Source organism: Pseudonocardia sp. DSM 110487, assembly GCF_019468565.1.
Taxonomy (GTDB): Bacteria; Actinomycetota; Actinomycetes; order Mycobacteriales; family Pseudonocardiaceae; genus Pseudonocardia.
The window spans coordinates 1,300,409-1,531,094 of sequence record NZ_CP080521.1; the positions used below are offsets into that span (position 1 = coordinate 1,300,409).

At 70.5% G+C, this 230,686-nt stretch carries 156 protein-coding genes, 1 tRNA gene, 1 other RNA gene and 1 pseudogene (2 of these 159 cut by a window edge); 95 read left to right on the top strand and 64 right to left on the bottom strand.

What is annotated here, in order from left to right:
• Window positions 1–716: the 3' portion of a glycosyltransferase family 4 protein gene (locus tag K1T35_RS06155; protein WP_220259198.1), read on the top strand. Its footprint begins 451 nt before the window's first position; 716 of the gene's 1,167 nt are visible here — the last part of the coding sequence; its start codon lies beyond the left edge, outside the window; the stop codon is at window positions 714–716.
• A 9-nt stretch (window positions 717–725) separates the two neighbouring features.
• Window positions 726–1,571: a putative RNA methyltransferase gene (locus K1T35_RS06160; protein ID WP_220259199.1), complete on the top strand. Its 846-nt coding sequence runs from the start codon at window positions 726–728 to the stop codon at window positions 1,569–1,571.
• On the opposite strand, the gene K1T35_RS06165 is transcribed toward K1T35_RS06160, so the two are convergent.
• A complete protein-coding gene (locus tag K1T35_RS06165) occupies window positions 1,557–2,591 on the bottom strand; it encodes an MFS transporter (RefSeq protein ID WP_220259200.1) in 1,035 nt (344 codons plus the stop codon). The two genes, K1T35_RS06160 and K1T35_RS06165, sit on opposite strands and share 15 nt — an antisense overlap.
• Between K1T35_RS06165 and K1T35_RS06170 the strand changes: the two genes are divergently transcribed.
• Window positions 2,545–2,790, top strand: coding sequence for an RNA-binding S4 domain-containing protein (locus K1T35_RS06170; protein ID WP_220263327.1), 246 nt, complete (start codon window positions 2,545–2,547; stop codon window positions 2,788–2,790). The two genes, K1T35_RS06165 and K1T35_RS06170, sit on opposite strands and share 47 nt — an antisense overlap.
• Here the strand turns inward: K1T35_RS06170 and K1T35_RS06175 are convergent.
• The 4 genes from K1T35_RS06175 to K1T35_RS06190 all read right to left on the bottom strand — a co-directional run bounded on the left by K1T35_RS06175 (window position 2,763) and on the right by K1T35_RS06190 (window position 7,543).
• Window positions 2,763–4,727 carry an acyltransferase family protein gene (locus K1T35_RS06175; protein ID WP_220262431.1) on the bottom strand — a complete coding sequence of 655 codons (1,965 nt, stop codon included), beginning with the start codon at window positions 4,725–4,727 and terminating at the stop codon, window positions 2,763–2,765. The two genes, K1T35_RS06170 and K1T35_RS06175, sit on opposite strands and share 28 nt — an antisense overlap.
• 34 nt (window positions 4,728–4,761) lie before the next feature.
• Complete coding sequence (locus K1T35_RS48710; protein WP_255621629.1) at window positions 4,762–5,541, bottom strand: transglycosylase SLT domain-containing protein; 780 nt, start codon at window positions 5,539–5,541, stop codon at window positions 4,762–4,764.
• 239 nt (window positions 5,542–5,780) lie between these two features.
• Window positions 5,781–6,848 carry an S-adenosylmethionine:tRNA ribosyltransferase-isomerase gene (locus tag K1T35_RS06185; RefSeq protein WP_220259201.1) on the bottom strand — a complete coding sequence of 356 codons (1,068 nt, stop codon included), beginning with the start codon at window positions 6,846–6,848 and terminating at the stop codon, window positions 5,781–5,783.
• A complete protein-coding gene (locus K1T35_RS06190; RefSeq protein WP_220259202.1) occupies window positions 6,845–7,543 on the bottom strand; it encodes an SDR family oxidoreductase in 699 nt (232 codons plus the stop codon). Before K1T35_RS06190 ends, K1T35_RS06185 begins: the two co-directional genes overlap by 4 nt.
• A 58-nt stretch (window positions 7,544–7,601) precedes the next feature.
• Here K1T35_RS06190 and soxR point away from each other — a divergent pair, with 58 nt between their 5' ends.
• Window positions 7,602–8,066: a redox-sensitive transcriptional activator SoxR gene (gene soxR, locus K1T35_RS06195; RefSeq protein WP_220262433.1), complete on the top strand. Its 465-nt coding sequence runs from the start codon at window positions 7,602–7,604 to the stop codon at window positions 8,064–8,066.
• A 68-nt stretch (window positions 8,067–8,134) separates the two neighbouring features.
• Here soxR and K1T35_RS06200 read toward each other — a convergent pair whose 3' ends face one another.
• Window positions 8,135–9,259 carry a polysaccharide pyruvyl transferase family protein gene (locus K1T35_RS06200; RefSeq protein WP_220259203.1) on the bottom strand — a complete coding sequence of 375 codons (1,125 nt, stop codon included), beginning with the start codon at window positions 9,257–9,259 and terminating at the stop codon, window positions 8,135–8,137.
• A 244-nt stretch (window positions 9,260–9,503) separates the two neighbouring features.
• Window positions 9,504–10,277, bottom strand: coding sequence for a TetR family transcriptional regulator (locus tag K1T35_RS06205; protein ID WP_255621630.1), 774 nt, complete (start codon window positions 10,275–10,277; stop codon window positions 9,504–9,506).
• A gap of 55 nt (window positions 10,278–10,332) precedes the next feature.
• Between K1T35_RS06205 and K1T35_RS06210 the strand changes: the two genes are divergently transcribed.
• Window positions 10,333–11,067, top strand: coding sequence for a tyrosine-protein phosphatase (locus K1T35_RS06210; protein ID WP_220259205.1), 735 nt, complete (start codon window positions 10,333–10,335; stop codon window positions 11,065–11,067).
• A 25-nt stretch (window positions 11,068–11,092) separates the two neighbouring features.
• On the opposite strand, the gene K1T35_RS06215 is transcribed toward K1T35_RS06210, so the two are convergent.
• Together K1T35_RS06215 and K1T35_RS06220 are read right to left on the bottom strand one after the other, a co-directional pair.
• A complete protein-coding gene (locus tag K1T35_RS06215; RefSeq protein ID WP_220259206.1) occupies window positions 11,093–11,485 on the bottom strand; it encodes a hypothetical protein in 393 nt (130 codons plus the stop codon).
• A gap of 7 nt (window positions 11,486–11,492) precedes the next feature.
• The gene (locus K1T35_RS06220; RefSeq protein ID WP_220259207.1) at window positions 11,493–11,735 is read right to left on the bottom strand and encodes a hypothetical protein; all 243 of its coding nucleotides are present in this window, start codon (window positions 11,733–11,735) and stop codon (window positions 11,493–11,495) included.
• Between the two features lie 120 nt (window positions 11,736–11,855).
• On the opposite strand from K1T35_RS06220, the gene K1T35_RS06225 reads away from it, so the two are divergent.
• Complete coding sequence (locus K1T35_RS06225; protein ID WP_220259208.1) at window positions 11,856–13,037, top strand: acyl-CoA dehydrogenase family protein; 1,182 nt, start codon at window positions 11,856–11,858, stop codon at window positions 13,035–13,037.
• Between the two features lie 11 nt (window positions 13,038–13,048).
• Window positions 13,049–14,068: an acyl-CoA dehydrogenase family protein gene (locus K1T35_RS06230; RefSeq protein WP_220259209.1), complete on the top strand. Its 1,020-nt coding sequence runs from the start codon at window positions 13,049–13,051 to the stop codon at window positions 14,066–14,068.
• A gap of 128 nt (window positions 14,069–14,196) precedes the next feature.
• Here the strand turns inward: K1T35_RS06230 and kstR are convergent, their stop codons facing one another.
• Entirely contained in the window at window positions 14,197–14,835 is a 639-nt protein-coding gene (gene kstR / locus K1T35_RS06235) for a cholesterol catabolism transcriptional regulator KstR (RefSeq protein WP_220259210.1), read from the bottom strand.
• A gap of 193 nt (window positions 14,836–15,028) precedes the next feature.
• On the opposite strand from kstR, the gene K1T35_RS06240 reads away from it, so the two are divergent.
• The 6 genes from K1T35_RS06240 to K1T35_RS06265 are packed head-to-tail and all read left to right on the top strand — an operon-like array spanning window position 15,029 to window position 21,883.
• A complete protein-coding gene (locus K1T35_RS06240; RefSeq protein WP_220259211.1) occupies window positions 15,029–17,194 on the top strand; it encodes an acyl-CoA dehydrogenase in 2,166 nt (721 codons plus the stop codon).
• Between the two features lie 60 nt (window positions 17,195–17,254).
• Window positions 17,255–18,301, top strand: a complete 1,047-nt coding sequence (locus K1T35_RS06245) for an acyl-CoA dehydrogenase family protein (RefSeq protein WP_220259212.1) — start codon at window positions 17,255–17,257, stop codon at window positions 18,299–18,301.
• 9 nt (window positions 18,302–18,310) lie between these two features.
• Window positions 18,311–19,465 carry an acyl-CoA dehydrogenase family protein gene (locus K1T35_RS06250; RefSeq protein WP_220259213.1) on the top strand — a complete coding sequence of 385 codons (1,155 nt, stop codon included), beginning with the start codon at window positions 18,311–18,313 and terminating at the stop codon, window positions 19,463–19,465.
• On the top strand, window positions 19,462–20,331 hold the full coding sequence (locus K1T35_RS06255; RefSeq protein ID WP_255621631.1) for a bifunctional MaoC family dehydratase N-terminal/OB-fold nucleic acid binding domain-containing protein: 870 nt from the start codon (window positions 19,462–19,464) through the stop codon (window positions 20,329–20,331). The genes K1T35_RS06250 and K1T35_RS06255 overlap by 4 nt, the downstream gene beginning before the upstream one ends.
• Window positions 20,328–20,711, top strand: a complete 384-nt coding sequence (locus tag K1T35_RS06260; protein ID WP_220262435.1) for a MaoC/PaaZ C-terminal domain-containing protein — start codon at window positions 20,328–20,330, stop codon at window positions 20,709–20,711. The genes K1T35_RS06255 and K1T35_RS06260 overlap by 4 nt, the downstream gene beginning before the upstream one ends.
• Complete coding sequence (locus tag K1T35_RS06265) at window positions 20,708–21,883, top strand: lipid-transfer protein (RefSeq protein WP_220259214.1); 1,176 nt, start codon at window positions 20,708–20,710, stop codon at window positions 21,881–21,883. Before K1T35_RS06260 ends, K1T35_RS06265 begins: the two co-directional genes overlap by 4 nt.
• Window positions 21,884–21,915: 32 nt before the next feature.
• Here K1T35_RS06265 and K1T35_RS06270 read toward each other — a convergent pair whose 3' ends face one another.
• The 4 genes from K1T35_RS06270 to kstD are packed head-to-tail and all read right to left on the bottom strand — an operon-like array spanning window position 21,916 to window position 25,991.
• Entirely contained in the window at window positions 21,916–22,926 is a 1,011-nt protein-coding gene (locus tag K1T35_RS06270) for a ferredoxin--NADP reductase (protein WP_220259215.1), read from the bottom strand.
• Window positions 22,919–23,194 (bottom strand): hypothetical protein, encoded by a 276-nt coding sequence (locus K1T35_RS06275; protein WP_220259216.1) that lies wholly within the window; start codon window positions 23,192–23,194, stop codon window positions 22,919–22,921. The genes K1T35_RS06270 and K1T35_RS06275 overlap by 8 nt, the downstream gene beginning before the upstream one ends.
• Complete coding sequence (locus K1T35_RS06280; protein WP_220259217.1) at window positions 23,191–24,333, bottom strand: Rieske 2Fe-2S domain-containing protein; 1,143 nt, start codon at window positions 24,331–24,333, stop codon at window positions 23,191–23,193. The genes K1T35_RS06275 and K1T35_RS06280 overlap by 4 nt, the downstream gene beginning before the upstream one ends.
• On the bottom strand, window positions 24,330–25,991 hold the full coding sequence (gene kstD, locus K1T35_RS06285) for a 3-oxosteroid 1-dehydrogenase (RefSeq protein WP_220259218.1): 1,662 nt from the start codon (window positions 25,989–25,991) through the stop codon (window positions 24,330–24,332). The genes K1T35_RS06280 and kstD overlap by 4 nt, the downstream gene beginning before the upstream one ends.
• Before the next feature lie 106 nt (window positions 25,992–26,097).
• Here kstD and K1T35_RS06290 point away from each other — a divergent pair, with 106 nt between their 5' ends.
• The 5 genes from K1T35_RS06290 to hsaB are packed head-to-tail and all read left to right on the top strand — an operon-like array spanning window position 26,098 to window position 31,208.
• The gene (locus tag K1T35_RS06290) at window positions 26,098–27,690 is read left to right on the top strand and encodes an FAD-binding protein (RefSeq protein ID WP_220259219.1); all 1,593 of its coding nucleotides are present in this window, start codon (window positions 26,098–26,100) and stop codon (window positions 27,688–27,690) included.
• Between the two features lie 57 nt (window positions 27,691–27,747).
• Window positions 27,748–28,887: a 3-hydroxy-9,10-secoandrosta-1,3,5(10)-triene-9,17-dione monooxygenase oxygenase subunit gene (gene hsaA / locus K1T35_RS06295; protein WP_220262436.1), complete on the top strand. Its 1,140-nt coding sequence runs from the start codon at window positions 27,748–27,750 to the stop codon at window positions 28,885–28,887.
• A gap of 1 nt (window position 28,888) precedes the next feature.
• Window positions 28,889–29,764: a 4,5:9,10-diseco-3-hydroxy-5,9,17-trioxoandrosta-1(10),2-diene-4-oate hydrolase gene (gene hsaD / locus K1T35_RS06300; protein ID WP_220259220.1), complete on the top strand. Its 876-nt coding sequence runs from the start codon at window positions 28,889–28,891 to the stop codon at window positions 29,762–29,764.
• Window positions 29,758–30,663: an iron-dependent extradiol dioxygenase HsaC gene (hsaC, locus tag K1T35_RS06305; protein WP_220262437.1), complete on the top strand. Its 906-nt coding sequence runs from the start codon at window positions 29,758–29,760 to the stop codon at window positions 30,661–30,663. Before hsaD ends, hsaC begins: the two co-directional genes overlap by 7 nt.
• Complete coding sequence (gene hsaB / locus K1T35_RS06310) at window positions 30,660–31,208, top strand: 3-hydroxy-9,10-secoandrosta-1,3,5(10)-triene-9,17-dione monooxygenase reductase subunit (RefSeq protein ID WP_220259221.1); 549 nt, start codon at window positions 30,660–30,662, stop codon at window positions 31,206–31,208. The genes hsaC and hsaB overlap by 4 nt, the downstream gene beginning before the upstream one ends.
• A 56-nt stretch (window positions 31,209–31,264) precedes the next feature.
• On the opposite strand, the gene K1T35_RS06315 is transcribed toward hsaB, so the two are convergent.
• Together K1T35_RS06315 and K1T35_RS06320 are read right to left on the bottom strand one after the other, a co-directional pair.
• Window positions 31,265–32,125: a hypothetical protein gene (locus tag K1T35_RS06315; RefSeq protein ID WP_220259222.1), complete on the bottom strand. Its 861-nt coding sequence runs from the start codon at window positions 32,123–32,125 to the stop codon at window positions 31,265–31,267.
• Window positions 32,126–32,868: 743 nt separating this feature from the next.
• Entirely contained in the window at window positions 32,869–34,032 is a 1,164-nt protein-coding gene (locus K1T35_RS06320) for a steroid 3-ketoacyl-CoA thiolase (RefSeq protein WP_220259224.1), read from the bottom strand.
• Window positions 34,033–34,151: 119 nt separating this feature from the next.
• On the opposite strand from K1T35_RS06320, the gene K1T35_RS06325 reads away from it, so the two are divergent.
• The 3 genes from K1T35_RS06325 to K1T35_RS06335 are packed head-to-tail and all read left to right on the top strand — an operon-like array spanning window position 34,152 to window position 37,123.
• A complete protein-coding gene (locus K1T35_RS06325; protein WP_255621632.1) occupies window positions 34,152–35,378 on the top strand; it encodes a cytochrome P450 in 1,227 nt (408 codons plus the stop codon).
• A 14-nt stretch (window positions 35,379–35,392) separates the two neighbouring features.
• A complete protein-coding gene (locus tag K1T35_RS06330) occupies window positions 35,393–36,508 on the top strand; it encodes an NDMA-dependent alcohol dehydrogenase (RefSeq protein ID WP_220259225.1) in 1,116 nt (371 codons plus the stop codon).
• Window positions 36,509–36,550: 42 nt separating this feature from the next.
• Window positions 36,551–37,123 carry a Uma2 family endonuclease gene (locus tag K1T35_RS06335; RefSeq protein ID WP_220259226.1) on the top strand — a complete coding sequence of 191 codons (573 nt, stop codon included), beginning with the start codon at window positions 36,551–36,553 and terminating at the stop codon, window positions 37,121–37,123.
• Window positions 37,124–37,197: 74 nt separating this feature from the next.
• Here K1T35_RS06335 and K1T35_RS06340 read toward each other — a convergent pair whose 3' ends face one another.
• A complete protein-coding gene (locus K1T35_RS06340; protein WP_220259227.1) occupies window positions 37,198–37,503 on the bottom strand; it encodes a DUF1905 domain-containing protein in 306 nt (101 codons plus the stop codon).
• A 194-nt stretch (window positions 37,504–37,697) separates the two neighbouring features.
• Here K1T35_RS06340 and K1T35_RS06345 point away from each other — a divergent pair, with 194 nt between their 5' ends.
• Entirely contained in the window at window positions 37,698–38,156 is a 459-nt protein-coding gene (locus K1T35_RS06345; RefSeq protein ID WP_220259228.1) for a hypothetical protein, read from the top strand.
• A 161-nt stretch (window positions 38,157–38,317) separates the two neighbouring features.
• Here K1T35_RS06345 and K1T35_RS06350 read toward each other — a convergent pair whose 3' ends face one another.
• Genes K1T35_RS06350 through K1T35_RS06370 form a run of 5 tightly spaced genes read right to left on the bottom strand, consistent with a single transcriptional unit; the run spans window position 38,318 to window position 42,806 of the window.
• On the bottom strand, window positions 38,318–38,761 hold the full coding sequence (locus tag K1T35_RS06350; protein ID WP_220259229.1) for a nuclear transport factor 2 family protein: 444 nt from the start codon (window positions 38,759–38,761) through the stop codon (window positions 38,318–38,320).
• 7 nt (window positions 38,762–38,768) lie between these two features.
• Complete coding sequence (locus K1T35_RS06355) at window positions 38,769–39,635, bottom strand: TIGR03619 family F420-dependent LLM class oxidoreductase (protein WP_220259230.1); 867 nt, start codon at window positions 39,633–39,635, stop codon at window positions 38,769–38,771.
• Complete coding sequence (locus K1T35_RS06360) at window positions 39,632–40,801, bottom strand: thiolase domain-containing protein (protein ID WP_220259231.1); 1,170 nt, start codon at window positions 40,799–40,801, stop codon at window positions 39,632–39,634. The genes K1T35_RS06355 and K1T35_RS06360 overlap by 4 nt, the downstream gene beginning before the upstream one ends.
• On the bottom strand, window positions 40,801–41,859 hold the full coding sequence (locus K1T35_RS06365) for a thiolase domain-containing protein (RefSeq protein ID WP_220259233.1): 1,059 nt from the start codon (window positions 41,857–41,859) through the stop codon (window positions 40,801–40,803). The genes K1T35_RS06360 and K1T35_RS06365 overlap by 1 nt, the downstream gene beginning before the upstream one ends.
• A complete protein-coding gene (locus tag K1T35_RS06370; RefSeq protein ID WP_220259234.1) occupies window positions 41,856–42,806 on the bottom strand; it encodes a Zn-ribbon domain-containing OB-fold protein in 951 nt (316 codons plus the stop codon). The genes K1T35_RS06365 and K1T35_RS06370 overlap by 4 nt, the downstream gene beginning before the upstream one ends.
• 44 nt (window positions 42,807–42,850) lie before the next feature.
• On the opposite strand from K1T35_RS06370, the gene K1T35_RS06375 reads away from it, so the two are divergent.
• The gene (locus tag K1T35_RS06375) at window positions 42,851–43,903 is read left to right on the top strand and encodes an LLM class F420-dependent oxidoreductase (RefSeq protein ID WP_220259235.1); all 1,053 of its coding nucleotides are present in this window, start codon (window positions 42,851–42,853) and stop codon (window positions 43,901–43,903) included.
• 9 nt (window positions 43,904–43,912) lie between these two features.
• Window positions 43,913–45,460 (top strand): acyl-CoA synthetase, encoded by a 1,548-nt coding sequence (locus tag K1T35_RS06380; protein ID WP_220259236.1) that lies wholly within the window; start codon window positions 43,913–43,915, stop codon window positions 45,458–45,460.
• Between the two features lie 115 nt (window positions 45,461–45,575).
• Here the strand turns inward: K1T35_RS06380 and K1T35_RS06385 are convergent, their stop codons facing one another.
• Window positions 45,576–46,358 (bottom strand): crotonase/enoyl-CoA hydratase family protein, encoded by a 783-nt coding sequence (locus K1T35_RS06385; protein WP_220259237.1) that lies wholly within the window; start codon window positions 46,356–46,358, stop codon window positions 45,576–45,578.
• 62 nt (window positions 46,359–46,420) lie between these two features.
• On the opposite strand from K1T35_RS06385, the gene K1T35_RS06390 reads away from it, so the two are divergent.
• From K1T35_RS06390 to K1T35_RS06400, 3 genes are all read left to right on the top strand, one after another.
• Window positions 46,421–48,037 (top strand): acyl-CoA synthetase, encoded by a 1,617-nt coding sequence (locus K1T35_RS06390; protein ID WP_220259239.1) that lies wholly within the window; start codon window positions 46,421–46,423, stop codon window positions 48,035–48,037.
• 2 nt (window positions 48,038–48,039) lie between these two features.
• Window positions 48,040–49,143 (top strand): nitronate monooxygenase family protein, encoded by a 1,104-nt coding sequence (locus tag K1T35_RS06395; protein WP_220262439.1) that lies wholly within the window; start codon window positions 48,040–48,042, stop codon window positions 49,141–49,143.
• A 227-nt stretch (window positions 49,144–49,370) separates the two neighbouring features.
• Window positions 49,371–50,267, top strand: coding sequence for a hypothetical protein (locus tag K1T35_RS06400; RefSeq protein WP_255621633.1), 897 nt, complete (start codon window positions 49,371–49,373; stop codon window positions 50,265–50,267).
• Between the two features lie 32 nt (window positions 50,268–50,299).
• Here K1T35_RS06400 and K1T35_RS06405 read toward each other — a convergent pair whose 3' ends face one another.
• A complete protein-coding gene (locus tag K1T35_RS06405; protein WP_220259241.1) occupies window positions 50,300–51,349 on the bottom strand; it encodes an acyl-CoA dehydrogenase family protein in 1,050 nt (349 codons plus the stop codon).
• A gap of 12 nt (window positions 51,350–51,361) precedes the next feature.
• Window positions 51,362–52,525, bottom strand: coding sequence for an acyl-CoA dehydrogenase family protein (locus K1T35_RS06410; RefSeq protein WP_220259243.1), 1,164 nt, complete (start codon window positions 52,523–52,525; stop codon window positions 51,362–51,364).
• 143 nt (window positions 52,526–52,668) lie between these two features.
• Here K1T35_RS06410 and K1T35_RS06415 point away from each other — a divergent pair, with 143 nt between their 5' ends.
• Genes K1T35_RS06415 through K1T35_RS06475 form a run of 13 tightly spaced genes read left to right on the top strand, consistent with a single transcriptional unit; the run spans window position 52,669 to window position 65,568 of the window.
• Entirely contained in the window at window positions 52,669–53,568 is a 900-nt protein-coding gene (locus K1T35_RS06415) for a 3-oxoacyl-ACP reductase (protein WP_255621634.1), read from the top strand.
• A 42-nt stretch (window positions 53,569–53,610) separates the two neighbouring features.
• On the top strand, window positions 53,611–55,122 hold the full coding sequence (locus K1T35_RS06420) for an aldehyde dehydrogenase (protein ID WP_220259244.1): 1,512 nt from the start codon (window positions 53,611–53,613) through the stop codon (window positions 55,120–55,122).
• Complete coding sequence (locus K1T35_RS06425) at window positions 55,119–55,868, top strand: glucose 1-dehydrogenase (protein ID WP_220259245.1); 750 nt, start codon at window positions 55,119–55,121, stop codon at window positions 55,866–55,868. Before K1T35_RS06420 ends, K1T35_RS06425 begins: the two co-directional genes overlap by 4 nt.
• The gene (locus K1T35_RS06430) at window positions 55,865–56,659 is read left to right on the top strand and encodes an ABC transporter permease (protein WP_220259246.1); all 795 of its coding nucleotides are present in this window, start codon (window positions 55,865–55,867) and stop codon (window positions 56,657–56,659) included. The genes K1T35_RS06425 and K1T35_RS06430 overlap by 4 nt, the downstream gene beginning before the upstream one ends.
• A gap of 7 nt (window positions 56,660–56,666) precedes the next feature.
• Entirely contained in the window at window positions 56,667–57,539 is an 873-nt protein-coding gene (locus K1T35_RS06435) for an ABC transporter permease (RefSeq protein WP_220259247.1), read from the top strand.
• Window positions 57,536–58,873: an MCE family protein gene (locus K1T35_RS06440; protein ID WP_220259248.1), complete on the top strand. Its 1,338-nt coding sequence runs from the start codon at window positions 57,536–57,538 to the stop codon at window positions 58,871–58,873. The genes K1T35_RS06435 and K1T35_RS06440 overlap by 4 nt, the downstream gene beginning before the upstream one ends.
• Window positions 58,870–59,901, top strand: a complete 1,032-nt coding sequence (locus tag K1T35_RS06445; protein WP_220259249.1) for an MCE family protein — start codon at window positions 58,870–58,872, stop codon at window positions 59,899–59,901. The genes K1T35_RS06440 and K1T35_RS06445 overlap by 4 nt, the downstream gene beginning before the upstream one ends.
• Complete coding sequence (locus K1T35_RS06450; protein ID WP_370645317.1) at window positions 59,898–60,938, top strand: MCE family protein; 1,041 nt, start codon at window positions 59,898–59,900, stop codon at window positions 60,936–60,938. Before K1T35_RS06445 ends, K1T35_RS06450 begins: the two co-directional genes overlap by 4 nt.
• Entirely contained in the window at window positions 60,935–62,131 is a 1,197-nt protein-coding gene (locus K1T35_RS06455; protein WP_220259250.1) for an MCE family protein, read from the top strand. The genes K1T35_RS06450 and K1T35_RS06455 overlap by 4 nt, the downstream gene beginning before the upstream one ends.
• Window positions 62,128–63,318 carry an MCE family protein gene (locus K1T35_RS06460; protein WP_220259251.1) on the top strand — a complete coding sequence of 397 codons (1,191 nt, stop codon included), beginning with the start codon at window positions 62,128–62,130 and terminating at the stop codon, window positions 63,316–63,318. Before K1T35_RS06455 ends, K1T35_RS06460 begins: the two co-directional genes overlap by 4 nt.
• Window positions 63,315–64,559 carry an MCE family protein gene (locus tag K1T35_RS06465; RefSeq protein WP_255621637.1) on the top strand — a complete coding sequence of 415 codons (1,245 nt, stop codon included), beginning with the start codon at window positions 63,315–63,317 and terminating at the stop codon, window positions 64,557–64,559. Before K1T35_RS06460 ends, K1T35_RS06465 begins: the two co-directional genes overlap by 4 nt.
• Window positions 64,556–65,050: a hypothetical protein gene (locus K1T35_RS06470; RefSeq protein ID WP_220259252.1), complete on the top strand. Its 495-nt coding sequence runs from the start codon at window positions 64,556–64,558 to the stop codon at window positions 65,048–65,050. Before K1T35_RS06465 ends, K1T35_RS06470 begins: the two co-directional genes overlap by 4 nt.
• 2 nt (window positions 65,051–65,052) lie before the next feature.
• Entirely contained in the window at window positions 65,053–65,568 is a 516-nt protein-coding gene (locus K1T35_RS06475; protein WP_220259253.1) for a hypothetical protein, read from the top strand.
• Between the two features lie 108 nt (window positions 65,569–65,676).
• On the opposite strand, the gene K1T35_RS06480 is transcribed toward K1T35_RS06475, so the two are convergent.
• From K1T35_RS06480 to K1T35_RS06505, 6 genes are all read right to left on the bottom strand, one after another.
• Entirely contained in the window at window positions 65,677–66,588 is a 912-nt protein-coding gene (locus tag K1T35_RS06480) for a DUF3592 domain-containing protein (RefSeq protein WP_220259254.1), read from the bottom strand.
• A 1-nt stretch (window position 66,589) separates the two neighbouring features.
• A complete protein-coding gene (locus tag K1T35_RS06485; RefSeq protein WP_220259255.1) occupies window positions 66,590–68,275 on the bottom strand; it encodes an ABC transporter family substrate-binding protein in 1,686 nt (561 codons plus the stop codon).
• Between the two features lie 17 nt (window positions 68,276–68,292).
• Window positions 68,293–69,981, bottom strand: a complete 1,689-nt coding sequence (locus K1T35_RS06490; protein WP_220259256.1) for an ABC transporter family substrate-binding protein — start codon at window positions 69,979–69,981, stop codon at window positions 68,293–68,295.
• A gap of 74 nt (window positions 69,982–70,055) precedes the next feature.
• Complete coding sequence (locus K1T35_RS06495; protein WP_220259257.1) at window positions 70,056–72,170, bottom strand: ABC transporter ATP-binding protein; 2,115 nt, start codon at window positions 72,168–72,170, stop codon at window positions 70,056–70,058.
• Entirely contained in the window at window positions 72,170–73,093 is a 924-nt protein-coding gene (locus tag K1T35_RS06500; RefSeq protein WP_220259258.1) for an ABC transporter permease, read from the bottom strand. Before K1T35_RS06500 ends, K1T35_RS06495 begins: the two co-directional genes overlap by 1 nt.
• A gap of 5 nt (window positions 73,094–73,098) precedes the next feature.
• A complete protein-coding gene (locus K1T35_RS06505; protein WP_220259259.1) occupies window positions 73,099–74,076 on the bottom strand; it encodes an ABC transporter permease in 978 nt (325 codons plus the stop codon).
• A gap of 183 nt (window positions 74,077–74,259) precedes the next feature.
• On the opposite strand from K1T35_RS06505, the gene K1T35_RS06510 reads away from it, so the two are divergent.
• The 8 genes from K1T35_RS06510 to ssrA all read left to right on the top strand — a co-directional run bounded on the left by K1T35_RS06510 (window position 74,260) and on the right by ssrA (window position 79,863).
• On the top strand, window positions 74,260–74,772 hold the full coding sequence (locus tag K1T35_RS06510) for a helix-turn-helix transcriptional regulator (RefSeq protein ID WP_220259260.1): 513 nt from the start codon (window positions 74,260–74,262) through the stop codon (window positions 74,770–74,772).
• 22 nt (window positions 74,773–74,794) lie between these two features.
• A complete protein-coding gene (gene prfB / locus K1T35_RS06515; protein ID WP_220259261.1) occupies window positions 74,795–75,904 on the top strand; it encodes a peptide chain release factor 2 in 1,110 nt (369 codons plus the stop codon).
• Between the two features lie 87 nt (window positions 75,905–75,991).
• Window positions 75,992–76,681: a cell division ATP-binding protein FtsE gene (gene ftsE / locus K1T35_RS06520; protein ID WP_220259262.1), complete on the top strand. Its 690-nt coding sequence runs from the start codon at window positions 75,992–75,994 to the stop codon at window positions 76,679–76,681.
• A 3-nt stretch (window positions 76,682–76,684) separates the two neighbouring features.
• Entirely contained in the window at window positions 76,685–77,587 is a 903-nt protein-coding gene (ftsX, locus tag K1T35_RS06525; RefSeq protein WP_220259263.1) for a permease-like cell division protein FtsX, read from the top strand.
• Window positions 77,588–77,627: 40 nt separating this feature from the next.
• Window positions 77,628–78,113 (top strand): SsrA-binding protein SmpB, encoded by a 486-nt coding sequence (gene smpB / locus K1T35_RS06530; protein WP_220259264.1) that lies wholly within the window; start codon window positions 77,628–77,630, stop codon window positions 78,111–78,113.
• Complete coding sequence (locus K1T35_RS06535; protein ID WP_220259265.1) at window positions 78,110–79,015, top strand: amidohydrolase family protein; 906 nt, start codon at window positions 78,110–78,112, stop codon at window positions 79,013–79,015. Before smpB ends, K1T35_RS06535 begins: the two co-directional genes overlap by 4 nt.
• 48 nt (window positions 79,016–79,063) lie before the next feature.
• A complete protein-coding gene (locus tag K1T35_RS06540) occupies window positions 79,064–79,408 on the top strand; it encodes a hypothetical protein (protein ID WP_220259266.1) in 345 nt (114 codons plus the stop codon).
• A 54-nt stretch (window positions 79,409–79,462) separates the two neighbouring features.
• Window positions 79,463–79,863, top strand: a transfer-messenger RNA (tmRNA) gene (gene ssrA / locus K1T35_RS06545).
• A gap of 409 nt (window positions 79,864–80,272) precedes the next feature.
• Here ssrA and K1T35_RS06550 read toward each other — a convergent pair.
• The 5 genes from K1T35_RS06550 to K1T35_RS06570 form a co-directional block, all read right to left on the bottom strand.
• Window positions 80,273–82,399, bottom strand: coding sequence for a WD40 repeat domain-containing protein (locus K1T35_RS06550; RefSeq protein WP_220259267.1), 2,127 nt, complete (start codon window positions 82,397–82,399; stop codon window positions 80,273–80,275).
• 597 nt (window positions 82,400–82,996) lie between these two features.
• Complete coding sequence (locus K1T35_RS06555; RefSeq protein WP_220259268.1) at window positions 82,997–90,472, bottom strand: non-ribosomal peptide synthetase; 7,476 nt, start codon at window positions 90,470–90,472, stop codon at window positions 82,997–82,999.
• Window positions 90,473–90,613: 141 nt separating this feature from the next.
• Window positions 90,614–92,062: an FAD-dependent tricarballylate dehydrogenase TcuA gene (gene tcuA, locus K1T35_RS06560; protein WP_255621639.1), complete on the bottom strand. Its 1,449-nt coding sequence runs from the start codon at window positions 92,060–92,062 to the stop codon at window positions 90,614–90,616.
• A 21-nt stretch (window positions 92,063–92,083) separates the two neighbouring features.
• On the bottom strand, window positions 92,084–92,497 hold the full coding sequence (panD, locus tag K1T35_RS06565) for an aspartate 1-decarboxylase (RefSeq protein WP_220259270.1): 414 nt from the start codon (window positions 92,495–92,497) through the stop codon (window positions 92,084–92,086).
• 41 nt (window positions 92,498–92,538) lie between these two features.
• Complete coding sequence (locus K1T35_RS06570; RefSeq protein WP_220259271.1) at window positions 92,539–92,796, bottom strand: MbtH family NRPS accessory protein; 258 nt, start codon at window positions 92,794–92,796, stop codon at window positions 92,539–92,541.
• Window positions 92,797–92,826: 30 nt separating this feature from the next.
• Between K1T35_RS06570 and K1T35_RS06575 the strand changes: the two genes are divergently transcribed.
• Window positions 92,827–93,126: a hypothetical protein gene (locus tag K1T35_RS06575; protein ID WP_220259272.1), complete on the top strand. Its 300-nt coding sequence runs from the start codon at window positions 92,827–92,829 to the stop codon at window positions 93,124–93,126.
• A gap of 391 nt (window positions 93,127–93,517) precedes the next feature.
• On the opposite strand, the gene K1T35_RS06580 is transcribed toward K1T35_RS06575, so the two are convergent.
• A complete protein-coding gene (locus K1T35_RS06580; RefSeq protein ID WP_220259273.1) occupies window positions 93,518–95,104 on the bottom strand; it encodes a helix-turn-helix domain-containing protein in 1,587 nt (528 codons plus the stop codon).
• Window positions 95,105–95,234: 130 nt separating this feature from the next.
• Between K1T35_RS06580 and K1T35_RS06585 the strand changes: the two genes are divergently transcribed.
• The 5 genes from K1T35_RS06585 to K1T35_RS06605 all read left to right on the top strand — a co-directional run bounded on the left by K1T35_RS06585 (window position 95,235) and on the right by K1T35_RS06605 (window position 110,511).
• Complete coding sequence (locus tag K1T35_RS06585) at window positions 95,235–97,100, top strand: siderophore-interacting protein (protein WP_220259274.1); 1,866 nt, start codon at window positions 95,235–95,237, stop codon at window positions 97,098–97,100.
• Window positions 97,101–97,285: 185 nt separating this feature from the next.
• A complete protein-coding gene (locus tag K1T35_RS06590) occupies window positions 97,286–98,866 on the top strand; it encodes an ABC transporter ATP-binding protein (protein WP_255622540.1) in 1,581 nt (526 codons plus the stop codon).
• Window positions 98,867–98,991: 125 nt separating this feature from the next.
• Complete coding sequence (locus tag K1T35_RS06595) at window positions 98,992–100,632, top strand: ABC transporter ATP-binding protein (protein WP_255621641.1); 1,641 nt, start codon at window positions 98,992–98,994, stop codon at window positions 100,630–100,632.
• A 91-nt stretch (window positions 100,633–100,723) separates the two neighbouring features.
• Window positions 100,724–110,269, top strand: coding sequence for a non-ribosomal peptide synthetase (locus K1T35_RS06600; protein ID WP_220259277.1), 9,546 nt, complete (start codon window positions 100,724–100,726; stop codon window positions 110,267–110,269).
• 11 nt (window positions 110,270–110,280) lie between these two features.
• Entirely contained in the window at window positions 110,281–110,511 is a 231-nt protein-coding gene (locus K1T35_RS06605) for a phosphopantetheine-binding protein (protein ID WP_255621642.1), read from the top strand.
• Window positions 110,512–110,597: 86 nt separating this feature from the next.
• Here the strand turns inward: K1T35_RS06605 and K1T35_RS06610 are convergent, their stop codons facing one another.
• From K1T35_RS06610 to K1T35_RS06650, 9 genes are all read right to left on the bottom strand, one after another.
• Window positions 110,598–111,824 (bottom strand): NAD(P)/FAD-dependent oxidoreductase, encoded by a 1,227-nt coding sequence (locus K1T35_RS06610; protein ID WP_220259279.1) that lies wholly within the window; start codon window positions 111,822–111,824, stop codon window positions 110,598–110,600.
• A complete protein-coding gene (locus tag K1T35_RS06615) occupies window positions 111,821–113,443 on the bottom strand; it encodes a (2,3-dihydroxybenzoyl)adenylate synthase (RefSeq protein WP_220259280.1) in 1,623 nt (540 codons plus the stop codon). The genes K1T35_RS06610 and K1T35_RS06615 overlap by 4 nt, the downstream gene beginning before the upstream one ends.
• 44 nt (window positions 113,444–113,487) lie before the next feature.
• The gene (locus K1T35_RS06620) at window positions 113,488–114,309 is read right to left on the bottom strand and encodes an alpha/beta fold hydrolase (protein ID WP_220259281.1); all 822 of its coding nucleotides are present in this window, start codon (window positions 114,307–114,309) and stop codon (window positions 113,488–113,490) included.
• A gap of 180 nt (window positions 114,310–114,489) precedes the next feature.
• Complete coding sequence (dapB, locus tag K1T35_RS06625) at window positions 114,490–115,236, bottom strand: 4-hydroxy-tetrahydrodipicolinate reductase (protein ID WP_220259282.1); 747 nt, start codon at window positions 115,234–115,236, stop codon at window positions 114,490–114,492.
• A 128-nt stretch (window positions 115,237–115,364) separates the two neighbouring features.
• A complete protein-coding gene (locus K1T35_RS06630; protein WP_220259283.1) occupies window positions 115,365–116,204 on the bottom strand; it encodes an ABC transporter ATP-binding protein in 840 nt (279 codons plus the stop codon).
• A gap of 50 nt (window positions 116,205–116,254) precedes the next feature.
• On the bottom strand, window positions 116,255–117,238 hold the full coding sequence (locus K1T35_RS06635) for an iron chelate uptake ABC transporter family permease subunit (RefSeq protein WP_255621646.1): 984 nt from the start codon (window positions 117,236–117,238) through the stop codon (window positions 116,255–116,257).
• Window positions 117,239–117,336: 98 nt separating this feature from the next.
• Window positions 117,337–118,392 (bottom strand): iron chelate uptake ABC transporter family permease subunit, encoded by a 1,056-nt coding sequence (locus K1T35_RS06640; RefSeq protein WP_220259285.1) that lies wholly within the window; start codon window positions 118,390–118,392, stop codon window positions 117,337–117,339.
• Window positions 118,389–119,393, bottom strand: coding sequence for an ABC transporter substrate-binding protein (locus K1T35_RS06645; RefSeq protein WP_220259286.1), 1,005 nt, complete (start codon window positions 119,391–119,393; stop codon window positions 118,389–118,391). Before K1T35_RS06645 ends, K1T35_RS06640 begins: the two co-directional genes overlap by 4 nt.
• 178 nt (window positions 119,394–119,571) lie before the next feature.
• Window positions 119,572–119,760 (bottom strand): hypothetical protein, encoded by a 189-nt coding sequence (locus K1T35_RS06650; RefSeq protein WP_220259287.1) that lies wholly within the window; start codon window positions 119,758–119,760, stop codon window positions 119,572–119,574.
• 224 nt (window positions 119,761–119,984) lie between these two features.
• Here K1T35_RS06650 and K1T35_RS06655 point away from each other — a divergent pair, with 224 nt between their 5' ends.
• From K1T35_RS06655 to K1T35_RS06680, 6 genes are all read left to right on the top strand, one after another.
• Complete coding sequence (locus tag K1T35_RS06655; protein WP_220259288.1) at window positions 119,985–121,493, top strand: helix-turn-helix domain-containing protein; 1,509 nt, start codon at window positions 119,985–119,987, stop codon at window positions 121,491–121,493.
• Between the two features lie 201 nt (window positions 121,494–121,694).
• Window positions 121,695–121,973, top strand: a complete 279-nt coding sequence (locus K1T35_RS06660; RefSeq protein ID WP_220259289.1) for a hypothetical protein — start codon at window positions 121,695–121,697, stop codon at window positions 121,971–121,973.
• A complete protein-coding gene (locus K1T35_RS06665) occupies window positions 121,963–122,373 on the top strand; it encodes a hypothetical protein (protein ID WP_255621648.1) in 411 nt (136 codons plus the stop codon). Before K1T35_RS06660 ends, K1T35_RS06665 begins: the two co-directional genes overlap by 11 nt.
• 30 nt (window positions 122,374–122,403) lie before the next feature.
• Window positions 122,404–122,955 carry an RDD family protein gene (locus K1T35_RS06670; protein WP_255621649.1) on the top strand — a complete coding sequence of 184 codons (552 nt, stop codon included), beginning with the start codon at window positions 122,404–122,406 and terminating at the stop codon, window positions 122,953–122,955.
• 200 nt (window positions 122,956–123,155) lie between these two features.
• A complete protein-coding gene (locus K1T35_RS06675; RefSeq protein ID WP_220259290.1) occupies window positions 123,156–123,317 on the top strand; it encodes a hypothetical protein in 162 nt (53 codons plus the stop codon).
• Between the two features lie 156 nt (window positions 123,318–123,473).
• Window positions 123,474–124,271, top strand: a complete 798-nt coding sequence (locus K1T35_RS06680; RefSeq protein ID WP_220259291.1) for a DUF899 family protein — start codon at window positions 123,474–123,476, stop codon at window positions 124,269–124,271.
• A gap of 161 nt (window positions 124,272–124,432) precedes the next feature.
• Here the strand turns inward: K1T35_RS06680 and K1T35_RS06685 are convergent, their stop codons facing one another.
• Complete coding sequence (locus tag K1T35_RS06685) at window positions 124,433–124,870, bottom strand: SRPBCC family protein (protein WP_220259292.1); 438 nt, start codon at window positions 124,868–124,870, stop codon at window positions 124,433–124,435.
• A 196-nt stretch (window positions 124,871–125,066) separates the two neighbouring features.
• On the opposite strand from K1T35_RS06685, the gene K1T35_RS06690 reads away from it, so the two are divergent.
• Window positions 125,067–126,359: an MFS transporter gene (locus K1T35_RS06690; RefSeq protein ID WP_255621650.1), complete on the top strand. Its 1,293-nt coding sequence runs from the start codon at window positions 125,067–125,069 to the stop codon at window positions 126,357–126,359.
• Here K1T35_RS06690 and K1T35_RS06695 read toward each other — a convergent pair.
• Window positions 126,349–127,074, bottom strand: coding sequence for a VIT1/CCC1 transporter family protein (locus K1T35_RS06695; RefSeq protein WP_220259293.1), 726 nt, complete (start codon window positions 127,072–127,074; stop codon window positions 126,349–126,351). The two genes, K1T35_RS06690 and K1T35_RS06695, sit on opposite strands and share 11 nt — an antisense overlap.
• Before the next feature lie 33 nt (window positions 127,075–127,107).
• On the opposite strand from K1T35_RS06695, the gene K1T35_RS06700 reads away from it, so the two are divergent.
• Together K1T35_RS06700 and K1T35_RS06705 are read left to right on the top strand one after the other, a co-directional pair.
• Entirely contained in the window at window positions 127,108–127,638 is a 531-nt protein-coding gene (locus tag K1T35_RS06700) for a MauE/DoxX family redox-associated membrane protein (RefSeq protein ID WP_220259294.1), read from the top strand.
• A 1-nt stretch (window position 127,639) separates the two neighbouring features.
• Complete coding sequence (locus K1T35_RS06705) at window positions 127,640–128,389, top strand: thioredoxin domain-containing protein (RefSeq protein WP_220259295.1); 750 nt, start codon at window positions 127,640–127,642, stop codon at window positions 128,387–128,389.
• A 10-nt stretch (window positions 128,390–128,399) separates the two neighbouring features.
• On the opposite strand, the gene K1T35_RS06710 is transcribed toward K1T35_RS06705, so the two are convergent.
• A complete protein-coding gene (locus K1T35_RS06710) occupies window positions 128,400–130,400 on the bottom strand; it encodes a S9 family peptidase (protein WP_220259296.1) in 2,001 nt (666 codons plus the stop codon).
• A gap of 84 nt (window positions 130,401–130,484) precedes the next feature.
• Here K1T35_RS06710 and K1T35_RS06715 point away from each other — a divergent pair.
• A tRNA-Ala gene (locus K1T35_RS06715) sits at window positions 130,485–130,557 on the top strand.
• A 1,612-nt stretch (window positions 130,558–132,169) separates the two neighbouring features.
• Complete coding sequence (locus K1T35_RS06720; RefSeq protein WP_220259297.1) at window positions 132,170–133,072, top strand: hypothetical protein; 903 nt, start codon at window positions 132,170–132,172, stop codon at window positions 133,070–133,072.
• A gap of 115 nt (window positions 133,073–133,187) precedes the next feature.
• Here the strand turns inward: K1T35_RS06720 and K1T35_RS48715 are convergent, their stop codons facing one another.
• From K1T35_RS48715 to K1T35_RS06730, 3 genes are all read right to left on the bottom strand, one after another.
• Window positions 133,188–133,313 carry a hypothetical protein gene (locus K1T35_RS48715; RefSeq protein WP_255621653.1) on the bottom strand — a complete coding sequence of 42 codons (126 nt, stop codon included), beginning with the start codon at window positions 133,311–133,313 and terminating at the stop codon, window positions 133,188–133,190.
• A gap of 286 nt (window positions 133,314–133,599) precedes the next feature.
• Complete coding sequence (locus K1T35_RS06725; protein ID WP_220259298.1) at window positions 133,600–133,755, bottom strand: hypothetical protein; 156 nt, start codon at window positions 133,753–133,755, stop codon at window positions 133,600–133,602.
• Between the two features lie 146 nt (window positions 133,756–133,901).
• Complete coding sequence (locus K1T35_RS06730) at window positions 133,902–134,609, bottom strand: TetR/AcrR family transcriptional regulator (protein ID WP_220259299.1); 708 nt, start codon at window positions 134,607–134,609, stop codon at window positions 133,902–133,904.
• 123 nt (window positions 134,610–134,732) lie between these two features.
• On the opposite strand from K1T35_RS06730, the gene K1T35_RS06735 reads away from it, so the two are divergent.
• From K1T35_RS06735 to K1T35_RS06765, 7 genes are all read left to right on the top strand, one after another.
• Window positions 134,733–135,884 (top strand): VOC family protein, encoded by a 1,152-nt coding sequence (locus K1T35_RS06735; RefSeq protein ID WP_220259300.1) that lies wholly within the window; start codon window positions 134,733–134,735, stop codon window positions 135,882–135,884.
• Window positions 135,881–136,834, top strand: a complete 954-nt coding sequence (locus K1T35_RS06740) for a fumarylacetoacetate hydrolase family protein (protein WP_220259301.1) — start codon at window positions 135,881–135,883, stop codon at window positions 136,832–136,834. The genes K1T35_RS06735 and K1T35_RS06740 overlap by 4 nt, the downstream gene beginning before the upstream one ends.
• Window positions 136,831–138,720, top strand: coding sequence for an acyl-CoA synthetase (locus tag K1T35_RS06745; protein ID WP_220259302.1), 1,890 nt, complete (start codon window positions 136,831–136,833; stop codon window positions 138,718–138,720). The genes K1T35_RS06740 and K1T35_RS06745 overlap by 4 nt, the downstream gene beginning before the upstream one ends.
• Window positions 138,717–140,216 carry a bifunctional 3-(3-hydroxy-phenyl)propionate/3-hydroxycinnamic acid hydroxylase gene (locus K1T35_RS06750; RefSeq protein ID WP_220259303.1) on the top strand — a complete coding sequence of 500 codons (1,500 nt, stop codon included), beginning with the start codon at window positions 138,717–138,719 and terminating at the stop codon, window positions 140,214–140,216. Before K1T35_RS06745 ends, K1T35_RS06750 begins: the two co-directional genes overlap by 4 nt.
• A gap of 70 nt (window positions 140,217–140,286) precedes the next feature.
• Window positions 140,287–141,453 carry an MBL fold metallo-hydrolase gene (locus tag K1T35_RS06755; protein ID WP_220259304.1) on the top strand — a complete coding sequence of 389 codons (1,167 nt, stop codon included), beginning with the start codon at window positions 140,287–140,289 and terminating at the stop codon, window positions 141,451–141,453.
• A gap of 56 nt (window positions 141,454–141,509) precedes the next feature.
• Complete coding sequence (locus K1T35_RS06760) at window positions 141,510–142,520, top strand: amidohydrolase family protein (RefSeq protein ID WP_255621654.1); 1,011 nt, start codon at window positions 141,510–141,512, stop codon at window positions 142,518–142,520.
• Window positions 142,521–142,713: 193 nt separating this feature from the next.
• The gene (locus K1T35_RS06765; RefSeq protein WP_220259305.1) at window positions 142,714–144,465 is read left to right on the top strand and encodes an amidohydrolase family protein; all 1,752 of its coding nucleotides are present in this window, start codon (window positions 142,714–142,716) and stop codon (window positions 144,463–144,465) included.
• 571 nt (window positions 144,466–145,036) lie between these two features.
• Here K1T35_RS06765 and K1T35_RS06770 read toward each other — a convergent pair.
• From K1T35_RS06770 to K1T35_RS06780, 3 genes are read right to left on the bottom strand one after another with little or no spacing between them, the layout of a single operon-like run.
• A complete protein-coding gene (locus tag K1T35_RS06770) occupies window positions 145,037–145,750 on the bottom strand; it encodes a TetR/AcrR family transcriptional regulator C-terminal domain-containing protein (RefSeq protein ID WP_220259306.1) in 714 nt (237 codons plus the stop codon).
• A 58-nt stretch (window positions 145,751–145,808) separates the two neighbouring features.
• Window positions 145,809–146,786, bottom strand: a complete 978-nt coding sequence (locus K1T35_RS06775; protein WP_220259307.1) for a phosphotriesterase — start codon at window positions 146,784–146,786, stop codon at window positions 145,809–145,811.
• Between the two features lie 2 nt (window positions 146,787–146,788).
• Window positions 146,789–148,126, bottom strand: coding sequence for an aspartate aminotransferase family protein (locus K1T35_RS06780; RefSeq protein WP_220259308.1), 1,338 nt, complete (start codon window positions 148,124–148,126; stop codon window positions 146,789–146,791).
• Window positions 148,127–148,289: 163 nt separating this feature from the next.
• On the opposite strand from K1T35_RS06780, the gene K1T35_RS06785 reads away from it, so the two are divergent.
• From K1T35_RS06785 to K1T35_RS06795, 3 genes are read left to right on the top strand one after another with little or no spacing between them, the layout of a single operon-like run.
• Window positions 148,290–149,603, top strand: coding sequence for an MFS transporter (locus tag K1T35_RS06785; protein ID WP_220259309.1), 1,314 nt, complete (start codon window positions 148,290–148,292; stop codon window positions 149,601–149,603).
• Window positions 149,600–150,625, top strand: a complete 1,026-nt coding sequence (locus K1T35_RS06790; RefSeq protein WP_220259310.1) for a phosphotriesterase — start codon at window positions 149,600–149,602, stop codon at window positions 150,623–150,625. Before K1T35_RS06785 ends, K1T35_RS06790 begins: the two co-directional genes overlap by 4 nt.
• Before the next feature lie 5 nt (window positions 150,626–150,630).
• Window positions 150,631–151,881: an aspartate aminotransferase family protein gene (locus K1T35_RS06795; protein ID WP_220259311.1), complete on the top strand. Its 1,251-nt coding sequence runs from the start codon at window positions 150,631–150,633 to the stop codon at window positions 151,879–151,881.
• Between the two features lie 458 nt (window positions 151,882–152,339).
• Here the strand turns inward: K1T35_RS06795 and K1T35_RS06800 are convergent, their stop codons facing one another.
• The 3 genes from K1T35_RS06800 to K1T35_RS49715 form a co-directional block, all read right to left on the bottom strand.
• The gene (locus tag K1T35_RS06800) at window positions 152,340–153,470 is read right to left on the bottom strand and encodes a serine hydrolase (protein ID WP_220259312.1); all 1,131 of its coding nucleotides are present in this window, start codon (window positions 153,468–153,470) and stop codon (window positions 152,340–152,342) included.
• Between the two features lie 21 nt (window positions 153,471–153,491).
• Window positions 153,492–154,076: a QsdR family transcriptional regulator gene (locus tag K1T35_RS06805; RefSeq protein WP_255621655.1), complete on the bottom strand. Its 585-nt coding sequence runs from the start codon at window positions 154,074–154,076 to the stop codon at window positions 153,492–153,494.
• Window positions 154,077–154,190: 114 nt separating this feature from the next.
• Window positions 154,191–154,595, bottom strand: a complete 405-nt coding sequence (locus K1T35_RS49715) for a hypothetical protein (protein WP_370645319.1) — start codon at window positions 154,593–154,595, stop codon at window positions 154,191–154,193.
• 177 nt (window positions 154,596–154,772) lie between these two features.
• Between K1T35_RS49715 and K1T35_RS06815 the strand changes: the two genes are divergently transcribed.
• Entirely contained in the window at window positions 154,773–155,138 is a 366-nt protein-coding gene (locus K1T35_RS06815; protein WP_220259313.1) for a VOC family protein, read from the top strand.
• Window positions 155,139–155,150: 12 nt separating this feature from the next.
• Here K1T35_RS06815 and K1T35_RS06820 read toward each other — a convergent pair whose 3' ends face one another.
• Window positions 155,151–156,026 (bottom strand): oxygenase MpaB family protein, encoded by an 876-nt coding sequence (locus tag K1T35_RS06820; protein WP_220259314.1) that lies wholly within the window; start codon window positions 156,024–156,026, stop codon window positions 155,151–155,153.
• Window positions 156,027–156,230: 204 nt separating this feature from the next.
• Between K1T35_RS06820 and K1T35_RS06825 the strand changes: the two genes are divergently transcribed.
• Both K1T35_RS06825 and K1T35_RS06830 read left to right on the top strand, forming a co-directional pair.
• The gene (locus K1T35_RS06825; protein ID WP_220259315.1) at window positions 156,231–157,433 is read left to right on the top strand and encodes a glycosyltransferase; all 1,203 of its coding nucleotides are present in this window, start codon (window positions 156,231–156,233) and stop codon (window positions 157,431–157,433) included.
• Window positions 157,434–157,553: 120 nt separating this feature from the next.
• Entirely contained in the window at window positions 157,554–158,453 is a 900-nt protein-coding gene (locus K1T35_RS06830; protein WP_220259316.1) for a LysR family transcriptional regulator, read from the top strand.
• On the opposite strand, the gene K1T35_RS06835 is transcribed toward K1T35_RS06830, so the two are convergent.
• Genes K1T35_RS06835 through K1T35_RS06845 form a run of 3 tightly spaced genes read right to left on the bottom strand, consistent with a single transcriptional unit; the run spans window position 158,448 to window position 161,061 of the window.
• Window positions 158,448–159,485, bottom strand: coding sequence for an NADP-dependent oxidoreductase (locus K1T35_RS06835; protein ID WP_220259317.1), 1,038 nt, complete (start codon window positions 159,483–159,485; stop codon window positions 158,448–158,450). The genes K1T35_RS06830 and K1T35_RS06835 overlap by 6 nt on opposite strands.
• A gap of 12 nt (window positions 159,486–159,497) precedes the next feature.
• Window positions 159,498–160,238, bottom strand: coding sequence for an SDR family oxidoreductase (locus K1T35_RS06840; RefSeq protein ID WP_220259318.1), 741 nt, complete (start codon window positions 160,236–160,238; stop codon window positions 159,498–159,500).
• Window positions 160,239–160,293: 55 nt separating this feature from the next.
• Complete coding sequence (locus tag K1T35_RS06845) at window positions 160,294–161,061, bottom strand: oxidoreductase (RefSeq protein WP_255621656.1); 768 nt, start codon at window positions 161,059–161,061, stop codon at window positions 160,294–160,296.
• Window positions 161,062–161,519: 458 nt separating this feature from the next.
• Here K1T35_RS06845 and K1T35_RS06850 point away from each other — a divergent pair, with 458 nt between their 5' ends.
• From K1T35_RS06850 to K1T35_RS06895, 11 genes are all read left to right on the top strand, one after another.
• Window positions 161,520–162,749, top strand: coding sequence for a branched-chain amino acid ABC transporter substrate-binding protein (locus K1T35_RS06850; RefSeq protein ID WP_220259319.1), 1,230 nt, complete (start codon window positions 161,520–161,522; stop codon window positions 162,747–162,749).
• Between the two features lie 36 nt (window positions 162,750–162,785).
• A complete protein-coding gene (locus K1T35_RS06855; RefSeq protein WP_255621657.1) occupies window positions 162,786–163,715 on the top strand; it encodes a branched-chain amino acid ABC transporter permease in 930 nt (309 codons plus the stop codon).
• Entirely contained in the window at window positions 163,712–165,352 is a 1,641-nt protein-coding gene (locus K1T35_RS06860; RefSeq protein ID WP_220259320.1) for a branched-chain amino acid ABC transporter permease, read from the top strand. Before K1T35_RS06855 ends, K1T35_RS06860 begins: the two co-directional genes overlap by 4 nt.
• Window positions 165,349–166,224 (top strand): ABC transporter ATP-binding protein, encoded by an 876-nt coding sequence (locus tag K1T35_RS06865; RefSeq protein ID WP_255621658.1) that lies wholly within the window; start codon window positions 165,349–165,351, stop codon window positions 166,222–166,224. The genes K1T35_RS06860 and K1T35_RS06865 overlap by 4 nt, the downstream gene beginning before the upstream one ends.
• Entirely contained in the window at window positions 166,221–166,955 is a 735-nt protein-coding gene (locus K1T35_RS06870) for an ABC transporter ATP-binding protein (RefSeq protein ID WP_220259321.1), read from the top strand. The genes K1T35_RS06865 and K1T35_RS06870 overlap by 4 nt, the downstream gene beginning before the upstream one ends.
• A 5-nt stretch (window positions 166,956–166,960) precedes the next feature.
• A complete protein-coding gene (locus K1T35_RS06875; RefSeq protein ID WP_220259322.1) occupies window positions 166,961–168,067 on the top strand; it encodes a zinc-binding dehydrogenase in 1,107 nt (368 codons plus the stop codon).
• Window positions 168,068–168,171: 104 nt separating this feature from the next.
• The gene (locus K1T35_RS06880; protein WP_220259323.1) at window positions 168,172–168,921 is read left to right on the top strand and encodes an alpha/beta fold hydrolase; all 750 of its coding nucleotides are present in this window, start codon (window positions 168,172–168,174) and stop codon (window positions 168,919–168,921) included.
• Between the two features lie 28 nt (window positions 168,922–168,949).
• Window positions 168,950–169,780, top strand: coding sequence for a hypothetical protein (locus K1T35_RS06885; protein ID WP_220259324.1), 831 nt, complete (start codon window positions 168,950–168,952; stop codon window positions 169,778–169,780).
• A gap of 94 nt (window positions 169,781–169,874) precedes the next feature.
• Window positions 169,875–171,302, top strand: coding sequence for an NAD(P)/FAD-dependent oxidoreductase (locus K1T35_RS06890; protein ID WP_220259325.1), 1,428 nt, complete (start codon window positions 169,875–169,877; stop codon window positions 171,300–171,302).
• On the top strand, window positions 171,302–172,450 hold the full coding sequence (locus K1T35_RS48720) for a trans-acting enoyl reductase family protein (protein ID WP_255621659.1): 1,149 nt from the start codon (window positions 171,302–171,304) through the stop codon (window positions 172,448–172,450). Before K1T35_RS06890 ends, K1T35_RS48720 begins: the two co-directional genes overlap by 1 nt.
• A gap of 53 nt (window positions 172,451–172,503) precedes the next feature.
• The gene (locus K1T35_RS06895; protein ID WP_255621660.1) at window positions 172,504–175,230 is read left to right on the top strand and encodes an AAA family ATPase; all 2,727 of its coding nucleotides are present in this window, start codon (window positions 172,504–172,506) and stop codon (window positions 175,228–175,230) included.
• Here the strand turns inward: K1T35_RS06895 and K1T35_RS06900 are convergent.
• Together K1T35_RS06900 and K1T35_RS49720 are read right to left on the bottom strand one after the other, a co-directional pair.
• Window positions 175,227–175,523: an AraC family transcriptional regulator gene (locus K1T35_RS06900; RefSeq protein WP_220259327.1), complete on the bottom strand. Its 297-nt coding sequence runs from the start codon at window positions 175,521–175,523 to the stop codon at window positions 175,227–175,229. The two genes, K1T35_RS06895 and K1T35_RS06900, sit on opposite strands and share 4 nt — an antisense overlap.
• A gap of 166 nt (window positions 175,524–175,689) precedes the next feature.
• Window positions 175,690–176,253: pseudogene (locus tag K1T35_RS49720) on the bottom strand (AraC family transcriptional regulator); the annotation flags it as partial.
• Window positions 176,254–176,416: 163 nt separating this feature from the next.
• On the opposite strand from K1T35_RS49720, the gene K1T35_RS06910 reads away from it, so the two are divergent.
• The 6 genes from K1T35_RS06910 to K1T35_RS06935 all read left to right on the top strand — a co-directional run.
• A complete protein-coding gene (locus tag K1T35_RS06910) occupies window positions 176,417–177,241 on the top strand; it encodes an alpha/beta fold hydrolase (RefSeq protein WP_220259328.1) in 825 nt (274 codons plus the stop codon).
• 50 nt (window positions 177,242–177,291) lie between these two features.
• A complete protein-coding gene (locus tag K1T35_RS06915; protein WP_220259329.1) occupies window positions 177,292–178,248 on the top strand; it encodes an RNA polymerase sigma factor in 957 nt (318 codons plus the stop codon).
• 287 nt (window positions 178,249–178,535) lie between these two features.
• Complete coding sequence (locus K1T35_RS06920; protein ID WP_220259330.1) at window positions 178,536–180,668, top strand: ATP-binding protein; 2,133 nt, start codon at window positions 178,536–178,538, stop codon at window positions 180,666–180,668.
• A gap of 119 nt (window positions 180,669–180,787) precedes the next feature.
• Window positions 180,788–181,324 (top strand): YdcF family protein, encoded by a 537-nt coding sequence (locus tag K1T35_RS06925; protein WP_220259331.1) that lies wholly within the window; start codon window positions 180,788–180,790, stop codon window positions 181,322–181,324.
• A 102-nt stretch (window positions 181,325–181,426) separates the two neighbouring features.
• Complete coding sequence (locus tag K1T35_RS06930) at window positions 181,427–182,635, top strand: DUF480 domain-containing protein (protein WP_220259332.1); 1,209 nt, start codon at window positions 181,427–181,429, stop codon at window positions 182,633–182,635.
• A gap of 494 nt (window positions 182,636–183,129) precedes the next feature.
• Window positions 183,130–230,686, top strand: partial view of a M20/M25/M40 family metallo-hydrolase gene (locus K1T35_RS06935; protein WP_220259333.1) — the 5' portion only. It continues 2,672 nt past the right edge of the window; 47,557 of the gene's 50,229 nt are visible here — the first part of the coding sequence; its start codon is at window positions 183,130–183,132; its stop codon lies beyond the right edge, outside the window.

Genomic DNA, 230,686 nt, shown 5'->3' on the forward strand with positions numbered 1-230,686 from the left:
TGCTCATGTCAAGGCTCATGCGGTCCGTCGACGCGATCCTCGTGCACACCGAGGCGGAGCGGAACGCGCTCGAGCGGCTCACCGACCGCCCGACCGCGGTCGCGGCGCTGCCGCCGCACCTCCCGGCGACGGCCAGGTCTCTGGTCGGGGCGGACGTCCCACCGCGGCGCAGGCTGCTGTTCTTCGGCAAGGTGCGGCCGTACAAGGGGGTGGATGTGCTGCTCAGGGCGCTGGCGCTCCTCCCGGACGTCGAGCTGGGCATCGTCGGGGAGTTCTACCAGGATCGTGCGCTGCTGGACGCGCTCGTCGACGAGCTGGGTCTCGCAGGGCGGGTTCACGTGACGCCCGAGTACCTGCCGGCCCACCGGATCCCCGAGCTGTTCGCCGGGTTCGACGCGCTCGTCCTCCCGTACCGCACCGCTACCGCGTCGCAGCTCGTGGCGCTCGCCCACTGGCACGGGCTGCCGGTGGTGGCCACGCGCGTGGGGAACTTCCCGGAGACCGTGCGCGACGGCATGGACGGACTGCTCTGCTCTCCTGGCGACGTGCTCGACCTGGCCAGGGTCCTGCGGTCGCTCTACGAGCCCGGCCGGCTGGCGGGCCTCCGCGCGAGTGTCCGCCCCGCCGACGCTGATGGCATCTGGCGCACCTACATCGCGGCTCTGTGGAGCCTGGCGGGCGGACGCGCTCGATCGCGGACCGAATCGACCGGGTAGCGGAAGAACATGGCGGCCCTCGACGCGGTGGTGGACCGGCTGTGCTGTCCGGTCTGCCGCGGTTCGCTGCGGCCTGACGGCCGCCGCCTGCTGTGCCCGGCGGGGCACGCTTTCGACATCGCCCGTCAGGGTTACGTCAACCTGGTCGGCGGCCACCGCCGCCACCATGGCGACGACGCCCGGATGGTCACCGCCCGGGAGCGGTTCCTCGGCGCCGGTCACTACGGGCCGCTGAGCTCCACCCTCGCCGAGCTGGCCGCCGCCCACGCCCCCGCAGACGACGGCATCGTGGTGGACCTCGCGGGTGGCACCGGGCACCACCTGTCTGCCGTGCTCGACGCCAGCCCGCACCGCTACGGGCTGTGCGTCGAGGCCTCGACGCACGCGCTGCGCCGCGCGGCAAAGGTCCATCCGCGGGCCGCCGCGATCGGGGCCGACGTGTGGGCACCCCTCCCGGTGCGGAGCGGCGCGGCGGCGGTGGTGCTCAGCGTGTTCGGGCCGCGGGACGTCGGGGAGATCGAACGCATCCTCGGGCCATGGGGAGTCGTCGTCGTGGCCACGCCGCTTCCGGGACACCTCGCGGAGCTCGGCAGGCTCGTCGGCGGGATCGGGATCGACCCCCGCAAGCCCGAACGCCTCGCCGCGTCGTTCCGCCGCTTCGAGCGACTCGCGCTCCACCAGGTGACCCGCCGGATCGCGCTGGGCCACGGGGATGTGCACGCCGCAATGGCCATGGGGCCGAGCGCCCGCCACCTCACCGACGACGACCTCGCCCGGGCGATCGCCCGCATCCCGGAACCGGTCGATGTCACGGTGGCCGTCGACGTATCGGTCCACCGATCACAGCGGCATTAGCCGACGTGTCCGTCCGACGAGGACGAGCAGCACCACCACGCACAGCACGGCCACGGCGTAGGCGAAGGACTGCACGGCCGCGGGGAGCCCGGCGGCGGTGGCCAGGAAGCCGACACCGATGGTGGGTAGGCCGGCGCCGAGGTAGACGATCACGTAGAAGGTGGCGAGCGCCTCGGCGTGCCGGCCGGCGGGCGCCGAGTGGTTGATCGTTGTCAGGCCGCCGAGGAACGCAAGGCCGTGGCCCGTCCCGGCGATCGCGGTCGCGGCGAGGAGTAGCGCCGACGAGGAAAGTCCGCCCGCGACGGCGAGCAGGACCAACCCTGCGGACAGCAGTGGCAGGCCGAGCAGCTCCAGCGTGCGGGCCCGCCTGCCGTAGCCGACGAGCTGGGCGGCCGCGGAGCAGGCGAGCAGCATCGCCACGGCGGCACCGGAGAGCAGCAGGTTCTCGCTGCCCGAGAGCCGTGCCACGTACGTGGGGACGAGGGTGAGGAACAGTCCGATCACGGCGAACGCGAGGAAGCTGGCCGTCCCGCTGGTCGCGAAGTCGCCCTTCATCCCGGTGGGGATCTCCGGGCGGCGGGGCCGCCACCGGGTCCTCGTCGTCGTCTCCGGCAGCATCGTGATCACGGCGGCGGCCGGAACGAGCAACACGATCTCCAGCACGAACGGCAGGACGTGCGGCGCGGGGGCGTACTGGGCGAGCAGGCCGCCGAGCAGCGGCCCGAGTCCGAGCCCGCCCACGGATGCCACGGTGGACACGAGCGCCGCCTTGCGGCGGTTGCCGGTCGGCTCCAGCTCGGTCAGGGCCGCGGTCAACGCGACGATCTCGACGCCCGCTTTCCCGGCCTGCTCGACCTCGCCCTTCGGTACGGGCGGGATGCGATCGGCAGGGGTGATCGGGTTTGTGGTCTCGATACGGGCCGGCGCTGGGGCGCCGGCCCTACTCGACCACCCGAGACGGGAGGATGGCCGGGTGACTCGCCCACCGATCCAGGACGTCCCGGTCGCCGAACACCCCATCCGGCTCGGCCAGTTCCTGAAGCTGGCCGGGCTCGCCGAGCACGGCGCCCACGCGCGCGAACTGCTGGAAGACGAGCAGGTGCAGGTGAACGGCCGGCTGGAGACGCGAAGGGGTGCGCAGCTGCGGGTCGGCGACGTCGTGGCGGTCGGCGGGCAGCGGATACGGGTCGCTCAGCCTCCTACCGCGGACACCACCTGATCCTCGATCACCGGCGCCATGGTGGTGGCGTAGGAGGCAGTGAGGTGGTTGTCGTCGAGGTAGACCAGCACGTTGCCGATCTCGGCCGGACAGCGCGTGTCGTCGCAGACGTAGTCGGCCAGGTCGAGGAAGCTCACGTTCGGCGGCACGTCCAGTTGCGCGTACGGCGGGTCGGCCGCGTACACGGTGTCGCGGTCCATCCCGCAGGGGTCCCCCTCCCGCCCACGTTGGCGGACGCAGTCCGGCACGTCGTAGGTGAAGCGGGGGTTGTCCCGGACGGCCAGCACCGGGATGCCGAGGTCGGCCATGCGCCGCCACTGCTCGACGAACCCGGGCGGTGTCTGCTCGGTGAGGCCGCCGCGCACGTCCCGCGTCGCGAGCGTGACGACCGCGTCCGGGCGTAGCTCGGCGATCCGGTCCGCGACGGCGGCGTTCCAGGCCACGCACTCGGCATCGTTCGGGTCCACCTCCGACACCGTCGAGAACGGGCATGCTCCGCGCAGCGCGCCGATGAGCTGCCAGTCGTGCTGTCGCGCGATCGGGACGAACGCGGCGATGAACTGCTCGAGGTGCGAGTCCCCGACCACCATGATCCGCTTCTCGGGCGGCGCCTCCACCGGCTGCGTGCAGATGTCGGAGCGGACCTCGGCGAGCGGGGCGCAGTCCCAGTCCTGCACCCAGACCCAGTCCTGGTACACCGACACCGGTGCGGGCAGCAGCGGGGCGGGCTCGGGTTCGCCGTCGACGAGGGCGGCCGCGCCGGGGTACTGCGGTCCACCGAGCCCGTCGGCGGGGATCTCGCGCTGCGCGGCCGCGAACTGCCAGACCGCCGCGGCGAGCAGCACCGTCACCATCGCGGCCGCCCCGTACCGGTACCCGTCGACGTCCCTGAACCGCAGGCGTCGCACCGGGCTCTCGACGAAGCGCGAGGTGAGCACCGCGAGCACGGTCGACACGGCGATCACGGCGATCCCGCCGAGCGGTCCGACCTCGTCCTGGTCGCGGGCAACCATGAAGAGCACGAGCACCGGCCAGTGCCAGAGGTAGAGCGGGTAGCTGATGGCGCCGAGGAACTGCACCGGGCGGGGCAGGAGCAGTCGGTGGGCGCCGTACGGGGAGCGGGTGACCCCGCCGAGCAGCACCAGCGCGCCCGAGAGCGTCGGCCACAGCGCCGCGTAGCCGGGGAACACCGAGCCCCCGTCGAGCACGAAGCCGCATGCGACGAGGCCGAGCACGCCGATCCAGCCGAACGTGACGCGCTCGCCACGCGTCCACGGGACGCGGTCGATCCACAGCGCCAGCAGTCCGCCCAGCGCGAACTCCCACAGGCGCGTGAGCGAGTGGAAGTACGCCAGGGGCTGGTCGGCCGCCGTGAGCGCGATGGAGAAGGACAGCGACGCCACGAAGACGCCGAGCAGCATGGCCGTGAGGTGCGTGTGGAGGCGGTGCGGGGCACGGTGGGCCACGAGCGTCAACAACGCGACGGCGAGCGGGAACACCACGAAGAACTGCACCTGGATCGACAGCGACCAGAAGTGCTGCACCACGCTCGTGGTGTTGTTGCGGGCCGTGTAGTCCACGGCGTCGGCCGCGAGCTGCCAGTTCTCGAGGAACAGCGCGCTGGCGACGACCTCGCGCACGGTCTGGGGCCAGCGCGTCTCGGGCAGCAGCAGCGCGCCCGCGACGATCGTGGCGAGCAGCACGACAGTGGCCGACGGCAACAGCCGGCGGGCCATCCGGCTCCAACGCGCCCGCAGGTGGAGCCCACCGCGCTCGGCGGCGCGGGCGAGCTGCCCGGTGAGCAGGAAACCCGAGATCAGGAAGAAGACGTCCACGCCGCCGGAGACCCGGCCGTCCGAGACGTGGTGGATCACGACGAGCGCGACCGCGAATGCGCGCAGGCCCTGCAGCTCCGGGCGGAACCTGGCAGGTGGGATGGAGAGGTCGGACCGCCCGGAGCCCGGGAGGCGCTCAGTAACCGACGTAGTTCCCGGCGCTGTTGCTTCGGCCGCCGGCCTGGAGCGTCTTCATCCCGTAGTTGTCGATCATGTACCGGATTCCAGCGGTGATGTTCGCGACCGGGTCGGTGATCGGGCGGTCCTTCAGATCCGGGTGCACGTAGTGCTTGTACGTGGTCGGGATGGTCTGCATCAGGCCCTGGGACGGGGTGCCGCGGCGGGCGTTGGAGTCCCAGTTGTTGATCGCACGCGGGTTGCCGTTCGACTCTTTCAGAATGATCTTCTTGACGCTGGGGGAGAGGGACTGCGGCAGGTCGAGGATCTGCAGCGCCTCCGCGATCCAGCCGTCGAGGCCGCCGCGCTCGATCATGGCGGAGATCCGGTCGCGCTCGGCCTGCTCACGGGCCTGCTCGGCGTGCAGCTTGGCCAGGTCGGCGGCCTGCACGACCCGGGCGACGTGGTCCTCGACGGACTCCGCGTCGGCGGCCAGATCGACCGGGACCACCGACACGACCGGAGCCAGCGAGTCGATGGTGGTGCTGTTGGACGCGAGCGCCGCGTCGAAGGGGCTGTCGGCGGCCGCGGAGGTGGCGGTGCCGTCCTCCAGCGCCGGGACGATCGCGGTGAACGCGCCCGTGGCCACGGCGCCGACGGCGGCCGTTGTGGCGATCACGGTGGTGCCGAGCGACGGCCCCGCGGGCGCGGGCCGGTGTGCCGCCTGGTGCCGACCGGTGCCGGTGACACCGGCGGTGCGGGGCGCACGAGCACCACGGGGGGAGCGGTGTCCTGCCACGTAAACAGCCCTTCCAGCGCTGGGGAGCGACCCGTTCACGCGCTGCCGGTCGGGGGTCCGGGGACCGGGTGGGGAGTCCGGTCCATTCGTTGCACGTGATCAGGTCGTGACGCTGGGCGAAAGAGTATGGGCCGGGGCAGCCCTCCGACAAGCGGCGGCACTGCATTTCACCGCAGCCCACATGCCGTTCGGCGGCATGGGGGCAACCAGTCGCGATTGTTGGTTAACGCGATCAACGGTCACCCGGTACGACGAGTGGACTGGGCCGATAGGACCAAGCAGGAGTCGCCGAACTCGTGCCAGCGGTACCTGTGCTCGACCGCCGCGGCGTACGCCCTGGTCACCAGCCGTGGACCGGCGACCGCTTCGAGCAGCAGCAGGTGCGACGCCTCCGGTTCGTGCCATCCGGTGACGAGGCCGTCGACGACGCGGGCGGGGCGGCCGGGCCCGAGCACGAGGTTCGTCCAGCCCGCGCCCGCCGACACGTGTCCGTCCGGTCCGGCCACCGTCTCGAGTGCCCGTGTCGTCGTGGTGCCGACGGCCACGATCCGCCCGCCGGCCGCCCGCGCGGCGTTCACGGCGTCCGCGGTGTCGGGCGGGACGCGGTAGCGCTCCGGCAGCGGTACCTCCCCTGCCTCCAGCGACGACACCCCGGTGTGCAGCACGACCCTTGCGACGCCGATGCCCCTGGCGTGCAGCGCGTGCAGCATCGCGATCGTGAACGGGCGGCCCGCGCTCGGCATCTCCGCGCTGCCGAACTCCGCCTCGGAGCGGGCGTACACCGTGCGGTAGTCCTCGAGGGGCCACTGCCGGCGCACATAGGAGTAGCGGATCGGCCGCCCGACCTCGGCGAGCCACGACCGCAGCCCGCCCGCCACCGGGATGCGCGCCCGCCACAGCCTGCTCCCGGTGACCACGCGGGGATCGGGGTGGCCGGTGAGTAGCGTCGCCACCACGCCGCACGGCAGCGCGATTCCTTCTCCCGCCTTCCCATCGGTCACCCGCTGCCCGTCCGGCGTCCGCAACTCGACGACGTGCAGGTGGTCGGGCGCGGGGCCGGAGACGTGCACGGTGACGGGCGTGCCGTCCGCGCGGTGTCCGTCGACTGCTGCCGGCTCCGTGTCGGAGGTGTTGATGACGAGGAGGTCGCCGCGCCGCAGAGCGGCAGGGAGGGCGCGGAAGGTCGTGTGCCGTACGGGGCCGCGTTCCCGGGCGACGAGCAGCCGCACCTCGTCGCGGGCGAGCCCTCGGGCCTCGGGCGGTTCGGCGGCCGAGAGTTCAGGCGGCACGGTGAACGTGGCCGTCACAGCTGGCTCCCGGCCGCGGGCGCGAGGTCGGCCGCCCGGTACCGGCCGCTGGGGAGCCGGTCGTCGAGCAGGCGCAGCAGCCACGGCACGACGGTCTCGGGCTCTGGACGGTCGGAGATGTCCTCCCCCGGGAAGGCGCGCTGGTGCATCGCCGTGCGCATGTCCCCGGGGTCGAAGGCATGCACCCGCAGGTTCGGCTCTTCCACGGCCAGCACGGCGGCGAGGTGGTCGAGCGCGGCCTTGGCGGCCCCGTAGCCGCCCCAGCCGGGATATGCGTCCACGGCGGCGTCCGAGCTGAGGGTCACGACCGTCCCGGTGGCGGACGCGCGCAGCAGGGGCAGTGCGAGCTGGGTGAGCGCGAGCGGGGCGAGCACGGTGGTCTCCAGGACGCCGCGCAGCGCGTCGAGCGGGTAACGCTCCAGGGTGGGCAGCGGCGACGGGCCCAGCTCCCCAGCGTTGTGCACGAGGAGGTCGAGGTGCCCGCCGGTAGCGGCCACGAGCTCGGCGCGGAAGCCGGGGTCGGTGACGTCTCCTGCGAGCGCGACGACGCCCGGCAGCGGCGCGGTGGCGGCCCGCAACCGATCGGCGTCGCGGGCGCACGCGATCACGGTGGTGCCGCGCGCGGCGAGCGAGGCGGTCAGGGCGAGGCCGAAGCCCTGGCCCGCCCCGGTGACGATGGCGTTCGCGAAGGTCATGCCTGTACCGTGCGACTTGAAGTCAGGTTCAGGTCAAGGAGGAACGCGCCCGGTGGAGATGACGGACCTGCTCACCATTGGGGATGTGGCGCACCGCAGCGGCTTCCCGCAGTCGGCGCTGCGGTACTACGAGCGCGAGGGCCTGCTGCGCACCACCCGCACATCCGGCGGGCAGCGCCGCTACGAGCGCTCGGTGCTGCGCAGGCTCGCGTTCATCCGGGCCGCGCGCACGATCGGGGTCGGGCTGGAGGAGGTGCGCGACGCCCTCGACGAGTTGCCGGAGGGCCGCACCCCGACGAAGGCCGACTGGTCGCGGCTGTCGAAGAAGTGGCGCGGGCGCCTCGACGAGCAGATCCAGGCCCTCGTCGCGCTGCGGGACGGCCTGGACTCGTGCATCGGCTGCGGCTGCCTGTCGCTGAAGCGCTGCCGCCTGTACAACCCGGAGGACCGGGTGTCGGAACTGGGCCCCGGTGCGCGCCTGCTCCCCCCGATGCTCCGCCGCACGCCGGCGGAGGGCGTCTAGCGGTGGCAGCAAAGCCACTCCCGGTGGTCGAGTAGCGCTGACGGGCCGGCCCTACTCGACCACCGGGATCAGGAGGAGAGCAGGCGGGGCCGGGCCGACCAGCGTGCGGGCAGCGTCTGGTCCACCCAGTTGTGCAGGTCCTCCACCGGCGGCCGGGTGCTGATCGCCGACTGCTCGTGCTCGGCGAGGAACGCCGTCGTGCGCTCCTCCCAGCCGACGCCGAGGCAGGGCACCCCCATGGAGACGGCGAAGACGAGCGAGTGGATGCGCAGCCCGAACAGCGCGTCGGCCTCGCCGACGACTGCCTTGGCCAGTGTGGGCTCAAGTTGCGGGCCCAGCACGGGCACCTTGCGGCCGAGCCGCTCGCCCAGCTCGTTGATGAGCACCTCGTCGCGGCGGGCGAGGCCGAGGCCGTAGTCGGCGTGGGTGCTGATCGCCAGGCCCGCGACCGCGCCGCCGCGCTCGATCCAGCGGCGGCCGAGGGTCTCCGCTGCCTCCTGGAGCGCGTCGACGAGGATCGGGTTGGGCAGCGCCTTCGGGGCCACGAGCAGCAGCGGCACCGCGGGGTCGACGCCCGCGGCGGACAGCGTGCGGCGCGCGTCGGCAGGCGGGGCCGGCTTAAGGCCCATCGCGAGGTCGCCCACGACAGGCGCGACGATCCGGTCGCCGAGCACGCAGGCCGACACCTCGTCGCGCACGCTGATCCGCCCCGGCTTGCGGACCGAGCGGCGCAGCAGGTCCAGCACGCGGTCCGGCGTGCCGGGGTACACGCCGATCGCGAGGTAGGTGATGTCGCGCCCGCGGGCCGTGGCCGCCCACACGATCGCGGGAAGGGCCTTCACCAGCGAGGACGCGCCGGTCCCGAAGAGTCCGCCGCCCACGACCGCGATCCCGTCGCACCACTTCAACGCCCTGACGAAGGGGAAGCCCTCCATCGGTACGGCCGGCACGCGGTGCAGCGCCTCGACCATCCGCGGGTTGCGCGACACCACGCGCACCTCGGTGTCCTCCGGCAGCTCCTGCAGCGTGCGGGCGAGCATGGCCTCGTCACCCGTGTTGCCGTTGCCGAAGTTCCCGATGATCAGCACGCGGGTGGCGCGTGGAGTGGCCGCCTTGGCGTTCTCCTCGGCGGCGTGCCGCCTACCGAGGTCGGCGAGCTGCTGGCGGATCAGGTTGGCGCGGGGGTCCGTCATCGATTCCCTCGGGTCCGTGGCGGCGACTCTGTGTGACCTACATCGGCCACTCATTCGCCGCAGCCTACGGTGTGGCCCGCGGCACTCGTTCAGCACATGTGCCCGGTGATGATCCCCGCTCATCTCCTTGATCATCCGGCAGGGCCGGGACCAGCGCCGACCGCCCGAGGACGACCGGATCGGCGCAGGCCTCCGCCGCGGAGGAGGCGACGCCCGCAGCGTTCACGATCGGGTGACGCGACGATCAGATCGCGACCGCGCGGACGTAGGCGCCCGCGAGCGTGTCGGCGATCTCATTGACGGAGGGTAGTTCCGTGCCCAGCGCCGCCTCCAGGGTCGGGCGCAGCAGCATGTGCGTGGCGATCGGCCCCATCATCAGCTGGACGAGCAGCGGGAACGGCAGCGGCTGCAGGCGCCCCGCCTCGATGTGCGGGCAGAGCAGCGACCACAGGCTCGCCGTCGTGCGCGGGACCATCGACTTCAGCATCGCGTGGCCCGGTCCGCCGGGCCGGCCGCACGCGTCGGCGAAGATCGCCGGCAGCACGCGCGGCTCTCGCCCGAACGCGGAGATGATCGCGCGGTGCACCTCGCGCACGACGTCGCAGAGGTCGTCCGGCGGGTCGGCGGCGAGCGCCTCGAGGTCGGGCAACGGGCCGTAGCGGTCGAAGACGGCGGTGAGCAGGCCGTCGCGCCCGTCGAACAAGCCGTGCAGGGTGGGCAGGGCGCAGTCGGCCGCCGCGGCGACGGCGTCGAGGGTGGTGGCGCCGAGGCCCTGCTCGGCGATGAGCGTCGCGGCGGCGGCGATCGCGCGCTCCCTTGCCGGCGGGCGGCCGCCCGGGTCGACGCCCGCCCGCCGCACGGCGTCGTCCAGCGGCCCGCGGGTGCCGCCGAGCCGCCGCAGCAGCGTGCTGCGCGACATACCCGCGGCGGCGGCGATCGCCGCGAGCGGCACGTCCGCGACGTCGCGGCCGCGAGCGCGCGCCACCGCGAGCGCCGCGGCCACCAGTTCCTGCTCCACATGACACACGATACGTGGTGGTGTCTGATGATGTTCCGCGTGCGAGGGTGATGTCGTGGTTGCACCCGTGGATCGCTGGCTTGCCCTCGAAGGCCTCGACAACATCCGCGACGTCGGCGGCCTGCCGCTGCGTGGCGGCGGCAGCACCCGGCGAGGGGTGCTCCTGCGGAGCGCGTCGTTGCGGTACTGCACGCCGTCCGACATCACGCACCTCGTCGAGGAGTTCGGGCTGCGGCTCGTCCTCGACCTGCGCACGCAGCGCGAGCGCGAGCGCCACGTGAGCCCGGTGGCGCTCGCGGAGGCGGGTATCGAGACCGTCCCGCTGAGCTTCATCCCCGAGGATGGGCGCGAACTGCCGGAGACCGAGGACGACGTGGATCCGCTGACCCACATCTACCTCGGCTACCTGCGTGACCGCGCCGACAACGTCGTCACGGCCGTACGGCGGCTCGCCGCCGCCGGTCCCACCCTCGTGCACTGCGCGGCGGGCAAGGACCGCACCGGCGTGTTCGTGGCGCTGGTGCTGGACGCCGTCGGCGTCGAACGCGACGCCGTCGTGGCCGACTACGCGCTCACCGGGGAGCGCCTCGAGGCGCTGTTCCGGCGCTGGACGGCCGCCTCCGGCGAGCCGATGCCTGCCGACCTCACCCCGCACCTGCCGCGGGCAGAGGCCATGGCCGCCGTGCTCGACCACCTCGATGCCGAGCACGGCGGTGCGGCGGGCTGGCTGCTCGCCCACGGTCTGGAAGAGGACGTGCTCGCGCGCCTGCGCGAGAGGCTGACCGGCTGAGATCAGCCGGCCACCACGCACATTCTCAGGGGAGCTCTTCGATCGTGACCGTCGTGTCCACCTTGCGCAGGGCCGCCGGCTCGCCCGTGACCGCGGGCCAGCCCCGGCGCTTCGCGCTGGCGGCGACCTGACCGGCCACGATGTCGTCCTGCCCGGACGCGGCCAGCAACAGCCCCGACTCGTGTGCCGACACCGAGCCGAGCTCGTCGATCACGGTGTTGGGCAGGTCGAGCAGCACCTGGAGGGCCGGGTGGTGCTCGGGTTCGAGCATCGACCACGCGCGCCCGAGCGCGGCGCTCGGCACGGCCAGCACGATGTTCTCCTCGACGGCCGCCCACACCAGCGCCCGTACGTACACGGGTCGCCCGATGGCGAAGGCGGCGAGAGCGGTGGCGTCGAGGACCCGCCCGCCGATCATGCGCGCATCAGACGGCGGCGGCCCGACGCACCAGGCGCAGAGTCCGTCGCGCCTCCGCGAGCTCGTCGGGAGGGGGCGGGCCGCCGTAGAGGTCGGCGAGCGCCGCCAGTGATCGGTCGCGCATCTGCCGCGCCGACACGGCCTCTGCGATGTAGGAGGAGATGCTCCGCGCGGTGCCGCGCCGCACGGCGTCGCGAGCCTCGGCCACCAGGTCCGCCGGCAGGCTCACCGTCACCCGCTCAGTGCGCATACGCGGAGAGTACCTGGGAACGCCGAACATCCTCACCCACAGTGCCGGAAGGCACGCAGGTTACCCGTGGGTATGCCAAGGTGGTGTCGAGTCGCCCGGTACGCGCGCGAGGAGGCCGCGATGGACCTGACCTACACCGCAGCGGAGGAGGAGTTCCGCCGCGAGCTGCGGACGTGGCTGCGGGTGAACATCCCCGAGGAGTGGACCCGCCCGGGGTTCTGGGAGTCGCTCGACGCCGGTGAGAGCTTCCGGATGCGGCGGGACTGGGAGCGCGCCAAGGCGGAAGCCGGGTTCGCCGGGATCGCATGGCCCACCGAGTACGGCGGGCGCGGCGGCACCCCCGGCATGAAGGCGATCTACGACGAGGAGATGGTGCTGGCGAACGCGCCTCGCAGCGCCAACGGGCTCGGCCTGACCTTCCTCGCGCCCACCGTCATGGCGATCGGAACCGACGCGCAGAAGAAGGACATCATCGGGCCGATGCTGCGCAACGAGGTGATCTGGTTGCAGGGCTTCTCCGAGCCCGGCGCCGGTTCCGACCTCGCCGCGGTCTCCACCCGCGGGGTCCGCGACGGCAGTGCGGAAAGGGACGACTTCGTCGTCAACGGGCAGAAGGTGTGGACCACCAACGCCGTGCACGGCGACAAGATCTTCACGTTGGTCCGTACAGAGCCGGGGTCGCAGCGCCACCGCGGCATCTCCATGCTGCTCATCGACATGCACCAGCCGGGCGTGGACGCCCGTCCGCTCAAGCAGATGAGCGGGGCCAGCGAGTTCGGCGAGGTGTTCTTCGACGACGCCCGGGTACCGGCCACCGAGTGCCTCGGCGAGATCGGCGACGGCTGGCGCACGGCGATGCTGCTGCTGTCGTTCGAGCGTGGGGCGTCCGGGACCGCGCAGTACACCGAGTTCCGGCGGCAGTACGACGAGATCGCCGCCATCGCGAAGCGGCTGGGCCGCGATCGCGACCCGGTGGTGCGCGGCAAGCTCGCCCGCGTCCTCACCGAACTGGAGTGCCTGCGACTGCACGCGATGTACGTGCTCACGCAGGTCGAGCAAGGCCGTGACCTCGGGTTCGAGGCGTCGATGACGAAGCTGCAGTGGTCGGAGACGTACCAGGACCTCTGGGAGGTCTACGACGACATCCTCGGCGAGGACGCCACCCTCGACGCGATCGACGGGGTGGACATGCGGCCGCTGCACGCGCAGGCGATGTGGTCGCGGTCGGTCACGATCTGGGGCGGCTCGTCCCAGGTGCAGCGCAACGTCACCGCCGAGCGCGTGCTCGGCCTGCCGCGGTAGGGGAGCAGACCATGTTCTTCGCACTGACCGACGACCAGCGCGAGTTCGACGGCGCCGTGCGCGGCTACCTCGCCGACCGGTTCGACCTGGACGCCGTGCGCGCCGTGTTCGAGGACGCCGCGGGCGACGGGCACCCGGCATCGCTCTGGAAGGCGGCGGGCGAGCAGGGCTGGCTCGCGGTGCTCGTGCCCGAGGAGCACGACGGCCTCGGCCTGGGGCTCGTCGAGGCGCAGGTGATCGCGCGGGCGCTGGGCGCGGGCGCGGCGCCGGGCCCATGGCGGGGCACCGTGCTGGCGGGCGAGGCCGTGCGGCTCGCAGGCTCGGACGAGCAGAAGGGTTCGTGGCTGCCCCGGCTCGCCACGGGTGAGGCCGTCGGGGCGTTCACGCTCCGTGGGAGCGTCCCCGGCAGGCTGCCGGCCGTCGAGTACGGAGCGGTGGCCGACGTGGTGGTGGCGCGGTCCGGTGACGGGCTGGCGCTGGTCCGAGGGGCGACGGCCACCCCGCGCGGGTCCTACGACGGCACCACCCGGCTCGCCGACCTGGACGCGGGCGCGGGGGAGGCGCTGCCCGGCGCCACCGCGGAGGTGATCGACGAGCTCGCGGCAAGGGCCACGGTGCTCGTCGCGGCCGACCTCGTCGGCATCGCGCGCGAGGCGATCACCCGCACCGTCGCCTACGACCGCGAGCGTGAGCAGTTCGGGGTGCCGGTCGGATCGTTCCAGGCGATCAAGCACGCGCTCGCCGACCTGCACGTGGGTGTCACGATGGCCGAACACGCCGCGCTCTACGCCGCCCACGCCGTGGCCGAACGGCTGCCGGACGCGCCGCTCGCCGTCAGCGTGGCGAAGGCGAAGGCGAGCGACGTGGCGCTGCAGGCCACCGGCGCGATGATCCAGTACCACGGCGGCATCGGATACACCTGGGAGCACGAGGCGCACTTCTTCTACAAGCGTGCCAAGCGCCTCGCGGGCCAGTGGGGTGACGCCGACGCCCACCGCGCGAAGATCGCCGACCTGACCATTACGGGTTAGCGGCGGTCTCGCCCGCATCGTCGACATGGTCGAGGCGCTGCCACCACGACTTCACACACCCAGCACCCCCTTCACACAAGGCGGGCCTTGTGTGAAGTGCCTACTGGGTGTGTGAAGTGCGTTGTTGATCAAGCCTGACGGGAGCGCAGCAGCAGGCGGACCGTGAGCTCGAGCCGCTTCTCCACGTCCTCGGCCGACGCCCGGCGCGTGACCCAGGCCACGAGGTTGGACAGCCACACGTCGCCGATCACGCGCGCGATCGCCTTGTCCTCGTCGCTGGCCTCGGCCGCGCCCATGGCGTGGGTGAACATCCGCTCGTTCAGCCGGTTGACCTCGAGTACCTCCGCGGCCACCGACGTGTCGGCGAACATGAATGCCCTGGTCATCGCCTCGGTGAGCTGTGGGTCCCGCTGCAGGGCGCGCGTGTTGCCCGCCAGGACGTGCAGTACGCGATCCGCAGGCGTGTCGCCCGGCACCGGCGCGCGCTCCATCCGCTCGAGGGACCGCTCCAGCTCGCGCACCAGGCTGGAGACGAGAAGGTGGATCTTCGAGGGGAAGTAGCGGTACAGGGTGCCGAGTGCGACGTCGGCGCGCTCGGCGACCGCGCGCATCTGCACGGCGTCGAAGCCGCCCTTCGAGGCGAGCGCGAGCGTCGCGTCGAGGATGCGCTTGCGGCGTTCCCGCTGAATGGGTGAGCCGGCGGTGCGGTCGGTCAGTGCGGCCGGGGCGCCCGGGCTCGCAGCGGCCCGCCGTGCTGGATCCGTCATCTGTGCTTTCGATCCCCTGTGTACTCGCAGCTCGCCGATCGGAACGGGTTCTGGCGATCACCCGAACCGTATCCGCGGAGTGCCCTGCATGCTACGTGGCCTGCTCACCCCGGTGGGTGATAGCTGTCTCGCATCGTGGTCGCGCTGCGTTAACTGGAACACGTTCTACACTGCCCTCGACCAAGGAGGGCACATGGCGATCGCGACGACCGACGAGCAGCTCGCCTTGCAGGACGCCGTGCGGGCCTGCGTCGCGCGGCTGGACGGCACCGCGGCGGTGCGCGCCGCCGAGCACGATCCGGACTTCGCCGCCCACTGGGCCGCGCTGTCCGCGATCGGCATCTTCGGCGTCGCACTGCCCGGGGCGGTTGGCGGTGGCGGCGGTTCGGTCGTCGATGCCGCGGCCGCGGTGGAGCAGTGCGCCGCCGAGCTGGTGCCCGGCCCGGTGGTCGGCACCGTACTCGCGGGCCTTCTCCTCGCCGCGCGCCATGAGGCGCCGGTCGCAAAGGAGCTGCTGCCGGGGCTCGCATCCGGCGAGACGGCCGTGGCGCTCGCGCTGGACGCCTGCTCGGCGAAGGCGCTCGACGCGGCCGGTAGTGGTCTGCGGGTCTCCGGAGAGATCTCGACCGTGCTCGGGGCGGGGTCGGCCCCGCTGTTGCTGCTCGCCGCGGGCGATGTGTGGTTCGTGATCGACGCAGACCACCCCGGCCTCACGGTCGAGCAGCGTTTGCCCGTCGACTTCTCCCGTGCGCTGGGGCGCGTGGTCCTGCGCGACGTGGAGGTGCCGGCCGCCCGGGTGGTACCGGACGTGGTCGCGGGCGAGGTCCGCGACCTCGCCGCGGTGCTCCTCGCGGCCGAGTCCGCGGGCGTCGCGGGGTGGTGCCTGCGCGCCGCCACTGCCCACGCGAAGGTCCGCGAGCAGTTCGGCCGGCCCATCGGGTCGTTCCAGGCGGTCAAGCACCTCTGTGCGGAGATGCTGTGCCGGGTCGAGCAGGCGGGCGTGGTCGCGTGGGACGCGGCCCGTGCGGTGGAGGACGCGAGCGACGAGCTGCCGCTCGCCGCGGCCGTCGCGGCGGCGGTTGGCCTTGACGCCGCGGTCGACACGGCGAAGGACGCCATCCAGGTCCTCGGGGGCATCGGCTTCACGTGGGAGCACGACGCGCACCTCTACCTGCGCCGCGCGCTGGCCAACCGGCAGCTGCTCGGCGGGACGGCAGGCTGGCGCCGCCGCGCAACGGATCTGGCGATCGGCGGCGCCCGGCGCACGCTCGCGATCGCCCTGGACCCGGCGACGGAGGCGCGCCGCTCCGAGGTCCGCGCCGCCGTCGCGGAGCTGGCGGCGCTTCCGGCGGATCAGCGGCGCAGGCACCTCGCCGACATCGGCTACCTCGCACCGCATTGGCCCGCGCCCCACGGCCTGGACGCTCCGCCCGCCCTGCAACTGCTGATCGACGAGGAGCTGCGCCGCGCGCGCGTGTCCCGGCCCGACCTGGTGATCGGGGCGTGGGCCGTGCCGACGCTGCTGCAGCACGGCACCCCGGAGCAGCAGGAACGGTTCGCGGCGCCCACCCTGCGCGGTGAGATCACCTGGTGCCAGCTGTTCAGCGAGCCGGAGGCGGGCTCCGACCTCGCCGGGCTGCGCACCCGTGCCGAGCGCGTCGATGGCGGCTGGGTGCTCACCGGGCAGAAGGTCTGGACGTCGCTGGCCCGCGAGGCGCACTGGGCGATCTGCCTCGCCCGCACCGATCCGCAAGCCCCCCGCCATCGCGGCATCACCTACTTCCTCGTCGACATGACGAGCCCCGGCATCGAGGTGCGGCCGCTGCGGGAGATCACCGGTGAGGCGGTGTTCAACGAGGTCTTCCTCGACCGGGTCTTCGTGCCGGACTCCGACGTGGTCGGCGAGGTCGGCGGCGGGTGGGCGCTGGCGCGCACCACCCTCGCCAACGAGCGGGTGGCGATCGGGAGCGGCTCGGCGCTCGGACAGGCCGTCGAGCGGCTGCTCGAGCTCGAGCCCCCTGCCGACGCGCGGGAGCCGATCGGCGCGCTCGTCGCGCAAGGGTCGGTCGTCTCGCTGCTGGACCTGCGTGCCACGCTGCTGCGCCTCGGCGGCCAGGACCCGGGACCGGGCTCCGCGGTCCGGAAGCTGGTCGGGGTGCGCCACCGGCAGGACGTCGCCGAGATGGCACTGACGCTCGCCGGGCCGGACGCGGCGGCCGACGACGGCGCGTCCGCTGTGCTGGTGCACGAGTTCCTGCTCAGCCGCTGCCACTCGATTGCCGGTGGCACCACCCAGATCCTGCTGAACCTCGTCGGCGAGCGGATCCTCGGCCTTCCCCGCGAACCTGCGGTCGGTTGACCTTGCGCTGACGGCACTCGATACTAGAACACGTTCCACTTTCGGCGGCGAGGAGCGCGCGTGGACTTCAGCCTGGACGAGAGCCAGCGCGCGGTCGCAGGCCTCGCGCGCGAGATCCTGGCTCAGGAGCCCGATCCGGCCGCGCTGTGGAAGGCGATGGGCCAGGCCGGACTGCTCACCCTCTCCGTGCCAGAGTCGCTCGGCGGCGCCGGGCTGGGCGTCGTCGAGAGCGCGCTGGTGCTCACCGAGGTCGGCCGGCACACGGCGCTGGTCCCGGCGCTGTCCACGCTCGCGCTCGGCGTGCTCCCGGTGGTCCGGGCGGGCACCGCCGAGCAGCAGCGGGCCGTGCTCGGCCCGGTGGTCGAGGAGGGCGCCGCGCTCACCGCCGCGCTCCACGAGCCCTCCGCCCCGCTCACCGAGCGCCCGCGCACGAGCGCCGAGCCGGACGGCACGGGCTGGGTCGTGTCAGGTACGAAGATCGGTGTCCCGTACGCAGCCACCGCGCACCGGATCCTGGTCCCGGCCGCGATGCCCGGCGGCGATGTCGCCGTGCTGCTGGTCGACCCGGCCGCAGCCGGGGTCACGCTGCACCCGGCGCCGACCTCCAGCGGGGCACCCGAGCACGTGCTGGTCATGGATGGGGTGTCAACCACGGCGGTGCTCGGTGACGGGGCCCTGCGCGAGCTGCACGCGTGCGCGGTGGCCGGCGCGAGCGCGGTGGGTGACGGCGTGCTGGCCGGTGCCCTCGACCTGACCACGACGCACGTGCGGTCGCGCGAGCAGTTCGGGCGCCCGCTGGCCACCTTCCAGGCGGTAGCGCAGCAGATGGCCGACGTCTACATCGCGGCGCGGACGCTCCACCTCGCGGCGCGAGCGGCGTGCTGGCGGCTCGGGGCCGGGCGGGACGCGGGCGCCGACCTGGACGTCGCCGCGTACTGGCTGGCGCAGGAAGCACCGGCCGCGCTGCACACGTGCCAGCACCTGCACGGCGGGCTCGGCGTCGACGTCACCTACCCCCTGCACCGGCACTACGCATGGGGCAAGGACCTCGCCCGGTTCGTCGGCGGGGTCGAGCACGGAATCGAACAACTGGGCCTGCGAATCTAGAGGAACCCCATGCGGATCGAGCTCACCGACGAGCAGCAGGCATTGCGCACCGAGCTGCGCGGATACTTCGCGGACCTGCTCACCGACGCCGAGCGGGAGGTGCTGCTCACCGAGCGGCACGGGCCCGTGTACCGCGACGTGATCCGCCGGATGGGCCGCGACGGCCGGCTGGGCGTCGGATGGCCGGTCGAGTACGGCGGGCACGGCTTCGGGGAGATCGAGCAGCAGATCTTCGTGGACGAGGCCACCCGCGCGGACGTGCCGCTGCCCTCGGTCACGCTCCAGACCGTCGGGCCGACGCTGCAGGTCCACGGCACCCCGGAGCAGCGAGCCCGGTTCCTCCCGGCGATCCTGGCCGGCGAGGTGCACTTCGCCATCGGCTACACCGAACCGGACGCCGGCACGGATCTCGCCGCGCTGCGCACCACCGCCGTCCGCGACGGCGACACCTACGTCGTCAACGGGCAGAAGATCTTCACCACCGGCGCCCACGACGCCGATTTCGTCTGGCTGGCCTGCCGCACCGGGCCGCCTGACTCCCGGCACCGCGGACTGTCGATCCTCATCGTCGACACCCGCGACCCCGGCTTCTCGTGGACGCCGATCATCACCTGCGACGGGGCACACCACGTCAACGCCACCTACTACACCGACGTGCGGGTGCCGGTCGGCATGCGCGTCGGCGAGGAGAACGAGGGCTGGCGGCTGATCACCACCCAGCTCAACCACGAGCGGGTGATGCTCGGCCCGGCGGGGCGCATCGCCGTCCTGCACGACCGGGTGCGCGAGTGGGCGGCCGCGCACGGCGTGCTCGACCAGCCGGACGTTCGCAGGATGCTCGCCGAGAGCTTCGCCGCCCGGCACGTCAACGAGCTGCTCAACTGGCAGGTCGCCGCGTCCGCCGCCGACGGCCCGGTGACCGTCGCCGACGCGTCGGCCACCAAGATCTTCGGCTCGGAGGCGGTGCAGCGGATCGGACGGCGGCTGGCCGAGGTGGTCGGGCGGCACGGGGACCCGAGCGATCCCGATACGGCGTGGCTGGCCCGCTGGCTGGACGTGCACGCCAAGCGCAACCTGGTGCTGACGTTCGGCGGCGGGGTCAACGAGGTGATGCGCGAGCTCGTCGCGACGGCGGGACTCGGGCTGCCGAGGGTGCCCCGGTGAACGAGATAGAGGCCGTGGCCCGACGCCTGATCGCCGATGGCGACTGCACCCCTCGGCCCGCCAGGGACCCGGTGAACGTGCCGATGGTGCGCAACTGGACCGAGGCGCTCGGCGACGCGAACCCGGCCTACCCCGACCTCGCGCCCCCGGCGATGGCGCAGGTGTGGACCATGCCCGGCCTGCACGGTCAGCGCTCGGCCGACGACCCGCTCGCCGTCATGACCGCGGTGCTGGACGAAGCCGGCTACACCTCCGTGGTCGCCACCAACTGCGAGCAGACCTACGCCCGGTACCTGCGCCCCGGCGAGCACGTTGCGGTCCGGTCCCGGCTCACCGACGTGGTCGGCCCCAAGCGCACCGCGCTGGGCGATGGCTGGTTCGTCACGACCGTGAGCACGTGGACGGTCGACGAGGAGCCGGTGGCCGAGATGATGTTCCGGGTGCTCAAGTTCCGGCCGCCGGATCTCGTGCCACCGCGGGACGTGCTCCGGCCGGTCGTCAACCGCGACACCGCGTTCTTCTGGGAGGGCGCGGCGGCAGGGGAGCTGCGGGTGCAGCGCTGCGGCGCGTGCGAGGCGTTGCGGCACCCGCCGGGGCCGATGTGCCCGCGATGCGGTGCGACGGACCCGTCGTACCTCGTGGCGTCCGGCCGGGGCGAGGTCTACAGCTACGTGGTCCACCACCACCCGCCGGTGCCAGGGCGGGAGCCGCCGTTCGTCGTGGCGGTGGTCGAGTTGGAGGAGGGCGTGCGGGTGCTTGGCGAGCTGCACACCGACCCGGAACGGGCGCGGATCGGGATGCCGGTCGAGGTCGTCTTCGACCGGATCGACGGGGATCTGACGCTGCCGGCGTGGCGGCCCCGATGACCCCGGCCCTCGGGGACGTGCTGCCCGAGCTGCGCATCGAGGCCACGCCGACGTTCGTGATCTCGACCGCGCTCGCCACGCGCGACTTCCAGGACGTGCACCACGACCGGGACGCCGCGGTGGCGCGCGGGTCGAAGGACATCTTCCTCAACATCCTCACCACCACCGGCCTGGTGCAGCGCTGCGTCACCGACTGGGCGGGGCCCACCGCCCGCGTCCGCGGCGTGGCGATCCGGCTCGGGGCACCCTGCTATGCGGGCGACACACTGGTGCTGGGCGGCCGGGTGGTCGAGGCCGGGGCCGAGGTGGTGGTCGAGGTCGTCGGCCGGTGCAGCCTCGGCGACCACGTCACCGGCACCGTCCGGTTGGAGCTGCCATGACGGGTCTTGCGGGTGCCGCGGCGATCGCCGGCATCGGGGCAACCGAGTTCTCCAAGGACTCCGGGCGCAGCGAACTGCAGCTGGCCGCAGAGGCGGCGCGCGGCGCGCTCGCCGACGCGGGCCTGGCGCCGTCCGACGTGGACGGCATGGTGACGTTCTCGATGGACGCCAACGCGGAGGTCGCGGTGGCGCGGGAGCTCGGCCTGCCGGAACTGCGGTTCTTCAGCCGCATCCCCTACGGCGGTGGCGCGGCGTGCGCGACTGTGCAGCAGGCGGCGATGGCGATCGCTACGGGCGTAGCGAATGTGGTGGTCTGCTACCGGGCGTTCAACGAGCGATCCGGGGTGCGGTTCGGCCGCACGCAGGCCGGCGCCGTCGCGGCACCCACGTCCAGTGGCCTCGACAACGGCTGGCACTACCCGATGGGCCTCTCCACGCCCGCCGCCACGGTCGCGATGTTCGCCCGCCGGTACATGCACGAGTTCGGCGCCACCAGCGAGGACTTCGGGCGGATCGCGGTCGCGATGCGCCGCCATGCGGCCACCAACCCGAATGCGTGGTTCCACGGCCGCCCCATCACGCTCGCCGACCACCAGGCGTCACGGTGGATCGTCGAGCCGCTGCACCTGCTCGACTGCTGCCAGGAGAGCGACGGCGGGGTGGCGCTGGTCGTCACGAGCGCCGAGCGGGCCCGCGACCTGCCGAACCCGCCCGCGGTCGTCGCCGCGGCGGCGCAGGGCAGCGGGCCCGACCAGTTCACGATGACCAGCTACTACCGCGACGACCTCGCAGGCCTGCCGGAGATGGCGGTGGTGGCGCGCCAGCTGTGGCGGCAGGCCGGGATCGGCCCGGCCGACGTCCAGGTCGCGATGCTCTACGACCACTTCACCCCGTTCGTCCTGGTGCAGCTGGAGGAGCTGGGGTTCTGCGGGCGGGGCGAGGGACGCCACTTCGTCGCCGACGGCGGCATCGAGCTCGACGGCAGGCTCCCGGTCAACACCCACGGTGGGCAGCTCGGCGAGGCCTACATCCACGGCATGAACGGCATCGCCGAGGGGGTGCGCCAGGTGCGGGGAACGTCGGTCAACCAGGTCGGCGGGGTGGAGCACGTGGTGGTGACCGCCGGTACAGGCGTGCCGACGAGCGGGCTGGTGCTCGCTGCCCGGTCGTGAGTGGATACGCGCGCTACAGCTCGCATATTCACTCACGAGTCGAAGGTGACGGCGACCTCGTCACTGACGGGCAGCGCCTGGCAGGCCAGCACCCAGCCCTCGTCCAGGTCGGTGCGGTCGAGCGTCTCGTTGCGCAGCAGCTTCACCTCGCCGCCGGTCACCCGGCACGCACACGCGCCGCACGACCCCTGCCGGCAGGAGAACGGTGCGTCGACGCCCGCGTCGCGCAGCAGGTCGAGCAGTTTCGTGCCGGGCGGCCATGACATGGCGTGCTGCTCGCCGTCCAGCTCGACCGCGAGCCGGGCGGCGGTGCCCTCGGTCGCTTCCACCGGCTGTGTGGCCGCGAACGGGTCCTCGTCGAGCGAGACGAACCGCTCGATGTGGATGCGCTTGCGTGGCACGCCCAGATCACGCAGCGCGTGCGTGATCGCGTCCATGAACGGTGCCGGCCCGCACACGAAGTGCTCGCGCGGCGCGAACGGTCGGGCCAGCTCGGCCAGCGCGGCTTGGCTCGGGAGGCCTTGCAGGCTCTCCAGCCAGTGCTGGACGAGCAGCCGGCCCGGGTGTGCCGCGGCGAGCTCGCGCAGCTCGGCGCCGAAGATCACCGATCGCTCGTCGCGGTTGGCGTAGACGAGCGCCAGCCGTCCGCTGCCCTGCGCCAGTGCTGCCCGGATGATCGAGATGACCGGCGTGATCCCGCTGCCCGCCGCGAAGAACGCCATGTCCTCGTCGAGGGAGCGCGGCGTGAAGGTGCCTGCGGGCGGGAGCGTCTCCAGCTCCATGCCGACGGTGACGTTGTCGCAGATCCAGTTGGAGCCCCGGCCGTCGGTGACCCGCTTGACCGTGACGGCGATCCTGCCCTCGTGCGGCGAGCTGGAGAGCGAGTAGCAGCGGGCCAGCGACGAGCCCGGGATCCGGATCGTGAGGAACTGGCCTGGGCGGTAGGCGTACCGCTCGCCCAGTTCGGCCGGTACCGAGAAGACGACCGACCGCGCGTCGGAGGTCTCCTCGACCACCTCGATCACCGTCAGCCGGTCAGCCATCGGGAACCTGCAACTGCCCGGCCATGATCGCGTGTTCGATGCTGCGGTGCAGCCGCGGGCACCCGTCGTGGCTGCTGAAGGCGTCGCATCGCGCCACGGCGTCGGCCGTCCACTCGATGCTGGTGTGCGCCCAGCTGTTCTTCTTGACCAGTACCCGGCCCGCGCAGTGCAGGCAGTCGAGCTCGCGCAGGCCGTGCTCCAGGTACTCGCGCCGGTCCGCCGCGGTGGCGGCCGCGAGCTCGTCACGATGGCGGACCGGGCCAGTCATGTCACCTCGCTGGCTCGGCGCTGCAGGTTCTCGGCGACCTCCTCCTCCCACGCCTGGATGGCGCGGGTGGTGTCCACCTCGAACTCGAACCGCTTGGTCATGTCCTCGGTGACGTCCTCGACGTCGACATAGAACTGCTCGTACCAGCGCCGCAGCTGGTAGACGGGGCCGTCCTCCTCGCAGAGGAGCGGGTTGTCGATCCGGGTCTTGTTCTTCCAGATCTCCACGTCCTGCAGGAATCCGACGCCGGTGGCCTTGGCGAACTTGGCCGCGATCCGGTCGGCGTCAGCGTCGGAGACGCCCGGCGGTTTCCGGACGATGACGCCCCACTGCAGCACGAACGAGTCCGCCGTGACCGGGTAGTGGCAGTTGATCAAGATCGTCTCGATCGTGAAGCCTCGGTAGTCGTTCCAGAGATTGTCGATCATGTACGAAGGGCCGTAGTACGACGCTTCCGAACGAGCGACGTTGTCCTTGCCTGCGTAGTTCGAGCCCGACCCGATGTCCGCCCTGCCACGGGTGTTGAGCAGCTGAGTGGCGACGTGACCCTCGAAGATGTTCTTGAAGTAGGTGGGGAACGCGAAGTGCACGTAGAAGAAGTGCGCCATGTCGACGACGTTGTCGATGATCTCCCGGCAGTGCGAGCCCTCGATCCGCACCGAGTCCCACGTCCAGTTGCTCCATTCCGATGAGAAGGCACCCTCGATCCGTGGGATCACCACCTCCGGCGGTGGCGGGTTGCCCTGCGGGTCGTTCCACACGAAGAGCTGCTTGTTCTCCTCGAGCGTGATCCACGATCGGGTCCGCGCCCGTGGCGGCACGCGCTTGGCGTAGGGGATGCCCGCGCAGCGGCCATTGCCGCCCCAGCGCCAGTCGTGGAACGGGCAGGCCACCGCGTCGCCCTTGACGCTGCCCTGGCTGAGGTCGCCGCCCATGTGGCGGCAGTAGGCGTCGAGCACCTTGAGCTCGCCCTGCGAGTCGGCGAAGACCACGAGCTTCGTGCCGAACGCCTCGATCGCGTGCGGCTTGCCGTCCCGGAACGAGTCGGCGAGGCCAAGGCAGTGCCAGCCACGCGCGAACCGCGTGGGGGGCGCACCGACGTCGATCGTGCGCACTCCGTCGTCACCGTTCTGGATCATCGAACTCCCTCTTCGACGGTGGCGGTGGCCAGGTCGAGCGCGGCGACGTATCCCCACGTCATGGCCGGTCCGATGGTTGCTCCGGCGCCTGCGTAGGTGCGTCCCATCACCGACGCGCCGGCGTTGCCGGCCGCGTAGAGCCCTGCGATCACGCTGCCGTCCTCGCGGAGCACCCGCGACCGCTCGTCGACCCGCAACCCGCCCTTGGTGCCCAGGTCGCCCGGCACGATGCGGACCGCGTGGAACGGTGCGACGTCGAGCGGGCCGAGGCACGGGTTGGGCTGCTGGCGCGGGTCGCCGTAGTAGCGGTCGTATGCGCTGTCGCCGCGGCCGTACCCCTCGTCCCGGCCGCGGCGGGCGAAACCGTTGAACTCCTCGACCGTGGCCGTCAGTGCATCGCCGGGCACGCCGATCGAGGCGGCCAACTCGCCGAGCGTGGGTGCGGTGTGCACCGCGCCCGCCTTGTACCAGCGGCCGGGGAAGGGCCGGCGCGGGCCGAGCCCGGCGAAGGGGTAGCGGTTGCGGTAGCGCTGGTCGGCGATCAGCCAGGACGGGACGTGCCCGACGCCCGTGGCGTGCCCGTCGTACATGGCGTGCACGGCGTCGACGTACGGCGCGGCCTCGTTGACGAACCGCCTGCCCGCCCCGTTGACCAGGATGCAGCCCGGGAGCGTGCGCTCGGCGAGGCAGAAGTACGGGCCGCCGGTGAGCGGGACCGACGGGCCCCACCACGCGTCGTCCATCAGGTCGACGGCCGCGCCGATGCGCTGCCCGGCCTCGATGCCGTCGCCGGTGTTCGTGACGGCACCCGTGGTCCAGTCGGTGCCGATCGGCGCGCGCTGGTACCGGGCGCGCATGGCCGCGTTGCGCTCGAAGCCCCCTGACGCGACAACGACGCCTCGCCGGGCGCGCAGCACCTCCGCGGTGCCGTCGCGCAGCACGCGCACGCCGGTGACGCGCCCGTCCTCGACCTCAAGATCGACAAGGGACACCCCCAGCTCGACGGGCACCCGTGCGGTGGCGAGACCGGCGCGCAGTCCGGCGGCGAGCGCCTGGCCGAGGGTGAGCACGCGCCCCCCACGGAGCCGCCGCCCGAACACGCGTGCGGCGCGGAGCAGGCCGCGCGGGTGGCGGGCGATCAGGTTCAGCCAGCGGAAGTCGGCGGCGGTGATCGCCATGCTCGACGGTGCGGCCATGTACGGCGGGTTGAGGTGGTCGAGCTCGGGGCCGAGCACCTTCGCGTCGAGCGGCCGGGGTTCGATGCTGCGCCCGGCAGCGACCCCACCGGGCGCCTCCGGGTAGTAGTCGGCGTAGCCCGGCACCCACGCGAAGCGCAGCGGGGTGTGCGCGATGACGAAGTCGAGCATCCGCGGGCCGTGCTCCAGGAACGCGCGGCGCCGCGGCTCGGGCACGGTGTCGCCGAGCAGGTGCTCGAGGTAGGCGGCCGCGTTCTCGGGGGAGTCGGATACGCCCGCTCGGCGCAGCACCGAGTTGTTCGGGATCCAGATCCCGCCCCCTGACCGCGCGGTGGATCCGCCGAAGTGCGGCGCCTTCTCCACCACCACGACGGCGAGGTCGCGGTGGGCAGCGGTCAGCGCCGCGGTCATGCCGGCGGCCCCGCTACCCACCACCACGACATCGACCTCAGCGGTCGTCATCTCGCCTCCCGTTCGCCAAGAACTAGAACAGGTTATAGAAATCGCTGCGATCGCGCTACGGTGACCGTGATCGCGCGGCGAGAACCTGTTGCACAAGGGAGTGTCGATGGACGAGCTGGTCGCCGACGTCGTGGTCGTTGGGTTCGGCGCGGCGGGCGCTTGCGCCGCGATCGAGGCGGCCAGGGCAGGTGCCGACGTGGTGCTGGTCGACCGGTTCGGCGGCGGGGGTGCCTCCGCCCTGTCCGGGGGCGTGGTCTACGCGGGCGGCGGCACGTCGATCCAGCGTGCGGCCGGGGTGGAGGACTCGCCCGAGGGCATGTACGCCTACCTCAGCCGGGAGGTCGCCGGTGCGGTCTCCCCAGGCACGCTCCGCCGGTTCTGCGATGGCAGCGCCGAGATGATCGAGTGGCTCGCCGCGCTCGGCGTGCCGTTCGAGGCGAGCCTGTGCCCGTACAAGACGTCGTACCCGACCGACCGGCACTACCTCTACTTCTCCGGCAGCGAGTCGGCGGGCGGGTTCCGGGACGCCACGCCTCCGGTGCCGCGCGGGCACCGGGTCCGTGCGCGCGGCACCTCGGGCGGCGTGCTCTACGCGCACCTCGCGCGAGCGGTGCGCGAGCTGGGCGTGCGCGTCCACCCGCAGACGGCGGTACGCGGTCTCGTGCGGGAGGGCGGGCGCGTCGTCGGCGTGGACTGCCTCGCGCTGCGCGGGGCTCCGGCCGCCGCGCACCGGGTGCTCAGCAAGTACGCGGCGAAGCCGGGCATCTACTCGCCGCCGCTGCGCCGGATCCTGCACGGCCCGGCCGCCGCCCTCGAACGCCGCTCCGCCCGGCCACTGCGGATCCGCGCCCGGCGCGGCGTGGTGCTGGCCGCGGGTGGCTTCGTCGCGAACCGCGCCATGCTCCGCGAGAACGCCCCCACCTACCGCGGCGGGCTCGCGCTCGGCACCCCCGGCGACGACGGCAGCGGCATCCGGCTCGGCGTGGCCGCAGGCGGGGCGACGGCGAGGCTCGGCTCGGTCTCGGCGTGGCGCTTCATCACCCCGCCCACCGCGTTCCTCGGCGCCCTTCTCGTCGACGAGGCCGGGCAGCGGGTGTGCGACGAGTCGCGCTACGGCGCGGCGGTCGGCAAGGCGTTGATCGACGGGCACTCGGGCCGGGGCTGGCTGCTCGCGGATGCCGCGCTGCTCCGGGACGTGCGGCGGCAGCTGCGCGAGCAGACGGTGTGGTTCCAGCGGTTGCAGGCCTGGTACCTGCTCGGACGGGCGCGCGTCAGCGGCGCGACCGTCGAGGAGGTCGCCCTGGCGGCGGGCGTAGACGTTGACGGCCTGCTGGCCACCGTCGCCGCACACGACGACGCGGCCCGCGACGGGCGCCCCGATCCGGCCGGCAAGCCCGCCGAGTTCGTCCGGGTGCCGCAGGAGCCGCCGTTCTCGCTGATCGATGTGTCGGTGCGGCCGAACACGTTCTACCCCTGCCCGATGCTGACGCTCGGCGGCCTCGTGGTCAACGAGGACACCGGTGCCGTCCTGCGGACCGACGGGGTGCCGGTCGAAGGGCTCTATGCGGCCGGCCGCACCGCTGTTGGCCTGTGCTCGGACTCCTACGTGAGCGGGCTGTCGCTCGCCGACTGCGTCTTCTCCGGGCGCCGCGCCGGCCGCCGCGTCGCGACGGTCGACAGAAACGAGAACGTGTTCTAATCTCAGCCGGGTCTAGGGACGGGAGCTGCTGTGGGCGCGAAGGTCGTCGAGGCCGTGATGGATCTCCTGCCGGCGCTGCGGGAGCGAGCGCAGGAAACCGAGGACGCCCGGCGGGTGCCGGACGAGTCGATCAAGGCGCTCGAAGAGGCCGGGCTGTTCCGGTTGCTGCAGCCCGCGCGCTACGGCGGTCACGAGGCCGAGCCGCTCACGCTCTTCACCGCGGTGCGGGCCATTGCGAGCGCGTGCGGTTCCACCGGCTGGGTCGCCTCGGTGGTCGGGGTGCACCCGTGGCAGGTCGCGCTCTTCCCGGCGCAGGCACAGGAGGAGGTGTGGGGGGAGGACCCGAACACCCGGCTGTCGTCGTCCTACGCGCCGACCGGGCGGGCCACCCTCGTGGAGGGCGGGTACCGCCTGAGCGGGCGGTGGAGCTTCTCCTCGGGGTGCGACCACGCAACCTGGGTGCTGCTGGGCGGGATCGTGCGCGACGCCGACGGCAACCAGGTCGACTTCTGCACGTTCCTGCTGCCGATCTCCGACTACACGATCGACGACGTATGGGACACGGTCGGCCTGCGCGGCACCGGCAGCAACGACATCGTCGTCGACGACGTCTTCGTGCCCGCCCACCGCGCGCTGAGCTTCGCCGACACCTCCCGGTGCCGGTGCCCCGGCCATGAGGTGAACCCGGCGCCGACCTACCGGCTCCCGTTCGGGTCGGTGTTCTCCTACGCGATCACCACGCCGATCATCGGCATGGCGACCGGCGCCTACGAGGCGCACGTCGGGTACATGCAGGAGCGGGTGCGTGCGTCCTACGCCAAGGCGAAGGCGGCCGAGGACCCGCACTCGCAGGTGCGGATCGGCGACGCGGCGTCCGAGATCGACGCGGCGTGGCTGCAGCTGGAGCACAACATGGGCGCGCTGATGCGCCACGCCACGGCAGGGGAGCGCATCCCGATGGCGCTGCGCCTGCAGGTGCGGCGCGACCAGGTCAGGGGGACAGGGCGGGCGATCTCGGCGATCGACTCGCTGTTCGAGAACTCGGGCGGCCGCGTGCTGAAGTCCGGCACGCCGATCCAGCGGTTCTGGCGCGACGCGCACGCAGGCAGGCTGCACGCGATCAACGATCCGGAACGCGCTCTTGCCATGTACGGGGCAGCCACGATGGGCCTGCCGGTCCAGGATGCGCTGGTGTGAGATGACAACCGCAACGGTCGACTTCGAGTCCACCAGCCGCACCGCCCAGGTCGCGCCCGATCTGCGGCTGCACTTCCACGAGGCGGGCGAGGAGCACGGCGACGCCGTCGTCCTGCTGCACGGCGGCGGGCCGGGTGCGTCGGCATGGAGCAACTTCGGGCGCAACATCCCGGTGTTCGCCCGGTCGTTCCGCACGCTCGCCGTCGACCAGCCGGGTTTCGGTCGCTCAGAGGGCCCGGTGGGCGACGCGCAGTACTTCACGCAGAGCTCCGACGCCCTGCTCGGTCTGCTCGACTCGCTGGGGATCGAGAAGGTGCACCTGGTCGGCAACTCGCTCGGCGGCGGCACCGCGGTGCGCTTCGCCCTTCGCCACCCCGACCGAGCCGGCCGGCTCGTCCTGATGGCGCCCGGCGGGCTGTCCCTCAACGTCTTCGCGGCCGACCCGACGGAGGGCATCAAGCGGCTCTACGCCTTCGCGGCGCCACCGGGGCCGACCAAGGAGAAGCTCGGGGCGTTCCTGCGCACGCTGGTGCACGACCAGTCGATGGTCACCGACGAGCTCGTCGAGGAGCGGTTCGCCGCGGCCAGCGACCCGGCCGCGTTGCGGGCCATGGGCGCGATGGGCCGAACGTTCACCAACCCCGAGACGTACGAGGACGGCATGCTCTGGCGCGAGGCGCACCGGCTGCGCCAGCGCGTGCTGCTGGTGTGGGGCCGGGAGGACCGCGTCAACCCGCTCGACGGCGCACTCGTCGCCCTCAAGCTGATCAAACGGGCGCAGCTGCACGTGTTCGGCGGGTGCGGGCACTGGGCGCAGCTGGAGAAGTTCGAGGAGTTCAACCGCCTCGTCACGGACTTCCTGGGGGATGCATCGTGATCCAGTCGTTGGCGTACCTGCGGATCGCGGCCACGGACGTCGCCGCGTGGCGCGAGTTCGGGCTCAAGGTGCTGGGCATGGTCGAGGGGAAGGGTGCCGACCCCGACGCGCTCTACCTGCGGATGGACGACTTCCCGGCCCGGATCGTCATCCTGCCCGGTGAGAAGGACCGGCTGGCCGCGGTCGGCTGGGAGGTTGCCCATGCTTCCGCGCTCGACGAGGTGCGGCGCGCACTGGAGCGGGCAGGGGTGCCGTTCAAGGAGGGCACTCCCGCCGAGCGGGCCGAGCGCCGGGTCGACGAGATGATCTCCTTCGAGGATCCGACGGGCAACGCCCAGGAGGTGATCCACGGCGCCGCGCTCGAGCACCGGCGGGTGGTGAGCCCCTACGGCCACACTTTCGTCACCGGCGAGCAGGGGCTCGGGCACATCGTGCTGTCCACGCACGACGACGAGGCCTCGCTGCGCTTCTACCGGGACGTGCTCGGCTTCAAGCTGCGCGACTCGATGCGGCTCCCGCCGCAGCTGGTCGGCCGCCCGGCGGACGGCCCGCCCGCGTGGCTGCGGTTCCTCGGCTGCAACCCGCGCCACCACAGCCTCGCGTTCCTGCCGATGCCCACGCCGAGCGGCATCGTCCACATCATGGTGGAGGTCGGGAACACCGACGACGTGGGTCTCGCGCTGGACCGGGCGAAGCGGCGCAAGGTGCCGATGGCGGCCACGCTCGGCCGGCACGTCAACGACCTGATGTTGTCGTTCTACATGAAGTGCCCCGGTGGGTTCGACGTCGAGTTCGGTACCGAGGGGCGGCAGGTGCGCGACGACGCGCGCTGGGTCGCCCGCGAGAGCACCGCCGTCAGCCTGTGGGGCCACGACTTCAGCGTGGGCGCCCAGAAGTGACGCTCGCCGCCGTCGACGCCGTTCGGTTCCGTCAGGTGCTGGGCCGCTTCTGCACCGGCGTCACGGTCGTGACGGCGGTGGACGGCGGGCGGCCGGTCGGCTTCGCCTGCCAGGCGTTCGCGGCGCTCTCCCTCGACCCACCCATGGTGCTGTTCTGCCCGGCGCGGACGTCTGCCACCTGGCGGGCGATCGAGCGGTCCGGGCGGTTCTGCGTCAACGTGCTCGGGGCGCACCAGCAGGAGCTGTCGCAGCGTTTCGGTCGCCGTGACCTCGGCAAGTTCGAGGGCGTGCACTGGGCACCTTCGCCTGCCGGTGCCCCGGTGCTCGACGGGGCACTGGCCTGGATCGACGCCACGATCGAGACCGTGCACGACGGCGGTGACCATCACGTCGTGCACGGGCGGGTCACGGACCTGGATTGTGCCGATGGGGGCGACCCGCCGCTGTTGTTCTACCGCGGCGGCTACACCGTCGCGCGGGACGCCGCACCGGCGCCCGCCTTCGACGCGCTGCTCGGGTGGCTGGGCGAGGACGCCTGGATCTGACACCGACGAAGGCCGAGCGCAATGGCGCCGACAGACGCGCGAGGACGCCCGCCGACCTACCCGCTGAGACGAACGCGGATATCGGTGTCGTCACGAAGGATGACAACCGCCAGTCGGCCGTTGGCATTCCGCTCCCCGGTGAGCAGGAGCCATCTCTCGTTCGCGTACGTCAGGAGCCGGAGGCCGGTGTAGACGTAGCGGAACCGTTCTCCTTCCGGGACTGGGCCCGGAGGCGCGACCGACCAGAGGCTCAACGATTCCTCGCTGTAGATCGTCACACCCGCTTGAGAGCCGGGATTGTCGTTGATGAACGATGCGAGGTCCTCGCCTGCGCGCTGTGAGTACACAGATGTTGCCCAGAATGTCGCCACCAGAACCGTCGCCACCAGCAAGAGCCGAGGCAGGGTGGAGAGTGCGGGCAGCCGAGGCTCGGCCGGCGGTGGCCGCAGATGGAGAAGTCGCACACCCATCACAAGAACCACCGATCCTGCCGCCAGCGCGAGCGCCGCAGGTACGGGTTCGGTGAGCCCCACCGTCGCACTGATACCCAGATAGTCCGGGATTCGGAGGGCTACGCGGATGCCGCACCACAGCGCGACGACTCCGGCGTAGACGAGCACGACGGACGGAACCCGCAGGACGAGAACGCGAGCATGGAACATGATGGGGTGACGCAGGCATGCGAGCTCCAGCCACAGCGCTGCCCGGCTGAGCGCGAAGAGCGCAGCCGCGCCGAGCACCAGGGCCACGGTCGGCGTGAACGCCGGTCCGGCCGCCCGGACGAGATAGTCGACCGGCTCGAGCTCCAGGATCGCGGGGTCCACTCCGAAGTAGCGGAATGCCGCGTTGGTTCGCGTCCAGCCGAAGTAGTAGAGGACGGCCGTCACGGCGGTGAGAGGTCCGGCGACCGCGGCCACCCACTCGACGAGTTTCGTGACTCTCTCCTCCGCTCGAGGAGCGGTCATCGCGGTGTTTCGGCCCCTGGCTCCGTTTCCGGAGCGGTAGGCGGCGGCTCGGGGGGTGGGGTGAGGTTCGGGGAGACGCCCGGGATCTCGACCGGCGACGGACCTTCCAATGTTCCCGGATCTGGCGGTTCCATCTGCGGCTCGACGCCTGGAATCTCGACAGGAGACGCGGCCACCGACGTGTCCCGCTGCCCTGCGGTTCTCCGTTCTGACACCGGCGCGCCGAACGCGGTCTCCTCCGGAGGGCTCACGACGGCCGACAATCCGGGAATCTCCTCAGGGCCGCGGGGGCCACGGCTCTGGTCGGTACCATCGGTGTCGTCGCAGGCGGCGGTCACCAGCCCTATCGCGACCATGGCCGATGCGACGACCAATCGGTTGCGCCACATCGTGTGCCCCCGCTCGTGACTCGAGACCGTGGTTCTCGGCGGTACTCGTTCCGACGTGCCAAGTGTTACGCCAGTGGGCTCCTGCGCATAGGGCGAAGTGCGGTGCGGCTCGGGCGGGGAAGCGGTGGACCAGGCCGGGCGAGCCGTCACCGTCCCGTCAGCCACGACCGCCGTGCCGACGCGCTGCGCAGTGCCCCTCGGAGGTGTCGGCGCGGGCGAGCCAGCTGTGATCGCCAGAAGTGGTGTGGCGGCGACAGATCTGTCGCTCTCACACCAGTTGTGCTGATCACGGGTGTGCGAGCACGCTCAGATGCGCTCCAGGATCGTGCAGGTGGCCAGCGCACCCCCGGCGCACATCGTCACGAGCGCGGTGGCGGCGTCGCGGCGCTCCAGCTCATGCAGGGCCGTGGTGATCAGTCGGGTACCGGTGCTGCCGACCGGGTGCCCCAGCGCGATGGCCCCGCCGTTGACGTTGACCCGGTCCGGGTCGGGCCGGTGCACGCTGCTCCAGGACAGCACGACGGAGGCGAACGCCTCGTTGACCTCGCACAAGTCGAGGTCGCCGATCTTCATGCCGCTTCGGGCGAGTACGCGCTCGGTGGCCTGTACGGGCCCGTCGAGGTGGTAGTACGGCTCGGCGCCCACCACGCACTGGGCGACGATGCGGGCTCGCGGGCGCAGGCCGAGCTCGCGGGCGCGGTCGGCGTCCATGAGCAGCACGGCGGACGCGCCGTCGGAGATCTGGGACGCGGTGCCCGCGGTGTGCACGCCGTCGTCGAGGATCGGCTTCAGCCGGGAGAGGGCCTCGAGGCTCGTGTCGCGCAGCCCTTCGTCGCGGTCCACGACCCGGCGCTCGCCGGTGGCGATCCCGTCGGCGTCGAGGACAGGCGCGTCGACCGGCACGACCTCCCGCGAGAACCGCCCCTCGCCCCATGCGCGGGCGGCTCTCGCCTGGGAGGCAAGGCCGAATCTGTCGACCTCCTCCCTGCTCAGCCCGCGGCGCGCCGCGATGCGCTCGGCGGCGACGTACTGGTTCGGCAGGTCGATGTCCCAGTCCTGCGGCCGGGGAACCCCCGCGCTCTCCCCGACGTTGGCCCGCAGTGGCACCCGGCTCATCGCCTCCACCCCGCAGGCGATCCCCGCGTCGATCGCGCCCGTGCTGATCAACCCGGCCACGAGGTGGGTGGACTGCTGGGCGGAGCCGCACTGGCAGTCGACCGTGGTGGCGGCCGTGGTGTGGGGCAGCTTGGCGTGCAGCCATGCGGTGCGGGTGATGTTGTTCGACTGCTCCCCGGCCTGCGTGACGCAGCCGCCGATCACCTGCTCGACGAGCGCGGGATCGATCTCGGTGCGCGCGATCAGGCCCGTGAGCGCGGCGCCGAGGATCTCGGCGGCGTGCAGCCCCGAGAGCGCGCCGCGCCGCCTGCCGATCGGGGTGCGCACTGCCGCGACGACCACTGGGTTGCCCATGGCGCAAAGCTAGAACACGTTGCTGTTTTGAACAAGCGGACCGCGCCCGAGGCCTTCCTCTCGCGGCCCGAACTGTGCTTGACTCGACCTAGAACACGTTCCAGCTGCGGGAGGTAGCCGTGACCCAGGTCCGGATCCCCGAGGGGTTCGACTTCACCGATCCCGACGCGTACGCCCAGGGCGTCCCGGCGGCTGAGTTGGCCGAGATGCGCCGGACGGCACCCGTCACGTGGATCCCCCAGCGCCGCGGCAGCGCGGGGTTCGACGACGAGGGCTACTGGATGGTCACCCGGCACACCGACGTGAAGGCGGTGTCGCTGGACAGCACGCTGTACTCCTCCCGCGAGAAGACGGCGATCGTCCGGCACGCCGAGGGCACCACGCCGGAGCAGCTGGACATGCAGCGGCTGATCATGCTGAACAACGACGCGCCGAAGCACACGGCGCTGCGCCGGATCGTCTCCCGCGGCTTCACCCCGCGGGCCGTGGCCGGGCTGCGCGACGCGCTCGCCGCGCGCGCCGAGAAGATCGTCCACACCGCCCGCAGCGAGGGATCGGGCGACTTCGTCACCGACGTCGCCTGCGAGCTGCCCCTGCAGGCCATCGCCGAGCTGCTCGGCATCCCCCAGGACGACCGCCGCAAGATCTTCGACTGGTCGAACCAGATGGTCTCCTACGACGACCCGGAGATCGAGGTGGAGCCCCTCGCCGCGGCCATGGAGCTGCTCGGCTACTCGATGGCGATGGCCGAGGAGCGCAAGCGCTGCCCGATGGACGACATCGTCACGGCGCTCGTCAAAGCCGACATCGAGGGCGAGAACCTGTCGGCGGACGAGTTCGGCTTCTTCGTCATCCTGCTCGCCGTCGCGGGCAACGAGACCACGCGCAACGCGATCACGCACGGGATGATGGCCTTCCTCGACCACCCCGAGCAGTGGGAGCTCTACAAGGCCGAGCGCCCCGAGACGGCGGCCGACGAGATCGTGCGCTGGGCCACGCCCGTGATGGCCTTCCAGCGCACCGCGACGGCCGACACCGAGCTCGGCGGCCAGCGGATCCGCAAGGACGACCGCGTCGTCATGTTCTACAGCTCCGCCAACTTCGACGAGGACGTCTTCGAGGCGCCGGAGCGCTTCGACATCACCCGCAGCCCCAACCCGCACCTCGGCTTCGGCGGCCGTGGCGCGCACTACTGCATCGGCGCCAACCTGGCCCGCCTCGAGATCGATCTGATCTTCAACGCGATCGCCGACCACATGCCCGACATCACCAAGGCCGGTGAGCCGCGCAGGCTGCGGTCGGGCTGGCTCAACGGGATCAAGGAATTCCCGGTCCGGTATGCCTGAGAGGGAGTGAACCTGTGCGGACTCGCGCAGCAGCGTTGCTGGAGCAGCCCGGCAAGTGGCAGATCATCGACGTCGACATCGACGAGCCCGGCGAGCACGAGGTGCTCGTCCGGTTCGTCGCCGCCGGACTCTGCCACTCCGACGACCACGCCACGACCGGTGACATGCCGGTCGGCAAGCTCCCGCTGATCGGCGGGCACGAGGGCGCGGGCGTGGTCGAGAAGGTCGGGCCCGCGGTCCGCTCGCTCGCCGTCGGCGACCACGTCGTCGCCCAGTTCGTGCCGTCCTGCGGGCAGTGCAGGGCATGCGTCTCGGGTGGTGGCAACCTCTGCGACCTGGGCATGTACGCGCTGGCCGGCTGCATGCCCGACGGCACGTACCGCGCCCACCACGACGGAGCCGACGTCGGCCAGATGACGATGGTCGGCACTTTCGCGCAGCACGCCGTGGTGTCCGAGCACTCGCTGACCAAGGTCCCCGACGACATCCCGTTCCACGTGGCGGCGCTGCTGAGCTGCGGCGTGCCCACCGGGTGGTGTTCGGCGGAGTACGGCGCCGAGGTCGAGGCCGGTGACACGGTGATCGTGATGGGTACCGGCGGCGTGGGCATGAACGCCGTGCAGGCGGCCGTCACCCGCGGGGCCGCCCATGTCATCGCCGTCGACCCGGTCCCGTTCAAGCGGGAGAAGGCTCTCGAGTTCGGCGCCACCCACGCGTTCGCCGGCATCGACGAGGCCGCCGAGTTCGGCCGCTCCGTCACGAACGGCCAGGGCGCGCACTCCGCGATCGTCACGGTCGGCGTCACCACCGGCGAGCACGTAGCGAGCGCGGTCAACGCCATCGGCAAGTTCGGCACCGTGGTCGTCACCGGCATCGGCGACTTCAAGGCAGAGGGCCTGCCGATCAACATCTGGATGCTCGCGATGCTGCAGAAGCGGATCCAGGGCGTGATCTTCGGAATGGGCACGCCACCGCACGAGATCGCGCGGCTCGCCGACATGTACCGGGCCGGGCGGCTCAAGCTCGACGAGCTCGTCACCACGACCTACAAACTCGACGAGGTCAACCAGGCCTACGCGGACATGCACGCTGGGCGCAACATCCGGGGCGTGGTCCTCCACGAGACGTAGGGCCCCGCGTGCCAAACTCCACATCGGCGGGAGGAGGCACGCGTGTCGATCCAGCCGCCAGCCCGGCTGCTGACCGTCGACGAGTACCTCGCCATCGGGGAGATCGAGTACGGCTACTCGGAACTCGTCGAGGGGCGGCTGGTGTTGTCCCCGAACCCGTCGCCCCTGCACAACCTCGCGTCGGGGGAGATCTGTCTCGCGCTGTACCGGCAGCTGCCGGCTGATCTCCTGGCCGTCCAGGGCGTCGACGTCGACCTGGGGCTCGCCGAAGCGGATGCGCCGGGTTTCGTCCGCCGGCCGGACCTCGTCGTGGTGCACCGAGACGTGCCTCGCCGGGTTCAGCGCGAGGGCGGCGTGATCCGGGCCTCCGACGTGCTCGTGGTCGTCGAGCTCGTCTCGCCCAGCTCTCGGCGCACCGACCACGTAGTCAAGCGCGGCGAGTACGCCGACGCGGGCATTCCGCACTACTGGATCGTCGATCTCACCGAGCCGGTCTCGCTGCTCGCGTGCCACCTCGCCGGTGAGTTCGGTTACGCAGACGGTGCGGCGGTGACGGGGACCTTCACATCGACCACGCCGTTCGCGGTCGAGATCGATCTCGGCGTACTGGGATAGCCGCCGAACGGGTGCGCGAGACGGGCCTTCTGCGCGCGGTCGTGCCGGCCATTCGCGTCGGCGCGCGTCGCCGATCAGGGCGCTGCAGGAGGCGTGATCCGGACGGTCATCTCCACCGTCACCTCGTCGCCCGCCGTGAGGCCCTGCGGCTTGCGCACGGCGTTCTTGAGCGGCAGCAGGTAGCCGCCGTCCTGCGGGAAGAGCGACGTCGTGAAGCTGATCTCGCCGATCCGGGCCTCGACCGGGATCACGCCCCAGCCGTACGAGGCGATCGCGGCCACCTCGCGGATGTTTGCCGACTCATCGGGAGGAACCGGCACGAAGGAGAAGGGTGCCGGCCCGCGCCATTCGATCACCTGTCCGGCGAAATGGAGATCCACGCGGTCAGTCTCGTCGCTCTAGGCCGTGTCTCGTGGATCTTGGGCGATGGGCTTCGAGATCCAGATCGTCCCTGGCAAGGCGGAGGCCCGAGCCGTTGTATTGGAATACCCGGTCGGGCCGACAACGCAGCCAGGGGCGATCTGGGCTCGAAGAGCGCGCTCAAGATCCGCGAGACACGGCCTAGGTTCGAACGATGCGCAACACCGAACTCGAGAAGCTCGACGGTCTCGTCGGTGAGTGGACGACGACGCTGTCGGACGCGTGGTTCCTCGAACCGCCGGGCACCGAGGTGCCGGGCCGGACGACCATCGAGTGGCTCGGGGAGTCGTTCCTGGTCGTGCGGTCGGAGTTCGGCGGGGGAGGGCACGTGCATTCCGAGATGCGCCTCGTGCTCGGCCGCAGCGACCCGAACGACCGGTTCGTCGCCCTCTACCACGACGACCGCGGCGTCTGCCGCGAGTTCGCCATGACCTTCGACGGCGGACACTGGACCATGAGCCGCGAGGACCCCGACTTCCACCAGCGGTTCGTCGGGGACGTGGAGAAGAACCGGATCAGCGGCCGGTGGGAGGCGTCCGAGGACCAGGGCATGACCTGGCGCAAGGACTTCGACCTCACCTTCGACCGAACCTCAGGCTCGGTGGTCGAGTAGGGCCGGCGCCCCAGCGCCGGCCCGTATCGAGACCACTCACCCCGAGGTAGGTCGTGGCTGTGGTCTCGATACGCGCCGGCCCTGGCGGGCCGGCGCTACTCGACCACCGGACAGCGTGGGGGCCGGCGCTACTCGACCACCGGAGGTGTGCGGGCCTGGCCTCATTCCGACCGCAGCGTCGCCATCGCCCGCTCGACCTCCCAGAACGCCCGCAGCGACCGCAGCAGCCCGTCCGGTCCGACGCGGTAGACGAACACTCCCTCGGTGTCGATCCGGGATCCGCCCGGCAGGTACGAGGTGACGGTGCCGACGTTCGCGACCTCGTCTCCTGCCGCGAACGAGTCCCGCACCGTGAACGTGATGCGTTCGGCCATGGCGATGGCCTTGTCCCAGAACGCCGAGAGGCCTTCGTGCCCGCGGTGGCCCCTGCCGTCCGGGTCGAACATGGACGGGCCCACCGGGTCCTCCAGCACGGCGTCAGGGGCGTAGAGCGCGAGCCACTCCTCCTTCGCGCCGCGCGACACCGCGTCCATCGAGCGGCGGGCCGCGTCGCGCGCGGGGTGAGCGGCCTGCGGGCCGGTCCAGTCGATCGCCGGTGCGGTCATGTCTGCTTCACATCCTCGTGATGATCTTCTCTGCGAACCGCCGCATGCTGTCCTGTTTCGCGGCGAGCGGGCCGTCGAAGCCGATGCCGTCGAAGAGCCATGGCACGACGATCGCGTCCGTCACGCCGATGTCGCGTTGCCGGCGGTAGCCGTCGAGCCCGAAGCTGTCGATGCAGACGGCCTGGATCTCGAACGGCTCGCCGGCCGTGCCGAGCTCGGCGCGCAGGGCCGTGAGCTTGCCGATGGTGTCGCGGAGGTCGTCGAAGCGGATCATCGCCGACGTCCAGCCGTCGTGCCGCGACGCGCGGCGCAGCCCGGGCTCGGTGTGCCCGCCGACGTAGATCGGCACGGGACGGGACGGCGCCGGGCTCATCTGCAGGGCGTCGAACTGGAAGAACTCGCCGTGGTGGGAGACCATCCCGCCGCCGAGGATCAGCCGCAGCACCTCGATGGCCTCGTCGGCGCGCCGGCCGCGGTGGGCGTAGGGGATGCCGCACCACTCGAACTCCTCCGGCGCCCAGCCGAGCCCGACCCCGAGGCCGAACCGGTCGCCGGTGAGCACCGCGACCGACCCGACCTGGCGGGCGAGTGGTACGGGGTGGCGCGACCCGAGCTTGAGCACCTGCGTGTAGAAGCGGATCCGCGAGGTCACCGCGCCCATCGCGGCCGCGGCAGCGATCGGGTCGGGCCACGGGGTGTTCGCGTCCCAGAACCGGCCTCCGTCGGGCGTGTACGGGTACTTCGCGGAGACCTTTTCGGCGTAGAACACGGAGTCCGGGAGTGCGATCGACGAGAACCCGCACTCCTCGGCGGTGCGGGCGAGCTCGGTGAGCTGGTCCAGCGGGCTGAGTGCGATCCCGAGCGTGAACTTCACGGCTTTGCCCCCGGCTTCGTCGCCCCTACGACCCACATTGCGAAGAACTGCGACCCGCCGCCGTACGCGTGCCCGAGCGCGGTGCGGGCGCCGTCGACCTGGTGGTCGCCCGCCCGGCCCATGACCTGCATCGCGGCCTCGGCGAAGCGCAGCAGCCCCGATGCGCCGATGGGGTTCGAGCACAGCACCCCGCCCGAGGGGTTCACCGGGAGGCGGCCGTCCATCGCGGTGTCACCGGCCTCGGTGACCCGCCACCCGTCGCCCTCCGCGGCGAAGCCGAGGTTCTCCAGCCACATCGGTTCGAACCAGGAGAACGGGACGTAGATCTCGGCGACGTCGACCTCGGCCATCGGGTCGCTGATGCCGGCGTCGGCCCACAACGCCGCGGCGGCGTCGCGCCCGGCACGGGGGTTGACCTGGTCGCGGCCGGCGAACGTCGTCGGCTCGGTGCGCATGGTGGTGGCGAGGATCCAGGCGGGCCGGTCGACGGACTCCGCGGCGGCCTCGTCGCCGATCACCACCGCGCACGCCCCGTCCGAGGACGGGCAGGTCTCGTCGTAGCGGATCGGGTCCCACAGCATCGTGGAGGCCTGCACGGACTCGAGCGTGATATCCGGCTGCCGTAGGTGGGCGTAGGCGTTGCGGGCGCCGTTGCGGCGGTCCTTCACCGCGACCATCGCGCCGACGTGCTCGGGGGCGCCGGAGCGGCGGATGTAGGACCGCACGTGCGGCGCGAAGTAGCCGCCCGCACCGGCGCCCACCGGCATCGTGAACGGCGGCGCGATCGACAGCGCCCACATCGCGTTCGACTCCGACTGCTTCTCGAACGCCACCGCTAGCACCCGCCGGTGCACCCCGGCCTGAACGAGGCTCGCGGCGACGACCGCGGTGGAGCCGCCGACCGATCCCGCGGTGTGCACGCGCAGCAGCGGCTTGCCGGTGGCGCCGATCGCGTCGGCCAGCATCAGCTCGGGCATCATCACGCCCTCGAACAAGTCGGGCGCCTTGCCGAGCACCACCGCGTCGATGTCGGCCCATTCGGTGCCCGCATCGGCCATCGCGCGGTCGATCGCCTCCCGGCAGAGCCCGGCCATCGAGACGTCGAGGCGACGGGACGTGTGGCGGGTCTGCCCGGTGCCGAGCACCGCGGCCAGCTGTCCGGCCATCAGGACCGCCCCTCCATGACACAGACGAGGTTCTGCTGCAGCGCTGGCCCGACGGTGGCGTGCGCGAGGACTCGCTCCGCGGTGCCGTCCATGACCCGTGCGGCCGCCTCGCCGATCCGGGTCAGCCCGGTGGCGAACATCGGGTTGCCGCACAACGGGCCACCGGACGGGTTGATCCGCACGGCGTCCGAGAGCCCGAGCTCGCGGCGCAGCAGCAGCTCTTGCGAGGTGAACGGGGCGTGCAGCTCGGCGACGGTGACACCGTCGATGCCGGCCGCCGCGGCCGCCGCGGCCGCCGACGTGCTGCGTCCCAGGTCGCGCGCGCCCAAGACGGGGGAGTCGACGCGGTGCTCGATGCCGCTGATCCACGCGGGGCGTTCGCACAGCTCGCGCGCCCGGTCGCCGGCCGCGAGCACGACGGCCGCGGCGCCGTCGGTGACGGGCGCGCAGTCGTGGGCCCGCAGGGGGTCGGCGAGATAGGGCTCCTCCAGCAGCGCCGCGACGTCGACGGCGCCGCCGAGCTGCGCATGCGGGTTGGCGGCGCCGTCCGCGCGGCTGCGCGCGGCCACCTCGGCCATCTCCTTCTCGCTCCACAGCCCGCGGTCGAGGCCGACGCGCGCCTGCAGCGCGGCGATGCTCACGGAGTCGGGCCAGAGCGGGGCGACGGCGTACGGGTCGAGCTGCAGGGCCAGCACCCGGCGCAGCTCGCCGGCAGAGGACTTGCCGAAGCCGTACACGAGCGCCGTGTCCACCTCGCCGGTGCGGATCTTCACCCACGCCTCGTACAGCGCCCACGCCCCATCGGACTCCACGTGCGACTCGATGATCGGCGGGAACGCGCCGATCGCGTCCACCGCGGAGACGAACGAGAACGCCCTGCCCGCGAGGTAGTCCGAGGAACCCGAGCACCAGAACCCGATCTCGCGGCGGCTCAGCCCGGTGGTCGCGAACAGCTCCTGGAACACCGGGACGAGCATCTCGACCCCGTTGGTGGTGCCGGACGTCCGGTGCACCTGCGGTGCCTGGGCGAAGCCGACGACGGCGATGTCGGTGTTCACAGATGCTCCGCGAAGGACTCGAAGGGGGCGTCCGGCTCGCCGGTTGGGCGGAAGTGGTCGATGTTCGCCACCGTGGTTCCCCACTCCTCGCGGGGCTTCCACACGGCCTCGACCCGCATGCCCATCCGGACCTCGTCGGCCGCGCAGCCGAGCACCAGGTGCAGGAACGCGATGTCCGCCCCGTCGAGCAGCACGTAGGCCGCCACATACGGCGGCTGGATGCGCTGCCCGAGGAAGGGCACGTTGACGATGCAGAAGGTGGTGACGATCCCGCGGTCGGGGAGCTCGACCTCCTCGGAGGTCGGCACGCCGTCGGTCGGGCACGCGCCGCGGGGCGGGATGTAGACCTTCCCGCATTCGGGGCATCGCTGGCCGAGCAGCCGCCCCTCGGCGAGTCCCCGCAGGTAGCGGCTCTCCTCCTCCGAGGCCGAGTGCTCGTAGTGCAGGTGCACCGGGGTGGTCACCATGGTCACCGGCTCCCCGCCGGACGGATCCGGCCGCGGTGGCGCGGGGCCTTCCAAGGGCTCGAAGCACGCGATGTCCCGGATCGAGCCGACCGGCTCCGGTGTCCAGCGCACCCGCACCTGCATGCCCGTGCGCATCCGGTCGGGGGAGCCTGCGTCGACGGCGTGCAGCATCGCGGTGTCGGCGCCGTCGAGCCGGACCAGCGCCCAGGCGAACGGGTGCGCGAGCGGCTGCCCCTCGAGCGGTGCCGGCATCCAGGACCAGGACTCGACCGTGCCCTCGTCGGCGACCGCGACGAACTCGCTGAGCGGCTGCGCCGTGGCCGGGTCGTACTCGACGGGAGGGACGTGCACCCGCCCGTCCGAGCCGCGTACGCCCTCGATCCGCCGGTCGCGCAGCCCCGTCATGAATCGGCCGAGGACCGGGCCCAGCGAGCGGGTGTAGTCGAAGCCGACCTCCAGCGGGGCGGACAGCGGTGCCATTCCGGAAGTAGAACAGGTTCTCGTTTGACTGGCAAGATGTCCCCATGCGACTGGGACTGCAGCTGGGGTACTGGGGCGCCGGGCCGCCCGACGGGACGGCGGAGCTGGTGGTGGAGGCGGAGCGGGCCGGATTCGACGCCGTGTTCGCCGCGGAGTCGTGGGGGTCCGACGCGTTCACGCCGCTGGCGTGGTGGGGGCCGCGCACGCAACGGGTGCAGCTCGGTACGTCGGTGGCCCAGCTGTCGGCGCGCAGCCCGGCGGCCTGTGCCATGCACGCCCTGACGCTGGACCACCTGTCCGGCGGGAGGGTCGTGCTCGGCCTGGGCGTCTCCGGCCCACAGGTCGTCGAGGGCTGGTACGGGGCGCCGTTCGGCAAGCCGCTCGCCCGCACCCGCGAGTACGTCTCGATCGTGCGCCAGGTGCTCGCCCGCGAGGCGCCGGTTCGCAGCGACGGGCCGCACTACCCGCTGCCGTTCACCGGTCCCGGCGCGCTCGGGCTGGGCAAGCCGCTGAAGCCGATCACGCATCCGTTGCGCGCCGACCTGCCCATCTGGCTCGGCGCCGAGGGCCCGCGCAATGTCGCGCTCACGGCCGAGATCGCCGACGGATGGCTGGCGATCTACTACTCGCCGAAGCTGGGCGACACCTATCGGGAGTGGCTCGACGAGGGCTTCGCCCGTCCGGGAGCCCGCCGGAAGCGGGAGGACTTCACGGTGGCCGCTTCCTGTCAGGTGGTGGTCACCGACGACCCCGCTCCCGTGGTGGCAAGGCTCAAGCAGTCGCTGGCGCTCTACCTCGGCGGGATGGGCGCGCCCGGGATGAACTTCCACGCCGACGTCTTCGGGCGGATGGGCTACGCGAGCGTCGTGGCGGAGATCGGGGCGTTGTTCCAGGCAGGCCGGCGGGCCGACGCCGTGGCTGCCGTGCCGGACGAGCTGGTCGCCGACACGGCGATCGTCGGTTCCGCCGATCATGTCCGCACTGAGGTGGAGCGGTGGGAGGAGGCGGGGGTGGACATGCTGATCGTCGGTTGCCGGGACGTCCGCCAGCTGCGCACGCTCGCGCAGGCCCTTGCCGTCAACGAGAACGCGTTCTAGTTTTCTCCCGTGACCGCATTGGGACTGTGGGGCATCGCCGCCGCCACCCCGGACCGCACCGCCGTCGTCGACCCGGACGGGCGTGCGCTGAGTTACGGCGACCTGGCCGCCGCCGCGGACCGGTACGGGCGGGGGTTGCAGGCGATGGGCCTGCGTCCGGGCGACGCGATCGTCGTGATGCTCCCCAACGGGATCGACATGCTCGCCGTGCACTTCGCGGCGATGCAGACCGGGCTCTACACGGTGGCCGTGAACTGGCACCTGGTCGGGCCGGAGGTCGCCTACATCCTCGGTGACAGCGGCGCGAACGCGTTCGTGGCGCACGAGCGGTTCGCCGAGGTCGCCACGGCCGCGGCCGAGGAGGCCGGACTGCCGGAGAAGGCCCGGTTCGCGGTCGGCGACGTGCCGGGCTTCCGATCGCTGGCGGAGCTCGGCGCCGACGAGCCTGCGGGCCGTCCTGACGTGCGCACCCTCGGTGCGCCGATGCTCTACACGTCGGGGACGACCGGCCGGCCCAAGGGCGTGCGACGCCCTCTCACCGGCGCCGACCCCGACGATCCTCCGAACGTCGCGCTGTGGTTCTTCGGCATCTTCGGGCTGAAGCCGCACGACGAGCACGTCCACCTCTGCGGATCACCGCTCTACCACACGGCGGTGCTCAACTTCGTCGCCATCTCGATCCAGCTGGGGCACACGGCGGTCCTGATGGACCGCTGGGACCCGGCCGAGATGCTGCGCCTCGTGGAGCGGCACCGGGTGACCCACAGCCACATGGTGCCCACCCAGTTCACGCGCCTGCTGGCGCTGCCGGAGTCCGAGCGCACCCGCTACGACCTGTCCTCGATGCGCGCGATGATCCACGGCGCAGCGCCGTGCCCCGAGGAGGTCAAGCGGCGGATGCTCGAGTGGTGGGGGCCCGTCGTGATCGAGTACTACGCCGCGACCGAGGGTGGCGGCACCACGATCTTCGCCGACGAATGGCTGCGCAAGCCCGGTTCGGTGGGGCGGCCGTGGCCCGGTTCCGTGGTGAAGATCCTCGACGAGCACGGCGACGAGGTACCGATCCGCGAGCCGGGACTCGTCTACCTGCGCATGGGCACCTCGTCGTTCGAGTACCACCGCGATGCCGAGAAGACGAAGGCGGCGCGGGCCGGAGACCTGTTCACCCTCGGCGACGTCGGGCACGTCGACGAGGACGGCTACCTCTTCCTGCACGACCGCAAGAGCGACCTGATCATCTCGGGCGGCGTCAACATCTACCCGGCCGAGATCGAGGGCCAGCTCGGCGGCCACCCCAAGGTCGCGGACGTGGCGGTCTTCGGCATCCCGCACCCTGACTGGGGCGAGGAGATCAAGGCGGTCGTGCAGCCCGCCGCGGGCATCGAGGCCGGCCCGGAGCTGACGGAGGAGCTGCTCGAGTTCGCGCGGGGCCGGCTCGCGCGGTTCAAGCTGCCGCGCAGCATCGACTACGTCGAGCAGTTGCCCCGCGACCCCAACGGCAAGCTGTACAAGCGGCGGCTGCGCGACCCGTACTGGTCCCCCCCGGTGGTCGAGTAGGCCCGGCGCGCCAGCGCCGGACCGTATCGAGACCACCATCCTCGAGACAGGCGTGTGGTCTCGATACGCGCCGGCCCTGGCGGGCCGGCGCTACTCGACCACCGGGTGGGCGGGGTTAGTGGCCCTCGAAGTGGGGGCGGCGCTTCTCCGCGAAGGCCCGCGGGCCCTCCTTCGCGTCGGCGCTGCGGAAGACCTCCACGCCGACCCGCGCGTCGACCTTGAACGCTTCGTCCTCCGGCATGCCTTCGGTCTCGCGGATCGTGCGCAGCATGGCCTGCACGGCGAGGGGGCCGTTGGCCGCGACGAGGTCCGCGAGCTCGAGCGCGCGATGGAGCGCCTGTCCGTCGGGCACGACGTGGCCGATGAGGCCGATCGCAAGCGCCTCGGCGGCGGTGATGTGCCGTCCGGTGAGTAGGATGTCCGCCGCGACGGTGTAGGGGATCTGGCGGGGTAGCCGCACGGCGGAACCGCCGAGGGGGTAGAGCCCCCACCGCGCCTCGGACACGCCGAAGCGGGCGCTCTCGCCGGCCACGCGGATGTCGGTGGCCTGCAGGATCTCGGTGCCGCCCGCGATCGCGGGCCCTTCGACGGCGGCGATCAGCGGCTTGGTCAGCCGTCGGCCCTTGAGCAGCGGTTCGATCACCGACAGGTCCCAGCCGCCGCCTGCGAACGCGTCGCCGGGGTGGCTGCTGGTCATCGCCTTGAGGTCCGCGCCGGCGCAGAACGCCCCGCCCGCGCCGGTGAGCACGCAGACCCGGATCTCCGGGTCGTCGTCCACCTCGTCCCAGGCGGCCTTCATCCCCGCCATCATCTCGGCGGTGAGGGCGTTGCGCGCCTCCGGCCGGTTCATCGTGACGACCAGTACCGCGCCGCGGCGCTCGACGAGGCAGTGCGGCATCCGAAGACCTCCAGGTCGGACGGGGATTGCCAAGAACGATAACACGTTCTAGTTTATGGTCCATGCCACGCCACATCGCGGATCTGGTCGAGCACGCCGTTGATCTCGTCCCGGACCGCGTCGCGGTTATCTGCGACGGCCGCCAGGTGACGTACGCGCAGCTCGAGGAGCACGCCAACCGGCTGGCGCACCACCTCGCCGCCCACGGCGTCGGCCCTGGAGACCACGTCGGGGTGCACGGCCGCAACTCCATCGAGTCCCTCGAGGCGATGATTGCCGCGTACAAGCTGCGCGCAGCGGCGGTCAACGTGAACTACCGGTACGTCGAGAACGAGCTGCGCTACCTCTTCGAGAACTCCGAGCTCAAGGCGCTGGTGCAGGACCGCCGGTACGCGGAGCGGGTCGCGCGGGTGCTCCCGGACCTCCCGAGCAAGCCGCACGTCGTGGTCGTCGACGACGGCAGCGGTGCCGAGGTGCCCCCTGGCCACGGCGTGGACTACGCGGAGGCGCTCGCGGCGGCGAGCCCGGATCGCGACTTCGCCGAGCGCAGCGGCGACGACGTCTACATCCTCTACACGGGCGGGACCACCGGCCGTCCGAAGGGCGTGCTGTGGCGGCACGAGGACGTCTGGCGCGCGCTCGGTGGCGGGATCGACTTCATCACCGGTGAGCCGGTGGCCGACGAGTGGGCGCAGTCGCAGGCGGGCAAGGACTTCGCGCTGGTGCGGCTGTGCGTGGCCCCGCTCGTGCACGGGGCGGCCCAGTGGGCGGCGCTCGCGTCGCTGTTCGGTTGCGGCACGGTGGTGCTCATCCCGCAGTTCGATGCGCACGAGCTGTGGCGCACGATCGAGCGGCACAAGGTCAACGTCATCACGGTGGTCGGCGACGCGATGGCCCGCCCGATGATCGAGGCATTCCAGGAAGGCAGCTACGACGCGAGCTCCGTGTTCGCGATCTCCAGCCACGCGGCGCTGTTCTCCCCGTCGGTGAAGGAGCAGTTCGTCGCCGCCCTGCCGAACGTCATGCTCACCGACGCGATCGGGTCGTCCGAGTCGGGATTCACGGGCATCCAGATGATCGCCAAGGAGGGCGAGCAGACCAACGGGCCGCGGGTGAACCCCGGCCGCGACGTGATCGTGATCGATGACGACGGGCGCGCGGTGCCGGCGCGCTCGGGGCAGGTCGGCCGGATCGCGCGCGGCGGGCACATCCCGCTCGGCTATTACAAGGATCCGGAGAAGACCGCGGCGCTGTTCGTCGAGGTCGACGGGAAGCGGTACGTCGTGCCGGGCGACTTCGCGCGGATGGAGGTCGACGGCACGGTCACGCTCCTCGGTCGCGGCAACACGTGCGTCAACACCGGGGGAGAGAAGGTCTTCCCGGAGGAGGTCGAGGGCGTCCTCAAGTCGCATCCCGACGTCTTCGACGCGCTGGTGATCCCCGTGCCCGACGAGCGGCTCGGGCAGCGGGTCGCCGCGCTCGTACAACCGCGCAACGGTGTCACCCTCGACCTTGCGGCGCTCGAGACGCACGTGCGCGGGCACCTCGCGGGCTACAAGGTTCCGCGCACCGTGTGGGTGGTGGACGAGATCGGGCGGCTGCCCACCGCCAAGCCGGACTACGCGTGGGCGCACCGGTACGTCGAACAGCACGCCCCGGCAGGAAGGGCCTCGGTCTGATGGTGCACACCGGCCTGTGCGACCGCTTCGGGATCGAGCACCCGATCGCCGGGTTCACCCCGTCCGAGCACGTGGCGGCGGCGATCAGCCGGGCGGGCGGGCTCGGGGTGCTGGGCTGCGTGCGGTTCAACGATGCCGCCGAGCTGGATCGCGTGCTCGACTGGATGGACGCCCACACCGACGGCAAGCCGTACGGCGTCGACGTGGTGATGCCCTCGAAGATCCCGACCGAGGGCACCCAGGTCGACCTGAACGCCCTCATCCCGCCCGGGCACCGCGAGTTCGTGGAGCGCACGCTCGCCGACCTGGGCGTCCCGCCACTGCCCGATGGCGCGCCGGCGGGCGATGGGGTGCTCGGGTGGCTGCACTCGGTGGCCCGCTCGCATGTGGACGTCGCGCTGAAGCATCCGGTGAAGCTGATCGCCAACGCCCTCGGCTCACCGCCGCCGGACGTCATCGAGGAGGCGCACGGCAAGGGCGTGCCGGTGGCCGCACTCGCCGGTACGGCCACGCACGCGGCGCGGCACGTCGAGCAGGGCGTGGACGTCGTGGTGGCGCAGGGCTACGAGGCGGGCGGGCACACCGGCGAGATCGCCTCGATGGTGCTGCTGCCCGAGGTCGTCGACGCCGTGGGCGACCGGGCACCCGTGCTCGCGGCCGGCGGCATCGGCACCGGCAGGCAGATCGCCGCGGCGCTCGCCCTCGGCGCGGCCGGGGTGTGGATGGGCTCGGCCTGGCTCACCACGGCCGAGTACACGCTAGGCCTCCCCGCCTCCGCGATGCAGCGCGCGCTCCTCTCCGCGAGCTCCGCTGACACGGTCCGCTCCCGGATCTACTCCGGCAAGCCGGCCCGCCTCCTCAAGACCCGCTGGACGCAGGCATGGGCGGCCCCCGAGGCCCCGGAGCCGCTCCCCATGCCGCTGCAGAACATCCTGGTCAGCGAGGCCCACGCCCGGATCATGTGTGCAGAGGACCCCGAGGTCGTCGCGATGCCGGTCGGGCAGATCGTGGGCAGGCTGAACGCGGTCCGTCCGGTGGCGGAGGTGATGGCCGGCCTGGTCGGCGAGCTGGAGGAGACCCTGGACCGGCTGGGCAAGCTCCGATAGGTCGTGAGTGGATACGCGAGCTATAGCGCGCGTATCCACTCACGACCCGTGGCGGGTTATCCACATCGCGGTTGGGGTGTCCACAGGGTCGAGCATTCTGCCCCGCTGGCCGGGCGTTCGGAGAGACGCTCCTTCGCATGTCCCTTCGAATCCCCCAAGCTCACGATCTGTGGGGTCTGATCGAGACCCAGCAGCACGGCATCACCGACGTCCGGCAGCTCGCCGGGATGGGTGTCACGCGCGGCATGATCGCTGCTCAGATCGACGCCGGTCGGTGGCAGTGGGTGGTTCCGCGCGTCTACGCCACGTTCACCGGACCGCTGCCGCGGCCAGCCCGTCTCGAGGCTGCCGTGCGCTACGGCGGAGCAGCCGCGGTGCTCAGCCACCGCACAGCCGCTGAGCAGTGGGGGCTTGTCCCGATCATCGAAGATCCGGTGCACATCACCGTGCCGTACGGGGCATCGGCGATCTCCCAGCCGCCGCTCCTGGTTGTGCACCGCTCGCGAGCTTTCGACCACATCGTGGTGGCGCTCGATCCGCCGGTCACCAGCCGTGCCGACACCGCCATCGACATGGCGGCTGCAGAGGGCGACGCCCGTGCTGCTCGGCGCACGCTGACCGAGGTGCTGGTCACGGGCCGGGTCCCGCCGGTTGACGTCGAGCACAAGCTGGAGGTGCGGCCGCCGCCGCGCTATCGACAGGCATTGCTGGCCGCAGTTCGCCTCGTGCGCCTCGGTGTCCAGTCGGTGCTCGAGGAGTGCTACGCCGTCGAGGTCGAACAGGCACATGGGCTTCCATCTGGGCGGCGGCAGGGACCGTTCGCGGTGGACGGCGTCACGTTGTACGAAGACGTGGTTTACGACGATGCCGGCGCTGCGCTCACGATTCGTTTGGACGGCCGCACTCACGTGCTCGCGGGCGTCGCGTTCCGCGATCGCAGGCGGGACAACGCGGCTGAGCTGGCTGGACGTTCGCGTCTGGTGTTCGGGTGGCGTGACCTGTCAGCGGATCCGTGTGGAGCAGCCCGAGACGTGGTCACCGTGCTGCGGCGACGTGGATGGAACGACATGCCGCACTGCTGTCCTCGATGTGCTCATCGGGCCGACTGGCCTCCCGCCTCGTGAGTGGATACGCGAGTGATAGCGCGCGTATCCACTCACGACCTCGGTGCGGAGGCCAGCAGATTGCCGAGGCGGCGCAGCTGGGCGGTCGCGCCGCCCAGGGTGAACTCGTTGCGCTTCGCAGCCACGAAGTAGCGGTGCACCACGTGGTCGAGGTCGATGCCCACCCCGCCGTGGATGTGGACGGTCGTGTGGGCGATCCGGTGGCCGGCGTCGGCGGCCCAGAACTTGGCCGTGGCCAGCGCGGCCTCGGCGGGGTGGCCGGCCGCGAGCTGCCAGGCCGCCTGCCAGAGCGTGAGGCGGATGGCCTCGACGTCGACGTGGGCGTCGGCGAGTCGCTGGCTGACCGCCTGGAACGAGCCGATGGGGCGGTCGAACTGCACGCGGGTGCGGGCGTACTCGGCGGTGAGCTCGACTGCCCGTTCGGTCACCCCGAGCTGGAGGGCGCAGACGCCGACGGTCGCGTGCGCGACCAGCCAGTCCACGACGTCCTCGCCGCCGAGGCGACGGTCGGCGTCCAGCTCGACGTCGGCGAGCTCCAACCAGCCCGCTGGATCGCCGTCGACCATCTCCTGCGAGCGCATCGTGACACCCGGGTCGTCCGGCGTGACCAGGAAGACGTCGGTGTCGGAGGGCACGAGGACGAGGTCGGCGACCGGCCCGGCCGGGACCGTCGTCAGGGTGCCGGTGAGCGCCCACCTCCCACCCGGACGTTCGACGGCGCGCACCGGCGTCTCCGCCTCGAGGGCCGCCGTGAGCACCATGTCCCCGGTGGCGGCCGGTCGGGCCCAGCGGGCCTGCTGCTCGGCGTCGCCGAACCGGGCGATCGCCGCGGCACCCAGCACGATCGAGGGCAGGTAGGGAATGGGCGCGACCGCTCGGCCGGCCTCCACCAGCACGCTGCACCGTTCGAGCAGCCCGAACCCGCTCCCGCCGACGTGCTCGGGCAGCGCCGCGGCCAGCACGCCCGCCTCCGCGAGCGCAGGCCACAGCTGTGTCGACCGCTCCGGCGTGGCGTGGTCGGCGAGGATCCGGCGCGCCAGCGCGGCGAGGTCCTGCTGGGCCTCGGTGGGGGTGAAGTCCACGGTTCCTCCAGATCAGCGGCGGGCGGTCGGGAGGCCGAGCGCGACGGCGGCGATGATGTCGCGCTGCACCTCGTTGGTGCCGCCGCCGAAGGTCAGGATCAGCGACGAGCGGTGCATCCGTTCGATCCGGCCGCGCAGCGCGGCCCCCGGCGAGCCCTCCCGGATGGTGGCGCTCGGGCCGAGCACCTCCATGAGCAGCCGGTAGGCCTCGGTGGCGAGCTCGGTGCCGTACAGCTTGGTGGCCGACGCAGCGGCCGGGCCGGGCGAGTCGTCACCTGCCGCGGCGATCCGCCAGTTCATCAGCTTGAGCACCTCGGCCTTGACGTGCACGCGGGCGAGCAGCACCCGTGCCCACTCCTGCTCGATCACGCCGGTCGACCGCGCCCAGTCGCGCACCTCGTCGATCGCGCGGAACAGCGGCGCGGCCGAGGTGAGCGCGACGCGCTCGTGGTTGAGCTGGTTGGTGATGAGCTTCCAGCCCTGGTTCTCCGGCCCGACGAGCGATGCCGCGGGCACGCGCACGTCGGAGTAGTAGGTGGCGCTGGTGCCGACGCCGGCCACGGTGCGCACAGGCGTCCAGGAGAACCCGGGCGCGTCGGTGGGGACGACGAGGATCGAGATGCCCCGGTGCTTGGGCGCGTCGGGGTCGGTGCGGCAGGCGAGCCAGACGTAGTCGGCGTGCTGGATGAGGCTGGTCCACATCTTCTGGCCGTTGACCACCCACTCGTCCCCGTCGCGGACGGCGCGGGTGCGCAGGGCGGCGAGATCGGTGCCTGCCTCGGGCTCGGAGTAACCGATGGCGAAGTGCAGCTCGCCCGCGGCGATGCGGGGGAGGAAGAACTCCTGCTGTTCCGGCGTCCCGAAGTGCATGATCGTCGGGCCGATCGTGTTGATCGTCAGGAACGGCACCGGTGCGCCCGCGAGCGCCGCCTCGTCGGTGAAGATCAGTTGGTCGAACAGCGACCGGTCCTGGCCGCCGAACTCGCGGGGCCAGCCGAGCGTCAGCCAGCCGTCCGCGCCCATCTGCCGCACGACGTCGCGGTAGACCTTGCCGTCGCCGTACTCGCCCGCCCCGGACGTCAGCGCGTTCCGCCGTTCCGGGGTCATCAGCTCCGCGAAGTAGGCGCGCAGTTCCTTCCGCAGCGCCTCCTGTTGCGGTGTGTCGGCGATCCGCATCGACCCCTCCGAACTAGAACTGGAACGCGTTCTAGCAGACTAGCAGCAGTCCCACGGCGTGGAGATTGACGAAATCGAGAACAGGTTCTAGTGTGACGCGCGCGACAGGACCACTGTCACGTTCCCGGACGCAGGAGTCTCGCGTGGACCCGACACCAGAGGTGTACAGCCTGCGGGGCAAGGTCGCGGTCGTCACCGGGGCGGGCGCCGGGCTCGGCAGGGCCGAAGCGTTGGCGCTGGCCGCCGCAGGTGCAGACCTAGTGATTAACGACGTCGACCCGGCTGCCGTTGCGGTCGTGGAGGATATCGAGCGGCTCGGTGGCAAGGCGGTGTTCGTCGCGGGCGACGTCGGGGAGAGCGCGACAGCCGACGCGCTGCTCGCCTCGGCCGTCGGACAGCTCGGCGGGCTGCACGTGGTGGTGAACAACGCCGGCCTTGTGCGCGACCGCATGCTCTTCAGCATGTCCGACGAGGACTGGGACCTCGTCATCCGCGTCCATCTGCGCGGGCATTTCCTATTGTCCCAGCGCGCCGCAGCGCACTGGCGGGCGCAGTCGAAGGAAGCGGGCGCCCCCGTCCACGGCCGGATCGTGAACACCGCGTCGGAGGCGTTCCTGCTCGGGCCGCCCGGCCAGGCGAACTACGCGGCGGCCAAGGCGGGGATCGTCGCGCTCACCGTCTCCACGGCCCGCGCCATGCAGCGCTACGGCGTCACGGCCAACGCGATCTGTCCGCGCGCTCGCACCGCGATGACCTCGGACGTCTTCGGAGCACCGCCGGACGGCCCCGACCCGCTCTCCGTCGACCACGTCGCGCCGCTCGTCGCCTACCTCGCCTCGCCCGCCGCGCAGGCGATCAGCGGCCAGGTGTTCGTCGTGCACGGCGGCATGGTCGCGCTGCTCGCGCCGCCCACGGTCGAGCGGCGCTTCGATTCGGCGGGGCATTGGACGCCCGCCGAGCTCGACGCCACCGTCGGTGCCCACTTCACGGGCCGCGACCCGGGCCGCATGTTCGCCTCCACGGAGGTACTCGGCCCGCCCTAGCCCCACCGCTGTACCGTCCGCTCCCCAGCCCAGGAGGCACCGATGCCCCTCACCGTGCAGCAGCGTCGCGACTCGGTCGGACTGACCGACGGCCTGCTCCTGATCGACGGCGACTGGCGGCCGGGTCGGGCCGGTGCCTCCTGGGAGCACCGCCATCCGGCCACCGGCGAGGTGATCGGGCGGTTCGCGATCGCGGACGCCACCGACGTCGACGACGCCGTGCGCGCCGCCCGCCGCGGCTTCGACGAGGGTGGCTGGCCACGCAGCCGCGCGGGAGAGCGGATCCGGGTGCTGCGGCGGTGCGCCGACGCCCTGCGTGAGCACGCCGACGAGCTACGGGCCCTGCAGGCGCTGGACAACGGCGTGCCGCTGTCCTTCGCGCCCGTGTACGCGACGTCGGTGGAGGTGGCCGCGGACGCGTTCGACCACCACGCCGGCTGGGTGGACAAGGTCGGCGGCCAGACGCTTCCGCCCTACCAGGGCGGCGACCACCTCGCGATGACCTTCCGCGAACCGGTCGGCGTGGTCGCGGCGGTGCTGCCGTGGAACGCCCCGTTCCTGCTGTTCGCGCAGAAGGTGGCGCCTGCGCTGGCCGCGGGCTGCACCGTGGTGGTGAAGCCGTCGGAGCACGCGACCTTCACGGTGCTGCGCATCGTCCAGCTGCTGCGCGACGCCGGGGTGCCCGACGGCGCTTTGCACGTCGTCACCGGCCCGGGCGAACCCACCGGCGACGCGCTGATCTCCCACCCGCTGGTGGACAAGGTGAGCTTCACCGGCAGCCGCGCGGTCGGGCGGCGGATCATCGAGGCGTCGGCGGGCACCATGAAGCGGGTCTCGCTCGAGCTCGGCGGCAAGAGCCCCGCGCTCGTGTTCCCGGACGCCCCGGACGTCGGGCTCGCCGGCATGACCGCGATGGGCATGGTCACCCTCGGCCTGTCGGGTCAGGCGTGCGTCGCACACACCAGGGCGCTGGTGCACCGGGACGTCTACGACCAGTTCCTCGAGGCCGCGAAGCTGATGGCCGGGATGATCACCTACGGCGATCCGTTCGACCCCGCCGTGCTGTCCAGCCCGCTGATCACCGAGCGCCAGCTCGACCGGGTGCTCGGCCACATCGAGGGCGGCGTCGAGGCCGGCGCGCGGCTCGTCACCGGCGGCAACCGGCTCGACGGCGACCTCGGCGCCGGCAACTTCGTGGCCCCCACGATCTTCGCCGACGTCGACAACACGATGCCGATCGCGCAGGAGGAGATCTTCGGCCCCGTTCTCGCGGTCGTCCCGTTCACCGACGAGGACGAGGCCGTGCGGCTCGCGAACGACTCCGACTACGGCCTGGGCGCCGGCATCTACACCGCCGACGCGCGGCGGGCGTTCCGCGTGGCGCAGCGGCTGCGGGCAGGCACCGTCGGGATCAACGGCTTCCAGCTCGAACCGCACCTGCCCTTCGGCGGGTTCAAGCAATCCGGGCTCGGCCGGGAGGGCGGGCAGGCGGCGTTCGAGGCCTACACCGAGCTCAAGACGGTCATGATGCCGCTCACCGAGGAGCTCATGTGAGGCTCGACGAGAAAGTCGTACTGATCACCGGCGCCGCCCGTGGGCAGGGCGCGGCGGCCGTGCGCGCGTGCGTCGCGGAGGGCGCCCGCGTGTACGCCGCCGACGTCCGGGACGACCTGGGCAAGGCGTGCGCGGACGAGCTGGGGGACGCGGCCGAGTACGTGCACCTCGACGTCTCCTCCGAGCAGGACTGGGCGGACGCGGTGGCCCGGATCGGGCGCATCGACGTGCTGGTCAACAACGCGGGCGTCCTGCACTTCGGCGCGGTCGCCGACACGACGCTCGCCGACTACGAGCGGGTGATCCGGGTCAACCAGATTGGCACGTTCCTCGGGATGCGCGCGGTGGTTCCGGTGATGCGGGAGGCGGGCGGCGGCTCGATCGTCAACGTCTCCTCGATCGAGGGCCTCGCCGCCGCGCCGTACCTCGTGGCCTACGCCGCCAGCAAGTTCGCCATCCGCGGCATGACGAAGGTCGCCGCGGTGGAGCTGGGTGAGCACGGGATCCGCGTGAACTCGGTGCATCCCGGGATGATCGACACGGACATGGTCCGCGATGCGGCGGGCGGCGCGGAGATCGACCTGACTCCGGTCGGACGCAAGGTCGCGCTGCGCCGGGTCGGGCGCCCGGATGAGATCGCAGGCCTCGTGGTGTTCCTCGCCAGCGACGAGAGCTCCTACTGCACCGGCGCCGAGTTCGTGGCCGACGGCGGAGCCACCGCGACCCACGCCCTCAATCTCGCATGACGGGGCCGGTCTTCCCCACGCTGATACCCGGCGTCGCGGCGCTGCGCCACGTCGGCCGGCTGACGACGCTGTCGTGGCAGGTGCTGCGCGCGCTGCCACGCCGCCCGTTCCAGGGGCGGGAGTTCATCCAGCAGAGCTGGTTCTTCGCCAGCGTCACGATCCTGCCGACGGCGCTGGTCGCCATCCCGTTCGGCGCGGTGATCGCGCTGCAGCTCGGCTCGCTCACCGCGCAGATCGGCGCCCAGTCCTTCACCGGCGCGGCCAGCGCGCTGGCCATCGTGCAACAGGCCAGCCCGCTGATCACCGCGCTGCTGGTGGCCGGCGCGGGCGGCTCTGCGATGTGCGCCGACATCGGGGCCCGCACGATCCGCGAGGAGATCGCGGCGCTCGAGGTGCTCGGCATCTCCCCGGTCCAGCGGCTGATCGTGCCGAGGGTGCTCGCCGCGATGCTCGTGTCCGTGCTGCTCAACGGCCTGGTGAGCGTCGTCGGGGTGATGGGCGGCTACTTCTTCAACGTCGTGCTGCAGGGCGGCACGCCAGGGTCCTACCTGGCCAGCTTCAACGCGCTCGCACAGCTGCCGGACCTCGCCGTCAGCGAGTTCAAGGCGCTGCTCTACGGCTTCGTGGCCGGGGTCGTGGCGGCCTACCGGGGGCTGAACCCGGCGGGTGGGCCGAAGGGCGTCGGCGACGCGGTGAACCAGGCCGTGGTCGTCACGTTCCTGCTGCTGTTCCTCATCAACCTCGTCGTCACCGCCTTCTACCTGCAGCTCGTGCCGCCGAGGGGGCTGTGACCGCGCGATGACGACCCGCACCCCCATCTCGCCCGTCTCGTCCACCAGCCTGGGCTGGAAGGCGGTCCGCGGCGCCGACCGGTGGGCCGACGTCCTCGCCGACCTCGGGTGGCAGCTCGCGTTCTACTGGCGGGCGATCGCGTGGGGGCCGCGGGCCGTCCGCCGGTATCCCCGGGAGACGCTGCGCCTGCTCACGGAGGTCTGCTTCGGCGCGGCCGGGCTCGCGGTGATCGGCGGCACGCTCGGCGTGATGATCGGGATGACGATCTTCACGGGCGCCATCGTCGGTCTGCAGGGCTACTCGGCGCTCGACCAGCTGGGCACGGCGGCGCTCACCGGCTTCATCTCGGCGTACTTCAACACCCGGGAGGTCGCGCCGCTCTCGGCCGGACTCGCGCTGTCGGCCACCGTCGGATGCGGGTTCACCGCGCAGCTCGGCGCGATGCGGATCTCGGAGGAGGTCGACGCGCTCGAGGTGATGGGCGTGCGCAGCATGCCCTTCCTCGTCACCACGAGGGTGGTGGCGGGCTTCGCCGCGGTCGTGCCGCTGTACGTCGTCGGCCTGCTCGCGGCCTACCTCGCGTCCCGGCAGACCACGGTGTGGTTCTACGGGCAGTCGGCAGGCACCTACGACCACTACTTCGCGCTCTTCCTACCCCCGGAAGACGTGCTGTGGTCGTTCCTCAAGGTGCTCGTGTTCGCCCTCGTGGTGATCCTCACCCACTGCTACTACGGCTTCACGGCGGCAGGCGGGCCGGCCGGCGTCGGGGTGGCGGTTGGCCGCGCGGTCCGGACCTCGATCGTGCTGGTGTCGATCCTCGACTTCCTGCTCAGCCTCGCGATCTGGGGCTCGACCACGACCGTGCGGATCGCCGGATGATCCGCTACGACCGCGCGTCGCGGCCCCGGTACATGCTGCTGGGCGTCGTGTTCCTGCTGGTCGCCGCGCTGGTCGTCGCGCTGACGGTTGCGATCTACCAGAAGGCGTTCACCCCCGTGGTGAGCGTCCGGCTGGAGACCGACCGGATCGGCAGCCAGCTGCGCCCCGGCGCGGACGTCAAGATCAGGGGAGTCGTCGTCGGCGAGGTGCGGGAGGTGCAGACCGCCGCGAACGGCGCTGCTCTGCGGCTCGCGCTGGACCCGGACCACACCGAGCTGATCCCGGCCAACGTCTCCGCACGGCTGCTGCCCAAGACGCTGTTCGGGGAGCGGTTCGTCGCGCTGCAGATGCCCGACGTCCCCGCGCCGTCGGCCATCGCCGACGGGGAGGTGATCGGGCAGGACCGCACCCGCGCCGCCATCGAGGTCGAGCAGGTGCTCACCGACCTGCTCCCGGTCCTGCGGGCCGTGCGCCCCGACCAGCTGGCCGTCACGTTGAACGCGCTGGCCACGGCGCTGGAGGGCCGGGGTGAGCGGCTGGGGGACACCCTCGTCGACCTGGAGCGCTACCTGGGCGAGTTCCAGCCCGCGGTGCCCGACCTGGTGGCTGTGTTCGACCACCTCGGCCCGGTGGCCGACACCTACGCCGAAGCCGCGCCCGACCTGCTGACCGCGCTCGCCGAGCTCACCACCACCACGCGCACCTTCGACGAGCAGGAGGCGCAGCTGCGGGAGTTCTACGCCGAAGTCACCGGCGCGGCCGAGGACCTCACCGGGTTCATCGACGCCAATCGGGACAACGTGATCTCGCTGGTGTCGACGTCGCGCTCCACGCTCGAACTGCTCGCCCGCTATGCGCCCGAGTACCCGTGCCTGTTCCGCCAGCTGGTGGAGGGCATCGCCCGCGCCGAGACGGTGTTCGGCAAGGGCAGCGAGCACCCCGAGATCCAGCGGCTCACCATCGAGATCACCGCGAGCCGCGGGAAGTACCGGCCCGGCGTGGACGACCCGGTGTACGCGGACAAGCGGGGACCGCGCTGCTACGAGACCCCGGCGCATCCCGATGTGTTCCCGCAGTACCCGCCGGGCGGCCCGGTCGAGGACGGCTCGACGATGCCGCCACCCCCGTCGACCGGGGACGAGACGGGCCTCCTGCCCCAGCCGGGCGGCAAGGGCACGACGGTGCCGGCCGCCGTCGCCAACTCGCCCGCGGAGCAGGAGCTGATCTCGCTGCTCGTGGCGCCCACGATGGGTGTGATGCCCACCGAGGTGCCCGCGTGGAGCGGCATGCTCGTCGGGCCGTTGCTGCGCGGCACGGAGGTGACGCTGCGATGAGGAGCGTCACCGGTCCCTCGATCAAGCTGGCGATCTTCGCCATCGTGACGGTGCTGCTCACCGGCGTGCTCGCCGCGACGATCGCCAACACCGGGTTCGGCGCGACGTCGACCTACACCGCCGTGTTCACCGACGCCTCCGGCCTGGCGGAGGGCGACGACGTGCGGCTCCGGGGCGTCAAGGTCGGGCGCGTGGCGTCCCTCGAGGTGCTCGACGACGCGCTCGCCGCCGTGGAGCTGGAGATCGAGTCGGAGCGCCGGGTCCCGGCCGCCGTGACCGCGACGATCAAGTACCGCAACATCATCGGCCAGCGCTACGTCGCGCTGGGGGAGACCGACGCAGGCGGGCCTGCCCTCGACCCCGGCGCGACGATCCCTGTGGAGCGCACGAAACCCGCCCTCGACCTCACCGCGCTGTTCAACGGGTTCCAGCCGCTGTTCCGGGCGCTGTCGCCCGATGACGTCAACCGGCTGTCGTTCGAGATCATCCAGGTCTTCCAGGGCGAGGGCGGCACGATCGAGAGCCTGCTCGCCTCCACCGCGTCGCTGACGTCCACGATCGCCGATCGGGACGCCGCGATCGGCGACGTGATCGACAACCTGAACGTCGTCATCGGCACGGTCAGCGAGCGGTCCCCCGAGCTGATCGACCTCATCGGGGAGCTGCAGCAGCTGGTCAGCGGCCTCGCCGCGCAGCGAGAGCCGATCGGGGAGGCCATCGCCGCGATCGGCGATCTCACCGATACGACGGCGGGCCTGCTCGGCGAGGCCCGTCCCGTGCTGCGCGACGACATCGCCGCGCTCGGCGACCTGTCCGGGAACCTCGCGGCCGAGTCGCCCGAGGTCGATCGGGTGCTGCGGGGTCTCGCCCCGAAGCTGGAGGCCCTGTCCCGGACCGTGAGCTACGGGAGCTGGTTCAACTTCTACCTGTGCATCATCGACGGTGAGGTGACCGTCCCCGGCGTCTCGGCCCCGGTGCCGTTCGTCCCGGCGCCGGGCACCTCGATGCCGGAACGGTGCGGCCCGTGAGCGCGATCAAGCCGCTCGCGCAGCGGAACCAGGCCGTGGTCGGGGCGATCGCGATCGTGGTCGCGCTGCTGGTCTCGGTGGGCGCCTTCTACGCGGAGGACCTGCGGTTCCTCGCAGGCGGCACCCGCTACCGGGCGCACTTCGCGGAGTCGGCGGGGCTGGTGCCGGGAGACCAGGTCCAGGTGGCGGGCGTGCAGGTCGGCGAGGTCAGCGACGTCCGGCTGGACCGCGGCCGGGTGCTCGTCGCCTTCCGGGTGAACGGCGTGCGCGTCGGCGACGCCACCCGCGCGTCCATCAAGATCCGCACGCTGCTGGGGGACAAGTACCTGGCGCTCACCGTCGCAGGTGCGGGGGAGCAGGACCCCGCCGCCACGATCCCGGTGGAGCGCACCGCCACCCCGTTCCAGATCCCCGACACCCTTGGCGAGTTCGCCACGACCGTCGAAAAGATCGACACCGGGAGGCTGGCAGAGAGCTTCCGGGTGCTGTCCGACACCTTCAGCGGCACGCCGGGGCACGTCGGCGAAGCCCTGACCGGGCTGTCCCGGCTGTCCGAGACCATCGCGTCCCGCGACGAGGAGCTCGCCACGCTGCTGGCGAGCACGGCCGACGTGAGCGGCGCGCTGGCCGAACGGGACGACGAGGTGGCGAAGCTGGTCGCCGACGGGTCACGGTTGCTGGAGGAGCTGCAGCACCGGCGGGACGCGATCAGCGCGCTGCTGCGCGGCACCCAGGACCTCGCGGAGCAGCTGAGCGGCCTCGTCGACGACAACCAGGAACAGCTGCGGCCCGCGCTGGAGGAGCTCGACCGCGTCACCACCGTGCTGGAGGACAACCAGGACAACCTGTCCCGTGGCGTGGCCGCCATGGCGCTCTACACCCGCGCGTTCACCAACGTCGTGGGCAACGGCCGCTGGTTCGACGGCTACCTGTGCGGGCTCCTGCCGCCCGAGGTGAACGGGGGCGCGCTGCAGATCAACCCCGGCGGCTGTGGACCGCCGGTCACCAGCGACTTCCCGGTCGGGGGCGGCCGGTGAGGGGCCGGACCGCGCCGACCGCGCTCGTCTGCGTGCTGGGGCTGCTCCTCGTGGCCGGTCTGTACGCGGCGTTCCAACCGGCCGATGGCACCCGGATCACCGCCCACTTCGACCGAGCCGTCGGCCTCTACACCGGCTCCGCCGTGCGCGTGCTGGGCATCGAGGTGGGAACGGTGGATGCGGTGGTCCCCGATGGCGCGACGGTGCGCGTGGAGCTGAGGGTGCGGCCCGAGTTCCCGATCCCGCCGGACGCGTCGGCGGTGGTGGTGGCCCCGAGCCTGGTGAGCGACCGGTACGTGCAGCTCACGCCCGCACACGTCGACGGGCCCGCGATGGAGACGGGCACGGTGATCCCGCGCGAGCGCACGGCAACGCCCGTCGAGATCGACGCCTTGATGCGCAGCATCGACGAGCTCTCGACGGCGCTGGGCCCCAACGGCGCGAACGCCGATGGTGCGCTCTCGTCCGTGCTCGACACCGCGGCCGCGAACCTCGACGGCAACGGGGAGAACCTCCACACCACGCTCACCCGGCTCGGCGAGCTGGCCGGCACGCTGTCGGACTCGCGGGACGACCTGTTCGCCACCGTCGACAACCTGCACCGCTTCACCGCGACCCTCGCCGAGAGCGACGCGCAGATCCGCGAGTTCCAGACCCGGCTCGCGGACGTCGCCGGTTTCCTCGCCGACGAGCGGGAGCAGCTGGGCAGCTCGCTGAGCTCCCTGGCCGCGGCGCTGGAGAAGGTCGACACGTTCATCGCGGACAACAAGGACCTCATCTCCGCCAACGTGGCGCGGCTGGCCGGGGTCACCAAGGCGCTCGTCGACCAGCGCAAGGCGCTCGCCGAGGTCATCGACGTGGCACCGCTCGGCGCCTCGAACTTCATCAACGCCTACGACGCCGCATCCGGATCGGTGGCCGTGCGCGGTGCGTTCCCCGAGCTCGCCCTGTCGCCGGTGATGACGCTCTGCACGCTGGTCCAGCGTGGAATCGCGGGCACCGTTCCGCCGGAGGTCACCGCGGCGTGCGGCGATCTCGCCCCCGTGCTCGACGGCGCGGTGCCGCTCCCCTCGGTGGCGGAGCTGCTCGGGGATCTGCAGCAGGGCAAGACCCCCGCGATCCCACTGCCCCTCGTGGAGGCGCTCACCGGGGAGTCCTCGACGCTGGTCCCGTCGATCGGCGGGCCGCGATGAAGCGGATCGGCGTGATCATCGGGGTGGGCATCCTGCTCGCGGGGTGCGGAACCGGCGGCTACCGCGGCCTCTACGACACCCCACTGCCCGGCGGCGCCGACCTCGGCGGCCACCCGTACCGCGTCACCGCCGAGTTCGACGACGTCCTCGACCTCGTCCCGCAGGCAGGCGTCAAGCTGAACGACGTCGCGGTCGGGCGCGTGGAGTCGATCTCGCTTGCGCCGGACAACTCCGCCGCGCTCGTCGACCTCGCGGTGCACGGCGACGTCGAGCTGCCCGCGAACGCGCGCGCCGAGCTGCGCCAGTCCAGCCTGCTCGGGGAGAAGTTCGTGGAGCTCTCCGCCCCGACGGCGGAGCTGCCGCGCGGCCGGCTGCGCGACGGTGACGTGATCCCGCTGGCGGCGACCCGGCGCAACCCCGAGGTCGAGGAGGTGCTCGCCGCGCTCTCCCTGCTGCTGAACGGGGGCGGGGTGGCGCACCTCAACGACATCGTCCGGGAGGTCAACCAAACGCTGTCGGGCAACGAGCCCCAGATCCGGTCGCTGCTCTCCCGGCTCGACACCGTCATCGGCGACCTGGACGAGCAGAAGGGCACGATCGTGCGGGCGATCGACGGCCTGCACCGGCTGTCCGCCGAGCTCGTCGGGCAGACCGACCACGTCGCCACCGCGCTGGAGGATCTCGCCCCCGGCATCGATGCGCTCAACCACCAGCGCGACCAGCTGGTCGGCATGCTCCGGGCGCTCGATGATCTGTCCGCGGTGGCGGTCGACACCGTGAACCGCAGCCGCGATGACCTGATCGCCGACCTCCGCGCGCTCGCCCCGATCCTGCAGAAGCTCGCCGAGGCCGGTAGCGACCTGCCCCGGTCACTGCAGTTCTTCCTCAGCTACCCGTTCCCCGACTACGCGATGGAGTCGCTGAAGGGCGACTACTTCAACACCGACGTCCGGATCGAGATGGACCTGACCGGCATCCTCGGCAACCTCAGCCGGTCCTCGCAGCCGATCGTCCCGCTGCCGGACGCCGTGCCCGCGCTGCCCGAGTTGCCCGCCCTGCCCGCCCTGCCCGAGCTGCCGCTCCTCGGAGGCGGTGGTGAGCCCGACGTACCGGACGAGGAGCGTGCGGAGCCCGACGAGGGCGAGTCGCCCGGCCTGCTCGACGGCCTGCTGGGGGGATCGCGGTGATCACTCGCAAGATCCGCGTCCAGCTCGCGGTGTTCCTGCTGATCGCCGCCGTCGGCGTCACCTACGTCGGCGGCCGCTACGCGGGGCTCGATCGCCTCTTCGGCGCTGGCGGCTACCGCGTCACCGTGCAGCTGGCCGACTCCGGCGGGATCTTCGAGAACGCCGAGGTGACCTACCGAGGGGTGGCCGTCGGGCGGGTGGTGGACCTGCGCCTGACCAGCACCGGTGTCGCCGTGGAGCTGGACATCGACGACACCGCGCCCCAGATCCCGGCCGCGGCGCGGGCCGTGATCGCCAACCGGTCCGCGATCGGCGAGCAGTTCGTGGACCTGCAGCCCGACGACGGCGATCCGCCGTACCTCACCGAGGGTTCCGTGATCGCGGTCGAGCGCACCGAGCTTCCGCCGCGCACCGAGGACGTGCTGGCCCACCTGGACGGGCTGCTCACGAGCGTGCCGATCGACTCCGTGCAGACCGTCGTCGCGGAGCTGGGCACCGCGTTCGACGGCGCCGGACCGCCGCTGCAACGGCTGCTCGACGGCGGAGGCGCGTTCGTCGACACGGCCAGCGAGCACCTGCCGCAGACCGTCGGGTTGCTCGCCGACGGCCGCACCGTGCTGGCCACGCAGGAGGACCAGAGCGCGGAGATCCTCGCCTACAGCAAGGGCCTCCGGCAGATCAGCGAGCAGCTCGCCGACTCCGACCCCGACCTGCGCCGCGTGATCACCGCGTCGCCCCGGGTGGCCCGGCACATCGAGGACCTCCTGCGGAAGTCCGGTTCGGACATGTCGGTGCTGATCGCGAACCTGCTCACCGTCTCGGAGGTCACCGAGAGCCGCACTGACGCCATCGAGCAGCTGCTGGTGGCGTTCCCGGTGATCAACGCGTTCACACCGAGCACCGCCCCGGACGGGCGGGGGCACCTGGGCCTCGTGCTCAACTTCTTCGATCCGCTGCCGTGCACGAGGGGCTACGAGGAGACCGCCCAACGTCGTGCCGACGAGCTCACCACGGCCGAGCCCAACTACGACGTGGGCTGCGCCGAGCCCGACGGCAGCCCGATCAGCGTGCGGGGAGCGCAGAACGCGCCTCGCGGTGACGAGCCGGACGGTCCGGCCGAGGCAGGCGGTTCCGGCACGGAGGCCGAGCCCGAGGTGGAGCCGCAACGGTTGCCGGGCCCCGTCGGGCAGATGGACGGCGGCGGCGCACGCACCCTCGCCCAGCTGCTGGGGCTGCCGTGAGGATCCCGCCGCGGACGCTCCTCGTCGCATGGGCAGGGCTCGCGACGGTCGTCGCAGGGCTGCTGTGGTGGCAGGCGGCCTCCGACCCGGACGTGCAGCTCGCCGGCACCCGTGACGTCGTGCTCGACGCCGGCTCTCGCGCGCTGGTGGAGCTGAGCACGATCGCGGCCGCCGACGCCGATGCGGGCCTCGACCGGTGGGAGCGCGCCGCCACCGGGCCCCTGCTGGATCAGCTGCGGGAGCAGCGCGAGCAGAACCTCGCCGCGGTGCGGGCGGCGGGGACCACCAGGTCCGTCCGGCTGCTGCGTGCCGCGGTCACCGAGGTGGACCTCGCGCGCGGGACGGCACGTGTCATCGCGGCCCTCGAGGTGACGGAGAACGCCGCCGCTCCCTCGCGGACCAGGCTCGACGGCCAGCTCGTTGAGACGCCCGACGGGTGGAAGGTCGCCGCGGTGGAGGCCGTGGGCGTCTCGACGGGACAGGACCGGTGAGCGTGATCGAATCGCTGATCAAGCGGGTGCCGACCGCCGTTCTCGCCGCGGTCGCGGTCCTCGCCACCGTGCTGGCGCTGTGGTCGGGCGCGGCCACGTACCAGCTGCGCACGGACGGAGCCGCCGCCAACCACGCCCTCACCGACGTAGCGGGGACCGAGGCGGTGATCGACGGCGTGACCGAGGCGGTCGAGACCGTCTTCTCCTACGAGTACCGCGACACCGCCCGCACCCGCGAGGCCGCCAGGGAGCTGCTCGTCGGGGCGGCCGTGGAGCAGTACGAGGCCCTGTTCGCCGAGGTCGAGCGGCGGGCGCCGGAGCGCAGGACGGTGCTCAGCACGGCCGTCCGGTCAGTCGGAGTCGTCGAGCTGCGCGACGACCGGGCAACCGTGCTGGTCTTCGTCGATCAGCAGATCCTGCAGGGCGACGGCACGCACACGTCCGGCGCGAGCCAGCTGGAGATCTCGGTGGTCCACGACGACGGCTCGTGGCGGATCGACGGCATCACGGTCCTCTGAGCGGGCAGGCGCGCCAGAAGTTCCGCGAGTCGGGCTTTGAGTGCGGGCGAGTCGCGCTCTCGATGCACGCGAGTCGGGGTGTCAGAGCGGGCGAAGTGTGGTTCCGCGTCAGCTCGGGTCAGAGCCGCGGAGCGCGGCGAACCACAGGCCCGAAGCGGCGAGCAGGGCGGTCGTCCCGGACCAGGTGCCGATGCCCCCACCGTCGATGTAGGTCCAGAGCAGCGCGACGAAGGGGGCCGGGAGCAGCAGCGGGAGGTCCGCGCGGAACTGCCGGTGCAGCCGGGCGAGGCGGGCCATCCGCTCGATCGTCGACTCGTCCGGCGCAGCCGGGTTGTCAGTGCGCCGCCCACGGGGCTCCCGCGCCCGGACCGGCCCTGACGGGTGGAGCATCTGCCCGTCCACGTCCACCGCGACGAGGCGATCGTGCAGCGGGTCGCCGTGCACCCGCACGGTGGCGGGCGAGCGGAGTCCGACGAGCACCGGGTCGAAGTGGACCGGGATCCACATGTGGGGCGCCGTCTCGGTCTCCAGCCAGCTGCGTGCGACGAGCCCGGACTGGACCCGCACGCGGCGCACGGTGAGGCTCCGCCCCGTGCGCGCGGCCGCCTGCCTGCGGCTCAGCAGCTGCCAGCCGCCCACGACGACCACCACTGCGGCGACCGTTCCGGCCAGGTAGAGGGTGCCGAGCTCGCTGTCCGCGTCGGCGAGGACGGCCGCACCCGGAACCAGCGGCGTGCCTGGTGCGGCCGGGTCGTAGGCGACCTCGGTGCGGGTGCCGACCGGGGGCGCGGAGCCGGCGAGCTCGACGAGGTCGGTCCGCTCGGTGCCGTGCTCCGGCGTCCAGCGCACCTCGACCCGGCTGCCGTCGACCGCGCTGATCGTGCCCACCGTCCGCCCGGTGAGGGTCGAGAGCCGCTGGGAGGCGGCCGCGAGCGCCGTTCCCGCGACGACGGCGAGCACGGCGCACACGGCGAGGACGAGCCCGGACGTGACCAGCCCGTACCGCAGGGCCCGGCTCACGTCAGCCCGTGAAGCCGATCTCGGTGTAGTCGAGGTCGGCGAAGCCCTTGGCGCCGAAGTTCACCAGCGTGCCGCGCACCGCGACGGCGCCGGTGGCCTGGTACAGCGGCACGAGCGGCATCTGCTCCCACAGTGCCTGGTCGATCCGCTGGCAGAGCTCGATGCGTTTCACATCGTCCAGCTCGGCGCTGGCCTGCGCGAACAGCGCGTCGATCTCCGGGGTGTTGATGCGGCTCACGTTCGACTCGCTGCCCGAGACGAAGACCTCGCGGCTGTCCGTGATCGGGAACGGCGAGCCGGAGTAGGCGAAGCCGATCATGTCGAAGTTGCCGGGCGTCACGTACTGGTCGAACAGGTCCGGGGACGCCGCCGGGATCACCTCGACGCCCACTCCGATCGCCCGCAGCTGCTGCGAGGTGATGGCCACGATCCGCTCGCTGATGGGGTTGCCCGCGGTCGCGACGTAGCGCACGTTCAGCGGCTGCCCGTTCCGCGCGCGGACCTGGCCCTCGCCCGGCGAGACCCAGCCCAGCGCGTCGAGCGCGGCATTAGCGGCGGCAGGGTCGTACGCGACGCCCTGGGCGTGGTCGACGTAGTTCTCCGACCCCTGCACGAAGATGAACTGGTTGAGGGGCGCGATGCTCGGGACGATCTGACCGACCAGCGCACTCGCGATGGCCTGGCGATCCATGCCCTGCACGATGGCTCGCCGCAGCGCAGGGTCGGACAGGATGGCGCCCGGCCCGCCGTTGAACGTGATGTGGTTGAAGAGCGGCTCGACGGCCTGCCGCACGACCACACCCGGGATCCCCCGCGCGCGGGCGGACAAATTGACGTCCGACCCGATGCGGTAGTAGTCGATCTCGTTGTTGGCAAGGGCGTCGGCGAGCGCGCCTCGCTCGACGACCCGGTAGATGATGCGGCTCAGCTTCGCAGGCTCTCCCCACCACCTCTCGTTGCGCACGAGCGTGATCGTCTGAGCCGTGGTGTCGACGGTCTCGGCCCGGAACGGGCCCGCCGTCGTGCCGATCGACGTCAACCAGCCCCGGTTGAACGCCTCCGGGTCGGCGTTGGTGGCCGCCGGGTAGATGTGCTCGTACATCGCGCGCCACTCGGCGTAGGGGCTGGCGAACGTGACCACGGCCTGCTTGTCGTCGACGCCCCGCTCCACCGAGGCCACGCTGTCGTAGCCGGCGGTGTCGGCCGGTAGGTAGGCCGGATTGGTGCCGTTCAGCGCCTGCCACTGCGCCTGCAGATCCCGCCACGTGAGTGGCGTGCCGTCGCCCCACGTGGCCGCCGGGTTGATCGTGTAGGTCACGACCTGCGGAGTGGCGGAGGTGAGCTCGATCGAGGTGAAGTAGTCCTCGTCGAGGCTCACGCTGCCGTCGGCTTCGCGGACGAAGGCGCCGGGCATCAGGGCTTCAACGATGTCGCGGTTGTCGAGGAGGTTTCCGTCGACGTGGTTGATGTTGAAGTTGTCCGGGATCGCGTCCAAGGGCCAGCGGAGGTCGCCGCCGTCGCGGACCTGCTCACGGGCGACCGGGTTGATGTCGTTGACACCCCGCTGCTGCTCTTCGATCCCGGCGAGCCCGCCGGTGCCGTCGCCGCCGCCACTTCCACCGCATGCGGTCAGCAGCAACGCCATGGCGACGGCGCCCACCGCGAGACGGCGCGAACGGGTCCTCATCGTTCTCCTCGTGTTGTTCAGCCGACGAAGCCGATGTCGGCGTAGTCGACGGAGGCGAAGCCATTCGCCCCGTAGTTCGCGAGCGTGCTGCGCACGGCGTAAGCGCCGGTGGACTGGTACAGCGGCAACTGCGGCATCTCCTGCCAGAGCAGCTCGTCGATCTGCTGTCCCAGCTCGACCCGCCGCGCGTCGTCGAGCTCGCGGATCGCCTGGTCGTACAGGGCGTCGATCTCGGGGGTGCTGATATGGCCGTAGTTCTGCTCGCCCGACGTCGAGTAGACGTTGCGGGTCGAGGTGACGGGGAACGGGGTGCCTTCCCAGCCGAACGTGATCATGTCGAAGTTGCCCGGTGTGACGTACTGGTCGAAGAAGTCACCTGCGGCCGCCTGCACGAGCTCGACACCGATGCCGGCGTTGGCGAGCTGGTCCCGGATCAGCGCCGTGATTCGCTCGGTGATCGGGTTACCTGCATCGGTGACGAGTCGCAGGGTGAGCGGGCGCCCGTTGTTCGTGCGGACCTGGCCCTGGCCGGGGGATGTCCAACCGAGCCGGTCGAGTGTCGCGGTCGCGGCTGCCGGATCGAAGGTCACTGCCTGCGCGTGGTCGACGTAGTCCTTCGATCCTTGGACGTAGAGGTAGTTCCCCAGCGGGGTGGTCTCCGGGGCGATCTGGCCGATCAGCGCGCGGGCGATGGTCTGGCGGTCGATGCTCTGCGCGACCGCGCGGCGCAGTGCCGCGTCCGCCAGCAGGGAGCCGGGCGCGCCGCCGAAAGTGATGTGGTTGTACCGCGGCTCGACAGCCTGCCGGATTTCGGTGCCCGGGATGGACTGCGCGCGGGCGAACAGGTTGACGTCCGAGCCGATCGCGTACCAGTCGATCTCGTTGTTGGCCAGCGCGTCGGGCATGGCCCCGCGCTCGACGACTCGGAAGATGATCCGGTCGAGCTTCGCCCGGTCACCCCACCACTTCTCGTTGCGCACCAGCGTGATCGTCTGCGCCGTCGCATCGACGCTCTCCAGCCGGAACGGCCCGGCCGAGGTGGGCACGGCATTGATCCAACCGCTGTTGAACACGGCCGGGTCGGTGTTCGTGGACGCCGGGTAGATCGGGCTGAAGAGGCTGCGCCACTCGCTGAACACCCGGGTGAACGTGACGACGGCCTGCTTGTCGTCCACCCCGCGCTCGACCGAAGCGATGTCCTCGTATCCGGTGGTCGAGGCGACCTGGAACGCCGGGTTGCTGCCGTTCAGCGCCTGCCACTGGGCCTGCAGGTCGCGCCAGGTGATCGGCGTGCCGTCGTCCCACGTGGCCTCGGGCCGGATCGTGTAGGTGATGGTCTGCGGTTCGCTCGACGTCAGCTCGATCGAGGTGAAGTAATCGGTGTCCACCTCGACCGTCGCGTCGGGAAGAGTGCGGTGGGCGCCGGGCATGAACGCCGAGATGACGTCGCTGTTCACCCCCAGCGTGCCGTCGACCTGGTTGCGGTTGAAGTTGTCCGGGAGCTGGTCGAGCGGCCAGCGCAGGTCGCCACCGTCCGGGATCTGGTCGCGCGGCACGGGGTTGATCTCGTTCTGGCCTTGCTGCTGCTGGTCGGGTGCCACCACCGGGGTGCCGCCTCCGCCCGATCCGCCGCCACAGGCGCTCAGCACCAGCGCGGTGGCGGCGACGAGCGCGCCCACCGTCACGGTCGTCGACCGGATGCGCATCGGGACGGTCCTTCCTGTCACGGCAACGGCAATTCGGAACGGCAATTCAGGCGGCCATGTTTCAAAGTGCAACGTCACAACACCGCGTGCGGTGCGGCGAAGTGGCACGCCACCTCGTGGTCGTGCGTGTCGTGAGCCTTGCCGGGCGGGGGTTCCAGCCGGGGGTCGTCGTTCTCGCACCGCTGCCGATCGGCGGCGCTCAGCGCGGCGTAGCGGAAGCACCGGCTGCGGAAGCGACACCCCGACGGCGGTTCGGCGGGGCTGGGCAGGTCGCCGGTGAGCAGGATGCGTTCGCGGGAACGTTCGACTGCGGGGTCCGGCACCGGGATCGCCGAGAGCAGCGCCTGCGTGTACGGGTGCTCGGGCGTCCGGAACACCGTGCGCACGTCGCCGATCTCGACGATCCGCCCGAGGTACATCACGGCGACGCGATCGGCGATGTGCCGCACGACCGACAGGTCGTGGGCGACGAACAGATAGGCGAGCCCGAGCCGGACCCGCAGCTCCTCGAGCAGGTTGACGACACCGGCCTGGATGGAGACGTCGAGGGCCGACACCGGCTCGTCCAGTATCAGGAGCTTCGGCTCGAGCGCGAGTGCCCGCGCGATGCCGACCCGTTGCCGTTGCCCACCGGAGAACTCCGCCGGGTAGCGGCTCGCATGCTCCGGCCGCAGGCCTACGAGCTGCAGCAGCCTGGGGATCCGTCGGCGGACCTCATCCCGTGGCACGTGGTGCGTGACGAGCGGTTCGGCGAGGATGTCGCCGACCGGCATCCTCGGGTCGAGCGAGGCGATCGGGTCCTGGAACACCACCTGGACGTCCCGCCGCAGTGCCGTGCGGTCCTTCGCGGTCAACGTACGGACGTCGCGGCCGAGCACTTCGACCCTTCCGCGCTCGGGTGCCTCGAGCCCGAGGATCTCCATCAGCGTCGTGGTCTTCCCGCAGCCCGATTCCCCGACGAGGCCGAGTGTCTCGCCTGCCCGGATGTCGAATCCGACCCCGTCGACGGCGTGCACGGTGCCGACCCTTCGGCGGAAGACCATGCCGGTCGTGACCGGATAGTGCTTGATCAAGTCGTCGACCCGCAGGACCGACTCGCGCCGCTCGCGCGGTATCTCGGGTGGCCCCGGCACCGGCTCCGCTCCGTACACGTCGGCGGCGTCGCGTCGTTCGAGCTCGCTGCTGCGGTGGCAGGCCGTGTGGTGGGAGTGGCCGGCGACGGGTTCGAGGTCTGGTTCGACTTCGCGACAGAGGTCGACGGAGAGGGGGCAGCGCGGCGAGAACGGGCAGCCTGCCGGCATGTCGGTGAGTGCGGGCGGTTGCCCGTCGATCGGGACCAGCGGCCGTCGCTCGTCCGCGTCGAGCCGGGGGAGCGAGCCCAGCAGGCCCAGCGTGTAGGGCATCCGCGGGCGTGCGAACAGCTCGTCGACGGGCGCGGTCTCCACGGCGCGGCCCGCGTACATCACCATGACGCGGTCGGCGGTGCCCGCGACGACGCCCAGGTCATGGGTGATGAGCATGATCGCCGCGCCGGTCACAGCCCGTGCGGTCTTCAACACCTCGAGCACCTGCGCCTGGACTGTGACGTCGAGCGCGGTGGTCGGCTCGTCGGCGATGATCAGATCCGGGTCGTTGGCGATGGCCATGGCGATCACCGCGCGTTGCCGCATGCCGCCTGAGTACTCGTGCGGGAAAGCGCGGGCTCGTGCGGCGGCGTTCGGGATGCCCACGAGGTCGAGCAGTTCCACCGCCCGCGCCCGTGCCGCGGACGCCGACATGCCGCGCCGGTGGATCCGCAGTGCCTCGGCGACCTGGTCGCCGACCGTGTAGACCGGCGTGAGCGCGGACAGCGGGTCCTGGAAGACCATCGCGATCTTGTGGCCGCGGACGCGGGAGAGCTCGGCGTCCGGCTTGCCGAGCAGTTCGACTCCCTGGAACCGCACGGAGCCGGTGACCCGCGCCTGGCCGGGCAGGAGCCCCATCACCGCCATCGAGGACACCGACTTCCCGGATCCCGACTCCCCGACGATCCCGAGCACCTCGCCGGGCGCGAGGTCGAAGTCCAGCCCGCGGACGGCTTCGACCCGGCCGGCCTCGCTGGGGAACGACACGGTGAGGTCCCGTACGGCCAGCACGGGCTCGGCCGCTGCCACCGGGGCGCCCTCGAACAAGGGCTCCGCGCGACTCATCATCCGTCCTTGGGTGCGCGCTGGGAGCTGGAATCGAATGCGTCACGCAGGCCGTCGCCGACGAGGTTCACCGACAGCACCGCCATCACCAGGAAGCCCGCGGAGAAGAGGAACAGCCACGGGTAGGTCAGCGCGGAGTCGGTCCCCGCGGCGATCAGCGAGCCCAGGGACACGTCGGGTGGTTGCACCCCGAAACCGAAGAACGACAGGCCGGTCTCAGCGAGGATGGCGGAGCCCACGGTGATCGTGGCGTCGATGATCAGCAGCGATGACATGTTCGGCACGATGTGCCGGAAGATGATCTTCCACGGCGGCACACCCATGAACCGAGCGGCCTTGACGAACTCCCGCTCCCTCAGCGAGAGCGTCATGCCGCGCACGATTCGGGCCGTGATCATCCAGCCGAACGCGGCGAGCAGCACGACGAAGATCAGCCAGGTGTCGCCGCGGAAGCTGGGGGAGAGGATGGCGATGATCAGGAACGACGGCAGGACGAGGAGCAGGTCCACGAGCCACATCAGGGCTCGGTCGACCAACCCGCCGAAGTAGCCTGCCGCCGCGCCGACCACCGCCGCGAGACCGGTCGAGATCACACCGACCAGCAGGCCGATGACCAGCGACTTCTGCAGTCCGCGCATGGTTTGCGCGAAGACGTCCGCGCCGACCTGCGTCGTTCCGAACCAGTGTTCCACGGACGGCGCCTGCAGGAACGCCGTGTAGTCGAGCTGGTCGTACCCCCAGTGGTTCACCAGCGGGCCGAGATAGGCGAGCGCGAACAGCAGCACGATCGACGCGAGTCCCAGCAGCGCCTGCCAGTTGCGGAAGAAGCGGCGCGCGACGAGACGGCCGCGGGAGGACCGCTGTGCCGTGGCGAGCTCGGCCGGCTGCCCGATGGGCGTGGAGCTGTCGACCGGTGCTGACATGCCGCTCACCTGATCCTGATGCGCGGATCGAGCGCTGCGTAGAGGACGTCGGACAGCCAGCCGGAGATGAGGACGAGCACCGCGACGAAGAGCGTGACGATCGCGACGATGTTGGTGTCCTGCTGCTGTACGCCGTAGACCAGCCAGTCGCCCATCCCGAACCAGCCGAAGATGCGTTCGGTGAACACGCCTCCGGTGACGAGGAGCCCGAATCCGAATGCGAAGAGCGTAGCCATCGGGATGAGCGCGGTGCGCAGGCCGTGGGTGAACAGGGCGCGGCGGCGGGTGAGGCCCTTGGCCTGTGCCGTCCGCAGGAAGTCGCTGCTCAGCACGTCGAGCATCGCGCTGCGCTGGTAGCGGCTGTAGTAGGCGATCTGGCCCAGCGCGATGGCGAGCGTGGGGAGCACGAGGTGCTGCAGGCGGTCGACCAGCTCGGCCAACGCGCTGCCCTGGAAGCTCGGTGTCACCTCGCCCTGAAAGTAGAGGATCGTCGTCCCCGCAGCCTCGTTGAGTTGGAGGCCGCCGAATTTGAGCAGCTGGGCCAGCACGAAGACCGGGGTCGACAGCACGAGGAACGAGATGAATGTGGCGACGTAGTCGCCGAAGCGGTATTGCCGCACCGCGCTCGCGACCCCGACGATCACCCCCGTCACGACGCCGAGCACCGTCCCGACGAGGAACAGTCGCAGGCTCACGCCGACGCGGCTGAACAGCTGGTCAGCGATCGGTACCCCGGTCACCGTCGTCCCGAAGTCGCCTCGGACGACGTCGCCGAGCCAGCCGGCGAACCGCTGCGGGATGGGCTCGTCGAGCCGCAGCTCGGCCCGCTTCGCCTCGATCACCGCGGCAGGCGGCGGTGGGGTGCGCTCGGCGAAGTTCGCCAGCGGATCGAACGTCAGCGCCGCGAGGCTGAAGGCGAGGAACGTGGCGACCAAGCAGAGCACGATGTAGTTGAGGAGACGGCGCACCAGGAACCGGACCATGCGTCTCCTTGCCTACGCCGGGCGGGTCTGATCGGGCGTCCATCCTCGCTCGCCGGGATGTTGGCGGGAACCTTGGGGCGACGTCTGTGAGCTCGCCGTGAAGTACCCGCGAGTTGTGACGTCTCGTAACACGGCGATACACGGTCGTGGCGATCCGCCGCCCCGGATGGCACGGTGACCCGCATGCCGGCCCCGCGAGCACCCGCCGTGAACGCCACCGCAGCCGCGCTGCTCGGCCTCCTGCACGAGGGCCCGATGTCGGGAGGGCAGCTCGTCGCGGCCGCCGCGGAGCGGTTCGGCGCCTTCTTCTCCGTCACGCGCAGCCAGGTGTACCGGGAGTTGCCGGCGCTCGCCGCCGCGGGGCTGCTCGAGAAGGGGGAGCAGGGGCCGCGGGCGTCGCAGCAGTACGTGCTCACGGCCAAGGGCAAGCGGGCCTTCCGGGCGTGGGTGGCGGCGGGCCGGGGTGCCGACAGCCTGCGCAGCCCGCTGGTGCTGCGCCTACTGCACGCCAGGACACTCAGCGCCAAGCAGCGGGCCGAGCTCGTGCGCACCAGCCGCGAGGCCTACACCGAGCGGCTCGCGATCGCCAGGGCCGCGGCGCGCAGTGAGCGCGACCCGTACCGCAAGGCGGCGGCCGACTTCGCGGTGGCGCACGTCCGGGCCGTGCTCAAGCTCCTCGACGCCATTCCGGAGTAGTCGGGGCGTAACCTGGAGCGTTGTGAACCCCGACGTCGCCGCGGACATCAAGGACCTCTCCGCCACCCTGGAGAACATCGAGGCGGTCACCGACCTCCCCGCGCTGCGCGCCGAGATCGCCGACCTCTCCGACCAGGCCGGCCAGCCCGACTTGTGGAACGACACCGAGGCAGCGCAGCGGGTCACGAGCCGGCTCGCCCACGCCCAGGGCGACCTGCGCCGCCTCGACGACCTGCGCCGCCGCCTCGAGGACCTGCCGATTCTCTACGAGCTGGCCGAGGACGAGGGCGACCAGTCCGCCATCGCCGACGCCGACGCCGAGCGGGCCAAGCTGCGCGAGGAGGTCGCCTCGCTCGAGGTGCGCACCCTGCTGTCGGGCGAGTTCGACCCGCGCGAGGCGCTGGTGACGATCCGCTCCGAGGCGGGCGGGGTGGACGCCGCCGACTTCGCCGAGATGCTCATGCGCATGTACCTGCGCTGGGCCGAGCGGCACGACTACTCGGTCGATGTCCTCGACACCTCCTACGCGGAGGAGGCGGGCATCAAGTCGGCCACGTTCCAGGTGCACGCCCCGTTCGCCTACGGCACCCTCTCCGTCGAGCAGGGCACCCACCGGCTGGTGCGCATCTCGCCGTTCGACAACCAGGGCCGCAGGCAGACGTCGTTCGCCGGCGTGGAGGTCCTGCCGGTCACCGAGACCACTGACCACGTCGACATCCCGGAGAACGAGATCCGCATCGACGTGTTCCGGTCATCCGGCCCCGGCGGGCAGAGCGTCAACACCACCGACTCCGCCGTCCGGATCACGCACCTGCCCACCGGCATCGTGGTGTCCTGCCAGAACGAGAAGTCGCAGATCCAGAACCGGGCGGCCGCGATGCGGGTGCTGCAGTCGCGCCTGCTGGAGCAGCGCCGCCGGGAGGAGAAGGCGGCGATGAACGCGCTGAAGGACGCAGGCTCCTCGTGGGGCAACCAGATGCGCTCCTACGTGCTGCACCCGTACCAGATGGTCAAGGACCTGCGCACCGAGCACGAGGTCGGCAACCCGTCGGCGGTGCTCGACGGCGACATCGACGGCTTCATCGAGGCCGGCATCCGCTGGCGCCGCAGCCACGCCACCGCCGACGCGTAATCCGCCCAACGTTCCAGCGGTCGAGTAAGCCGGCTTGGGCGGGTCGGGTAACGGGGTAGCACCGACCCACGAGTAACCTTCCGCGTCGTGATCCGCCTGGAACGCGTCACCAAGCTGTACAAGACCTCGACGCGCCCGGCTCTCGACCGGGTGTCGATGTCGGTGGAGAAGGGCGAGTTCGTCTTCCTCATCGGCCCGTCAGGTTCGGGCAAGTCGACGTTCCTGCGGCTGTTGCTGCGCGAGGACGTGCCCACCAAGGGCGACATCTTCGTCTCGGACATGAACGTCGCGAAGCTGCCGCGGCGGCGCGTGCCCAAGCTGCGCCAGCGCATCGGGTGCGTGTTCCAGGACTTCCGGTTGCTGCCGAACAAGACCGTCGGCGAGAACGTCGCCTTCGCCCTCGAGGTGATCGGCAAGTCGCACAACACCGTGAGCAAGGTGGTGCCCGAGGTGCTCGACCTCGTGGGCCTCACCGGCAAGGCCGACCGCATGCCGCACGAGCTGTCCGGCGGCGAGCAACAGCGCGTCGCGATCGCGCGGGCGTTCGTCAACCGGCCGCAGGTGCTGCTCGCCGACGAGCCGACGGGGAACCTCGACCCCGACACCAGCCAGGACATCATGCTGCTACTGGAGCGGATCAACCGGACGGGCACGACGGTCCTCATGGCCACCCACGACCACTCGATCGTCGACTCGATGCGCCGCCGCGTCGTCGAGCTCCACCTGGGCACGGTCGTCCGCGACGACGCGCGCGGCGTCTACGGCGTGGGGCGGTAGCGCGTGCGTTCCGACTTCGTCGCCCGCGAGGTCTTCACCGGCCTGCGCCGCAACGTCACGATGACGATCGCGATGGTGCTGACCACCGCGATCTCGCTGGGCCTCGTCGGCACCGGGCTGCTCGCCGTGCGCACGATCGACCGCACCGAGCAGCTCTACAGCGATCGCTTCGAGGTGCAGGTGACCCTCACCGCGGACGTCTCGGCCGCCGACCCCGACTGCAGCCAGCCGATCTGCACCGGCCTTCGCGACACGCTCGAACGCTCGCCGCTCGTCGACTCCGTGCGGTTCCAGAGCCAGCAGGAGGCCTACGAGCACTTCCAGGAGCTGTTCGCCGGGCAGGCGCTCGCCGAGGTGGCCCGACCGCAGTCGCTGCCGGCCACGCTGCGGGTGCGGCTCGCCGACCAGTCGTCGGGCGCCGACGCCGTCCGCCAGGCCATGACGGGCCAGGTGGGCGTGCGCAACGTGATCGACCAGCGCGAGGTGGTCGCCAAGCTGTTCGACATGATCGGCAGCTTCCGCGACGTCACCTTCGCGCTCGCCCTCGTGCAGGCGATCGCGGCCCTGCTGTTGATCTCCAACACGGTGCAGGTCTCGGCGTTCACCCGGCGCACCGAGGTGGGCGTGATGCGTCTCGTGGGCGCCACCCGCTGGTACACGCAACTGCCGTTCCTCATCGAGGCGGTGGTCACCGGCGTGGTCGGCGCCCTCATCGCGGTGGCAGGGCTGCTGGCCGGGAAGTACCTGTTCATCGACCAGCTGCTGTCGGGCATCGTGGCAAACGGTGTGGTGCCGCCCGTCGAGCTCGCCGACATCGGCTGGGTCGCCCCGATCCTCGTGATGCTCGGCGGCGGGATCGCGGCGGTCACCGGGTACGTGACGCTGCGGATGTACGTGCGGCTCTAACCGCGAGCCCTCGACCCGCCCGTCCGCGTAGGCTGGACAGGTGAAGGAGACGGGGCGCAAGGTGATCGCGCAGAACCGCAGGGCGCGACACGACTACACCATCCTCGACACCTACGAGGCCGGTGTGGCGCTGATGGGCACCGAGGTGAAGAGCCTGCGACTGGGCCGCGCCTCCCTCGTCGACTCCTTCGCCACGATCGACGACGGCGAGGTGTTCCTCCGCGGCCTGCACATCCCCGAGTACACGCAGGGCAGCTGGACCAACCACGAGCCCCGGCGCACCCGCAAGCTGCTGTTGCACCGCGGCGAGATCGAGCGGCTGATCGGCAAGATCCGCGAGGGTGGGCTCACGCTCGTGCCGATGTCGCTGTACTTCAGCGACGGCAAGGTCAAGCTGGAGCTGGCGCTCGCCAGAGGCAAGCGCGCCTACGACAAGCGCTCCGACCTCGCCAAGCGCGACGCCGACCGGGAGATCCAACGGGCGTACGGGCGTGCGGTCAAGGGCAGGGCGCGGGAGCTGCGGTGACGGTTCCGGACCCACCGGAGTCGGACGACGACGTCCCGCGGTTCCTCGCCGATCTCGGCGTGCCCGGCATCGTCGACGTCCACGTGCACTTCCTGCCGGAGCGCATGCTGCAGAAGGTGTGGGCGTACTTCGACCAGGCGGCCACGCACTACGGCACGCCGTGGCCGATCCAGTACCGCACGCCCGAGCCGGAGCGCGTCGCCACGCTGCGGAAGCTCGGCGTGCAGACGTTCGCGCCGCTCGTCTACCCGCACAAGCCGGGCATGGCGAGCTGGCTCACCGAGTGGGTCGCGGAGTTCGCCCGCACCACGTCGGACGCCGTACCCACCACCACCCTCTACCCCGAACCGGACGTCGCCGAATACCTCGGCACCGCCGTCGATGCAGGCGCCCGGGTGGTGAAGGTGCACGTCCAGGTCGGCGGTTTCGACCCGCGCGATCCACTGCTCCGGCCGGCGTGGGGGCTCCTCGCCGATGCACGCGTGCCCGTCGTCATCCACTGCGGGCACGGGCCGATCCCCGGCGCGCACACCGGCCTCGACGTCTTCGGCGAGGTCCTCGCCGAGCATCCCCGGTTGCGCGCCGTCCTCGCGCACGCCGGGATGCCCGACTACACCGTGGCGCTCAACCTCGTACACCGCTACGAGGGCGTCCACCTCGACACCACGATGGTCGGCACCGCGTTCAGCAACCAGTTCGCCCAGCTGCCCGCCGACTGGCCCGCGCGCCTCGCCGACGTCGCCGATCGCGTGGTCTTCGGCTCGGACTTCCCCAACATCCCCTACCCGTACGCGGAGCAGGTGCGGGCGGTCGCGGAGTGGGCCGCGGCCGAGCCGCGCCTCGGCTCACCGTTCCTCCGCTCGGTCCTCCACACGGCGCCGTCCCGGCTACTCGGCCTCTGACCCGGCCCGATTGCCGGTCCCGCGCAGTGGGTACACCCTGGGATGGCAATGGCGCTGACAATCGTGGTCGTTCTCGTGGTGCTCGTCGTGATCGCGATGACCGCGATCCTCGCCGCGCACACCAGGCACTACCGACGTGAGCAACAGCGCATCGAAGCCGCCATCTCCGACCAGCCCGCGCACGCCGATGACCTGCCGTTCGGGACCGACCGGCGCGGTGCTGGATGGCACGGGCCGAGCTGCAGCGGGGGATTCCCCGCCGTCGAACCGGCCTCTCACGGGCCGATGGTGCCCGCGCAACGCACCGGCGACCACGACCGGGACCGGCACGAGCCGGGCCGCGCCCTCGCCAGCCGCCTCCTGCGGCGACGCCGATCGTCGGAACCGGGATGAACGACGGGTGTACGGGCGTTACACTCGTACGGTGCCCGACAGCCGGGCGCAGAAGGGGGTGAACGGTTTCGACTCCGGATGCGGATCGAGGGGAAGCGTGCCGAGGAAGGCGACGATGATCTCGTTAACCATGCGTCGCAAAACAACAAGTGCCGCTGATATGCGCACTGCTCCGGCTCAGGTTAAGCAGTCTCAGGGCGACTTCGCCCTCGCTGCCTGATCCACTGAGGAGCTGTCGGCCCGGGTGCGTTCCCGACCCGGAGCCCGGCATCAGCTAGGGGACTCACCCGTTCGCCCGGTCGCGGGGCGGACGGGAACATCAAACAGCGACTGGGATCGTCACACCGGCTCGTCCGCGTGACCGGTGGATCCGAGTAGAGGCAGAGCGGACTGCGCACGGAGAAGCCCTCGTGAAGTGACGGAGGACCCGGGTTCGATTCCCGGCACCTCCACGCCCTAGGCGCCCCCTGCCCGCGGAAAGCGCGGGCCAGGGGGCGTTTCGGGTTCTCTCTGGGGGCGCAGCCCCCAGACCCGCCCGGAGGGGCTCCGCCCCCCGGACCCCCCGTCTCGCATCACCAGGTCCCACCTCCCTGCGAGGTTCCGTCGGCCACAGGTCTCGAACCGCCTGATGATCGACCAGACACGAGACACACCCGCGAAAAGCGCGAACCGGCCTCGCCCTTTCGTGTTCCCTGGGGGAACAGCCCCCGTTGCCTAAGACAGAGTCACAAAGATCACCGGTCGCGGGTGCCTGTCACAGACCAGGAGTGCGTTCCCGCCAGGTGCGGATGCGGCCGTGCGCGCGGTGCCCTTCCCGCATCCGCGCGGTGCACACCACAGCGCCACCCGATCCTTGCGACCAACTCAAGATCCCCATGCGCGGACGGTCGCGTCCTCGCTGCCGGAGATGATGACCGGGCGGCCGTCCAGCTGGGCGGTGGCCAGCGCGTACACGTAGCCGGTGTGGCCGGTGAGGGGCTGGCCGATCGGTGCCCTGGTGGCCAGATCCCACACCTGGATGGTCTCGTCCCAGCTGCCGGACACGATGGCTGGACGGCCGTCGAGCTGCACGGTGGCCACCGCCAACACCCGGGCGGTGACTGGCTGGCCGATAGGGGCGCCGGTGGCCAGCTCCCACACCCGGATGGTTTCGTCGTCGCTGCCGGAGATGATGACCGTCCGGCCGTCGAGCTCCGCGGTGGCCATCGCGACTATGGGGTGGGTGTGGCCGCTGAGGGGCTGGCCGATCGGGGCGCCGGTGGCGAGATCCCACACCCGGATGGTCTCGTCCTCGCTGCCGGAGATGACGACCGTCCGACCGTCGAGCTGGGCGGTGGCCACCTCCGACACGTAGCCGGTGTGGCCGGTGAGGGGCTGGCCGATCGGGGCCCTGGTGGCGAGGTCCCACACTCGGATGGTCCCGTCCGAGCTGCCGGAGATGACGATCGCGCGGCCGTCGAGCTGCGCGGCGGCCACCGTCGAGACACCGCCGGTGTGACCGGTGAAGGGCTGGCCGATCGGGGCCCTGGTGGCCAGGTCCCACACTCGGATGGTCCCGTCCCAGCTGCCGGAGACGATGACCGTCCGGCCGTCGAGCTGCGCGACGGCCACCGTCGAGACTCCGCCGGTGTGACCGGTGAGGGGCATGCCGATCGGGGCGCCGGTGGCGACGTCCCACACCCATATGGTCTTGTCATAGCTGCCGGAGATGATGACTGTGCGGCCGTCCAGCTGGGCGGCGGCCACCGCGTACACGGTGTCGGTGTGGCCGGTGGGCGGCGGGCCGATCGGGGCCCTGGTGACCAGGTCCCACACCCGGACAGTGGCGTCATAGCTGCCGGAGATGATGACCGTCCGGCCGTCGAGCTGCGCGGTGGCCACCGCGTGCACCAACTGGGAGTGCTTGGTGAGGGGCGCGCCGATTGGGGCGCCGGTGGCCAGGTCCCACACTCGGGCAGTGGCGTCCGAGCTGCCGGAGATGATGACCGCCCGGCCGTCGAGCTGCGCGGTGGCCAGGGCGTACACGCCCTCGGTGTGGCCGGTGAGGGGCGCGTCGATCGGGGCGCCGGTGGCCAGGTCCCACACTCGGGCAGTGGCGTCCGAGCTGCCGGAGATGATGACCGCCCGGCCGTCGAGCTGCGCGGTGGCCACCGCGTTAACGCCCTCGGTGTGGCCGGTGAGGGGCGCGCCGATCGGGGCGCCGGTGGCCAGGTCCCAGATCCGGATGGTCTTGTCCCTGCTGCCGGAGACGATGACGGGGCGGCCGTCCAGCTCCGCGATGGCCACCGCGTAAACCCAATCGGTGTGGCCAGTGAGGGGCGCGCCGATCGGGACACCGGTAGCCAGATCCCACACCCGGATGTCCTCGTCGATGCCGGAGACAATGACCGGGCGGCCGTCGAGCTGCGCGATGGCCACCGCGTATACCCAGGTGTTACCGGTGAGGGGCTGGCCGATCGGAGCACCGGTGAGGGGCTGGCCGATCGGTGCCCTGGTGGCCAGGTCCCAGATCCGGATGGTCTTGTCCCTGCTGCCGGAGACGACGACGGGGCGGCCGTCCAACTCCGCGATGACCACCGCGAATATGCGCTCGGTGTGGCCGGTGAACGGCGCGCCGATCGGCACACCGGTGGCAAGATCCCACACCCGGATCGTTCCGTCGTCGCTGGCGGAGACGATGATCGGGCGGCCGTCGAGCTGCGCGGTGGCAACGGTGCGCACGGCGAGCAGTGCGCCTTGGCCGTTGGCCAACTCTTGGCTGCCGAACTCCTGCTTGAGCGGGAACAGGTCTGCCGGGACCGGGCCTTCCTCGACCAGGTTCGGGTCCGGGCGGGAGATGAGCAGCCCGATCGCGACGACCCCGATCGCGACGACCCCGATCAGCGCCGCGATGATCTTCTTGCGTCGCCGTGGCGGCGGGGAGGCCTCACCGATCCCCCCGCGGCCGATCAACGCGTCCAGTCGATACCGGCCGAACTTCTCACCGACCATCACGGCACCCCCCGTGTCGACACATGGTCACCGTCTAGCAGCGTATTTGACGTGCACACCGGTGGGCTTCCTCGATCAGGCCGAGCTCGCGGAAGCCGACTGAACCGATCGAGTAGGCGGCGATCCCACCGCAGTCGCCGATGCCGGGTTGCGGCCCGCGCGCCGAGTTCCTGGAACGGCTCGCCCGATGGCCCGCGTTCCTGCGGAGAACAAGGCGCATCGTTGCGGCCGTACGGTGTCAGTCGGGGATGGTTGTGTCCCTGCCTCGATCGCCGTCGCTCGCTGCACGACGTTGGCTTTGCAACGTCGTGACAGCACATGGTCACGCTAGGCAGGATGGGTTCCTGTCGGCGACAGGTGAACGCCCGACACTAGAGGACACGCGCGGTCACCTCCTGGACCCACGTCCCTCAAGCGCGGCACGCGCGAAAACGCGAACTCTTCGCCCGTGCCGCGGGGGGGCGCAACGCCAGACCCCGCCCGGAGGGGCTCCGCCCCCGTCTCCCATCACAAGTCCCAACACGCCCCGAGGTCTCGTCGGCCTCAGGTCTCGAACCGCGCTGGTCGAGCCGCGGACCAGCCTGCTGTCTGCAGGCGTTACAGTTTGGCGTCCGATGTTTCGTCGCCCTCGGACGCGGCAAGGAATTCCGCTGCCGTGGCCTTTCGAAGTTTGGCGTCCACGTGGTCTGCGAAACCAAGTAGTGTAACCGTCACCGCATCCGGACCGATGCGATAACGAATGATTCCCTGATACAGCTGTTCATTTCCCTCGGGTCCTGCTGATCCATAATCGGGTGCATAAGCTCGCGTCACGAGCACCGCGGGGAAGGGTGCGCGCCGCAGCGCCCTCCGTCCGATCTTGTTGTGGTAACGCAGCAGCGCAAACTCAGAGGTTGCGCCGAGCTCGTCCTTATCGAGGGCGACGGGCGCGGTCGCCGTGAATGGGCCAACCTCCGTCAACTCATTCACGGGCGTCAGCGACACCTCCTCGTCGAGCACGTCGCCAAAAAGTCTCGTCACACCCGATGAACGTAGTGCGTTGCGTATCGCGCATCGGACGATGCCATCGGTAAGCGTGCGATCCCAGCGGAGGATGGAGATGGCGCCTCGAGAAAAAGCGGACGCATCGATCGTCTGCGAACGGGCGCACAGATCGTTCCATTGGTCCAGGCGATCTGTTGCAACTCTCTCGCCTTCGAGGTCGATGGCTTCGAGCGACCGGACGAGGGCGCCTGGCCGCGGCGCGTCGACTACGCCGGACATGGATTGTTCGAGCAGTTCGGCAAGGCGGTGTACGGACGCACGGTCGGCGACCGCCGCGTGGACGGCGAGGACGGAAACCGTCCGCTCCGGGGTGCGGGTGTACGCCAGGCCGACCGGCCGCCCGGCCGAGATATCAACGAGATCGAAGGCAGCCGCCCGAAGTGCGTCGACGCTGACGTCACCACGGGAAGTCAACTCGAGCGTTTCGGGCCGAACAGTCTCCGGCGGGAGGAGATGAGTGAACCAGAGTCGCCGGTTGGAGGTGTCAACCGATAGGCGAAGCGCGTCTGTATCGGCAACGAGCGACTCGAAGGCCGACACGACCGAGGCACCCGTCAATCGCGACGGGAAGGTGACGCATTCGGTCAACACGTACGCATTGATTCCACCGCCCGAGATGCGTAGCAGCTCGAGCATCGTGGGGTTCGGAATGAGCGCCGGCTCGGCGGGAGGGGTGCCGGGCGCCGGTACGACCATCGCGGTGAGCCCGTTGATGGTCCGCCGCTCGAACACATCGCGCAGGGTGAAGTGCAGATTTTGTTTACGAGTCAGAGCGACGAGGCGTGCCGCAAGAATACTGTCGCCGCCGAGGCGGAAGAAGTCGTCGTCGACGTTGAGTTCGGTTTCGTGGCCGAGGTGTAGTACGTCGCGGAATATTGCGGCGAGTGCGGTTTCGGTGGGGGTATCTGGTGCGCGCCCGCCGGTGGTGCCCGGGGCCAGGTCTGGCTCGGGCAAGGCGCGGCGGTCGAGTTTCCCGTTCGCGGTGACGGGGAATGCGTCGAGCCGCGTGAACACGGTGGGGATCATGTAGTTGGGCACGTGTTGAGTGATGTGCTCTCGTAAGGTGTCGAGTAGCGCTGCTTCTTCGGCGGGTGCCTCAGCGGTCGCGGTGACGTAGGCTGTGAGGTACTTTCCGCCGGCCGGGTGGTCTGATGCGATGACCGCTGCACCCGATACTGCTGGGTGTAGCTCGAGGGCAGCGCGGATTTCATCGAGCTCGATCCGGAATCCGCGTATCTTCACCTGATCATCTGTGCGGCCTAGATACTCGAGCTGGCGGCGGGAGTTCCACCGGGCCAGATCACCTGTGCGGTATAGGCGTGCACCGTCGGAACTGAATGGATCGGCCACAAACTGGCCCGCGGTCAGATCCGCACGAGCCATGTACCCATCCGCCAGTTGTAGCCCGCCTACATACAGTTCGCCGGCGACACCGACGGGTACCGGCCGCAGCCACGAATCGAGAACACGTGCCGATGTGTTCGGTACCGGTCTGCCAATATGGGGGGGATCCGTGTCGGCGATCATGGTCGCTGTGCCATCGCCGGTGATTTCGGTCGAGCCGTAGAAGTTGAGCAGCAGTGCTTGGGGTGCGGCGTGCCGGGATGCGTTCAGTGTGGCCGAGCTGAGTGTTTCACCGGAGGAGATCCAGTAGTGGAGCGAGGCCAGCGACCGGACTGCATCGTCGTGACGAGCTATGACGTCGGTGAAGCTGGGCACGCTGAGTAAATGCGTGACACGGTGACGATGAACAGTGGCGAGTAGGCTGGCCGGATCTCGGGCGTCGTCATCTGGGAGGAGCACGACTTTCGCGCCCGCGGTGAGTGGCCCGAACAACTCGGTCACCGCGTCAACAAAACCTACACCGCTTTTCGACAATGCCACACTGTCGGAGCTGTACTCCAACGTCGGCTCACCCCAGGCGAGACGGCTCACGAGCGCACGGTGCGGAACAGCGACACCCTTCGGGCGCCCCGTCGTTCCCGATGTGAATATGACAACAGCGGTGTCCAACTCGTTCAACGGCCGCGCCAAGACCGGTGCGACTTCCTCGCCGGCGGTCAAGCGTTGCTGTACGTCGTGGTTGTCGAGTCGTAGTACTCGTGTGGGGTGTTCGCTCAGCACGGGACCGAACAAGTCTGCGGTGTGTTGGTCTGCGATCGCCACACGTGGTGCGGCGTCTTCGATGATGTTTCTGACGCGTTCGGTGGGATATTCTGGATCGATGGGGACGTAGGCTGCTCCGGCGCGAATCACGCCGGCGAGCGCGACCACCAGATCCACCGACCGCGGCAACGCGACCGCGACCCGGTCCCCGACGCGCACGCCTTGACCGATCAGCAGCTGCGCGAGCGCGTTGACCCGCGCATCCAGCTCCCGATACGTCAACTCGACACCGACGGCATCGGCGACCACCGCGACTGCGTCCGGATCGGCCGCGACCCGCGCGCGCATCAACCCGTCCAGCGTCGCCGGCGCAACATCACGCACCTCACCCCGGGACCACGCGGTCGTCTGCTGCCGGTCTGCCGCAGGCAGTAACTCCAGATCGCCGACCCGCCGGTCCGGACTTTCTGCGATAGCCGCCAATGTCGTCTGCAAAGTATGCATGAACCGTTCAGCGGTGTCGCGGTCCAGAATGTCCGTGGCGTACGTGAGGTACCCACTGATTTCGTCTGGAGCATCCAGGACATACAGGTCGATGTCGGTTTTCACCGACGCGATCGACGGTGAAGTCGACCCGGCAACCAATCCGCCGAACAACGCTGACCGCTGGCTATCGACTCGGTGCCGGTGGGTGAGCATTATTTGGAAGAGTGGGTTGCGGCCAGTAGATCGCTCGGTACTCAGAGCGCGCGCGATATCTCCGAACGGCGCGTTCTGGTGTTCGAAACCCTCGAGCACTGTTCGTTTGGTGTTCTGCAGCACGTCGCTGATCGAGTCAACGGCGTGGAACTGGTGGCGGATCGGTAGCGTGTTCACGAAGTACCCGACCAGGTTCTCAAGCCCGTCTTCGGTTCGCCCGCCGACAGGTGAACCGATCACCACATCGTCGCCCGCGCCCAGGGTCGAGACCGTCAGTGCGGTCGCAGCCTGGACTATCATGAACATACTCACGCCGTGCTCGTCAGCGATCTGTCGCAGACCATCCATCACTCGTGGATCGACGGTGAATCGGAGATCCTCACCGCGGTGCGTCGGTACCACCGGGCGCACCCGATCCAGGGTGATCGTCGATTCCTCGGGCACATCCGCCAACTGCTCACGCCAATAGGCCAGATGACCCGTCAACTGGGAATGAGGATCGTTCACGTCGCCCAGGACACGGTGTTGCCAGAGCGCGTAGTCCGCGTACTGCGCCGGCAGTGGAACCCACCTCGGTTCCTCGTCGGCGACTCTCGCCTGGTAGGCGGCCGACAGATCACCCAATAACGACGGGAATGACCACTCATCCACGGCGTGATGATGCACTGTGACAACGAACTCCCACTCGCAGTCGCCGGTCCTCAGCAACGCCACGCTGATCGGTAGATCGGACGCGAGATCGAATCCGGCCTGCACCACCTCCCCGATCCGCGCATCCACGCCAGCAGAATCCACACCTGTAAGATCCTCGACGAGCAGAACGAGCCGGCCTGCTGCTTCGCTGGCAGGAATGATGACCTGATTCAGCGTTCCTTCTTCCTCTACCAAGAGTGTGCGCAACGCTTCATGGCGTACGACCACATCCCGCACCGCCGTGCCCAGAGCCTCGGCATTCAACTCTCCACGTAGGTGCAGCACCACCGGCACCACATACCGGCTGCTAGGGCCGCCCAGACGGTCGATCAGCCATAGTGCTTGTTGTCCGTAGGAGACTGGTAGTACGGCCGGGCGTGGTAGGTTGCCGATTCGGAGCGCCGAGGTTTGGGCGGTGTCGGCGGATTCGTCGATGATCCGGGCCAGTGCTCCGATGGTGGGGTGGTCGAACACTCCCCGTAAGTTCAGCCGGGACCCGAGTTGTGCGTTGGCCCGCGCGAGTACTCTCGTCGCCAGCAACGAGTGCCCGCCGAGGTGGAAGAAGTCGTCGTCGACGCTGAGTTCGGTATCGCCACCGAGGCGTAGTACGTCGCGGAATATTGCGGCGAGTGCGGTTTCGGTGGGGGTTTCTGGTGGGCGTCCGCCGGTGGTGCCCAAGACCAGGTCCGGCTCGGGCAGGGCGCGACGATCGAGTTTCCCGTTTGCGGTGACGGGGAATGCGTCCAGGCGCACGAACACAGCCGGGACCATGTACTCGGGCACCCGCCTCGCAACATGCTCACGCAGACTGTCGAACAGCGTCGCATCATCAGCGGGCGCGGTCACATACGCCGCAAGGAACTTTCCGCCGGCCGGGTGGTCTGATGCGATGACTGCTGCGCCGTGCACTGCTGGGTGTAGTTCGAGCGCAGCGCGGATTTCGTCGAGTTCGATCCGGAACCCGCGTATCTTCACCTGGTCGTCTGTGCGGCCTAGGTATTCGAGCTGGCCGCGGGAGTTCCACCGGGCCAGATCACCTGTGCGGTACAGGCGTGCACCGTCGGAACTGAACGGATCAGCTATAAACCGGTCCGCGGTCAGATCGGCACGAGCCATGTACCCATCCGCCAGCTGCGCCCCGCCTACGTACAGTTCGCCGGCGACGCCGACGGGTACTGGCCGCAGCCATGAATCAAGGACGCGTGCCGACGTGTTCGGTACCGGTCCGCCGATGTGGGGGGGATCCGTCTCGGCGATGATGGCTGCTGTGCCATCGCCGGTGATCTCGGTCGAGCCGTAGAAGTTGAGCAGCAGTGCTTGGGGTGCGGCGTGCCGTGACGCGTTCAGTGTGCCCGAGCCGAGTGTTTCACCGGAGGAGATCCAGTGGTGGAGCGAGGTCAGCGACCGGACCGCATCGTCGTGACGGGCTATGACGTCGGTGAAGCTGGGCACGCTGAGTAGATGGGTGACACGGTGACGGTGAACAGTCTGGAGCAGAGCGGCCGGGTCTCGAGCGTCTTCGTCTGGGAGGAGCACGACTTTCGCGCCCGCGGTGAGTGGCCCGAACAACTCGGTCACAGCGTCTACAAAACCTACACCGCTTTTCGACAATGCGACACTGTCGGGGCTGTACGCTAAGGTCGGCTCGCCCCACGCGAGACGGTTCACGAGTGCACGGTGCGGAACAGCGACACCCTTCGGGCGGCCTGTCGTTCCCGATGTGAATATGACAACGGCGGTGTCCAACTCGTTCAACGGCCGCGCCAGAACCGGGGCGGCTTCCTCGTCGGCGGTCAGGCGTTGCCGTACGTCGTGGTTGTCGAGTCGTAGTACTCGTGCCGGGTATTCGCTCAGCACGCGACCGAACAAATCAGCGGTCTGCTGGTCTGTGATCACCACACGCGGTGCGGCGTCTTCGATGATGTGCCCGACACGTTCGGCGGGATAGCCCGGATCAATCGGCACATACGCCGCGCCGGCGCGAATCACGCCGGCGAGCGCGACCACCAGATCGACAGACCGCGGCAACGCGACCGCGACCCGGTCCCCGACGCGCACGCCTTGACCGATCAGTAGCTGCGCGAGCGCGTTCACCCGCGCATCCAACTCCCGATACGTCAACTCGACACCGACTGCATCGGCGACCACCGCGACCGCGTCCGGATCGGCCGCGACCCGCGCACGCATCAACCCGTCCAGCGTCGCCGGCGCAACATCACGTACCTCACCGCGGGGCGACGGTGACGCTGGGCCGTCAGTGTCCGGTGTCAACTCGGCGAGCAACTCGTACAGTGTTCGAGTGGGAGACCCGCTGATCGCGGCATCAAGAAGGCGGCCGAACTTCTCGGCATGCTCGAGCCCATCGACCGCGCCAGAACTGGCGGATACCTCCAACCGGAGTCCGGATTCCGGATCCCGATACACCGCGAGGTCGAGTGACCCCACCGGGCCCGGGCTGATCGTTTCACCGACCGCGACAACGTCGCCCATGCGTCGCATCGGTTCGAAGACCCTGATGTTGATCGTGGGCAGTTGGAGGTATGAGGCTTGACCGCCCGGCCACAACCGAGCGATCTGATGATCTTCGACAGAGGTGTGGTGGCGGGAGGTCTTCAGCTGGTCCGCGACGATCTCGAGGATGTCCGTGAGGGTGTGGTAGGGACTGATCGTGGCGACGACCGGGGTTGCCCTCGAGATCGCACACGGCGTCCTCAGGGATTCACGGCTGTCGCGCAGCATCATGGGCACCCGGACGGCGATGTAGTCGTGGCCGTCCACGAAGCCGGTGTAGACACCCCACACCGCGATCAGGAGGTCGGCCCAGGAGACCCCTGCCTGCCGTGCGAGCTCTTGGATCTGCGCGTAGGTCTCACCGCCGACCGGAACGCTATTCGGCCGGTACGAGAACTCGAAAACCTCGGAAAGATCCTCTACGGGGCCGTCTCGTTCAACGGCTTCGATGCCGAGCACGGCGTTCCAGTATTCTCGACTGGTATCGAGCTCGGACCCCGGGCTCGTGGCGTCCACGACGTCTTTCAAACTGCCGAACCAGCGGGCCGGCACCACGCCATCCACCTGCGCCGCCGAGTAGACCTCGGCGACCCGACGGATGAACAGCGAGATGCTGTAACCATCGATCAGCAGGACATTGGACGTGAGCAGCCACGCCCACGTCCCGGACTTGCGACGGACCAGCGTCGAACACGTCGACGGCGCTGGGGAGTTCAGCGGCATCTCCACGAGTTGCTGCCGTGCCATCGCCCGCACCTGGTCGTCGTCGTGGCCGGCATCCACGACCTTCGTGTCGAGACTCTTCGACGTGTCGACCCACTGAAAAGGGACACCATCATCGTCTTCGAAACACACACGCAACGCGTCCGTCTCCGCGAAGACCGTGCCGACAGCAGCCGCGAACCCGGCCACGTCGATCGGGCCATCCAGCCAGATCAACTGACCAGCACCGAACACGGACGACCCCGGAGCCAGACCCAGGGCCGCCCAATTGCCACGCTGGCTCGCAGTCAACTCCACACGATCAACACTCGTCACGGAGATGCAACCCCAAACTCTCGAAATCACGTCAAGCCTTTGCCCTGCAGGACGCTGTCATGGACCGGATTGGGTGGATGATCGGCTTCCGACCGTGGTCGTGCTCGTGTCCGCGACAGCGGCTCAGGCGAGCGAGCCCGCGCGTCGCCCGATCACCATTCCCGCGGTCAGGCCGGAACCCGTAGGGTAGTTTCCGCTGAAGAGGCCCCCGAGCGTTTCACCGCACGCGAAGAGTCCCGGGATCGGCGCACTCGACTGATCAAGCACTCGGCCGTCAACGTCACCGCGAAGGCCGCCAAAGGTGAAACTGATTCCACAGGTCACCGGATACGCGTAGTACGGCGGCGTCTCGACCGCCGATGCCCAATTGCTCTTGACGGGCACCACCGACGCACTGCGGCCGTCCTTGATCGTCGGATCGAGCGGCTGGCTGGTGTTGATCGATGAGTTGAATTCGCGAACCGTCTGCACGAATCCGTCGACGTCGATGCCCACGGCCGCGGCAAGCTCTTCGACGCTGTCGGCGACGGTCGGGATGATCCCGGGCATCTCGTACTCGTACGCCGTCAGCATCGAGCGCGACTTCGCATCGAACACCTGAAACGCCATCGAACCCGGCTGTTCGAGGATCGGCTTGCCGTACTTTGCGTACGTATAGTTGCGAAAGTCGGCACCTTCGTCGAGAAAACGTTGACCCCGGCGGTTGACAACGATGCCGAGCGGATAGCCGTACCGGCTGAGTCGGTTCGTCAAGGCACGATTGCTTTCGTTCTCAGGAAATGAAGCGTCCCACGGAACACTATGGCAAGTCGACCAGTCGCCTCCACGATCTGCACCTATCTCCAGAGCCGCGCGGATCAGGTCGCCGGTGTTGTACGGCGTGCCACGCACCTTCGCGTGCTGCCACCCGTCTCCCAAGTAGCGCTGCCGCCATTGCGCATTTGCCTCGAAACCGCCACTGGCGATCACCACCGACTCAGCTGGAAGCTCCTGATCACCTATCCGAACGCCAACGACCGAACCGCCATCAGTCATGAGTCCTGTGACCGAGGAGCTGTAGTACACCTCGACTCCGAGTCGTGATGCGACCCGCTCGTGGTCCGACATCAGCCCAGGACCACCGTCGACGTTGCACACATGCGATCCACCCCAGAACACGAAGGCCCCATCGGGACGCTCGTGAGCTTGCCGCTCGTACATCAGCTGGAATCGCAGCCCCAATTCATGTAGCCAGCGGACCGCGTCACGCGAGCCTTCGACGACAGCCTCAGCGAGTTCCTTGTCGCCCCGCCCCTGGGTGACCCGCTCCAGATCGGCCAGGAACTCTGCTGCCGAGTACGGCGGCACCTCAGTACGCGCGTGGCGCTCATCAGGTTCGAGGACGTCGAGCAGGTCGTCGAGCCCGTCGTGCACCATCCGGGTCGAACCTATCGTGTAGTAGCTGTTCCCACCGGCATGCGCCCGCGGCGCCTTCTCCAGCAGCACCACGCGTCGCCCACGTTCGGCCGCGGCGTGAGCTGCGCAGTAGCCGGCGTTCCCCCCGCCCACCACAACAACATCCGCGTTGCGCATACCCACCTCGCCGTCGAAGGCTCACACCGAGCGTGCAGAAACCTGATCGCCCGCCCCTGGGACCGGCTCGGCGAGATCGTTACCCAAGGCGACGATGCGGTTGGCGGCATCGACGTGCACGACCTTGGGTTCGTAACCCTCCAGTTCGGAATCCTCGGCCAGCAAGAAGGACATGATTATCACCATGTCACCGGGGTGTATCAAGTGCGCCGCCGCGCCGTTGATGCAGATGCCTCCATCCCCAGCGGGCCCGTTTATGATGTACGTCTCGAGACGGGCACCGTTGGTGATGTCGACAACCTGCACCTTCTCGCCCTCAACCAGACCCGCGGCCCGCGCGAGGTCTTCATCCAGTGTCAGCGAACCCACGTAATGCAGGTCGGCCTGGGTGACGGTGGCTCGGTGAATTTTTCCGCCGAGGACTTCGCGAAGCATGTCTAGCTCCTCTGTGAATTGTGCGGGACGGTTCTGCGGAGTCAGTCGACTACGTGCGGGGTGCCCTGCCGTGCCTCGTACTTGGAAATGTGATCGCGCAACGACTTCGGGCGGATGTCGGTCCAGTGCTCGCCGATCCAATCGAGTACTTCCTGGCGCGGCCTGCCGTCGGGCTCGCCGTACACGATGCTCCAACCTTCTGGGACCGGCTTGAACGTCGGCCACAACGAGTGCTGCTCCTCGTGGTTGATCAGCGCGTAGAAGGAACCGTTGTCGTCGTCGAACGGGTTCTGGGCCATGAGTTGTGCTCCTCGGTAGTCGAACGCAGGATGTCGGCGGCGCGTATCGCTTTGTTGGACAGCAGGGATGAGGTCCCGCGCCAATGCTGGAGCCTGCCATCGAGGAAGATCCGTTCGGAAATGGCGGGGCGAAACCCGGTGGCGAAGGCGGCAGTGTCGGCCTCGAGCGCGCTCACCGCCCGTCGTCGCCTGGCGTGGACCTACGAACGCCACCCCGCGACCTCCGAAGCCGTGATTCAGCGAGTCGCGATCAACGCCATCACCCGACGCCTCGCCGGCGGGCGGGACACCATCCGCCGGCTGAAGCGCACCTTCACAACGGCAGGTTGATCTTCTCGAACACGCGCTCCCATAGTGGCCCGACGATAGCATCACCAACTTAGGTAAGCCTAGCCTGCAGCGTTGACCGCCCCCCGCCCTGATCGGTGCGGCGAGACGCCGAGGTGCCGTCCGAACAGGGGAAACGTGAACTTGTCGAAGGTTCCGCGCCGACGGTGGCGAGGCGATTGCCGACATCGACGTGCTGTGCCGCCAGACCGGGTACTCGGTGTGGCCGCCTCGCCCCGGCGGTGTGGCGGACGCTGGCGGAGGTCGCCGGTGGAAGGTTGAAGAAGATCGCCGCCCCGCGGGTTCGGGTCCGTCGCCTCGGCGACGACCGGGTGGAGCGTGAAGTGTGGGGGCCGCGCGCCGCGCGATCGGCTGCTGACGAGGGAGACGTGGGTCAGGCTTTCCCGGTCTCGCGTTCCTGATATTCGCGTGGCGAGATGCCGTGGAAGCGGGAGAAGGCGGCGGTGAAGGTCGGGAGGTGGCGGTAGCCGACGCGGAGGGCGACAGCACCGGGCTTCGTGCCGCCGGCCAGCAGGTCGCGGGCGATGCGCATGCGGGCCGCGTAACGCCAGCGGGTGAAGGTCATGCCGGTCTCGCTGCGAAAGGCCCGGTGGACCTCGGCGGGGACGTCGAACGCCGCCGATTCGCCTGATGCGTCGATGCGACGCAGGTAGTCCATCGCCGCCGCACGCGCACGCGGATCGATGGGCATCGGCACCGACAAGGCCCGCTGTGCGGCCACCTGTTCGGTGAACAGATCGACGATATGGCCCGGATCGTAGTCGTCCGGACGGAGGATGGAACGGGCGCTGATGGAGCAGTACATCAGATAGTCGTCCCAGGCCGGGGCGAACTGAACCTGTAGCGGCTCGGTCAGGCGCAGGTCGCCGGTGCCGGCGTTTCCGAGTGGCAGGGAGATGGAGTTCTCACGGATGCCGGTGGTGTGCTCCACGTCGGCCGGTATCCAGGTCGCGACGCCGCGCTGCCGTTCGAATCGGTGATCGCCGATATCGAGGTATCCGCTGCCGCGATACATCCAGCTGAGCACATGACTGTTGTTGGTGTGTGGGGGCGTGCGGGCAGCAGGCAGCAGGTCTGGCACCGTGGCGGAAGCGCCGTTGACGAGATCATCGGTCTGACGTGCCACGGTGGCGAATTCGGTCAGGTCAGCGGTTGCGGAGCCGGCGGAGAGCTTCCGGCTGAACTCGTGGGGAGTCGGTCCGAACTGCTGTTTGAACGCGCGAGTGAGGCCGTTGCGGCTGGCGAACCCTACTCGTGCAGCCACCTGGTCGACGTCATACCCCGACGCCAGGAGCTCCACCGCTGCGCTCAGTCGGCAGCGCAGCCGCCACTGCTCGAAGGTGAGCCCGCTGTCGGCGAGGAAGCCACGGCGCAGGGTCCGCGGGCTGGAGAGCACCCGTGCGGCCCACTCCGCGACGGTGAGATCGAGCGCTGGATCGCGAACCAGCTCCTCGGCCACGGCCCTAGCACCACGTGTTCTCGGCATCGTCGGCAGATCGAGCAGCGCCGAAGGCGCGGTGTTCCCGCTTCGCGCAGATGCGGACGGGCGCGAGCGGGAACGACGAAGGAGGTCGGTGATCCCGTCGTGGGAGTATCCGCGACCGCTGAACGGAGTGATCTGGAGGTTGAACTGCTGGATCAGCCAGTCCTGCCAGCTATCGGGAACCTCGAATCGCGTCGGTTCCGGCAACGACCCGGCACCGGGATGGGGCCACAGCGGGAAAGCGACGGTGCCCGGCTCGGTCGTGATCGCACGGTGGCTCCACCCGTCCGCGGGAATCCAGGCACCCTCTCCGGCGGTGAGGTGGAACGCCACAGCGTCGTCGATGCGCACGTGCGCCGTGCCGGTGCGGACCCAGATCAGCAGCGGACGGCGGGGATGTCCGGTCGAATCCGACCGCGCTCCCGGAACCGGCGGCGGGCCGCTCGTGCTCATGGGGGTCGGGAAGGAGCCCGTCACATCCTAACCGTACGGCAGTCTGCGCACACCATTGAAGGTGAGGGTTGCCTAGCCTCAGCGGTGGCCCTCCTGCCGAGGGTGGCGGGCGGCCTGGCCACCCTCGAAGCGATCGGAAGGGGCCGCTCTCACCATGCCGAAGACCTCACGCCGGCTCACCGTGCATCCACTGACCCTCCGCGAGGTCGAGGTCGTTCGGGTGGAGGACCTCACACCGGGGATGCGGCGGATCACGCTGGCCGGCGCGCAGCTTCGCGAGTTCACGTCGCCGAACGGATTCGCGCAGCCCGCGTTCGACTCATCCGGCTTCGACGACGACATCCGGCTGGTGTTCTGCTACCCCGGCCAGACCGAGCCGGTGCTGCCGGTGCAGAAGGAGAAGGGCTTAGACCTGCCGAGGAATCCCCGGCCGTTGTCGAAGGTCTACACGGTCCGTCGGTGGGACCCCGAAGCCGGCGAGCTGGATGTCGATTTCGTCAAGCACGGCATCGGCGTCGGCACCACCTGGGCCTACCGCACCCGGCCCGGCGACCGCATCCATCTCTACGGCCCCTCTGCATCCCGGGCGCTCCCGCACGATGCAGGTTGGCTCCTGGTCGCCGGCGACGACACGGCGATCCCCGCGATCGCCCGCTTGCTCGACGAGTTGCCTGACGACGCGCGGGCGCAGGTGTTCATCGAGGTCGCCGACGATGCTCACCGACCGGAACTGCGGGCGCTGCCGCACGTCGACGTGACCTGGCTGGTGCGCGACGGCGCCGAGGCGGGCACGACCACCCTCCTGCGGGACGCGGTCAAGAACAGCGAGTGGGGGGAAGGCCGCCCGTTCGCATGGCTCGCCGGGGAGCACACCGCCGTGCGAGACCTGCGCCGCCACCTGGTCGAGGACCGAGGCCTGCCGAAGGAGGACATCGAGTTCACCGGCTACTGGCGTCGCGGCGAGGCCGTCGCCCTGGAGACCGACAAGGCGGTGCCCGACCCCGAGAAGACGGTCACCCCGTTCGAGAAGCTTCATGATCTGACCGAGTTGATCCCGCCGATCGCGATCCGCACCGCCGTCGAGCTGGACATTCCCGAGCTGATCTCCCGCGGCGTCACCGGCGTCGCGGACCTGGCGATCAAGACGGCTGCCGACGAGCGGGCGCTGGGCAAGCTGCTGCGCTACCTGCACGCCCTGGACGTGCTGACCGAGACCGAACCGGGCCACTACCTCCTGACAGCGATCGGTGAGGTCCTGACCGTCGAGTTCGTCGCGGGCGCCTTGCACCCGGCTGGGGTGGTGGGGCGCGAGATGCTCGGCATCTACGGGCTCACCGAGTCGATCCGCACCGGCCGGGCCTCCTACGCCTCCGTCACGGGCCGGACCTTCGCCGAGGTGCGCGCCGAACAGGACTACGAGGACCGCTACCTGGAACGCCTGGCCAAGTTCCAGCCCGCGCTGGCGGAGCCGATCGCGAACTCCGATCTGCTCGCCGGAGTCCGGCATCTGGTGATCCACTCCGGCGGCGCCGGTGCCCAGGCCCGGGAGTTCGTCGCCGCTCACGACAGCCTGCGCGTGACGATCTGCGCGTTGCCTGCACAGGCCGACTGGCTGCGCCGTGACCTGCCCGCCACCATCCCCGACGAGCAGCAGCGTGCGCGGGTCAGCGTGGTCGATCAGTCCGTCTTCGAGCCCAGCCCAGCCGCCGACGCCGTGTTCATCAGCCGTGCCTTCAAAGCCCTACCCGACCCGGATGCCGTCCACGCCCTCCGCCGAGCATCCGAGAACCTCCTCCCCGGTGGCCGCGTGCTGCTGATCGAGGAGACCTTCGACACCGACGACCTCGACGAGCACGACGGCGAAGCAGACCTTCTCGCCCTGACCTGCCACGGCTCCGGCCTCCGCACCGACGCCGAGCTCGATGCCGTCATCACCCGGGCCGGACTCGTCCGCAACACGATTCACGCCGTCGGCTGGGGCACCCGCATCCACGAACTCGTACCCGCCAACGCCCGTTGACTCCCATGAGACGGACCGACCCTGCTGGGCTTGGCCGGGGACTGCTGACCCGGTGGTTGCCGGTGCTCGGTCAGGCACCCACCCAGCCTCCGAGGGTGCGCCCGTTCGAGGTCGAGAGCGGGGACACACCAGGCCGGTTCCTGGCGCGGGTGATCTTCTCGATCCCGCGGATCACAGTCCCGGCGATGGGGCTGGCGATCGTGTGGCAGGTCGGCGAGTCCGCGGTCCCGGTCGTGACGGGGCTCGCGGTCGACCGAGCCATGGCCACCGGCGACACCGGCCAGCTGCTGCTGTGGATCGGAGTGCTGGTGGCCCTGTACGTCGCCTTGACGATGGCGGCCAGGCTCACCAACCGGCTGAACGTCTACGCGCTGCAAATGCTGCAACACCGGCTACGGGTCACCCTTTCCACCCAGGTGCTCCACCCCGTCCACGGAACCATCCGAACCCCGGACGGTGATGTGGTCTCGACCATGACCAACGACGTCGGCCGCCTGGCCAACGCCGGTCTGCTCACGACCCTGCCGATCTCGAGAATCGCGTCCATCGGGTTCATCGCCACCTCACTGCTGGTCGCCCACTGGCTCCTCGGCGTCCTGGTGCTCGTCGGCGCACCACTGGTGGTGTGGCTGATGGGGATGCTCAGCAAGCGACTCTCCCACAGCACCCGCGTGTATCAGGGGCTGCTGGCTGCCACCATCGGGCGGGCCACCGACCTGGTCGCCGGCTACCGAGTGATCAAAGGAATACACGCCGAAACCGAAGCAACCCGACGCTACGAACAAGCCAGCCAGGAAACCCTGGACGCTGCGAAACGCAACGCCGGGCTGCTGGGCAGGTTCCAGGTGGTCTCCGGCCTGGTCAACGGCACCTTCGTCGCCGCCGTGACCGGGTTGGCGGGCTGGGTCGCGGTTGACGGCCAGTTGAGCATCGGCGGACTGATCACCACGGTCGGCCTCACCCAAGCACTGCTACCGCAGATCCAAGGGATCGCAGGCATCTCCATCCCCAACCTCGCCAGTGGCCTCGCCTCGGCCGCACGCATTCTCGACACCCTCGACAGCACCCGCGACGTGGAGTCCGGACCGGACGGGCCGATGCGACCAGGTAGTGCGACGCCGCCCACGCTCGACGTGTCCGCGCCGGACGCCCACCTGTTGGACATCTGCGTGTCCGGCGCGACGCACCGGGTCGAGCCCGGCGAGCTGGTGGGGGTACGTGCTGATGCCCGGACCGCGGCCCGAATCACCGACGCGCTCCTCAACCCGCACGACGACCGCCATGTGGCCATACGCCTCGGCGGGCACCCGGCGAATGAGCTGACCCCGGCGGAATACCGGTTGCAGGTGACCGTCGCACCACATCGGACGACATTGTTCACCGGCACGATCCGCGACAACCTCATCACTCCCACCAGTGCACCCGACCAGCTGAACACAGCGCTCGAGGCTGCCGCATGTGAGGACTTCGCCACCGATCTGGACGGCCTGGTTGGGGAGAACGGCAACCTGCTCTCCGGTGGCCAGCGTCAGCGGGTTGCGCTCGCCCGCGCCCTCGCCACCGACGCACCCGTACTGGTGCTGCACGATCCGACCACCGCCGTGGACTCGGTCACCGAACAGGCCATCGCCGACCGGCTACGGGGCGTGCGGGAGGGGCGCTCGACCTTGGTGATCGCCTCGTCGCCAGCGCTGCTCGGCTGCTGCGACCGCGTCATCGACCTGCACACCGACAAGGCGGCACTCGAGGAGGCCGCGGCGCTGTGACCACGACATCAGAAGCGCGGCCGGCCTCAGCGACCGAGCTCGGCCTGCCAGTCGCGAACGGCCGACACACCGTTCGGGAGGTATGGCGGCTCAGCCGCGGCCACCGCGCCACGCTCATCGCGGTCGTGGTGTTGGGGATCGCCAGCACTGCCATCAACCTGATTCCGCCGTTCGTGGTCGGGGTTCTCATCGACCGGGTTCACGCCGGCACCGCCGACCTCGGCACCGTGCTGACGGTCACCGCGGTGATGGGGGTTTCGGCGGTCGTCGGAGCGGGCGGGACCGCGGGCACGACCGTGCTGGCCACCCGGCTCTACCAGACCGTCCTCGCCAGGCTGCGCGAACAACTGGTGGGCCGCGCGCTGGCGCTCCCGCAGCATCGCGTGGAGCGTGCCGGCAGCGGAGACCTGATCTCCCGAACCAGCGATGACGTCACCACCGTCGCTGATGCCGCTCCGGCGGTCACCGAGGTGCTCACCGTCACCGTCTTCACCATCATCGTGTCGTTGGGCGGCCTGGTGGTGTTGGAGTGGCCGTACGCTGCCGCGTTCGTCATCGTCCTGCCGGTCTACGCGATGGCGATGCGCTGGTACCTGCGGACCGGACCGCATGTGTATCGCGCCGAACGGGCAGCGATGAGTGCACGAGCCCAGCAGATCGTTGAATCCCAACGGGGCTATGCGACGGTAGTGGGGTTCGGACTCGGCGAACAACGCCACGACGCCGTCATGGACGCCTCCTGGGGCGTCGCGATCCAGACGCTGCGGGCCCGCACCGTGCAAAGCATGTTCAGCGCACGCCTCAACCTCGCCGAATGCCTGTCACTGGCCACCGTCCTCGTCACCGGATTCCTGCTCATCCAGCACGGTTCCTCAACCGTGGGTGGTGCCACCACCGCATTGCTGCTCGTGCTGCGGCTGCTCGGGCCGATCAACCAGCTGCTGTTCGTCATCGACACCATCCAGTCCGCCGCCGCATCCCTCAATCGCATTGCCGGCATCACCACCATTCCCGATGCCGAAGCCGGAGAACCAGGGACGACAGGGGACACCACGGTCCGACTCCGCGAGGTTGCGTTCCACTACGGGGACGGTCCGCGCGTGCTGGATGACATCACCCTCGACATCCCCGCCGGTGAGCATGTGGCCGTCGTCGGTGTCTCCGGGGCGGGCAAGACCACGCTCGCGGCCGTGATCGCCGGCATCCATCCACCCGGGGCCGGGACCGTGACCCGCCCCGAACCGACAGCGGTGATCACCCAGGAGGTGCATGTCTTCGCGGGGACCATGCGGGACAACCTCACCCTTGCCGCGTCCGGCGCAAGCGACCAGGAAATTCGTGCAGCGCTCGAAGCAACGGGCGCCGCCGCGATCGTCGACCTCTTCCCCGACGGGCTGGACACAGCCGTGGGCTCCGGTGGGCATCAGCTCACCGACGCCCAAGCACAACAGATCGCGCTGGCGCGACTACTGCTGGTCGGTCCCGAGCTGGCGATCCTCGACGAAGCCACCGCCGAGGCCGGCTCCACCCACGCGGAAATGCTCGACCGGGGCGCCGAGGCGGCTCTGCGTGGGCGGACCGGGTTGGTGATCGCCCATCGGCTTTCCCAAGCCGCGGCATGTGACCGGGTCGTGGTGATGAGGCACGGCCGGATCATCGAGATCGGAACACACGACGAGCTGGTTGCCGCCGGTGGTGTGTATGGCGGGTTGTGGGCGGCGTGGCGGAAGGGTCAGTCCCTCGGTGGCGCGAGCGGGTCGGAATGACTCGACCGCACGAGCCTGACGGGGCAAGGACGCCTACCGGATCTACGAGTCGAGAGTTTGGGGTTGTATCTCCGTGACGAGTGTTGATCGTGTGGAGTTGACTGCGAGCCAGCGTGGTAATTGGGCGGCCTTGGGTTTGGCTCCGGGGTCGTCCGTGTTCGGTGCTGGTCAGTTGATCTGGCTGGATGGCCCGATCGACGTGGCTGGGTTCGCGGCTGCTGTCGGCACGGTCTTCGCGGAGACGGACGCGTTGCGTGTGTGTTTCGAAGACGATGATGGTGTCCCTTTTCAGTGGGTCGACACGTCGAAGATTCTCGACACGGAGGTCGTGGATGCCGGCCACGACGACGACCAGGTGCGGGCGATGGCACGGCAGCAACTCGTGGAGATGCCGCTGCACTCCCCAGCGCCGTCGACGTGTTCGACGCTGGTCCGTCGCAAGTCCGGGACGTGGGCGTGGCTGCTCACGTCCAATGTCCTGCTGATCGATGGTTACAGCATCTCGCTGTTCATCCGTCGGGTCGCCGAGGTCTACTCGGCGGCGCAGGTGGACGGTGCGGTGCCGGCCCGGTGGTTCGGCAGTTTGAAAGACGTCGTGGATGCCGCGAATCTGGGGCCTGAGCTCGATACGAGTCTGGGATATTGGCGAGGCGTGCTCGGCATCGAGTCCGTTGAACGAGACGACTCCGTAGGCGATCTTTCCGAGGTTTTCGAGTTCTCGTACCGGCCGAATAGCGTTCCGGTTCGCGGTGAGACCTACGCGCAGATCCAAGAGCTCGCACGGCAGGCAGGGGTCTCCTGGGCTGATTTCCTGATCGCGGTGTGGGGTGTCTACACCGGCTTCGTGGAGGGCCACGACTACATCGCCGTCCGGGTGCCCATGATGCTGCGCGACAGCCGTGAATCCCTGAGGACGCCGAGTGCGATCTCGAGGGCCACCCCGGTCGTCGCCACGATCAACCCCTACCACACCCTCACGGACATCCTCGAGATCGTCGCGGACCAGCTGAAGACCTCCCGCCACCACACCTTTGTCGAAGATCACCAGATCGCCCGCATGTGGCCGGGCAGCCAAACCTCATACCTCCAACTGCCCACGATCAACATCAGGGTCTTCGAACCGATGCGACGCATGGGTGACGTGGTCGCGGTCGGAGAGACGATCAGCCCAGGCCCGGTCGGATCACTCGACCTCGCGGTGTACCGGGATCCGGACTCCGGCCTCCGGATGGAGTTGTCGGCGGATTCGGGCGCCGGTGATTCGCTCGTGCACGCCGAGAGGTTCAGCCGCCTTCTCAACGCCGCGATCAGCGGGCCTCCTACTCGAACGCTGTACGAGTTGCTCGCCGGGCTGACGCTGGATCCTGATGGTCCGGCGTCGCGGTGGTCCTGGGGCGAGGTACGTGATGTTGCGCCGGCGACGCTGGACGGGTTGATGCGTGCGCGGGTCGCGGCCGATCCGGACGCGGTCGCGCTGATCGCCGCGGACGGCATCGAGCTGACGTATCGGGAGCTGGATGCGCGGGTCAACGCGCTCGCGCAGTTGCTGATCGGTCAAGGCGTGGGTGTGGGGGACCGGGTCGCGGTCGCGTTGCCGCGGTCGGTGGATCTGGTGGTCGCGCTCGCCGGAGTGATCCGCGCCGGAGCGGCGTATGTGCCGATTGATCCGGGTTATCCCGCCGAACGTGTCGGGCACATTGTTGAGGACGCCGCACCGCGTGTGGTGATTGCCGACCAACACACCGCTGATGTGTTCGGTCGCGTGTTGGGCGAGCACCCCGTGCGAGTACTACGACTCGACAACCACGACGTGCAGCAATGCTTGGCCACTGGCGAGGAAGCTGCGCCGGTTCTGGCGCGGCCGTTGAACGAGCTCGACGCTGCTGTGGTGATATTCACGTCGGGAACGACGGGCCGTCCGAAGGGTGTCACCGTTCCGCATCGTGCGCTGGTCAGCCGTCTCGCATGGGGCGAGCGGATGCTGGGGTACGGCGCGGGCAGTGTGGCGTTGTCGAAGAGTGGCGTGGGCTTCGTTGATGCCGTGACCGAGCTGTTCGGGCCACTCACCGCGGGTGCGAGGGTTGTGCTCGTCAGTGATGAGGTTGCCCGGGATGCGGCTGGTCTGCTCGAGACGGTTCAGCAGCATGGTGTTACGCATTTGCTGAGCGTGCCGAGTTTCGCCGACGTCTTGGCGCGCCAGGATGGTGCGGTGCGGTCGTTGGCGTCGCTGCGGTACTGGGTTTCGTCCGGTGAGGCGCTCGGTTCGGGCACGGTGAACGCGTCGCGGGATGTAGCGCCGCAAGCGGTGCTGGTGAACTTCTATGGTTCGACCGAGGTCACCGGCGATGGCACGGCAGCCGTCATCGCTGAGACGGATCACCCGCATATTGGTGGGCCGGTGTCGAACACGTCGGTGCGTGTTCTTGATTCGTGGTTGCGGCCGGTGCCGGTGGGTGTTGCCGGTGAGTTGTATGTGGGTGGGTTGCAGCTGGCGGATGGCTATGCGGGTCGTGCGGGTTTGACTGCGGGCCGGTTCGTGGCTGATCCGTTCAGTTCTGATGGTGCGCGTCTGTACCGCACGGGTGATGTGGTGCGGTGGAACTCCCGCGGACAGCTCGAATACCTGGGCCGCTCGGATGATCAGGTGAAGATTCGTGGGTTCCGGATCGAACTTGATGAGGTGCGTGCTGTGCTGGAGTTGCATCCGGTGGTGTCGGGTGCGGCGGTCATCGCATCGGATCACCCGGCCGGCGGGAAGTTCCTTGCGGCGTATGTGACCGCGCCCGCTGATGATGCGGCGTTGTTCGACAGTCTGCGTGAGCATGTTGCGAGGCGGGTGCCCGAGTACATGGTCCCGGCTGTGTTCGTGCGCCTGGACGCGTTCCCACTCACGGCCAACGGGAAACTGGATCGTCGCGCGTTGCCCGCCCCGGACCTGGTCTTGGGTGCTGCTGGGGGGCGCGCACCGGACACTGTCACCGAGGTCGCGCTTGCGGGGATCTTCCGTGAGGTGCTACGGATCGGTGACGATGTCGAGCTGGGTGTGGAGGATGATTTCTTCCGTCTTGGCGGGCACTCGTTGTTGGCGACGAGAGTACTCGCGCGGGCGAACGCACGACTCGGGTCTCAGCTGAGTTTGCGGGCGGTATTCGATCATCCGAGCATCGAGGCGCTGGCGCGGGTCGTCGACGAGTCCGCTGATACCGCTGAAATCTCGACGGTCCGGGTCGGTGACCTACCACGCCCGGCCGTGCTACCGGTCTCGTACGGACAACAAGCACTATGGCTGACGGAACAGATCGCGGGCAGAGCGATCTATCGAACAGCGCTCGTGATGGAGTCGCACGAATGCCTGGATCCGCATGCCCTGGCGACGGCCGTAGGCCACGTTGTTGCACGTCACGAGATCCTTCGGACACGCTTCGTGCTCGACGAGGGCTCCTCGTCGCTTCACCAGGTCGTTCACGAACCGCCGGATCGCCACACGAATCCGGTGCCCGTTGAGTTGCTGGAACCCGATCGGCTCAACAAGAGAATTGTAGAGATCCTCGCAGAGTCGACGAACTACATCTCAGAGTTTCCGCTGGATTTCCACCTTCTGCGTCATGCCGGGGGTGATGTGCTCATCGTTCGCGGCCACCATATAGTGACCGATGAGCGCTCCTTCGCCATCCTCGCCGACGAGTTGAACGAGTTCTATATCGAAGCGCTCGCCGGCCGAACCATCAGGCGGAGGCCACTTACTGTCCAGTACGCCGATTTCGCGATCTGGCAACATCAGGTTCTGGGTGACAAGAGCGATGCGGAGTCCGTCTACAGCGCGGACCTGCAGTACTGGAAGACGATGCTAGCGGGCCTTCCGGTGGAGACCCCTCTGCCGCTTGATCACCCTCGCGCCGAATCTGAAGAACGAACCTCCTTGCCTACCGCCCTCGAGCTCACGCGCGAGGAGACGGCTATCGTTGACAGTCTTCTGCTCGAACACAAGGCAACGCCGCTCCAGGCGTTGGTCACGGCCTTGTCGTTGGCGCTGTGGGATGAAGGGGCCGGCCCGGTCGTGCCTATCGGCACCCCGATCAGCCTGCGTGACCAGCCGGAGTTGAACGACCTCATCGGCTACTTCGTGAACACGGTCGTCGTGCGCGCCGATATCGACATGGACGCCGGATTCTCGCATATGTTGCTGCGATCACGTGATCGGGTGCTCGAAGCCAGCGAACACAAGCTCGTTCCGTTCGAGAGCGTCGTCGAGGCCGTCAACCCACGCCGGGAAGCGGGAATCAGTCCGCTCTTCCAGGTGATGGCGGCCTATGTGGACCCTCCCGGAGCGAACCTCGCCGAGGGTGCCCCCCTCGTTCCGTACATTCCGGTCGGTGCGGATGGCAAGACGAGACCGCGGCCGGCGATGTTCGATTTGATATCGGGCATCCAGCGACTCGAGAACGGAACCGTGAAGATCAGTTTGAACTCGGCGCGGGAGCTGTTCTCAGCCGAGTCGACGATGCGGCTGCTGCAGGGCGTGAGGCGCTTCCTCACGCTTGGTACTCGATACCCAGAGCTGCCGGTCAAGCTTCTCTCCCAGATCGTTCATGCTGGAGTCGAGAATCGAACCGGCGTCCCGCACGACGTCGACGGTGCCCGCGCCTTCCGCCTGCCGCTCACAGACTTCGACCCGCGTGAGTCGTCGCTCTGGCGCGCAGCGACCGAGCACGCTGGACGCGTCGTGCTGGGGGAATCGAGCTCCATGCGGTTGGAGGTCCGCGGTGACGGCGGCGGTGAGCTGGTTGCCGAGACCAGCAACCCCGAGCTGCTGGATGCGGTGAGGGCGACGCTCGGCGAGCTGGTCACCGCGTACCGCGCGCACATCCCGATGGTGATGGTCGCACCTCCACCCGTCATCGCTGATCACAACGACGACGAACTGACGGCAATTCTCGGTGATCAGTTCTGGGAAGATTGGGTGGATCAGCTCGCCGACTCGGACGCCACCGTGCTTCCGAGGCGCGGCGACAGGGCGGCGTCGGAAGCGTGGAGCGCCTCGGCCGGCCGAGCGGCCTCCACCACCGACAACGCTTCCCTGCGGTCCATAGTGCTGACGGCCGTGGCCAAGGCGTTGGTCGGGACGGTCGAGGGCGATCTGCTCGTGGAACTCCGCGAGTCCGACGGTCCGCTGTGGACGCGTCGATTCCCCGTGTTGCTCGATCATGGCGACGCCGGGTCCCACAGATCGACTGGTGTCGTTGGACTGAGCCCGGAGCGAGCGGCCGAATACACCTCGATCGCCGGACACACTCGCCTCAACCGCTTCTTCGACGATCTGCCGATTCCGCGGATACGGGTAGGCGTGTTCCGTAGCGAAGCGGCTTTGATCACCGATGCGGTTGGGGGTGTCGGCGCACCGGAAGAGGGCCTCGGTATCCATGTCCTCGTGGCGGGGAGCGGACCCGATGACTATGCCGTCCGCGTCTGGGTGGAGTCGGCGCACGGGGTTGATGTGGACACGTATGCGTTGGCCGCCGCCGTCGCCGATGAGATCGGCCGAGCCGGAATCCCCGTCGACGGCCACGAGCGTCGGGACGTACTCACTCTGCGTCGCGCCGACCGCGTCGCGCTGTCGCCCATGGAAGAAGAATCGATCCGCGCCCGCTACGGGTACGACGCGCAGATCCTTCCGCTCGCGCCGCTGCAGCGCGGATTGTTCTATCACCTGTTGCGGTCCCGGGAGTCCGACGACCACAACACATATGTCTCTCAGGTCACTCGGCTGATTGCGGGAGACCTCGATCCCGAGCGGATGACGGCGGCCATCGCCATAGCGATGGACAGGTACCCGAACCTCAAGGCAGCGTTCATCCCATCCGGAGACGCGCAGGTGATCTCATCCGGCGTCGACGTTCCGGTACGGGTGATCCGACTGGATGAGTGGTCCGCCCGAGGGGTTGATGTGGAGCAGTTCCTGACGGCCGAGCGGCGTGAGCCGTTCGACTTCGAGGAGCCGCCGCTGATCCGGTTCACCCTGCTCGAGCACGATCACGAGGCGTGGACGCTGGTCATGAGTTTCGAGCACATCCTGCTGGATGGATGGTCCATCAACGCACTCCTTGCGGAGATCCTCAGCATCTACGCTGATCCTGGATATGTCGAGCGGGTGCGACCGTCGTCGTTCCACTCCTACCTGGAGTGGGTGGACGACCAGGATCCGGATGCTGCCTACCGTGCTTGGGACGACTATCTTGCGGAACTGACCGGCCCAACGTTGCTGTGCCCTGACTTCGTCGACCTCGGTGACGGGCAGGGCGAGACGGGAGATCTTCACCTCGATCTCGATCCCGCAGCGGCCGCAGCGATATTCGATGCCGCGCGAGATGCCAATGTCACGGTGGGAACATTGCTGCAGAGCGCCTGGGGGATCACCCTCGGCCGGCTCGCCGGCAGCGATGACGTTGTATTCGGCAACACTGTTTCTGGTCGGCCTCCGTCTTTGCCGGACGCTGACCGAATCATCGGTCTGCTGTTCAATACAGTCCCGATGCGGGTGAGTCTGACGCCGTTCGAAACGAGTCGGCAGCTGCTTGCCCGGGTCCAGTCCGAGCAGCTGCTCGTCATCGACCATCCGCAAGCCTCGCTGACGCAGATCCAGTCCAACTCGGGATTTGCCAACCTGTTCGACACGTTGTTCGTGGTGCAGAACATCCCGTACGGTAGGCCGGCAGTGCAGGGCACGGCCGGGCTGCAGGTCGTTGGCGGAGAGGTTGACGACGCGACCCACTACCCGGTGACGTTCGCCGTGAACCCGTGGGAACACGATGGTGAGGCCGCCCTGCACGTGCGCCTGTCCTACCGTCGAGACACGTTTGACGCAGGCACCGCCGAGCGGATGCTCGAACGCTACGCACAGGTACTCGTTTCTCTCGCTCGCCGGCTTGACGAGCCCGTTGGCGAGTTGTCCGCGCTGTTGCCGGACGAGACCGCTCCGCACACGGGTACAGCCGCTGATCTCATCCGCGACATCGAGCCGGTCACGGTCGCCGAGTTGCTGCATCGCCAGGTGCGGCTGTCTGGCTCGAGCACGGCGCTTGTCGCCGGGGAACGTCTGTTCACATTTGCGGAGTTCTTCGCCAAGGTGAATTGCTACGCCCGGCTTCTGCTCGAGGCGGGGGTACGTCCGGAGCATCGGGTTGCGCTTCTGCTGCCGCGTGATGAGCGCATGGTCATCGCGATGTTCGCGGTGTTCTCGGTCGGAGCCGCCTACGTCCCCGTGGACAGTGAGCTGCCCGACGAACGGATCGGCTACATGCTCGGTGTCGCCGAACCCACCGTCACTCTGGTCACCCACCGCGACGCGGACCGGATCGCGGCCACCGCCGGGCGGATGGTCAACCTTGACTCCGCGGCGACGTTGGATCGCCTCGCGCGAATCGGTACAGACCCGATCACGGCAGCGGAACGCGGCGGGGACGTCTCGCTGGACAACCTCGCGTACATCATCTTCACCTCGGGAACGACCGGACGGCCCAAGGGCGTCGCCGTCGGCTACCGCGGACTGACGAACATGTACTTCAACCACGTGGAGAAGATCTTCGGTCGGGTGGTGAACCACCAGCGCGGAAGACGGCTGCGGATCGCACACACGACGTCCTTCTCATTCGACGCGTCATGGGAGCAACTGTTCTGGCTGCTGGACGGGCACGAAGTCCACGTCATCGACGAGGAGATGCGACGCGATCCGCAGCGGCTGCTGGCCCACTATGACGAGATGCGCATCGACGGGTTCGATGTGACACCGTCCTACGGGCAGATGCTGGTCGAAGAAGGGCTGCTGGAGCGGGACCGGCCGGCCGGACGGTCGGTGTCATCCAATGCCGCCGGTGTCGTCTTCGTCTCTCTCGGTGGCGAAGCCGTTCCCGACCGGCTGTGGCAACAGCTGCGCGACGCACCCGGCGTGGAGTCGTACAACCTCTACGGACCTACCGAGTACACCATCAATGCCCTCGGTGCCGATCTGGCAGACAGCGCGACATCGAGTGTCGGAACGCCAATCTTCAACACCCGGGCATACATCCTCGACGAGAACCTGCAACCCACCCTTCCCGGTGTCGCCGGGGAGCTCTACCTCGCCGGCGAAGGAACCGCACGCGGGTACTGGGTCCAGGCGTCGCTGACCGCCGAACGCTTCGTCGCCTGCCCGTGGGAAGCAACGGAACGGATGTATCGCACAGGAGATCTCGCCCGGTGGAACGACGACGGGATGATCGATTACCTCGGTCGCGCCGACGAGCAGATCAAGATTCGAGGTTACCGCATCGAACCGGACGAGATCCGGGCGGTAGTGCAAGCATTCCCCGGGGTAGCGCGTGCCGAAGTGCTCGCGGTCGAACATCCCACCGGGCTTCAGCTGGCTGCCTATTACAGCGTTACCACGGACCGCGACATCAGTGAGTCGTTGCGTAGCCATCTGGCCACCTACCTGCCTGACTACATGGTCCCGGCATCGCTGATGCCCGTGGAGTCCTTCCCCCTCACCCCGACAGGGAAGCTGGATCGTCGAGCGTTGCCTGTGGCTGACGTGGTTGCGTCCGGAGCCGGCACCGGCCGGGCCCTCGAGTCGGGCACAGAGTTGGCGTTGGCCGCGATATTCCGTGACGTGCTCGATCTCGATGAGGACCTGGTCTTGGGCGCCGGAGACGACTTCTTCCGGCTAGGCGGGCATTCGCTCGCAGCAATGCGGCTTGCCTCGCAGATGAACAGTGCGTTCCCCGTGGACATCGCAATGAGGGATGTCATCACCGCCTCGACGATCGACGAACTGAGTTCGATCGTCGAGACACGGTTGCGGCCGGAGGCAGATGTTGACGTCGACATCACCGCCATCGCGACCGTGCTCCAACAGTCCCAGAACGGGCGCTACCTGTTCTGTGCACATGCGAAGTACGGATATTCCTCGCCGTACTCGACGTTGTCGGAGTACGTGCCGGTCGGTCTGGGCCTCGTCGGACTGGACGACCCGGCCCACGCCGGGATCGACGTCGAGTTCGCCGATATCGATGACCTCGCCTCGACATACGCCGATGCGATCCAGCGCCTACAGCAGAACGGGCCTTACGACCTGCTGGGATGGTCGTTCGGCGGGCACATCATGTTCGCCGTTGCCCGCGAACTGACTTCGCGAGGTGAGGCAGTCTCCACCTTGACCATCGTGGACACCGCACCGACAAGCAACCACAGCGGGACTGACCTCGTGACACGAGATCGGTCCACCGACTCGGCACGTGAGGAATTGGTCAACGTGCTTGGCGCAGACACCGCGAATGAGATATTGTCGGATAAGAAGCAGCTTGCCGCGATCACAGCGGCAGGAAGCCGGTGCGAAGTCATGATGTCTGAACCCACCCGAGGGCATCTCGATCTCCGCGCGTTGGTGATCGCGTCAAACACGGTGGGTCGACGCCGTGCATCGGAGGCCGATCTCCACGGCCGGGAGCGCTGGCGCAGTCATTTGCCCAACTCGTCCGTCATCGTGATCGACGACGAGAACCACTATTCGCTGATGCGGGGTGACTCGGGCGTGCCGAAGTGGGGCCCACAGCTCGAGCTTCTTCTGACGGAAAATGTCACGACGAGCAAGGATGTGCGATGACCCTTAGCGCAATGCGGATCGAAGCGGACGTCGCGGATGTCCTCCGCGTCGACGTCGGCGACCTGGACCGCGAAGAGGACCTTCGCGACCAAGGACTCGACTCGGTTCGAATGATGGACCTGCTGGAGCGATGGCGACGTGCGGGCGCCAAGGACATCGACTTCATCACGTTGGCCGAGGATCCACGGCTCTCGCGCTGGACGAAGATGTTCGGCGTAACGGGTGAGGGAGTGGAAGAGTGATGTACTCACTCGGGCATTCGCTGCATTGACAGCTCTATATTGCTGCTGCGCGCGATCACCTGAGGAGCCGACGCCCTGGGGCGGCCTCAGGTGATCGCGGCTGCGTCTTGCAGGCTGTCGAACAGAGCCGCGCGGCGCATGTAGGCACGAGCGCTGTCGAGATCCTCGGCCGTGCGGCGTAATGTGTCGAAGTTCTGTCGACGTACCGCGGGGTCACGCTCCTCCAGGAGCCGCTTGTTGGCGATCGTCTGAGCCTGTACGTAGTTCACCGCGGCGTGCCGACGCTGGCGGCTGTACAGGTCGAGCAGATCGTCGCCGGCCGCACGGTGGATCACCTGAGCGAGTTTCTCCGCAAGGTTGATGGCGTCATGGATACCGCCGTTCATGCCCATGCCACCGATCGGGTTGTTGACGTGCGCGCTGTCGCCGGCCAGCAGGATGCGGCCCTTGCGGAACGTCGCGGCCACGCGCTGATTGACTCGGTACACGCTCACGTACTCGACGTGGTAGGGGCCCGTCTTCGGGAAGAACTTCTGCAGCCGTTCCTCGACGCGCGCCGGCGACAACGCGGTGGCGTCGTCCTCGTCGTGGCCAATCGGCAGGATCACCCGCCAGAGCCCTTCGGGTGTCTCCCCGCGTACCTTGAAGAGGTTGGCCCACTCGTCGGGGTCGGAGAAGTAGTTGCGCAGCGACAGGTTGGACGTGACGGTCGTGAAGTCGAAGCTGGTCGCGATCTTGATGAACCGCTCCGGATACGTGAATCCTTCGAACTCGATGCCGGCGAGCTTGCGCACCGTCGATCGGCCACCGTCACAGCCGATGACATAGGCCGCCGTCATGCGTTCCGCGCCCGCGGGCGAGGTGTACTCCGCCTCGATGCCGTTCGCGGCTTCGGTCAGGCCGACCAGCGTGTGGGAGAACCGCACGTCGAAGTCGGATTCGTTGGCGTATTCCTCGGCGATGGAAGCGGTCAGCTTGTACTGCTCATATTGCAGTACGTAAGGGAACCGGATCTCGTTCTCGAGTCGGCCGAGATCGAACTCCGCCACGAGGCTGCCGGTCGGTCGGTCGTGGAAGCGATAGGTGCTCGAGACCAGGCTGTGCGCCCGGATCTTCTCGGTGATGCCCAACTCGTCGAGCATCTCCAGCGTGCTCGGATGGATGGTCGCGGCGCGCTGATCCTTCACCGGCGCCGGCTCTGACTCGAAAACTGCAACCGGGATACCTCGCCGGTTGAGCGCCAATGCGCAAATCATTCCCACGGGACCTGCGCCGACAATGATGACGCGTGTTGTGCTTTGCGGCGAAATCACGGCTGGCGCTGCAGACGCTTGCTGACCTTCCCGACCGCGGTGTAAGGGAATTCGTCGACGACCTCCACGACATCGGGAAGTTTGAACGTGGCGAGCCCCCTCTCCCGCAGGAACCGACGCAGCTTGCCCAAGGTGAGATCGGCCGCGCTGTCCGGCGACCGGGGGATCAGGTACGCCTTGACGCGTTCGCCGAGGACCTCATCGTCGATACCGATCACGGAGGCATTGTGTACGCCGCGATGGGCGAGAAGCGCGTTCTCCAGTTCCTCGGGCGCGATCTTCTCTCCGCCACGGTTGATCTGGTCTTTCGACCGGCCCACCACCCTGATGAATCCACGCTCGTCTCGCTCGACGATGTCACCGGTGCGGTAGAAGCCATCGGTGGTGAAGGCCAGAGCGTTCTGCTCGGGGTTGCGATAGTAGCCGCGAATGACCGACGGCCCTCGCGTCAACAAGTGCCCGGGTACACCGGGTGGCACGTCGTTCCCCTCGTCATCGACGACCCGGATCTCGTCGGCCTCGGAGGCCGGCCGGCCCTGGTACCGCACGCTGGTCGTCCGATCGACGTCGGCAGGATTGCTGACGACCAGGCCCTCACCCATCCCGAAGCTCTGGGACAGCTGTACGCCGAACTCCGGCTCGACCCGCCTCGCCACCTCTTCACTCAGTTTCGCCCCTCCGCACATGATCACCTCCAAGCTGGAGAGGTCATAGGCGTCGCGTAGCGAGGAGTTCAGCCAGGCCAGCAGGATCGGAGGCACCAGCGACACGCGGTTGACCTGGTGCTTCTCGATCAGCGGGAACGCCGCATCGGGGCTGCCGTTCGGTGCGATCACGATGGTGGCGCCCACGCTGAACGCACCGAGAAAGCCGGGCGAACGCGTCGACATGCTGTGGCAGATCGGTATGACCAGCAGATGCACCGTCCGGTCGGTGATGCCTCGTTCCCCAACGCTTCTCCGCAGCGCATAGCCGTACGTATGATGAGTATGCGGCATCAGCTTCGGAACACCCGTCGTGCCACCTGACATCTGCAACAGTGCGACGTCCTGAGGGCTGCACCGTCGTACGTGCTCGAGCGATCCTTTCGACAGCAACGCTTCGTACTCGGCGCCACCGCCGCGACGATCGAGGATGACGGTGTGTTCCAGATGGGGCCAGCGGTGCTTCAGGTCGGCAGCCATCGCTGCGAGATCGGTGCCGCTGTCCGAGGCGACCGTGATGTAAGCACGCGCCTGGGCGATGTCGATGAAATGCTCGATCTCAGCGCGACGGTGCGCGATGGGGGCGACGACGGGAACCACTCCGAGTTCCCACAGGGCGAAAACGAAGGCAATGTACTCATAGGTGTTGGGCAGATGCACCACCACCCGATCTCCACGACTCAGCCCCAGGTCGTGCAGGCCGGCAGCGAGGCGCAGGATTTCGTCGGTGAGCTGTGCATAGCTCAACTGGGCGTCGCGGTCGATGACCGCAAGCTTGTCGGGATAGCGCTCCGCGGTGGCGAACAGCAGCTCAGGAAGTGTCTGGTCGTGCCAGTATCCCTCGGCGATGTATGTGGCTGTCGTCTCCGGCGGAAACGGAACGACGCCGCCAAGGGGCAGCGGCTCGATGCTCATTGGTCTCCCTTCGAGGGGGTGTCTGTCTCTCCCCGGTCGGCGCGCTAGGACTGCGCGGCCAGGAAGTCGAGGATCAGCTGGTTGACCGTCTTCGGCCGCTCGAGGTAGCCGAAGTGGCCGGCATCGGGAACCTCGACGTACCGCGCGCCCGGTACGGCCTCGGCAACCTCACGGCACAGGAAGGTCGGGATCATCCGGTCGTCGGCGAATCCGATGACGAGCAGTGGATTCGTGATCGCGGTGTACGCCCCGAGCCGGTTCTCGAGCTGGGCGGACACCTCGAGCTGACCGCGCTCGCCGGAGTCCATCGGTCCCGCCGAGAACGCCAGTATGTCGAGCCAGTCGCGTGCCTTGCCGGCATCGCGCAATGTCGCGGGGGAGAGGTTCAAGATCGCATCGATCGCGGCCTTGTACTCCGCCGGCAACACCACGGACGTGTCGAACAGCTGTCGCTCGCCGGCGGTGAGACGCCGGTTCACCTCATCGAGCCGTCCGTGCGCCGCCATGGCGACTCCTCGTCGCACCAGCTCCGGGCGACTCAGCGCCAACTCTTGTACGACGCGTGCGCCCAGTGACGTTCCGACCACGTGCGCGGGTCCACCGAGGTGCTCGATCAGTTGTGCGACGTCGTCGACGAGGTCGTTGATCGTCATGCGGGGATAGGCGGTGTCTGCCCGTCGAGGCGTCGGGCTGATCCCGCGGGCATCGAAGGTGGCCACCCGGTAGCCGGCGTCGACCAGCGCCGGGACCTGATGCAAGGTCCACACGTGGCCGTTGGCGCCGGTGCCCATCACGAGTACGACGAGGTCGCCGTCGCCCACCACGTCGTACGTCAAGTCCAGGCCGTTGACCGCAAGGGTCGGCATCACGCACTCCCAGTTCGTAGGCGGCAGCTGCTGCAGCGACGGGAGCACCACATCGGACTTGGCGAGGCTGTCAACGAACGTGCGGTGGGTGAATCTTTCGGACAGCGCCGATACCGATTCGGTCGTCGAAGGGTCAGGTCGCGCGAAACGTCTGGGCCGGCACCCGTCGTTGATTCGTGTTCAGTCCAGGCTCAGCACGGCTTCGAGACCGACTGTCACTCCGGTGAGATTTGGGACGGCACGTAGCGCGGTCAGCACTCCGGGCATGAGGGACTCGCGCGTTCTGGAATCGTACCGCAGCGCCAGAATTTCGCCGTTGACTCCGAGCAGTACCTCTTGCGAGGACATGAACCCGCGGACTCGGATCGCGTGGACGCCGATTCCGTCGATCCGCCCGCCGCGCGTTCCATGTGGGTCGAGGTGGGTGGCATCCGGAGATGGAGCGCAACCCGCCTCAGAGCGAGCGCGAGCGATCCGTTCAGCCGTGTGCAGCGCCGTACCCGATGGGGCGTCCACCTTGTCCGGATGGTGCATCTCGACGATCTCGACGGACTCGAAGAACGGTGCGGCCTGGGTGGCGAACCTGGTCAGGAGCACCGCACCTACCGAGAAGTTCGGAACGATGAACACGTTGACGTCGCCATGTTCGACGACGGCGGCGCGGATCTTCTCCACGGCGTCCTCGTCGAAGCCGGACGTCCCCACAACGACGTGAATCCCCTGCTCGATGCACCACTGGACCTGGTCGTGTGCAACGTCCGGCGGTGAGAACACGAGCACAGCTTCAGATTTCTGGTCGACGATGTCCTGCAGGTCATCACCAAGGTCTATCTCGGCAGCCACACTCATATCCGAGCTGGCCTCGATTGCGTGGACCGACGCCACGCCCATACGCCCGCGGGCCCCCAACACGGCGATTCGAGTCATGAGGTTAGCATACCCTAAGTAGCTCGACTGACGCTAGCCCCGGCGCTTCATAAGTCGCGCGGCGCGTCTGGGTCGGGATTGCCGAAAGTGCCCTCCTGTCAGGAGATGCTTGACTTGTTGAGCGGCCACTACCCCTGACGTCGGTCCCTGCCCAATGGCACCACGTGCGGCGTGCCGGTCACGGGGTCGGGGACGACGAGGCAGCGCAGGCCGAACACCTCATCGACGAGTTCGGCGGTCACGATCTCCTCTGGGGACCCCTCGGCGACGACCGCGCCGTCCTTCATGGCGATCAGGTGCGTGCCGAAGCGCGCGGCGTGGTTGAGGTCGTGGAGAACGGCGACCAGGGTGTGGCCGACGTGGTTGAGGTCGGTGAACAGCTCGAGCAGCTCGATCTGATGCGTGATGTCGAGGAAGGTCGTGGGCTCGTCCAGCAGCAGGATGTCGGTGTGCTGGGCGAGCACCATCGCCACCCACACTCGTTGCCGCTGACCGCCCGAGAGTTCGTCCACGAGCCGTCCAGAAAGGTCGGTGACGGCGGCGGCGTCCATCGCCCCCAGCACGGCCTGCTCGTCGGCGTCGGTCCACTGCCGGACCAGCTTCTGGTAGGGATACCGGCCTCGGGCCACGAGGTCGGCGACCGTGATCCCGTCCGGTGCGATCGAGGTCTGCGGCAGCAGCCCGATCCGCCGCGCCACCTCTTTGGTCTTGTAGGACCGGATGTCCGCCCCGTCGAGGACGACCTGCCCTGCGGAGGGCTTGAGCAGCCGGGACAGCCCGCGCAGCAGTGTGGACTTGCCACACGCGTTCGGTCCTACGATCACCGTGAATGACTGGTCCGGGATCGACACCGACAGATCCCTGGAGATGGCGCGCCTGTCGTAGCCGATCGTCGCGGCATCGACGTGCAGGCGGGACTGCCCTTGTGGCCCTGTGGTAGAGGCGCCGGCCGCGAGGGGATCGGTCATGGTTGAGAGGTCTTTCGACGTCACGGAACGGATAGGGCCGATGGATGAGTTCACACGCGTGTCCTCGCTTCGGCGAACAGCAGCCAGCCGAGGTAGCCGCCGCCGATCATCACTGTGATCACGCCGACCGGCAGCGGAGTCGGGGCGACGTGCTGCGCGCCGAAGTCCGCCGCACCCAGCATCAGGGCGCCCACGAAAGCAGCGGGCGCGAGGGTGATTCCGGCCGTGCGGGCGAGCCTGCGGGCGATCTGCGGAGCCGCGAGAGCGATGAACGCGATAGGCCCGGACGCCGCGGTGACCGTCGCCGTCAACGCCACCCCCACGACGATCAGGCCCAGCCGGGCGACCGCGATCCGCACCCCCTGAGAAGCGGCGGTGTCGTCACCCAGCTCCATCTGCCGCATTGGCCGGCTCAGCATCCCTGCCAGCATCAACAGCGCGGCGATGAGGGCGCCCCCGATCGCGACCTGATCCCAGCTCACCCCGTTGAGCGAGCCGGCGCCCCAGACGGCTGCGGCCATCGCCACTTCCAGTTCGGCCTTGAGGATCATCCACGTGTTCAACGACGCCAGCATCGCTGACACGGCGATGCCCACGATGATCAACCGGAACCCCTGGACGCCACGTCGGTAGGCGAACACGTACACGAGCACGGCAGTCGCGATTCCACCGGTCAGAGCACCAGCGGCGACACTCGTGTAGGAACCGCCGACGACAAGTAGCACGACCAGCGCGCCGGTGTAGGAGCCGGACGAGAACCCGATCACGTCCGGGCTGGCGAGCGGGTTGCGCATCAACGATTGGAACATCGCTCCGCTGACGCCCAGAGCTGCGCCGAACACCACCGTCGCAGCCACTCGCGGGAGCCGCCACTCCACCACGATGTCGTGCACGAGGCCGGTCTCCCCGCCGGTCAGTGCGGAGACCACCTGGGCGATGCTGAGTTGATACGACCCCGTCGCCAGGGTCAGCAGCGCCATCGCGCCCTCTGCGAAGGCAAGCGCGACGCAGACAACCACACTGCGCAGATCCATCCGCACGCCAACTCGGCGTCGTCTCACCACGAGTGTTCGACGCCCGAAGTCCACTCGGTTCTCGCTCGTCGAGCGGGCGATGAGAGACGAGACGACGATCATAGCCCGCTCGCTTTCCTGCGCCGAACCAGAGCGATCAGCACGGGCGCGCCCACGAATGCAGTGACGATGCCGACCGGAATCTCGCCCGGGTGCAGGATGATTCGTCCGAGAATGTCGGAAGCCAGTAACAGGCTCGGGGCCAGCAGCACGCTGTAAGCAAGGATCCAGCGTTGATGTGGGCCGACGAACCAGCGCGCGACGTGGGGAACCATCAGTCCGACGAACCCGATCGGCCCGGCGATCGCGGTCGCCCCACCGGCCAGCAGCGTGATCGCCGCCACGGCGAGCGCCCGGGTGCGCACCAGCCGGACCCCCTGCGACGCGGCCAGCTCGTCGCCCAGTGCCATCGCATTGAGCGCCCCGGCCACGATCAGTGCCAGCGCGAGCGCGACGGCCAGGAACGGCAGCACCGGCCACACGATGTCCAGTGGGCGTTCCGCGATCGAGCCGGAACGCCAGCCGCGCATCTGATCGAAGGCGTCGGGGTTCGTCAGCGTCAGAGCCGACGTGGCACCTCCGAGCACCGCACTGACCGAGAACCCCGCCAGCACCATCACGACCGGCGACTGACCGCGTCTCGTCGACCCCACCGCGAGCACTATGACCGTGACGATCAGCGCCCCCGCGAAAGCGAACCACATGTAGCCGCGGAGGTCTCGGATTCCGAGCACACCCACGGCGACCGTCACTGCGAAGGACGCCCCCGTGTTGACACCGAGGATGCCCGGCTCGGCGAGGGGATTGCGGGTGAGCGCCTGGATCAATGCGCCCGAAATGCCGAGCGCCGCGCCGACGGCGAGCCCGACGATCGTTCGCGGCACTCTCAGATCGCGAACCGCGTATTGATCGGGGTCGGCCGACGGGTAGAACAGCGCATCCCGGATCACGGTGAGTGGTATCGCCTTGGATCCGACCATGATGCTGAGCACCGTCAGGATCATCAACGCCACGAGCGCAGTGACCAGCCCCGCAATACGGCGGCGGCGGTGTGCGTCCGAAGGGGCCGGCTCGTTTCTGAGAGTCGTCGCCCTCGCCTCGTTCGTGAGCGTCATCCGGCCGCGGGGAGCGTTCCGAGCGCCTCCTTGAGCGACTCCAGGTTGACGATCTTGCTCGAATAGGTCGACGTTCGGTCGCACTGAACTCCGAGTGCTCGACCGTCGTTGCTCTGCGGAATTGACCGCCAGATGTTGGTCTCCAGGACCGGTGCAAATTCGGGTGTCACTGCCCCATCGGCGCCGAGGGGGTAGATGATCACGTCAGCATCCGCCACAGTGTCGCTGAGTTGTTCAACGGACAGTTCCACGCTGATGTCCCCGTCGGCCGGAGCTTCGGGCACGATCTCCAGCCCGGCATCCTCGGCATAGGTCGTGCAGTACGAGCCGGGGTACTCCATGTTGAGCACTCCGGCCTCCGGGGTGAACTTTCCCCCCCAGCGGTTCAGCACCATGAAGGTTGTGGATGTGAGGAGCTCGGAGTACTCGCCGTTGATCTCGGTGACGAGGGTGTCGTATCGGGCCTTGCCGTCCGCGAAGGTGCCGAGCTCGCCGACCGCATTGGCAAGTCGCTCGGTCTGGGTCTTCCAATTTGTATTGCTGAGCTCGATGTAGATGGTCGGGGCGATCGATTGGAACCTCTCCTCGTTGTACTTGCCTCCCTCCCACACGTGTGCGGGATCGTAGATGACAATGAGGTCCGGCCTGAGGCTCGCGACCTTCTCGTAGTCGACCTCATCACCGACATCGACTGCGGCGTCGTTGACCTGCCCCGCCTCCGGAGGGAGCCATGCAAGTTCACTTTCCGTAGCCTTTGGTCCCAATCCGACCGGCTCGACGCCGAGGCTCAGATAGATCGGGGCCTGGCCGATCGCGACGATCCGCTGCGGATCGGCGGGGATCTCGATCGTGCCGTTGTCGGCCTCGAAGCTGCGCATCGCTCCGGTGGTGTCGCCCGGGGCGTCGCTGGAACTGCCGCAGCCCGTGAGGACGAGGGCGGCGCTCAGGATTGCGCCGGCCAGGGCAGCGCCGCGTCGTCTCAGGAGGGAGGTCATGGTCATGGATGGGCTCTTCTTCTGTTCTTCGGGAGCGGAGGGGTCAGTTGGTGTCTGCAGGTATGAGTTCGTGAATGGGGGTTCCCGTGCGACGGTGTGCGTCGTGCTGCGAATGAGTCCGGCTCGGGCAATCCCGCACGGCCGTGTGTTCCCCGGCGAGCCACGCGAACGGCCGACCGTCCCATCAGGCGTCGTCCTCGACCGCGTCCCGGAGGAGCGTGATCGTGCCCGTCCAGGCGCCATCGCGCGCCGGAAGCTGCCCGTCGCCCAGCGTGATCCGTCGCATCCCGGGAGTCAGGTCCACCACCCGGACGACCTCGACCTCACGGAGGGTCAGGGAGTGCACGGTGACCCGGCGCGAGGTCCTCGGCATGCTGGCGACGGGCCTTTCTGGTCGGTCGGGGTGACGAGGCCGCGCTCCAGCAACGGCGGGAGGCCCCTCGTCCACATTAGGTAATCCTTACCTCTAGGGCCGTGCGCAGCCTGCCGTATAGTTATGGTGCGATGAGGTCATCCTCGCCACCTCCGGGCGCCAGCGACCCGCCTCCCATCCCGCCAGCACGGGCGGACTCGGGGGAGCACCCCGGCCACGCGCTGTTGATCTGGGTCCGCACCGGCACGGCGCACGTCCACATCGACGACACCGAGGCGTTTCGCATCACTGACGGCGAAGCCGTGTGGATACCTGCGGACGGCTGGAACCATCGCGAGATCGTCACTGAGCCGGGAACCGTCGCCTTCCCGTTGTCGCTCCATGTAGGCGTCGACTCCGGGGCGCCGTCCGAGTCAACGCAATTCGATGTCCCCGACGGCTGGCAGGACTGGCTGGTCCAGCATTTCAACCTCATGGTCACACCACTGGGCGGCCGCGGCTACTCTCAGGATGGACTCGTCGATCTCCTTCGCCGCCCGCGCTCGAGACCGTCCGCACCACCGCGGGGCGAGAATGCCCAGGTCCCTACACTCGATCCACCAGCTATGCCGAGAGACGGTGGGGCCAGAGCGGTAGCCGAGGAACTGACTCGCGACCCCGCGCTCGACCTCACCGTCGAGGAATGGGCAGCCCGGGTGCTCTCCAGTCCCCGCACGCTACGCCGCGACTTCCTCGCCGACACCCAGCTCACCTTCGAGCAGTGGCGGCTGCGCTGCCGCCTGAGCGCAGCCGTCGAGCTCTTGGCCGCCGGCTACGGCGTCGATCAGGTGACCGTACGGGTGGGCTTCGCCAGCCGCAGCGGCTTCACTCGGGCGTTCAAGCAGCAGTTCGGGCCAACCCCTCACGAGTTCAGCCGGAAGCTCGCCGCCCGCCCCGTCGCCGAGGGTCCGGCCCAACGCCCAACGGCGGCGCGTCCGGCCGACGGCCTCATACGGATGGTGCGGGTAGGCCAAGCCGTTCTTGCTGCACCCGATCTGCTGCCCGCGGCGCGCACTGCCCCGCACGCCAACGATGTGCATGTGCTCAGCTGGATGTATCGCGGCAGCGGACATCTGCAGATCGGCGACCGCAGCTATGAACGGCAACGAGGGGTCGCGACCTGGATCCCGGCCGACGTGGAGCACATCACGAGTCTTCGCCAGAACTCCATCTCACTTCCGCTCGGAAACGCCAGCACCGCTGACCTGCGACTGACCGAACCGCTGCAGGTGCAGTTCTCACCCGCCTGGGACGACTACCTGATGTTCTGCTCCATCAGTGCCCGGTCCAGGCTTCGACCGGACGACTACGACCCCACGCACATCCTCGACCTGTTCCGCGAGCAGGTCGCAGCACAGCGGGCGTTGTCGGTGCCGATGCCGGCTGACCCCCGTGCGCGCGAGGCGGCCATGCACTACCTGCACCGCATCGGCGCGTCTGGCGAGTCGGCCGCGTTCGACATGTCCGCCGACGTCCACCGAGCGTTCCGCATGGAGACCGGCATGACCTTCGTGAGCTGGTGCTACGCGGCCCGCATGCGCATCGCCCGCGACCTGCTCGCCGGTGGCGCCAAGCCCAACGTCGTCTCACGTCGCGTCGGCTACGCCCACCTCCCGAATTTCAGCGCCGCCTTCTCCCGTTTCCACGGCCTCTCTCCACGCGAATACCAGGAGCGCGAGACCGAGAAATCCTGACTGACGATCTCGCATGTCAGCGACCGATCACCCAGCAGCACCGCCCAAGATCGACTCGTGAGCCCGACCTCCTATGCTGGGCCCGCGCGGGGCCGACGCGCTGTAGGTGCACCGATCGCGACGGGGGACACCGGTGACATACACAATGCAGGAACTCGGGGCGAACGGGCCGCGTGCGCTGCCCGGAGAGCCGGGGGCGGCATGAGCGGCGTCGGGAGGTGGAACCTCGGTATCGGCGTCGGGCTGTTGGTCGTGGCCGTGCTGTGCTCGGGGCTGGGACTGGGGCTGATCCCGTTCGCGCTGTTGCGAGCGTTCGCCGCCGAGCCGCGCCTCGAACCCCGATGGGCGACGCCGCCGGAGTACCGGAACGAGGACGGGTCGATCGTCCCCAGCGCGGGCGACGTCGGGTTCTCGGCAGTTCCGACGATCCGTGAGGTGCGCGAACACCACCGAAAGGACTCACTGAGTGATGCGACGTGAGCGAATGCGGTTGTCGTCGGCCGTCGTGGCGGCGGCGCTGGTGCTGTCCGCCTCGGCGTGTTCGTCCAGTGCCGCCAGGTGCGAGGAGGAGTTCACCGCGGTGACGACGTCGATCACCGGCGTGGCCTCCGCGACGTTCGACTGCAGCGACCAGTTCGGTGGTGGCTGGCAGCGTGGTGACGTTGTGGTCGAGGCGACCACCGAGGATGAGGCCATCGCGGTGATGGACGCGATCCTGCGGGCCTACGCCGCATCACCCGACATCGAGGACCGCTGGGCGACCCCGCAGGAGTACGTGAACCAGGACGGTTCGATCATCGTCGGAGCGAACGACCTGGGGTTCAACGGCGCGCCACGCGTCCGCGAGGTGCGCGAGCACTACGGCATCACGCCGGGCTGACACCGCCAGCCCCCTGACCAGAGGAGAGCCGTGACAGTTCCAGGGCCAAGCCGGCCGCTCCCTCCGCAGGAGAGCGCCCACGTTCTGGCGGAGCAGGTCCTCGGACCGCTCACCGCCACGCGGCTCGCAACGTTCGGCGACGGTGGCCTGTACGTCAAGGCCGGGAGATGGGCGCGGTTCCTGGCCTGGCTGGTCGACGTCGTCGTGTTCGTGCTCGGCATCGGAGTCGGAGTCATCGTCGTGTCCGGCGTGTACGTCGCGGCAGGCCTCGACGAGGGAACAATTCTCGTGAGCCTGATCGCGGTCCTGTTCCTGATGCAGCTGCTGTACGGCACGTGCTATCGCAACGGCCGCGCGCTCGGCGCGGTGCTCACCGGCACCCAGCTCGTCCGCCTCGCGGACGGTGGCCGGATCGGCCGCAAGGCACCATGGGCGATGCTGGTCAGGATCCTGATGCCGCTGCTCGTCATCGGCATGATCGTCGGCGCGTTCGGCGGCGGCGGGAACGTGGCCGATCCGACGGTCAGGGTCAGCGTGGACACCCGCGCCACCCGCCAACTCCGCGACGCCGGCATCACATGACTCGCCGGCACGCTCGGTGGGAGCCCTGTAAGTGCTGAACCACGATCCTGTCGTGTCGACTCGCTGCCAGATCCGCGAGTAGAGCAAGATCGCCTGATCGAGGTCGTCGGCACGGATCGGCGCATGCCAGCCCGTCCGCGGCCCACGCAGACCCGGTTGCTCGACGCATCCTGCGGATCACCCGGGTGCAGGGTGACAGCATGGTCCCGGCCCTGCACGACGGCGATGGCCTGCTCGCGGTACGACCGGTCGAGTGGTTCGGCGCGACGATCGATGCACGACGCGACGTGGCCCGTCCGGCCGGGCGCGTGTTCGTCAAAAGCGCTGCCTATGCGCCGACTCGGCCAGCTGGGGCCCGATGATCGACCCCTGAACGGAGATCAACACCCTCCGGGGTCTATGGCAGCCGGGCGGCGGGGCGCAGCCCGATGGCGAGCATGCCGGTGACTGCCGACCGATGATTCTCGTCAGCCGCGCAAGTCAGAACTGTCGAAGCCCGTCGAGCGAGGGAGCAGTGCATGACCAGCACGCACGAGAACCGCCCGATCCAGCACGGGGCGTCGGCCGCGTCCGCCGTGCCTCCGGTCGTTGACAGGGGGGCCTGGCAGGCCGCCCGCGACAAGCTACTGGTGCGCGAGAAGGCGCACACCCGAGAGGGCGACGCGATCGCAGCGGCCCGCCGTCGGCTCCCGATGACGGAGGTCGACGCAAACATCACCGTCGTCGGACCGGACGGGCCGACCACCCTCCTCGACCTGTTCGATGGCCGCGAGGAGCTCGTCGTCTACAAGCACATGTGGCACCTGGGCGAGCCGTTCGAGAACCAGTGCGAGGGCTGCACGCTGACCTACTTCGCCGTGCAGAACCCGGCCTACCTCCACGCACGGGGTGTCTCGTTCGCCGTGTTCGCCAAGGCGCCTTACGCCGACCTTGCGCCGTTCGTCGACTTCATGGGCTACCCCCACCACTGGTACTCCGTGGCCGACGTCGAGGACGACATCGTGAGCGGCGACGACTTCGGGACGTGGGTGTGCTTCCTGCGCCATGGCGACCGGGTGTTCCTCACCAATACCGTCACCGGCAGGGGGTGCGAGGCGACGATGCCTGCGCTCGCTCTCCTCGACATGACTGCCCGCGGCCGCATGGAGGCCTGGCAGGACTACCCCGAGGGTTGGCCCGAAGGCAAGAACCCAGGCTGGTTCTGGCGCAGCCACGAGGACGGCGTCGGGAACAACTGGACCGGCGGGCGGCCCACCGTCCAGTGGAGCCGCCCCGGCGCCGGGGCGGTGACGTCCGAGCCCCACCGTCATCACTGACGCCACCGGGACGGGACGACTTCGCGAGCCCCGCGATCCGAGACCTTCCGCGCGTGATTGATCCGAGGCGAGGCTGTTCGTCCTCGTCAGAACGGTGGGGTGAACCTCGGGTCGATCACGGGCACATGATCGATCCGAGGTTCATGTCCGGGTCGTGGCGATCACGTTGTCGTCGTCACCACTCGTTCCAGGCTCGCCAGTGCATCGTCGAGCGACTGCTGCAGGTCGGCGGCGGGAGTGCCGCCGTGGGTCTCCGGCTGGTCGCCGAGGAACGACAGGTGCAGGAGCACGGTCGAGCGGGCGCCCTCGGCGTGCTCTACCTGCAGCCAGCCGGCGTACTCGGGCGCGTGGGCCCACTCCACCCGCAGCTGGTCGGAGCGCACGCGCACCGTGCCCTCGGCGTCGACCCCGCGCTCCGGGACGTCGGCGTGTACCTCCCCGTCCCCGGTGGGCCGCACGTCCACGGGCGACGGCAGCCACTCCGGCAGCCGGTTCAGGTCCGACACCACCGCGAACACCTGTTCCGCCGTGGCCGGGATACCGCGTTCCGCCTCGAACTCCGCCATGCCGCGCATGTACCCCGCCCTCCGCTTGACCATCCGTCACACCTTCGGGCCTAGCGTCCCCCGCCGGAAGTCCGCCGAATAATTCGGCGGCCCAGGCCCACGCTGGCCGCACCGGCCGACGGCCCGAGTACGCCCGGTACGAGGCCCGCCGTCCGGCGCGCCCAGCGCGAACCTGGATCCACCGACTTACCCAGCGGACTTCCGGCGGGGGACGCTAGGGTTCCGGGACGTGGTCGAGGTCGGACGGTCGAGGCCCGACCGCAACGTGAACGAACGGATGCCGCGCGAGATCTGGGTCCTCGTCGGCAGCTCCTTCCTCATCGCCATCGGCTACGGGATCGTCGCGCCAACGCTGCCGGTGTTCGTCCGGTCGTTCGACGTCGGCATCACGGCCGCCTCCCTCGTCATCAGCGTGTTCGCGCTCGTCCGGCTGCTGTTCGCGCCCGTCAGCGGGCGGCTCGTCAGCCGGCTCGGCGAGGTGCCGACGTTCACCATCGGCCTCTCGGTCGTGGCGCTGTCCACCGGGGCGTGCGCGTTCGCGGCGAGCTACTGGCAGCTGTTGGTGCTGCGTGGGCTGGGCGGCATCGGCTCCACGATGTTCACCGTGTCGGCGCTGTCGCTGCTCATCCGGCTCTCGCCGCCGCACATGCGGGGGCGGGCCTCCGGGATGTGGGCCACGGGTTTCCTCCTCGGCAACGTCATCGGACCGCTCGTCGGCGGTGTCCTGGGAGCGGTGAGCCTGCGCGCGCCGTTCCTCGTGTACGCGGCGGTGCTCGTGGTCGTCGTCTGCATCTCGCTGGCCCTGCTGCGCGGACGGGACGGGACGGGCCCCGAGCAGACCGCGGCCACGGAGCCACCCGCCCGGTTCCGGGACGCTCTCGCCCACCCCGCCTACCGCGCGGCGCTCGCCGCCAGCTTCGCCAACGGGTGGGTCGTGTTCGGCGTGCGCGTCGCGCTGGTGCCGCTGTTCGTCGTGGAGGCGTTGGGGCGACCGGAGGCGTGGGGAGGCGTCGCCCTCGCCGTGTTCGCCGTCGGCAACGCGGCGACGCTCGTGCTCGCCGGCCGGTTCGCCGACCGGCGCGGTCGCCGCCCACCCGTGCTCGCCGGGCTCGCCATCTCGGCGGCCGCCACCAGCGTGCTCGGGTACCTCACCGACCCGGCCCTGTTCCTGGCCATCAGCCTGCTGGCGGGAATGGGCAGCGGCCTCGTGAACCCGCCCACGAACGCGGCGGTCGCCGATGTGATCGGCTCCCGGGCTCGGGGCGGCACGGTGCTCGCCGGGTTCCAGATGGTCGCGGACCTCGGCGCCATCGTCGGACCGATAGCGGCGGGCGCGCTCGCCGAGGTCGCCGGGTTCGGGGCCGCGTTCGCGCTGTCCGGGGCGATGGCGCTCGTCGCGCTCGGCTTCTGGCTCCGCGCGCCCGAGACGCTGCCATCGGCGCCGGGCCCGAGGGCAGCCGAGGAGTCGCTGGCGGAGTGTTCGGAGTCGGAATGCCCGTCGCGGCGCAGGCCTATCCCGTGATCCCCACGCCGATCAGGGTGCCGACGAGATAGGTCGCGCCTGCGGCGAGCGCGCCGAAGCCGAGCTGTCGCAGGCCGCTGAGCAGCCAGCTGCGCGTGGTGAATCGCGACGTGAGCGCGCCGACCACGAACAGGCCGACCGCACCGATGAGGAGGGCCAGCGGCAGCGACGAGGAACCCAGCAGGAAGGAGATCAGCGGGATCAGCCCGCCGATCGAGAAGCACAGGAACGACGAGACGGCAGCGAGCCACGGCGAGGGCTGCTCGTCGACGTCAACGCCCAGCTCCTGCGCGACGTGCACCTTGAGTGCGAGCTCCGGATTGCCGTGCACCTCCCGGGCCATCGCCTCCGCCGTCGAACGGGTGAGCCCCATCTCCTCGTACATCTGGGCGAGCTCGGCCTGCTCGGCGCGCGGGTGGATCCGGATCTCCTCGCGCTCCACCGCCACCTCGTTGGCGACCGCGTCGTTCTGCGTGTCGACCGACGCGAACTCACCCAGCGCCATCGAGAACGCCCCGGCGACGAGCCCTGCCATGCCGGTCAGGATGATCGTGTGCCGGTCGGCGCCACCGCCACCGACACCCGCGACGAGCGCGATGTTCGTGACCAGCCCGTCCATCGCGCCGAAGACCGCGGCCCGTAGCCATCCGCCGGAGACGTCGGCGTGGTGGTGGTTGTGCCCGGCGAGGTCCGCCGCATCAGGGACGCCGTTCATCACCCAAGCCTAGATTCCACGGCTCGGTTGACTATGTGCGTCAGGGTCACCACCCTCTGTGTCCGGCCGTCTGGCTACGCTGACCTCGTGGATCGCGCCCGCTCGCTCGACGTCGTCGGGACGCTCGCACGGTTCGGCCTCGCCGCGGTGTGGCTCGTGTCCGGCCTGCTCAAAGCGGTTGATCCGGATCAGACGTACATCGCGGTGCGCGCCTACGACGTCCTGCCGGACGCCGGCCTGGAGATCGTGGCGGCGCTGCTGCCGTGGATCGAGCTCGCGCTCGGAGCACTGCTGCTGGCCGGGGTCGGCACTCGGCTGGTCGCCGCGCTCTCCGCCGCTCTGCTGCTCGTGTTCGTCGCGGGCGTCGGACAGGCGTGGGCGCGGGGCCTGTCGATCGACTGCGGGTGCTTCGGCGGCGGTGGTGCGGTGGAACCGGGCGAGACGACTTACGTGCAGGAGCTGCTGCGCGACGCGGGCTTCCTGCTGATGGCGGGCTGGCTGGTCGTCCGCCCGCGCACCGTGCTTGCACTCGACGACCGGCTCGGAGCCAGGAGGATGGGCTGAAATGGGCGGAGCTTCGCGCAACGACAAGCGGCGCAAGCAGGAGGCTGCGGAGCGACGCCTCGCCGCCGCGGGCATCCGCGTGCCGCAGAAACGCAACCGAACGCCCATGATCGTGGTGGCGGTCGTGCTTGTGGTCGCCGTGGTCGTCGGGGGCGCGGTGCTGATCGCCCGTGCACTGGGCAACGAGGTGGAGCCCACCTACACCACCACCGCGGACGCGGCGGTCGTCACAGCGGGCACCGGCCCGGTGGTGATCGACGTCTACGAGGACTACCTCTGTCCGGCCTGTGAGCGGTTCGAGACGCGCTACGGCAACGAGGTCACGACTGCCCTGAATGACGGCAAGATCACCGCCCGCTTCCACACGATCGCCATCCTCGATGAGCAGAGCAACCCGGCCGGCTACTCCACCAGGGCCGGCAACGCTGCGCTCTGCGCGGTGCCGGCCGGCATCTTTCCGCGCTACCACAAGAAGCTGTTCGACGAGCAACCCGCGGAAGGCAGCGCCGGCCTGAGCAACGACGAGCTGATCGCGTTCGGCACCGAGTTGGGCGCGCAGGGCGACTTCGCGGGCTGCGTGCAGGGCGACACGCACCTGGACGCGATCGCGAAGGAGACCGAGGCGGCCAGGAAGGACCCGGCGCTGAAGACCAACGACCGCTTCGGCACCCCGACCGTCGCGATCGACGGCAAGAAGATCGACCTGAACGACACGAGCTGGCTGCAGAAGGCCCTCGAAGGTCAGTCCTGACCATCCCTGATCAGAGCTGACGGGACGGGTGGTCCCACGAGATGGCCGGTCGACGCCCGCCGAGGTGCCGGCCGAACCAGTCGAGGATGATCTCGGCCCGCTGCACCCGGTGGCGCGGCGACCCGCTGCGCGACATCTCGTGGCTCTCGGCGGGGAAGCGCCAGTACTCCACCGGCTTGCCGAGCATCCGCATGGCGACGAACAGCTGGTCGGCCTGCTCGACGTGACAGCGCAGGTCGTCCTCGGCGTGCAGGATCAGGAGCGGAGTGTCGATGTCGCGCACGTAGCTCATCGGCGACATCCGCCGGTAGACGTCCGGCCGGTCGAGGTGCGTCACGCCGAACTCGTAGCGGAAGTAGCCGGCGGAGTCCGAGCTCCACTCCTCCGACTCGAGGTTGTTGCACGCCCGCTCGCTGCACGCCGCCGCGAACCGGTGTGTGTGCCCGACCAGCCAGCTCGTCATGTATCCGCCGTACGAGCCGCCGAGGACGCCGACGCGCTCGGGGTCGAGAGAGGAATCGCGGGCGAGCGCGGCGTCGAGCACGGCAAGCAGATCCGCGGCGTCGACACCGCCCCACCCGGTGCCGGGCACCTCGGACGCCTCAGGCGGCCGGATCGCCTGTGCCCACGACTCGGAGCGGCCGGTCGAACCGTGCGGATTGCAGTAGACGACGGCGTAACCCGCACCCGTCCAGAGCTGGAACTCGTCGAACCACGAGTTCCCGTACTGCGACATGGGTCCACCGTGGATGGAGAGCAGTACCGGCAGCCGCTCGCCGTCCGGCGAGTCCAGCGGGCGCACCAGCCACGCGTCGACGTCCCCGTCGCCTGCCGGCGACGGCACCGTGAAGTGCTCGGGCCGGGCCGAGGGGACGGCGTCGTGGAACGCCTTCCCGAGCGAGGTGAGCCGCCGTTCGGTGCCGTTGGCATCGCGGACGTAGACCTCGGGGAGTTCGGTGGCGGTGGTCGCGACGAACGCGAGCGTGCCTCCTGCGACGTCGAAGCCGGTGACGACCCGCGGGCCGTCGACCACCGGTTCCGGGGCGCCTGCCCCGTCGGGGCGCACCCGCCACACCGCCACGTCGCCGCCGTCCTCGAGGGAGAACAGCAGGTGATCGCCGTGCCACAGCGGGGCGCGGGTGCCGGGGTGCGGCGCGCACTGGCGGTCCAGCGCGGCGGTGAGGACGCGTTCCTCGCCGGTGCTCGCGTCGAGCACCACGATCTGGGCGTGGGAGTGGATGACGCGGTTGTCCTGGGCGATGGTGGCGATCGACGAGCCGTTGGGGCCGAACGCGGGCAGACGGTGCGACAGGCCGCGGTTGGTGAGCGCCCGCATCCCGCCGTCGAGGTCGATCAGGTGGACGTCGTCGATCAGCTCCAGGTCCCAGTCCTTGCTCCGCGCCGCCGTGACCGCGAGGGTGCGCCCGTCCGGCGACCACGCGGGATCGCCGTGCTCGTACGGCCCGCCGGCCACGAGCCGTGCCGCGCCCGATCCGTCGGCGGGCACCACGAACACGCTCCGAGGCCGGTCGATGATCCAACCCACGTCGTCGAGGCGGGAGTAGAGCCGATCGATCCGTCGCGGTGGCCGGGCGCGGTCGTCGTCCCCCTCGGCGTAGCGGCTCGCTCGCTCCCGTGACGCGAACGCGAGCCGCGAGCCGTCCGGTGACCAAGCCGGCGCCCCGATCCCCTCCGGTCGTACGCATACCGTGACCGTCTCCCCGGGCCCGTCCATCGGCAGCACGTGCAGCGAGCTCCCGCCGTCCTCCTGGTTCCGGGTGAAGGCCAGCCTCCGCCCGTCCGGTGACCAGGCCGGCTGCCCGTCTCGATGCTCGCCCGCCGTGAGCGGGAACGGCGCCGACGACCCGTCCGCGTCGGCGAGCCATACGGTGCTGCGGTAGGAGTTGCCCTCCAGGTCGACGCGGGTGACGACGAACGCGACCCTGCGCCCGTCCGGCGAGACCTTCGGGTCGGCGACGGTGACGAGACGGCCGATGTCAGCAGGCTGCACCCAGCCGAACCTAGGTCAACAACGCGGTGTACGGCGACCCGCTTCACGGAGCTGTCGAGGGATCGTGTAACTTTGTCGGCGCAAGGGGCTGTGGCGCAGCTGGTAGCGCACTTGACTGGCAGTCAAGGGGTCAGGGGTTCGAATCCCCTCAGCTCCACTCTTGCACCCGGAGCCCCGCCACCTGAGTTTGTACAGGTCAGGCGGGGTTTCTACGTCTCGTGTTGATCTTGTCGTGGCCGTTCGTGTGGTTGCTGCGCGGCCAAGTGGAGCAAATTTGGAGCACGGCGTCGGTGGCCGCGAAATGGGGTCACGGTCTGCTCCAGGCCCACAGCGCCGTACGTGCCTGTTCGGTGTCTGTCTGGGACGGTTGGAGATCGGTTGTAGGACCGTATCGCTGTCGCGCTCGGGTGGACGGCGGGTCGTCAAGGGGTCATCACTGTGGCGGCGCGGGCTTGGTGGCCTGGCCGCACGAAGCTTCGGCGGTGATTGATCTCCCTGCTTCGCGGGGCTGTTGGACGTTGAGGTCGTTGGGCGAGCCGGCGAACTTTGCCGCAGGTTCTGCCGCGCCGCCGGCCGGTGTGCGTGGGGCGGTCGTGCCGGGCCTGGTTGTCGCCGTGCGACCGCTCAGGGCGTCGCTACGCGCGGGTTTCCCTACCGGATCGCTGTTGATTGTTGATCGCGCTCGCGGACGGGTGGGCCACGCTGCTTCCCGACCAGGCCGCCCCGGCGCATGGGCTGCTCGCGAGCCGCCGCGATCTCAAGGTCGCGGTGCTGCGTGGTCCATGGTCGACCGGGAAGGTTGCGGCGCCGCGGGGGTGGCGGCACGCAGCAGGCCAGCTGCGGACCAATTAAGGGAGGCCTCGCGGATGCTGCCGCGGTGCCGGGTGAGAAAGCACGTCAGACACATGTGTTGCCCGACCACATAATGTGGGCCGCAGACGAAGCTGCTGCGAAGCCCTCCTTGTAATCAATGGGTCGGCATGCGCCTCCGACCTGGGATCGGTTGCACGACACTCGTGGCAGCTCCACACGTCAGCATCCGCTCAGGATCTCCTCGATCCGCGCGGCGTCCGGCCCGTCGAGCACCAACGCGTAGACATTAGAGACGTTGCGCCAGCTCGCCGCGTAGGCGCAGTTCGCGGCGGGATTCGGCGGCAACCACCGGGATGGCCCGCGGTCGCCCTTCGCGTGAACCGCGCGGGTTCCGAAGTTCTCACGCTGGGCCCCGCGAGAACCCGCGCGGGGTAGTCGTCGTGAGCACTCTGGGTGCTGCGGGTTTCGCTGTTGTCCAGGTTGGTGTGGGTTCTCTGTTCGGCCTCTGGCGTTCCGTTCGCTGCGGGTCAATAGATCGCGCGCCGCGAGCCTGGGTCGGGTCGGCGCCGCGGCGCTGCCGCGATCCGGCGGGTCGTCGCGGCGTTGCTCAGGCAAGGCTGCTGCCAGGACACGCCGACGTGGTCGTTGGTCCAGCCGAACAGGCCGATCCAGCGGGCAACCGGTGGCCGGTCAAGGGTGGGCCGCCGCGAGCGCCCTGGCGAGCGCGAGGAACTAGCTAGGGTGGGTATATGTCGGGGTGTGCTTGGTCACGGTCGCATCTGCAGCGTGCATTGCCGTGTTCCTTGGCACGGGGAGTACCACGCGTTTCATCCGGGCTGCTGAAGCTCTGAGACGTTCGGCGCGCCCGCCCGTCTTCAACCCGTATGCGCCCCCTTCGCTCCCGCTCCCACCCCGACCTGACCGATGACGGCGGGTGGCGCAGGAACGCAGACACCATGAAGGGCCACGTGATCATGGCGCAGGACCCACTCGCTGCATGGCAGCGCAGGCTCTACTACGTGCTGATGGGTCTCACCGACCTCGACATGAAGGGCACCCCGATCGCCTTCGATTACTCACGTGCCTCGCTGAAAGACCTGGAAAGTGAGCTGTTGGCTCGATTTACCTCGCCGGCCGCCATGAGGAGGCCCGCCGCGTCCGAGACCCTCGACGGTCTCGTCGCCTATATCGGCGAGACGCTCATGCGTGTGGCCGGCGGGCGGTGGACATGGGGGCACGTCAAGTCCGAGGGCTTGGGCGTCAAGAGCGGTCCGGTCGCGAATGCCGACGCAGCACTCGGCCTGGCTCCTGTCGCCCCTCACGAGCTGTTGGCTGAGGTCGTGTCGGTTCGATCCGGCGACAGACTCACCCGCACGTTCGACCGGTGGGCCGGCGCCGTCGAAACGCAACGCGCAGCGGCCCAGTCCTGGCGGCCGGACAAGCAGAGAACCGTGGCGGACGGACCGGAACTTGACCGAGCCGGACTTGAGACCTGGCTGAGCACCCAAGAGTCGAGGTTCCCGGAATGGGTGGCCGCATACGGCGCGAACAGCGCGTGGGACTTCCGTCCCGAGACACTTCCCGCGCTCGAGACCATGCTGCGTCAGATGTTGTCGTCCAAGGAGGAGCTGCTTAGTCCGGAGAACGAGCGCATCCGAGAGGGTGCAATGTGGTATCTGGGTGAGACCTTCCGGCTGAACCTCGGTGGACACTGGACCAAGAACGTTGGCGCCTCGCCGCGTGTCGAAGGCATGGGGCCACGCCACGGAGCAAGAATCACTCCGAGCGTTGCCCTTCGCGCCGTCGTACAGAAACGCGGCAGTCTGTCGGAACGGTTCGCGATCGCCAAGAACCTGTAGACGGCGCGAAGGGCAACTGCCGTTGTGTGCAGCCGCGTGAGGCGATTGCTCAGGTTCGGACGGTCCGCTTCGGCGTGCGCAGGTCAGAACGTGCCCAGGTCAGAACGTGCCCAGGTCAGTAGAGGACGTCACCTTCGGTCTCCCTGGTCATGGTGACGGGTGACGTGGCGGCGCTGAAGGGCGCGTCGTCGTCGGCCCGGGTAAGGGCCCAGCCCTGCAGCAGGCCGGTGTCGACGAGCACGGTCCGGGGGGCGTCGCCAGGTACAGGTCGCGTCCGATGCGGCAGGTGACCTCGCCGTTGATCGTTGTCCCGGTGCGCAGGCGGTTGAGCTGACGGGCGGGGCGAGGCCGTCGTCGGGCGGCCCGTAGGCGGCGGTATGGTCGATGGGTCGGTGCTGGTCCAGGCCTGGCCGGGCGGCCAGTCCAGCTTGGCCGCACGTTCGGCGACGGCGGTCGGCCCCGCGGCGGGGGAGGGGCGCACTGCTCGTGGTGTCGTCCACGTAAGTCGCCCCGCAGGCGGCTGTGGTTCAGCAGGTCGTGAGCAGTTGGTCGATCGTCTCGCGGTCTGCGTCGTCGACTGCCAGCGGGTATGCGGCGGCGACCTCGTTCCAGAGGGTTGCGTAGTCGCAGTGCGCGGCCTGGTTCCGCTTCCCTTCGTAGCTCACGATCGCGGCATCCTGCATCGGCAAGTCGTTGGCCTTGGCATGCCTCGGGCGGATGCCGGGGCGTACCCCGGCGGCAACGATCGGGATGTAGTCGCGGAAGGTCGGCGCTGTCGGCTGGGGGACCGGTGCGTCGAGGAGGTCCTCGGCGCTGCAGGTGGGGCCCTTCAGCGTGGGGGCTGCGGCCGCGCGGCTTCCCTGTGTAGACCTGCGGCCACCGCCGGATCGCGCTGACTGGTTCCGCTGATGACGGGAAGCGGCGTGGTGGCGAGCTCTTGAGCTTCGGCGGCGGTGAGGCCGAGCATCCGCAGCAGCTGCTCGGCAAGCTGGTCGCACGCGTCGTCGTTGTCGAACGCCGGGTCGGTCAGGGCGAGGTGGAGAGTGCCCAGCAGTGAGCCCGCGATGGTGGCGAGGGCGAGCTTCATATTGGTCACCTGGAACCGCCCCGCCTCGACGCCCGCCATGATGTCGCGGAGAGCGCGGGGGCCCAGCCCCTCCGGCGAGTCCATGTAGGGCATCCCATGGGCGACCAGGATGCGGGCGACCTCGGGGCGGGCGCGGATCAGCCGGGCGGCGAGCCGCACCGAGCGGGCGAAGGTGACGGCAGGGTCCTCGGTGTCGGTGCCCAGTCCGTCCAGCAGTGCCCCGGTCTCCTCGAGTACGTCGGTCACCGCCGCCTCGAACAGCTCGGCCTTCGTGGCGAAGTGGTTGTAGAACGAGCCGAAACCGACGTCGGCGGCGTCGGTGATCTCCTGGATGCTCGCCTGCTGGGCCGTGCCCTCGGCGAGCATCGAGCGAGCGGCGGCGATCAGCTTGCCCCGAGTCTGCGCCTTCCGTCGTTCGAGGCGAGAGCTGGTGCCGGGGCCCGCGGTCATGCGTGCAGCGTACGTGCCGTCAGTCCTGAGGATCTCATCAGTGCCGATCCTTGACCCCGAAGGCGCGAGTGGCTGATGATTTCATCAGTGATGTGACGAGGTCACAGTCAAGGAGGACGTCCCGTGGCCGTGGAGATCCCCGCGCCGGTCGATCTGCCGGCGTCGGCGCACAGCGACCTGCACAGCGAGCGCGGTGCGCTGCGCCGTGAGCACCCCGGGCGCGCCCGCAACCCGGTCGTCAAGGTCGCCGACCTGGCCTGGTTGCAGTTCGAGAAGCCCGACCTGGATCGGGCGGAGACCTTCGCCCGCGACTTCGGCTTCACCGTCGCCGCCCGTACCGCCGACGGGCTGCGTCTCCGCGGCTCGTTCGCCGGCACGGACGCGGTCGTGATCCGGCGCGGTCCCACGTCGAGGTTCGTCGGGCCGGTGTTCCGCGTCGACGAGCCGGCCGACCTGGAGCGGCTCGCCCGGCACACGGGCAGCCGGGTACGCCCCCTCGGCGCGGGCCGTGCGGGCTCGATCGTGGATCTGGTGGACCCCAGCGGCATCCCGGTCGGAGTGGTCCACGGCGCCGAGGTGCACGCCGAGCTGCCCGAGCAGGTGGCGCTGACGCTCAACACCGGGCTCACCCCGCGCCGGATCAACTGGCCCCAGCGCCCCGCCCGCGAACCCGCTCGCGTCCAGCGCCTGGGACACGTGGTGCTGGAGACCCCGCGCTTCGACTCGGCCCTGGACTGGTACCTGGACACCCTCGGCCTGATCGTCAGCGACTTCCTGTTCCTGCCGGGCCAGCGCGAGCTGGGGCCGACCATGGCGTTCCTGCGCTGTGACCGGGGCGGCGTACCGGTCGACCACCACACGCTGGCGATGCTGCTGGCACCCGGCCTCGGGTACGTGCACTCCGCCTACCAGGTGACGGACCTGGACGCGATCGCCGCGGGCGGGGAGTACCTCGCCGAGCGGGGCTACCGGCGGGCGTGGGGGATCGGGCGCCACATCCAGGGCAGCCAGCTGTTCGACTACTGGCGGGACCCGGACCGGTTGATGGTCGAGCACTTCGCCGACGGGGACCTCTTCGACGCCTCCCTGGAACCGGGATGGGCACCCCTCTCGGCGTCCGGGCTGGCGCAGTGGGGACCACCGGTCACGCGGGACTTCCTCGGGGCCACCCCGACGCCTGCCCGGCTGCGCGAGGTCGTGGACGCGCTGCGGCGCGAGGACACCGAGTTGACGGCCGGCCGGCTGCTGGCGCTGCTGAAGGCGATGTCGTCATGACGATCGGTGTGCTGCGCGCCGGCGGACACTGGTGGGTCGAGGACCCCGGGACGGCCCGCGCGCTGGAGATCGGCACCTCGGCCCGCGTCACCGCGGAGCTGCTCGCCGACCGGGCCGCGGTCGACAAGGCTGCGCGGCAGGTGGGTGACTCCACCCGGGCCGTGGACGTCGCCGACCTGGAGCTGGAGTCCCCGGTCACGACGCCGTGCCGGGTGGTCGCCCAGATGGTCAACTACCGCTCGCACGCGAAGGACTCCGGGTTCGACCCGGACTCAGTGCCCCCGACGTTCTTCCGCAAGGCGTCGAGCTCGGTCACCGGGCCGCGCTCGACGATCGTGCGCCCGGCGCACGTGACCCTGCTCGACTACGAGGTGGAGCTGGGTCTGGTCCTCGGGGCCGACCTGCCGCTGAACACCGCGGTGTCGGAGGCGGATCTGCCGCGCTACGTCGCCGGCCTGGTGATCACCGACGACGTCAGCGCTCGGGACATCCAGCTGCCCAAGGGGCAATTCTACGAGAGCAAGTCCTATCCGACCTTCACTCCGGTCGGGCCACGGCTGGTGCTGCTCGACGAGGGCGACTTCGCGCACCTGGACCGGCTGCGGCTGCGGCTGTGGGTGAACGACGTCCTGCGGCAGGACCGGACGGCCGCTGACATGATCGTCCGGCCGGCCCGGGCGCTGACCCTGCTCGCCCGCTTCCAGGCGCTCGCACCCGGCGACCTGCTGCTCACCGGCACTCCCGGCGGCACGGCACTGAAGGCGCCACCCAAGCCCGTGGAGATCGTCGGGAACCTGCTGCCCCCGGCCGTCAAGTGGCGGACGTTCCTCGGCCGCCAGCAGCGCAACCGCTCCTACCTGCAGGACGGCGACGTCGTCACCGCCACGATCGCCACCGCTGACGGCACGATCGACCTCGGCACCCAACGCACCCCGGTGGAACACCGGTGAGCGCCGCGACCGCGGACGGCCTCTGGCCGCGCCTCGACGAGCCGGGCGACCTGCCTGCCCTGGAAGCGGTGCCGCTGGCCGAGCGCGGCCTGCCGGCGAGCACCTGGGCACTGCTCGACCGGGCTGCGTCGTTGTGGCCCGAGCGCACCGCGATCACCGTGCTGCCGTCGGTGGCGGCATGGGACGAGCCCGTCAAGTTGACCTTCGCCGGTCTCCGTGACCGGGTGGGGCGCACCGCCGCCGTGCTGCACGGTCTGGAGGTGCGCCGGACCAACGCGGTCGGCGTGATCAGCCCCAACACCGCGGGGATGCTGTGCGCGGTGCTGGCCGCCCAGGCCGCCGGGGTGGTCAGCCCGATCAACCCGGCGCTGGCCGAGGACGTGATCGCGCACCTCGTCGCCACCACGTGCGCCCGCGTCCTCGTGGTCGCCGGACCGGATCTCGACGAGCGCGTGTGGGCGACGATCACCCGGCTGGTCCCCGGCTCGGCCGTGCACACCGTCCTGGTGCTGCGCCCGGACACCGCGGCCGGGCCCGCGCCCCGCGTGCCCGGGCTGCCCGGGGTGCAGGTCCTCGACCTGGCGGAGTCCACCGCCGCCGAGGACATCGCCGAGCTGTCCGATCTCCCGGAGGCCACCGACGCGGCCGCGTACTTCCACACCGGAGGCACCACCGGCGCGCCGAAGATCGCGGTGCACACGCACGGCAACGAGGTCACCATGGCGTGGTCGATGGCCGCCGTACAGCGGGCCACCGACCCCGACGGCTCGGTCTCGGCGATCTTCGCGGCGCTGCCGCTGTTCCACGTCAACGCCCTGCTGGTCACCTGCCTCGCCCCGCTGATGACCGGCCGGCCGGTGGTGTGGGGCCCACCGGGGGGCTATCGCGAACCCGGCCTTCACCCGACCTTCTGGAGAATCGTCGAGCGCTACCGCATCGGCGGGATGTCCGCGGTGCCGACGGTCTACGCGAGCCTCACCCGCGTGCCGGTCGACGCCGACATCTCCTCGCTGCGCATGCCAGTCGTCGGAGCGGCTCCGCTGCCCGACGCGGTGCGGACCGCGTTCTCCGCGCACACCGGCGTCGAGCTCGTCGAGGGTTACGGCCTGACCGAGGCGACCTGCGCGACGGCGATGACCCGCCGCGGTCGCGCGCGCCCGGGATCCGTCGGGCAGCGGCTGCCGTACCAGCAGGTCAAGGCGGTCGCAGTGGACCCGGTCACCGGGGAGTGGACGGATCTGCCCCCTGGCGAGACGGGTCTGCTCGTGATCAGCGGTCCGACGGTGTTCGCCGGCTACCTGCGCGACGGCCGCCCGATCCGGGACGGCGTGGTGCGGGACGGCTGGCTGGACACCGGGGACCGGGGCAGCGTGGACGCTGACGGGTTCCTGCGGCTGGCCGGCCGGACCAAGGACCTGATCATCCGTGGCGGTCACAACATCGATCCGGCCGTCGTCGAGGAGGCGCTCCTGCGGCACCCGGGCGTCCTGGCCGCGGCGGCGGTGGGCCGGCCCGACCGGTACGCCGGCGAGGTCCCGGTCGCCTACGTGGTCTGCGAACCGCAGGCGGCGGTCTCCGCCGAGGACCTGCGGGAGTGGGCCGCCGGGGCCGTGCCCGAGCCCGCGGCGGCACCCAAGGAGGTCGTGCTGGTCGACGCCCTCCCGCTCACCGAGGTCGGCAAGGTCTTCAAGCCCGCCCTGCGCGCCGACGCCGCCCGTCGGCTGATCGCCGCGGAGCTGGGCCGACTGGGCGGCCGGGTCATGGTGGTGCCCGGCAGCGGGCCGGGGTCCATCGGGGTCGTGGCCCCGGATGACCAGGTCGACCGAGTCCGAGACGTCCTCGGCGGCTACGCCCTGGACTGGCACCTGGTGGAGAACGGGACGTGACCGGCGAACCGGTCGTCGTGATCGGTGCCGGCCCGGTCGGGCTGACCGCGGCGCTGTTGCTGTCCCGTCGCGGGCACGAGGTCGTCGTGCTGGAACGCCACCCGGCTCCCTACCCGCTGCCGCGCGCGGTGCACCTGGACGGGGAGGTCGTGCGCATCCTGCAGGAGGCCGGGGTGGCCGACGGCTTCCGGGAGATCAGCCGGCCGATGCCGGGACTGCGGCTGGTGGACGCGAGCCTGCACACCATCGCGGAGTTCCGCCGGGACCACGCGGTGGGCGAGAACGGCCACCCGGACGCGTCCATGTTCGACCAGCCCGACCTGGAACGGCTGCTGGGCACGGCGGTCGACGGCCAGCCGTCGATATCGCTGCTCCGGGACGCGACGGTGACCGCCGTCGAGCACCGGCGCGGAGGGGAACTCGTCCGGTACGACCACGCAGGTCGCACCGCGGAGCTCACCGCCGCCGCGGTGTTGGGGTGCGACGGCGCGGGCAGCACGACCCGGGCCGCGCTCGACATGGGGTTCCGCGACCTCGGCTTCACCGAGGACTGGCTGGTCGTGGACGTGCGGTCGGCGCGGCCGCTGCCGATGTGGGCCGGCGTGCACCAGGTCTGCGACTCCCGCCGGGCCGCCACGTTCATGCACCTGGTGGGGGAGCGATACCGCTGGGAGTTCCGCCTCCTGGAGTCCGACCGGACGGGCGGAGCGGTCGCGCCCGAGCGCATCGCGGAGCTGCTGGGGCCGTGGACCGACGGGCCGGGCCCCGAGCGGATCGACGTGGTGCGCACCGCCACCTACACGTTCCGGGCGCGCGTTGCGCGTCAGTGGCGCGACCGGCGGGTGTTCCTGCTCGGCGACGCCGCCCACCAGACCCCGCCGTTCATCGGCCAGGGGCTCGGCGCCGGCCTGCGCGACGCCCACAACCTGGCGTGGAAGCTGGACCTCGTGCTGCGGGGGGCGGCGGGCGAGTCGCTGCTGGACACCTACGAGGCCGAGCGGGTGCCGCACGTCGTCGCGCAGATCCGGGGCGCGATCGCAGTGGGCTGGGCGCTTACCGGGGGAAGCGGCCGCACGGCTGCGCTGCGTCGGGCGGCGGTGCGCGGGCTGTGCCGCGTCCCGGGGGTGGCGGCGAGGTTCCTCGACGCCTCCTCGCCGCGACTGCGGCTGAACGGCGGCGGCCGCACGCCGGTCGGACTGCTGTGCCCACAGGCCCGCACGCCCGACGGATGGTTCGACGACGTCCTCGGTACCGGATTCGCGCTGGTCACGTTGGACGCGGTCGACCAGGGGCTGGGCGGGGTCCGGGTGGTGCCGGTGACCGTCGCCGACCCGGTCGGCCGGTGGCTGGTGGCCGGCGGGATCCGGGCCGCGCTGGTCCGGCCCGACCGCGTGGTGTGTGCGGTGGCGCAGCGCACGAAGGACGTCGCGCGGCTGCTCACGGCGGTCTCACTCCCGAGGCCGGACCCGGCCGTTCCGGTTCTTCCGACGCGATGACGAGATGGCGCGCGGCGGCCACGTCCCACGAGGCCGATCGACCGACTTCAACGGGGAAGGAACGACATCGATGTCTGGTTTGACCCGCCGATTCCTGCTGGGAGGCCTGGCTGTGGGTGCCGCATCACTGACCACGGGTTGCGTGGGCCACGGTCCCGGTGCTGCACCGTCCTCGGCGTCCGCGCCTGCCGCGCTCCGCGCCCCGCTCACGTCCGGAGCGCGCACCCGCCTGGTCCTGCTGGGTACGGCGGGTGGCCCGAACTGGTGGTTGGACGGCCACCGCCGCGGGGTCGCGTCGGCGGTCGCGGTCGGCGACCGCTTCTACCTCGTCGACGCGGGGGAGGGGGTCGGGCCGCAGATCAGGCAGGCCCGGCTGGGGAACTGGGAGTCCCGGCTGCGCGGCCCGCTGGACGCGCTGCGCTCGATCTTCATCACCCACATGCACTCCGACCACGTCTGCGATCTCAACGACCTGCTCGTCAACGGGCTCGCCAACGGGCTGTGGTCGGGCGACGCCCCGACGCAGGTCTGGGGACCGGGGAACCGGGGCCAGCTGCCGCCTGCTCGACCGGGCAGCTCGCCGGCGGCGCTGGCACCCGAGAACCCCACCCCGGGCACCCGGGAGATGATCGAGCTGCTGAAGCGGACCTACGCCACCGATCTGAACGACCGGACCTTCGAGAACGGGCTCCCCGATCCGGACAGCTTCTTCGCCGGTCACGACGTGCCGATCCCCGCGCAGTACCTGGCCGACCCCAACGGGAACCCGCACCCCCGGATGAGCCCGGTCCCGTTCTACGAGGACGACCGCGTCCGGGTGTCTGCGACCCTGGTCCAGCACGCGCCCGTCTTCCCCGCGCTGGCCTTCCGGTTCGAGAGCGACGAGGGGTCGATCGTCTTCTCCGGCGACACCAGCCCCAGTGAGAACCTCGTCGAGCTGGCGTCGGGCGCGGACGTGCTGGTGCACGAGGTGATCGCGGGCGAGTGGGTGGCCGCCGACTTCCCCGCCCCGTGCGATCCGGTCGACGAGGCGATCTACCAGCACCTGATCGGCAAGCACACGCTCGTCGAGGACGTCGGGCCGCTCGCCGAGCGGGCTGGCGTCCGGACGCTCGTGCTCAACCACTTCGTCCCGTCGACCTGGCCGGAGGAGCGGTGGGAGGCCGGCGTGCGGGGCTTTTCCGGGCGCCTCGTGGTGGGCGTCGACCTGGACCAGATCGGAATCGGGGCGCCGTGACCGGTCACGGGATCGACCGCCGCTCGGTCCTGCGCGTACTGGGAGGAGCCGTGACGATGATGGGTACCGCCGGCTGTGCCGGGGAGCCGGCAGGGGGAACAACGCCGGACGGTGGCGGGGCAGAGCTGGTGGACGTGCACGCGCACTTCCTCACCGACGCCTACCTCGCCGCGGCCACTGCCGCCGGGCACCGCACTCCCGACGGGATGCCCGCGTGGCCGCGGTGGGACGTCGACAGCCACCTCGCGCTCATGGACGCCTCCGGGATCGCCACCTCGATCCTGTCGATCTCCTCGCCGGGCGTGCACTTCGGTGCCACCGGTGGCGGGGACGAGCCCGCGCGCCGGCTCGCCCGGCAGGTGAACGAGTTCGCCGCCGGCGTGGTCGCCGCGCACCCGACCCGGTTCGGCCAGTTCGCCGCGCTGCCGCTGCCCGACGTCGCGGGCGCGGTAGCCGAGGCGGTGTACGCGCTGGACGAGCTCGGGGCGAACGGCGTGGTCGTGCTGTCCCACGCCGGCGGCGTCTATCCCGCCGACCCGGTCCTCGATCCGCTGCTCGAGGAGCTGAACCGTCGTGCCGCCGTGGTCCTCGTGCACCCGACGTCCCCTCCGCACTGGGAGGCGGTGGCCCGAGGACGCCCGCGTCCGCTCATGGAGTTCCTCTTCGACGGCGCCCGGGCCGCGGTCGACCTGGCGCTGTCCGACCGGCTCACCCGCTTCCCCGACATCCACTGGGTGTTCACCCACGGCGGCGGCGTGCTGCCGCTGCTCGCCGACCGGATCGACCTGTTCCTCGCCCATGTCGGCGGCGGGGCGCCCCGCAGCCGTGACCTGATGTCCCGGTTCTGGTACGACTGCGCGGGCACTCCCTTCCCACTACAGCTGCCCGCGCTCGCCGCCGTGGTCGGTACCGAGCGCCTGCTGTACGGCAGCGACTTCTGCTTCACCCCACCGGCCGCGGTCGCCGCACAGCTGGCGTCCCTCGATGCCGCACCGGCCCCCGAGGGTTCGGTGAGCTGGCGAGACCTCCTCGCCCGCAACGCCGGGAGGCTCGTGCGGTCGGAATGATGCGGTGCAGGGCAGGGGGCGGCCCGGCGGCGATCCGGCGGGCGCGGTCCCGATCGGTCGGCGCGACGGCGGCCCCCGGCGCAGCGCGGTGGCTTCGCGGCAAGGGCGGCCGCCGCGGCGACGGATCTCGCGGCCCAGCCTTCGGGCCCGAGCGGGGATTCCCCTCATAGGCGTATTTCGTGGAAGGTGACGCATGAATTCCGAGCCTCGTCCGGCAGGCGAGGACGTGACCGATGGGGAAGCCGACGCACCGGAGGAACGTGAGACAGATGAAGCCAGTTCTTCCGCCGGCGCGCGGCGGAGTACGCGGCGGACGCTTCTCAAGAGGGTGGGACTCGGTGCGGTTCTGATCGGTGCGGGCGCGGCCGGGTACCGGCCGATCGCGAGCGCGCTCGCCCGTGACGTGCCGCCCCGGACGACCTGGAGAGGAGCGGACGGGCGCGTTGACAACGTCACGGTCGTGGACCCGCTCGACGGCAGCCGGATCCCCGGCAGATCGATCGTCGTGCGCAACGGGCGTATCGCGGAGGTCCTTTCCGCCAGTGATGTGCCGGGGGAAAAGTCGATGCCTGTCATCGATGGTGCCGGCCGTTTCGCCGTTCCGGGTTACAACCAGATGCACACCCATGCTCTCCAGTATTCGGACCGGGAGCTGGCGTACGCGACGCTGCTTGCTCAGGGCGTGACCGGGATGCGGCAGATGGAGGGCTCCGACGAGCTGTTGAGCGACCGTGCCGAACAGCGCCTGGGGCTGTGCGAGTCCACGCCGGCGGTGCTGCAGATGCCGGGGAACCTTCTCCTGCCGTTCAACGCCGGGTCGGTCGACGACGTCAGAGAAGAGATCGCACGGCAGTGGGACGCGGGCGCCGACTTCATCAAGATGATCATGACGGAGCGAGACGTGTTCCTCGCCGCGATCGAGGCCGCGCACCAGCGCGGCATCCGCATCGCCGGGCACCTGCCGCCGTCCATCCGGATGGAGGAGGCCTCCGAAGCGGGCTTCGACTCGGTGGAGCACGTCGGGACCGGTTCAAACCTCTTCCTGTCCCTCGCCGCCACACCCGATGAACTCTGGCGACAGCAGGACACGAACATGCCGATACCGGGATGGCTGTCCGGCCTCCCGTTCACCGGAGAGCTCTTCGACGCCTTCCTCAAGGACCGGCTGATCAACTCGGTCGGTGTGGCCGACCCGGACGACCCGGCGGTGGTACTTCTCAGAACCGCGCTCGCGAGCTACTCCGAGCAGCGGGCGGCCGAACTGGGCGACATGCTCGCCCGCAACATGACCTGGCAGTGCCCCACGCTCATCAACCTGCGCTCGAAGTACCGGCTCGACGATCCGGCGTACCGCTCAGATCCCTGGCTGGACGGATTGTCCGACCAGGAGCGCCGACAGCGGCTGGCGATGATCGAAACCTACGAGGCACTGCCCGCCCAGGTGCGGGAGATCAATCACGAGTACTACGAACGCGCTCTGCGGACCATCGGCATCTGGTCCCGGGCCGGGGTGCCCATCATGACAGGCACCGACGGCCCGGGCACCGACCCCGCCCGCGCCATCCAGCTCGAGTTTCGCGAGCTGGCGAGAGCGGGCCTGTCGCCCCTCGACGTCCTGCGGGCCGCGACCACCGCCCCTGCCACCTACCTCGGACTCGACGACCGCATGGGCCGGGTCGCCGCCGGCATGGAAGCAGACTTCCTGCTCCTGGACGCCGATCCTCTCGATTCCGTCGACAATCTCGGCGCCATCTCGATGGTCTTCCGCGCGGGCCACGCGTTCACCGCCGCGACGATGGCCGACAAGGTCGATGATCGGCAGCGCACGCGAAACGCAAATGGGCGAATCGGAGCGGCCTTGTACCCACGCCGCGGCATGGTCGGCGTCGGGCACGTCGAGGGTCAACGAGCGGTCGCTTTGATCCAGTGCGATGCTTGTGGTTAGTGCGCAGGTACCGCCTCGGGCACGCGCACTATCCACGCGGGGTCGGGCCGTGACGTCCACGGTCCGACCCTCCGGCGGTATACGGCACTGACGTCGAGCTCCCGGAACAGCGCCGGCTGAGCGCAGTCGGCTTCCACGTCGGCGCCCTGAGCCTGGGCTGCGACGTCCTCAGCTTCACCGGCAGCGACCTGCGCATCATGGTGTATGCAGCCCGACCCGGGAGCCAGGACGTCGACTGCCTGACACTCCTGGACTTGGGGGGACGCAAACGTTCGTCGGATGACCGCCCCCGCGAGCCTGTCCGCGCATGTTGCCCACTGCCTTCCAGGTGCCAGGAGCACCCGGCCGCGTTCGACCTCAGGCCGCCGTCGACGCCGAGAACCTGCCCGGTCAGCCAGCTCGCCCGGTCGGACGCGGCCGGTGCTCGGCATATCCACCCAACAGGTCGCCGACAGCGACCCTCGGTGCGTCGGCGAGGTCGAAGGACGTAGGCGACGTCGCCGTTGAGTTCTTTGCCGGGCCCGTCGTGAAGTCTCGCCCGGGCCGGGGGCGACCTGCTGTGACCTGGGTGTCATTGCGGCAGCACGGCGGCCAGCCCTGCCACCAGCACGTCGAGAGCCATCTCGAACCCGCTGTCCATCGGGCGGTGCTGCCCGGACTCCCAGCGCAGCATGAAGGCCTTCCCGGCGAGCGTCGGCAGGTTCGCGGCCAGCGTGGGTGCCGTGGCCGGGTCGATCGCGTCGAGGCGGCGCCGGAAGTCGCTGGTCCAGTTCTCGTCGGCTTCCGGTGGCTCGGCGGACAGCTCGCCGAAGAGGAATCCGAAGAGGAAACCGATGGTCGTGTTGTAGGCGTCGGTGAGCCGCTCGCCGTGGAAGCCCGCTCCCTCGAGCACTGTGAGCACGCTCTCGGCCAACGGGAACGAGGACGTGGTGACCTGCAGCTGCGAGGCGAGCACCGGCACGATGTTGGGGTGGGCGTGCAGCGTCACCCGGGCGCTGCGCGCCATCGCCCGCAACCAGTCCTGCCACCGTTCGGTGTCGACCGGCGGGAGCTCCATGTCCGCGTGTGCCCGCTCGCACACCGCCGCGAGCAGGGCGGCCTTGCTGCCGGTGTGCCAGTACACGGCGGTCGGGTAGACGCCCAGGCGGTCGGCGAGCTTGCGCATGGTGAGCGCGTCGACCCCTTCGGCGTCGATGAACGCGAGGGCTTCGGCGACGACCTGCCGCCTGGTCAGGGGAGGCGGCGCCGCGGTACCGCGGCCGCCTCCGCTGCGTTGCCGTGTCAACGTCGTGGCCCTCCCCTCCGACCGTCGTCCGGTCGCCGTCCATCCTCGCGGACTGCCCTCACCGGGCCGCGAGGCGTGCCGGGTTCGTCACCGTGATCCGGCCGAACGCCTCGGCGTCGAGCCCGGCGTCCAGCAGCGCCGCGCGCAGGTCCCCGCCCACGAAGGCGAAGCCGTTGCCGCCGAAGGCCTGCAGGTGCGAGGTGGCGCAGACGTCGTGGGAGAGCAGGATCCGGTCCAGGTGGCCGGCCCGGACGAGCTCCAGCACGAGCCGCACGGTCCAGGCGACGACCCGTGGGTTGCGGCTGTTCACCGTGTCGACGCCGACGTAGGCACCGTGCCGGGCGATCTCCAGCGCATAGCCGTCCTCGAGCACCGTGTCGCAGTGCCCGATCGCGATCCGGGCCGGATCGACGCCCTCCTCGCGCAACAGTCTCAGCTGTTCCAGCCCGACCCGCCAGCGGGCGGCGTGCGTGTACACCGCGGCGCCGGTACGCAGCCCGGCCCGGGCCGCCGCCCGCAGAGACCGCTCCTCGGTCGTCGAGACGTACCAGGCGTCGGCGCCGATCTCGCCGATGATCCCGGCGCGGGCGTCGGTGTCGGGGAAACCCTCGTCGAGGTCGCGGACGATCTCGTCTGCAATGGCGTCGACGCCGTAGCGATCCATCCGGTCGCGGTCGATGAAGGGGTCCCGGTAGTGCCCGGTGCCCAGCACGACGTCCACGCCGGTCGCCTTCGATACCCGCTGGACGGCGGCCACGTTGCTGGGGGCACGGGTCCAGCCCGTCTCGGTGGCGGTGCCGCCAGGGACCGACCCCGGTGTCAGCTCGGCTGTGGTCAGATCGAAGATCGCGGATCCGCCCAGCAAGGCCCAGGCGGCGATCTCTTCGGTGACCAGCACCTCGTCGCTGACGAGGCCGTCGCCGCGGCGCTCGCGCATGAGGTTGATGAACAGGTGCTCGTGGGGCAGGACCGGGCCGAGGGCCGCGGCCGCCCGGTCGCCCAGGGCGGTGGTGACGGTGCCGGTGGGGGCACTCACTGTCACACCGCCGCCGGCTGCACGGCGAGGGCGGCTTCGACGTCCGTGAGCGCGGAGTCGAGCGCGCCGAGCGCCAGGTCGATCTCGTCGTCGCTGATCGTCAGTGGCGGGGCGAGCGTGACGGCGTCGTTGATCCCGCCGGTGGACGGGTAGACGAGCAGCCCGTGGGCGGTTGCCGCGGCCACCATCCGGCTGGACAGCACCCCCGGTGGGGTGTCCGTCCTGCGCGCCTCGAGGTCGGTGACCAGTTCGAGCGCCCACAGCAGCCCGATCCCCCGGACCTCGCCGATCAGCCGGTGTCGGGCCGCGAGATCCGCCAGGCCAGCCCGCACCCGCTCCCCGGCGCGGCGCGCGGCCGCGTAAAGCCCGAGCTCGTCCGTGCGGCGCAGGACGGCCAGCGCGACCGCCGCGGACAGCGGGTTGCCCGCGTAGGTGTGGCCGTGCCGGATGGTGCCGCTCCCGGCGGCGATGGCGTCGAGGACGCGCTCGTTCAGCAGGCTCGCGGCGATCGGCGTGTAGCCGGCGCCCAGGCCCTTGCCCAGCGCCACGATGTCCGGCCGGACGCCCCAGTGATCCACGGCCAGGGCGGTGCCGGTGCGTCCGAGGCCGGTCAACACCTCGTCGACGATCAGCAGGACGCCCGCGTCGCGGCAGAGCCGTTCGAGCCCGGGCAGGTAGCCCGCGGGCGGGACGACAACGGACCCGGTGGCGCCGCCGACCGCCTCGACGACGACCCCGGCGAGGGTGTCGCCCGCGGCGACGATCGCCCGCTCCGCAGCGGCGAGCAGGTCGGCCGTGAACTCCGCGTCGCCACGGCCCGCGCCGTAGCGGTAGGGCCACGGGGCGAGCAGGCCGAGGAAGTCGTGCACCAGCGCCTCGGCGTTGTCCCGCCGGGCGTGCCCGGACAGGGACAGGGCGCCGAGCGTGCCGCCGTGGTAGCCGTGCCGGTGGGAGAGGAACCGGGAGCGTCCGGGCTCACCGATCTCCCGCCAGTACTGCAACGCGAACTGCAGCGATGCCTCCACCGCCTCGCTCCCGCTGCCGACCAGCCACACCCCGGCCATCCCGGTCAGCTCGGCCAGCCGGTCGGCCAGCAGCTCGGCGGGGCGACTGGTGAACGCGCCGCGATGGGTGAAGGTGACCTTCCCGGCCTGCTCGGCCATCGCCGCCAGCACGACGGGGTCGGCGTGCCCGAGTCCGGTGACGACCGCCCCCGACGAGCCGTCGAGGTAGCGGTTGCCCTCGTCGTCCCAGACGAACACGCCTTCGGCCCGCTCGATCGTCGGCAGGTGCTGGCACAGCACGTTGCGGATGAGCCTGCTGCCGTGCGCGGCGGGCATCGGGCCTCCTTCGGGGCGACATCGTCTGCACATTCGTTGTACACGGGACAATACGTTACCGACGGGGACCGTCGTGTGACATTTCCGAAAACCAGCCTTGACTCCTGTCCGCCGTACAAGGAACATCCTGTCCCACGTACAGGAGAGCCCCAGGGGAGCAGCCATGACCGTGGTCGCCGGACACGATCGACGCACGGCGTCGAATCGGCGCGTTCTGATCTCCAGCTTCATCGGAAGCGTCGTCGAATGGTACGATTTCCTGCTCTACGGCACGGCGTCGGCGCTCGTGTTCAACGTGCTGTTCTTCCCCGAGCTGAGCTCGGCGGCCGGCACCATCGCCGCCTTCGGCACCCTGGCGGTCGGCTACCTCGCGCGACCACTCGGCGGGATCGTCTTCGGGCACTTCGGCGACCGGATCGGGCGCAAACGGATGCTGGTCGCCAGCATCCTGCTGATGGGCCTGTCCACCCTGGGCATCGGGCTGCTGCCAACGTTCGACCAGATCGGGATCTGGGCCCCGATCCTGCTGATCGCCCTGCGCCTGGTGCAGGGCTTCGCGGTCGGCGGGGAGTGGGGCGGCGCCGTGCTCATGACGCTCGAGCACGCCGGCGCAGGGCGCCGCGGGTTGTGGAGCAGCGTCGCGCAGATCGGCTCGCCCGCCGGCCTGCTGCTGTCCACCGCGGCGTTCTCGCTGGTCGCGGCGCTCCCGGAGGAGCAGTTCCTGTCCTGGGGCTGGCGGCTACCGTTCATCGCAACCGTGGTGTTGATCGGCGTCGGCCTGTTCATCCGGCTCGGCGTCGCGGAGAGCCCGGTGTTCGAGCAGGCCGAGGCCCGCACGGCGGACCGCCCGAAGGCGCCGATCCTCACCCTCATGCGCGAGCAGCCCAAGGACGCGCTCCTCGCGACGCTGATCGGGTTCGGCCCGTTCGCCGCCAACTCGGTGCTGATCTCGTTCGTGGTGTCCTACGCCGCGCAGGTCGGCTTCTCCCGCGCGGAGGCGCTGAACGGGCTGATCGTGGGCTCGGTCGCCTCCATGATCGGGGTGCCGCTGTTCGCCGCGCTGTCGGACCGGATCGGACGGCGGCCGGTCTACCTCACCGGCGCGCTCCTGTTGGGGCTCAACGCCTTCCTGCTCTTCCCACTGGTCAACACCGGTTCGCCGGGCCTGCTACTGCTCGCCTTCGCCCTGGGTATGGGGACGCACGCGATCATGTTCGGCCCGATGGGTGCGCTCCTCTCGGAGCTGTTCGGTACCCGCACGCGCTACACCGGAGCCTCCGTCGGCTACCAGGTGGCGTCGGTGATCGGCGGTGGCCTCGCCCCGCTGATCGCCGGCAGCCTGCTCGCCGCCGCCGGGGGTGCGCCGAACGCGATCTACATCTCGGTCTTCATGGCCGCGACCTGCGCGGTCACCGCCGTGGCCGCCTGGCTCGCCCGCGAGACCTATCGCAGCGACCTCACCGCGGAACCGTCGTGACGCCGTCCGGCACTGCCGTCCAGACTGTGCTGGGGCCGGTCGCCCCGAACCGGCTCGGCCACGTCCAGATGCACGAGCACCTGATCTGCGACCTGTCCCGATACGTCACGGACCCGGACGACACCCCGCTCGCGCTGCACAACGCCTTCGCCGCCCGCACCGACCGACGGCACAGCCATGACATGCGACTCGACGAGCCGGACGTCGCGGCCGCGGAGCTCGCGGACTTCGTCGCGCTGGGCGGCGGCACGATCGTCGAGGCCACCCCGCTCGGTCTCGGCCGCGACCCGGCGGCGCTGCGGCAGATCGCCGAACGCAGCGGGGCCCACGTCGTGATGGGGAGCGGGTACTACGTCAGCGCCTTCCACCCGCCGGGGCTCGCCGCCCGCAGCGCCGACGAGATCACCGAGGAGATCGTCGGCGACCTCGTCGACGGGGTCGCCGACACCGGGATCCGCGCCGGGATCATCGGCGAGATCGGCATGAGCTGGCCCACCGACCCGGTCGAGGAACGGGTCCTCGCCGCTGCCGCGCGAGCGCAGACAGCGACGGGCGTCGCGCTGCTCGTCCACCCTGGCCGGCACCGCGACGCCCCGCGGCGGCACGTCGAGACCGTCGTCGCGGCCGGCGGCGACCCGACCCGGACGATCATGTCGCACGTCGATCGCACACTGTTCGAGCTCGACGACATGCTGGCCCTCGCCGACACCGGATGCGTGCTGGAGTTCGACCTGTTCGGCACCGAGACCAGCTACTACCCGCAGGACCCCTCGGTCGACCTGCCCAACGACGGCGCCCGCGTCCGGATGATCCGCGCGCTGGTCGAGGCCGGTCACGGCGACCGGATCGTGATCGCGCAGGACATCTGCCGGAAGACCCAGCTGACCCGCTACGGCGGCGAGGGGTACGGCCACATCCTGCGGCGCGTACTCCCGCTGATGACCGCCCGCGGCCTCACCCCGGACGACGCCGACCGCATGATCCGGCAGGCCCCGCGGCGACTGCTCACCCCGACCCGGTAGGAGCCATGCCCAAGCCGACCTCCACCACCCGAATGCCCGCGCCCGCGATCGCCGGCCCCGGGCTCGTCGCCGAGTACCGGGACCGGACCCCGGCTTCCGCGGCGGCCTTCGCCCGGGCCGAGCGGGTGCTGCCCGGCGGCGAGACCCGCGCCGTCACCAGCTACCCGCCGTACCCCGTCGTGCTCGCTGACGGCTGCGGCGCCCGCCTGTGGGACGTCGACGGGCACATGTACCTGGATCTGGTCAACAACTACACGGCGCTCGTCCACGGGAACGCGTTCGCCCCGGTCACCGATGCCGTCGCCGACCTCCTGCCCCGCGGGGTCGTCTTCGCCAGCCCGCACCATCACCAGGTCGCCCTCGCCGAGCGGCTCTGCCAGCGGATCCCCTCCGTCGAGCGCGTGCGATTCACCAACTCCGGCACCGAGGCGGCGCTGCTCGCAACGCGCATCGCCCGGCGAGCCACCGGACGGTCCCGGATCCTCCTGTTCGACGGGGCCTACCACGGCAGCGCCACCGCGCTGATGCCGAACTCGCCGGACGTCGTCGTCGCGCCGTGGAACGACCTCGCCGCCGCCGAGCGGCTGCTCGCCGGGGACCAGCCCGTCGCCGCGGTGCTCGCCGAGCCGTTCCTCGGCGCCGGCGGCGTGCGCCCGGCGACACCCGGCTTCCTGGCCGGCGTCGCCGAGGCCGCCCGGTCCCGCGGCGCGCTGTTCGTCCTCGACGAGGTGCAGTCGCTGCGCAACGGCGTCGCCGGCCAGCAGGGCGAGCTCGGACTCGCGCCGGACCTCACGCTGCTCGGCAAGGTCATCGGAGGCGGTTTCCCGATCGGCGCCGTCGGAGGCCGCGCCGACCTGCTCGCACTGACCGTCGGGTCACGGACACCCGGTCACGTCGCCCACGCGGGCACGTTCAACGGACACCTCGCGGCCGCGGTCGCCGGCCTCGTGACGCTCGACCACCTCGACGGCGCGGCGATCGACCGGCTCACCACCGCCGGGGAACGGCTCGCGGCGCGTATCACGGCGGCCGCGGCTGGCGTGGACGCCCACGTGACCCGGGCAGGCTCGATCCTCAACGTCCACCTCGACCCGCCCGAGTGCCTGGCCGCACTGCACCTGACGCTGCTGCTGGACGGCGTCTACACCACCCCGCGCGGCATGATCAATCTGTCCACCGCACTCACCGACACCGACCTCGACGAGGTCGCGGCCGCCTACACGCGTGCGTTCGCCCGGATCGCCGACGACACCTGACAACCCAGCCGCGGTGAACACCCACCCGGCCTGCGACGCCACGGAAACCTCCGCACAGCGGGACACCCATCGATTGTCGCGCGCAGTCTCGACCCGGGTGTGGTCGCATCTGACGTCGACACGCCGTCGGCGTGACTTCCCGGTTTTGGTGTCCCCGCCTGCTCGGATGGATCGGTAGACCGCGATCGATGGCGGGACCGACGGCATGGCGCTGGGTCGGCCATCAAGGTCGACTTCGCCCCAGTGGAGGGCGCGTAGTTCTCCGGTGCGGGCACATGTATGCGTCCATGGTGGCCTGCTTATCCGCGAGCCGGGGCAGAGGGGAGATGGAAGCGCGGAAAGGAGCCGTGCAGCTCGAGATCCTTCCGACACCCCGGCTCCGTCGACCCGACCGTTTTCAAAAGGGGGAACCGAACCCAGATGCGCAGCACACCTGCGCATAGCGGGTGTTCATACGGCTACCCCACGGAGTCGTAGATGGCGCGGACGTAGGCGGCGCTGCGCTCCGAGCCGATGATCCCGGGCGCCATCCGATTCATCATGTAGGAAATCGTCAGCCGCCTGCCGAGATCCATGATGATCATGGAGCCGCCCCAGCCGCCCCAGAAGCAGATCCGCTCGTCGGGGATCCAGGGCAGGGTGTCGGGTTCGGGCAGCGCGAAGCCGATGCCCCAGCGCAGCGGGATGCCGAGCACGAGGTCCACGCCGCGGGCCTGCTCGTCGAAGATCAGGTCGATGGTCTGCGGCCGGAGCAGTCGGACGCCGTCCACCTCGCCGCCGCGGGCCACGACGGACAGCATCCGGGCCACCGAGCGGGCGTTGCCGTGCCCGTTGAGCCCGCCGATATCGGCCCGCCGCCAGTCTGCGGTGTTGGCGTAGTCGGCGATCATCGGAGGGCCGGAGAAGGTCTTGGCGGCCGGGCTGTCCGGGGGCAGCTCGAAGGCGGACGGGGGCGGCGGCACGATCGGCGCGATCCGGTCCCAGTCGGCCTCGGCCGCGCCGATCTGGAAGTCCGCGCCGAGCGGCCCGGCGATCTGATCGGCCACGAACTGCCTCAGCGGGCTCCCGGTGATCCGCCGGACCAGCTCGCCGATCAAGTGCCCGTAGTTCGCGGCGTGGTAGCCCGAGACGGTGCCCGGCTCCCACCAGGGGGCCTGCGCGGCGTACCGGGCGGTGACGGTGTCCCAGTGGTAGAGGTCCTCGACCGTGGCCGGCTGCTCCAGGCCGGAGACCCCGGAGGTGTGCGCCAGCAGGTGCCGTACCTCGATGTGCTGCTTGCCGTGGGCGCCGAACTCCGGCCAGTACTTCGCCACCGGCGCGTGCACGTCCAGATCCCCGCGGTCGACGAGCACCAGCGCGGCCAGGCTGGTGACGGTCTTGGTGGCCGACCAGAGGTTGGTGATCGTGTGTTCGTCCCAGGGCACGGTGCGTGCCTGGTCGCGGAAGCCGCCCCACAGGTCGATCACCCGCTCACCGTCGATGTCCAGCACCAGCGACGCGCCCAGTTCCTCGCCGGAGTCGATGTTGAGCTGCAACGCCTGGCGGACGGCGTCGAACCGCGGGGCACAGGTGCCCTGCAAATCGGCCATGGATGTTCCTCCTCGTCGGGTTCAGCGTCGGGTTCCGGCGCCGCGCAGCAGGGCGGCCACGGCGAGCTCCACCTTCTCCGCGTCCGGCTGCTCGCCCGTGATCAGGTCGGCGTAGACGAACGACTCCACGATCCGGACCACCAGGTACGCCAGGTCGCGCGACTCCATGGCGGGGTCGAGGTGGCCGCGGTCGCGCTCCTGCTCCAGCATCCGCTCGACGGAACCGACCACGTGCTGCTGCAGCGGGCTGGCCCGAGTGGTGATCAGTCGTAGCGCGCGCTCGGTCTCCCTGCGCAGAAAGCTGCGGTAGTACGGCGCATCGATCAGGGCCTGGGAGAACAGCCGCATTGCCTGCGCGATCCGCTCCGGTCCGGTGCCGGTCGCGGCGGACGCGGCATCCCGCAGGGTGGGGTCGGCCAGCGAGGTCAACACGGCCACCAGCAGCTGATCCCGGTTGCCCACCCAGCGGAACAGCGTGGTGCGGTCCACGCCGAGCGCCGCGGCCAGCTGCTGGACGTCGATCCGCTCCCCTGCCATGAAGGTACGGCGGGCCAGCTGCAGCGCCGAGGCGGCGCAGGGCCGCTCATGCTGATCGCCGCCACGCACCTGTGCAGCGTACGGCGAAAATGTTGCAACGAACAAGGCATACGTTGCAGCGGGACATGGCCTAGTTGATCAAGTTCTCATCGCTCGCCTGGCACCGTCATAGCGAGGCCTGGTTCAGGTTGGGCACGACGACGACCCTTCGGTGTCAGGCCGGCATCGGGCGCCCCGCCTGGTCGTAGCGCGCACGAGCCTGGTGCACGCTCGGCATGTTGTCCGTGGACCAGTCGACCAGCACTCGGAACGCGGGACTGAGTGAAAGGCCAAGCTCGTCCAGTAGGAGAACTCTGGCAGGTTCGTCTTGGCCAGCGGGAGCGCGCCGGCGGCCCGCAGCCGGGCCACCGCGGCCGCGAGTGCTTGCGCGGCGAGCAGCGTGACCACGGCGTTGATCTTCGGGTTGACGGCTTCGATGCGGTCGAGGTGAGCCCGCACCACCTCCGCCGCGGACACCTGCCGGGTACGGATCAGTTCCGCCAGCGCGGTCGCGTCCTGGTGCCAGAGCTCGCTCTCGCCCATCGACACGCCATCCCTCCACCCCACGACAAGATCACCTTACGTACCGCGGCGGGCGCCGGCAGAGCTGGCCATCCCCGGGCCTACGAGCTGATGCGCAGCGCTCGCGTCGGGCGACGGACCCTTACCAGCCAGGGTGGGGCCGGTCTGCACAGAAAGCGCCACGGTCCTGCCAGGATCGCTTTCATGCGGATCAAGTGGCAGGTTGTCACCTTCGATGCGGCCGACCTCGATGCCGAGAGCGCGTTCTGGGCTGGAGTCCTCGATGGGGAAGTCGACCGGGATGGCGACTGGCACATGGTGATGGTCGGAGGCGAACCTCGGATCGGTGTGCAGCTGGCGCCCGACCATGTTGCCCCGGGCTGGCCGGACGGCGCGCCGCCGCAGCAGATCCACCTCGACCTGTGGGTCGACGACTTCCCGTCAGCTCATGAGTCGGTCATGGCACTGGGCGCCCGAGTCCTGAAGGAGGTCACGCCGGGTGGTGACTTCCAGGTCTATGCCGATCCTGCCGGCCATCCCTTCTGCCTCTGTTGGGTTGTCGACGGATGAGCTTCCTCGTCGTCACCGCCGTCGGCCAGGTTGCCCGACCTTGCTTCCGGTGGCGACGGTGTGCCGTTCTCGTGGTCGATCACGCACAAGCCGGCGGGCCCGCTCGATGTCAGGCGGGGCGGGCGCGTCGGGCAGCAGGCTGGTGGCCAGCCGGAGGGCGCGCAGGGTGATCGTGGCGCCCAGGTCTGTGGTCGGGATGCCGGGCAGTCCGTACATCCGCCGGGCCCACCGCGGGAGCGTCGCCATCGCAAGCGTGGCGAGCGCAGGCAGCGCCACCTTTGTGGCGGTGGGCGCCTGGCCGCGCGGCGCGAACATCCCGCCGACGGCGATGCGTGCCTCGTCGGTCAATCTGAGCGCCGTCCTCGTGCGCCGGAAGTACTCCTGCATCTCGGCCCGGGAGGCCGGTGCATCACGCAGCCCCACCACGCGCGCGGCGCGCACGCTCTCGGCGAGGTATTGCTCGGCCTCGCCCTCGTCGATCACACCCGCCCGCAGAGCGATGTCGGCGTAGGAGTCGATCTCAGCGCAGTGCACCCACAGGAGGTAGGGCGGCTCGTCGATGCGGAACGTCTCGCCGGTGTCCGGGTCGTGGCCGCGGAGCGCGGCGTGCAGCCTGCGTACCCGCGCCGCGGCTCGTTCGACGTCGGCGTTGGAACCGTACGTGCGCACGCCCACGAACTCGACGGTTCGGTGGAAACGCGACCTCGCCCGGCGAGGGTCGAACAGAGCCGAGTTCTGGTACGTCGCCCGGATCACGCGGGGATGCAGCGACTGCAGCAGCAGCGCGCGGAACCCGCCGACCCAGAGCACGGGTTCGAGGTGCACGCGCCACGTGATGGAGCCGGGTCCGAAGAGGCCGTCGTCGGGGCGGGTTCTGCGTACGGTCACGGCGCTCCCGGCGGTCCGGGGCGGCGGGGTTCCCGCCGCTGCTCCGTCCAGCACAGCACCGTCCGCGCCGTCCTTCTAGGGGCGGATCGGTTGACGCGGGGGCGTTGCCGAGCACAAGTGGCCAGCCAGTGGCCTGTGAACGGGAGCTGCCCCCGCCGGAGGCTTACTCCCTGCCAGCTCGTCACGCCTTCCAGGAGCACCGCCATGCGCATCCTGTTCTCCAGCACGCCGGCCTTCGGGCATCTGCTCCCCATGCTCCCCCTCGCCGCAGCAGCCCGTCGCGCCGGGCACGAGACGGCGGTGCTGACCCATCCGTCGATGGCCGCCGCGGCCGCTCCGATGCGGTTGCTGCCTGCCGGCCCGTCGCTGGGTGAGACCTTGAAGGACGTCGGGAGCCGAGCCGAGGTCGACCCGCTGACGGACATGACGGTCGGGGCGGTGGAGTTCTTCGTCGAGTCCCGGCTGAACCTGGGTGCCGACGACGCGCTGGCCGCCGCACACACCTTCCGCCCTGATCTCGTCGTCGCCGACGTGGTGGACTACCTCGGCCCCTTCGCCGCCGCCGCGCAGGGCGTCGCCTGGGCGGTGCACGGAGGCAGCCTCCCACCCAACGAGCAACTGGCACTCGCGCTGGAGCAGGCCGCCACCGCCCGCTTCGCCCAGCGCGGACTGGCCCTGACGCCGCCCATCGCCTACATCGATCCGTGGCCCGACAGCCTCCTGCGCGACACCGATCCCTACCCGGCCGAGCGGATCGCCATCCGACCAGAGCCGCACCTGCAGGAGGGCGAGAGGTGGATCCGGCCGCGGTTCCAGGGGAGGCAGAACCGCCCGCTCGTCCTGGTGACGCTGGGAACACTTGTCGACGACCCCGACACCCTCGCAGCCATCCTGGGATCGTTGGCCCGGCTGGACGTCAACGTCCTCGTCGCCCCCCATTCGGCAACCGACCTCGGTGACCGGCGGATCGACCACTCCCGGGTACACCTCGCCGGCTTCGTCTCGATGGGGCAGCTGCTGGACGGGGTGGACGTGGTGGTCTCCGCTGCCGGAGCCGGCACGGTGCTGGCCGCGCTGAGTGCCGCCCGGCCGATGGTCCTGCTGCCGATGGGCCTGGACAAGCCGGTCAACGCCGAGCGGGCCGCCGCCGCGGGTGCGGCCAGGATCGTCGAGTCTCCCGATGAGATCGGCAGCGCGGTCGAGCAGGTGCTCTCCGATCCGACGATCGCCGCCGGCGCCGCGAGCATGGCCACGGAGATCGCAGGGATGAACTCGGCCTACGAGGTGCTCGAACTGCTCCTGCGACGCCACGAACACTGGACGGCAGGCGCCCGATCTCTTGGCCTTGTCCGCGAGGAGCCCGCGGATGCGGCTGGAGTCACGCAGTTTGCCGGCCGCGACGAGTAGGTGCACCGGTGGCGGCGAGGAAGCTCATCAGCCCGATCGACCAGGTGGCGGAATGACCAGCGTTCCTATCCGTTACAACGGGAGCGGACCGCGGCCTGCCGCAGGGAGGGACGGGAGTCGATGAGCCTTCGTCAGTTCGAGTACGCCTTGGCCGTTGCCGAGGTGGGCTCGGTGACGGCGGCGGCGGAGCTGTTGCGCGTCGCTCAACCGTCGATGTCCCAGCAGATCCGCAACCTGGAGCGCGAACTGGGCGTGCAACTGTTCGCCCGCACGCCGAGCGGACTGGTGCCCACCGTGGCCGGCCGCGGGTTCCTGCGGGAGGCGGAGGTCGCGGTGAGGGCGGCGCGGCGGGCGAGGGCGACGGCGCGGGCCGGTGCCGACGACCTGGAGGGCGAGCTGGTGGTCGCGGCCCAGTTGGGCTTCGGCACGCGGCAGCTGCCCGGCGCGCTGGGTGCGCTGCGCCGCCGCTTCCCGCGGGTGGAGGTCACCGTCTTCGAGGAGCCGAGCTCCGCCGAGCTGGACCGGCTGTGCCGCCGGGGCGTGCTGGACCTGGCCCTGATGGCGAAGTGCGAGCGGACCCCCGCCGACGCCCACCGCCTCGGCGACGAGGAGTTCGTCGTGGTGCTGGGCGCCGGGCACCCGCAGCTCGCCGCGGACCGGGTCGAGCTGCGCGCGCTGGAGGGGGAGCCGTGGGTGAGGTTCGACCGCGACAGCGGGCTCGACGCCGTGCTGCTGTACGCGCTGCGGGACAACGACCCGGCCCCGGCCACGGCCGCCCGCGTGTCGCAGACGGCGACGGCGGTGCGCTGGGCCGCCGACGGGCTGGGGGTGGCGCTGGTCCCGGCCTCCGCGGTCCCCCACGGTTACGAGCACCTCGTGCGCCCGATGTTCCCGGCTGTGTCCCAGCCCGTCATCGTCGTGGTCCGGCAACATGCGGGCCCGGCGGAGACGGCCCTGCTCGAGCTCCTGCGTCAGGAGAGCTGGTACAACGCCGCCGCCCCCATCTCATTGGTGTCATGAGGTTCGGTCTGCCGACCCGGCGAGCCGCACGATGACGTTGCCGCGGTGCACACCGGCGAGGAGCTCGTCCTGGGCGGTGACAGCGCGTTGGAGTGGGCCGTCTAGGAGCGTGCGTGCGAACCTGATCCGGCCCTCGCCGTGCCACTTGGCGTAGTGGGTGTTCCAGGCCTCGATCTGCTCGGGGGTGTGCCTGGTGCTGAAGGGGTGGATCTGCACCTCGCGGGCGATCGCGGTCATGAGGTCGAGGCGGGGGTGCCCGCCGTCGCCGCCGCCGATCTGTCCGGCGAGGGTGCCGCACAGCGCGAATCGGGCACCCGGCGCCGCGTGCCGCAGCGCTGCCTCGAACTGGGAGCCGCCGATGGTGTCGAAGAAGACGGTGATGCCGCCGGGGGCGAGTTCGGTGAGCCGGTCGTCGAGGTCGTCGCTCCGGTAGTCGATGGCGGCGTCGAGGCCGAGCTCGGCGACGAGGTAGCGGGTCTTCTCGGGTCCGCCGGCGATGCCGATGACGGACGCTGCGCCACGTGCCTTGGCGATCTGCGCGGCCATCGACCCGACGCCGCCGGCCGCGCCGCTGACGAGGACGACATCGCCCTCGCCGACGGTGGCGATGTCCACGATGCCGTGGTAGGCGGGCACGCCCTGGTTGAGCACGTACTCGGGCCCGGGGAAGACGTTGTCGGGCACGGGGAACGCCTCGCCCGGACCCAGGATGCTCTCCTCGCGCCAGCCCGACATGTGCAGCACGACGGTGCCCATCGGCAGGTCGTCGGCGCGTGACTCGACGACCCTGCCGATCGCGGGGCCGTAGAGCGGCTCGCCGACCCGGAAGGCGGGCACCGGGATCTGGCTGGTCGCGAACATCAGATCGCCGCTGGCCGCGATCACCTGCTGGAACAGGTTTCGCACCCGAACCTGGCCGGCGGCCGGCTCCCGCGGAGGGAGCGTGACCACCTCGAGCACCGAGCTCGGCGGCTGCGCCAGGTCCGTGCGGTGCGCGCGCAGGACGACGGCGGATGGTCCCTGGACGATCATGACGAGGGCCTCTCAGAGCTGGGTGCGGCCGCCGTCGACGGTGAATTCCGCACCGGTGGTGTACGTGGCTTCGAAGGCGAGGAATGCAGCCGCCCTGGCGAACTCGTCGAGGGTGCCGAAACGCTGCATGGGATTTTCCGCGACCACCTGCGCCTTGAACTGCTCGGCGGCTTCTTCGGTCATCGTCTTCTCGAGGATCCCCGTGTCGATGGGGCCGGGGCTGACCGCGTTGACCCGGATTCCGCGCGGAAGCAGTTCGCGGGAGAAGCTGCGGGCCATCGAGCGCAGCGCCGCCTTGCCGGCCGCGTAGACGCTGGTGTCCAGCATGCCGATGGCGTTCGCGGCCGAGGTGGTGAGGACGACGCCTGCGCCCGTGCTCAGCAGCGGGGCGAGCTTCTGCACGGTGAAGTAGGCGCCCTTGACGTTGACCGAAAACAGCTCGTCGTACACCTCCTCGGTCGTCGACTCGAAGGGCGTGGCGCCTGCGATGCCCGCGTTGACGAACAGGGCATCGAGCGTGCCGAGTTCGCCCTTCGCCCGGTCGGCCAGTGCATCCAGATCGGACAACGAGGCCACATCGCCGCGGACGGCCACCGCATTCTCACCGAGATCCCGCGCGGCGGCGAGCGTCGCCTGTGAACGACCGGTGATCACCACCCGGGCTCCGCCGTCCACCAGCAGCTTGGCCAACGCGAACCCCATGCCGCTGCCGCCACCCGTGATCACTACATTCTTGTCGCTGTACTCAGCCATGCCAGGATTCCTTCGTTCCTTCGCTTCGAACTGGCGTTCCGGAATGTCGGCGGCGTCAGCCCCTTGGGAATTCGCCGCCGTCCACGAAGAGATTGCTCCCGGTCAACCAGCTCGCCCGGTCGGACACGAGGAACAGCACCGCGTTGGCGATGTCGTCAGGCTGACCATCGCGCCCCAGCGGTGTGGTGTTGTTCGCGCCCGGCGCCACATCCAGGCGCGCCCACTGCTCCCGCGTCGCTTCGCCGCCGGGGGTGGCGGTTCTGCCCGGAGACACCGTGTTGACCCGGATTCCGAACGGGGCCAGCTCCGACGCCAGTCCCCGGCTGTAGGCCTCCAGCGCCGCCTTCGCGCTCACGTAGTGCAGGAACGGTGGTGCCACGGTGGGGACCGCGGCCGACGAGACGTGCACGATCACCCCAGAACCCCGCTCCCGCATCCCCGGTGCCAGCAGCGAGTCCAGCCGCACCGACGCCAGGAAGTTCAGGTCGAGCGCGTCCTGCCACACCTCGTCGGGGATGGCCAGCGCGCCCTTGTACGGTCGCGCCCCACCCACGTTCTGGACCAGGATGTCCACGCCGCCGAGCGCCTCCTGCGCGGCCGCGGCGAGCGCCTCCGCTCCAGCCGCCGTCCGCACGTCGGCCTTCACGAAGGTAACCCCCTCCGGCACCATGCTCGGCTCCGACCTGGCGGTCGTGAGCACCTCGGCGCCCGCCTCCAGGAACTGGCGCACGATGGCCGCCCCGATGCCGCGAGAACCACCTGTGACCAGGGCCCGCTTTCCCGCGAGTTCTCGCGTTCCCGATCCATTTTCGACCATGGTCATGCCTCAAGTCCTTTCGATTACGTGTTCGTCCCTGCCAGCGCGAATCTTCCGCAGCTTGTCGAGCTGTTTCACGGTACGTCCGGAAAAGCTCGAGACGCAAAGACGAAATGTCAGCAGGCGCCATAGGTGATCCCTATGGCGCCTCGCCCCTCCGCAGGCGACCGGCGCAGGATGGAGGCGGCCCCGGCCGCACGTGTACCTCGCCCGCGCGTTCCACACCCGCTCGATCAGGGCCGGGGTGAGCACCTCCGAGCGCGGCGGCCGACCGGTGCACGCGCGTGTGCCTTGTGCGGGCTGAGCAGTGATGAGCAGTGATTGGTCTGTCCCGCGAACAACGGGGTGCGGACGATGGGGCCACGAGCACGGCGCGGTGCTCGAATCCGGCCGTCGAGGAACCGCATGACTGCGCCTGCGGTGTCGAACGGTCGCTCGAAACGCTCCCCAGAAAGGCAACTCAAATGAGTGGGAAACGCGCAATCATCGCGCCCGTCGCGGTGCTCGTCGGGGCGGCACTGCTCGCGGCGTGCGGTACGAACCGTTCGGAGGGTGCCGCCGGATCGTCGTGCGACACCAGCAAGGGAACGCTGGTCGTCGGTTTGATCGCGCCGCTGTCGGGTGGGTTGTCGGCCATCGGCCTCGGCATGCGGAACTCGGCAGACCTGGCCATCGACCAGGCGAACGAGAAGTGCACGGTTCCGGGTTACCGGCTGGCGTTCGCGCCGGAGGACGACCAGGGCACACCGCAGGTGGCCGCCCAGGCGGCGACCAAGCTGGCATCCGATCCCGACATCGCGGCTGTGGTCGGGACCTACAACTCCTCGACGGCGCAGTCCGTGGCTCCGATCCTGGCGCAGCGGAACATCGTCCAGGTGTCGTCGGGCAACACGGGTCCGGCGCTGACCTTGGGCGAGGCGGCGACGACGGCGCCCCGACGACCGTTCCCCACGTACTTCCGGCTGTCGACGACGGATCTCGTGCAGGGTCCGTTCGGCGCGCAGTACCTCGTGCGGGAGGCGGGCAAGAAGAAGATCGCCGTGATCGACGACGGAAAGACCTACGGCGTCGGACTGACCGAGCAGTTCGTCGTGGAGGCCGAGCGGCTGGGGGCCGACATCGTCGCTCGGGAGAAGGTGGGGGAGAAGGACACCGACTTCTCCAGCGTGATCGCGAAGATCCGACGGCAGGCGCCGGACGCGGTGTACTACGGCGGTGAGTACCCGGTGGCCGGGCCGCTGTCGAAGCAGCTCGCGGACGCGGGTCTGGACGTCACGGTGATGGGCGGCGACGGTATCGCCGACAAGCAGTACGTCACCCTGGGCGGGCGGCAGGGCGATCTGGCCACGAACATCGGTGCGCCGGCCGCGAGCCTGCCGAGCGCGAAGGCGTTCACGGATGCCTATGCGGCGGCGGGCTACGCGGAGCCGGCCAGCGCGTACGGCGTGATGACCTACGACGCGGCGAATGTGATCATCACCGGGCTGGCGAAGGTGGTGCGCAGTGGCGATTTCGACGACTCCAGCCGCCGGCGCCTGGTGGATGCGGTGCAGCAGACCGACCTGAAGGGCGCCAGCGGCACGGTGGCGTTCGACGAGTTCGGCGACACCACCAACAAGGTGCTGACCATCTATTCGGTGCAGGGCGAGGAGTTCGTTCCACTGGAGACCGGGACCTTCACGTCGTCGAGCTGACCTCGGTCCCCACGAGGTCGTGGAGGGGCTACCCGCTTGCTGTCCACGCTGCTGTCGCAAATCGTCAACGGGCTGGTGTTCGGCTCGCTGATCGGGTTGATCGCTCTGGGCTACACGATGGTCTACGGCGTCATCCAACTGATCAACTTCGCGCACGGCGAGGTCTTCATGGTCGGCGCCTACAGCGGGCTGGCGATGTTCACCTACCTGCTGCCCGTGTTCGTCCAGCGGCAGTGGTACCTGGCGCTCCCGCTGCTCCTGATCGCGGGGGCCGCGGGGGCGGCGGGCGTGGCGCTGCTCATGGAGCGCTTCGCCTACCGGCCGTTGCGCGACGCACCAAGGCTCGCTCCCCTGATCACCGCGCTGGGTGTCTCGGTCGCGCTGCAGGAAGCGGTGCGGGTCGGCTACCCCGGCGCCACCGCGGCCATCCCGTTCCCCGACGTGTTCGTGACCGGCACGCTGGTCGTCCCGATCGGCGACGGGGTGCCGATCTCGTACTCGGGCCTGTTGCTGATCGTGGTCTCGCTGGCTTTGGCCGTGGCGCTGCACCTGTTCGTCGAGCGTTCCCGGACGGGGCGAGCGATGCGCGCCACGGCCCAGGACCGGGACGTCGCGCGGCTCATGGGCATCGACCCCGACCGGGTCGTCGTGCTGACGTTCGTCCTCGGCGGCGCGCTGGCGGGCATCGCCGGTGTGCTCTACGGCGGGTTCCTCAACAACATCAACGTCGATATGGGCTTCCAGAACGGCATCTTCGCGTTCACCGCCGCGGTGCTGGGTGGGATCGGGAGCATCCGCGGCGCCGTCGTGGGGGGCCTTGCGATCGGCCTGGTCAAGTCCCTCGGCGGGCAGTACCTGCCCGGAGGCTCGGCGTACGACTACGTCTGGATCTTCGTGGTGCTGATCGTGGTCCTCGTGTTCCGGCCGCAGGGCTTCTTCGGTGAGACGGAGCGGGTGCGGGCATGACGAAGAAGCTGGCAACGCCGTTGCGCCTCGGCGGGAGCGTGCTCGCGATGCTGGGCGCCCTGCTGCCGTGGGCGACCTTCGTGCTGAACGACGGCCCGTACCCGGGGCTCGCGACGCTGGAGTTCTTCACCGAGCCGTGGGCCGTCTCGGGTTTCCGGCTGCACCTGCTGCTGTTCGGGCTCGCCGGGATCGTGCTGGCGCTGCTCGCGATCCCGGGGCGCGACCGCGTCCTGCGGCCGGTCGGTATCGGCATCGTCGCGGTGAGCGGAGTCAACGGGCTGTACATCACCGTCCGGGGTGGCGGTCTCGGGGCGATCACCGTGGCCGACGGCGAGGTCGCGTTCGGTGCGGTCGTGGCGCTGGCCGGTGGCCTGCTCCTGATCGCCGGGGCGATGGCGGGAGACCTCGACAGCGGCCCCAATTACGAGTGGCGGCTCGACGCGTGGGTGGAGCGGGCGATCCTGCTGGTCACGTTCGTGCTGCTGCTCCTGCTCGTGGCGGCCGTGCTCACCAGCGGCGGCGCGGGCAGCGCGTCCGGCGGCTACTCGGGCGCGGTGTTCCTGTCCTTCGTCGGAGCCGTCGCGGGGCTGCTCGCGGCGCTCAGCGCGTCCGGACTGGTCGGCTGGATCAGCGCGGTGTCCGAGCGGCACCGTGTGTTCAGCGTCGTCGTCCTGCTGGCGGTGGCGCTGCTGCTGCCGCTCACCGAGGCCGGGTCCGAGTACTGGATGACGGTCGCGGCGAACGTCGGCGTCTACGCGGCCACCGCCGTCGGGCTCAACATCGTCGTCGGCCTCGCGGGGCTGCTCGACCTCGGTTACGTCGCTTTCCTCGGCATCGGCGCCTTCGTGGCCGCGAACCTGTCCGGTGCCGCGGCATCACAGGTGGGGATCGCGCTGCCGTTCCCCCTGGTCATGGTGATCGCCGCGATCGTGGCCGGGCTCGTCGGCGCGATCGTCGGATCGCCGACGCTGCGGGTGCGCGGCGACTACCTGGCGATCGTCACGCTCGCGTTCGGCGAGATCTTCGTGCGCAGCGCGCAGAACGACATCGGTGGCCTGACCGGGGGTTCCAACGCGATCCCCGGCATCCCACCCGTCGAGCTGTTCGGCACCACGTTCGACAGCCCGATCGGCATCGGCCCGCTGGAGCTGCCACCCGGCGTCCTCTACTACGTGCTGATCGTGCTCGTCGTGGCCGCCGTGATGCTCGTGTTCGGCAACGTGAAGGACTCCCGGCTGGGCCGGGCGTGGATCGCGATCAGGGAGGACGAGGACGCCGCCCGCGCGACCGGAATCCGCACCGGGCGGATGAAGATCCTCGCGTTCCTCATCGGCGCGATGCTGGCCGGCTTCGCCGGGGCGTTCTTCGCGCACAAGACCGCGACGGTGTCGTACGAGAGCTTCCGCTTCCTGGAGTCGGTCACGCTGCTGGCCGCGGTGATCCTGGGCGGCATGGGCACGGTCCCGGGTGCCGTGCTCGGCGCGTCGATCCTGTTCGTGCTGCCGGAGAAGCTGCGGGAGTTCGCCGACTACCGACTGCTCCTGTTCGGCATCGCGCTCGTCCTCATCATGCGGTTCCGGCCGCAGGGACTCGTGCCCGACGTGCATCGACCCACCGTCAGGGAGGAGGGTCGGTGAATCCCGCCGACCTGTTCCAGGCGAACGATCCGCCCACCGAGGTGCTCGAACCCGTCACGGACGTGCTGCCCCGGGTTCCTCCGGGGAGCGGTGGTGGACCGCTCCTCGAAGCAAGTGGAGTCACGATGGCGTTCGGTGGGCTGAGAGCGCTGACGGACGTATCGTTCCGCCTCGCGGAGGGCGAGATCATCGGCCTGATCGGACCGAACGGGGCGGGCAAGACCACCCTGTTCAACTGCCTGACCGGCCTCTACGCGCCGACGTCGGGCACTGTGGCGCTGCGCGGCAAGCGGCTCCCGCAGGACCCGGCGCTGGTCACCGAGCAGGGCGTCGCGCGGACGTTCCAGAACATCCGGGTCTTCCCCAGCATGACCGCCCAGGAGAACGTGCTGGTCGGCCGGCACGTCCGCATGCGGCAGAGCCCGTTGTCGTCGCTGCTGCACGGTCGGGCGTTCCGGCGCAGCGAGGCGGAGGCGGCCGAGCGCAGCGCGGAGCTACTGGCGTTCGTCGGGTTGACCGGGTTCTCCGACGAGCTGGCCCGCAACCTGGCCTACGGCGACCAGCGCCGTCTGGAGATCGCGAGGGCGCTGGCGACCGATCCGGCGGTGCTGCTGCTCGACGAGCCGACCGCGGGGATGAACGCGCAGGAGACCGACGCCACCCGGAACCTGGTCTTCGCGATCCGCGACCTCGGCGTCTCCGTCGTGGTCATCGAGCACGACACCAAGTTCATCTTCCGGCTGTGCGACCGGGTGCTCGTGCTGGTGCGGGGCGAGGTCCTGGTGGAGGGCACCCCGGACGAGGTGCGGGGCGACCCGAGGGTCATCGAGGCCTACCTCGGGACCCCGCCCGACCGAGCGGAGCGACGATGAGTTTCCTCGAGGTCCACGGCCTGACCGTCGCCTACGGCGCGATCGAGGCGGTGCGGGGGGTGACGTTCTCCGTCGAGCGCGGGGAGATCGTGAGCCTGATCGGCAGCAACGGGGCGGGCAAGACCACCACGCTGCGCACCATCTCCGGGCTGCTGCGTCCGGTGTCGGGTGAGGTGCTGCTGGACGGAGAGCCGATCCACCGGCTGCCGGCGCACGAGATCCTGGCCCGCGGTGTGGCGCACAGTCCGGAGGGGCGGCGGTTGTTCACGCGGATGACCGTGGAGGAGAACCTGCGCCTCGGGGCCTACACCCGCCGTGACGAGCACGGCGTCCAGGAGGATCTGGAGAAGATCTACACGACGTTCCCGGTGCTGGCGCAGCGGCGGCGGGACAAGGCGGGTCTGTTCTCCGGCGGCGAGCAGCAGATGCTGGCGATCGGGCGGGCGCTGATGTCGCGGCCGCAGCTGTTGATGCTCGACGAGCCGTCGATGGGGCTCTCCCCGATCATGACGCAGAAGATCTTCGCGACGATCCGCGGGCTGCAGGCCGAGGGCACCACAGTCCTGCTGGTCGAGCAGAACGCCCTGGCCGCGCTGGCGTTGTCGCAGTACGCCTACGTCATCGACCTCGGACGCAACGGGGTGTCCGGAACGGGCCATGAGCTGCTCGCCGACCCGCGCGTCCAGGAGGCCTACCTCGGCGACGCCGTCACCGGCCCGAGAGGAGAGTGACCATCGTGATCTCCGCAGTCGTGATGACCGAACCGGACGCGCCTCTCGAGTTGCAGACGTTCGACCGGCCCGATCTCGAGCCCGGCGCGGTCCTGCTGAAGACCCTCGGCAGCGAGGTCTGCGGCACGGATGCGCACCTGTGGAAGGGGCAGCTCGCCGGTGTGCCGTACCCGATCATCCCGGGGCACGTCAGCGTCGGGCAGATCGCCGCGCTCGGCCCCGTGCACCCGACGACCGGCGTGGTGCGGGACGTGTCCGGGGCGCCGCTGCAGGTGGGTCAGGTCGTGACCTTCCTCGACGTGTACGGGACGTGCGGCCGCTGCTGGTACTGCACCGTCGGGCACGCCACCACCCGGTGCCCGGAGCGCAAGGTCTACGGGGTCACCCTGTCGGCTCGCGACGGTCTGCTCGGCGGCTGGTCGGAGTACATCCATCTGAAGCCGGGCGTCCACGTGATCCCGCTGCCCGCGGAGCTCGACTGGCGCGCGTTCCTCGCCGGAGGTTGCGGCATGCCCACCGCCCTGCACGCGGTGACCCTCGGCGAGGTCGCCTTCGGTGACACCGTCGTCGTCCAAGGTGCCGGACCGGTCGGCCTGTGCGCCGCCGTTCTCGCCCAGCTGCGCGGAGCGGGGCAGGTGATCGTCGTAGGCGGCCCGGAGATCAGGCTGGCCGCGGCGACCCGCTTCGGCGCCGACGCCGTCATCGACATCGGCTCGACGACGCAGGACGAGCGTCTCGCGGCGATCAGAGCGGCGACCGGTGGACGGGGAGCCGACGTCACGATCGAGGCGACCGGGGTGCCGGCGGCGGTCCCGGAAGGCATGCGGCTGACCCGGGACGCCGGGCGGTACGTGGTCGTCGGGCAGTACACCGATGCCGGGAACGCGATGTTCAACCCGCACCTGGACCTGAACCAGAAGCACCTCGACATCCGCGGATGCTGGGGAAGCGACGTCGGACACGTGTACCGATCGGTCCAGGTGATGGCTCGGTACGGGCGGCAGTTCCCCTGGACCGACCTCATCACCAGGCAGTACGCGCTCGACGAGGCCCAGACCGCGCTCGAGGACGTCGCGGCACAGCGCGTGGTCAAGGCGCTCATCGTTCCCTAGCAGGGGTGAGCAACGGATGAGCTGTCGGGTGAGCGGCCCGGGAGCACAGCATGACGAGCGCGTGGGGCGCATCGGCCCCCCGCTCACCTGAGAGAGGTACAGGCATGCCAGCGGTCTTCGTCCACGGTGTCCCCGAGACCGGCGAGGTCTGGGAGGGTCTCCGCGAACACCTCGACGGCGACTCGGTCGCCCTCGACCTGCCCGGGTTCGGAGCTCCCCGGCCGGCCGGCTTCGGCGCGACCAAGGACGAGTACGCCCAGTGGCTGGTCCAGGAGCTGCGGAGCATCGAGGGCCCGATCGACCTCGTCGGACACGACTGGGGAGCGGGCCTGGTGCTGCGGGTCGTCTCGGCACACGACGTGCCGCTGCGCAGCTGGGCCGTGGACGTGGCAGGGGTGTTCGCTCAGGACTACGTCTGGCACGAGTTCGCACAGATCTGGCAGACGCCGGAGGCGGGCGAGGCGTGGATGGCGGCCGTGCGCGCCGCCCCTCCCGGGAGCCCGGAGAGCGTGGGCGCCGTACTCGCCTCGACCGGGGTGCCCGCGGCCGAGGCAGCCGCGATGGCGGCGCGGTTCGACGCGACCATGGCGGAGTCCATCCTCGACCTGTACCGCTCGGCGCTGCCCACCGTGTGGGCCGATTGGGGAGCGGAGCTGGGCGGGCCCGCCCGGGGGCCTGGTCTGGTGCTGCAGCCGACGGCCGATCCGTTCGACGACGCAGCCGCGTCCGCGGCGATGGCGGCGCTGCTCGGGGCTCGTACCGAACCCCTCGACGGGCTCGGTCACTGGTGGATGCTGCAGGACCCGAAGGCCGGGGCGGCCGTACTGCAGGACTTCTGGTTCTCCCTCCGTTGATCCTCGAGCACACACCAAGGAGAACACCGTGTCGCACGACCAGCTGGCACCTCTCGTCGCCGAAGGCACGGAGGCGCAGTTCATGTACCTCACCGAATCGAGTGCGCCGCCAGCGATCACGGCCATGCTCGGGATCGCGACCACCCGCATCGGCGGCGGTGTCGCCCTGTCGATGAAACGTGACGTGACGGGCTTCTGGAGCAAGGCGCTCGGCTTCGGCTTCGACGCGCCGATCACGGACGACCTGATCGGTGAGGTCGTGGACTTCTACCGCGCGGAAGGAAGCCAGGGAGCGGTCATCCAGATCGCGCCATCGGTTCTGCCGCCGGACTGGGACGACATCTGTGCGCACTACGAACTGAAGCCGGACTCGCCCTGGGTGAAGCTGGCGTGCCCCATCGACGCCTTCCAGCCGGGCCGGACGCAGATGCGGGTCGGCCCGGTCGACCCTCCCGCCGCTGAGGAGTGGGCATCGGTGATCCTCCGGGGATTCGGCATGCCCGAGGACGGGCTCGCCGAGATGCTGGCGGCGAGCGTCGACGTCCCGGGCTTCCAGCCGTTCGCGGTCTGGGACGGCGACGACATGGTCGCCGGCGCCAACCTCTTCGCCCACGGAGAGGTCGGGTCCTTGAACGCCGCCGCCACCCTTCCCGCGTACCGCAACCGCGGCGCGCAGTCGGCCCTGCTGGCGGCTCGCGCGAGCATGGCCGCGGATGCCGGCTGCCGTTGGCTGATCGCAGAGACGGGTGAGCCGGCGGAAGGTGCGACCAACCCGTCGCTGGACAACATGCGGAGGGCCGGCCTGCGGCCGCTGTACAGCCGGCAGAACTGGATCTGGCGGCCGGACCGTCCGAGCTGAGCACCGATGAGCACCGGCGAGCACCCGCGCGGTCTGGCAGGCGGTCAGCGCCGCGGCCGATCGTGGACGACATCGGATCGACCAGGAGGTTGGGATGTCGGAAGTCGTCGTGCTGGGCGCAGGGCCCACCGGTGTGACCGCCGCGATGCTGCTCGCCGCGGAGGGCCACCGCGTCACGCTGCTGGAGCGTGACAGCGGAGCGCCCGTCGGTGGCGCCGAGGAGATCGTGGCCGGCTGGCGGCGGCCCGGCGTCAACCAGTTCCGGCAGCCGCATGCGCTGCTGCCGCGCGTGCGGGAGGTCCTGGAGCAGGAGCTGCCCGCTGTGCTCGAGGAGATCACCGCACTCGGTGCCCGCCCGCACAACATGATCACCGGCGCGCAGGCGCTGCCCGCCATCGGCGGGCCGCGCCCCGGCGACAGCCGGTACGACACCGTCAGGGCCCGCAGGGCACTCCTGGAGGCTGCGCTCGGCGCGGTCGCGGCCCGCACTCCCGGGCTCACCGTGCGGAGGGGCGTCACCGTGACGGCGCTGGTGCCGGGCGCGGAGCGGCTGCCGGGCAGGCCGCACGTGTCCGGTGTGCTCACGCAGCAGGGCGAGACCCTGCCCGCCGACCTGGTGGTGGACGCTGGCGGCCGCAACTCCCCGATGACGAAGCTGCTGGGCGCGCTCGGCGGACCGCGCCCGCACGAGGAGCGCGCCGAGGACGGGTTCCTGTTCTACGGCAGGCACTTCCGCGCGCGGGACGGCGTGCTGCCGGGCCCACTCGACTGGCAGGGGTTCCAGCATCCGACCCTCGCCGTCCTCCCGGTGCCCGGTGACGGCGACACGTGGGGCATCTACTTCGCCGTCTCGCCGCGCGACAGCGCAATGCGCGCGCTGAAGGAGCCGGAGGTGTGGGACCGGGCGATCGCGCTGTTCCCCGCCGTCGCGCACTGGTCGGCGGGCGAGCGGATCACCGACGTGATGGTGATGGCCGGAACCGAGAGCCGACGCCGCTCACTCGTCGTCGACGGGATCCCGGTGGCGACCGGTGTGATCAGCGTCGGCGACGCGTGGGCGACGACCAACCCGATCTTCGGGATGGGCACGGCGATGGGTCTCGTGCATGCGCAGCTCCTGCGGGAGGCGGCGCGCGACGTGGGCCTGGACGATCCGGAGAAGCTGGCACAGCGGTTCGACGAGGACACCGACAGCGCCCTGATGCCCTACTACCGGTTGCTGCAGGGATGGGACGCGAATCGGCTGGCGGAGATCGACGCGGAGATGCGCGGCGAGCGGTACACCGCCGGTGACGAGACGTGGGCGATCGCCACGGCGCTGGACGCGGCCAAGCTCACCGACCCCGAGCTGCTGCGCGCGCTGGCCGACCTCGGCTCCGTACTGGCCACCCCCGATGAGGTGCTCGGCAGGCCCGGACTGGTGGAGAAGATCGTCGCGGCAGGCCAGGACGTGCCGCGGTTCCCGACACCCGGCCCGACCCGGGCCGAGCTGCTGGCCGCGGTCGGTCGGGAAGAGCACTGATGAGCGAGCCCGCCGAGTTCGACGTCGTGATCTGGGGCGCGAGCGGCTATGTCGGCAGGATCATCGCCGAGACGTTCGTGGCGCGCCGCAGCCCGATCAGATGGGCGCTCGCCGGACGGAACCTCGCTCGGCTCGCCGAGGTGCGGGACGCGGTCGGCGCGCCCGCCGACACCCCGCTCCTTGTGGCCGACGCCGCCGATCCCGCCGCCCTGACGGCGACGCTGGACCGGACGCGGACGGTACTGAGCGCGGTGGGTCCGTACCAGGTGCACGGCTCCGGGCTCGTCGCGGCATGCGCCGAGCGAGGCGTCGACTACGTGGATCTGTCCGGCGAGCCGCGGTGGGCCCGCCGGATGATCGAGCTGCACGAGGACGTGGCCCGGCGCAGTGGGGCGCGCATCGTGTTCTCCGCGGCCTTCGACTCGGTCCCGTTCGAGCTCGGGGTGCAACTCCTCCAGGAGGCGGCTACGGCACGGTGGGGGGCACCTCTGCCGGCCGTCCGGAGCCGCGTGAGCGTCGTGGCTGGCGACGGGTTCTCCGGCGGCACCATCGCCAGCCTGGCTGCCGAGCGGGAAGCCGGTCCCGCGGGAAGCCCGGTGGTGCTCCCCGCTGGGTTCGCCGGTCCCGAGCAGCCGTTACCGACCAAGCCGGCGTTCGACGACGAGCTCGGCGTGTGGGTAGCGCCATGGGTCCTGGCCCCGATCACCCTCTGGAACCTGCACTGGTCCAATGCGCTGCGCGGGTTCGCCTGGGGCCGCGATCTCACCTACGAGGAGATGGTGGTGACCGGTCCCGGCCCCGACGGGCGGGAGACCGCCGCCGCCGTCACCGCGCTGATGGCGGACCTGCTCGACACGAACACGCGGGAGCCGGGAGAGGGGCCCGACCGGGCCTCGGGCGATGCGGCCTCCTACGCGATACAGCTGATCGGCGCAGGCGGCGAGGACCGCAGGGTGTCCACCGTGGTGACCGGGCAGGGCGACCCCGGCTACCGATCCTCAGCACGCATCATCACGGAGGTGGTCCACGCCCTCGTCGAGGACAGGCCCGACGCGGCAGGCGGCATCTGGACACCGGGTGCGCTGCTGGGCGGCCGGCTCGTCGACCGCCTCGAGGCGGCAGCAGGTCTGACCTTCGCCGTGTCCTGATCACGGTGGGTCCCGACGGGTCGCGGCTCGCGCGTCGGTGTCAGACTGATCGTGTGCTGCTCGGACGTGCGCGAGAGAGCCGCACACTGGCCGAGCTGCTGGATTCCGCGCGATCCGGGCATGGCGGCGCCATCGTGGTGCGCGGCGAGGCCGGGGTCGGCAAGTCCGCATTGATCGACGATGCGGTGGCGAGCGCCCGCGATGTGCGGCTGTTGCGCGCCACCGGCACCGAGTTCGAGATGGAGCTGGCCTTCGCGGGGATGCACCAGCTGTGCGCACCGCTGCTCGACCGGCTCGACGGCTTGCCCGACCCGCAGCGGGAGGCGCTGGAGGTGAGCTTCGGGCAGAAGGTTGGAGCGCCGCCGGATCCGTTCCTGGTCGGTCTGGCCACCCTGACGCTGCTGTCCGACGCCGCGGAGGACGCGCCGGTGCTGTGCGTCGTCGACGACGCGCAGTGGCTGGACCGGTCGTCGGCGCGGGCCTTGACGTTCGCCGCCCGGCGGGTTGCGGACGAGCGCGTCGCGGTTCTGCTCGGCGTGCGCGAGACCGGCCGTCCGCTCGAGGTCGACGCGCTGCCCGGCCTCCCGGTCGGGCCACTGCCCGAGGCCGAGGCGCGCGCCCTGCTCGCCGCGGCGATCCGCGTGCCGCTGGACGAGCAGGTGCGCGACCGGATCGTCGCGGAGTCGCGGGGCAACCCACTGGCCCTGCTCGAGCTCGCGGCCGTGTCGGCCCCTGCCGGGCTGGCCGGCGGATTCGGGGTGTCCGCACCGAGCGCGGGTCCCGTCGAGGACCTGTTCCACCGGCGAATCGAGGAGCTTCCCGCCGAGACCCGCCGGCTGCTGCTCGTCGCGGCCGCCGAGCCGCTCGGTGACCCGCTCCTGTTGTGGCGCGCCGCGCAGCGCTTGGGCGTCGCCGTCGCGGCCGCCGCACCCGCCGAGGACGCCGGCCTGCTGGAGATCGACAGGCGAGTGCGCTTCCGGCACCCGCTGGTGCGGTCAGCGGTCTACCGCGCGGCCTCGCCCACCGAGCGCCGCCGGGTCCATGGCGCGCTCGCGGAGGTGACCGACGAGCGCCTCGATCCCGATCGCCGCGCCTGGCACGGCGCGCAGGCGGCGGCAGGGCCGGACGAGGAGGTGGCGGCTGAGCTCGTCGGTTCGGCAGGGCGGGCGCGCCTGCGCGGAGGGCTCGCGGCCACCGCCGCGTTCCTCGAGCGAGCGGCGGCCCTGTCACCCGATCCGCAGCGGCGCGTCGAGCGGCTGCTCGACGCGGTGGAGTCCTGGCTCGCGGCCGGCGCTCCCGACGAGGCGGACGACCTGCTCGCGACCGTCAACGAGGACGCTCTGGCGCCCCTCCTGCGCGCTCGCACCGAGCTGCTGCGCGGGCGGCTGGCGCTGTTCACGCGCCGCAGCTTCGACGCCCCGGCCCCGCTGCGCCGGGCGGCGCGACGGCTCGAGTCCATCGACGTCGAGGCGGCGCGGGAGACGCATCTGGACGCGCTGCTCGCCGCTCTCATCGTCGGTCCGCTCGGCGGGGACGTGCCGGCTGCCGCGACGGCGGCCCGACTCGCGCCCGCCGCGTCCGGTCCTCCCCGCACGGTGGACCTCCTCGTGGACGGCGTCGCCGCGTTGCTGCAGGGCGAACGCGCGACGGGCACGCCTCTGCTGCAGGAAGCATTGGCCGATACCGACGGTGCCGCCTGGACGCACCGGCCGATGCTGGTCGCGCTGGTCGCCCTCGAGATGTGGGACATGGACGCCTACGTCCGCATCCTCGACCTGAACGCCGAGCGGGCACGGGCCGCCGGCGCGCTGACGTCGCTGCCGAACGTGCTCGAGGCGCTCGCGGGCGCGTCGGTGCCCACCGGCCGGTTCCGCACCGCGGACCTGCTCCACGAGGAGGCCGACGAGCACGCCACGTCCGCCTGCATCGCCCCGCCGACCTACTGCGGGCTCTACCTCGCGGCCCTCCGTGGTCAGGAGGAGGTGGCGACGAGCGGCATCGATGCCGTCCTGCAGGACGCGACGGCGCGCGGGGAAGGACTGCTCGTCGCGTACTCGCACTTCGCGACGGCCGTGCTGTACAACGGCCTCGCCGACTACCCGCGGGCGCTCGCGGCCGCGCGCCTGGCGTGGGACCAGCTGTCGTTCGGCTTCGTCGGGATGTTGCTGCGGGAGCTCGTCGAGGCCGCCGTCCGCGCGGGCCGGCCGGAGCTCGGCGCTGAAGCGTTCGTCGCGCTTCGCGAGGGCACCCGTGCATCGGGAACGGCGTGGGCGCTCGGCAACGAGGCGTGCTGTGCGGCGCTGCTGGCCGATGGTGAGACGGCGGACGGGCACTACCGCGAAGCGCTGGAGTACCTCGCCCGCGCCGGCGCTGACCTGGAGCTGGCCCGCGCTCGGCTGCTCTACGGGGAGTGGCTGCGGAGGGAGGGGAGGCGGGTCGATGCGCGCGAGCAGCTGCGCATCGCCCGTGAGGTGCTGACGGAGATCGGTGCCGACGGGTTCGCGCAGCGCGCGGAGCGAGAGCTGCGCGCTACGGGTCAGCGGGTCCGCCGGCAGCGCGACGCCCGCACCGTCGATGCGCTGACGCCGCAGGAGCTGCACGTGGCGCGGCTCGCCGCGACGGGTGCAGCGTCGAAGGGGATCGCGGCCGAGCTGTTCCTCAGCCCGCGCACGGTGGATGCGCACCTGCGCAGCATCTTCCGCAAGCTCGGCATCAGCTCGCGCCGCCAGCTCTGGGGAACGGTGCTGGACGAGTTGCCGCCAGATCGCGCCGCCGGCTAGCTGAGACTGGCTTGCCGCTCCCGTCGGTAGGTCTGCGGGGCTCGGCCGGTCCAGCGCCGGAACGCCCGGACGAAGCTGGATGGTTCGGCGTAGCCGAGGCGGTGGGCCACCTGCTGGGTGGTCATGCCCGCGGTGCCGAGCAGCTCCTCGGCCAGCGTCTGCCGGACCTCGTCGGCGAGCGCGCGGAACGATGACCGCTCCGCCTCGAGTCTGCGGGACAACGTCCGGGTGCTCATGCCGAGCTCGCTCGCCACCTCCGGGAGTGACAGCAGCCCTCCTGGCCTGCGGAGCATCGCGCCCCCGCACTGCACCCGTCACACCGGCGCGGGCCCGTCGCCGCGAGACCAGCTCGCGACAGACGTTCTCGTAGTTGCGTCGGGCCCACTCGTTGGCCTGCGGGAGCGGATGGTCGAGGAATGAGGCGTCGAAGCAGAGCGCGTTGTCGGGGACGCCGAAGGTCGGTGTGACGCCGAACAGGCCGACGTGTCGGGTGATGTCCTTCGGTGCCGGGTGCCGGAACCGCACGGCGGTGAACGGCAGATCGGCCCCCAGCAGGTCGTGGCCGAAGACCTTCGTCGCGGCGCTGTTGCGTTCGACCAGGAACGCGCGCACGTCGGCGGGAACGCCCTCGTCGTCGATGCTGAGCACGGCGTCGCCGTCGACCTCGGCGAAGGAGAACGTGACGAACACCCAGCCCAGCTCGCCGTAGCGCAGTGAGACGTCGATGGCCTCCCGCACGGTGCGGCTGGTGGCGAGGGCCAACCCCCACGTGCCGTGCATCGCCACGTGGTAGCGGCTGCCGGCCTCGATCGCGAGCCCCGGTTGTGCCGTTCCCCGATGGCGCAGCAGGTTGCGGATCACCGCGAACTCCTGGCCCGTGGTGACCTCGGCCGCCGGATCGAGCAGCGCGGCCCGCTCGATGCCGGTACCGGTCAAGCAGTCGGCGGGAGACAGCCCGTACTCCGCGCCGAGCTCGGTCAGCAACCGAACGCTGGAGGCGCTCACCGGGAGGTCGATCTGCATGCCCGTTGCCGTCCTCCCGCCGACCGCGACGGGTGGCGGAAAATGACAATACCTCGGCGTCCGTTGTCCTGGAGCGGGAGCGGGGACGTCACTAGCGTCCGGCGGGCCGGCATCCCGCGGCGACCGCGACGGCGGTCCGACCTGACCGAGAAAGGCACCGGAAGTGCCCACCCTCAGCCTCGACGGCGACGTCGACCTCCATTACGAGATCCACGGCGCAGGCGAGCCCATCCTGCTCGTCACCGGCACGAGCGCATCGGTCGGACTCTGGACACCCGCGATCATCGGCGGCCTCGCGGCCGACCACCAGGTCATCGCCTACGACCACCGCGGCATGGGCGCGTCCTCGCCGCACACCGAGCCGGTGTCGATGGCATCCCTCGCGGCGGACGCCGCCGCTCTGCTCGACGAGCTCGGCACCGGCCCGGTGCACGTCATCGGGTGGTCGCTGGGCAGCGCCGTCGCCCAGGAGCTCGCGCTGGCCCGCCCGGAGCTGGTGGCGTCCCTGGTGCTCTACGGCACCTGGGCCCGCGGCGACGGCTTCCAGCGCTGTCTCACCGCGGGCCTGCGCTCCCCCTGGGAGCACGGTGACGTCGCAGGCGCGTTCGCCGCGCTCGGCGTGGCGTTCTCACCGGAGCTCCTCGACAGCCCGGACTTCGAGCAGCTCGCCGCATCCGTGCTGCCGCTGTTCCCACGCACCGAGGCGCGGATCCGGGCGGTCGTCCACCAGTGGGATGCGAACCTGGCCCACGACACCCTCGACCGGCTGACCGGGATCGACCGCCCGACGACCGTCCTGGTCGGTGAGCAGGACATCCTCACCCCGCCACGGCAGGCCCGCGTGGTCGCCGACGCGATCCCGGACGCGCATCTCGTCCTCGTCCGGGGACCTGGCTCGAGCCACAGCCTGCACGTCGAACGCCCCGACGAGTGGCTGCGGCACGTCCGGTCCCATCTCGCCCGCCGCGCTGCGGCGATGCCCGCCTGAGCGGGCCGCCGGTTGTCGGAAGGCGCTCATCGTTCCGTAGCGTCATGCCGGTGCACCGACCGACGAACCCGAGCGGCGCACCGGTAGACGTCGACCTGGTCCACGAGGCGCAGTCCGGCGATGTCCGCGCTCTCGGACTGCTGCTGGCTCGATACGAGTCGGACATGCGCGCGGTCGCGCTGAGCATCCTGGGGTACGGCCCCGACGCGGAAGACGCCGTGCAGGAAGGCGCACTGGTCGCATTGCGCCGCATCGGGGACCTCCGCGATCCGCACGCGGTGGCGCCGTGGCTGCGGGCGGTCGTCCGCAACGCCTGTCGGATGCAGCTCCGCACCAGAACGGCGGTGCCGGTGGCTCATGTCGAGTCGCCGGCGCTGCCGGATCCGGAGGAGCTGCTGGAACGGTCCGCGACCCGGGACTGGGTCTGGCACGCCATCGAGGAACTGTCACCGAACCTGCGGCTCGTGGCGATGCTGCGGTACTTCACGGACGTGACGGCCTACGAGCAGATCGCGGAGCTGTGCGGGGTGCCGGTCGGCACCGTTCGCAGCCGGTTGAGCCAGGCGCGCACGAAGCTGTCCGAGGCCGTGCTGGCGACCGGGAACCAGGCGCACGACGACGTGGCGGCGCTGACGCGGGCGCGCCGCCGGGACGCCGAGGAGACGCTGCAGGCGGCGCGGCGCGGCTCGTTCGCCGAGGCTCTCTCCGCCCACTGGTCCCCTGATGTGGAGTCGATCTGGCCCGGCGGCATGCGCACGAACGGTGTCGACCCCGTCGTGCGGGCGATGGGCCGCGACCTCGGTGGGGGCGTGCGCCACCACCTCACCAACGTCGTGGCCGGCCGCGAGGTGATCATCTGGGAGACCGACCTGATCAGCCCGTCCGACGATCCCTTCCACTGCCCACCCGCAGCCGTGTGGGTGCAGTTCCTCGAGGCAGGGCGCGTGGGGCGGTTCCGGCTGTTCCATTCCCGTCGCCCCGAGGGCGTAGCGAGGACGCCGCGTTGATCCGAGCCGACGAGTTCGGGGACGGATCGAACTTCTGGCGTGCCCGCTGCATCTAGCTGGTGTGAGGTCCCGAGACGCGGTCTCGGGGCCAGGAGCCCACCAGTGAGGAACAGCATGTCGAACGTTCGGTCGACGCCCTCCCCGTCGCCGCCTTGGCCGCATTGCCTAGTGAACGGGCGGCCGGTTAGGCGGCTCTGCCGACGCGATACGGCCCGCAGAGCACTCAGGATGTGCCGCGTGGCTGTGGAAATCGATCGGGGACAGCGGTGAGAGGGAAGTTGTCGGGAGTGCCGGGCACGGGAGACGACGTCGACCGGTACCGGTCCGACGCGCGGGAGACGCGCGGGAGGTGGCCGGCTCGGGTGGAGGCCGCGGGAGATCATCGGCTGGGGCACCGGTTGCAGGCGGCCCGGGGCCGGTCGTTCGCGGGCCGGGTAGCCGAGCACGACCTGTTCCGCGCCGCACTGGACGGGGCGGTGGACGGGCTCGCGGTGCTGTACCTGCACGGTCCGGGTGGGATCGGGAAGTCGATGCTCCTCGGGCTGTTCGCGGCGGAAGCGCGGGCGGCGGGGCGCCTCGTGGTCGAGGTCGACGCGCGCATCCTCGAGCCCGGCTCCGCCGCGTTCGAGGCCGAGGCCGCGGCGGTGCTGACCACGGACCGGGCGGTACTGCTCGTGGACACGTTCGAGCGTTGCCAGGGGCTGGAGGGCTGGCTGCGTGAGCGATTCCTCCCGCGGCTGCCGGTCGGCGCGCTGGTCGTCATCGCCGGGCGGGAGGCTCCTGACCCGCGGTGGACCTCGGACCCGGGGTGGACCGATGCGCTGCGGGTGGTTGCGTTGCGTGAGCTCGCCCCGGACGATGCGACGGCGTTGCTGGAGGGGCGTGGAGTGCCCGCGTCACTGCACGGGAGGCTGCTGGAGTTCGCCGGGGGCAACCCGCTCGCGCTGACCATGGCCGCGGCCGTCGCCATGCACGACGTGCAGGCGCCGGCCCGCTGGGAACCGAGCCAGGACGTGGTGCGGGCGCTGCTGTCGCAGCTGGTGGGCGAGGTGCCGACGGAGACGCACCGCAGGGCGCTCGAGGTGTGCGCGCACGTGCACGTCACCACGGAGGCTGTGCTGCGGGTGGTGCTGGGCGACGAGGCCGGCCGGATGTTCGCCTGGTTGCGGCAGCTGCCCTTCGTCGAGTCCAACCGGCACGGCCTGTTCCCGCACGACGTCGTTCGGGAGGCACTGGAGGCGGACCTGCGCTGGCGCGACCCGATGGGCCACCAGGCCATGCACGAGGCGCTCGACGAGCACCTGTTCCGCCGCATCCGGGAGGCAGCCGAACCGGACGTGCTCGGCGCGGTCGGCGCCTTCTCCTACCTGTACCGCGACAACGCGTGCTTCCGTTCCAGCAGGTGGAACGGCGAGGGCGAGGCGCAGGAGGCCCTCTTCGAGGAGCAGGACAGGTCCGCCGTGGTCGGGCTGGCCGCTGCCGCAGGGGGCGACGAGTCGGCAGCGATCGCCGCGTACTGGCTGGACCGCCAGCCGGAGGCCTTTCACGTCTACCGCCTCACCCGGACCGGGCAGATCGTCGCCTTCTTCACCTGGCTTCGGCTCACCGAACCGGGGGAGGAGACAGAGGTCGACCCGGTGGTCGCCGCCGCATGGGCGCACGCACGCAGCGTGGCCCCTCTGCGCAGCGGGGAGAGCATCGGTGTGGCCCGCTTTCCCGCGACCCAGTCCGGACCTCACCGCCATTCGCCCGTCATGGATCTGGTCCAGCGCCGCGCGATGGCCCGGCTCATGCGCTCCGCGGGCGTTGCCTGGTCCTACTTCGTGCTCCAACCAGGGAACCCGTGGGCGGACCACCTCGCCCGGATCCAGTTCACCCCCCTCACCGAGCGCCCGGTTGTCGGTGGACGGCGGTACACGTTGTTCGCGCACGACTGGCGCGCCCAGCCGATCGATCGGTGGCACGCGACCAACAAGGGCAACGAGCGCCCGGGACCGCCGGAGGCGCCTCCCGGTCTGGCGGTGCTGTCGCGGCCGGAGTTCGACGCGGCGGTGCGCGACGCGCTGCGGTCGTGGGGCCGACCCGGCGAGCTCGCGGCCAACCCGCTGAACCGCAGCAGGCTCGTCACCGAGCACGGCGAGACGCTGCGGGGCGTCATCGGACAGGCCGTCGAGTCCCTGCACGGCGAGCGGAACGGGTCCAAGTACCACCAGGCGGTGGTCGCCACCTTCCTGCGCGGCGTTCCCACCCAGGAGGCCGTTGCCCACCGGCTGGGCCTGCCGTTCAGCACCTACCGCAGGCACCTCGGCCGCGGGATCCAACTGCTCTGCGAGGAGCTGTGGCGCCGCGAGCTGGCCGGCGGGTCGCCCGCCCTGTTGAGCGCGGGGTCCGAGCGACGGCTGCGCCTGGACGCGGGGTGAGCCAGGTACGGATCAAGGCTCTCGAGGGGCATGCCGATGGCTGTGGGATGTGACCGCACGTGAACCCTGTCCACATGCCATTCAGCAGGTTCCTCGGACGCGCTGCGCTGGCCGCGGTTGTGGCGCTCCTGCTGGCGGCGGCCGTGCTGACCGCCGTCGGGCTCAGTGACCGGCTCGCGTATGCGGATGCCGCGGTCGTGCCCGGCAATACGGTCGATGTGGACGGCACGCCGTCGGCTCGGCTGCGCGCACGGCTGGATGCCGCGCTGCGGATGTACCGGGAAGGGCGCTGCGAGGTGATCGTGGTCAGTGGCGCCACTGGTGTCGAGGGTTGGGACGAGGCGGCGGTGATGAAGGACTACCTGGTGCAGCAGGGCGTTCCCGCCGACCGCGTCCTGCAGGACAGCAGCGGCGTGAACACGGCGGCCACTGCTCGGAACACAGCATTGCTGCTGCAGCAGCGTGGTTATCGCAGCGTCCTCGCGGTGTCGCAGTTCTTCCACGTTCCACGCCTGCGGATGTTGCTGGCCCGCGAAGGGCTGGCGGTGGAGGGCTACGTGCATGCGGATCACTTCGAGCTCCGTGACGTGTATGCCACCTTGCGGGAGGTGGCGGCGATCTCCACGCTCGTCCTGAGGACGATCGGCAGTCCGTAGCAAGTGGGCACGACTCTCGCCGTCGTGGTCGTCGCTGTCGAGCCGCCCTTGGCCGGCAATTGGTGGTGATCATCGAGGGGTGGGAAGTACTACGCTCCCGGGGTGGCCGAGTCGCGACCGCAGTTGTCCGCCGTCGAGCAGCGAGTGCTCGGTGCGCTGTTGGAGAAGCAGCGCACGGTCCCGGCAAGCTACCCGCTCACCCTCAACTCGTTGCGCGCCGCGTGCAACCAGGCGAGCAGCCGTGAGCCGGTTACCGACTACGACGACTCGTTGCTGCAGGCGACGCTCAAGGAGCTCAGGGATCGCGAGCTGGTTCGGCCGGTGTGGACCGGCGCCGGATCCCGGGTGGTGAAGTTCCACCAGCGGCTCGAGGAGCACCTCGGGATCGGCGAGCCCGAACTGGCGGTTCTGACCGTGTTGTTGCTGCGTGGGCCGCAGGCACCCGGCGAGCTGCGGACGCGGACCGCGCGGTTGCATTCGTTCGAGGACCGCGCCGAGGTGGAGGCCACGCTCCGTGGGCTCGCGGAGCTGTCGGAGCCTTTGGTCGTCGAGTTGGAACGCGGGCCGGGTCAGCAGGATCGCCGGTGGGCTCATCTGCTCGGCCCGTTGCCGGAAGCGGCACCCCCGCCCGCGCCCGTCGATCGGGACATCGTCCTCGCTGCGGGTGCGGATGTTCGCGACGCCCGCGTGCTCGCCGGATATGACGCCGCCGCGGCCGGCTACGCGCGGGAACTGTCGGCCGAGCTGGCGCACAAACCATTCGACTGCTGGCTGCTCGACCGTATCGCCGGTGAAGCGAACGGCGGACCGGTCGCAGACGTCGGTACCGGGCCGGGACACGTTGCCGCTCGGCTCGCAGAATCCGGGGTCTCGGTGGTCGGCGTCGACCTGTCGCCCGCGATGATCGACGAGGCCAGGAAACTGTTCCCGGATCTGGAGTTCGAGGTCGGTGACCTGACGAACCTGCTGCGCCCGCGCGCCGCAGCGGGATGGTCGGCCATCACCGCGTGGTACGCGTTCGTGCACATGGCCACCTCCGAGCTTCCGGCCGTGATCGCGGGGCTCGCCCGGGTGCTGATTCCCGGCGGACGGTTGGCGTTCGCCCTGCACGCAGGTGAGGAGGTGCGCCACGTTGACGAGCTCTTCGGCGCCCCCGTCGACCTGGAATTCGTGCTGCACAACGTTTCCGAGGTGGTCGACGCCGTCACCGCGGCCGGGCTGGTGGACATCGAGTGGTATTTGCGTTCCCCACTCCGCGAGGTCGAGACGCCCACCGACCGCCTCTACGTCGTAGCGCGCCGACCCCTCTGATGTGCCGTGGGACTCGCCGGGAACTGCGGTGGATGCGATCGCCGCGCCGTTGCTCAAGTCGCAGGTCGGCCACGTGCGAGCCGGCTGGTGCACTGCAGGCTCGTCAAGATGTGATCCAGATCACTGGGTAGTGGATCGAGTGTGCGCTATGGTCCACTTGCTCCGCCACGAGGCGGGGCGCCGAGCTCGTCCACCGGTTGCTGACGATGCGCAACATGTGGCGGGGTCGAAGTTCGAACCGGATGTCGACACAGTCCGTCCGGGACGCGGGTCGCTGCCGTTGCGCGACGCGCGAGCCAGTTGTTGCGCTTGCCCATTTCGGCGTCATCCCCAGCTCAGAGCTGCGAATCACGTACGTATCCATCACTGCCCGACACGTTCGACGGTAGGAGTCGAGTCACATGCGCAGGCACATTGCTCACGAGGGAGAGGCCGCCGGCCTCCCCGCGTGCGCTGTTGCCTCGGTGCGGCTGCGACTGTCGATGGTGGACCGGATGCTGCTGGTGCTGCGGTGGACGCTCACCTTGGCCGGCGCCGTAGTGGTGCTGTGGATCGGGTCGGCGTTCCTCGCCGCTCCCGCCTCTGCTGCAGCGGCTCCGGCGATGGCGGTTTCAGCGGGAGTGCTGAAGGGAGGCGTCAGCAACTCCCTCATGCGTCCGCAGGCCGAGAAGAAGAAGGGCTCGGAGAAGAAGGGCTCGGAGAAGAAGGGCTCGGACAAGAAGAGCTCGGACAAGAAGGGCTCCGAGAAGAAGGAGCCCTCGGAGAAGAAGAAGCCCTCCGAGAAGAAGAAGGAGCCCTCCGAGAAGAAGAAGCCTTCCGAGAAGAAGAAGGAGCCCTCGGAGAAAAAGGAGCCCTCGGAGAAGAAGAAGCCCTCCGAGAAGAAGCCCTCCGAGAAGAAGCCCTCCGAGAAGAAGCCCTCGGGGAAGAAGGCCTCGGACAAGAAGGCCGAGAAGCCTGAGAAGGCCGGGCGTAAAAAGGGCGACAAGGTCGAGCGGACGACAGACGACGTCGAGCGCAAGAAGGCTGCCGAGGGCCAGCGGAAGTCGGCCGGCAGGCTCGCGCAGGAGAAGGACGAGAACGGCGGCGTTGCGGAGGAGTCGGAGGAGCTCTTCCGGCAGCGGATTGCCTTCGAGAAGAGCAAGGAGGAGATTCGCGACGCGAAGCGGGCGTTCGCCGACGGCGAGATCACGAAGCGGCAGTACCGCAAGCAGGTTGCTGAGCATCGGGCTGTGCGGCAGAAGCTGGTGTCCGAGCGGAACGACGTCTCCGCGGAACAGCGTCGTCAGGTCCACGGGGTGGTCGAGGGGCAGCAGCGCCTTGCCGCGGCCGAGAAGCGGCTCGCGGCGGAGGAGCGCATGGTCGCCGGGGGCACGATGACTCGCCAGGCGTACCGGAAGCACCAGGCGGCGTACGAGAAGTTGCGCACCAAGGTCTACACCGCGACGGACGCGCTGATGGAGCTCACCGACCGAGACACGGACGTGGATCTCGGCGACGATCTGGACGGCCGCGGCGCCACCAGCGGCTGCGGTGTGGACGGCGCGTTCGTCGAGTGCGGCTCGGTCGTCGAGACGGCGAACGGGAAGCAGCACGTCGACCGGTGCATGGCCGTGTCCGGGCTGTCCGGCGGCTGTGGTGTGACCACGAGCGCGGGCAAGATGAAGTCGTCGGCCTCCTGCGACCTGACGGGCGCGGACCGCGGCTGTGCGAGCGACGCGACCGGCCGGGGCGCGGGCGGCACGAAGACCGTGGCGGCGGCGCGGTGCGAGGGCAAGGTCCGCGGCTGCGTCCAGTACAGCATCGCCACGCCGGATGGCGGCGACGCGGAGTGCCGGTCCGGCGGCGGCAAGTGCACAACCCGCTCGGCAGGGCCGTTCCGGGGCGCCGCACCCGACGAGCGGACACGGACGGTCGCGAGCTGCACCGGCCTGTGCGAGGTCGACTCGAGCGCCGACCGGTACGCGGCCGAGTCCGGCTGTGAGACCGAGGCGGGGCGCTGCTACAGCCGCAGCAACGACCTCGATAAGGATGCCTTCGGTGTCGGCAACGGGCCGCGGGGTGCGGGCGAGCAGGGCGGTTCCGCACGGGCGGTCTGCACCGCGGCTGACGGCTGTGGCACGGCCACGGAGGTAGCGCGCGAGGACGGAGAGGGCGTCGAGGCGGTTGCCGACATCGACTGCGGCGGCGTCGACTGCACGGGCCGCGCGGCGACCTTGACCGACGCAGGCCGCAACGTGTGGGTGAGCCCGGAGGCCCTGAAGCGGTGGGCCGCGGCGACGTCCAACGATGTGCAGGAGCTCGGCAAGCCGGGTTCCGCGGCGGAGGCGGGTGCGCTCTGCACGGTGTCGGCCAGCGGTTGCCAGGCCACCAGCACCTCGGACAGCAACGGGAGCGACGCCGGCGGCCGCGCCGAGGTCGACTTCGATTGCGAGCGCGTCGAGTGCGTCGGCAGCGCCGTCACGCGGACGGCCGGTTCGGTGCACGGCGTGGACCCGGACGCGGTGCGCAAGGCGGGCGACCGGACCACCTGCAAGGTCACGGACGGCGGCTGCGAGGTGGGCTCCGGCTCTGAGGTCGACCGCACGGTGCAAATGCGTCCGACCGGCCCCCGGGGGGCGATGGTGCCGACGGTGCGGCTGTCGGCGGCCAGCACGTCGGACACGCAGCTCGAGTGCGAGCGGGAGTCGTGCGTCGGCTCCGCGAAGAGCACGACCCGCGGCGCGGCCTCGGGCGACGTGCGCGGTGTCCGTGGCAGCGCCGGGAAGTCCTCCTGCGACGCGGCTGGGGCCGGGGCGGAGTGCGCGACCACCGCGAAGACCGTCGTGGAGGACCGCGACCCTGCTGAGGCGCGGAAAGCGGGCCTGGCGGCGGTGTCCGGGCCGGTGAGTGTGTCGGAGGCCGGTGTGTCGGTCGACTGCGACGGTGGCGACAGCAGCTGCCGGGTGGCCGGCTACGCGGGTACGTCGGCTCGGGACACGGGAGTGACGCCGCACGGCCGGGGTACCTCGGCCGACCTCGAGTGCACGGTCTCGGGCGGGGACTGCGGCGGGCAGGCGACCTCGGCGTCGTCGAGCGCCGCTGACCACGTGGTGCTCGACCCGCGGACGGGTAAGCCGCTGGCCCGGCAGCCGCGGACCGGACCGTCGTCGACGTCCTCGTCGGAGGGCTACCTGCGGTGCGACGCCGGCACCCGCTGCACCGGATCGGTGAGCACCAGCAGCAGCGCGTGGGACGGCGCGGTGAACGGCGGCAAGCCGCGCACGTCGCAGGGAGATCCGGCGTCGTGCACGGGGGTGTCGGGCGGCTGCGAGGCCCGCTCGGTGTCGACCGCGTCGTCGGGTCGGGGGGCGTCCTTGGAGCTCGCGGCCGACCCGGCCGAGGTCAACACCAAGCGGCTGCCGGTCGGTCCGTCGGCGGCGTCCGCTTCGGGTGCGGCGATGTCCTGTGAGGGCGAGCGGGTGTGCACGGGCACGGTGCGCAGTGGGGCGTCGGCGATCGACCCGTCGGTCTCGGAGAAGTCGCGGGGCTCGTACTCCACCGGCAGCTGCAAGGGCGTGCGCGGTGGGGAGTGCGTGGCCGTCACGAACTCGGGTTCGTCGACCGGCCCGGACGCGAACGTGATCGCCCCGCTGATGCAGCAGCGTTCCACCGAGAACGCCACGATCACCGAGGGCACCACCGGGGAGCAGACCCCGGCGGGTGAGCAGGGCGGCCCGCAGCAGCCGGGGACGCCGCCGGCCCCGTCGGCGCCGGGTTCGTCGGCGAACTCGGGTGGTCCGACCGTGCCGGGTGCGTCGAGCTGGACGATGGCCGACGCGGCCCTGGACTGCACGGGAAGCACTCGCTGCTCCGGCCAGGTGAACACCTCGGCATGGGCCACGGACGGCCCCACCGCCGGCAACGACGGGCACGGTGCGCGCGGTCCTCCGGCCCCGTTGAGCGACACCCAGGGGTGCAAGACCGGTCGCAGCGACTGCGTTGCGCAGGCGGGCTCCGTCGCCGGGTCGGGCCAGGTCGTGGCCGACATGATCGCGGAGCAACGGGACGAGACAGCAGGACAACTGGCCGAGCAGGCCACCCAGGCACGGAAGGCCGCCAGGAAGGCGGCACAGGTCGCGGCCCAGGACGGCGCGACCGCGAAGCAGAAGAAGGCAGCGAAGCGGGCGCAGGCCGCTGCACGCGAGCTCCGAAAGGCGGCGCGCGAGGCGGCCCGCGAGGCGGCGAAGCCGGTCCGCCTGGCCGACGTCGTCACCGAGCAGCTGGAGGCCGCGGCCGAGCAGGCCGCCGCGGATGCCGTCGAGGCGCGCAAGGCCGCCGCGAAGAAGGCGAAGATCGCGGCCCGGAAGGGCGCGACCGCGAAGCAGGAGAAGGCCGCGAAGAAGGCGAAGGCCGCGGCCCGCAGCGCCCGTGAGGCGGCGCGCGACGCGGCCGAGCTCGCCAAGACGCCGGTCAGGGGCGCCACCGCCGCGATGGCCGAGGCCACGGGCACCGCGGAGTGCTCCGGCCCGGGCTGTGTCGCCTGGGGCGACGCCGGAACCTCCGGCACGGTCGGCGACAGCCCGACGGGCGCGCGTTGCCGGGCCGCTGCGGACGGGTGCGCCGTCGCCAGCAACTCCAGCGCGATGTTCTCGCGCTACTCGAGCGCGGGCGAGCACCGGTCGCTCGGGAGCGGGCAGTCCAGCTCCCAGGTCGACTGCCCGGACGCGACCTGCAAGGGATGGGTCAAGGGCGCGCCGAAGGTGGAGCACGGGCCGGAGGCCCGCCATATCCGGAGCGGCGCGCGCGGGTTCGCCCGCTGCGCGGGCACGGCAGGTTGCCAGGTGGGGATCACCGCGGCGACGTACGTGGAGACCGCCGACGACGACCGGCCTCGTGGAGGTACCCCGCGTAGCGGGTCCGCATCCGCGACGGTGGGGCTCGACTGCGCCGAGGGTCGCTGTGTCGGGAAGCTGACCGGATCCTCCGGCGCCGTGGGCGGGCCGGACGGGCGGCGCAGCCACAGCCAGGCTCGTGGGCTCGCGTTGTGCAAGGCCGGGACCGGCTGCCAGGCGCAGCTGACCGCCGCGTCGTCGGTGCAGGCGGGCCGGACCGAGAAGACGAAGACGGAAGACGCGAGCCGGTTCGCCACCACGAACGCATCGGTCAGCGCGGTGTGCGGCAACGGGACTAAGCGCGGCTGCGCCACCCGGACCTGGTCGAAGACCCGCGCCATGGGCTCCGCCGACGGCGCGGTGCGCGGCGTGGCCACCTCGCGGTGTGGCGCCTTCGGGGCCTGCGCGTCCGGGACGGGCGGGTACACCGCGAAGGACGCCGCCCAGGTCAACGCGACCTGCCAGGGCGTGAAGTGCCGCACGAAGACCGTCGGGCCGGCGACGGGCGAGGGGCTGCGAGGTAAGGCGCTCGCGACCTGCCGGGCTGGGAAGGTCGGTGGTTGCGCCACCACCATCCAGGTCGCCCGCTCCGGCGAGAGTGTGCAGGCGGTGGCGTCGTGCCGCGGCGGGAAGGGCGCGACGTGTCGCTACGGCGCCCGGACGAAGGCCAGGAGTATCGACCCGGGCGCCACGGCGTCGGCGTTCGGCGTCTGCCGCGGCACCGGCACGGGGTCGGGGCGGTGCGCCACCAGCGCGTCGGCGCGGACGACCGCGGACGGCCAGGCCCAGGCCGCCGCGTCCTGCAAGGGCGGCGCACGCGCTGACTGCCGCTACGTCTACGCGGCCGCGAGCGAGGCGGACAGTGCCACCTGGGGCAACGAGGCGTCGGCGGGTGCCCGCTGCGGCGAGCGCAGCGGCACCGGCTCGGGGTGGTGCGGCACGAACGCGTTCGCGGAGACCGACCCGACCCAGGCAACCGCGGCGGCGTCGTGCGCCGGCAGCAGGGGTGCGGGGTGCCGCTACCGGGCCGAGAGTCACTCGAGTGCGCCCGGCGCAGTCGCGGACGCCGTCGGGTTCGACAGTCTGACCTCCGGTGAGGGCTTCGTGCAGGTCGGCACGTCGGCCCAGAACGTCGACGGGGTCGCGCAGGCAGGTGCGTCGTGCGAGGGGAACCCGGGAGCGTCGTGCAGCCACCACTGGGAGGTAACGGCGTCGGACTACGCGTCGCACCCGTCAGGTTCGTGGGCGTCGGCCTACGCGCACGACGAGGGCGGTGGCGCGATGGGCGAGAGCGCCGGATGGGTGTTCGCCGACGCGCAGGCAGGCGATCGCACGGCAAATGCCCAGGTGGGCTGCTCCAACCCGGCGCACTGCGACAAGGACTACGAGGCGTACGTCGAGTTCACCGCACAGTGGGATGTCTCTGCGACGTGGGAGGCCCCGTACCGGGAGTGGAGCCAGTACAAGAACGGCACCTGCTCCGGCACCACCGGGGATGGTTGCGGCGTCTATCAGAACGGCTCCGACGTCGGCTGCTTCGGCGACTGCGCGAACCTCTCGGTGATCGCGGGCAACGCGACCTACGTGAACGTCGGCATATCCCTCAGCGAGCAGGCCGCGCTCGATGCAGACAAGACGTCCGGCGGCAAGAAGGCCCCGATCCGCGATATGGGCAAGGAGCGGGAAGGCGTCGAGGCCGGCTGGGCGTTGACCGAGCAGACCCGAGGGGAGTGCCTCCCCGGGGTCTGTGGCGGGTACTCGCCCGCGCAGGAGGAGACCCGGTTCGTGGGAGCGGACGAGAAGGTCCCCGCCGACGCCGTGCCGGGCTTGCGGGTCCCGGAGAAGGGCCAGCAGGCCGCCGACTCGACGATCCAGACCGGCAAAGTCGGGACCCCCTTCAGGGCCATCGGGAAGGGCGGCGCGCGCGCCTCCTACGACCCGAGACGTCCCGAGAACGAGACCTTCAGGACCGTCTCCGCCGAGGGGGACGTGGCTGCGAGCGGGTCGTACGCGGGGATCAGCCGTGACGGGGAGGGCAACGGCCAGGCGTGGGTCCGCGGCGACGGATACGTGATCAACGGTCGGACCGGTGAGCGGATCGAGATGGGTGTTGTCCACGAGGACACCACCAACACCTTCCGGCTCACCGACCGCCACGGCTCCCCGTTTGCGGTAGCGGACGCGAACGGCAATCTGACGCCGCTGCGCACCGGCCTCCCGGACGGTGAGGGCTCGATCCGGATCATTGGGAGGGAGATCCAGATCCCCGGCAAGCCGAAGGGCACCTTCGGCCGGGATGACTTCAACATCTCCGCCCCGGAGATCACGTACCGCGGCCGCGACGGCCACGGCAACTCCGGGAAGTTCGTGTGGGACGGGACGGGCTGGGGCCGGTTGGCCGAGGGCTACGTGGTCACCGGTCAGGGTCCGAAGAAGAACGACGGCACCGCTTCGTGGTCGGCCGGCATCCCCTCGGTGAACACGAACTCCCCCTTCCTCACGGCGGACCCGGACTCGCCCTTCCACAGGGACTTGATCGGCGACTTCACGGGGGAGAAGCCGATCGCCACATGTACGGGGAAGGACTGCGTCACCGCCAGCATGGTGGACGGGGTCATCGCTGCGTCCGGCGATGAGGGTGTCGTGGGCCCGCGGGTGGGCGCGAACGGCAAGGTCAGCGTCGTGACCCCCGGCCGGGACGGGCTGGGCGGCAAGATCTCCATCGACGGCTCGGCCGAGGTCACAGGTCCCGGCGGTGTCACGCTGGACTGTGACAACTGCATCGGCACGCACTACATGCCGACGGAGAAGGGCGCCGGTGGGATCAACACCTGCGCCGTGCGTGCGGGCGGCAGCTGCACCGGCGACGACGTCTGGAAGAACGGCAAGTCGGATCACCAGGACCTCGTCGCCGCCGACATCACCCCCGGCCCCTTCGGCAAGGCGGGCGACGAGATCGTCGCCGAGTTCGTTCAGTTCCTGAGGAACGAGGACGGCACCGGTGGTGGCTCGGTGGTGTTCATCGACGGGGACGCCGAGGCGCGGGCCACCGACGCGTACGGCAACTGGGTGTCGACCTGGGGCAAGGGCGGCCGGAGCGCGCTGACGTACGCGGAGAAGGACGGCAACGGCGGCCGCTGGTCGTGCCAGCAGGGCGAGAACGGTGGATGCGACGGTTCGGGCACGGGTACGAAGTGGATCGAGCCCACCCGGGACGTCACGGCGGCGCTCGGGCTTTTCGACGAGGACTGGGCTCCGGGGCCGATCCGCCCCGGCCACAAGCCTGACCGGAAGACCAAGGAACCCAGCATTCTGGACTTCATCGGTGGGCCGAAGCCGACCGACCCGAATCGTCCTGGTTCGCAGACGTTGCGTGACCGCGGCGATGCCGTGCTCCGTCCCCTCAACGGCATGGAGTACGAGCAGTGGCTGGACGGCCCGGGCGAGAAGGCCACTGCTGACGCCCACGCACTGGCCGTGGACATCACGAAGGACGGTGGCTCTCCGGCGGAGATGTACGAGCTCACCGAGTCGATCAAGGCGAACCCGAAGCTGTGGGACCGGATGCTCCGCGGTGAGGCTGCCCTCGCCGACCTGGAGGCGGTCCGGGGCACCCAGGACACCGCGACCGACACCGTCGCCGAGATGGAGTTCGCCTCCGATAGCGGGCTGGCCGCCGATGTCACCCGCATCACCGACCCTCTCACCTATGCCGGGCTGAAGACTCCGGTCCTCGCCCCGGCCGACCCGGTCGCGGCCGCCTTGTTCGGCGCGCAGGCGGACGAACGGGCGCGGAACGAGGAGATCGACGCGGATCTCGCTGCCGACCTGCAGGCGAACCAGAACCGTTACCAGTCCTACCTCGACGAGGAGAAGGATCTGATCGCCGATATCGCGACCTCCGAGGCGGGCGGACCCGGTGACCCGGACACGCTGAACGCCCGTGCGGATGCGCAGCTTCGCGAGTTCGCCGCGATCGTCCTGGAGAACGCCAAGTCTCAGGCAGACGCACGCGACGCCCGGCTGGCGGCCGGGAGCGTCCTGCGCGACCTCGACGAGGCCGTCGCGAAGGCGACCGGCGACTTCGCGTACATCGAGGACGTCGCGCAGGAGCGCCGGAACGTCGAAACGTCCGGCGACCTGATCTCGCTGCTGCCCGGGCCGGGCTCGATCAGGCCGGAGCCGTCGAAGGTCTTGGTCCGCGCCGATCTTCCGCAGGACGAGAAGGAGCAGATCCGCGCGCAGGCGCGGGCGAAGGCGATGGCCACGGCCGTCAACAAGTACACGGACGCGGTGAACACGATCCTGGACTTCACGGGCGTGGTCGACCAGGGCTACACGGCCGCGATCCACGCGCCGCAGCACCGTCCGGTGGCCGGGAAGACGCGTCAAGGCATGGACAGCGACGGCAACACCTACTCGGTCGACGTCAACATCGGTGACATGCGCCTGCCCTCCACCGGGTCCGCCGACCTGGCGTTGGGGATGCGCGCGAAGCACGTCTTCGACAACGGCTGGATCTTCGAGAAGCCCCAGCGCCTCACAGTTCCCGCACAGGTGGGTTTCGTGGCCGATGTGGTCGATCTGATCGACCAGGGGGCGAACCCGCTGGCCGGCCTGTCGCAGGACGACCTCGTGCACAAGGCCGCTACCTGGAGCGACGACCCGTTCGACGTCGCGCCATCGACCGCCGAGCAGCTTGTGGGCGCCTATGACAAGTGGGGCTTCTCCAGCGACAGCCTGCTGCGGCAGTCCAGGAAGCGCTGGCTCGTGGGCGGGGCCGGAGCCGTGCTGCCCGCGTCCGAGCGGGACCGGCTCGCCGACATGGTCGACGGGAACCACAACTTCTCGAACCCGCTGACCTGGTTCGAGACGTTGAACGAGAGTTCGCAGAGCTTCGCCGCCGGGGCGGAGATCGCGTACAACCAGCGTCTCGGTTCACCCGAGGCCTACACGGGCGAGGTCTCCTCGCCAGCGCTCCGGCAGCAGGACCTTCTCGTCAAGCTCGGCCGCGATGCGACCACGATCAGCGCGGGTGCCGCCTCGTTGCCGGGGCTCGTCGTCGGCGGGGGTGTCGTCGAAGGGGTGAATCGCGTCGAGGGCGCCGTCTCGATGATCGCCAACCCCGAGAAGCACGCCCGGTACATCGGTGAGAACGACATCGGACTCGCGTTGGTGCTGGGGCCGGTCGGCCAGTCGATGGTCAACCCGGACCTTGCCTTCGCGGACGAGCGGCTTCCCGGCGAATCGGACACCGACTACTACAACCGGGTCGCCCCGCTCACCGGCTCGTTCATCCGCACGCCCGTGACGAACATCCACAACCGGTGGTTCGGCGACGGCGACCCGAAGAAGGACTACGGCGAGCGTCCGCTGCTCACGCTCCTCGAGGACACGATGCCGCTGATGGTGGTCGCGGCTCCGGTGTCCATGGTCGCTCGCGGTGCCGCACGGGGCGCGGCGTCCGCGGCGCTCCGTTCCCAGGCGGAGCTGAACGCCATGAAGGGGATGCCACACACGGCGGCGAACCTGAACAAGGCACGGGCGTTGCAGACGGCGCGTGATCGGGCGTGGCAACGGCATGACACGTTCGACACGATCCACGCCGTCGCGGAAGTCCCGGTGTTCGTGGCGATGGCGCCGTTCAAGGCGGCGGGGTTCGTCGTGGGCCGGAGCCTGGGCGCGGTCGGCCACGTGGCCACGGCCCCGGTCGCGCACGGCTTGCAGGCGGCGAGCATCTGGGCACGGCAGCGCTCGTATGCGGCACGCGCCGCGTCCGCCGGGCCTTTGGCCGCAAGCGCCGACACGTTCGCCGCCGGTGCGACCCGGCTCGGCCGGATGGCGGAGTCGAACCGGTCCCTGCTCCTGCACGGCGGTCTCGGTTCCCGGGTGTTCGGGGCGGCGGGGTCCGTCCTCCAGGCTGCCTTCGGTGGTCGGGAAGGGTGGCGCAACCTTCGCGAGAACGGTCTTGGTGGTCCGCGAGACGCGGGTGTCGCGTACCGAAACCTGGGCAACCTCCGCCCCTGGGCGGAGGACAGCCCCGGTGCGCTCCGTACGGCCCCCGATGACGCCGTCGAGGCCGCCTACCAGAAGCGCGTGGACGCGGTGAAGCAGCAGCTCACCGACCACGTGTGGGACGAAAGTTCGGGCAAGTCCTACAAGGAGCACATGGCCGAGGTCGAGCAGAAGCTCGCCTTCCGCAGGAAGGACGGCGTTGCCGACCCGGTGCTCGAGGCGCGGCTGCGGGGCATCGAGAACTCCCGGAAGGCGATCCTGAACGACCGGGCCGCCGGCTGGGCCCGGGGCGCGGCCACGCAGCGAGAGCTCGCCGCAAGGATCGTGCTGGAGATCGAGGCGGGCACCGCGCGGACGGTTCCGGAGCTCGCGGGCAAGCTCGGCGTCAGCCGGCGCGCGGTCCGGGACGCGCTGGACCGCGAGGTCGTGGAGCGCGCCCGATACGGCAACGGCCCGCGGGTGCTGCTCACCGACCGCAACGGCAGCTCGGCGGTCGAGCGGCTCGGCGGCACGGATCCCGTCCGTGCCCTCGCCGACGCGGTCGATGCTCGCATCGAACTCGCCGGCAAGCCGATGTCGCTCGAGGAGCTGGCCGCCGCCCACGGCGTGACGCAGAAGGAGCTGATCGCGGCCCTCGAGCAGGACGCGAAGCAGCACCGGGACGGCGCCGTCCTGCCGCGGGTCGAGCTCGGCTATGACGGCAACGGCAAGCGGGTGGCGGGCCGGCCGGGCAGCGCCATGTGGTCCGACGACCCGACGCGGCACAAGCTCGCCGAGGACACCCTCGGCTATTTCAAGGAACGCGGCGACGACCCGGTGACGCTCGCGGAGCTCGCCCGGTCCACCGGAAAGAAGAAGAGTCAGATCGCGGCCGCGGTGCGTGACTGGAACAGGGAGCTCACCGAGCACGGCGAGCAGCCGCTGCTGTCGATCACGAAGGACAAGAAGGGCACCCAGTGGGTCCGGCCCCTCCGCCCGGCTCGTGACGCGAAGCCCGCATGGCGGAACGCGGGCAAGTTCGAAGTCCCTTCGAAGAAGGATCTGAAGGATCGACTCAAGAAGGCGGAGGAGGACCGGGACAAGGCGCTGGCCGCCCTCGATGCGGAGATCTCGCGGACCACCGACGCCACCCGGCTCGAGGAGCTGCGTGACGAGAAGGCCCGGCTCGTGGCGAAGCGCAAGGAGGGCCGCGCCGACCGCGCCGACCGTGAGGCCGCGCTGCCCAAGCAGATCGAGAATGCGAAGAACGAGACTCGTCGCAGTGAGTTGAACGCCGAGCAGAGGCGGCTCGAGCTGGTCTGGGGGGTTGACGAAGCCAAGCACAACCTGGACACGAACAAGCTCCTGCGCCGGCTCGTGTCGCGCAGACAGCGTGATGAGTTCTGGCACCAGGTCAACGCGATCCGGGATGGTGGCGAGACAGAGTTCGCAGCCCAGATGCAGAAGGCGCTCGACGGCAGGCTCTCCCGCGCCGGGACGTTCGCGGTGATCCATGAGGCGCTTCGGCTCGCGAACGAGTCGCGCACGAAGCCGCACACGGGGAAGTCGTTCAACATGTACGGCGTTCAGCTCGCCGCAGCCCAGTTGCTCGACGACCCGCGGTCATTGCGGTTCGCGCTGCGGCATCCGGCGCTGCGGCGGGTGGTCGTCGAGATGGCGACCGGCGAGGGCAAGACGAAGACCGGGGTCCTGCCGATGGCCAGGAAGTCCATGGAGAACCGGGGTGGCGGGGTGCACCTGCTGCTGCGGGATATCCAAGGCACCAAGGACGCGGTCGCCGAGTACGTGCCGGTCTACGGCGTGCTGGGCATGTCGGTCGGCGTCCTGCGCCACGGCTACGCCTTCGTGTACGAGAGCGGCCGACTCGTGCGTGCGGGTAGGGACCTGCAGGCCCGCCGGGCCGCGTACGAGGCTGACATCACGATCGGTGAGGCGAAGGAGTTCGAGTTCGATTACCTGTATGACCTGGACCGGCCCAAGGGGCAGCGAGTCCAGACCAAGCACGTGTTCGCGTTGGTCGACGAGGCCGACGAGCTCCTGATCGACGACGCCCGCACCGCGATCCGCATCGCGGAGTCGCGGAAGATCATTCGGGACGAGGAGATCTACCAGGCCCGTGACGACGCCGCCACGCTCGTCGCGGACGGCGTCGTCACGGTCAAGCGTGATCAGCGGACGCGTCTCACCCCGCAGCAACGCGCCGAGATCAGCAGGCGCCGCGGCGTGAACGGGCTCACCGAGCAGCAGGTCCGCGACCTGGAGAACGCGTTCGACGCGATGTGGCACGTCCGGGGCAAGGACTACATCCGCAGCCGGGTCACCGAGGGATCGACGGCGAACCGGAAGGGTCGCCAGTTCGTCGCGCTGCGCGGAAACGGCGGGCTGACCGACGACGGCCTGCAGATCCTGATCCACGACAGCCTGAAGGGCCGGGCCCTGATCGGGCAGAAGTGGGACCGCGGTCTGCACCAGGCGGTCGAGGCCAAGGAGGGCCTTCCGATCTCGGCGGACCAGGTAACCAAGCGCTCCACCACGATCGCGGAGTACATGCGCCTGTACGACGAGACGGCGGGGATGACGGGCACCGCGGAGGAGGTCAAGGGCCTGTTCGCCAGGCACTTCGGCATGGGGTTCGTGAAGATCCCCAGGAATGCGCCGCAGAAGCTGGTCGAGCGGCCCGCCCGGGTGTTTGTCCAACGCGACGCCTTCATCCGCCGGCGTGCGCACGAACTGGCGCAGCGGATGAAGGACAACCCCGACAGCGCCGAACTGATCAACTTCGAGAACCCGAACGACGCGGTCGAGTTCCGAAACGCGCTGGCGAAGGAAGAAGGCTTCCCCGTCGCCATCCTGACTGCGCTCGACGAACACATCACCCTCGAGGAAGCAGTGGTCAGAGCCGCCGGCATGCCGGGCAGGGTGACCGTGGCGACCAATCTCATGGCACGCGCCACCGACGTGAAGGCCGCGAAGAGAGTGAACGAGGTCGGCGGTGTGCGGGTCACCGTGTCGGACGTGCACATCTCGCCCCGCGGCAACCGCCAGAACTACGGGCGCACCGCGCGCAATGGCAACCCGGGCTCGGCAGGTATGGAGATCTACCTCTACGACGAGACGGTCTGGGGCAACCTCACCGCGAAGGAACGCAGGCGTCTGACCGACAAGTACGGCGATCTGGACGAGTTGCCCCCCGACGCCGCCCCCAAGCTCGTCGAGAAGGTCATCAAGCGTGCGGGCCGAACCAACCGGCGACACGCGTCCGCGGGACTGCGCGGCAAGGGCGAGTTCGAGCGCTCCATCACCCGCGACGCCGAGGAGATGCCCGCCGCGCAGACGGGCGAAACCGGACAGGACGCGGTGATCCACGCTCTCGCCGACAACGTCCACTCGGCGGCGCGTACCTCCGCGGCATGGCGGTCGAACCTCGCTGCGGCCGGTGCCAAGGCTGCCGAGGCGGCGGAGGAGCTCCGCAAAGCCACCTCCACGGCCGAGCATGAAGCCGCCCGCGACAAGCTGGCCGCGGCCAACCGGGAGGTCGCGGCCGCTGCCGCCGCGGTGAACGCGGCCGAGAACGACCTCGCCAAGGCACAGAGCCGGTACCAGGCACGGGTCCGCCGAGCGTCGGACGGGGCCAAGTCTGCTGAATCGCCCGATACCGCTGACGAGCGCACCGCCGAGCAGCTCGGCGTCACGCCGGAAGCCCTCGCGGACATCCAGCAGCGGATTGCCGACGGCGACTACGCGGGCGCGGTCGCGGCGCTGCTGGAGCTCGTGGACGGCATCCGGGCGATCGGTGCCTCCGCCACGACGACCTGGGGTGCGGCTGGCGACGCCGCGAACGCAGCCGGGCAGGCCGCGGTGCCGATGCAGAGCCTCGCCCTCGCGGGCCTGGACGCACAGGGTGATGGTGGGAAGGTTCAGCGCGACGGGGTCACCGACGCGATGACCCGGCTGGAGGCGCTGCTCGCCACCCTGCCCCAGAACGCCACCGGCGACGTGACCACCCGGCTCAGGTTGGAGGAGGCCACCGCGGACGTGCAGTCCGCGGACGCGGCGGCGGACCAGCAGGCCCGAGCGGTGCGCCGGACACTGGACGACGCCCGTGCGGAGAAGGAGGCCGAGCTCGCCACCCGCGGCACCGACCTCACCCCCGAGGAGGTCAAGGACGAGCTGGCGAGGTGGGAGCTCGAGCGCCTCGTCGAGCTGGCCACCGCCCTCGGGATCGGCGTGCTCGACGTCCTGGACCTCCTGGCCGCCGCGGACGACTCGTCTGCGACGGACCTGCCGGACACGTCGTTCGCTGCTCGGCTGGACTGGCTGGCGCGGCAGCAGGAGGCCATCAGGACCGAGTCGAGCGCCGTGGCTGCGCACTGGCGGCTGAATCAGGCCTTGTACATCGCCACCGACGGCGCCGACTCGCTGCCTCTGGACCGGATCGCCGGAATCACCGGCCTCACCGTCGAGCAGATCAATGAACGTGTCGCGGAGATGAGGCTGGCTGTCGCGGTCCGGCGGGTCGACGAAGCGGAAACCGAGCAGGCTGCGGCGCAGGACTCCGCGGAGCAGGACGCCGCTGACGAGAAGGGCACCACCGCCGAGCCCCCCCAAACCCGGTTCACGCGGCTGGTACCCGCGATGCGGGCCGCGGCCGCGGGCGGCCTCTCGGCGCAACGGATCGCCGAGATCACCGGGTTGCCGATCGGCCAGGTCAGCATGGTCGTGAGCACCGAGTCCGACCAGAACTTGATCCAGCAGATCCACGACTGGTTCCAGGGCAAGGACGGCAGCGACCGCGACGGCGGGGGCACGGACGCGACCGGGTCCGGCCCGACCGAGGAGAGCGCCGGAGAGACCGGAGTCGGCGACACCGCGGCAGCGGGTTCGCCGCAGGTGAAGGCTGTCGAGAACCTGCGGAAGGCCGTGGATCGGATACAGGCCGCGGTCACTTCCTGGAAGAAGCGGCGGGACGAGGCCGCCCAGACCCTCGTCGCGGCCAAGCAGCGCCGTGACAACCTGCGCCGGAGCGCGGTCCACTGGTACTTCGAGGGGCAGACGTTCGGTTCGGAAGCCGAGTGGCGCGCCGCGGTCAGGTGGATGGCGGACGCGCTCGGCGTGGAGTTCACCGACGTGATCCGCTACCTCGACAGCGGGGAGCCCGCCACAGCGCCGAAGCCCGGTGTGTTCTCAGCCGGTCTGGCGACAGTGATCGGCGCGGCGGACCGCGACGTCACCCGCGCCGAGATCGAACTGCGGCTGACCGAGCTGGTGCTGGAACAGATCGACCGGGACAAGCCCTCGCGGCTGGCACAGCACGTGTGGTCGGCACACCGGGTCGGGCTCGACGTCGACCAGATCGTCGAGCTCACCGACCTGCGCCGCGAGGACGTCGAGGCGATCGTGCGGGACGGCGCGGTCGAAGACCTGCGCAACACCGTGCGATGGATGGACGCCGCGCTCGACAGCGCACAGCAGCGGCAGGCGCAGGCACGCCGCGAGCTGGACGATGCCCGAGAGGCGGCGTCGGCGGCTGAGGTCGCGGTGCAGGACGCCCACAACGCGTTGGTGCAGTTCTACGAGAGTGGCGCCGATGCGAAGAAGCTGACTCTGGCCATGAGGCGGGCCCGCGGGGCTGGCCTGTCGGTCGATGTCATCGCCGCGATCACGGACGTGCCGAAGGATCAGGTCACCACACGCGTCGTCGGGATCGAGCAGGGCGACAGCTCGGGCCCGCAACCCACCGACGAGCAGCTCGCCGCGGCCGCCGCCAAGCTGAAGGCCGCGGTCGACAAGATGGACAAGAAAGTGCGGGCTCCCTATCAGGAGGCCCGGCGGAAGCTGACAGCAGCGCAGGCGGCCGTGACCGAGACCGAGGCCGCTCTCGCAGCAGCCACCGACGCTGCCGTTCGATTGGCCGCGCTGCACCAGGAGGTGCTGACCGAGCCGGTTCACCGGGCGCACGCGGCCGGGGTGCCGGTCGAGGACATCACCGCGATCAACCGCGGCGATGGGCGCCGCGAACGAGCCGGCCTCACCCCCGAGCAGATGCAGCGGATCCTGGGCGCCACCGATCCGGTGACCATGCTGCAGGACGCCGTGGACGGCGTACGCGCAGAGATCGACGCCGCGAGGCAACAGCAGGCAGCGGCCGCCCAGAACCTGGCCGCCGCCGAAGCCCGCTGGAACGAGGCGGTCGAGCACGGGGGCGTGGATCTCGGTGCGGCGAACCGCGACGTCCTCGCGGCGAAGGCCGAGCTGCGGGCGGCCGAAGCGGCTCTGGTCCGGATCGTTGCGGGTGAGCAGCAGGCGTTGACTCAGCCGGTGTGGCAGGCCCACCTGGCCGGGCTCGGTGACGGCCGGATCGCCGAGATCACCGGCCTGTCCCGGGAGCAGATCGCCGTCAGCATCCGGGGTGCCGCCGCCCGCGACCTGCGGCGCGCGGTGGAGTTCGTGGACGGGATGCCCGATGCCTTCGTCGAGCCGTTGGGAGCGGCGCTACGAGCGCAGGAGCAGGCGCGGCAGGACCTGGCGGCCGCCCAGGCGGCGGTGGCCGCGGCCGAGGGTGCCGTGCAGGCGGCCTACGAGGCGGCACGGCAGGGTTACCTGAGCCACAGGTTCGCGGAGGCGATCGCTCCGGGCGTGCGGGATGCGTACCTGGCCGGGGTACCGGCCGAGGACCTTCGCGGCGTCCTGGAGGACCGTCTACCGGAGGACCAGGTCAACCGGATCCTCGCATTCGCAGGCATCCGGCACGTTCATGGCGCGGTCCGGCAGGCGACCGACATGGAGATCGCGGCGGCCACGGACGCGCTGTTGCACGCGATTGCGGCAGCCGGGATGCCGTGGGAGGCGTCGTTCCGGGGAGCCCAAGCGGACCTGGACGCTGCCCGCACGGCTGTAGGCCGGGCGATGATGGCTCTCGCCGAGGCCGACACCGCGGTTCGTCGGATTGCGGCGGCGAGGCAGACGGCGCTGGCGGAGCCGGTGCGCCGGGCGCGTGCGGCCAGGGTGCCGGACGAGGAGATCACCGCGATCACCGGTCTCACCGCCGAAGATGTCGCAGCAATCCCGGGTGGCCCCGGCCGTGAGAGCGACGGCAACCACGGCGCCCCGGCCCCGGCGCTCCCGAGCCACAGCCCGGACCGCAAATCCGGCCACAACCAGGGCGAGTCACCGCCGAACGAGACAGGCGACGACGGCCCGGTCACCGGCAGTTCCGGCGGCGCAGCACCGGAATCGGATGCTCCCGGCGCAGGCCAGGGTGCTCCGCAGTCCACCGGCGACAGGGGCCGCACCGACTCGTCGGCGAAGGGCTCGGCCGCCGGCAAGGAGCCGACGTCGCGTGGTCCACCGCTGTGGAAGCGGATCAAGACATTCGTCAAGAACACGTTCGGCGCCCTCCGCTTCGAGCTCGGCGCCCTCCGCTTCGAGCTCGGCGCCCTCCGCTTCGAGCTCGGCGCCATCCGCGACGAGGTCGGGGCGTGGGCCGGTCGGCTGTGGGACGCCGCGAAGAAGCTCGCCGGGCTCGCGGTCACTCCGGCCCCGGCGACCACCCTCGTTGTCTGGGCGATGTTCGTTCTCGGCATCGTGGCCACGAAGATCTGGCCTCTGCCCGACATCAGCTTGATGGTCGCGTTCCTGGTCAGTGGCGTGCTCACGGCGTTCATGCCGAAGCTGTCGCAGAACGTCTGGGTCAAGCGCGTGGCGTGGACATTGATCGTCACCGCGTTGGTGGCTCGGTTCAACCTGCACATCGAGGGCATGCTCAACGCGGCGGCGCCGGTCGCCAACCAGTTGATCGCCGGGTTGTTCTGGGTCACCGTCCTCACCACCGCGGTCTATGCGGTCCCGGTGCTTGGTTCCCTGATCGCCTCCCGGCACTCGGTGCCGGACGCGGTGAAGAAGTGGTGGGAGCGGGTCAACGCCTGGGCCGCGACGGTGAGTGCGTGGGCCACGCTGGTGGCGACCGGGTTGATGATCTATGCCGTCACCGTCCACGCCGACTTCGACGGCATTGTCACTATTCACCCGGTCGTGTTCGCCCTGGTGCTCGCGACGTTCACCGGGTTCGGCGGATACGCGCTCCTGCACCTGTTCGACAAGTACACGGGCAAGTTCTCCGACTACAGGCTCCCGCGCCTGGTCGGCAAGATCAGGGACACGGTGTCCGACCGCACGCTCGAGGACTACTCCGTGTACTCCGCGGCGACCATCGGCATGTACGGGGCGCTATACCTGCTCCATCACCTCCCGGTGCTGATCACAACCATTGGCGTTCTCGCCTTTGCCCTGCTGTTGCACTGGGGGCTGACCCGGCCCGGATTCACCCCGGCAGGCAGGACGGTGAACGCCGCGATCGCGACCGTGCTCACCGCGGTCGGCACGCTGGCGGCGACCGCGCTGTTGTTCGGTTGGCCGGTCGTCCCCACGGCCGTGGGCGTCACGGCCGTCGGCGTCGCCCTGGCCGCCACCGCCGCCTGGATGTGGTTCGGCTGGGCCGGGGCGGGGGGCAGCAAGGTCGCGGTCACGACGGTCGCGGCCGGTTCCGTGCTGGTCCTGATCGCACTGTCCGGTGGCGGGCCGGAGATCGTGCTCGCGGCGGTCGCGATGGCGGGGCTGGCGGTCGCCGGGCTGCTCGTGGGCGCCGCACGAATGGCGTGGGCCCGGGCGCCGCCGGTGGTGCGGGCGCTGGTGCATCAGTGGCTCGCGCAGCTGCAGCCCGCCCGTGAAGGGGGGCCGAGCCGGTATCGCGTGCTGGGGAAGGTGGCATGGCGGGTGGTCGCGTTCGCCGCCGTCCTGTTCACATCACTCCTGGTGACGGCCCAACCCGCGTTCGCCGCGGTGGCGGGTGTGGCCGGGGGTGTCTCGTTCGTCGGGCTGGGTGCCGGGGCCGTATCGATCGTGCTGCTCGGGGTCTGGGCTGTGCGGAAGATCCGGGAGTCGCCGCGCTCGATCCCGCTCGGCGTCGATGGTCGCCGCACGAGCCGCCATGAGAAACATATGTTTGCGGGGCTGCGGCCCGGTTGGGCGTCGACGGAAGCCCTGGGCGACGCGCAGCCCGACCGATTGGCCGCTATGCGTGCCACCTGGCCTGACGGTCCGCCCCAGGCTCCGCGCAGCAGCGGCGATGAGAGGCGCAGACCAACGCAGGGTGAGAACAATGGTGCGCGGTCCGCGGAGGCCGGGGAGATCAACCTGTACGAGTTCCCGACCGACACTGAGCGGTACCAGGGCCGGGCGGGCGAGCTGGGCGCGGTGCCGGCCGGCACGTTGTTGTTGGTTGCTGCCGGTCTGCTCGGGGGCGCGGCGGTGTGGCTGGGCGGCGGGCTTGAAGCGGCGGGGGTTCTGGTGCTGTTCGGCGCTGTGCTTGCGGCGCTGCGGGGGCTGTGGAACGCGGTGCGGGAGCGGGCGCCGCCGGTGCTGCGCCGGACCTTTGTGGCGCTCGGGGTGGCCGGGTTGCTGGTGGCCGGTGGGGTCGTGGCCGGTGGGCCCGCGGCGGCGATCGAGGACGGGCGGGAGGTGTCCGCAGCGGCCGAGGCGCCCTGGGCCGTGCAGGTGGCGCTGGACGGGGACTTCAACGGCAGCGGCTCGCTGATCGACGACGAGTGGGTGCTGACCGCCCGGCACGTCGTGGAGATCGACCGACATGTCCGGGATGATGTGTCGGTCGGGTTCGGGAGTCACCGCGTCGCCGGACTGCGCTGGGTCAATGTGGACGAGGTGCACGTCCAACCCGATGCGGACATCGCCCTGCTCCACCTGGCGGCTCCCGTGCGCTCGGGCCGGGACACGATGGTCGGATTCGTCCCGGTGGCGGCTGATCACATCGTGTACGGGGCGCGGGTCGACACCTACGGCTGGGGTTCGGTCGCGGACCGGCCGGTGCTGCCCGACGTGCTCAAGGTGGCGGTGGGGGACGCCGATGCCGACGACGTCGGCGAGATCAAGGGTGTCACGGTGATTGGCGGCCCAGGTCTGGTGGTCCGGCCGGTCACCGGTGCGGTACGGGTCGGTGACAGCGGCGGCCCGGTGCTGGCCACGACCGGCGACGGCGACCGGGTGCAGATCGGCGTGGTGAGCGGATACAAGCAGGTCAGCGCCTCGAAGTCGGACCAGATGTCGGTGAGCGTGGCTCCGTACCGGGAATGGATCGTCGACATCACCGGTGACGCGGGCGTGCTCGCTCGCGAGGGCGCGCCCGTGCCCGGGACGGTGCCGCCCGGTGCGGCGGTGCCCGGGATCGGTACGGCGCCACTGGTCCTCGACGAGAGGTGGATCAACCCGGACTGGCCCGCGGACGAGATGGGCCAGCGGCGGACGATGACCGCCCGCCTCAACCGGATCCAGGCGGACATCAGTCGAGTTCGGGTGGCGCACGAACTCATGGCGGCGGCGTACGGCGACCCGATCCCGGGCCTCGCGCGGCTGCGCGACGACGCTGCCCGATTCCCCGGTGACGCCGAGGCGACCCAGATCGCGCAGGAGGCGGGGCGGATCGCCGACATGCTGGATGCGGCTGGCCGTTCCGATTCGTGGAGGCAGGCGGCGTACCTGCGCAACGACGTGCTCGAGCAGCGTGACCTGTCGCGGATTGGCACGCAGGTGGAGCGCATGGAGGCCGACGTCAAGCGCGCCGCGGTGCTTCCGGACTACCCGGCCCTCGAAGAACGAGTCGACGATCTGCGGGAACGGCTACGGGCCGTGCAGCAGCGCGCCGCGGCAACCGCCGTTGCCGGCGTTCTGGGCTGGGCCGCGCTGGCCGGGTTCGTGCGTGCCTGGCTGCAGAGTCGTTCGATGGCGTTGTCGCTTCTGCACACCGGCCGTGGTCGGCGTTCCGCGGAACGCGGTGTTCTCGCCGACCCCGGTGATTCCCACCTTCAGGATTCGGAGAAGGAGGCCCCCGGCGGTTTCCCGGTACCGGAAGCCACAGATCGCGCGCCGGTGCGCGGCGAGCGAGATGAGGCCGGGGAGATCACCATCCGGGCGGCGGCCGGTCTGATCCTGCTACTGGCGGGGGTCGCGGGTGGGATCGCCACGGCGGTGTTCCTGACCGGGCCGGTCCTGCTGGTCGGAGCGATTGCCGTCGTCAGCGGCTCGGTGGCGGTGGGGCTGGGCTTGCTGTTGGCCCCGGCGCGGCCCGGTGAGGCGCCGATGTCGCGGAACAACCCGGAGCTGGACCGGCCTCTCGGGGATGGTCTCAGCGACACGCAGGTCCGGGCGTTGCGTGGTGTTGCTCTGGCGGACCTGCTGGGTTCGGTCGCCGTCGGGTGGCGTTGGTTGCGTCCGATGGTGCGCGGCTGGTTGTCGCTCGCAGCAGTGGTTGCGGCTCGCGTGGTGGTTGGGGTCCGTGCGCTGGTGGGTGGGCGGTCGGTGCGCGGACCGACGGTGGCCCGGCTCGCCGCCGCGGTCGCGTTGACGGTCACCTTGGTGGTTGGAGGGCCGGGCGGGGCTGCGGCGAGGTCGGCCGCGACGCTGTTGCTGGGCGGGCTAGTAGTCCTGGTCACGACCCGGCCGGGCAGTTCGCTGACGATGTGGATCGTTCGCGCCGTCGGGTTCACGGCGCTGGCCGTAGGCGTCATCGAGGTCCTGCAGGTGCTGAGCCGACTCGCCCAGCACCTCCCGCCGTCGCTGGTCCGGTTCGCGCTGCCGACCTACCTGCCCGACGCCGTGATCGCTCCGTGGTCGTGGCTGATCCACCACCTACCTGCCGGGATCGTGGAGACCGGAAGTCCGGCGCTGTGGGCGTTGGTCTACGTGGCGCCGTTCGCCCTACTGCTGAAGGCGTTCGCGAGGCTCGCCCCGACCACCTACCACCTCGGCCTGGATCCCGATGCGCCGCCGTCGATGATCCGGCATCGGGACTTCCCGGGCGTCACGGTCGATGGAGCAGATCTGGTCCACGACCGGGGTTCGACTCCCGAACTGCTTGCCGGGGAGCTGAGTCCCGAACAGCGCAGGGCGATGGCGGAGGTCACCGCGAGCCGGTCTGCCCGTGGTCCCCCGGCGGGGAACGGGGCGGTCGCATGGCTGGCCCGCGAGCTGCGGTCGGCCGGGATGGAATCCGCCGGGGCCGCCGCCGCAGCGGAGCGGGTCATGCAGGGTGGCGTGCACCTGCACCGTCGGTCGGTGAAGTGGCTGGCGAAGCAGCTCTTCGAGATCAGGCAGGCGGAGGAGAACTCGAACCGGTCCGCCGACGAGGTTGAGCGCGCGGCCCGGATCGCGGCGCTGATCAGGGCCGCCGAGTTGCTGCGTAACGGGACCCGGTTGCGGGTCTGGAGGAAGGCGCGGCTGGAGTGGAAGCTGCGGCGGACCCGCCTGACGGGGGAGCAGGCCCGGGACGCCGCTGGGAAGGTGTGGGCGTCCGCCCAGCGCGGCGAAGGCACGATCACGTTGATCGCGGAGAAGGTGCCCGCGATGCGGGCCGCGGGAAAGTTGGCGGCCGTTGTCGCGCACGAGGTCGCGCACCTCGACGGTCGTGAGTGGACGACCCACGGCGGTGAGGCGGCGTGGAATGTGGGCTGGGCCGGGGCCCTTGGGTCGGGCGCCGGTGCCGTGGCGCTGGCCGGGTGGCTTGCGAGGCCGGAGGTGGCCGTCGCCGTGGTGGTTGCGCTGGGTGTGGTCGCGGCAGTCGGCCTGGTCGCCTTGGTGGCGGCGCGGTGGGTGGTGGCCGCGTTGCGTGGTGTGTGGGGTTCGGTGCAGGCGCGGACGCCGCCTAAATGGGTCCGGCGGGTGTTCGTCGCTGCGGTGTTGGCGGTTGGGGTGGTGATCGCCACCGCCGCGCCGGCCGCGGCGATTCCGACGGCCGTGGTCGGGTCGGCGCTTCCCGGTTTGCTTGGCACTGCTGTGCAGTTCCTCGCCTTGCCGGTGGCTGCTGTCGTGTCGTTGCTGCTGGTTCACGTGCGGGCGGCCGGGAATCGTGACCCGCAGCTGTTCACCCGGGTTGGTTCGGGGCTCCCCCCGGCGTGGCTGGCGCCTGGGTCGGGGGATCGGCTACCGGCCTTCGCCGCCCGTGTCGTGCGAGTGGTGCTGGACGCGACCAGTGAGGAAACCGGGCCGGCGGAAGCCATCGCAACCGGCATGCTCGTGGCGGTCGACGGCGACACCGGTTATGTGCTGACCAACCGGCATGTGACCGAGTACGGCCCGAAGCACGGGTTCACGGTCACCGCGCGAACCGTCCATGTACAGACGCCCGCCGGGGTGATAGCCGTTCCGGCCACCGTGCCCGTGCGCCCTGACCTGTCCACGCTTGCCGAGGCTCTCATCGCCACCGGCGCGGTACGGAGCGGCGAGCGCGACGGCCACGGGCTGCGCCGTGACGAAGTGATGCGGGTAGCGCGCGAGCTCGACATGGGGTTGTTCCGCATCGAGCATCCGGCGCTGGCCGAGCTCCACTTTTCCCCGCTGGAGTTCGTGGACGCGCCGGAGAGCGGCACCCGGGTGATCGTGCTCGGCTTCCCCGACATCAAGATTCCGATCGCGCGTGATCGTGACCGGGTGATCCGCCGCGCAACGGGGGCGCAGCATCTGATCGGAATCGGCAGCGCGGTGATCTACCGGTCGGTCGATGCCTCGACGGAACCGCTACGCAGCACCGACCTGGACCTCGCTCGGACGGACTGGATGCAGGGCGGCCTTTCCGGCGGCCCGGTCATCGTCCGTGTTCCGGATGACCGCCAGGCGCCGGAGCGGCTGGCCGGTGTCAACCGAGCCTCTCGGCAGGCCGCCGATGGGGCCGAGTGGCAGATCGCCGCAGGTGCGCGGGCGGTCCGGGCCTACCTCAGGGCGTCGGGTCTGGATCGGGGGGAGGGTTCTGGCGGCTCTGGCCCGGTGGGGACTCGTGGTTCCGCCGGTCCGTCGGGTCCGGTCGGGTCAGGTCCGGTGGCGGATACGCCGGAAACCACTGCGGTCGGCTCCGAGGCAGCCGGGTGGCGCTGGTTGCGTCCGCTGGTGCGTGGTTGGTCGGTGCGCGGCCCCACCACGCGTGTTGTGGGCCTGATCTCGTCGTGGCTGCAGGCCTTGGCGGCCGTGGTCATCGCGTTCGTCGTGGCTGTCAGTGCTGCCCCGGCCGCGATGGCGAGCCCGTCGGTTGGGGCGCACGGGTCGGCGGGCTCCGTGATCCACGAGCTGGTGGATGAGCAGTACGGGTCGGCGGTCGCCGTCGAGCGGGGCACGGACGGGAAGAACACGATCATCCCGGAGCGGGACGTCATGTTGACCCGGACCGCCGACGGCCACGATATGTCGGTTGCGGCGGTGATGACCACGGGGGCCGGGCCGAACATCGGGTCGATGTCGAGCGCATCGGCAGTAGCGCAGGAGGCTGCGCGTTCGGCGTCGTCGACCGTGGTCGTCGACGAGCAGCGGAGGGGCGACCTGGTGCAGGAGCCGGGCGAGCGTGGCGTCGCCTCGGACTGGCCGGAGTGGGTCGTCCAGTGGGGCGACACGCTCGCCGGGATCGCCGACCGGCTCGGGGTCACCGTGGACGAGCTGGTCGCGGCGAACGAGCAGCGGTTCCCGCCCGGCGCCGACCTCGGCGACCTCAATGAGGGCGAGCGGCTGCGCATCCCGGTGGAGACGATCACGGTGCGGCCGGGCGACACGCTCTCGGGGATCGCGCGCTGGCTCGGGGTGGAATGGCAGGACCTGGCCCGATGGAACGCGGATGCGCTGGACGGCAACCCGCACGTGATTCATCCCGGGGAGGTCCTGGCGGTTCAGGACCCGTCGCCGCAGCCGGCTCCGTCGGGTGAGCGGGGCGAGCCGTCCCGGCCCGGCCAGCCGCAGGAGCCGGGCAAGGGTGAGCAGCCGGGGACGCCGGCCGCTCGGCCGTCGCCTGCGCCATCGGCGTCGGCGGAGCCGTCCTCGGAGCCGTCCCCGTCGTCGCCGTCGTCGACTCCCGCGCGTGGCCCGCCCGCCGACGGGACCGGGCTGTGGCTGGTCGTTGCGGGTGGGGGTCTGTTCCTGGCTCTGGTCGGGGCGGTGTTGGTCCTGCGGCGTGGGACCGGGCGGGCGCGGGTGACGCGTGGCGCCACGCCGCGGGCCGCGGGCGACAAGCTCAGCGAGGCCACGGCGCGCCGAGCCGACGCGGAGCGGCACCGGACCGATGTTCTGTCGGAGACGAGCGACCTGCTCGATCGTGCGCTGCAGTTGCTGTTCGCCCGGTTCCCGGATGCGAACGTGTCACACACGGAGGTGGCGGCGCTGCTGGGCATCGACGTCGACCGGGTGAACCGGATCGCCTCGCCCACGGGGCGCCCCACCTTGGGGAGCGGCCCGACGTTGGACGCCGAGCTGGCCGACCTGCTCGCTCCCACCGACCCGGCCGGTCCGGCGGGGCCGGTGGCGCCCGGGTCGTTCCGCGTCGGCCTGACCATGCTCGTCACGAAGATCGCTGCTCGCGAGGATGCCGCCGCGAACGCGCTGGCAGACGCCGATGCCGCACTGGCAAGGAGCCAGGAGGTCTGGTGGCGGTCGGCCCGTTCCTGGCTGGCCCGCAAGCTGCGTTGGGACCTGCCGATGCAGTCCGGTCTGGCGCGGGTCGGGCTCGCCGCCGCGGCGAGCTTCGGGATCGGCTTCGGCGGCATGCTCGCGGTGATGGAGCCGGGCGGGACGGCGACACTGCTGTCCGTACTCGGGGTGGCCGCCTCGGTCGTCGCCATGTTGCGTGCGCGGTGGAGTCCGGCCCGGGCGCGGGCGCCGCCGGCGCTGCTCGCGCTGCTGGTCGCTCTCGTGGGTGCGGGCGGTGTGATCGCTGCCAACTTCGATCCGCTGGCGGCCTGGGTCGTGGCGAGGGTCGTCGACGCGCTCGTGTCGGCCATGAACGAGCTGAATCGGTACTCGTCGACCGGTGCGACGATCCTTTGGATCATCGCGACCTTGATCACGACGATGTCGATCGGAGTGCGGTCGGTGTTGCACCGGCAGCGGATGAACCGCGACATCAACGGCGTGCCGACTCGCCCGCACCGGGACGCGCGGATCTCCGGTGTCCTTTCCGCGGTCGTGTCGATCGGGAACCGAGTGCTCCAACTGATCGCGGCGACGTGGCCGGGCTGGGTCGCTCCGCTGATCAGTGGGGTCGCCGGCACGGCCGCGTCGGCGGTGCAGCGCAAGACCACCGGTGCCACGCGGTTCTGGACGGCGATCGTCGCCGGGGGGACGTCGGTCATCACCTTGTTCTTGCTTCCGCGGATCACCTCCATCCCGGCCGGATGGGCTGAGTACCTGCTCGACGTGTTCCTGTTCGTGTTCGTACTTGCGCAGTCGGCGTGGGTGAGTGACTACGGCGTGTACTTGATCGGCCGGCTGCTCCAGAAGGGGACGAGGTGGTGGCTGCGTTTGCTCGACCGGAAGGCCGATGAGATCAGCGTGCGCCCGGGCGTCGTTGCGCGGACGACGCAGCGGCTGTTCGGGTGGCTGCTGGGGGTGGCGACGCAGTGGCGGCTGGACGCGGAGTCACTGACCAGGCCGGACTACCGGATGACCCTGCTGAGGACCCTTGATCCTCTGCTGACCGCGCTGTTCGTCTACCTCGTCGTGCGTCCGGTGCCGGGGATTGCGGAGAACGTGGTGACCCAGGCGATCCGGATCGTGCTCGTGGTGGCGCTGGCGATAGTGCAGTGGAAGGTGCGCAACCGGGTCGAGCGCGGCCGCAATGCGCAAGGCACGGTCAGTGACCGGACGCAGTTCACGAGGGAACGCCCGATCGACCCGCACAAGGTGCAGAGCCGGATCCGGCTCCTGCAGGAGCGGCTCGACGAGTTCCTCCGGCGGACGCCGTTGCCGGTACCCGACCCGCATACCGGTCTGGATCAAGAGCTTGCCGAAAAGGTGATCGACGAGCTCATCGAGATGCTCGCCGAGCCTGTTCCGCACCCCGCGGACCTCGACGAGATGGCCGACCTCGACGAGAAGCGCTTCCCCGGCATGAAGGCCAAGGGTGGCAGCCTGCGCGAGCAGTGGACCGACCGGCAGAGCCAGCAGCAGCGCGCGGACCGAGTGGTGCTGATGCTCATGGCAAGCAAGCGGGCGTCGGTCGGCGGGGCGGCGGACCGGCTCCGCGGACTCGGCAAGGACCCAGCGTGGCGGCTGGCCCAGTTCCAGAAGTGGATGTTCGATGCGCTCCGCGAGCCCGGAACCGTGGATCGGCTGCTGTCGCCGCAGGATCGCAAGGACCTGGGGCTGCCTGCGTCGACCGACGAGGTGCTGGCGCTGCTGCCGAGCGACTGGGAACGGGTGCTGCGCACGGAGATCGCACGCCGCCACGAGCTGAACATGTCCTTCCGGCACGCATACGTCGACCTCCTGGAGGAGCAGCGCGCCCGGCTGGTCGCGGAACGGCCGACGAGTGCGGGTGATCGTCGGCAGCGTGCGGCGGAGATCGCCCGGATCGACACGAGGATCAAGCATGAACGGGGCCGGCTCGAGCGGGAGCGTCGTCGCGCATCAGATCTTCCAGCGCTGGTCGCTGCGCACGAGCTGCTCGGCGGGCGGCGGCGACGCGTGGAGTACGCGCTGTTGATGGTGAAGTCGCAGCTGCGGACTGCGAGGAGCGAGAACAAGGCGACGGCAGACCTCGACGTGCAGATCGACGAGCTCCAGGGGCTGGCTGCCGCGCTGGCGTTGGTGCATGCGTCCGTCGCGCTGCTCGACGAGATCGAGATCCACGAGCGGGAGCGGGCCTGGTGGCTCGAGCAGCTCGATCACGCTTCGAGCGAACCTGCGTCGTTGCCGGACGAGTCGCTGCTGGCCGTGCTCCTCGTCGTGGTGAACCGGACGCACCCGACCACCGCAGCGGATGTGGTCGCGGTGCTCGGGGCCGGCAGCGACCCTCAGCGCAAGCTGGCGATGCTGGCCGAGATCGGGGCGATCACGGGTGGGGAAGCCGTCGGCTACACGGCTTTCGATGAGCTGGCCGCGGCGTGGACGGACGCCCATCCGCGGCTGAAGCACGCCGTCCGGAGCAACCCCGGGCTGCTGGTGCGCGGGCCGGGGCAGAACGCGCAGGACCGCAACCCGCTCGAGGCGCTGTTGCGCTCGGACCTCGACCTGACGAACCCCCAGGAGCTGAACGAGGCCGAGCGGTCGGTCAAGGTGCTCCTGGAGAGCCTGGTCGGCGCTCAGCGGACGGCGTTCCGGCATCCCACGCCCGGCCTGTTCGACGACTGGAAGCGGCGCCAGCAACGGCGCTACGAGCGGCGCCACCCGGAGGCGGGGCTCGACAGCTCGCCGAGCCGGAACGCGACACCACCCGCTGCGTCGGACAGCCCTCCGATGAGCCTGGCGGCGGCCGAGCAGAAGGTGCGTGCGGCCCTGAAGGCCGCCGAAGCCGCGTCGCGCCAGGTGCGGTTGGCGGAACTGGCACTGCACCCGTTCATCGCCGGGCCGAACGCTCCTCCGGCGAGTGACATCGACCCGGCGACGCTTCCGGCCGCCCATCGGGCCGCCCGGGAGCAGCTCGAGAAGGATGTTGCGCTCCGGGCAGCGGCCTTCCAGGCGATGGCGGAGCTGGTCGAACAGGTCGAGCAGGACTTCCCGAAGCCGCCTGCGCGGTCGATGAAGCTGATCCGGCTGCTGGAGCGCGTGAAGGCGTTGGAGGCTGTCGGTCCTGGCGCCACCGGGGAGCCGGTGCCGTTGGCGGATGCGCTCCGCCGGGCTGCTGCCGAGCTCGAGACCGCGCGGAAGGTTCTCGCGGAGGCGACGGCGGTCCGCGCGGCGGCGCCGGGGGATGAGCGAGCCGAGGCCGAGTATCGCAACGCGCTGGCCCAGGCGGGGATCGCGCTGGCGCATTTCGCGATCGTCCGGGAGCAGGCCCGGGACCAGAAGGTCACCGACGAGTTCGGGCCGCGCCATGTGGAGCGCATTGCCGAGCAGCGGGTGCACCGGATCCTGGCGCTCGCGCCCCAGCTCGCGGTGGACGCGGTCGTCTCCGTCGGAGGGGCGACCGAGACGAACCAGTGGATCACCCCACAGAACAGCGGCGTCCCGGTGTTCCGGCACGTCGTCCCCACGCCTGGCTCCGGGCCTGGCGTGGCGTTGGTCAACGCCCGCGGGGCCGGCCGCCTGGTGCTGCAGGACGTCGTCGGCGTGAACGTCGACCCGGAGACGGGTGTGATCACCGCCGTGATGGCCGACGGGCTGTCCTCCGGGTCACGCTCCGAGGTCGCCGCCTGGACCGCGGTCGACGCCGTGCTGCGCGTCGTGACGGCCGAGATGGCCAACGGGCTTTCGAGCCGGGCGGCCCTGGACAAGGCGCTCGACCGCGCTGACGCCGCCGTTCGGGGGCTCGCCGCTCCCGGGGAGCGCAACCCGCCGTCGACGACCTTGGCCGCGGCCGTCATCGAGCCGCTCGCGGACGGACAGACCCGGCTGACCTCGACGCATCTCGGTGACTCCCGTATCGCCGTGCTCACCGCGTCCGGCGGGATCCGGCTCCTGACCTCCGACCACACGCGGGCCGTCGAGGCCGGCGTCACCGATGCCACCGCCGGCTGGTTGACCGCGTGGCTGGGGGCCGACGCGCCTTTCCGCGGCCACGACGTCAAGTCCGAGACGCTGCCGCCCGGCGAGGACGTGCTGGTGCTGCTGACCAGCGACGACCTGCACAACGCTTTCGACACCGTGCGGGAGCTCCGGCGCGCGGCCGGCCCCGAGGCACACGTCGACCCGGCCCTCGCGATCGACGGCCTCCAGCATGCGGTCGGTGCCCGCTCGGCCGATGCCAGCGCCATCGCCGTTCCGATCGGCGGGTCGGGGACCACAACGGCGGGATCCGCGGCCGGCCACCCGACCGAGGGCGGCAGCGGCCCGGTGGCGATCGGCGACGGCGACCGGGCGCAGCAGGCGATGTCGGAGGACCCCGAGGCCGGGTGGGCGTCGGCAGGGACTCTCGCCGGTGGCGTACTGGTGCTGGGTGCGGTGGGAGCAGTGTCCGGGTTCGTGCTGGGCATGCCGGTGCTGACGGCGGCTGGTCTGGTGATGGTGACGATGTGGGCCGTGTCGGTGGCGCCGGCGTTGGTGCGTGGCCGGGCGCCCCCGGACAGGGCGTGGAAGCTCCTGCCGGCCTTGCACCGGGGCGTCGGTCGGTGGGCGGCCACGAAGGTGGGTGCCGCTGTCGGCACGGCGAAGCGTTGGCTGATGGGCCGTGGGCCGACGCTGAGCGGCCCGGTGCGTGCGTCCGACGTTCCGGTGCGCGCGTCCGATGTTGCTGAGCCCGAGTGGTCAGGTGACGACTGGGTCGACTGCGAATGCGGGGAGCGGCACTGGGGCCGCGAGGGTGCGGCGGGTCTGTTGTTGACGCATCGGGCGGCGGACGGCACGTGGTTCGTGTTGATGCAGCACCGGTCGGCGGCCAACCAGCATGCCGATACGTGGGGTCTGCCTGGTGGGGCGCGTGATCCGGGTGAGTCGGCCAAGCACGCCGCGATTCGCGAGACCACGGAGGAAGCCGGTATCGGCCAGCACCAGGACGGCAAGCACCAGTACAAGGTGGCCGGTCGGTACGTCGATGATCATGGCAGCTGGTCCTACACGTGGGTGCATGCCGTGGCGGACTCGATGCCGGAGCCGATCGCGGATGCCGAGAGCATCGAGCTGAGGTGGGTGCCGCTCGACGAGGTGGAGCAGTTGCCGCTGCACCCGGGCTTCGCCGCGGGCTGGCCGCGCGCGCGGGCCGCCTTGCTGGACCGCGGCGACGTGGTGCCCCTCCTGATGATGGCCCTGGCGGGCGGGCAGATCCTGCTGGGGCTCCTCGCGGCAGCCGAGCAGATCGCAACACCGGTGCTGGTCATCGGCGTGGCTGTGTCCGCTCTGTACTTGGTGTCGGTCCTGCTGCGCGTGGCGCGCTATCTCATGTGGCAGTTCCAGCACGCCTCGATCCGGGGTGTCGGTCGGTGGGCCCTCGGACTGGTGCGTGCGGCGCACGTACTGCTCGGGCTCGCTGCGGTCATGGTGGCGGCGCTGCACGTCCTAGCTGCCGACATGTCGGTGAGGGAGACGGTCAGCGAGTACGTCACCACGCCCGCCGGGGCGATCTTGGTGCGGGTCGCGATGGTTGCGGTGGGGGCGGCCGCGGCGTTGGTCGTGGCCATGGCGGGGAAGGCCGACGTGCAGCGGGCGCGGCTCGTCCAGGTTCTGCTCGCGTTGATCGCGCTGGGGATGGTGCTGATGGCTGTGTTCCCGGTCGACCCCGACGGTAAGGGGCTGTCCCATGGGGTGCATCTGGCGGCGTTCGGTCTGGCGGCGGTGGGGGTGCGCGTATCGGGCTTCTTGCTGGCCGTGCATCTGCCCGAGTCCCGCTGGATGCGGGTTGCGGCATGGGCCGGGTTGATCGGAACTCTGGGGCTCTTGGCCACGGCGGTCGTGTCTCTAGAGCTCGAGCAGATCCCGTTGGCGCTGTCGGTGGGGGTGGTCGAACGTTTCGTGCTGGCCGTGGATGTGGCGGTCCTTGCCCTGGCTGCCCATCACCTCGGTCGGGATCGGACGGCAGCGGAGACGAAGCCGGCTGGGGTTGGCCGGAAGGCCTTGCGCGAACGCGACCGGAATGGTCGGCACGGCCGGTACTTCTGGTCGTCGGGCTGGTTCGAGCGCGAGATCCAGGGCCGGTTGATCCGGATATGGACCTTGCTGAGCGGCGGGCTCGCCGCTGCCGCCCGGCTGCTGGGGCGGGCGTGGAAGCGGCCGGGGGTGCGGTGGACAGTACGGGTGGTGCTGGTGGTCACCGCGGTGACCGCCGTGGTGATGCTCACCGTGCCCGCCGCCGCCGCCGTGGTGATGATGCCTGTTCCGGCGTCGGCCGTTCCCGTGACCGGTGTTGTGGTCGGTGGGCCCGATCCGGTGTGGTTTGCGCTGGCGGTCGGCGGTGCGGTCGGTGCGTTCGTGCTCGTCGATCCGGCCGTGTCGTGGTGGACGCGGTGGGTCCTGCGGGCCGGCCCTCGGGACGATGTGCCGGGCTATTTCGCGATCAGTGTGTGGGCGCTGCTGATCGAGGGGCCGCTGGTCGTCGTGCTGTTCGCCTGGTCGCTGTTCGTCGGGTTGCAGTTCGTCGACGCAGGGCCCGCGGTGGTGGGATTCGCGGCGACCATGGGTTGGGTGGCGGGGGCTATCGGCGGGCACCGCGCCGAGTGGCTGACACGCGCTCAGCTGCATTTATTCCGTTTGACGGCGGCGCCGGTCGTGGCCCTTGCGGGTGCCCTGCCGGGCTGGGCGTTCGCCATGCTGGTGAGCCCGGCGCATGTGCTCCTGGTATCGGGCGTCGGCTTTGGCGTGGCCTACTTCGCGGCGACGACGTGGTGGAGTCGGATCGGCGGCCGTGGCAGACCGCGGGAGAGCGAGCGCGGGTCGCGTGATGACGGGGCCGGTAGGGGCCGTGTCGCCGGGGTGGGGGACGTCCTGGCCCGGCTCGGCCGGGCCGACGTCGCCGAGCTGCCGAGCGGGCAGGAGACACCCGGGGCGCCGGCCGAGGCGGGTATGGGCGACGGGACGGCCGCCGGTGACGCCACGAGGTACGTGGATTCGGAGGAGATCGACGGCCGCCACGTCTTCAGGTTCGGCGAGGACTCGGACGCCGGCAGGATCGATGCCGGGGTGCTGGTGGTGGGTGTGCTGCTGGCCGCCGGTCTGCTGATCCCGTCAGCGGCGCCGGTTGTTGCTCCCGTGCTCGGTGGGCTCGCGCTGTGGGGTGGGGTCGCCGTCGGTGTGGTCGTCGGTGCGGGCATCGCCGCGATCGTGGCTGTGACGGTGCGTGCACTGGGGCGCTCGGCCGGCCGGGTGCGGGGCGGTTGGTTGGCAGTGCCCAGGTGGCAGTGGTCGGACCTCAGCAAGCGTGTTGGTGACCCGAACAGCCAACCGCAGACACGGGATCGGGTGGAGCAGGAGTCGGCCCGCTGGTGGAGTCGGGTCGTGCAGGTTCCCGAGCTGCATGCGGCCATGCAGCACTTCGACGAGAGACACGAGTGGCTGCTGAACCTCCAGCGGGAGACCCGGTCGAACCAGCAGCACAGGGGCGACGAGGAGCTCGAGGCCTGGTCCTCCCTGGTGGGTGCGGCGTTGGAGCTGGCCGGGCGGGGCCCTGTGCAGCGGGTGTGGCGTGGTGTTCGCGTCGACGGGGTGGGCGTGCTGCTCGAGATCCACACGACCGACGTGGTCTGGTTGAGATCCGCCGGTTTGCCCGTGTACGAAGGGGTGCTCCGGCCGAGGCATCGGGCAGTCGTCACCAGTGACCTCCGGACCCCGCCCGAGGCAGGCCGGCAGCCCTCGTTCGTCCAGGGGCAGGTGCTGGAGACCACGGGCATCGACTTCGTCACCTACGACAAGTCCTACGCGGAGAGCTACTCCGGGCCGGATGCGTTGCGGGTGACGGTCGTGGAGGAGTCCCTGCTCCCGGCGGAGCGGGATCGGGAGGGCCGCCCTGCGGTAGCGGCCGCGGTCGGACGCCTGGCCGCGGCGATCACACGCTGGATCAGCCGCCGGGTCGGCTCCGAGCCGACCTCGAGCAGTGGGGGCCACTCGGGCCCGTCGGCCACCGATGGCGGGCCGACGGACCGCGGTGGCGCGGGCGGCGTCGACGCGGGCGGTGGACTCACGGAGAAGGGCGTTCACGGGCGCACGGGCGCCCTGGGCCTGACGTGGCCGGACCGGATTGCCGACGGTGACAGCCTCGCGGCGCGCAGCCGCGGGCCGCCGGAGGGCGTGGGCGAGGACGACGTCCACCTCGGCGACGATCCGGGCGCCGCCGGATCGGACTCGGGCAACCGTGCCGACGCCGGCTCCGTCTCCGCCGGTCTCGCGGCGGTGCTCGGAGCGGTGTCGCTCGTCGGGCTGGTCGCGCCCGCTGTTACGGGCGGCCTCACCTGGTTCGGGTCTGCGGTGGGGCTGCTGACCGGCCCGGTGGCCGGGCCTGTGTCGCTGACGATCGGCGTGATCGCTTTCGTTGCGCTGGGCGTGGTGTCGTGGAAGCGAATGTGGGCGGGACGGGCAGGCCCGCTCCACGGCCAACGGGCTGAGCAGGGCGACGCCGCGAGCACCTCGCGCCACGTCCCGTGGGATGCGATGCACGCCCAGGGTCGTCGGATCGCACGGTGGGCAGCCGGCGTGGCCGGTGTCCTGTGGCGGACCGCCGCAGCGCTGCTCATCGCTGCGGGCGGTGTGCTCGGCCTCGTCGCCGCCCCGGCCGCAGCACAGGAACCCACGCCCCTTGTGGTCGCGGCCTCGGCCCCCGCCACGACCTCGCAGGCCCCGCCGCTCCCCGCACGTCAAAACAGCCACCTTGATGACGAGATGCGCCATGAGGATGGCTCCGCTGACATGCCTGGACACCAGTTGGTGAAGCCGGGGAACACCCTCACCGGGATTGCCGCGAGGTACGGCATCGCCGTCGAGGACGTGGCCGAGGCAAACGGTAGACGGTTCCCGAGCCCTGAGAGCTGGGACCACATTGTCGCGGGCGAGTGGCTGCGCATCCCGGCGGTCACGGTGCGGTCGGGTGACACGCTGTACGGGATCGCGGCCGAGTTGGGGCTGCGGTGGCAGGTCCTGTTTGAGCACAACAAAGATGTGATCGGCGGGAATCCGAACCTGATCCACCCTGGCGACGTACTGCTGGTGCCGGACGGTCCAAGGCCGACTCAGCCGGACCAGCCGGCTCGATCGAGCGACCACGGCGAGAACGGTGAGCAGCCGTCCCGGCCGGGCGAGGACCGGGCCCAGCCGGGTGAGCCTGCTCAGCCGGGAGAAGCAACTGAGCCGCCGTCGCCGTCGCCGTCGCCGACTGTGGCGCCGCCTGCGGAGTCGTCACCGTCCTCGGGCCCTGCGGCGTGGATCTGGGGGGTGGCCGGTGGAGGCCTTCTCTTCTTGCTCGGCGCGATCGCCATGGTCGGCCCGGCGCTGGTGTCGGCGGTGCGTGCGGGAGCGCTGCGCGAGCTGCTCCGCAAAGTCGGCGTCCAGCGGTTGGGTCTCGATCTGCGTACCGCGGAGATGGATTGGCGGTTCGCGGGCGCCGCGGTGTACGAGAAGTTCGCTGTTGTCCGTGCCCGGCGGGCGGAGCCCGGTGAGGTCGTGGAGACCGTCCTTGCCAATGGTCGGGTGGAGACGTCGAACGTGGCCGGCGACAACGACTTCGTCCTGACCAATCCCGACGGGGAGCAGTACCTGATCGGTTCCGGGAAGCTGGCCGCCAGGTACGTCGATCTCGGCGATGGCCGTTACCGGGCGAAGGGGATGGTCCGGGCCTTCCGGAACCCGACCGGTCGGGAGATCTCGATCACCGCGCCGTGGGGCGAGGAACAACGCGGCGGTCCCCGCGCGATGCTGGCCGTGGTCTACGACCCGCAGGATCCGGGCCATCTCGGTGCCGACCGCTACATCATCGGGGCAGCGGAGTTCCGGAAGACCTACCGGAAGGTGTCCAGGCGGACCGGCGGCATCCGCGCACTCACAGGGCTGGTCCGCCGGGCGCAGGCGGAGCCGCTGCGGCAGCTGCAACGCGGTGCGGAGGGCTGGACGCAGCAGGGCACCTGGAAGTACGTGGGCACGACCTTGCGTCGCCTCGGTCTGGACCCGTGGTGGGTCGGCAGGTACGGGGTGGTGGTCGACGTCGGCGACCCGCAGGCCTCGGGTGGCGTGGTGCTGTGGGCGCGTGGCGACCCGAATGCTCATGCGGCCCTGCTCGCGGCTGCCGCGATGCTGCACAACGCCCCTCCCGGGACGCTGCCGGGGCGGGTGCGGTTGGTTTTCGAGCCCATCGAGCCCTCGGGTGACACGCAGGCTCCGCTGGTCGACGGCGGTGTTCTCCGGGGAATGGGCGCGGTGTACCGGCTGACCGGTGCTGCTGGCGCCGACCGGGTCACGGTCATGGTCACCGGCCGGGCCGGGCACACCTCGCGTCCGTGGCGGGGGCCGAGCGTGAACAGCCTGCTGGGGCAGCTGCCCGGTCTGGTGGGCGACACGTTGCAGGTGACCGAGGTCCACGGCGGTGTAGCGCCGAACGCCCTCGCCGCGACCGGGACGCTTCAAGCGCAGCTCCGGCCGGGTGCGCCGACCCGCCAGGAGGCGCTGGTGGCGGCGCCGCACGCGGTGGATGCGGCGTTCGCGGTTGCGCTCAACCGGGTCGCGGACCTGGACATGCCCGTCGACGGGGCGGGTGTCCGGACGGATGTCGACATCGCCGGGATCACCGGGCCGGAGCACGTGCTCGAAGGGGCGCAGCTGCTCACCGCGACCGCGCTGGGCTTCGGACGCGTGTCGCGTGGCCGGCTGGCCGGCGCGGGTTCGGCGCACGGACCGCCCACCATGCCGTGGGCCGGCATCCAGGCCCTGGAAGGCGATGTCATGGCGGTCCCCGGGGACCGGTGGGTGGTGGAGCGGATCGCCATGGTGGACGAGCTGCGGCGCACGCTGTTCCTGCTCGCCGAGCGCACCCGTACCGCGAGCGGACCCATGATGGCGCGGCTGTGGACGGAGACCGAGGACGTGCTCGGGAAGATCCGTGAGCAGGTCGCTGAGGCCAAGGCGGACGGCAGGGGCGCGCGGCGGCGGGGCGGAACGAGCACAGCGCACCGCTGGACGTACGCGCCCGTAGCGGCGGGCGTCAACGCGCTGCTGCTGCTCAGCCTGTACGTGATGCCGGTGTTCGGTGAGGCCCCGGTGCTGGCGTCCACCATCCACCTCCACAGCTGGATGCACGCGTTCGCGGCAGCAGGCCAGGTACTCGGCCTGCTCACAAACTCACTGTGGAACCGGGTTCCCCCGCGGTGGATGGCGTCGCTGACGCCTCTGGCGGGAGCGGCGTTGTTCCTGGGTTTGGCGCTGTTCGGGCACCTGGGATGGGTCTGGATCGCCGGTGCCGTCCTGGGCGGGGTCATCGCGGCCGCGAACTACCCGCACCTCGCCGATGCGGAGGAGTGGGTGATCGAGACGACCAAGCTGCGCGGTCGATACGGGCACCGGATCAGGATGGGTGATGGTCTCGCGGGCATCGTCGAGTTCGCGCTCGGCAGTGTGGCGTCGGCGATGTTGGTGTTCACCCTGGTGCTGCTCGAGGTCTCGGTCGTCCACGCCACCCTGGTGATCGCCGGTGTGTTCGCCGCGGTCGCCGCGGCGTCGTGGCTGCTGGCCCCGTCCCCGCGCCCGGACGCCGAGCAGGCGGAGCGGCTCGGTTTCCGTGGGTTCCTGCGGACCGTGGTGCGGATGTGGAACCGCAGCCCGCTCGCGCGCTCCGTTCTGCTCGCCTACGGGTTCTACGCCGCAGCGCTGTCGATGATGGACTCGGTCTGGCGGACGTTCTTCGCTGAGCATTCCGCCCCGCTGTGGATGGAGACGGTCGGGTCCGCGGCACTGTTCGTCGGCGGCGCCGTCGTGGCGTACTTCCTGATCAGCGAGGACATCCGGATGCGGGCCGGCGGCGAGGCTGGGGGCCTGCTGGACAAGAAGCCCGCGATGGTCGCTCGGGTGTTCGGCGGGACGCTTCTGCTCGGGGCGATCGTCAACCTCGTCGGCTACTTCGTAGCCGGTGTCCCGACGTGGGCGAACGTGGTCGGACTTCTCCTGATGGATGCGAGCACGACCGGAATGATGCTGGGGCTGATCGCGATGGTGCTGCGTTCGCCCGAGCTGACCAAGACGGAGAAGGTCGTGTTGATGAGCCTCGGCGGCGCGGTCAAGGTGCTGTCCTACGGGATCTTCAGCATGGGGGTGGGCGTTCCGGCGTACGCCCTGGGCGGGTTCGGCGTCGTGGCGGTGCTCGTCTTCGTGTTCGCGACGCTCGCGTTCTGGGCCGTCTCGGGGATCGGTCCGCGGGAGCTGGTCCGGTGGCTGCAGCGCCTGCGCAACCGGGAACGCGGCCCACCACCCGCCGCCCTCGACGACCGGTGGACGACCGGCCTGCCCCCGTGGGCGAACGCGCACATCGAGCCCCGGCGCCAGGAGGGGGCGCAGCTGTACCCGCTCCTGCACCGCAACCCCGAGCTGGCGTGGCAGGAGATCACGACGCTGCGGCACATCGAGGACGCGTTGCGGGCAGGTGGGCTGGCGCCGAGGAGGATCGCCTTCGTGCCGGACTCCGTGGGCGCGCCGGCGGACGCCCGCGGTCTGGCGGTGGACATCGGTTCCGGCGACGGCCCGCTGGTCGTGTTCCGGGTCCCGATCAACGCGGTCCCGGTGCCCGAGGAGAGCGGCCTGGAGTTTGCCTCGCAGGTCGAGGGCGTGAGCCATGCCGCGGGCCACGACATCGTCGCCACCGCGGCGGAGCTGGTGGCGCAGGTCCTCAAGAGCATCGACGACGTACACGGGTTGCCGGGGCGGGCCCGGATCATCTTCCAGCCGGCCGAGGAGGCGGTCCCCAGCGGCGGCGCCCGGGCGGTGGTTGACGAGGCCGACGGCCGCCACGTCGCAGGTGCGAGCCTGACCTACGAGTTGCAGGTGTCGCCGCAGCTGCCCGCGGGCCAGGTGGGCCTGCGGTCCGGCGTCGTCAACTACTCCTCCCACAAGCTGACGATCACGGCGACCGCGCGCGACGGCATCGACGCGACGCCGCTGCTCGGGCTGGAACACCTCGTGTCGCGGAACCTGACCACGGCGCTGACCGAGGCCGGCCTCACCGCCAACGAGAAGGACGCGGACGTCACGTTCGCGTTCGCGGTGCTGTACGCGGAGTCCGGGAGCGCGGTGCTGGAGGGCACGGTGCGGTCCGGGGACCAGGCGGTGCAGGACCGGGTGCTGGAGCTGTTCCGGACGGCCGTCCGCGACGCGCACGAGGAACTGGCTACCACGCTGGCCGCGACGACCGGGATGTCGCGGGAGGACGTGCTGGCCCGGATCACCGTGACGGAGCGCATCGACGAGGTGGCCGGCATGATGGTCAACGACGAGCCGCTGACCGACCGGGTCACCGAGGTGATCCGCGGCGTACTGGGCGCGGACGCCGCGGTGGAGGTGCCCGTCTCCCAGGGCGGCACCGCCTTCAGCCACTACCCCGGTGACAAGCTCTCGCTGATCCTGGGTGTTCGCTATGACAACGCCGGGATGACGGCTGGGTCCACACCGGACCTGCTCGACCCGGCGTTCTCCGGCATCGTGGACCCGGCGGCCATCATGGCAGCGACCCGGGCGATGACCGCGATCTTCTTCGAGTCGTGGGGTGCGCCGATCCATGGCGAGGGCGGTGCGGGTCCACCGGTCACGGGCAGTCCGACCGTGGGCCCTGCGGCCCCGGCCGGTGCCGCGACCGGCCTGGCCGGTCCCGGTCACCGGTTCCGCGCGGTGGCGAGCAGGCTGGCGGGTTTCCGCCACGCCACGGCCCGGCGATTGGCCTGGGATGTGCCGATGCGACCGGGCCGGGCGCGTACCGCGCTGAGTGCTGTTTCGGCGATCGCGCTCGGGTTCGGGTTCGGGGTCGGGGTGCTCGGCTCGGGTCCGGTCGCACTGACGCTGGCCGTCGGCGTGATCGTCGGTGCCGTGGTGGCCGGTGCCCGGGTGGTGTGGTCGTCGCGGATGATCCGTGGACCCCCGGTCAGTGGTTGGCGCGGCACCCGCGCCGCTCGGATCACCGGGTTTGTGGCGGACGGGCTGGCCGGTATCGCCCTGGCTTACCTGGCGGCAGCCACGCCGGACTGGGTGACGGCGGTCGTCGAGTGGGGAGCCTCCCGGCCAGAAGCGTCGGTCACGGTGAAGACGTTGATCGCGGCGATCGTGGTGGCTGGGGCCAACAACTACAGATTCGTGTTGCACCGGCGCACCGTGAACCGGACGAAGGGTATTCACACCCGGCCACGGTGGGATGCCTGGCTCTCGGCCGGCTTGGCCGGCGCGGTGTCCTGGGTGAACACCTTGTTGTCGCTGGCCGCGTTGCCGGTGCTGGTGGACTGGGTGGCCCATACCTTCGGGTGGTCGACGACGTGGGCGGCGATGATCCCGGCGGTGGTGGCCGCCGTGGTGGGTTCGGCGGTGCAGCGGCGGATACGCGGCGGCGAGAAGTCCTGGTACGCGGTGCTGGCCGGGGTGTACGCCGTCCCGACCAGCCTGGTGCTGGCCGTGTTGGGGATCAGCACGGTGCCGGACAACTGGGCCGACTACTTCGTCGCGCTGGCGATATGGACCGCGGTGATGGCACCGCAGGCATTCGTGGGCGACTACCTGGTCTCCTGGGGCGGGCGGGTGATGGTGTGGGTGTTCACGCACCTGCAGCACAAGAGCCGCCGGCTGAGCTTGCTCGCCGGCATCGGGGCCAGCGGCACGATCTCGGGGTGGCCGATCTGGTTGCAGCGTGTCCTGGACCACCGGAGGATCAACTTCGAGACGTTCGGTCGGCCGGACTGGCTGCCCTCCGCGCTCAAGCTCGACTTGCTGTTCGGCACGCCTTTCACCTACCTGATCCTGCGCCCGATGCCGGGCATACCGGAGAACGTCTGGACCGTCTCGCTTCGGGTTGCGGTCGTGGTGGTGCTGGTCGCGCTTTTGTGGCGGGCGCGGGATCTGGGCGAGCTGATTCTGAAAGTCCTCGGCTATCTCAGTTCTCGGTCGATGCCGCGGCGCGACCGGCCGATCTGGCCGTGGCGGCGGGTCACGCGGCGGATCGAACCCTTCCGTGGTGTGCTCGATGACCTGCTGACCGTCACCGCCCCGAAGCTGGTTTCGGAGCCGGGTCGGACGCTGGACCGCGGGTTGGCCGAGGACGTGGCCGGCCGGCTGATCGAGCAGATAGGGGTGCAGCCGCCGGATTCGGTGCAGCTGCTGTGGATCGCCGAGCTGCTCCCCGAGCTGGCCGACGCGGTCGTGAAGGCACAATGGATCCGCACACAGCGCCATGCGCAGCACCGGCGGGCGGTGGCGCTGGCGTTGCTAATGGCGGCCAGCAACCGGGAGGCGCTGCGCGGCGCGGCGGGCCGGATGGCCCAGCGGGGTGATCGCGACCAGGCCGAGGTCGCAACGTTCCTGGACATGCTGCTCGACGAGCTGCTCACCCCGCAGAACCTGAACCGGCTCGAGTTGAGCGACGAGGACCGAAAGCTGTTGGGACTGCCCGCGGACCGCACCGCGCCGGTGGCCGGAGTCCAGATAGCGCCGATTCTGCGCAGCGTCTGGGAGCGGCGCCTGCACCAGGCGCTGCAAGAGCGGCGCGAGCTGCGCATCGCCTACCTGCGCGATGAGCTGTTGGCGCTGCTGTATGACGCGCGGGGATTGCTCGCCGCCCCCGGCTACACCCGCCAGCAGCGCCGTAGCGTCGACCTGCTGGTCGCGCGCGCCGAGGGGCAACTCGATCGGGAGCTGGGACGGGTCATCGACGGCCGGGGCCTGGTCGCGGCCCGGGCGCTGCTGGGGGAACGCCTGCGCGGTTTGGCCGACGCGCTGGCGGCCGATCACTCCAGGCTGCGCTTCACCGCGCACCGCAAGGGGCGCCACCAGATCGTGGATCGAATCGACATCTTCGACCGGGTGATCGCCGCCGTGGCCCTGCTGGACACCTCGCTCGCCATCGTGGACGAGGTCGAGCTGCACAGGTTCGAGCGCCGGCACTGGCGCGGCAAGCCCCTGCTGGTGCGCTGGTTGCATCGCCCGAGCCGCGGTGAACGCGGCAAGATCGCCGAGGCCGTCGACGCGCCGCCGTCGCTGTCGGACGGCTCGCTGCTGGCGATACTGCTCACCGCGGCCAGCGAGAGCACCCCGCTGACAGCCGCCGAGCTGCACCGGCGTCACCAGGGCGGCGACTACCAGGTCAGCCAGGAGACCTGGCAGCGCAAGCTGCGCGGCATGGCGCGCGTCGGCCTGCTCGTCGGCGATCCCAAGACCGGGTACTCCGCCACCGAGGAGCTGCGCATCCGCTGGCGGGGCGCGGCCGGCCTGTGGCTCTACGCCGATCCGGCACCGGCCAACCCCAGGCTGCGTCACGCGCTGCGCACCAACCCGCAGATGCTGTCCGGCGGCGAGAAGCTCGCCCCGCTGTTCCGCGCCACCGTCGGGCGCGGCGACGAGGACGCGGTCCGGCAGGCCCACGAGTTCCTGCTGGACCTGCTGCCCACCGCCGAGCGGCTCGCATTCCGCCATCACTCGCCCGGCTTCTGGGACGACGTGACCCGGGCCTGGCGGTCGTGGCGCGGGCGCAGCTACCAGCACCGCAACCAGCTTGCCCGCGTCGACCCAGCCCCCAAACCCGACCGGCACGCGGACGCGGCCAAACAGGCCAACGCCGTGTCGGAGCTGCGCGATGCGCTCGCGCTGGTCAAGCAGGCGACCTTGTCCGAGCGTCGTGCGGAGCAGGTGATGATCCGGCTGCGACGCCCCGACTCCGGACCCCACGGCCCACCGGGACGCCGGGACTCCCGCACAACCGACAGCCCCAAGCTGCGCAGCGCCCAACAGGAGCTCAATCACGCCACCGAGAAGCGACTGGTCGCCTACGAGGAGCTCCGCGAGCTGGTCGAACGAATCCGCAACGAGGACTATCCGGAGGCCCCAGCCCGGCCGGCGCAGGTCAGTCGGCTGCTCGAACGCGCCGAGCACCTGCTCGACTACGGCCCCAGCCGCGCTACCCCATACCCGCCCCCGGCGATCGAGCTACGCCGGGCGCTCGCGTCGGTCACAGCCGCGGACCGCGCGCTCCGCCACGCCACCGGTGGCGCTGCCTACCAGGACGCGCTGCACCACGCCCGCGTTGCCCTGATCCGATTCCGGTACGCGGCTCGTGCCGCCCGTGAAGCGAAGATCACCATCGAACTCGGGCCTCGGTGGCAGCTGCGCCGAGGCGAACACCACGCCCGCAGACTGGTCGCCCGCAACCCCACTGAACTCACGCACGCCTTCGCGCTGCTGTCCGTGTCCGAACCCACAGGCCATCGGCGCCGCACCACCGAGGACGACCACGACGGGATCGCTTTCGTCCTACCCGAAGGCACCGACACCCCACGCGTGGCCGTGGCCAGCGATCCCGGCGCCGTGCCCGGCGCCCGCAACCACGACGCCGTCGCCGCCCACTACGACCCGGCCACCGAGGTGATCACCGTGGTGGTTGCGGACGGGGTGGCCAGCGGCACCCATTCCGAGCTGGCTGCCCGCATCGCCGCCAACACCGCTCTGGACGAGCTGACCCGCACTGACCAACCCGGCCGCACCCACGAGCAGGCCCAGCTGCACGCCGCCGCCATGGCCGCCGCGCGCGTCGCCGCGCTGGCCATGCCCGGCCAGCCCTACCAGCCGGCCACCACTTACCTCGCCCTACAGGCCATCCCGGGCCCAGGCCACATCAAGGTCATCATCGCCCACCTCGGCGACACCCGCGCCTACCTCCTGCCCGACCCGGCCACCGGCGGCACACCGGTGCAACTCACCACCGACCACCTCACCGACGCCGGCGAGCTGACCGCCTATCTCGGCGAAAGCCCCCGCACCCGACCGGCGCTCACCGAGCAGATCGTTCACAAACCCAGCCGCCTGCAAATCACCACCGACGGCCTGCACTTCTACTTCACCCTCGCCGACCTGGCCGCCGCCTCCAGCGGCACCGCCGAGACTCGCGTCACCCACCTCGTCCGCACCGCCCTCGCCGCCGGCGGCCAGGACAACGTCACGGCAGTCGACATCCCGCTGGCCCTCGGTACAGCACCCGCGGCCGGCGACTCGGAAGGTACGAGCCGCGCAATCGTGCCGATCGGGCTGCTCGCTGCGCTGGTCGCCATCAGCCAGGACGCCATGCCGCCCTGGCTGCAGGTCGGGCTGGCAGTCGCAATGGTGGTCTTCACGATCTGGGCCTTGATCGGCGAGCGAACCACCCGAGCCCTTCCATCTGTGATGGCCGCTCTGCAGTTGGTCAAGCGCAGGCTGATAGCTGCTGTGTCGCTGATAGCTGCTGTGTCACTGCGCCGGGTCCGCGCGGTGTGGCACTGGGCGACCGCCACGCTGCTCGGTCGGATTGCGGTGCCGGGGAGCGAGACCTATCGAAAGGTGCCCGGGTGGGTTCTGGCCGCCGTCATCGGGATGGGGCTGGGGGTCCCATCGATCGTGGCGGGGTTCGTGTTCCCGCTTCCCGCCGCGGCGGCGTTCGTGATGTTCGTGCTGTGGGGCGCCTTCGACGTCTTCACGGCGAAAGGGTGGTCGGGCACCAAGTGGCCGCGACGCATCCTCACCACCGGCGTCGTGCTGATCTGGGAAGTCGACCTGTGGATCGACGTCGGCACGATGTTGGCGTTCGCCGGGTTCGGGTCGTGGGTCGGTGGTGCCTTCGTCGTCGCCGACCTGGCGTTCCTGATCGCGACCTGGCCCGCGGCGTGGCGGGCGTGGCGTGATGACGATGGCGACCGTCACGGCGAGAGCTCGGTGTCCGACGCACCGGAAGAGTGGGTGCGGCGGTGGGTGGCCTTCCCCGCTGTGACGGCCGCGATCGGGCTGCACGCGATCGAGCTGGCCGGATTCGGGCCGTGGGCGGCGGTGCTGATGGGTGTGGCGGCGGTCGCGTTCGGGGTCCAGGCCGTGATCAAGCATCTGCGGGTGCGCCGCGATGACGCCGGTACCCGTGTCGAGCGCATCGCCCAGCACGTCGACGGCGTGGCGCTGGGCGTCAACGGACTGCTGAGAATGATCCTGGAGAACCTGTGGCTGCACGCGGGAGCCACGATCGTCGTGGCGCTCGCGCTCGGGTTCCTGTTGGGGGTTCTGCACCGCGGCGGCCCACCGGACGGGCGTGCGTTGCCTACGGACGACGCCGGCGGCGGTGGGCCCAACGTCGGAGAACGGCTGAGCGATCCGGCGCGGGACGAGGTGTCGACCTCGCTGCGCGAGTACGTCGACCTGCTGGTGCCGTTGGCGGAGGTGGCAGACAGGCTGGCGGCGGTGCTGCCGGCTGCGCCGCCGGGCGTGCGGGTGCTGGTCGCCGGCGATGACGTGTCGGTGTCGTACGCGGAGCGCCTGCTGGTGTTCGGATGGACCGACCCGGGAGTCGTGGTGGCCCGCGACGGCGTCGTGGTCGTCACATGGACGCGGTTGGTGGAGATCGCCGAACACATCGCGGCGGGCCGGCTGCCCGCCGACTGGTGGTACCGGCTGCTGGCGCACGAGCGGGATTCCCCCCTGCTCGACGACGAGCACCGCAACACCCGCGACGACGAGCAGGCGGCCGTACTCACCGCGGAGCTCGTGGCGGCCCGGGCGATGCAGGACCGGCGGCTGGCCATCGACTTCTGGTTCCTCCGGGCGGGGCGGATCGTCGACATGGTCGGTGGGCAGGTGTGGACGTTGGCAGTGCCGTTGCTGGCGGTGTCGGTGCTCGACGCGTCGGCGTTGCAGGTGGCCATGCTGACGGTGCTGTCGGCGGTGACCAGCCTGGTGCTGACGCTGCCGGCGGCGCTGGTGGTGGAACGGGCCCGCAAGCGGCCGCTGATGATGCGGGTCGCGCTGTTCGTCGCGGTGACGACGGCATCGATCCCGGTGGCCGCGGTGTTCGGGTGGCTGACGTTGACCCAGCTGTACGTGGTGGTCGCGCTGCGGGCTGTGGTCGGGCTGTTCTATCCGATTGCCGCGCGGCCGTACGGGGAGTCGTTGGCTCGGGGCGACCGGAGCCGGCTGAGGAGACAAGAGGTCAAGCTGACCTCCGATCTGCACACCGTGCGGATGGTCGGGTCCGCGGTGGGAGCGGTTCTCGTCTGGGCGATCGGGGCAGCGGGAGCGGTGCTGGCCGACGCGGTGTCGTACCTCGGTAACGCGGTGATGTTGTCCCGGATCAAGACCCCGGAGGTCCCGGTCTGGCGGTCGCGGACGCCGCTGTCGTCGTCGGTGCGGGCCCGGATGCACGGTCTGCTGGAAGGCCTGTTCTGGACCCTCGCCCATCCGGTGCTGGGGCTGATCACGCGAGTGACCGCCACGAGGAACTTCTTCTGGGCGATGCGCACCGCGGTGCTGATGGTGTTCCTGGTCAGCGCGTTGGAGGCCTCGCCGTTGGTGGTGAGCGTGGTCCTGGCCGCGGCTGCGGTCGGTGGGTTCACCGGCGCCCGGCTGGGTGGCTGGCTGGCCGAGAGGGTCGGGGCGGCGCGGTTGTTCTGGGTCCTTGCGGTGTGGGCGGGGCCGCTGTACCTGCTGCTGCCCTTGGCCCAACCGGGGTGGGGGGTGGCTCTCGCGGCGGTCAGCCTGTTCGCGTCGGCCGTCACCGTTGCCGCGTCGGGTGTCGCCGTCCGGCCGTACCGGAGCGGGGTGACGCCGGCTGGGCTGCGCACCCGCACCCATGCCGCGGATATGTGGCTGTCCGCGGTGGGCACCGCGAGCGGCGCGTTGGTCGGGGGCCTGGCCGTGACGTGGTTCGGGTTCGTCCCGACGTTGCTGGTCGCCGGGGTGGGCGCGTGGGCGGCGGCGTTGTGGCTGGTGCGGACCCCGTTGTGGCACGCGCGGAATTTCGAGGACGGCATCGGCACGGGCGGTGACGGCGGTCTGCTCGCCGACGGCCTGAGCTCGGCGGACGAGGCACGGGTGCACCGTCTGCTCGTCAGGCACGGGCACCGTTCCCGGGTGGCCCGGTGGGCGGCCGGACTGTTGCGCATCCGAGGGCCTCCGCTCGCGGTGGAAAAGGGCGACCGGTTGTGGACGCCGTCGCAGGCACGGCTGGCGCGGTGGCTGCGGCGTGACGGGATGGACCGGAAGGCCGCCGAGGCGATGGCCCGTCGGGTGTGGGCGGCCGGGTGGCGGGACCGGCGCGGCCGTCGTGTGTACGTCGTTGTCGCGGAGCGGGTGCCCGCGCTACGCGCGGCCGGGATGTGGTCGAGGGTGCGCGACCACGAGAAGCGTCACCTGGACGAGAAAGGGTGGGAGGCGGAGGAGCACCGTCGGGACTCCGCGGCGCTGATCGCCGAGATCAAGGCGGAGGTGCGGACCGCCGGCCTGGCCGCAGCGGGCGAGGTGCCGGGGTGGCGGGCCCAGTGGCTGCCGCTGTCACGGCGCGGCGGTGCCCGGCTGCGCGCGGAGTTCAAGCCGGTTCGCGAGGCGGTCGCGGAGGTGGAGCGAGCCCGCAAGGGAGTGCTCGCGGTGAAGCGCGCGATGCACGCGACCGAACGGGCGGAGAAGGCTCGCAACCGCCTGCGGCGGTGGTGGATGCGCCGGCAGGTCCCCACGGATCTGCGCGGTGCGCAGAACCTGCCGACGTTGCTGGAGGATCGGGGCGGGGCGCTCCTCAGGGCGCAGCGGGCGGAGCAGCGGGCCA

Bases quoted from the DNA above. Each gene is read 5' to 3' on its own strand.
- K1T35_RS06675 (WP_220259290.1), top strand. From the start codon at position 123,156: ATGGTCCCGGCCCTGCACGACGGCGATGGCCTGCTCGCGGTACGACCG.
- K1T35_RS06585 (WP_220259274.1), top strand. From the start codon at position 95,235: ATGCCGAAGACCTCACGCCGGCTCACCGTGCATCCACTGACCCTCCGC.
- K1T35_RS06215 (WP_220259206.1), bottom strand. From the start codon at position 11,485: ATGATCGGCGGGCGGGTCCTCGACGCCACCGCTCTCGCCGCCTTCGCC.
- K1T35_RS06360 (WP_220259231.1), bottom strand. From the start codon at position 40,801: ATGGCCGGACAGCTGGCCGCGGTGCTCGGCACCGGGCAGACCCGCCAC.
- K1T35_RS06850 (WP_220259319.1), top strand. From the start codon at position 161,520: ATGAGTGGGAAACGCGCAATCATCGCGCCCGTCGCGGTGCTCGTCGGG.
- K1T35_RS06870 (WP_220259321.1), top strand. From the start codon at position 166,221: ATGAGTTTCCTCGAGGTCCACGGCCTGACCGTCGCCTACGGCGCGATC.
- K1T35_RS06435 (WP_220259247.1), top strand. From the start codon at position 56,667: ATGACGACCCGCACCCCCATCTCGCCCGTCTCGTCCACCAGCCTGGGC.
- K1T35_RS48720 (WP_255621659.1), top strand. From the start codon at position 171,302: ATGAGCGAGCCCGCCGAGTTCGACGTCGTGATCTGGGGCGCGAGCGGC.
- K1T35_RS06635 (WP_255621646.1), bottom strand. From the start codon at position 117,238: ATGGATCTGCGCAGTGTGGTTGTCTGCGTCGCGCTTGCCTTCGCAGAG.
- tcuA (WP_255621639.1), bottom strand. From the start codon at position 92,062: ATGCGCAACGCGGATGTTGTTGTGGTGGGCGGGGGGAACGCCGGCTAC.
- K1T35_RS06280 (WP_220259217.1), bottom strand. From the start codon at position 24,333: ATGATCCAGAACGGTGACGACGGAGTGCGCACGATCGACGTCGGTGCG.
- K1T35_RS06700 (WP_220259294.1), top strand. From the start codon at position 127,108: ATGTGCGTCAGGGTCACCACCCTCTGTGTCCGGCCGTCTGGCTACGCT.
- K1T35_RS06225 (WP_220259208.1), top strand. From the start codon at position 11,856: ATGGACCTGACCTACACCGCAGCGGAGGAGGAGTTCCGCCGCGAGCTG.
- K1T35_RS06540 (WP_220259266.1), top strand. From the start codon at position 79,064: ATGGCGCTGACAATCGTGGTCGTTCTCGTGGTGCTCGTCGTGATCGCG.
- K1T35_RS06230 (WP_220259209.1), top strand. From the start codon at position 13,049: ATGTTCTTCGCACTGACCGACGACCAGCGCGAGTTCGACGGCGCCGTG.
- K1T35_RS06705 (WP_220259295.1), top strand. From the start codon at position 127,640: ATGGGCGGAGCTTCGCGCAACGACAAGCGGCGCAAGCAGGAGGCTGCG.
- K1T35_RS06320 (WP_220259224.1), bottom strand. From the start codon at position 34,032: ATGGGCAACCCAGTGGTCGTCGCGGCAGTGCGCACCCCGATCGGCAGG.
- K1T35_RS06250 (WP_220259213.1), top strand. From the start codon at position 18,311: ATGCGGATCGAGCTCACCGACGAGCAGCAGGCATTGCGCACCGAGCTG.
- K1T35_RS06830 (WP_220259316.1), top strand. From the start codon at position 157,554: ATGAGCCTTCGTCAGTTCGAGTACGCCTTGGCCGTTGCCGAGGTGGGC.
- K1T35_RS06420 (WP_220259244.1), top strand. From the start codon at position 53,611: ATGCCCCTCACCGTGCAGCAGCGTCGCGACTCGGTCGGACTGACCGAC.
- K1T35_RS06785 (WP_220259309.1), top strand. From the start codon at position 148,290: ATGACCGTGGTCGCCGGACACGATCGACGCACGGCGTCGAATCGGCGC.
- K1T35_RS06390 (WP_220259239.1), top strand. From the start codon at position 46,421: ATGCCACGCCACATCGCGGATCTGGTCGAGCACGCCGTTGATCTCGTC.
- K1T35_RS06265 (WP_220259214.1), top strand. From the start codon at position 20,708: ATGACGGGTCTTGCGGGTGCCGCGGCGATCGCCGGCATCGGGGCAACC.
- K1T35_RS06505 (WP_220259259.1), bottom strand. From the start codon at position 74,076: ATGGTCCGGTTCCTGGTGCGCCGTCTCCTCAACTACATCGTGCTCTGC.
- soxR (WP_220262433.1), top strand. From the start codon at position 7,602: ATGACGGACCTGCTCACCATTGGGGATGTGGCGCACCGCAGCGGCTTC.
- K1T35_RS06240 (WP_220259211.1), top strand. From the start codon at position 15,029: ATGGCGATCGCGACGACCGACGAGCAGCTCGCCTTGCAGGACGCCGTG.
- dapB (WP_220259282.1), bottom strand. From the start codon at position 115,236: ATGACTCGAATCGCCGTGTTGGGGGCCCGCGGGCGTATGGGCGTGGCG.
- K1T35_RS06685 (WP_220259292.1), bottom strand. From the start codon at position 124,870: ATGGTCAAGCGGAGGGCGGGGTACATGCGCGGCATGGCGGAGTTCGAG.
- K1T35_RS06880 (WP_220259323.1), top strand. From the start codon at position 168,172: ATGCCAGCGGTCTTCGTCCACGGTGTCCCCGAGACCGGCGAGGTCTGG.
- K1T35_RS06765 (WP_220259305.1), top strand. From the start codon at position 142,714: ATGAATTCCGAGCCTCGTCCGGCAGGCGAGGACGTGACCGATGGGGAA.
- K1T35_RS06460 (WP_220259251.1), top strand. From the start codon at position 62,128: ATGAAGCGGATCGGCGTGATCATCGGGGTGGGCATCCTGCTCGCGGGG.
- panD (WP_220259270.1), bottom strand. From the start codon at position 92,497: ATGCTTCGCGAAGTCCTCGGCGGAAAAATTCACCGAGCCACCGTCACC.
- K1T35_RS06740 (WP_220259301.1), top strand. From the start codon at position 135,881: ATGACGATCGGTGTGCTGCGCGCCGGCGGACACTGGTGGGTCGAGGAC.
- K1T35_RS06795 (WP_220259311.1), top strand. From the start codon at position 150,631: ATGCCCAAGCCGACCTCCACCACCCGAATGCCCGCGCCCGCGATCGCC.
- K1T35_RS06725 (WP_220259298.1), bottom strand. From the start codon at position 133,755: ATGCAGGATGCCGCGATCGTGAGCTACGAAGGGAAGCGGAACCAGGCC.
- K1T35_RS06680 (WP_220259291.1), top strand. From the start codon at position 123,474: ATGACCAGCACGCACGAGAACCGCCCGATCCAGCACGGGGCGTCGGCC.
- K1T35_RS06500 (WP_220259258.1), bottom strand. From the start codon at position 73,093: ATGTCAGCACCGGTCGACAGCTCCACGCCCATCGGGCAGCCGGCCGAG.
- K1T35_RS06730 (WP_220259299.1), bottom strand. From the start codon at position 134,609: ATGACCGCGGGCCCCGGCACCAGCTCTCGCCTCGAACGACGGAAGGCG.
- K1T35_RS06835 (WP_220259317.1), bottom strand. From the start codon at position 159,485: ATGATCGTCCAGGGACCATCCGCCGTCGTCCTGCGCGCGCACCGCACG.
- K1T35_RS06160 (WP_220259199.1), top strand. From the start codon at position 726: ATGGCGGCCCTCGACGCGGTGGTGGACCGGCTGTGCTGTCCGGTCTGC.
- K1T35_RS06550 (WP_220259267.1), bottom strand. From the start codon at position 82,399: ATGGTCGGTGAGAAGTTCGGCCGGTATCGACTGGACGCGTTGATCGGC.
- K1T35_RS06430 (WP_220259246.1), top strand. From the start codon at position 55,865: ATGACGGGGCCGGTCTTCCCCACGCTGATACCCGGCGTCGCGGCGCTG.
- K1T35_RS06275 (WP_220259216.1), bottom strand. From the start codon at position 23,194: ATGACTGGCCCGGTCCGCCATCGTGACGAGCTCGCGGCCGCCACCGCG.
- K1T35_RS06860 (WP_220259320.1), top strand. From the start codon at position 163,712: ATGACGAAGAAGCTGGCAACGCCGTTGCGCCTCGGCGGGAGCGTGCTC.
- K1T35_RS06345 (WP_220259228.1), top strand. From the start codon at position 37,698: ATGCGCAACACCGAACTCGAGAAGCTCGACGGTCTCGTCGGTGAGTGG.
- K1T35_RS06720 (WP_220259297.1), top strand. From the start codon at position 132,170: ATGAAGGGCCACGTGATCATGGCGCAGGACCCACTCGCTGCATGGCAG.
- K1T35_RS06260 (WP_220262435.1), top strand. From the start codon at position 20,328: ATGACCCCGGCCCTCGGGGACGTGCTGCCCGAGCTGCGCATCGAGGCC.
- kstR (WP_220259210.1), bottom strand. From the start codon at position 14,835: ATGACGGATCCAGCACGGCGGGCCGCTGCGAGCCCGGGCGCCCCGGCC.
- K1T35_RS06495 (WP_220259257.1), bottom strand. From the start codon at position 72,170: ATGAGTCGCGCGGAGCCCTTGTTCGAGGGCGCCCCGGTGGCAGCGGCC.
- K1T35_RS06575 (WP_220259272.1), top strand. From the start codon at position 92,827: ATGTCGGCGGCGCGTATCGCTTTGTTGGACAGCAGGGATGAGGTCCCG.
- K1T35_RS06840 (WP_220259318.1), bottom strand. From the start codon at position 160,238: ATGGCTGAGTACAGCGACAAGAATGTAGTGATCACGGGTGGCGGCAGC.
- K1T35_RS06190 (WP_220259202.1), bottom strand. From the start codon at position 7,543: ATGACCTTCGCGAACGCCATCGTCACCGGGGCGGGCCAGGGCTTCGGC.
- hsaA (WP_220262436.1), top strand. From the start codon at position 27,748: ATGGATCTCCTGCCGGCGCTGCGGGAGCGAGCGCAGGAAACCGAGGAC.
- K1T35_RS06825 (WP_220259315.1), top strand. From the start codon at position 156,231: ATGCGCATCCTGTTCTCCAGCACGCCGGCCTTCGGGCATCTGCTCCCC.
- K1T35_RS06645 (WP_220259286.1), bottom strand. From the start codon at position 119,393: ATGACCATGACCTCCCTCCTGAGACGACGCGGCGCTGCCCTGGCCGGC.
- K1T35_RS06370 (WP_220259234.1), bottom strand. From the start codon at position 42,806: ATGGCACCGCTGTCCGCCCCGCTGGAGGTCGGCTTCGACTACACCCGC.
- K1T35_RS06890 (WP_220259325.1), top strand. From the start codon at position 169,875: ATGTCGGAAGTCGTCGTGCTGGGCGCAGGGCCCACCGGTGTGACCGCC.
- K1T35_RS06800 (WP_220259312.1), bottom strand. From the start codon at position 153,470: ATGGCCGATTTGCAGGGCACCTGTGCCCCGCGGTTCGACGCCGTCCGC.
- K1T35_RS06350 (WP_220259229.1), bottom strand. From the start codon at position 38,761: ATGACCGCACCGGCGATCGACTGGACCGGCCCGCAGGCCGCTCACCCC.
- K1T35_RS06640 (WP_220259285.1), bottom strand. From the start codon at position 118,392: ATGACGCTCACGAACGAGGCGAGGGCGACGACTCTCAGAAACGAGCCG.
- K1T35_RS06485 (WP_220259255.1), bottom strand. From the start codon at position 68,275: ATGAGGACCCGTTCGCGCCGTCTCGCGGTGGGCGCCGTCGCCATGGCG.
- kstD (WP_220259218.1), bottom strand. From the start codon at position 25,991: ATGACGACCGCTGAGGTCGATGTCGTGGTGGTGGGTAGCGGGGCCGCC.
- K1T35_RS06510 (WP_220259260.1), top strand. From the start codon at position 74,260: ATGCCGGCCCCGCGAGCACCCGCCGTGAACGCCACCGCAGCCGCGCTG.
- K1T35_RS06400 (WP_255621633.1), top strand. From the start codon at position 49,371: ATGGGTGTCACGCGCGGCATGATCGCTGCTCAGATCGACGCCGGTCGG.
- K1T35_RS06605 (WP_255621642.1), top strand. From the start codon at position 110,281: ATGCGGATCGAAGCGGACGTCGCGGATGTCCTCCGCGTCGACGTCGGC.
- K1T35_RS06760 (WP_255621654.1), top strand. From the start codon at position 141,510: ATGATGGGTACCGCCGGCTGTGCCGGGGAGCCGGCAGGGGGAACAACG.
- K1T35_RS06165 (WP_220259200.1), bottom strand. From the start codon at position 2,591: ATGGGGTGTTCGGCGACCGGGACGTCCTGGATCGGTGGGCGAGTCACC.
- K1T35_RS06570 (WP_220259271.1), bottom strand. From the start codon at position 92,796: ATGGCCCAGAACCCGTTCGACGACGACAACGGTTCCTTCTACGCGCTG.
- K1T35_RS06650 (WP_220259287.1), bottom strand. From the start codon at position 119,760: ATGCCGAGGACCTCGCGCCGGGTCACCGTGCACTCCCTGACCCTCCGT.
- hsaD (WP_220259220.1), top strand. From the start codon at position 28,889: ATGACAACCGCAACGGTCGACTTCGAGTCCACCAGCCGCACCGCCCAG.
- K1T35_RS06620 (WP_220259281.1), bottom strand. From the start codon at position 114,309: ATGCCGACCCTTGCGGTCAACGGCCTGGACTTGACGTACGACGTGGTG.
- K1T35_RS06755 (WP_220259304.1), top strand. From the start codon at position 140,287: ATGTCTGGTTTGACCCGCCGATTCCTGCTGGGAGGCCTGGCTGTGGGT.
- K1T35_RS06780 (WP_220259308.1), bottom strand. From the start codon at position 148,126: ATGCCCGCCGCGCACGGCAGCAGGCTCATCCGCAACGTGCTGTGCCAG.
- K1T35_RS06375 (WP_220259235.1), top strand. From the start codon at position 42,851: ATGCGACTGGGACTGCAGCTGGGGTACTGGGGCGCCGGGCCGCCCGAC.
- K1T35_RS06900 (WP_220259327.1), bottom strand. From the start codon at position 175,523: ATGCTCCGCAGGCCAGGAGGGCTGCTGTCACTCCCGGAGGTGGCGAGC.
- K1T35_RS06660 (WP_220259289.1), top strand. From the start codon at position 121,695: ATGAGCGGCGTCGGGAGGTGGAACCTCGGTATCGGCGTCGGGCTGTTG.
- K1T35_RS06845 (WP_255621656.1), bottom strand. From the start codon at position 161,061: ATGACCATGGTCGAAAATGGATCGGGAACGCGAGAACTCGCGGGAAAG.
- K1T35_RS06665 (WP_255621648.1), top strand. From the start codon at position 121,963: ATGCGACGTGAGCGAATGCGGTTGTCGTCGGCCGTCGTGGCGGCGGCG.
- K1T35_RS06590 (WP_255622540.1), top strand. From the start codon at position 97,286: ATGGGGCTGGCGATCGTGTGGCAGGTCGGCGAGTCCGCGGTCCCGGTC.
- K1T35_RS06630 (WP_220259283.1), bottom strand. From the start codon at position 116,204: ATGACCGATCCCCTCGCGGCCGGCGCCTCTACCACAGGGCCACAAGGG.
- K1T35_RS06290 (WP_220259219.1), top strand. From the start codon at position 26,098: ATGGACGAGCTGGTCGCCGACGTCGTGGTCGTTGGGTTCGGCGCGGCG.
- K1T35_RS06385 (WP_220259237.1), bottom strand. From the start codon at position 46,358: ATGCCGCACTGCCTCGTCGAGCGCCGCGGCGCGGTACTGGTCGTCACG.
- K1T35_RS06815 (WP_220259313.1), top strand. From the start codon at position 154,773: ATGCGGATCAAGTGGCAGGTTGTCACCTTCGATGCGGCCGACCTCGAT.
- K1T35_RS06445 (WP_220259249.1), top strand. From the start codon at position 58,870: ATGAGGAGCGTCACCGGTCCCTCGATCAAGCTGGCGATCTTCGCCATC.
- K1T35_RS06440 (WP_220259248.1), top strand. From the start codon at position 57,536: ATGATCCGCTACGACCGCGCGTCGCGGCCCCGGTACATGCTGCTGGGC.
- K1T35_RS06200 (WP_220259203.1), bottom strand. From the start codon at position 9,259: ATGACGGACCCCCGCGCCAACCTGATCCGCCAGCAGCTCGCCGACCTC.
- K1T35_RS06270 (WP_220259215.1), bottom strand. From the start codon at position 22,926: ATGGCTGACCGGCTGACGGTGATCGAGGTGGTCGAGGAGACCTCCGAC.
- K1T35_RS06220 (WP_220259207.1), bottom strand. From the start codon at position 11,735: ATGCGCACTGAGCGGGTGACGGTGAGCCTGCCGGCGGACCTGGTGGCC.
- K1T35_RS06695 (WP_220259293.1), bottom strand. From the start codon at position 127,074: ATGAACGGCGTCCCTGATGCGGCGGACCTCGCCGGGCACAACCACCAC.
- K1T35_RS06490 (WP_220259256.1), bottom strand. From the start codon at position 69,981: ATGCGCATCCGGTCGACGACCGTGACGGTGGGCGCGCTCGTCGCCGCC.
- K1T35_RS06615 (WP_220259280.1), bottom strand. From the start codon at position 113,443: ATGAGCATCGAGCCGCTGCCCCTTGGCGGCGTCGTTCCGTTTCCGCCG.
- K1T35_RS06410 (WP_220259243.1), bottom strand. From the start codon at position 52,525: ATGCGGATCGCCGACACACCGCAACAGGAGGCGCTGCGGAAGGAACTG.